Annotated in this window: 133 protein-coding genes, 3 pseudogenes and 1 riboswitch (1 of these 137 running past the window's edge); of the genes and pseudogenes, 63 read left to right on the forward strand and 73 right to left on the reverse strand. The window is 43.1% G+C overall.

All coding sequences use genetic code 11. The features are described from left to right. Positions 1-228: the start of a beta-phosphoglucomutase family hydrolase gene (locus L8S15_RS08080; protein WP_016793674.1), read on the reverse strand. It extends 378 nt beyond the left edge of the window; 228 of the gene's 606 nt are visible here — the first part of the coding sequence; the start codon lies at positions 226-228; its stop codon lies off the left edge, out of view. Positions 229-315: 87 nt separating this feature from the next. Here L8S15_RS08080 and arfB point away from each other — a divergent pair, with 87 nt between their 5' ends. Then, entirely contained in the window at positions 316-726 is a 411-nt protein-coding gene (gene arfB / locus L8S15_RS08085; RefSeq protein ID WP_016768716.1) for an alternative ribosome rescue aminoacyl-tRNA hydrolase ArfB, read from the forward strand. Between the two features lie 142 nt (positions 727-868). On the opposite strand, the gene L8S15_RS08090 is transcribed toward arfB, so the two are convergent. Continuing rightward, a complete protein-coding gene (locus L8S15_RS08090; protein WP_010429462.1) occupies positions 869-1186 on the reverse strand; it encodes a helix-turn-helix transcriptional regulator in 318 nt (105 codons plus the stop codon). 199 nt (positions 1187-1385) lie between these two features. Between L8S15_RS08090 and L8S15_RS08095 the strand changes: the two genes are divergently transcribed. Then, positions 1386-1709, forward strand: a complete 324-nt coding sequence (locus L8S15_RS08095) for a hypothetical protein (RefSeq protein ID WP_016768715.1) — start codon at positions 1386-1388, stop codon at positions 1707-1709. Between the two features lie 108 nt (positions 1710-1817). Here the strand turns inward: L8S15_RS08095 and L8S15_RS08100 are convergent, their stop codons facing one another. The 4 genes and pseudogenes from L8S15_RS08100 to L8S15_RS08115 all read right to left on the reverse strand — a co-directional run bounded on the left by L8S15_RS08100 (position 1818) and on the right by L8S15_RS08115 (position 6170). Next, complete coding sequence (locus L8S15_RS08100; RefSeq protein ID WP_280572491.1) at positions 1818-2879, reverse strand: trypsin-like serine protease; 1062 nt, start codon at positions 2877-2879, stop codon at positions 1818-1820. A gap of 331 nt (positions 2880-3210) precedes the next feature. Next, positions 3211-3714 (reverse strand): annotated as a pseudogene (locus L8S15_RS08105) (trypsin-like serine protease); the annotation flags it as partial. Between the two features lie 251 nt (positions 3715-3965). Continuing rightward, on the reverse strand, positions 3966-5111 hold the full coding sequence (gene gcvT / locus L8S15_RS08110) for a glycine cleavage system aminomethyltransferase GcvT (RefSeq protein ID WP_345781716.1): 1146 nt from the start codon (positions 5109-5111) through the stop codon (positions 3966-3968). Positions 5112-5546: 435 nt separating this feature from the next. Beyond that, a complete protein-coding gene (locus tag L8S15_RS08115) occupies positions 5547-6170 on the reverse strand; it encodes an XRE family transcriptional regulator (protein WP_010429452.1) in 624 nt (207 codons plus the stop codon). A 441-nt stretch (positions 6171-6611) separates the two neighbouring features. On the opposite strand from L8S15_RS08115, the gene L8S15_RS08120 reads away from it, so the two are divergent. The 3 genes from L8S15_RS08120 (at position 6612) to gcvP (ending at position 11305) form a co-directional block, all read left to right on the forward strand. Further along, on the forward strand, positions 6612-7904 hold the full coding sequence (locus L8S15_RS08120) for a serine hydroxymethyltransferase (RefSeq protein WP_010429450.1): 1293 nt from the start codon (positions 6612-6614) through the stop codon (positions 7902-7904). A 51-nt stretch (positions 7905-7955) separates the two neighbouring features. After that, positions 7956-8336: a glycine cleavage system protein GcvH gene (gcvH, locus tag L8S15_RS08125; protein WP_004730871.1), complete on the forward strand. Its 381-nt coding sequence runs from the start codon at positions 7956-7958 to the stop codon at positions 8334-8336. Between the two features lie 89 nt (positions 8337-8425). Continuing rightward, positions 8426-11305 carry an aminomethyl-transferring glycine dehydrogenase gene (gene gcvP / locus L8S15_RS08130; protein ID WP_016789847.1) on the forward strand — a complete coding sequence of 960 codons (2880 nt, stop codon included), beginning with the start codon at positions 8426-8428 and terminating at the stop codon, positions 11303-11305. A gap of 538 nt (positions 11306-11843) precedes the next feature. Here the strand turns inward: gcvP and L8S15_RS08135 are convergent. The 3 genes from L8S15_RS08135 to L8S15_RS08145 form a co-directional block, all read right to left on the reverse strand. Then, positions 11844-12224: a hypothetical protein gene (locus tag L8S15_RS08135; RefSeq protein ID WP_155244175.1), complete on the reverse strand. Its 381-nt coding sequence runs from the start codon at positions 12222-12224 to the stop codon at positions 11844-11846. A gap of 456 nt (positions 12225-12680) precedes the next feature. Then, positions 12681-13184 (reverse strand): hypothetical protein, encoded by a 504-nt coding sequence (locus tag L8S15_RS08140; protein ID WP_016784208.1) that lies wholly within the window; start codon positions 13182-13184, stop codon positions 12681-12683. Positions 13185-13304: 120 nt separating this feature from the next. Beyond that, complete coding sequence (locus tag L8S15_RS08145) at positions 13305-13619, reverse strand: hypothetical protein (RefSeq protein ID WP_016784207.1); 315 nt, start codon at positions 13617-13619, stop codon at positions 13305-13307. Positions 13620-14007: 388 nt separating this feature from the next. On the opposite strand from L8S15_RS08145, the gene L8S15_RS08150 reads away from it, so the two are divergent. After that, a complete protein-coding gene (locus L8S15_RS08150; RefSeq protein ID WP_016794780.1) occupies positions 14008-15390 on the forward strand; it encodes an MATE family efflux transporter in 1383 nt (460 codons plus the stop codon). Positions 15391-15487: 97 nt separating this feature from the next. On the opposite strand, the gene L8S15_RS08155 is transcribed toward L8S15_RS08150, so the two are convergent. From L8S15_RS08155 to L8S15_RS08165, 3 genes are all read right to left on the reverse strand, one after another. Further along, complete coding sequence (locus tag L8S15_RS08155) at positions 15488-16033, reverse strand: type II secretion system protein (protein ID WP_280572502.1); 546 nt, start codon at positions 16031-16033, stop codon at positions 15488-15490. A 385-nt stretch (positions 16034-16418) separates the two neighbouring features. Beyond that, positions 16419-17945 (reverse strand): methyl-accepting chemotaxis protein, encoded by a 1527-nt coding sequence (locus L8S15_RS08160; RefSeq protein WP_280572681.1) that lies wholly within the window; start codon positions 17943-17945, stop codon positions 16419-16421. A gap of 416 nt (positions 17946-18361) precedes the next feature. Then, positions 18362-19246 carry a LysR family transcriptional regulator gene (locus L8S15_RS08165; protein ID WP_280572505.1) on the reverse strand — a complete coding sequence of 295 codons (885 nt, stop codon included), beginning with the start codon at positions 19244-19246 and terminating at the stop codon, positions 18362-18364. A 153-nt stretch (positions 19247-19399) separates the two neighbouring features. Here L8S15_RS08165 and L8S15_RS08170 point away from each other — a divergent pair, with 153 nt between their 5' ends. Then, the gene (locus L8S15_RS08170) at positions 19400-20005 is read left to right on the forward strand and encodes a short chain dehydrogenase (protein WP_010429409.1); all 606 of its coding nucleotides are present in this window, start codon (positions 19400-19402) and stop codon (positions 20003-20005) included. A gap of 144 nt (positions 20006-20149) precedes the next feature. Here the strand turns inward: L8S15_RS08170 and L8S15_RS08175 are convergent, their stop codons facing one another. The 7 genes from L8S15_RS08175 to L8S15_RS08205 all read right to left on the reverse strand — a co-directional run bounded on the left by L8S15_RS08175 (position 20150) and on the right by L8S15_RS08205 (position 27125). After that, complete coding sequence (locus L8S15_RS08175) at positions 20150-20776, reverse strand: LysE family translocator (RefSeq protein WP_016784203.1); 627 nt, start codon at positions 20774-20776, stop codon at positions 20150-20152. Between the two features lie 246 nt (positions 20777-21022). Further along, positions 21023-21883 carry a delta-class carbonic anhydrase gene (locus tag L8S15_RS08180; protein ID WP_010429404.1) on the reverse strand — a complete coding sequence of 287 codons (861 nt, stop codon included), beginning with the start codon at positions 21881-21883 and terminating at the stop codon, positions 21023-21025. A gap of 358 nt (positions 21884-22241) precedes the next feature. Further along, on the reverse strand, positions 22242-22715 hold the full coding sequence (locus tag L8S15_RS08185) for a hypothetical protein (protein WP_010429401.1): 474 nt from the start codon (positions 22713-22715) through the stop codon (positions 22242-22244). Positions 22716-22854: 139 nt separating this feature from the next. Then, on the reverse strand, positions 22855-23256 hold the full coding sequence (locus L8S15_RS08190; RefSeq protein WP_029203168.1) for a hypothetical protein: 402 nt from the start codon (positions 23254-23256) through the stop codon (positions 22855-22857). A gap of 199 nt (positions 23257-23455) precedes the next feature. Beyond that, positions 23456-24520, reverse strand: a complete 1065-nt coding sequence (trpS, locus tag L8S15_RS08195; RefSeq protein WP_010429395.1) for a tryptophan--tRNA ligase — start codon at positions 24518-24520, stop codon at positions 23456-23458. Positions 24521-24771: 251 nt separating this feature from the next. Then, positions 24772-25572, reverse strand: a complete 801-nt coding sequence (locus L8S15_RS08200; RefSeq protein ID WP_280572527.1) for a hypothetical protein — start codon at positions 25570-25572, stop codon at positions 24772-24774. 221 nt (positions 25573-25793) lie between these two features. After that, positions 25794-27125: a D-serine ammonia-lyase gene (locus L8S15_RS08205; RefSeq protein WP_280572529.1), complete on the reverse strand. Its 1332-nt coding sequence runs from the start codon at positions 27123-27125 to the stop codon at positions 25794-25796. Positions 27126-27258: 133 nt separating this feature from the next. On the opposite strand from L8S15_RS08205, the gene L8S15_RS08210 reads away from it, so the two are divergent. Beyond that, the gene (locus L8S15_RS08210; protein ID WP_280572531.1) at positions 27259-28452 is read left to right on the forward strand and encodes an MFS transporter; all 1194 of its coding nucleotides are present in this window, start codon (positions 27259-27261) and stop codon (positions 28450-28452) included. 14 nt (positions 28453-28466) lie between these two features. Here the strand turns inward: L8S15_RS08210 and L8S15_RS08215 are convergent, their stop codons facing one another. Further along, positions 28467-29279 carry an AraC family transcriptional regulator gene (locus L8S15_RS08215; protein WP_280572533.1) on the reverse strand — a complete coding sequence of 271 codons (813 nt, stop codon included), beginning with the start codon at positions 29277-29279 and terminating at the stop codon, positions 28467-28469. Positions 29280-29376: 97 nt separating this feature from the next. Continuing rightward, positions 29377-29910 (reverse strand): YbhB/YbcL family Raf kinase inhibitor-like protein, encoded by a 534-nt coding sequence (locus L8S15_RS08220; RefSeq protein ID WP_016784198.1) that lies wholly within the window; start codon positions 29908-29910, stop codon positions 29377-29379. A 365-nt stretch (positions 29911-30275) separates the two neighbouring features. Here L8S15_RS08220 and L8S15_RS08225 point away from each other — a divergent pair, with 365 nt between their 5' ends. Beyond that, positions 30276-31133: a polysaccharide lyase family 7 protein gene (locus tag L8S15_RS08225; protein WP_102364196.1), complete on the forward strand. Its 858-nt coding sequence runs from the start codon at positions 30276-30278 to the stop codon at positions 31131-31133. Between the two features lie 188 nt (positions 31134-31321). On the opposite strand, the gene L8S15_RS08230 is transcribed toward L8S15_RS08225, so the two are convergent. Further along, positions 31322-32233 carry a LysR family transcriptional regulator gene (locus L8S15_RS08230; RefSeq protein WP_010429377.1) on the reverse strand — a complete coding sequence of 304 codons (912 nt, stop codon included), beginning with the start codon at positions 32231-32233 and terminating at the stop codon, positions 31322-31324. Between the two features lie 127 nt (positions 32234-32360). Here L8S15_RS08230 and L8S15_RS08235 point away from each other — a divergent pair, with 127 nt between their 5' ends. Both L8S15_RS08235 and L8S15_RS08240 read left to right on the forward strand, forming a co-directional pair. After that, complete coding sequence (locus tag L8S15_RS08235) at positions 32361-33425, forward strand: HlyD family secretion protein (protein WP_010429374.1); 1065 nt, start codon at positions 32361-32363, stop codon at positions 33423-33425. A 3-nt stretch (positions 33426-33428) separates the two neighbouring features. Next, on the forward strand, positions 33429-34979 hold the full coding sequence (locus tag L8S15_RS08240) for a DHA2 family efflux MFS transporter permease subunit (RefSeq protein ID WP_010429371.1): 1551 nt from the start codon (positions 33429-33431) through the stop codon (positions 34977-34979). Between the two features lie 113 nt (positions 34980-35092). On the opposite strand, the gene L8S15_RS08245 is transcribed toward L8S15_RS08240, so the two are convergent. From L8S15_RS08245 to L8S15_RS08255, 3 genes are all read right to left on the reverse strand, one after another. After that, positions 35093-35503 carry a phosphate ABC transporter substrate-binding protein gene (locus L8S15_RS08245; RefSeq protein ID WP_016768828.1) on the reverse strand — a complete coding sequence of 137 codons (411 nt, stop codon included), beginning with the start codon at positions 35501-35503 and terminating at the stop codon, positions 35093-35095. A 9-nt stretch (positions 35504-35512) separates the two neighbouring features. Beyond that, positions 35513-36661, reverse strand: a complete 1149-nt coding sequence (locus L8S15_RS08250; protein WP_016798535.1) for a hypothetical protein — start codon at positions 36659-36661, stop codon at positions 35513-35515. Between the two features lie 131 nt (positions 36662-36792). Then, positions 36793-38406: a methyl-accepting chemotaxis protein gene (locus tag L8S15_RS08255; protein ID WP_280572543.1), complete on the reverse strand. Its 1614-nt coding sequence runs from the start codon at positions 38404-38406 to the stop codon at positions 36793-36795. Positions 38407-38782: 376 nt separating this feature from the next. Between L8S15_RS08255 and L8S15_RS08260 the strand changes: the two genes are divergently transcribed. The 3 genes from L8S15_RS08260 (at position 38783) to L8S15_RS08270 (ending at position 42064) form a co-directional block, all read left to right on the forward strand. After that, positions 38783-40366, forward strand: coding sequence for a response regulator (locus L8S15_RS08260; RefSeq protein ID WP_280572545.1), 1584 nt, complete (start codon positions 38783-38785; stop codon positions 40364-40366). After that, positions 40360-40692, forward strand: a complete 333-nt coding sequence (locus L8S15_RS08265; RefSeq protein ID WP_010429358.1) for an Hpt domain-containing protein — start codon at positions 40360-40362, stop codon at positions 40690-40692. Before L8S15_RS08260 ends, L8S15_RS08265 begins: the two co-directional genes overlap by 7 nt. A 475-nt stretch (positions 40693-41167) precedes the next feature. Next, the gene (locus tag L8S15_RS08270; protein ID WP_016788220.1) at positions 41168-42064 is read left to right on the forward strand and encodes a sigma-70 family RNA polymerase sigma factor; all 897 of its coding nucleotides are present in this window, start codon (positions 41168-41170) and stop codon (positions 42062-42064) included. Between the two features lie 205 nt (positions 42065-42269). Here the strand turns inward: L8S15_RS08270 and L8S15_RS08275 are convergent, their stop codons facing one another. Together L8S15_RS08275 and L8S15_RS08280 are read right to left on the reverse strand one after the other, a co-directional pair. Beyond that, positions 42270-42617, reverse strand: a complete 348-nt coding sequence (locus tag L8S15_RS08275; RefSeq protein WP_010429354.1) for a hypothetical protein — start codon at positions 42615-42617, stop codon at positions 42270-42272. Between the two features lie 217 nt (positions 42618-42834). After that, entirely contained in the window at positions 42835-60060 is a 17226-nt protein-coding gene (locus L8S15_RS08280; protein ID WP_280572549.1) for a tandem-95 repeat protein, read from the reverse strand. Between the two features lie 186 nt (positions 60061-60246). Here L8S15_RS08280 and L8S15_RS08285 point away from each other — a divergent pair, with 186 nt between their 5' ends. From L8S15_RS08285 to L8S15_RS08330, 10 genes are all read left to right on the forward strand, one after another. Beyond that, positions 60247-60609 carry a hypothetical protein gene (locus L8S15_RS08285; protein ID WP_016768822.1) on the forward strand — a complete coding sequence of 121 codons (363 nt, stop codon included), beginning with the start codon at positions 60247-60249 and terminating at the stop codon, positions 60607-60609. Positions 60610-60612: 3 nt separating this feature from the next. Then, positions 60613-61962 carry an HlyD family type I secretion periplasmic adaptor subunit gene (locus L8S15_RS08290; RefSeq protein ID WP_280572551.1) on the forward strand — a complete coding sequence of 450 codons (1350 nt, stop codon included), beginning with the start codon at positions 60613-60615 and terminating at the stop codon, positions 61960-61962. A 3-nt stretch (positions 61963-61965) separates the two neighbouring features. After that, positions 61966-64197, forward strand: coding sequence for a response regulator (locus L8S15_RS08295; protein WP_280572552.1), 2232 nt, complete (start codon positions 61966-61968; stop codon positions 64195-64197). After that, positions 64172-65596 carry a TolC family protein gene (locus L8S15_RS08300; RefSeq protein ID WP_280572553.1) on the forward strand — a complete coding sequence of 475 codons (1425 nt, stop codon included), beginning with the start codon at positions 64172-64174 and terminating at the stop codon, positions 65594-65596. Before L8S15_RS08295 ends, L8S15_RS08300 begins: the two co-directional genes overlap by 26 nt. Next, entirely contained in the window at positions 65586-67172 is a 1587-nt protein-coding gene (locus L8S15_RS08305) for an ABC transporter transmembrane domain-containing protein (protein ID WP_280572555.1), read from the forward strand. Before L8S15_RS08300 ends, L8S15_RS08305 begins: the two co-directional genes overlap by 11 nt. Then, positions 67169-69307 (forward strand): ATP-binding cassette domain-containing protein, encoded by a 2139-nt coding sequence (locus L8S15_RS08310; protein ID WP_280572557.1) that lies wholly within the window; start codon positions 67169-67171, stop codon positions 69305-69307. The genes L8S15_RS08305 and L8S15_RS08310 overlap by 4 nt, the downstream gene beginning before the upstream one ends. 109 nt (positions 69308-69416) lie before the next feature. Next, entirely contained in the window at positions 69417-69791 is a 375-nt protein-coding gene (locus L8S15_RS08315; protein ID WP_016797987.1) for a hypothetical protein, read from the forward strand. Positions 69792-70005: 214 nt separating this feature from the next. Next, positions 70006-73188, forward strand: coding sequence for a response regulator (locus L8S15_RS08320; RefSeq protein WP_280572561.1), 3183 nt, complete (start codon positions 70006-70008; stop codon positions 73186-73188). Between the two features lie 9 nt (positions 73189-73197). Continuing rightward, positions 73198-73674 (forward strand): hypothetical protein, encoded by a 477-nt coding sequence (locus L8S15_RS08325; protein ID WP_016797985.1) that lies wholly within the window; start codon positions 73198-73200, stop codon positions 73672-73674. A gap of 1 nt (position 73675) precedes the next feature. Continuing rightward, positions 73676-74743 carry an ABC sulfate transporter permease gene (locus L8S15_RS08330; RefSeq protein ID WP_016797984.1) on the forward strand — a complete coding sequence of 356 codons (1068 nt, stop codon included), beginning with the start codon at positions 73676-73678 and terminating at the stop codon, positions 74741-74743. Positions 74744-74879: 136 nt separating this feature from the next. On the opposite strand, the gene L8S15_RS08335 is transcribed toward L8S15_RS08330, so the two are convergent. From L8S15_RS08335 to L8S15_RS08345, 3 genes are all read right to left on the reverse strand, one after another. Continuing rightward, entirely contained in the window at positions 74880-75290 is a 411-nt protein-coding gene (locus tag L8S15_RS08335; RefSeq protein ID WP_010429296.1) for a phosphate ABC transporter substrate-binding protein, read from the reverse strand. 9 nt (positions 75291-75299) lie between these two features. Further along, positions 75300-76436, reverse strand: a complete 1137-nt coding sequence (locus L8S15_RS08340) for an outer membrane beta-barrel protein (RefSeq protein WP_016768816.1) — start codon at positions 76434-76436, stop codon at positions 75300-75302. Between the two features lie 131 nt (positions 76437-76567). Then, entirely contained in the window at positions 76568-78034 is a 1467-nt protein-coding gene (locus L8S15_RS08345) for a methyl-accepting chemotaxis protein (RefSeq protein WP_016797983.1), read from the reverse strand. A 620-nt stretch (positions 78035-78654) separates the two neighbouring features. Here L8S15_RS08345 and ggt point away from each other — a divergent pair. Next, positions 78655-80385 carry a gamma-glutamyltransferase gene (gene ggt / locus L8S15_RS08350; protein WP_016797982.1) on the forward strand — a complete coding sequence of 577 codons (1731 nt, stop codon included), beginning with the start codon at positions 78655-78657 and terminating at the stop codon, positions 80383-80385. Positions 80386-80532: 147 nt separating this feature from the next. On the opposite strand, the gene L8S15_RS08355 is transcribed toward ggt, so the two are convergent. Both L8S15_RS08355 and L8S15_RS08360 read right to left on the reverse strand, forming a co-directional pair. Further along, the gene (locus tag L8S15_RS08355; RefSeq protein WP_016797981.1) at positions 80533-81591 is read right to left on the reverse strand and encodes a hypothetical protein; all 1059 of its coding nucleotides are present in this window, start codon (positions 81589-81591) and stop codon (positions 80533-80535) included. Positions 81592-81678: 87 nt separating this feature from the next. Beyond that, positions 81679-83010 (reverse strand): anaerobic sulfatase maturase, encoded by a 1332-nt coding sequence (locus tag L8S15_RS08360; protein WP_280572570.1) that lies wholly within the window; start codon positions 83008-83010, stop codon positions 81679-81681. A gap of 137 nt (positions 83011-83147) precedes the next feature. Here L8S15_RS08360 and L8S15_RS08365 point away from each other — a divergent pair, with 137 nt between their 5' ends. Both L8S15_RS08365 and L8S15_RS08370 read left to right on the forward strand, forming a co-directional pair. After that, positions 83148-83936, forward strand: coding sequence for an SUMF1/EgtB/PvdO family nonheme iron enzyme (locus tag L8S15_RS08365; RefSeq protein WP_016768812.1), 789 nt, complete (start codon positions 83148-83150; stop codon positions 83934-83936). Between the two features lie 106 nt (positions 83937-84042). Beyond that, the gene (locus L8S15_RS08370; RefSeq protein ID WP_280572573.1) at positions 84043-85725 is read left to right on the forward strand and encodes an alkaline phosphatase family protein; all 1683 of its coding nucleotides are present in this window, start codon (positions 84043-84045) and stop codon (positions 85723-85725) included. Between the two features lie 168 nt (positions 85726-85893). On the opposite strand, the gene yegS is transcribed toward L8S15_RS08370, so the two are convergent. The 10 genes from yegS to L8S15_RS08420 all read right to left on the reverse strand — a co-directional run bounded on the left by yegS (position 85894) and on the right by L8S15_RS08420 (position 98752). After that, positions 85894-86802, reverse strand: coding sequence for a lipid kinase YegS (gene yegS / locus L8S15_RS08375; protein WP_010429272.1), 909 nt, complete (start codon positions 86800-86802; stop codon positions 85894-85896). 18 nt (positions 86803-86820) lie between these two features. Next, positions 86821-87726: a LysR family transcriptional regulator gene (locus L8S15_RS08380; protein ID WP_010429270.1), complete on the reverse strand. Its 906-nt coding sequence runs from the start codon at positions 87724-87726 to the stop codon at positions 86821-86823. A gap of 78 nt (positions 87727-87804) precedes the next feature. Beyond that, the gene (locus tag L8S15_RS08385; protein WP_102313301.1) at positions 87805-89157 is read right to left on the reverse strand and encodes a BatD family protein; all 1353 of its coding nucleotides are present in this window, start codon (positions 89155-89157) and stop codon (positions 87805-87807) included. Then, positions 89154-90878, reverse strand: coding sequence for a VWA domain-containing protein (locus tag L8S15_RS08390; RefSeq protein WP_102313302.1), 1725 nt, complete (start codon positions 90876-90878; stop codon positions 89154-89156). The genes L8S15_RS08385 and L8S15_RS08390 overlap by 4 nt, the downstream gene beginning before the upstream one ends. Further along, entirely contained in the window at positions 90871-91950 is a 1080-nt protein-coding gene (locus tag L8S15_RS08395; RefSeq protein ID WP_010429266.1) for a VWA domain-containing protein, read from the reverse strand. The genes L8S15_RS08390 and L8S15_RS08395 overlap by 8 nt, the downstream gene beginning before the upstream one ends. Beyond that, positions 91943-92485, reverse strand: coding sequence for a DUF4381 domain-containing protein (locus L8S15_RS08400; RefSeq protein ID WP_102313303.1), 543 nt, complete (start codon positions 92483-92485; stop codon positions 91943-91945). The genes L8S15_RS08395 and L8S15_RS08400 overlap by 8 nt, the downstream gene beginning before the upstream one ends. Then, complete coding sequence (locus L8S15_RS08405) at positions 92486-93448, reverse strand: DUF58 domain-containing protein (protein ID WP_102313304.1); 963 nt, start codon at positions 93446-93448, stop codon at positions 92486-92488. 12 nt (positions 93449-93460) lie between these two features. Beyond that, complete coding sequence (locus L8S15_RS08410) at positions 93461-94444, reverse strand: MoxR family ATPase (protein ID WP_102313305.1); 984 nt, start codon at positions 94442-94444, stop codon at positions 93461-93463. A gap of 166 nt (positions 94445-94610) precedes the next feature. Beyond that, a complete protein-coding gene (locus L8S15_RS08415; RefSeq protein ID WP_280572586.1) occupies positions 94611-97007 on the reverse strand; it encodes a tetratricopeptide repeat protein in 2397 nt (798 codons plus the stop codon). Positions 97008-97204: 197 nt separating this feature from the next. Next, positions 97205-98752 (reverse strand): arylsulfatase, encoded by a 1548-nt coding sequence (locus tag L8S15_RS08420; protein ID WP_029203631.1) that lies wholly within the window; start codon positions 98750-98752, stop codon positions 97205-97207. Positions 98753-99097: 345 nt separating this feature from the next. On the opposite strand from L8S15_RS08420, the gene L8S15_RS08425 reads away from it, so the two are divergent. Both L8S15_RS08425 and L8S15_RS08430 read left to right on the forward strand, forming a co-directional pair. Next, entirely contained in the window at positions 99098-100660 is a 1563-nt protein-coding gene (locus tag L8S15_RS08425; protein WP_010429253.1) for an arylsulfatase, read from the forward strand. A 288-nt stretch (positions 100661-100948) separates the two neighbouring features. Next, entirely contained in the window at positions 100949-101614 is a 666-nt protein-coding gene (locus tag L8S15_RS08430) for a DUF2057 family protein (protein WP_016766795.1), read from the forward strand. A 413-nt stretch (positions 101615-102027) separates the two neighbouring features. On the opposite strand, the gene L8S15_RS08435 is transcribed toward L8S15_RS08430, so the two are convergent. The 4 genes from L8S15_RS08435 to L8S15_RS08450 all read right to left on the reverse strand — a co-directional run bounded on the left by L8S15_RS08435 (position 102028) and on the right by L8S15_RS08450 (position 106061). After that, the gene (locus L8S15_RS08435) at positions 102028-102747 is read right to left on the reverse strand and encodes a Crp/Fnr family transcriptional regulator (RefSeq protein WP_280572592.1); all 720 of its coding nucleotides are present in this window, start codon (positions 102745-102747) and stop codon (positions 102028-102030) included. A 403-nt stretch (positions 102748-103150) separates the two neighbouring features. Further along, positions 103151-104149 carry an adenosine deaminase gene (locus L8S15_RS08440; protein ID WP_016797973.1) on the reverse strand — a complete coding sequence of 333 codons (999 nt, stop codon included), beginning with the start codon at positions 104147-104149 and terminating at the stop codon, positions 103151-103153. Between the two features lie 88 nt (positions 104150-104237). After that, positions 104238-104337, reverse strand: a riboswitch (purine riboswitch). 83 nt (positions 104338-104420) lie between these two features. Further along, positions 104421-104915, reverse strand: coding sequence for a GNAT family N-acetyltransferase (locus L8S15_RS08445; RefSeq protein WP_280572595.1), 495 nt, complete (start codon positions 104913-104915; stop codon positions 104421-104423). A gap of 162 nt (positions 104916-105077) precedes the next feature. Continuing rightward, entirely contained in the window at positions 105078-106061 is a 984-nt protein-coding gene (locus L8S15_RS08450; RefSeq protein WP_280572597.1) for a DUF2860 family protein, read from the reverse strand. Positions 106062-106263: 202 nt separating this feature from the next. On the opposite strand from L8S15_RS08450, the gene L8S15_RS08455 reads away from it, so the two are divergent. Further along, on the forward strand, positions 106264-106761 hold the full coding sequence (locus tag L8S15_RS08455) for a fasciclin domain-containing protein (protein WP_010429233.1): 498 nt from the start codon (positions 106264-106266) through the stop codon (positions 106759-106761). Positions 106762-106862: 101 nt separating this feature from the next. Here L8S15_RS08455 and L8S15_RS08460 read toward each other — a convergent pair whose 3' ends face one another. The 5 genes from L8S15_RS08460 to L8S15_RS08480 all read right to left on the reverse strand — a co-directional run bounded on the left by L8S15_RS08460 (position 106863) and on the right by L8S15_RS08480 (position 110138). After that, a complete protein-coding gene (locus L8S15_RS08460; protein ID WP_280572684.1) occupies positions 106863-107159 on the reverse strand; it encodes a hypothetical protein in 297 nt (98 codons plus the stop codon). A 593-nt stretch (positions 107160-107752) separates the two neighbouring features. Beyond that, the gene (locus L8S15_RS08465; RefSeq protein ID WP_280572601.1) at positions 107753-108217 is read right to left on the reverse strand and encodes a GNAT family N-acetyltransferase; all 465 of its coding nucleotides are present in this window, start codon (positions 108215-108217) and stop codon (positions 107753-107755) included. Positions 108218-108308: 91 nt separating this feature from the next. Next, positions 108309-108623, reverse strand: a complete 315-nt coding sequence (locus L8S15_RS08470) for a cupin domain-containing protein (protein WP_010429225.1) — start codon at positions 108621-108623, stop codon at positions 108309-108311. Between the two features lie 90 nt (positions 108624-108713). Next, on the reverse strand, positions 108714-109217 hold the full coding sequence (locus tag L8S15_RS08475) for a YgjV family protein (protein ID WP_010429221.1): 504 nt from the start codon (positions 109215-109217) through the stop codon (positions 108714-108716). 120 nt (positions 109218-109337) lie between these two features. Further along, complete coding sequence (locus tag L8S15_RS08480; protein WP_016766790.1) at positions 109338-110138, reverse strand: PhzF family phenazine biosynthesis protein; 801 nt, start codon at positions 110136-110138, stop codon at positions 109338-109340. Between the two features lie 646 nt (positions 110139-110784). On the opposite strand from L8S15_RS08480, the gene L8S15_RS08485 reads away from it, so the two are divergent. Together L8S15_RS08485 and L8S15_RS08490 are read left to right on the forward strand one after the other, a co-directional pair. Continuing rightward, positions 110785-111816 (forward strand): extracellular solute-binding protein, encoded by a 1032-nt coding sequence (locus tag L8S15_RS08485; protein WP_016766789.1) that lies wholly within the window; start codon positions 110785-110787, stop codon positions 111814-111816. Positions 111817-111819: 3 nt separating this feature from the next. Then, positions 111820-114252 (forward strand): bifunctional diguanylate cyclase/phosphodiesterase, encoded by a 2433-nt coding sequence (locus tag L8S15_RS08490; RefSeq protein WP_280572606.1) that lies wholly within the window; start codon positions 111820-111822, stop codon positions 114250-114252. Positions 114253-114642: 390 nt separating this feature from the next. On the opposite strand, the gene L8S15_RS08495 is transcribed toward L8S15_RS08490, so the two are convergent. From L8S15_RS08495 to L8S15_RS08505, 3 genes are all read right to left on the reverse strand, one after another. After that, complete coding sequence (locus tag L8S15_RS08495; protein ID WP_010429209.1) at positions 114643-115668, reverse strand: diguanylate cyclase; 1026 nt, start codon at positions 115666-115668, stop codon at positions 114643-114645. 10 nt (positions 115669-115678) lie between these two features. Continuing rightward, the gene (locus tag L8S15_RS08500) at positions 115679-116134 is read right to left on the reverse strand and encodes a hypothetical protein (protein ID WP_010429206.1); all 456 of its coding nucleotides are present in this window, start codon (positions 116132-116134) and stop codon (positions 115679-115681) included. A gap of 482 nt (positions 116135-116616) precedes the next feature. After that, the gene (locus L8S15_RS08505) at positions 116617-118155 is read right to left on the reverse strand and encodes a bifunctional GNAT family N-acetyltransferase/carbon-nitrogen hydrolase family protein (RefSeq protein WP_010429203.1); all 1539 of its coding nucleotides are present in this window, start codon (positions 118153-118155) and stop codon (positions 116617-116619) included. Positions 118156-118734: 579 nt separating this feature from the next. On the opposite strand from L8S15_RS08505, the gene L8S15_RS08510 reads away from it, so the two are divergent. The 7 genes from L8S15_RS08510 to L8S15_RS08540 all read left to right on the forward strand — a co-directional run bounded on the left by L8S15_RS08510 (position 118735) and on the right by L8S15_RS08540 (position 126014). Then, entirely contained in the window at positions 118735-119988 is a 1254-nt protein-coding gene (locus L8S15_RS08510) for a GGDEF domain-containing protein (RefSeq protein WP_016788204.1), read from the forward strand. 478 nt (positions 119989-120466) lie between these two features. Beyond that, entirely contained in the window at positions 120467-120877 is a 411-nt protein-coding gene (locus tag L8S15_RS08515) for a cytochrome c (protein WP_010429197.1), read from the forward strand. A gap of 65 nt (positions 120878-120942) precedes the next feature. Further along, positions 120943-122367 (forward strand): cytochrome-c oxidase, cbb3-type subunit I, encoded by a 1425-nt coding sequence (gene ccoN, locus L8S15_RS08520; protein ID WP_016788203.1) that lies wholly within the window; start codon positions 120943-120945, stop codon positions 122365-122367. After that, positions 122368-122982 (forward strand): cbb3-type cytochrome c oxidase subunit II, encoded by a 615-nt coding sequence (locus L8S15_RS08525; protein ID WP_010429193.1) that lies wholly within the window; start codon positions 122368-122370, stop codon positions 122980-122982. Further along, the gene (locus tag L8S15_RS08530; protein WP_016785157.1) at positions 122979-125135 is read left to right on the forward strand and encodes a c-type cytochrome; all 2157 of its coding nucleotides are present in this window, start codon (positions 122979-122981) and stop codon (positions 125133-125135) included. Before L8S15_RS08525 ends, L8S15_RS08530 begins: the two co-directional genes overlap by 4 nt. A 261-nt stretch (positions 125136-125396) precedes the next feature. Further along, positions 125397-125624, forward strand: coding sequence for a PAS factor family protein (locus L8S15_RS08535; RefSeq protein WP_004730426.1), 228 nt, complete (start codon positions 125397-125399; stop codon positions 125622-125624). A gap of 207 nt (positions 125625-125831) precedes the next feature. Further along, positions 125832-126014 (forward strand): hypothetical protein, encoded by a 183-nt coding sequence (locus L8S15_RS08540; RefSeq protein WP_004730424.1) that lies wholly within the window; start codon positions 125832-125834, stop codon positions 126012-126014. Between the two features lie 184 nt (positions 126015-126198). On the opposite strand, the gene L8S15_RS08545 is transcribed toward L8S15_RS08540, so the two are convergent. From L8S15_RS08545 to L8S15_RS08575, 7 genes are all read right to left on the reverse strand, one after another. Continuing rightward, complete coding sequence (locus L8S15_RS08545) at positions 126199-127491, reverse strand: alpha/beta fold hydrolase (protein ID WP_102386660.1); 1293 nt, start codon at positions 127489-127491, stop codon at positions 126199-126201. Between the two features lie 348 nt (positions 127492-127839). Beyond that, positions 127840-128577, reverse strand: coding sequence for a DUF3726 domain-containing protein (locus L8S15_RS08550; protein ID WP_280572620.1), 738 nt, complete (start codon positions 128575-128577; stop codon positions 127840-127842). Next, on the reverse strand, positions 128574-130415 hold the full coding sequence (locus tag L8S15_RS08555; RefSeq protein ID WP_215945719.1) for a hypothetical protein: 1842 nt from the start codon (positions 130413-130415) through the stop codon (positions 128574-128576). The genes L8S15_RS08550 and L8S15_RS08555 overlap by 4 nt, the downstream gene beginning before the upstream one ends. A gap of 278 nt (positions 130416-130693) precedes the next feature. Further along, complete coding sequence (locus tag L8S15_RS08560) at positions 130694-132301, reverse strand: BCCT family transporter (RefSeq protein ID WP_016786459.1); 1608 nt, start codon at positions 132299-132301, stop codon at positions 130694-130696. 228 nt (positions 132302-132529) lie between these two features. Then, positions 132530-133525 carry a membrane dipeptidase gene (locus L8S15_RS08565; protein WP_065100982.1) on the reverse strand — a complete coding sequence of 332 codons (996 nt, stop codon included), beginning with the start codon at positions 133523-133525 and terminating at the stop codon, positions 132530-132532. Positions 133526-133735: 210 nt separating this feature from the next. Further along, positions 133736-135196 carry an aldehyde dehydrogenase family protein gene (locus L8S15_RS08570; protein ID WP_016766777.1) on the reverse strand — a complete coding sequence of 487 codons (1461 nt, stop codon included), beginning with the start codon at positions 135194-135196 and terminating at the stop codon, positions 133736-133738. 199 nt (positions 135197-135395) lie between these two features. Further along, positions 135396-135794: a RidA family protein gene (locus tag L8S15_RS08575; protein ID WP_010429168.1), complete on the reverse strand. Its 399-nt coding sequence runs from the start codon at positions 135792-135794 to the stop codon at positions 135396-135398. A 157-nt stretch (positions 135795-135951) separates the two neighbouring features. Between L8S15_RS08575 and L8S15_RS08580 the strand changes: the two genes are divergently transcribed. The 10 genes from L8S15_RS08580 to L8S15_RS08625 all read left to right on the forward strand — a co-directional run bounded on the left by L8S15_RS08580 (position 135952) and on the right by L8S15_RS08625 (position 144526). Further along, positions 135952-136833 (forward strand): LysR family transcriptional regulator, encoded by an 882-nt coding sequence (locus tag L8S15_RS08580; RefSeq protein WP_010429166.1) that lies wholly within the window; start codon positions 135952-135954, stop codon positions 136831-136833. Between the two features lie 792 nt (positions 136834-137625). Continuing rightward, entirely contained in the window at positions 137626-138027 is a 402-nt protein-coding gene (locus L8S15_RS08585; protein WP_010429164.1) for a hypothetical protein, read from the forward strand. A 1-nt stretch (position 138028) separates the two neighbouring features. Continuing rightward, positions 138029-138799 (forward strand): F0F1 ATP synthase subunit A, encoded by a 771-nt coding sequence (gene atpB, locus L8S15_RS08590; RefSeq protein ID WP_010429161.1) that lies wholly within the window; start codon positions 138029-138031, stop codon positions 138797-138799. 45 nt (positions 138800-138844) lie between these two features. Beyond that, positions 138845-139081, forward strand: a complete 237-nt coding sequence (atpE, locus tag L8S15_RS08595) for a F0F1 ATP synthase subunit C (protein WP_004730405.1) — start codon at positions 138845-138847, stop codon at positions 139079-139081. Between the two features lie 54 nt (positions 139082-139135). Next, positions 139136-139606 carry a F0F1 ATP synthase subunit B gene (locus tag L8S15_RS08600; RefSeq protein WP_004730401.1) on the forward strand — a complete coding sequence of 157 codons (471 nt, stop codon included), beginning with the start codon at positions 139136-139138 and terminating at the stop codon, positions 139604-139606. Positions 139607-139617: 11 nt separating this feature from the next. Beyond that, on the forward strand, positions 139618-140169 hold the full coding sequence (locus L8S15_RS08605; RefSeq protein WP_009844933.1) for a F0F1 ATP synthase subunit delta: 552 nt from the start codon (positions 139618-139620) through the stop codon (positions 140167-140169). Positions 140170-140178: 9 nt separating this feature from the next. Next, positions 140179-141720: a F0F1 ATP synthase subunit alpha gene (gene atpA / locus L8S15_RS08610; protein ID WP_012600780.1), complete on the forward strand. Its 1542-nt coding sequence runs from the start codon at positions 140179-140181 to the stop codon at positions 141718-141720. A 47-nt stretch (positions 141721-141767) separates the two neighbouring features. Then, positions 141768-142637, forward strand: a complete 870-nt coding sequence (gene atpG, locus L8S15_RS08615) for a F0F1 ATP synthase subunit gamma (RefSeq protein ID WP_016793640.1) — start codon at positions 141768-141770, stop codon at positions 142635-142637. A gap of 44 nt (positions 142638-142681) precedes the next feature. Beyond that, the gene (gene atpD / locus L8S15_RS08620) at positions 142682-144067 is read left to right on the forward strand and encodes a F0F1 ATP synthase subunit beta (protein ID WP_004730394.1); all 1386 of its coding nucleotides are present in this window, start codon (positions 142682-142684) and stop codon (positions 144065-144067) included. Positions 144068-144082: 15 nt separating this feature from the next. Beyond that, on the forward strand, positions 144083-144526 hold the full coding sequence (locus L8S15_RS08625; protein WP_010429133.1) for a F0F1 ATP synthase subunit epsilon: 444 nt from the start codon (positions 144083-144085) through the stop codon (positions 144524-144526). Between the two features lie 144 nt (positions 144527-144670). Here L8S15_RS08625 and L8S15_RS08630 read toward each other — a convergent pair whose 3' ends face one another. The 5 genes from L8S15_RS08630 to L8S15_RS08650 all read right to left on the reverse strand — a co-directional run bounded on the left by L8S15_RS08630 (position 144671) and on the right by L8S15_RS08650 (position 151076). Further along, a complete protein-coding gene (locus tag L8S15_RS08630; protein ID WP_280572645.1) occupies positions 144671-145249 on the reverse strand; it encodes an RNA-binding S4 domain-containing protein in 579 nt (192 codons plus the stop codon). A gap of 119 nt (positions 145250-145368) precedes the next feature. Then, positions 145369-147018 (reverse strand): microcin C ABC transporter ATP-binding protein YejF, encoded by a 1650-nt coding sequence (gene yejF / locus L8S15_RS08635; RefSeq protein WP_016794808.1) that lies wholly within the window; start codon positions 147016-147018, stop codon positions 145369-145371. Positions 147019-147027: 9 nt separating this feature from the next. Then, positions 147028-148050: an ABC transporter permease gene (locus L8S15_RS08640; RefSeq protein WP_010429111.1), complete on the reverse strand. Its 1023-nt coding sequence runs from the start codon at positions 148048-148050 to the stop codon at positions 147028-147030. A gap of 31 nt (positions 148051-148081) precedes the next feature. Next, entirely contained in the window at positions 148082-149170 is a 1089-nt protein-coding gene (locus tag L8S15_RS08645) for a microcin C ABC transporter permease YejB (protein WP_010429108.1), read from the reverse strand. Positions 149171-149180: 10 nt separating this feature from the next. Then, complete coding sequence (locus tag L8S15_RS08650) at positions 149181-151076, reverse strand: extracellular solute-binding protein (protein ID WP_016789879.1); 1896 nt, start codon at positions 151074-151076, stop codon at positions 149181-149183. A gap of 356 nt (positions 151077-151432) precedes the next feature. Between L8S15_RS08650 and L8S15_RS08655 the strand changes: the two genes are divergently transcribed. The 11 genes from L8S15_RS08655 to L8S15_RS08705 all read left to right on the forward strand — a co-directional run bounded on the left by L8S15_RS08655 (position 151433) and on the right by L8S15_RS08705 (position 165035). Further along, entirely contained in the window at positions 151433-152494 is a 1062-nt protein-coding gene (locus L8S15_RS08655) for an endonuclease/exonuclease/phosphatase family protein (protein WP_016789880.1), read from the forward strand. Positions 152495-152794: 300 nt separating this feature from the next. Continuing rightward, a complete protein-coding gene (locus L8S15_RS08660) occupies positions 152795-153190 on the forward strand; it encodes a winged helix-turn-helix domain-containing protein (protein WP_280572652.1) in 396 nt (131 codons plus the stop codon). A gap of 217 nt (positions 153191-153407) precedes the next feature. Continuing rightward, positions 153408-153827: a D-ribose pyranase gene (gene rbsD / locus L8S15_RS08665; protein ID WP_010429095.1), complete on the forward strand. Its 420-nt coding sequence runs from the start codon at positions 153408-153410 to the stop codon at positions 153825-153827. Between the two features lie 100 nt (positions 153828-153927). Then, a complete protein-coding gene (gene rbsA / locus L8S15_RS08670; RefSeq protein WP_016766766.1) occupies positions 153928-155433 on the forward strand; it encodes a ribose ABC transporter ATP-binding protein RbsA in 1506 nt (501 codons plus the stop codon). Then, entirely contained in the window at positions 155430-156422 is a 993-nt protein-coding gene (gene rbsC / locus L8S15_RS08675; protein WP_009844905.1) for a ribose ABC transporter permease, read from the forward strand. Before rbsA ends, rbsC begins: the two co-directional genes overlap by 4 nt. 121 nt (positions 156423-156543) lie before the next feature. Beyond that, positions 156544-157422 carry a ribose ABC transporter substrate-binding protein RbsB gene (rbsB, locus tag L8S15_RS08680; protein ID WP_016788188.1) on the forward strand — a complete coding sequence of 293 codons (879 nt, stop codon included), beginning with the start codon at positions 156544-156546 and terminating at the stop codon, positions 157420-157422. Between the two features lie 193 nt (positions 157423-157615). Continuing rightward, entirely contained in the window at positions 157616-158560 is a 945-nt protein-coding gene (rbsK, locus tag L8S15_RS08685) for a ribokinase (protein WP_280572657.1), read from the forward strand. A gap of 108 nt (positions 158561-158668) precedes the next feature. Further along, entirely contained in the window at positions 158669-159670 is a 1002-nt protein-coding gene (locus tag L8S15_RS08690) for a substrate-binding domain-containing protein (protein ID WP_016788187.1), read from the forward strand. 527 nt (positions 159671-160197) lie between these two features. Further along, on the forward strand, positions 160198-161778 hold the full coding sequence (locus L8S15_RS08695; protein WP_016785140.1) for an EAL domain-containing protein: 1581 nt from the start codon (positions 160198-160200) through the stop codon (positions 161776-161778). A gap of 192 nt (positions 161779-161970) precedes the next feature. Beyond that, positions 161971-164433, forward strand: coding sequence for a CHASE3 domain-containing protein (locus L8S15_RS08700; RefSeq protein WP_016793635.1), 2463 nt, complete (start codon positions 161971-161973; stop codon positions 164431-164433). A 203-nt stretch (positions 164434-164636) separates the two neighbouring features. After that, positions 164637-165035 (forward strand): hypothetical protein, encoded by a 399-nt coding sequence (locus tag L8S15_RS08705; protein WP_016766759.1) that lies wholly within the window; start codon positions 164637-164639, stop codon positions 165033-165035. Between the two features lie 67 nt (positions 165036-165102). Here the strand turns inward: L8S15_RS08705 and L8S15_RS08710 are convergent, their stop codons facing one another. Next, positions 165103-165654, reverse strand: a complete 552-nt coding sequence (locus L8S15_RS08710) for a hypothetical protein (protein WP_065099823.1) — start codon at positions 165652-165654, stop codon at positions 165103-165105. Positions 165655-165788: 134 nt separating this feature from the next. Continuing rightward, the gene (locus tag L8S15_RS08715; RefSeq protein WP_016785137.1) at positions 165789-166733 is read right to left on the reverse strand and encodes an RDD family protein; all 945 of its coding nucleotides are present in this window, start codon (positions 166731-166733) and stop codon (positions 165789-165791) included. A gap of 107 nt (positions 166734-166840) precedes the next feature. Between L8S15_RS08715 and L8S15_RS08720 the strand changes: the two are divergent. Next, positions 166841-167031: pseudogene (locus L8S15_RS08720) on the forward strand (IS110 family transposase); the annotation flags it as partial. Between the two features lie 4 nt (positions 167032-167035). Continuing rightward, positions 167036-167229 (forward strand): annotated as a pseudogene (locus L8S15_RS08725) (IS110 family transposase); the annotation flags it as partial. A 12-nt stretch (positions 167230-167241) separates the two neighbouring features. Here the strand turns inward: L8S15_RS08725 and L8S15_RS08730 are convergent. Beyond that, complete coding sequence (locus L8S15_RS08730; protein WP_280572665.1) at positions 167242-167694, reverse strand: hypothetical protein; 453 nt, start codon at positions 167692-167694, stop codon at positions 167242-167244. A gap of 534 nt (positions 167695-168228) precedes the next feature. Between L8S15_RS08730 and L8S15_RS08735 the strand changes: the two genes are divergently transcribed. Then, positions 168229-168582, forward strand: coding sequence for a membrane protein (locus tag L8S15_RS08735; RefSeq protein WP_010429040.1), 354 nt, complete (start codon positions 168229-168231; stop codon positions 168580-168582). Between the two features lie 213 nt (positions 168583-168795). Here the strand turns inward: L8S15_RS08735 and L8S15_RS08740 are convergent, their stop codons facing one another. The 4 genes from L8S15_RS08740 to L8S15_RS08760 all read right to left on the reverse strand — a co-directional run bounded on the left by L8S15_RS08740 (position 168796) and on the right by L8S15_RS08760 (position 172352). Beyond that, positions 168796-169098: a hypothetical protein gene (locus tag L8S15_RS08740; RefSeq protein ID WP_046208923.1), complete on the reverse strand. Its 303-nt coding sequence runs from the start codon at positions 169096-169098 to the stop codon at positions 168796-168798. A gap of 170 nt (positions 169099-169268) precedes the next feature. After that, complete coding sequence (locus L8S15_RS08745) at positions 169269-169835, reverse strand: hypothetical protein (RefSeq protein WP_280572669.1); 567 nt, start codon at positions 169833-169835, stop codon at positions 169269-169271. Between the two features lie 111 nt (positions 169836-169946). Next, entirely contained in the window at positions 169947-170954 is a 1008-nt protein-coding gene (locus L8S15_RS08750) for a hypothetical protein (RefSeq protein ID WP_010429012.1), read from the reverse strand. Positions 170955-171125: 171 nt separating this feature from the next. Further along, positions 171126-172352 (reverse strand): hypothetical protein, encoded by a 1227-nt coding sequence (locus L8S15_RS08760; RefSeq protein WP_280572672.1) that lies wholly within the window; start codon positions 172350-172352, stop codon positions 171126-171128. Between the last annotated feature and the right edge of the window lie 235 nt (positions 172353-172587).

Below are 172587 nucleotides of genomic sequence, written 5' to 3' on the forward strand. Positions count from 1 at the left end.
AGTAGATACAGCCTGTGGGTCAAGCGATAAGCCATATTTACTGTTCACTTCACCTGCTATTTTATAGCTAGGCATCCCGCCTAAACTGTGCAGCCAAGATGCCTCAAAATGAAAGCCGAACTGCTCTGCCGTTTTTTGCCATGCTTGTACATGGGCAGGCATCGTATCGATCAGCGTACCGTCCATATCAAAGATTAGTCCTTCATATGCAGCCAAATCTATTTTCATCACTACTACCACTCTTTAAGAAAGTTACTGATACCATAACCAATATTCAGTATCATGACCCCATATTACCGTTCAAAATGGATGTTTATGTTACAAATCTCAAACTCTGTTTCAATTCAAGACTGGGAAATTCAGTTAACTGCGATCAGAGCACAAGGAGCTGGCGGTCAAAACGTCAATAAAGTATCCAGCGCGATACACTTGCGTTTTGACATTAACCACTCAACACTACCTGATTTCTATAAAGAAAAACTGTTAGCACATAAAGATAACCGCATCACCAAAGATGGCGTGATTATCATTAAAGCTCAACAGTATAGGACTCAAGAACAAAATCGAGATGATGCCCTATTGCGTTTGAAGGAGTTGATCTTGGAGGCGACTAAAGTGCAAAAAGTCAGAAGAGCAACTAAGCCGACGCGTGGCTCTCAAAAGAGACGTTTGGAAAGTAAGAAGCAAAGAAGTACAACAAAACAACTCCGTGGAAGAGTAAGTTAGGCGATTCTAAGCCGTCTATAGAACACCACTCTACTGCATCACAGCTCTGTTTATTCAAGTAAATCGAACCATCAACACAATCACTAATATTGAATATCTAAACATAGTAAATCAACGTTCCTTAAGAATAACTAAACCGACACTACTGCTGCTTTTTGACAGACAAAATCAGTTTGATTAACAACATTCTTTCTTCACTGCTTAACAAGCGACTCGCCGCGGCTACGTCTGCCTCTGTCGGTTGAGATGCCCCAACAACATCAAGAACGACATCCAAATCCGTTACTTTCAAGGTTCTCATAATCGAACGATATTGAGACATTTTGATATCCGCTTCACCGCGCTCGATACGTTGGTACGTTTTTAAACTCATTCCAGAACTGAAAGCTAATTTTTCTTGCGATAAATTAGCTTGTTTTCTACGTTCAATCAGCGCTATCACGATAGGTTCTTGAGACATTATCTATTCCTAAATGGACAGTTATGACCTAATTTCAGCAAGAAACAGACCATATTGACGAACAACAGTTTACATAAGCTATCAAAGGCATATTATTCGCCTTATAAAAAGCGTTATGTTTCATAAACCTTCACACATTAACCGTGATGAACGAGCAGTCTAAAAACTTGAATATTCGAGTATTGGGAAGTAGTTAAAATTGCAAATTGCGAATAAAAAAAATGTCGAATGGGAAATTGCGAGTCAATATGAATTGGCTTTTTCTTGTATCAAACAGGCTTTAAAATCAAAGTATGCGCTAAGTGAGATCAGAGCAATACAACATAGGCTTCTAACTTATAAAGAAGTATTACTTCACCAGAGTATGCTAGATGACAAGGAAATGAAGCAAGCTTTTGAAGCACTCAATTCAACAGAGAAACAGATAGTAAAGAGTGGTATCAAGACAATTAACGATACTGTTAAAGAGATCGATGAGATCATTGAGAAATACGGCAGGAAATCGACCCTAGAATTGAACTAACAGAGAAGGTTTGAGCTACCATCTGGGGATGGTGCATAGTCGACAGAAAAAGCGAACAACAGGTAAGTCGACGATATCCAGAGACATCATGTCGACTTACACATTACATTAAGTTCTGCGTGATAGAGTAGATTTCAAGCCTGCAAGCAACATCAGCATGCCGAGCAATCCAAATGAAACACTACCACCGCTGCTTGAACCAGATGAACTAGTGCCAGCGTAAGCTATTCGTTTAGCTTCCGTCGCAGAAAGCTGAACAGTTTCTGCGCTATCGATTACTCCATTAGTCACATTTGTTATCCAATCTTTATAGTCATATATCTCTGTAAATACTGACGTAACACCAATTCCCGCACCACAAGTAGTCGGTCCAAAGCTTGTGATGCCTACTTGTTCATAAGTAGAGCCATTTTTCCAAAATACCGGGCCACCCGAATCTCCTTGGCAAGTGCCTCCGTACAACTTATTATCAGGCCCATCACCATTAAAGCAAATTTGTTTGTCAGTAACGAAAGAACCGAACACTGCTATGCAGTTAGGTGTATCAACGTATGTAAGGTCAACTTGCTGTAGCAATGTTGTTCCTTCAACATCAGATTCTATGTCGCCATGGCCAACAGCAACGAAATCATAAGCAGAATCAAGATATGTATCAAATGGAGGGATAACAGTTTCAGAAGAAGATTGCAGGTTGAGAGAAGCTTCTAATTTCAAAATCGCAATATCATTTCTTAAAAGTTGATTAATACTATTTGAATAGTCAGTTCGGTAATAAACTTCTGATACCCGTACTTTCTGAATACCGCCGTTAGGAAATAAAGAAGTGTCTTCTAATTGAGGGATAACCACCGTAAATAACTGCGAGTTGTCGTCACCATAGATACAGTGTGCAGCAGTCAATACATGATAGTTATCTAAAATTGTTGCTCCACAGTAAGGCCCTGTTGAGTAGACACCATCATAATCAATACGGTCAATGAACAAACTCGCCATTGAAGGGAAATCAGTTACTGATGCATTACTGCCATTCACAATATAAGGTGTTACACCTGCATCAGGAGTAATTTCGAACGCACTTTCCGTTGCCATTACACTGGATGTGTAAATCAATGGTACTAAAAGTCCTAAAACAGCCTTACGAACCGGGCTCATTGTATGGTTCACATTCATAGTTAACTCCTTGTAACCCCTACTACTTATACACAAAAATGATGAGTCGCCACCATAACACGCCATAACCATCAGTATAGTAAGTATTTATAACGAAATGGTCACACATCTCACTATTTAAGCTGATTTTCGAACCAAGCTGAGTGGATTAGATACGCTCCAAATAACAAAAAAGCCCATTGTCTTATTTCTCCATCCAGAGAAAACACAATAGGCTTTTTGTTAATGTGGAATAATTCTCTCAGAAGAGATTAGCCACGATAATAACGCTGAGGTACAAACGGCATTTTTTCTACTGTCATTGGTAGCTTCTTACCACGAACGGAGGGATAACAGTTTCAGAAGAAGATTGCAGGTTGAGAGAAGCTTCTAATTTCAAAATCGCAATATCATTTCTTAAAAGTTGATTAATACTATTTGAATAGTCAGTTCGGTAATAAACTTCTGATACCCGTACTTTCTGAATACCGCCGTTAGGAAATAAAGAAGTGTCTTCTAATTGAGGGATAACCACCGTAAATAACTGCGAGTTGTCGTCACCATAGATACAGTGTGCAGCAGTCAATACATGATAGTTATCTAAAATTGTTGCTCCACAGTAAGGCCCTGTTGAGTAGACACCATCATAATCAATACGGTCAATGAACAAACTCGCCATTGAAGGGAAATCAGTTACTGATGCATTACTGCCATTCACAATATAAGGTGTTACACCTGCATCAGGAGTAATTTCGAACGCACTTTCCGTTGCCATTACACTGGATGTGTAAATCAATGGTACTAAAAGTCCTAAAACAGCCTTACGAACCGGGCTCATTGTATGGTTCACATTCATAGTTAACTCCTTGTAACCCCTACTACTTATACACAAAAATGATGAGTCGCCACCATAACACGCCATAACCATCAGTATAGTAAGTATTTATAACGAAATGGTCACACATCTCACTATTTAAGCTGATTTTCGAACCAAGCTGAGTGGATTAGATACGCTCCAAATAACAAAAAAGCCCATTGTCTTATTTCTCCATCCAGAGAAAACACAATAGGCTTTTTGTTAATGTGGAATAATTCTCTCAGAAGAGATTAGCCACGATAATAACGCTGAGGTACAAACGGCATTTTTTCTACTGTCATTGGTAGCTTCTTACCACGAACTTCAGCGAATACTTCAGTACCGATAACTGCTAGGTCAGTGCGAACGTAAGCCATAGAAACTGGCTTACCAGCGTTAGGACCCGCAGTACCACTTGTTACTACGCCAATCTTGTTGTCTTCAGCATCAAACAACTCAGCGCCTTCACGTACTGGCGCTTTAGTCTGACCAACAAGACCAACACGCTTACGTTGTACGTCTTTCGTTGCGATTTGCTCAAGGATGATATCAGCGCCAGGGAAACCGCCAGCACGTTCACCGTCAGTACGACGCACTTTTTGGATACCCCATAGAAGGCTAGCTTCTACTGGTGTTGTCGTTGTATCTAGATCGTGACCATATAGGCAAAGACCACACTCAAGACGAAGTGAATCACGAGCACCAAGGCCGATCCACTCAACTTCAGCTTCTGAAGTCAGCTTACGCGCTAACGCTTCTGCGTGATCGTTCGGTACAGAGATCTCGTAGCCATCTTCGCCCGTGTAACCACTACGGCTCACGATGCATTCAACGCCATCGATATCGACTTTTTGAACGTCCATAAAAAGCATATCTGCAACACTAGGTTGGAAACGAGCAAGAACTTCAGACGCTTTAGGGCCTTGAAGTGCTAATAAAGCGCGATCATCAATAACTTCAATTTCCACGTCAGCTGGAAGGTGCGCCGTTAGGTGGTCGATATCTTGTGTCTTGCATGCTGCGTTCACAACAACAAACAGGTGGTCACCTAGGTTTGCCACCATCAGGTCATCCATAATGCCGCCCTGCTCGTTAGTAAAGAACGCGTAGCGCTGCTTACCAGAAGGAAGGTCAATAATATCTACAGGAACCAAAGATTCTAAGACAGCAGCTGCGTTTTCACCATGAAGACGAAGTTGCCCCATGTGAGAAACATCAAAAAGACCGGCAGCATCACGAGTGTGTAAGTGCTCTTTCTTTACACCTAATGGATACTGAACTGGCATGTCATAGCCAGCGAAAGGAACCATTTTTGCGCCCTCTTCAACGTGAAGTGCATGCAGTGGTGTTTTTAGTAGGTCTTGATTTGCGTGTTCTTGAGTCATTTTATTCTCCATGAAGCGTTGCAGGCTTTCCTAAATCGAATCTGCCGCTTATATCTCTATTTAGAGTCGCCCTAACGATAGTGATTACCGTTAGAAACAGTAGATAGTAAAAAGTGATGTCTTTTATATAGGTTTATAAAGCTAGCGTTATAAAAACAGACAGCAGTACAAAAACTCTACAACTCACTTTCTAAGAATTCACTTCAGTAAACTTCAATCAACATGAGTAAACCGTGTTCACTATAATAAACAAGGCTGAGTCAGTTTTACACCCTTAACAAGATTAAAACAGCTCAAAATGTGACATTTAACAATTTAAAAACAATTATTCGATGCATACAAAAACGCGATATTGATGATTTTCACATCAATATCGCGTCATTTGGCAAACGTTAGAAACAAAAGCAAACGTTTGCATCCACTATAAGAAATTCGACTTTTGTTAATTTATTTTGCTGTCACCCACAAAATGAGCGCGTCTTCTGCGCTAGTCGAGATAAGCATGTGACCCATATTGGCATCGTAATACATGCTATCACCTTCACTCATAGGCACCGGTTCGTAGAATTCTGAGTAGAACATCACATCGCCGGAGATAATCATTAAGAACTCTTCACCGTCGTGACGAACCCAATCATTGTACTCTTCAAAAGTACGAGCTCTCACGCGGCTCTTAAATGGCATCATCTTCTTATTAGACAGCTCTGTTGCAAGCAGTTCATGCTCGTATGTTGGGGTTGGATGAGGTTTACCCTGACCGACTTTAGTTAAATCTCGCCGACCTGTTGCAACTTTTTTTCTAGGTGGTTCAAATAGTTGCGGCATATCTATTTGCAAACCCATCGCTAATTTTTGCATAGCTTGAAAGGTTGGCGAAATTTGTTCGTTCTCGATTTTACTGAGCGTAGAACGAGCTAAGCCAGTACGCTGACTCGCCTCTTCTAGCGTAATCCCAAGCTTGCTGCGAATATCTTTAATACGCTGACCGAGCCTAAGTGGTTCAATATTCTGGTCTAACGTTTCTTTCGCCAACGTTAAAGATGGGTACTCATCATAAATGTCTTCTGACATAGGTCCCTCATTAATTTCTTACTTCCTGTCTATTAAACTCATTGTTGCATGAAGCGCTTTGTTGATTAAAGAGCGCACACAGAAATAAAGCGTGCTCCCCGTAGCAAAACCAGAAAAGTTGTTTCCTATTGGAAATTTTTGTTGAAAATTGAATTTAACGGAGCTATGTTATCGACTTGTTAGATGAAGAGATGCTACTTCAGCTTGCTGCAAATGATAAATTTAACATTTGTAAGAGCTGTTTTTACCCGAACTTTTTTGGGAAACAATTCGTGCTGCATTGACCCTACAACGATCGCTTAGACGCTGTAAGAGTATATTTATAACGCTATTCACGTTTATTTATACCTATATAGCGCAAACGATACCGATGCAGAAATCAACGTAAGACCTAATGGACTATAAAAACAATCACCATTAGCTTAATGAAAGGTCTCGACAATGAACGCTTACCAAAACCATAGCTTAGACAGTTTTTTCTCTACAAACCTATCTGGTACTGACGATGCTGTATTTGCTGGAATCCAAGCAGAGAACACTCGTCAAAACGAACAAATCGAACTTATTGCTTCTGAGAACATCGTTTCTAAAGCAGTAATGCAAGCTCAAGGCACTTGCCTAACCAATAAATACGCGGAAGGTTATCCAGGCCGTCGTTACTACGGTGGTTGTGAGCACGTAGATACCGTTGAATCTATTGCGATTGAACGCGCTAAACAGCTGTTCAAATGTGAATACGTAAACGTGCAGCCTCACTCTGGCGCTCAAGCAAACGGAGCAGTTAAACTTGCGCTACTTCAACCTGGCGACACTATCCTAGGTATGTCTCTAGACGCTGGTGGTCACCTTACACACGGTGCACGTCCTGCAATGTCGGGCAAGTGGTTCAACGCAGTACAATACGGTGTAGACCGCGATACTCTAGAAATCGATTATGAAGCGGTACGCGCTTTAGCTATCGAAAGCCAACCTAAAATGATTATTGCTGGTGGTAGTGCTATCCCACGCGTTATTGATTTTGCCAAGTTCCGTGAAATCGCTGACGAAGTTGGCGCAATCCTAATGGTAGATATGGCACACATCGCGGGCCTCATCGCAACAGGTGCTCACCCTAGCCCACTACCACACGCACACGTTGTTACTACAACAACTCACAAAACACTTCGTGGCCCACGCGGCGGTATGATTCTTACTAACCACGAAGACATCAACAAAAAGATCAACTCTGCAGTGTTCCCTGGCCTTCAAGGCGGCCCACTAATGCACGTTATCGCGGCTAAAGCTGTGGCGTTTGGCGAAGCTCTTGGCCCAGAATTTAATACTTATATTGATTCAGTGATCGACAACGCAAAAGTTCTCGCTGAAGTGTTGCAAACTCGCGGTTGTGACATTGTGACTGGCGGTACAGACACGCACCTGATGTTGGTTGACCTTCGCCCTAAGGGCTTGAAAGGTAACGTAACTGAAGAAGCATTAGAACGTGCAGGGATCACATGTAACAAAAATGGCATACCATTCGATACAGAGAAGCCTATGATTACTTCTGGTATCCGTTTAGGTACGCCAGCTGGAACCAGTCGTGGTTTTGGCACTGAAGAATTCAAACTTATCGGTGAATGGATCGGTGATGTACTTGATGGCTTAGTTGAGAGCCCTGAAGGCAACGCTGAAGTTGAGCAACGTGTTCGCAAACAAGTTAAAGAGCTTTGCAAGCGCTTCCCTCTTTACCGTTAAACCGTTTTTAAGATTTAAATTAAAACCTCATAAATTTTTGGAGAATAAGCAATGGACAATACACTAAAGTTTGCAGACAGCCACGAGTGGGTAAAAGACAACGGTGACGGTACTGTGACTATCGGTATTTCTGAGCACGCTCAAGAAATGCTAGGTGACGTTGTGTTTGTTGACCTGCCTGACACTGGAGACGAAATAGAAGCTGGTGAAAGCTTCTCTCTCGTTGAATCAGTGAAAGCAGCTTCTGATATCTACGCACCAATCTCTGGCGAAATCGTAGAAATCAACGAAGAATTAGAAGATAGCCCTGAGTTAATTAACGAAGAATCTTATGAAGGTGGCTGGATTGTTAAAGTGAAGATGTCTGATGCGTCTGAACTAAACAACCTTAAAGATGCGGAAGAATACCTAAGCTCTATCGAAGAAGATTAATAGGTAACCTCATTACGATAAAGCTGCTCTTGTGAGCAGCTTAATTTTAGGGGCTAGCTCACGGCTCCAGAGAGAAAGTAGAACATATCATGACTGAATTACTTCAAAGCCAATTACTGAAAGACCTGGGTACTCAAAACGAGTTTGTTGCTCGTCATAACGGCCCTAATAAAGCAGACCAGCAAAAAATGCTTGAAGCGATCAACGCGACTAGCTTAGACGCACTGATCGATGAAACGGTTCCTGCACAAATCCGTCTTGAAAAACCAATGACACTTGCTGCGCCACTGAGCGAAATGGACATGCTGACCTCTCTTAAGGAGATCGCGAACCTAAACCAAGTAAAACGTACTTTCATTGGCCAAGGCTACTACAACACATTCACTCCAAACGTTATTCTGCGTAACGTTTTAGAGAACCCAGGCTGGTACACAGCTTACACACCATACCAACCAGAGATTTCTCAAGGTCGTCTTGAAGCTCTACTAAATTACCAACAAATGGTAATGGATCTAACAGGTATGGAAATCGCGAACGCATCCCTTCTTGATGAAGCGACAGCGGCTGGCGAAGCAATGACACTGTGTAAGCGTGCTGGCAAAAGCAAGAGCAAAGTATTCTTCGTTGCTGACGATGTTCACCCTCAAACACTAGAAGTTGTTAAAACTCGTGCTGAGTACATCGGTTTTGAAGTAATGGTTGGCGCTCTTGAAACACTTCCTGAGCAAGACGTATTTGGTGCGCTTCTTCAATACCCTAGTACAACGGGTGAAGTTCGCGACTTAACAGACATCATTGCGAAAGCTCAAGCTAACAAAACACTGGTAACAGTTGCTACTGACCTACTTGCTTCAGCTCTACTCAAGCCAGCTGGCGAAATGGGCGCAGACGTAGTCATCGGTTCAGCGCAACGTTTCGGCGTTCCTATGGGTTACGGCGGTCCACACGCTGCATTCATGGGTACTCGTGAAAAGCATAAGCGTACAATGCCAGGTCGTGTAATCGGTGTATCTATCGATACTCACGGTAACCAAGCACTACGTATGGCAATGCAAACTCGTGAGCAACACATCCGCCGCGAGAAAGCGACATCGAACATCTGTACAGCTCAAGCACTTCTAGCAAACATGGCGTCTTTCTACGCGGTTTACCACGGTGCAGAAGGCCTACGCACTATTGCTCGTCGTACACACCACATGACAGCTATCCTAGCGGCTGGCCTGACTAAAGCGGGTTACGAGCTAACAAACAACAGCTTCTTCGATACCATCACAATCAACTCTGAAGAAAAGACAGATGCACTGTATGCGAAAGCACAAGCAGCAGACATCAACCTTCGCCTTCTCAAGGGTAAAATCGGTATCAGCTTAGATGAAACTACAACGATCGACGACGTGAACTCACTGTTTGCAATCTTCGACGTGAAAGAAGACGTTCAAGCACTATCTTCTGACATTGCATCAAACGAGTTTGCAGCAATTCCAGAAAACTGCCGTCGTGAATCAGAGTTCCTAACTCACCCAGTATTCAATACGCACCACAGCGAAACGCAAATGATGCGTTACCTAAAACAGCTTGAGAACAAAGACTTCTCACTAACGCACGGCATGATCCCACTGGGCAGCTGTACGATGAAGCTGAACGCTGCTGCTGAGATGATTCCAGTAACATGGCCTGAGTTTGGTTCAATTCACCCATTCGCACCTCTAGAGCAAGCAGCTGGTTACACAGCGCTAGCGAAAGATCTTAAAGAGAAGCTATGTGAAATCACTGGTTACGACGATTTCTCACTACAGCCTAACTCTGGTGCATCTGGCGAATACGCAGGTCTAATCGCAATTCAACGTTACCACGCAAGCCGCGGTGAAGCTCACCGTAACGTTTGTCTGATTCCAAGCTCTGCGCACGGTACTAACCCTGCAACAGCATCAATGGTTTCAATGAAAGTAGTGGTTGTTAAGTGTGATGAAGATGGCAACATCGACATGACAGACCTAGCAGCGAAAATCGAGAAGCACAAAGACAACCTATCAAGCATCATGATCACTTACCCTTCTACGCACGGCGTATACGAAGAGCAAGTGAAAGAAGTGTGTGAACAAGTACACGCAGCGGGCGGTCAGGTTTACCTAGACGGCGCGAACATGAACGCTCAAGTAGGCTTAACTTCACCTGGCTTCATCGGTTCAGACGTATCTCACTTGAACCTGCACAAAACATTCTGTATCCCACACGGTGGTGGCGGTCCGGGTATGGGTCCTATCGGCGTTAAATCGCACCTAGCACCTTTCCTACCAGGTCATATCGAAAACGGTGTACAAGGTTCTGACTACGCGGTATCAGCAGCAGATTTAGGTAGTGCTTCAATCCTACCTATCTCTTGGGCTTACATCGCAATGATGGGCGAACCTGGCCTAACAGACGCGACTAAAGTTGCGATCCTGAACGCGAACTACGTGATGGAAAAACTACGTCCTCACTACCCTGTTCTTTACCGTGGCACTAACGGCCGCGTAGCACACGAATGTATTATCGATATTCGTCCGCTTAAAGAAGACACAGGTATCAGCGAAGAAGATATTGCTAAGCGTCTAATGGACTTCGGTTTCCACGCTCCTACGATGTCTTTCCCAGTAGCGGGCACACTAATGGTAGAGCCAACTGAATCAGAAGATTTAGAAGAGCTAGACCGTTTCTGTGAAGCGATGATCGCAATCCGTCACGAAATGGCAGCTGTGAAAGCGGGTGAATGGCCACTAGACAACAACCCTCTAGTGAACGCACCGCACACACAAGTTGACCTTTCAGGCGCAGAATGGGATCGCCCTTACTCTCGCGAACTGGCTTGCTTCCCATCGAAAGCAACTAAGAACTCGAAGTACTGGCCAACAGTTAACCGTGTAGACAACGTATACGGCGACCGTAACCTAATCTGTTCTTGCCCAAGCATCGATAACTACGAAGACTAATTCGTAGCGGAGCTAAGCAGCGAAACATAACAAAGGCGAACCAAACGGTTCGCCTTTTTGTTTTCCGAAATTCAAGGTAAACAAATGCATTGACCTTACCGTAAGGGAAAGGTTTAAGGTTGATCTAAACCAACATTGAATTAGGAAATGATTATGGGATGTTGTAACAAAGCGCCAAAAGGTGGAGCCCCTCTTGGCCTGCTTCTAAAAGTCACGCTTGGGATTGGGTTATTTGTGTTTCTGCTGGCGTTGTGGCAATAAATTTGATCTGAGCCCTTAAGGACGCTTTCGACAGTGCCTTAGAGAAAACCAAAAACAGAACTAGTATGTAATATTTGTGTCCCCTATCTTTAACCGGGTCTCCAAAATATAATCATGTTTCATTCTTCAACTCCAATTAAACAATGCTCTCCATGTTGAGGAAGAGGATGAATTCCATCAAGTCACTTTAAGTCGCATGCGGATAATGAGGGTTCAACCTGCGAATAACAGCACTGCATACACAGAATTTCAGGCTGCGCACAGATAGCAAAAATGATTATCTGATCACTTGTTGTGCATGGTGAAAAAGGTTTTTGTTCCCATGCAAAAGAACCAGTACAAAAAAAGCAACCCGTGCCGGTTTGCCGCATTTCTCGCAAAACCCACGTAATTTTCGAAAGGTCTCTTTCAGAACGAATAAATCTTCTTTTCTTTCCCCTTGTTTATTATCGTGAAGGGCAAACTCTTCAAATTCACGCAATGGAGTTGGAAGGTATTGATAGAGACCTTTTCTTTTGTATTCAAAGTCGGGGTAGAAGACAACCAATCGCGCTTGTGACGTAGTAAATGACTTGCGATATTCCGATAATAAATGTTCTCGACATAAGGTCTGTCTTTGATATCCATACCATGAAAACCAAAGAAATTTTTTAGGCACTTTGACACAAAAATCAGTAACACTTTTTCTCGGTACTTAAGACAAGTCATAGACACATCCTCCAATAATTTCCGTAGGGTCGCTTTTACACAATCAAACAGAATAGGAAAACTATGCTGTTTAAGTGGAGACCTAAGTATCATAAAAACCGGGTCATTGCAGACTCTAATTGTGGCGATATATTAAGGCACTCACTGAAAGCCTGTTAATGCGGCGGGACACACTAGTTATCATCTAACGAATAAGGCACGGCAGTCCAAACCCATCAACATAAGTTTAGCGGTTGTTTGACAACCGGGGGAATCCATGTCGCCATTTTAAGGGGTGAATAACGTAATACCGAAGCCACCGAATACCACCTTAAACGCTTAAATCAACGCACAGTAAAAATGCCACGCTTTGGCTGTATGCTTAAATTGCTTGTAAGCATAAGTGAAGCATAAAAAACCACGGTGTTTAGCGCATCACTTCAAGCTTCAGGATTACATTATCTATATGTGATACCCTCACCCTTAACCCTTTTCTTATAGGCCCGCCATGCGACTTAGTCTTATTAAAACCAGGGGAGATACTAAAATCTGAATAATTAAATTTAACGCCCTCAACAGTAAAACTTTCCTGTTGATGCCCTCCATAAGGCATCGGGTTAAAGTTCTCAACACTTCCTTCAACAACATCATATTCACCCTGACCGTAATCAGATAAAAGGGAATATAATTGAATTATTAAGCTACCCCCACTTAAAGCAGTCCAAAGCACTGAAAAAATAAGGAGTATTTTGAAAACCATACCTATGCTTTGTTCAGTCGCAGGCTTACCAACAACTTGTACATCCCAACTGGATAATTTCTTTCTATTTTTATAACCTTCAGCTGAAATATATATAAACAACAAACCGGGAAGAGCGAAACAAAGTGACCACAACCCTTCAAACTTTATATTATAAACAACTTCGTACATTACGACCTCAATTGAATGCTAACACCTTGGTTAATCCATTTTGCCATAAACTCAAAATCGGCTTGAATTGAAAGTGCCAAATGTTGTGAATCAAACTTAACCTTCTTGTTATACAAATGGTTAATTGTGCTCTGCCGTTTCTTTGAAGAGTAGTTTCAGAGGTTTAACCAAAGAGTAAATCCACAAGCCAAATGCTACAAAGAAACACATAAATAATGTTAGAAACAAACTAAATATTGGCCACATTGCCAAGGCTAGTAGCAGACCGGAAAAACCCGTTACTGGTGTGCCTTCCCACTTTACCGTCTCCGCACCAAATATGGATGCGACGCCACACATTAAAAAGAAAACAAAGAAGCTTAGACTAAAGCCGATAAAGAGCATTTTGAAAAGAGACCTTTTCGAGATTTTCTTAACTGTAATTTCCATTTGCATCCCAGTTTTCGTATAACACCTTTCAAATAAAAAAGCTCTACACTTAGTTACAAAATTTTTCTATCTAGTTTTTTATGCCATCAATTGTACTAGCCTTTGTCTTTCCATAACAATCACTTATACCGTCATCCTAGTGATAAGCGTGGCAAATATTGAATTTACCTGCCTAGTATGAATCCCAATAAATCATGAAGTTACTCGAGTTAAACCTCTGTTGTAACCATCAGAACCCACCCATACAACTGAGCAAGTAAAACTCTATAAATCCAATGCTTGACCCTATACGGTAAGGTGTTTATATTGTCGCCCGCCCAACGGGGCACATCCTAAAATGCACACCGGCCATCCTGCCATCATTCGTGTATTTATATTGGTGTTGTGAACTTCCATGCTAACGAAATTTCGTCCTTTTACTCGTGAATCGGGTGCGCTTATGCATCTTTCGATTCCAATCATTTTGACTCAAATAGCTACCCAAGCGATGGGATTTGTCGATACGACAATGGCTGGCCAAGTAAGCCCTGCCGATCTCGCCGCTATTGCACTTGGCACCAGCCTTTGGATCCCAGTGTTACTTCTTCTACGTGGGGTGATTATGGCGTTAACACCCGTTGTCGCTTACCACCGCGGCGCACGTGACTTTCAAAGTATCTCTGTTGAATTCTTCCAGATGGTTTGGTTGGCATTAATTGCTAGCGTATTACTTATCGCTTATTTGGTGAGTGCGAAACCGATCTTAGAATGGATTGGAGTCGCCGCTGAGATCATTCCTATCGGCAGCGATTATGCGTTTGCCCTAGCCTTTGGTGTTCCGGGTATTGCCCTGTTCTACACTTTGAACGGCTTCTGTGAGGGTATGAACAACACCAAAGTACCAATGATCATTTCGGTGGTTGGTTTGTTGGTGAATATTCCGGTCAACTACGTACTTATTTACGGTAAGTTCGGCTTCCCTGAAATGGGCGCTGTGGGTTGTGGCTGGGCAACAAGTTTGGTGTATTGGTTAATGTCGGGAATGCTGTATTCCTACATTAAAGGTCATCACCACTACAAAACCATCATCAACTTTTCAGATGCAAAACCAAAAGCTAAAGAAATGCTTCACCTTCTAAGATTAGGTTTACCTATCGGGATGAACATCGCGGTATGTGGCAGTATCTTTGCGGTAATCGCTCTGATGATTGGTCGTATTGGTGCAGAGAACGTGGCAGCAGCACAAATTGCTCTGAATATATCGAGCCTGACTTACGTGATTCCAATGAGTATCTCATTTGGCATTACAATTCGTGTTGGGCATGCACTAGGCGAGAAAGATGAACTAGGCGCAATTGAACGCAGCAAAGTCGGTATCTTAGTTGCAGCATTAATCTCACTTCTTTCAGTAGCGATGTTCTTACTGTTCCCTGAGTGGATCATTAGGCTTTACACAACCGACCCTACAATAAGCGCGACAGCAGCAGTATTGTTGACCTTTACGGCGATGTACCAGTTTAGTGATGCATTGCAAACGTCTGCTAACGGCGCACTACGTGGCTATAAAGACACTAAGATCCCGATGATCTTAGCTATCGCTTCATACTGGGGCTTAGCACTACCACTGGGCATGGTGTTGGGCTTAACAGACCACATTGTTCCTGCAATGGGTGAAGAAGGCTTTTGGATTGGTATCCTAACGGGATTGAGCGTTTCAGCGACGCTGATGTTAATTCGCTTGCGATACGTGATTAAGAAGCGTGACTTGCCGCCAGCAGATGCAGCAATAGCAAACTAAGATAGACCATTAAGCTAATACAAAAAAGCGCGTTATTGCTACTCGGCAATAACGCGCTTTTTTATTGAATTTCTATAAGTCAGTTAATGTATTTGGGTTAACATTCGTCATTCACTACACGAACGGTGCATTCACAACCACCAGCAGGACATTCATTTCCGGTTACTCGCCCACCAAAAGAATCGTAAAGAACATAACAACCTTGGCGCGTTTCTAGATCCGCGTCAGTTATGTTCGTACTATCTAATTCAGCTTGGGTAAAATCGTAGTCATACCCGACCACAGTGTGTCGATTACCAAAATCAGAAGTTAAGCTGTCATCATCTGACAAAGTCATAAAGTCGATCATCGTCAATTTGTCGCCCGACTCTCCCCGGCTCTCTGGGCAAAGCGTTCCCCAATCAACCTCAACGCTACCGATACCAAAATCGATTACATAGTTACTCTGATCACCTGGATTTGATGCGTCAGGATCAAGCCCTGCGATAATAGCTTTAGAAGTCACCTGCGTGATCACGCCTTCCATCGCACCCGCAACACCTGCAAGTACTGCTTCTCTCGCTGACTCTTGAATATTGAGGAACCTCGGGGCTGTTGTAACGGCCAATACTCCAAGTATCACGATCACAATGATTAATTCCATTAAAGTAAATCCGTTTTTCTTCATAACACCCACATCAACTGACAACTACAGATACAATTACTGAATGAATTATCAATAACTATACATCGTGATGAGATGCGGGACACCTTATGTGTCGCGTCAGAGTTGTTGTTTAGTCGATTTTTAGACCTTGCGCATGAGAGGATGAAAATTAACGCCTTGTTGTCGCTGTCTTATTTGATCGCGTTGTTTTGAATGAGCTAAATTGTCACGATATTACACTGCAGGTACATTCTTCATTTCTGTTGCGCTCTATCGGAGTATCTGCGTCTGCATATCGCAAAAAAATAGCGCTCATGTATGACATAAGCGCTATTCAATAACTGGAGACTCACACATCTCTTAAAGAGGTATGTTGGGAAGTCTAGATTTTAAATGAACCAACATAACGATCGAGAACTTGTGACAACTCTGCCAGCTGCTGGCTTGATTGCTCTAACTTCTCACTTGCGCTCAAACCGTTTTTGACTGAGCTATTAACCGTATCCATGTTCATATTAATTTCATTCGCCACCGCTGATTGCTGCTCAGTTGCTGTGGCAACTTGAGTGTTAATATCGAGAATGGCCAAAACTTGTGTAGAAATTTTCTCCAAAGCTTGGCGAGCCATTTCTGTTTCAGTCGTACCGTCTTCAATTAAGCTCTTACTATTACTCATCGAGCTAACAGCGTTCTTAGCTTCGGTTTGAAGTTGGTTGATCATGTTGTCAATTTCATCGGTAGACTGCGCAGTTTTTGTCGCAAGATTACGAACTTCATCAGCAACGACAGCGAAGCCTCGGCCAGCCTCACCAGCACGCGCAGCTTCAATTGCAGCGTTTAGTGCAAGCAAGTTTGTTTGCTCAGAGATACCTCGAATAACGTCAAGAATCGTACCGATGGACTGTGTATTATCAGCAAGGCTCACGATGATGTCAGAAGCACTATTCATCTCTGCTTCAAGATTCAAAATTGAAGTCGACGTTTTTTCGATTGTCTTATGACCTTCTTGAGTTTCACTCGCAGCCATATTTGCCGCACTGGCCGCACTGGCCGCGCTAGATGCAATTTCATTGACCGTGGCAATCATTTCATTCATAGACGTCACGACCAACATAGTTTGTTCGTTCTGTTCTTGTCCTCTTTGCAATGCTTGCTGCGATTGCTCACGAAGACCAATAGCGGTGCTATTTAATTCAACACCCGTATTCACCGTTTGGGTAATTATCTCGTGGACCTTACCAACAAACACATTGAAAGCCGTTGAGATTTGAGCAACTTCGTCATTCCCTTTGATTGGCAAACGTACTGAGAGATCACCATCGCCTTCAGAAATATCATGCAATGTATTTTTCAATACCAAGAGAGGTTGCATCAGTTTACTAAGAAGAAGTGATAGAACAACGAGACAAACAACAAAAATGAAAACCATTGAAGCGAGCTGGTAGCTAATAATGCCATTCGTTGCTTGGCTAACCTCTGTGATAGGAATGCCGATATCAAAGGTGCCGTACAGCTCACCGTTGACGTAGATAGGTGCCATGATGTCAAACACCCATACTTTTTGAACATCAGCGTACCATTTTGAATACTGTTGTACGCCTTGGGTTGCACCTTTAACGGTATAGCTATCTTCGTAAACCTTATTAAGTTTATTTTTATCGCTGTGAGCAATAGCACTTACGTTACTATCGATAACAATGGCATAAGTGACATCAGACCGCTGTTTCAGCTCGCCCACCAGCTTTTGTAAATCTTGAACTGGATTGTCCGAATTCTCTAAGATATACCCAGCATTCCCAGCCAAAAATTCAGCTTGAACTTGAGATTTGTTCAATATTATCTCATCAATTTTTTCGCTTGAAATGAAATAAGTTGACGCCATACTCGCAGCGACGGCAATGCCAAACATAATAAAAACGGCAAATAGGATTGTTTTCTTCATTTAGGTTGTCTCGACGCAAGTTTGTTAAAAGTTCTCTAAAGGTTTCAAAAAGCGAAACCAAAGCTCGCACGTTTTATCTCGTGTTAGAGCTCGCCTCTATTCCTTTATCTGTAAAAAGCCCGATAACTTTAGCCGAAGAATATAAAAAACATATATTGGTCACATTTATGCAACACGCAAAATCATTCAATAAAGGTCAATTAACTGGAAATCAAGTAGTTGGAGTTCAGGTTAGAAGAAAAAAATGTCGATGAACAAATAAGTGCAAGAACACCAATTAAAGTAGCGTCGGTTCAAGTCGAAATATCAAATCTAATCTAATCACATAGACAGCCCAACAAGAGCCTTCTTTGGTTCGCTGCGATACAAAAACACTCTTCCCATTAATCGACTTCTAACAAAGACGTCACCCATTTTTGTAGCGGATCATCGTTATACCTTGGGTGCCAAGCGGCTATCACATCGAAACTCTCAGGCGATTGTTCCATTGGAAGTTTGACTAGGTTCAGCCCTTCTATCGCTCTGGATGGTAAGAAAGCAATCGAGTCAGTGGTGTTTAAATACATAGGTACAATCGAGAAACACGGGGCGGATACTACGACATTGCGCTTTAATCCGAACTTCCCAAACCATTCGTCAATCGACCCTTTAAAGTTTGGACGTGATGGTGACGCAATTATGGTTGGATAACTTGCAACCTCTTCTAATGAAGGCGTGGTTTGTGCGATAGATGAATGAGGTGAAGTAACACACACATGGTTCTCTTCAAACAGCTTAATGACTTTATAACTATCTGGAATGTAATCAGGGAATGCGATGGCTAAGTTCACCTTACCGCTTTCCATTAGCTCCTGCAGATTATCGATTTCGAAGTCACGCACAATCAACTTTAACTTTGGCGCTTGCTCCCTTAGCTTTGCAATTAAGCTTGGTAGGATGATCTGCTGGGCATAATCCGTCGCCGCAATCACAAACGTCCCGTTAGCTTTCTCCGGCACAAAGTTGGTCTTTGATAACAACAAATTGAAATCGATAAGTAAACGATCCACTCCTATCGATAGCTCTTGTGCAAACGTCGTCGGGACAAAGCCATTAGTTTTCCTTACAAATAACCTATCGTCGAACACTTCTCTTAGTTTCTTCAAATGCTCACTAACAGCTTGCTGAGTCAGCCCCAATTGATTGGCGGCTTTGGATGCGTTCTCTTCACGTATTAGCGCTTGGAAAACCCTGAGTTGCTTTATGTCTAATCGGTCTAATTTGCTCAAACTTACCTACCGCTCTGAAATTGGATTCTTTGTGAGTGTAACACTGCACAAGAAAAACCAGTAACACTCACAATTAAGCTTTGTTTCTACTTGTTTAGTTATTTGGTTAAAGTTCTTCCATCGAAACGAAACACATACAGATCGGAGAACAACATGAAAACAATCATTCTAATTGGCGCACGTGGCAAGATGGGTCAAGCAGCATTAATGGGCTTAGGCAATCATAACGTTATCACTGCGGGTCGCTCTGGCGATGTAGACCATATTGTTGACATCACTGACCCACAATCAATTGAAGCGCTGTACAAGAACGTTGGACACTTTGATGCGGTTGTGAACACCGTTGGCCTCTGCGAATACAATACCTTTGCGGATATGACGGAAGAACAGTGGATGACCACGGTAATGAGCAAGATGATGGGACAAATTAACCTTGTTCGTATCGGCCAAAAGTACATCGCTGACGGTGGTTCATTTACGCTGATTAGTGGCATATTGAACGTTAAACCAATCCCTTTTGCAATTGCCGACGCAACCACCAGCGGTGCGATAGACACCTTCGTAAAGTGTGTCGCTTATGAAATGCCAAGAAATACTCGTATCAATGTCATTAACCCGACCGTTCTTGCTGAAGCATGGGATGTTTACGGTGAAATGATGCCAGGCTTTGAACCTGTACCAAGCAAATTAGTAGGCAAAGCCTTCGAGCGTTCAGTCGATGGCTTCCTTACTGGTGAAGTAATTTTCGTAGACGCTTAGATCTCGTCAGTAAACGTTTTTGTAAGCGCTAGATTTTTATGAAAATTGCTTTGATCGATACCTAATAATCCGTCTATGTCTAATAAAAAAGGCGAACCATTTGGTTCGCCTTCTTATTTGAAAATCGTGCTTAAAAAGTCATGTTTATCGATTTATCGCCAAATATGATCCAGCCGCAATCATTATTCCACCTGCACTTTGGTTTAATCTTTTATGTGCGCGTGGCGTTTTAAGTAAACTTGCCATTCTGCCCGCCCCCATTGCAATTAGCATTAAACCGGACATCAGAGCAACAGATGCTAAAACAGAAACCAAGACGATATCTTGTGAACGCAAAACCGTTAGATCAACGAAAGTTGGCAAGAACGAAATATAGAACAAAATTACTTTGGGATTTGATGCCGAAATTAAAAACCCTTGCGCAAAACTGGCGAGTTCTGATTTCTGACTTTGCTTGGCCGCGAGCTCCGCTGAACCTTGCACTTCAGGTAGGCTCTTAAACATCTTGTAGCCTAAGTAAATCAAATAAGCGGCACCAACGTAGCGAATCACCTCGAAAGAAAACGACCAATTCTCAGCAATCGTCGCGAGACCAAAACAGGCAAGCGTAAGATAAATAAGATCACTGCATATCATTCCTAACGAAAGAGTGATGCATTTTCGCCATCCCTGAACCATGCCACGAGCTAAAATGGCAAAGACTCCAGGTCCTGGAGTGATACCAAATATAAACATGGCAATAAAGAATGTAACTGCACCTTCCAATGACATCGGCTTGTCCTTACTTATAAGTCAGCATGATTGATCCAGAACGTACCATGCAGCCTTGATTCTGGTAAAGAACGTTTTTGACTAACAACGATTCGCGCTGCGCATGTTTTGAATAAGTGTCACACGTAATTTACCCAGTAAGCATGTCTAGTAAGCAAGAACCAAGGTATTTTTCGTTAAGACATAAAAAGGCAAACCTAGTGGCTCGCCTTTGAAAAATATTGATTACAAATCAACGTGACAAGATTAGTTCGCTATTGGTGACAACAACTCTGGGTTTACAACTATGTTTCTCACTCCATGCGCGTGATCTTCGTTGAAGTCATTGCCTTCACACCAGCTGCCAACCGTCGCAATGTTTACTTTCGCTACTTGTGGTCTCACGCTCCATGTTACTTGGAACGGCGAACCTTGTTCATTATAGCCAGGGCCCGTTGTAGAGCCTGCGTATTGAATAGCTGACCCCGTATTTTGTGGAATATTTGGAGCTTGGTTTAAACCGTTGACTTTAGAGTGCTTCGCTAATGCTTCGAAGTCGAGAGCTTTGCCGTCATTGACTAGCACGAAAACTTGGGTTTCTACACGCAGCTGCGGATTGGTAATTGCATTATTAAAACAAGCGCCCAATGTTTCACCCGGTTCAACTTGCGCCGTTGAATATACGTAATGCACCTCAATAGTATCTCCCGAGTGAAGAGAACCATGGTCACTTGGACAAACCTTTTGATCGAATGGTTTAAGTTCAGCCGCACTTAGCTTACCTGTGTATTTGAAACCACTTTGGAAGCCCTTACCATCACCGTTGCCGGCGTATTGAGTAAACTCTCCACCTTTGTGCTCAGCGTTTTTGTGGAAGTGAATATTACACAAGTTCATTGCGGTAGAATCTGGTGCATCCGAAAACAAACGTGCGTTGGTCCCCTTTAAAGACCCCAAATCACGAGGGGCTTGCGGACCGAAACCTTTCCCTTGAGTATTTTCGGACAGGTTCGCTCTTTGTTCAGCGATAACACTGTCTGCCACAGACTCATGACTCGCATCTGATGCGTTCGCTTGAGCTGACAACATCACCATCGCAACACTTAAAAATAGACTCTTATTCTTCATATCTCTTCCCTAGAATATTGATAACTAAACCCAAATACACGTTACAGCAAAGATTTTACTATGCTCACCAATGAATATAAGGGTTGTCTCTGTAAGATTAGATTTCATTGCTTAATTAGGGAGGAATATTAGAACCCTTGATGCATATAACAAGTCAAGTGCAGCAAATTCCGCGAGTCCCTTCCATAACGAATAAATTCCTATTTTCGTTGACGGTCTCGTGACTCAAACTCGTAGAACACTGATTGACGAAAACCAATTAGAGCAATGAAAAAGAATGGTAAGATCTAAAAAGCGAACCCATGGCTCGCTTTCATCGTTTGATTTGTTCTGTAGAGTTGGAGCTAATGTGTAACCGCTACCCGTGACCTGTAGCAAATATCCCAAATGTCATGACGTTCAATGCGTCTGTCACGCCTTCTAGAGATTTAATCACTTTCTGGGTCGGTGTGTTATTGCGCAAAAAGTAACTTCCGATACCTTTTTCACTTCCAGCTTCAACACTATCTTCTGAGGCCAGTTTCGCATCGGCTTGAGAGTTTTCGACAGATTCAGATTCTGTATTTGAATTAGAGTCTTGCTTTGAGTCAGACTGCGTGTTGGAGTCTAAAGTCACATTAGAATCGTGGCTAGCTACCTCGTCATGTAAAAGCGCAACACTTGTGTCAGCATGTATCTTTATGACATCGAGATGACTTTCTTCCTCTACTACACCTTTTGACACAGTATCTTCGTTGCTCAGAGCCTTGTCTTCGAGCTTGTTATTACTCGCAGTCGAACAAGCAGTTAAGAAAAACAGGCTAACGATGAATGTGGTTAAGTTTCTCACCATAATGACAACGCATGAATCAATAAAACATTGTTCGATTGTATTTTATTTAGTTGACGACATCCAGTGATAAGACAAGTAAATATGAAAAGTCCGCTTTCGAAAGAGTATACGGGTTTAGTGCTCATTATTAAGCTTAAGCTTAATAATGAGAGTCCTCAATCAGATTGCTTTCAGGATCTTCGAGCTTACCAAGTGTATAGGTAATTAAATCGTCGTCTCCAACCTTGAATACCCAAACATTGTCGCCTTTGATAAACTGAAATTCGCTGTTAGATTCATTCGGTTCCAATGTTGCAATAAATTCCGATAATTCAGGATCATTGATAATAAAGCGCCCATCTGATGTGTTGCTATCTAGGTTGTTGTTCACTTCAATCTTTTTAGTTGAGGCTGGAAGAATGTCGGGTAACCAACCTCTATCAAATAATCGCTCTTTTTTGGCTTGCGCATAAGTCGCATATTCACTCCTAACGACATCTGAACAGCCAGACATTAAAGCCAGAACCGAAAATGAGATGGAGAGTAATGACCTATTTTTCATTTAATTACCAACACTTGAAGATATGGCTTTGACAGTGTGCTTGGTCATATCAACATCAAGAACTAATCACAAAGGCGATTTTATAAATCAATCGCCCTCTTCATTCAAATCAATTGACTTTATTTACATATCAGTCGCTAGAATTACGGAACCTGCTAGTAAAAGCACTCATACCTTATCGATAATTTAAGCCCGTATGCTAAAGTATATTTAAACCGAATACCTCTCTCACATCGAACAATACCTTTTGCGTTCTTTCTCTGGAGACTTGTGTGCCACTGCGTAAAATATCGATGAGTTGCGCTTTGTCATTCAGCAACTCAGATCTTCTTTCGCGAATCGGACGAAGCATTTCTTGCAAGCACTCTTCCAATACTTTTTTGGTTTGACCATCGCCCAGCCCACCTTTTTGATAATGCTCTTTTAGTTGACTGACATAATTAGCGTCTGCGTGAAAAGCATCAAGATAAGTGAACACGATATTCCCTTCTACCTTGCCAGGGTCTTCAATTCGTAGGTGATTTGGGTCGGTATACATGGATTTAACTGCAGCTCTGATCTCTTTCTCTGTCGCACCCAAATTAATGGCGTTGCCCATCGATTTAGACATCTTACTTTTACCGTCAGTACTAGGGAGGCGAGATGCATTACTGAGAAGTGGCCTGCATTCATTCAAGATTGGCTTACCCGCCAACGAATTCATTTTCCTCACTATCTCATTGGTTTGTTCTAACATCGGTAGTTGGTCATCGCCGACAGGTACTAAAGTTGCGTTGAAAGCGGTGATGTCTGCCGCCTGAGATATGGGATAAGTGAGAAAGCCTGCTGGAATTGAGCGTCCAAATGCTTTGTTTTGAATCTCGCTTTTGACCGTTGGATTACGTTCCAAACGAGCGATAGAAACAAGATTGCTGTAGAACATCGTGAGCTCAGCTAACACAGGCAATTGTGATTGCAGACAAATCGTGGTCTTGGTCGGGTCGATACCCACCGCAAGATAGTCAGCGACCACATTGAGAATGTTGGAAGAAACCTTCGAGGGATTATGGGCATTGTCGGTAAGCCCTTGCATATCAGCGACCAAGATCGTTTGGTTGTGAATATGCTGCAAAGAGACTCTCTGTTTAAGTGAACCGACATAATGACCCAAATGCAAAGGCCCAGTTGCCCTATCCCCAGTCAGAATGATTTCAGGCTTGTTGGTATTGTTCTTACTGCCAGTATTATTGTTGCTGTCGATATGGCTTTTTGAGTTGGTATTCATGGTGTATCTCCAAGTTAAAAAGGCTACTGGAGATAAAAAGAGGCGACATTTTTGATGACATTCTTAGCTACCGTCCAGCAGCTAAAGAATGTAAGTATTCCGTGCTGCTCTATTGAGAGCACCACCAAAAGAAAATTGAAGTTGAAACAGAATTAAATTTCATGGTTAAAACCTATCAACAATACAGACGAGCGACAACTGTTATTTACGCGCACAAAGAAAATAGGTCATAAGATTAACCGGTTATAGTCTTAATCTTTACTGGAACACAGTTCAGTGATTCGGTCACACATAGCTTGGTTAACTGTGAAGTGGGTGTTGAGAAACACTAGTTGGGCAAGTGCCGATTCCGCCGTACGCTCGTAACCTTGGGTAAAGGTTGGTAGTAATTGAGCAAACTTAGGAAAGCGCGCTTCTAGCCTTCTATCCGACATAAACTCATCGACGAATTCAGGCTCAGAATGTTCAGTTTGACCCACAAGATCGATCAAACGATCAAGTGCGTAAGATTGAACGAACCGACTCCCAGCCAGCTTTTCGCCTCGATTGTAACGAGACATGCCGACATAAAGATTGGTTAGTGCCTCACCAATGATCCACTCTTGCGAATTAGCGTCTGACTCCCCTTTTACTGGTGGAACACAACACTGCGTATCAAATTCAGGTTGCTGCCAAACAATGCGCCCTTCAGCAAATGGAATATGCGCTAACTCATGGGATTCAAACACCGCAAATTCACAAAAGATACCGTCAGCGTAAAGCACTTTATAACCATCCACAGTATTTCTTACGGCATAATCGATAGGATGAATATCTGAGAGCCAATGCAAACTGTCTAGGAAATACTGCTTGTGCCCCATTTGCACTATCGCGAAAAAATCGACATCTGAATACTGATCAAGTCGTTCTGTTTCAATACCGACTGAACCTAACCCTAATAGAGCATGAGCTTTACCTGACGCTTTTAAAGACTCGCCAATCGCATCTAAACGCTGTAGTAATTTTTCTGGTGTGTTTATGTGTCTTGTCTGCATCACTTTATCCGTTTGCATTGCTAAATCCCTATCAAGTTGAATGCCATTCAACCTAACTGATAGTTAGAACATCTATGAAGTTTAATTTATAAAATATGTGTTTTGTATAACGATCTGCGCAAGTTATTGTTTGATTGAAAACTAAAGTGAGGAGAAAAGTAGATTAAGGACAGAGAGTGTATTTCGCAGGCAGGGAAATAACACTCTTCGATAATATCTGTTATCTAGAAACTCAGGAACTAAACTGCTGACTTAGCCAAGTACGCTGCCATTTCTTGCTCTGGCACCATACCTCCTCCGGTCGCCCACACAAGATGCGTTGCATTCGCTAGCGTCGACTCATCAATTTGTAGACGAGCAAGGTATTCGCTATTTTGCTCAACATGAATCGCACCTGGCATACCCGCGAGTGCTGAAGGCTCTAGTTGAATCCCCTCGGCTTGATTCAGTTCACTTAGTAATTGATACATGTGCTCGTCGGTTAATGTGTAGTAACCATCAAGCAAACGCTCCATCGCACGACCAACAAAGCCAGAAGCACGCCCCACCGCTAAACCGTCTGCAGCAGTTAGATTGTCTATCCCCAGATCTTGCACTGCGATCTCATCATGCAAACCCGAGTGAACACCGAGCAACATGCAAGGCGAATGAGTCGGCTCAGCAAAAATACAGTGCACGTGATCACCAAAAGCCATCTTCAATCCAAATGCAACACCACCGGGGCCTCCACCTACTCCACATGGCAAGTAAACAAATAATGGATGTTCTTTATCCACTGAAATGTGTTGTTGTTCAAATTGCTGTTTGAGCCTTTGCCCTGCCACCGAGTAGCCAAGAAACAGAGCTTGCGAGTTTTCATCATCAATGAAAAAGCATCGAGGATCTTGTTCTGCCTCTTTCCGTCCTTGTTCTACTGCAACGCCATAATCTTCTTCATATTCAACAACGTTGACGCCATGCTCACGGAGTTTGCTTTTCTTCCAAGCTCTCGCGTCTGCCGACATATGAACAGACACTGTAAAACCTAGCTTGGCACTCATGATACCGATCGACATGCCTAGGTTACCCGTTGAACCTACCGCAATGCTGTATTGTGTGAAGAAACCACGAAACTCAGGTTCAAGCAGTTTACTGTAATCATCATTTTCGCTGAGCAAGCCCGCTTTAATAGCAAGTTGTTCGGCATACGTTAATACTTCATAGATACCGCCACGCGCTTTAATTGAACCCGAAATCGGCAAATGACTGTCTTTCTTCATCATCAAACGCCCTTTTATTGGCTGCTGATAATGGGTTTCTAACGCTAATTTCATCGAAGGAATATCGATAAGTTCAGACTCGATGATGCCATTGGTCACTTGAGTTTCAGGAAACGCCTTGGCTAGATAAGGAGCAAACCTTTGTAACCTCAAACTCGCATCATGAATATCTTGTTCGCCCAATCCCACATAAGGTAAACCGCGCTCCAGAGTCGTCACGTTTGGGTTAAACCAAACCACCTCTTCCAATGCAATCAATTGTTGAAGTAATGGGGAATCTGAGATGAGTTTATCGATATTCAATTCAGTCATGGGTGACCTTCTCTGGTAAAGCGCGTACTGCGCACGTTCAATCATTAGTAAACCTATTTAAACGGTATTTGTGTAATCATTCAATGACCTGTAGGCTAGCTTTTCTTCTCATAAGCAAACAGTAGAACAACCTATGAGCGTCTCTCTTCGTAATAGCATTTTCGTCATGTTAGGGATTCTATTTCTAGCACTTAACCTGCGTGGGCCTTTTACGAGCTTAGCTCCTGTGCTTTCTCAGGTTATGGAAGGCCTCAACCTTACGTCGTCGGCTGCTGGCTTCTTAACAGCTTTGCCACTGTTAACTTTTGCCTTATTTTCACCATTAGTCACCAAGATATCCGAACGAATTGGGCTAGAACCTAGCCTGCTCTTAGGCTTAGTTTTGATCACTTCGGGTATTACACTGCGCTCTTTTGGAGCAATTCCGACGTTATACATCGGCACAGTAATGATTGGACTTGGTATCGCGATTGGTAATGTGTTGTTGCCCGTAGTAGTGAAAATTAGCTTCCCTACTCGTATTGCGACAGTCACTTCTTTGTACATTTTTACGATGGGCATCGGTTCGACGTTAGGCTCAAGTTTGATGGTGCCGTTTTCGAATCTAACCTTATTCACGATTACGGGTTGGCAATTAGCACTGTTAATGAACCTAATATTCCCAATATTAGCTTTGATGATTTGGTTGCCTAAGATCAGAAAGCGCTCTTCTTCAGCAACCAATAACAAGTATCAAGAAAAGCCTATTCCGATGCAGAAGATGATCAAGAGTGGCGTTGCATGGCAAGTGACACTAGCTCTTGGGCTTAACTCATTTACCTTCTATTCTTTGGCAGGCTGGCTTCCACAGATCTTGAACGACCTTGGCTACAGCGAAATCGACGCGGGCTATATTTATGGATTTCTACAATTTTCGACCATGGTTCCGGGATGGCTGTTACTGCCGTTCTTAGGTAAAAGCGATAACCAACAATGGCTCATCACGCTTTGTACTTCGAGTGTATTTATTGGATTAATTGGGCTGTTGTATTTGCCTGAGTTTGCAATCTTTTGGGTGGGACTCTTTGGATTAGCCAACTGCTCTACGTTTATTATCGCGCTCTCTTTTGTTGGCCTGAGAACATCGAATAGCAGTCAAGCGGCTTCGTTGTCTGGTATGGCTCAAGGAATTGGTTATGCTTTAGCGGCAACAGGCCCAACGCTAGTGGGTAAGCTTCATGCTCAAACCGATTCTTGGAGTGTTCCCATTCTGCTGATCGCATCTGTTGCTTTCGCGTGCACGATTTTTGCGGCATTGGCAGCACGAGATAAGAAAGTGAGCGTTTAGGACAAACCGAATGGTTATGGCGTCGCGACTTTATTGCTCGCGACTCTATTGCTGACGACTGTCTTGATGTATTCGCTTGGCGACAAACCAAATTTGCCTTTAAAGCGCTGACTAAAACGACCTTCTGATTGGTAACCGCAAGATTGAGCCAACACAGCAACATTCTGCTGTCCGTTTTGCATCAGATAAAGCGCATGACTCAACCGAACTTCAGCCAGTACCTCACGATATTGCATTCCTTCAAGTTTCAATTTACGGATAAGCGTGGCGCGGCTCATCGCAAAGCGTTCCGCTACCGACTCTAGCGGATGCTTCTCATCAGGTGAATGAGAAAGGTAATGACTGAGCTTTTGGTTAAACGAAACGTTGGCACTGGCAAACAATCGATGCAATACCCCTTTTTCGGCTAATTGCTGGTATAAGCCCTGCAACCAAAACTGTTGGGTCTCTTTACTCATGCTTTGTCTATCAAAGGAAAACAGAGCGTTGAGTGAGTCTTGTAAGCTTCGGTCCGCTTGTACTGTCGGCAGCCCCAGATCATTCGAGCGTTCCTCACTTAAACCAAGCATCGCCTGAGAAGGTTGGAATTGAAAGCTGAACACTCGTGATAAGAAGCGCCCTTTGTGGGGCATGTTCTCAAAACTTAGTGAAGCTGATGCCTCACACAGCAACAGCTCAGAATGTGAGAGTTCTGCCGCTGAATCTTTCCAAAACAGGCGCTTACTGCCTGTAATGATCTGAATGATACTAGGAGATAGAATCCTCACATTACGTAGCTTTTGTAACTGCTCTGCACGAAAGATCGTCACTTGATATTGATGATTCATCTCATCCCCCTTGTTTACTTATTATCAACGACCAGCTATCGCATCAATAACTGGTCGCTTTATTAGCGTGTGTAAATTATCAACGTGTATAAAGCTATTAACGTGTATAAGTTGCCGTCAGTTTCGCTTTGTCTAGAGCCATGCTGTTCAACGTGAATCCAACCACAGCCGACGGCGTGTTTTCGTCTAGGTTGAGCTTGTCCGTTGGCAATGCCCAAACCGTGAACTGGTAGCGGTGCATGCCACCTTTTTCAGGAGGACAAGCGCCACCGAAACCTACCGTTCCATAATCTATGCGGCCTTCTTTGCCACCCATTTTAGAGATGTCGACACCACGAGGTAGCTCGCTCACTGTTGCTGGAATATCAAACGCTACCCAGTGCCAGAAACCACTTTCAGTCGGAGCATCTGGGTCATAAGCCGTGATTGCAAAGCTTTTGGTTCCTGCTGGAGCATCTTTCCACATCAATTGTGGTGATAGGTTATCGCCGTTACAACCCCAACTTGAGTATTCAAACGTCTTCGCCATTGGGTGACCTTCTTGAATATCATTACTCGTTAATTCGAATGCCTGAGCCGAGCCAGCTGTTAAGATACTAAGCGCCAATACTGATTTAATGAGTGTTTTCATGGTGGTTCCTCTGATTAGGTATGAGTCCAGTATAGTCCCCTCCATCCGCCCGATAATGACAATAAGTACACAATTATCTAGTTTAACTCATTAAAATGATACTTACTGTATATTCCAGTTTTCTTTGGAAAATATTCCGTTTAACAGGCTCTATAACCTCACTTATCTCAACCACGATTTAACTAAAGCAAAAATCCACCTTTTGGCTTTCAAGCATCAATCCCTATCGAGACCTAATTCTCTCTATTTTTGTGCAAGAAAATTGGATACCGACCACAATTTCAAACACAGATATTTTCACATAAACCTCAAAAGTGATATCAATATCAATATTGACCGATAATAATACAAAAGAGATATTTTTGATGAATAAGACCCTACTCGCTTGCTACGCCCTTCTTGCTTTTTCTTCTGCGGCAACGGCTAATGTTCAGTTTTCGAACCCAGAAGGAGCTTTAGGCGAACCTTCTAATTACTCTCAATACCAAAATGTTTTGTCAGAATCTGAACTTCAAATTTCAGATCCTAACGGAAAGAAAGGCAACAAAGGCTATTTTGCACTCGATAATAACTACGACGGCATAGTGAACAACAATTTTTATGTCGACAAAGAAAGTGAAGCGCTAGTCTTTACCATGAAAAATGACCACCTGCGTAACGAGCTACGCGTTCAGGAGAACTTCCGCACAGACTTAGCAAATGAAACATACAAATTGAGTTCGGAAGTGGAGATCATAAACCCTGAAGAGTCGATGAAGAACTCAGACTCTAAACAAGACGAGATTACTTTTCTACAAGTACACAACAAAGGCCTAGATAACCTCGGTACTCACAATGTCCCTCACCCTTTGCTGCGTGTTGTGTGGAAACGTGACAATAATGGTATTGAAGGGCATTTCTGGGCAATCGTTAAAAACAACGCTGTCATTTGTAAAGGAACGTTTGGTAAGAAGAACAAAGATAAAGAAATGTGCAAATCAGACGTAGCATATTCTCAGTTCGACTTAGGTAAAGCGCCAGAAGGCAAACCAACAGCATTTGACCTAATCGTTGGTGATAAGAAACTCATTGTTGACGTAAACGGTGAACGTAAAGTTGAGCAGGATATTGATTATTGGCGCCACCTATTAAGCTACTTCAAAGCTGGCGTATATAACCAATTTACAAATGGACAAAGTGAAGCTCACTTCTACAAGCTAGAGTACACAGAGAAAAAGAGCTAATTTAAAATTTGGCTTACAACCACATTGAGTCATCAGAAACAGAAAAACGGACTTGTTAGAAAGTTCGTTTTTCTGTGCGTGCTGTTGAGCATTGTTAATGAGTTAACCCGAACAGCAGGATAGCTAGAGTTAAGCAGTTAAGCAGTTAAGCAGCCGATTACTTTTGTTGCTTCCAATACAATATGCCTTTATTCAGTTCTTTCGTTAACTCTATTTTGAAAGGCTGTTAATAGGTAATCGATAAAGACTTTCTTGCGCTTTGGCATCAACTGCCTGTCTGCATACACCAAACTCACGGATACCTCAGGCATGTCATACTCAGGCAATAGTCGTACTAATTTGCCTGTTTGAAAGTGATCTCGACAGATGAACTCCGGTAAAACGGCTATCCCCAACCCATCGACACAAGCAGTAAGGCAGGCTGTAATCGTGTTTACCCTCAACTGACACGGCAACTCTATCAAAATCGACTCTCCATCCTCCAGCTGCAAATGCCATTTAGGTAAGCGTGCTGCTTTGTTAACGACTTCAATCAACCTAAATGGTGACTTTAGATCTGTAGGAGTTTTGATATCACCAAACTGTTCTAAATATTCAGGACTCGCTACCAGTACACGTTTTGATGTTGTCAGATATCGAGAAACCAAACTTGAATCCACTAGCTCACCAATTTGCGCGTAAAGGTCGATACCTTCCGAAATGATATCAACTTCGCGATTCGTCAGCTCCAAATTCAATGTGACATTTGGATGTTCTTTCAAGAAACTGTGTATATATTTAGCCAACACTTGGTGACCTAGTTCGACGGGGAGTACCACATTTAAAGGGCCACGAATCAGATCTTGATTTGCGGATACTTCGAGTTCGGCTTGGCTCATGATTTCATGCATTTGAATACTTGATTGATAAAATCGTTCTCCCTCTGGTGTTAGTAGCAAACTTCTGGTCGATCGAGTGATCAACCTCACACCTAAATGCTGTTCTAACTCTGCCAATTTTCGGCTTACGGTCGACTTAGTCATGTTAAGTGTTTCAGCAGCCTGCGTAAAACTCCCACAATCAACAACTTGTGTAAAAACAGTTACAGCATTTAAGTCCATCACGTATTCCTAAAACTATCATTAGTAAAATTTTTGCAACAGTGTTTCTCTTTTTTCCTATCTTATCAATTAATGATATTCATTTACAATTCGTTACATCTAAATAAAAACAAAATGAGAAAAAGAAATGACAGAGAAAAACAACGCTTCGCACACAGTAAGCAAAACAAGACGTAAAAAAGCTCCGCTTATTGCCACTGCGATCATGCTGTCATTGGGTTTAGCAGGCGCGGGATATTGGTACGGTTATGGTCAGTACTTTGAATCAACCGACAATGCCTACCTTCAAGGCGACATTACTAACATTAGCCCTAAAGTCTCAGGCTATATTGTAAAGTCTTACGTGAGTGACAACCAATCGGTAAAAGCTGGTGATTTGTTGGTGCAAATTGATGACCGTGATTACCAATCGGCTCTTGCTCAGGCCAGTGCCCATTTATCTGTCGTTCAATCCGATGTGAAAAACCTTGTAGCACAACAGACGTTACAACGTAGCAAAATAAACCAAGCTGAAAGCCGTGTTGATTCCGCACAAGCTGAATACGAACGTGCGACTCAACAAGTAGTTCGTTCTCGTAGCCTATTAAAACGCAATTACGCCTCTCAAGATGAAGTCGACAGCATGGTAGCACAACAAAAAGTGACCCAAGCCGATTTGGAAGAAGCAAAAGCTAATCTCGTTGCGACCAATGATCAGTTAATTGTAATTGCGAGTGAGATAGAGCAAGCCAATGCATCGGTAACAGAAGCTCAAGCACAAAGAGAACAAGCACAGTTAAACCTTGATTATACTAAAGTGTACGCTCCTACCGACGGTGTTATTGGTAAACGCAGTGTGCGTGAAGGTTTGTTGATTCAAGCTGGAGCACCGTTGATGAGTTTAGTGCCAAATAATCAAGTGTGGATTGAAGCCAACTTCAAAGAGACACAACTCAGTGGTATACACAAAGGTCAAACAGTTGAAGTAGAGCTAGACGCTTTTCCGGGTCAGCCGCTTGAGGGCGTGGTCGATAGCTTCTCCCCTGCTACTGGTGCTAAATTCGCGCTGCTTCCACCAGAGAATGCAACGGGTAACTTCACCAAGATTGTTCAACGTGTCCCAGTAAAAATTACGATTCCAGATCAGCAAGGGTTAAAAGGTCGTCTTCTTCCTGGTTTATCTGTGGTAGCGACCATAGACAAACGAGGCTAGACCATGAGCAACGCTGGTGTTGTCACCCAAACTAATGATGATCACGAGGTATCCACTCGCCATTGGATTGCCCTATTTGGCGGGCTAGTTGGCGCGTTCATGGCGATCTTAGATATTCAGATCACCAACTCGTCTCTTAAAGACATTCAAGGCGCACTATCTGCCACTTTGGATGAAAGCTCTTGGATCTCTACGTCTTACCTAGTTGCAGAGATGATCGCTATCCCACTCAGTGGTTGGCTTTCTAAAGCGCTCGGTAAACGCCGTTACATAACGTGGACGACGGCTATCTTCACCATTTCATCTTTGCTGTGTTCATTTTCTTGGAATATGACCTCGATGATCGTGTTCCGTGCGATGCAAGGCTTCAGTGGTGGTGCTTTAATCCCGCTCGCATTCTCATTGGTGATTCAGTTACTGCCGGTTAACAAACGGGCTGTGGGTATGGCATTATTTGGTGTAACCGCGACCTTTGCTCCATCGATCGGCCCGACATTTGGTGGTTGGCTGACGGAGAACTTCTCTTGGCACTATATTTTCTACATCAACATTCCGCCAGCCCTACTCGTGATCACCATGATCCGCTATGGCTTAGACGATGAAAAACTCGATCTTGGTACCCTTAAAAAGGCCGATTGGTTTGGTATCGCCACCATGGCACTCGGATTGGGTTGCTTAGAAGTGGTGCTGGAAGAAGGTAACCGCGAGGAGTGGTTCAGCTCAAGTTTCATCATTGGCTTGAGTATTGTGTCGGCGGTGAGTCTGGTTTACTTCGTGATAAACGAACTCCAACACAAAAAGCCCTTGGTTAATTTGCGGCTATTGCGGGATGCTCAATTTGCCATGTCGTGTATCGCCTACCTGATTTTAGGAATGGCGTTACTCGGGTCCATTTATGTTTTGCCATTGTACTTAACACAAATACAACAGTATAACGCGATGGAAATTGGTCAGGTGCTCATGTGGATGGGGTTTCCACAGCTACTGATTTTCCCGATTGTACCTAAGCTCACACAGATAATTAAACCTAAATACCTAGTGACCTTCGGTTTCGCAATGTTTGGTTTAAGTTGTTACGTAAACACACACATGACAATCGATTTTGGTGGTCAGCAGCTGATTCTATCGATGGTTCTACGCGCGATTGGCAGCCCATTTATTATGGTTCCACTGTCTTTGGTTGCGATGAAGAATATCAGTAAAATGGATACACCCGATGCTTCGACCTTAACCAATGTGATGCGTAACTTAGGTGGTGCTTTTAGTATCGCGATTATTGCGACGCTACTTGATAATAAAACACGTGAGCATTTGGCTCATATTAAGGAATCACTGCCTTCTGTTAGTCAATTAGGTTGGCAAACACTCAAAGATCAACAAGCGTTCTTTATCCAATCAGGAAGCGATGCCGCAACAGCAATGCAACAAGCTCAGGCTAGCCTGTTAGGAACCATGCAACGTGACGCCGCAATCATGGCCTACAACGACGTATTCCTAATGATGACAGCGTTTTTGGCATTAGCTGCGGTTCTAATTTTGAACATGCGCGATTAAAAATAAACTGGCCCATCATTCAGGTTTACCTAGCATAGAAACACGAAAGCCCGATACCGCACTCGTTATCGGGCTTTGTAGATCTTTATTGAGCTATGTTGTATCGCCAGAAATTAGTACTTAAGAAGTACTTTGACATCGCCAGTAAGTGCAGCTTCATCAACATAACCAATCGCGTTCGTATTTGAAGCAACTTGATTGATTACGGCACTGTAATCAGCAACTTGGACCGGCGCTTCAGCTTTACCAGTGAACACTAAGCGAGCCCAAGCGGATTGCAGTTGGGACTCTGAACGACCCGTTGCTACTTCATGAAAAGCAATACGACCTTCAGCGCCATCAACAAGCTCAACAATTTGAACTTTACTGCCATTACCCAGTTGGTTTGATTTACCCATGAATAATTTTTTCACATCAGCATTGGTTAACGCATCAACACCTGCGCTATTGCCGATAACAACCATACCCGCAGCAGCATTAAACGAAATAAACGTTGCTGCCATAAGCGTTAGTAACTTTTTCATACTGATACCTTAGAATACGAAGTCTAACTTAGCTGAATACAAGATTGAGTCATCTTCAAAGAAATTGCCTGTTGCGAAATATGTACCGACTGTTTCGATATTCTCTTGGAAGCCGCCGCTAGTACCTTTGTAGTCAACGTAAGTAACATCAACTTTAAGTGACATATTCTTAGCAAAATCCCAACGTGAACCAACAGAGTAAGATAGACGCTCGTAGTTTAAAGCCTCTCTAAGAGCAGACTGAACGCCTGTCATATTAGTACGCTCTTCATTGTCAGTCGTTTCTACCCAGTTGATTGATAAATAAGGAGTAAACTCATTGACTCTATAGCCAACTAAAGCAGAAATAGATTGATAGTCATAGAACTCACCATCTAGCTGCACATCCGCACCTTCGATGTTAGCGATTAAATCACCGTTGTCATACTGTGCACCAAGTGAAATAAACTGACCGTCTTTACTGTCTAACATTTTGCCCATTCGACAATATGGGTCAGCAAACAGACTATCGTCGTTAAAGTTACAAGATGGGTTCGATTCAGCAACAAAGTAAGAACCACGGAACGTCATATCCCCTACGTTCCAGTTCGCACTCACACCCATCAATTTGTCTAATTTAACTTCGCCAACAATAGAGTCGTCTTCGTCAATGGTGCCAACACCAATAACGGGTTGAATCAATAAACTTGAATTAACGAATTCTACTGGGATCAAGAGATCAGCACCGGTATAGCTTTTTAAAACGATATTTTCGTACAGCTCTTGCGAAGGACGAATCATCGGATAAGCGTAACCAAGATCCGTGTAATCTGAGTAGAAAAACAGCGGTAGGCGTAGCTTACCAGCACGAGCAGTAAAACGTTCAAAGTCGTATGATGCATACGCCATCTCGATCTTTGGTTCGTAGTCATAACGACTATTCGCAACAATCTGCGTTACAAATTTAGCTTTCTCATTCACATTAAAGTCAAACTGAAGTCCAGCAAGCATCTCTTGCTCCCATTGCAGATTATCGCTGGTGTATCCCGCATAATTGACATCATTGTTCGCTTTACCGATTCCAACCGAACCAAAACCACTAATATTAATATCTTCCATACTTGCAGCATTTGCACCACAAGCAACACTCACCAAAGCAGCAATTAGTGTCTTTTTCATAACGAACTCCACAGTTATGTTTTAGTTTTTATTATTTTCAGCCCCAAATTCGAGGCAAACTCCCGCTGTTCTTCTTGGTGAAAATCAAGAAAAACGTCACTTAAAAAAACAGCAGGAAGAATTGAGGAAAGCTAACGGATCTTAAAGTGACCCGTTAGTTCAGATAGGTTTCGTGTGATTTTTTGAATATCCTGAGCGACTGAATCGACTTGTTGAACACTGTCAGTAGTACCTTCAGCCATATCACGGATATCCGTTACAAACATTTCAATACGAGAAGAGGTTTGTTCTTGCTCTTCAGTTGCCGATGCAATGCTATCGTTACGTTGACTAATTTCCATCACATCATTGGTGATCTGAATAAGAGATTTCTCCGCCACCAACGACTGTTCAACACAATTCTCAGCTTTGATTGCACTTTCCGAGATAATTTTTGACGCCATTTTAGCTTGCTCTTGCAGCTGAGACAGCACGGACTGGATCTCTTGCGTAGAGCTTTGTGTTCTTGATGCTAATGTACGAACTTCATCAGCCACAACAGCAAAGCCTCTGCCCTGCTCACCCGCTCTGGCCGCTTCGATAGCCGCGTTTAATGCAAGTAAGTTAGTTTGCTCTGCGATCGCGCTAATTGAATCTAGTATCGATCCTGCACTTTGCGTATTGGTATCGAGTTGCCCAACCACTTGAGAAGCTTGACGTACATCTGTGGTGAGTTCTTGTACCGCAAGAATAGTACTCTTAACTTGCACTTCGCCCATAGACGCTTGCTCGCTCGCACTTGTAGCAGACAAAGATGCATCACTTGCATTGTGAGCAATATCTTTAGCCGCGCTAAATAGCTGCTGTAACGATTGGGATACTTCTTCAATAGCCAAGTGTTGATTCTTGGACAAAGTGCGCGTGTTTTGGCTTGTGCTCACTAAAGAACGCGAAATAGAATCCAACGCCACCACGTTTTCAATGGTGTCTGTCACATTACGTTGTAATTGAGAAACAAATGAATTAAACGAATCAACTAGTGGTTTAAGTTCATCATTTTTCTCATGCTTCAGCCTAACTGTTAGATCACCTTCGCCTTCTGCTATGTCTCTCATTTTGTCACTGATATTGGCTAAGTCTTTACGTATTGCATAGACAACAAACCAGCCAAATAAACACAATGAAATCAATGCAGCAACACCAAGCACTCTCATGATCCGGTTTGAACGAAGATTGTTTTCTTCAAGGGAAGTTACCGAGCTTTCGAAATCAGAAATTCGAGCCTCGGAAAAGTCATTAACCCCTTTGGTTAAACCTTCTAGTATTTCACTGCTCTGTTTAGCCAGTTGCCCTGCTTCACTTAATGAAATATCTTCGTCAATCATTCCTTTAGCTATTCGATACGCTGAATCAAAGTAAGCTTTCGTACTTCTTTGAAGTTCAGTAATCGAATATTTTATGGATGGATCTAACTCAGACTGCAGTTTAAAGTTCGCAATAATCGCCTTGTATGTTGTGACGTTCATTGCCAATAATTCTTCATCACCCAACGTCACCGCTAAATTAAAACGTTCGGCGAGTTGAGGTATTAACACTCGATTCATCGAAGATGAGTCCATTATCGGATAGATAACTTCATCAATTCGATTTACTTGTTGATTGTTATTACTTAAGGCCCTTTCGCCCACAAATAAAATACTACTGAAGCCAGCAAAAGAAAAAAGGCACAAAGCCAAAACTTTATTTTTTATAGAAAGGGAAAACATCAAATATCCTTATAAACGGAATAATATACCGTGTCTTATTTGTAAGAATACTTGCGGGTGTACGCGGCAACAATTCAGATAAAGCATGATTACCATAAATAATTTCGATTAAACACATAAATACGGTAAATCATATACACCTAGATTCGTAACAGTTATTAGCGCTTAGCATCAAGACTTCTATCGCAGACCAAAAGCTATGGACACTAAAACTCAATTCAATTCAATTCAATTCAATTCAATTGCTCTTTTAACCCGTGAATAACTAACATAGAAGCAATAACATCAAGTGGTCTCATTAAAGAATACGCCATCTTGACAATGTGCAACTTGACACCTAAATTGACCTTATAATCGAATTTTTGGGAATGACAATTTGACCTTATCGCCAGACCTAAGGGTTTTGATTGTAGACGACTCTAAGAGCGCCACCATTCTTATCAAACAGCAGCTAGTTGGTTTGGGGGTTCCGCATAGAAATGTTTTCATTGCGACCAACTACCAACAAGCGATCAAAGCAGTCGAAAGTCACTATTTCCATGTCCTTCTCATCGATTATCATCTAGAACAATCTTTCACTGGATTTGAGCTGCTAGGGATTCTCTATCGAAACCGACTGATCGATCATACCGTTGCAATTATATTGCTCTCTGGTGATATGCGTCAGGAAACGGTATTGACAGCTTTATCCGGCGAAGCGCACCACTTTATTTCTAAACCAATCAATACACTTGCTCTTGGAAAGAAAATTCAAACCGCCGTCTTTGAAGCAAAGCAAATTAGCCAGCTTACAAACCTATATCCAATCAATAGTCAAGTAGCACTCAATTCAGCATTAAACATTCCAGGAAAGGATACCAAGGTACAGTTCGAAGCAACGCTTATCGAACACTTGATAGCACGCAAAAAGTGGGAATTGCTCTCATATTTACTTAATAAATCTGGAACGAACATGCATCCAACCAAACTGGTAGCAGAAGCTTTAATTTTGGACGGGTTGGGTAAGCCAAAGTCAGCCATAGACAAACTGCACAACTACCTTGTTGTGCAGCCTCTTTCTTTGAACGTGATTGATTGTTTAAGCTATATTTACGAAAAACACCAGATGTTAATACCAGCGTTAAAATTGGCGATACGAGCCTTTGAATTAACACCGAGCATCAGCCACCGTGCGATTCGCGCCATCGATTTAGCTGAGAACGTCGACAATACTCAAGTTCTGATCAAGTTAGGGGAGATTTACGCTAACAGTATTTCATTAGCAGACCTCGACGTTATTCACTCTATATCGACCTATTTCAACGCGTTGAGAGCAACATATGAACGAGAAATGCATGTAACCAACAAAAAATTGTTGATAGAGCATGCAGGACAATTTACGACACAGGTTAATCTAAAACTACCAAATCACTTGCAAAATCAAATACTTTCAAACCTAGCGATTTTCCATTGTCATATTCTGATATTCGAAAAAAATGAAAAACTTGCTCATCATAAATTGGTAAAAGCGACTACTTTGCTTTCTCATCGTTTTTACGATGGCCCAACGGATTTACTCAACCAATTGTTACCTTTACTAGATCACTTTGGGGAATACTCTATGTACCGTGCAGTGACGAAATGTATCCTATCTCGCGGTGATCCTGTATTGCATCAAATTCAACCAGCAACACTGTCTCCTTCCACTTTGATAAACCTAGAAAGTGTGGATTCAGTAAATGATCTTAAGAACTATATTCACAATTACCCATATTCTGTAGCCGCTAAACTTGACTATTTATATGCTGTAAATAAAACTCAAATACAAGAACAACTTAGTGACGATTTCGTACAAGAAATCACCCAACTAGAACTTCCAGAAAAATGGAAGACATGGGTTAGCGACTTATCACTCAAGGGGTTTATCACCAAGCCACCTTGCCCATTTCTCACAATCAGCCGACGGGAGTCTATATGCTAGATTTTGACGCTTTAAACACCTATTTAGACAATGACCAAGAAGTCATTTTTGCAGTTTTGTCTGTGTATCAAGAAGATCATGGCAACTCATTAGACGAGATAAAAGAGTTGGTACAACAACAAGATTGGGGCAAGCTTCATTTTACAGTGCATACTTTAAAAGGCATCTTAGCCAGTTTCGGCGAAGAAACGGCCACGGCGGCCTTGGAGCGAGTCGAGCAAAACACGCTCAATAAACTCGCACCTAAAGATGAGGATCTGTCCGTAATCTACAGCGAAGTGAAGATCATCAACAAACAGATTGATGAGGCGCTTAGCGCTTATTAACAGGCTCAATGTGCAACTAACCCGTTATTATCTTCTAGTTGTTCAGATGCTCGATAGAATTAAACGAGCTAATAGAGTTTAGACTTGACTCGTTACACTTATCAGCAGAACAAGATAGAGAGTTGAAGTACTCTAAGTAGAACCTTAACTCTTGCCACTTTCTTTGACGCTAGCCTTCAAATCACACAAGCTATAAACGGCTATAAATTCACACCACCTATCTGGTAACACCAACGCATAGCTCACGCGTTATAACCCATGCATGTTCATGTTTTCAATGAAAAAGCAGTACATTTAATGAGATGCAAAATAGCTAAATATTTGTAGATCTTTTTGTGACAGGAGTATACGAAATTGCATTTTATTTATTGGTAAACGAGAAACTGTTATCTACACTCTAATAAAATCGAGCGTTAATCACTCAGTAGCATAATAATAAAATAAAACGTTCAGTCGGCTAAATAAGGACAAGGAAATGAACAAAGACAGTTTTGCTGCGTTCCAGGAGCTCACGGATCACCCTCCTACTAAAGGCTCATTGACTACCACGACTGAACCCTATGCGTATTATCTAAAGGATCTTGTGGGCATTGACCTTCTATCTCGTGAAGATGAAGTGTATTACGCTAAATTGAATTGCGCTGGTGATAAAAAAGCGCGCGATGTAATGATCGAATCAAACTTGCGCCTAGTTGTAAAAATCGCAAAAAGTTACCTAAAGCGTAAAGGTAATAACTTCACTCTGCTCGACTTGATCGAGGAAGGTAATATTGGCTTGATCAAGGCCATCGACAAATACGACCCAGAACCCGGCTATCGTTTTTCAACCTATGCCGTATGGTGGATTCGCGAAAACATCGAAGCCGCATTAATGAATAAGGGTCGGACTGTCCGCTTACCGGCTCATGTGTGCAAAGAAATTAATAGCCTCGCATCAAAGAAGTTAGATATAAGCAAAAAAATGAGTAAAGAAGTTTCTATCTCAGAGCTATCATCAAGTTCTGGCGTTAAGGTTGAGCGTGTCGATAAATTGGTGGCGTTAAGCGGATTTATTGACGTAACAACAACAGTAGGCATTAGCCATGCTCCACTTGTGTTGGAACAATGCGAAAGCGAATGCATCCCCGACCCTCAACAAGACTGTGAAGATCAATCATTCACACACGCGCTTGAGCAAATCATCAACACACTGCCACCGAAATTGCAGAAAGTGCTCATTCACCGCTTTGGTTTCTTTGATAACAAGGTGAAAACACTTTCGGAGGTGGGAGAAATGTTGGATGTAAATGTGTCGAATGAACGTGTTAGACAAATGCAGAAAGAAGCGATCGAAAGAATTCAAAAACGACTGAAATTTGATGGCTGGGTCTAAGCAATTAAGAACACAAAACTTAGCAACTAGAGCGCTGAATAGCTAGATTAGACATTTAAAGAACAATCATAAGGGTGAGCTTCAAAGCTTGCCCTTTTTGTTTGCCTACTTCGTTAAAACGTTTGAACGATCAGAAGTATATAAAGCAAAGTGCCATTTTGTTGGCTAAACAGTCTTACAGAGAAACATAGGAGTATTGATTACTTCAAGAAGTAACACGTTCACTGCGTAAAATAAGGTAATTCACATAGGTAGTTTCAAGGCAGTTTTGTTCCCACAAAGACAAGATGCGCTTAGTTGCAAAGTAATAGTCTTTATTCCTCAATAACATGCCAACCGTACGACTTAGTTTCTCAAACCGTACTTGGTCGCTTGCCGAAATATAATCGTCTTCACTTTGAATAATCGGAGCCAAACCATCGGCAAACCAATTGTTCAGAATTTCTCGCATCTCTAACTCAGATTCAGGCACATCGATACTCGACAACTCTCGATGTTGAGGTGGTGGCACTATGTATCTAGATGCTTGTGGTGAACTGACATATCGATACATGTCGTCCCTCCTTTTAACTGACTCTTCTAATAATTAAGGACACTTTTATTCGTTCACAAGTTTTAATGTCCAGTTTTTTATAGCAGTTTTTAAATGAGAATAATGAACAATAAATGACAAATAAAAAGCCATGCAAACCCTCTCTGCATGGCTTTAATAAACGCAACGTTATGCGCCTATTTGCTTCTTAGTTCAAAAGACGACTGAACTCATTGGGTTAAATTTGGCTTTGGTCTAAGTCGTTGCCTTGATCAGTTCCAGTTTGAGAATCTGAATCGAAGCTGCCAGAATCGTCGGTGAAGTCAACACCTTGCTCTTGACCACCTGAACTTGTCCAGTCGCTGCCGCCAGACTCCATACCTGCCATGTCCGGTTGCTGTTCTTGCGTCGAACCTTGCATGGTGTATTGATCGTCGATCTCAACTTCAACAGAACCGCTTGCACCGTCTATTGAGCTACCCAAATCATCGTAACCTTGGAATTGCACCTCGCTAGTACCTTCGTACCCTTCTGGAAGTTCTACGGATACAGGCTGATCTAGGTTGCCACTGATTGTGAAGCTACCATCACCGTTATCCAGTGCGTTGCTCACAGTAGCGCCTTCAGGTAAGCCAGACATATCAGCGTAATCAACCGATTCGTTACCACTCACCTCATCTGGAACCGAGATAGAAATAGTATCGCCCGGTGCCGCTGTAACATCAGCCACGCTGTTCTCGACTTCAGTTTCAACATCTTGAACTTGGTCAACAGTTTGCTGAACCACATCTAGTTGTTGCTCTTCTGTTACTTGAGCAGCTTGAACTGGTGGTTCATCACTTTGTGCTGAGTTATCGGCTACTTGGATGCTTAAGCTGTGGCTTGATACTTCGCTGCCATCGTTGACTTCAACATTCATCGCTAAATTGCCATCGAAGTCTTCGTTTGGCCAGTATGTCCACTGACCTTCGCCTGATTCAGCGAAGAAGCCTGCATCATTCGCGTCGGCAACATCAGCAACTTGTGCAGAATCACTCACACCTAACTCATCCACCAGCTGTGACTCTGTGATGATTAATGAACCATCACCCGCTAAGACATAGCCTTCGCTTAGGGCTAATTCTTCGGCGTCTTGTATATCAACATTGAAGAAGCTTTCGATACGGTTTTCGCCATCGGTCGCTATAAATCCAACTTGAACATCGCCGGTGTAGTCTTCAGCCGGTGTGAATTGATAGTTACCTTGGTTATCGCTCTCAATTACGCCCTGACCTTCCATCAAGCTTACTGACTCAATGCTCAAGCTATCGCCTTCTGCATCGCTCAGGTTCGCTAACATGTCTTCATCAGTGAACGACAAGGTTGTATCCGCTGCTATTTCAGTGGTTGTGATGCTGTTAATTTCTGGTGTTGCATTCTCTCGCGAGTCACCTTCTTTCACGACTACGCCAGTTTGCTCATCATGAAGCACGCCGTCTTTATCAATCACGTAAGCAATGTCTGCTTCGCCAGTAAAACCTGATGCTGGCGTGAACGTCCAGGTGCCATCGCCATTATCGACAATCTCACCTTGGCTTCGGTCTGCTAGATGAACCAGTTTCACTTCATCATCGCTATCAGCATCCACATTTTTAGCTAAACCGATTAGGTCGTCCGCGGTTAGGATGATGGAATCACCCGCTAGGGTTTCGAAATCACCTGAATCGATGCCATCTTCGAACGCTTCTGGTTCATCTCCGTAATCAACCGTTGTTGCGCTAACAGTTACGAATAACTCACCATGGAAGTCTTCAGGAGGCGTCATTTGAATGTTTGAGATATCCCAATCGAACAGGTCGATGTATTGACCCGGCTCGGTGATCATCACGGTATTTACACCATCCGTCACCTCAAATCCAACCGGAAAACCTGTCATCACCAAGTTACTGAGTGTTTCTGAATCATCGACTAAGCCAACGTTCAATCCTAAGTGACCCGTTTCATCTTCACCGAAGACTAATGGACCGTCATGGTCAGTTGAAATAACCGCACCATCTGCGGCAGGACGTACGTACACAGGAACATCGAGAACCGTTTCGAACTCACCGTCACTTACGACAACTTGTAGGTCTGAAACGCCTGCAAAGTCACCCGTTGGTGTGAATGTCCAAGTACCATCGCCGTTGTCTGTTACTTCTCCGCCATCTTCACCGTCTGCGGTGATGATGCGTGAAACCACAAGGTCAGCGGTATCAATGTCACCGAACAAGTTCATCAAGTCGCCAGCATCAAAGGTGAACGCGCCATCTTCGTTTGTGGTCATCATTGCGTTGCCGACGTTAAATGGTGCGTCGTTAACCGGAATGACATCCACATTAAGCGAGCCATCAACCACTTCTTCACCATCAGTTGCTTGATAACCCAGTTCTACCAAGCCATTGAAGTCTTGAGTAGTCACTAAGTGATACATGCCATCTGGCTGCTGAGTTAAGGTCGCATTGGCTGGAGCACGAACCGTGATGCTTTCGATGCTGATCTCGTCACCATCAAGGTCTGTGACTTGATCCGCGATGTAAGCAGGGTCAATCACCATGACCACATCTTCTTCGCCTTGCATCTCAATCATTGGCGCTTCAGGTGCATCATTCACTGGCGTGACATCGATGTTACCGTCGACTGAAATTGTCTCTTGGCCATCACTAACGTTAAACGTCATTGGCACATCGCCATTGAAATTTTCGTTTGGCGTAAATGACCAAGTACCATCTTCGTTGTCTAACAACTCACCCAAGCTAGGATCGATTTGTAGACCAGAAGCTGACAGCTCGTCTGCGGTGTTATCGATGTCGGTAGCTTGAGCTAACAACATATCTTGTGTGATAAGAATGGTGCTGTCTTCGGCTGTGGTTAGTTCCACTTCCTCAGATTCTGGTCCATCGTTCACAGCCAGAACTTCGATACCTGCCGTTGTTGTTGCAGTCGCACCGTCGTCATCGGTCACGACCACATCTAAGCTGATATCACCGTTAAAGTTCTCACTCGGCGTGAAGGTCACAGACCCGTTATCGTTTTGAACCAAGGAGCCGTCAGAGCCTGAATAAGTCACGCTTTCAAGCGACACTTCACCATCAACGTCTGAGCTATTAGCAATCAACTGCTCAGGGCTCAATGTGATGGTGCCATCTTCGTTCATTTGGTAAGACGTTGCGCCTGCCACTGGTGCATCGTTAACGTCTGTTACCGTTACGTCGATGTTTGCATCAACCGTCTCTGTACCGTCAGATACTGAGAAGTCCAGACTTACTTCACCGTTGAAGTTTTCGTTTGGAGCAAAGGTGTAAGTGCCATCGCCATTGTCGGTAAACACACCCTCTGCGCCAGTGTAAGACACATCAGCAACTGAAAGCTCATCACCATCAATATCAGAAGCACCCGCTAGCAGTTGCTCGTCTGTAAAGGTAAGTGAACCATCTTCTTCAATGGTGTAAGCGACATCTTCTACAACCGCGATGTCATTCACTGGATTCACAGTAAGGTCGGCCGTTGCAACAACCGTTTCAGTACCATCAGAAAGGTCGAAGCTAAGGTCAATATCACCATTAAAGTCGGCATCCGGTGTAATAGTAAATGAACCATCATCGTTTGCCGTAACGGTAGCGTTATCACCCGCGGTTAGATTAGCCGCGGTAAGATCATCGCCGTCCAAATCCGATGCTTGAGCAAGCAGTTGTTCTTGGCTTAGCGTGATTGAACCATCTTCATCGACTGAGTAAGCCAAGTCACCTGATACTGGTGCGTCGTTGACTGCGATTACATCAATACCCGCAGTAGTTTGAGCCGTTGCACCGTCGTCATCAATAACCGTCACATCAAGGTTGATGTTGCCGTTAAAGTTTTCATTTGCTGCGAAGCTGTAAGTGCCATCACCATTGTCAGTGAAGATACCGTCCGCGCCAGAGTAGGAAACGTCGCTAACGGATACATCACCTTCAATGTCTGAGCTGTTCGCAATAAGCTGCGCTTCAGAGATGGTAATCACGTTATCTTCGTCAACGCTGTAGGTCGTTGAACCTGCAACTGGCAAGTCATTAACAGCAATGACGTCGATACCTGCAGTTGTTTCAGCAGTTGCGCCATCTTCATCCATTACAGAGACATCAAGACTGATATCACCGTTAAAGTTTTCGTTTGGAGCAAAGGTGTAAGTACCATCACCATTATCAGTGAACACACCATCGGTGCCGCTGTAGCTGACATCGCTGACAAACACTTCCCCTTCAACATCTGAACTGTTCGCCAGTAGTTGCGTATCGCTTAGGGTAATGCTGCCATCTTCTTCAACACTGTAAGCAGTGGTTCCAGCAACCGGTACGTCATTAATTGGGACAACTTGCACATCAATGTTTGCCGATACAACATCGGTACCGTCACTGACATCGTAAGTTAGGTCAACGTTACCATTGAAGTTCTCGTTTGGAGCAAAGGTATAAGTACCATCGCCATTATCCGTGAACACACCGTCGGTACCTTCGTAATTAACCGATTCGACAGAAAGGTTCTCGCCATCAATATCCGTTGCACCAGCCAATAGCTGTTCATCAGTAAAGATCAACGACCCATCTTCATTAATGGTGTAGTCGTGGTCGTAAATAACAGAAAGGTCGTTAACGGCTGTAACGGTGACGTCTAGTTCTGCTGGAGTAACACCACCGTTGCCATCGTCCACGTTATAGCTAATCGAGAATTCACCGTTGAAGTTCTCTTCAGGAGTGATGGTGTAAGTGCCGTCACCATTGTCAGTGATAAGCGCGTTCTCAATTGAGACGTCTCCAACACTTGGTTCGTTACCACCCGTTTCACCAGAGTCTCCATCTTCATCACCCGTTAGCAACTCAGAGATATTAATGCCGTTTTCATTCGCGAGCGCTTCTTCAGCCGTTGGCAAATCAAACGCATTCTCGCTGCCTACATCTTGGCTTGGAACTACAACACCATTAACGATATCAAACACATGCCAATGCTCACCCGTTGGATTGTCAGGCAAGTCTGGAGTAAAGGTCTCAACCAAAGTATCGCCAACAAACACCTGAACCTGCACATCTTCAACACCATCTACATCCCAACTTCTGTTGGTGTAGTTGTGTACTGAATAGTGCATGTCAGCATCTTGATAATTTGGAATAGTGATGGTTTCAGGGCCACCGCCATTTGTGTCATCAACATCTTGTTGGACGACATTGCCTTCACCAAGGTCGTGGCTCATATCGCGGTAATAGATATGGTCTAACTCATTGCCATTCTCTGTATCGTAAAGCCATAGGTGATTATCCATATCACGAGGGCTCTCACCCCAGGTCACGACGATACGCATATCTGTTTCTTCAAGGACTTCAGATATTGCGGTTACGCCACCATTGGTATCTTCACCTGCTGGTATAAGGAAGCTGCTGGTAATAGAGCCTTCTTGTTCAATAGTTACGGTACCTTGGTCAACAACTGGACCACTCACAGAGTAGTGACCAAATTGGTCTGTCACCGTAGTGTATGAGTGACCGGCGTTATCGGTCATTGTGACGTCTGCACCAACGACTGGGCTACCCGTTTCAGCATCCAGCACCGTACCGGTTACGGTCGTTTCATCGCCCTGCTCTCCGATAATTGCGGTCATGTCATCGTCTTCGATGTCAGTCGCGAATTGTAGGAGTTCTTCTTGAGTAATGGTGTACGAACCATCTTCTTCAATGGTTATCGCAACATCAGCAGAAACAATTGGCGCATCATTAACTGGATCAACCGTCAAACCTAAGTTAGCCGCAATCGGTGTGTCACCATCGCTGATACTGTAAGCCACATCGATGTAGCCATTGAAGTTTTCGCTTGGAGTGATCGAGAATGTGCCATCGCCATTATTGACAATCGTTGCATCATCTCCCACCAAGGTTAAGTCGGAAGCGACAAGATCACCACCTTCAATATCAGCGGCATTCGCAAGTAGTTGCTCCTGCGTGATCGTGATGACATTATCTTCATCAACGTTCGCGTAAACATCAGATGTCGTTGGCAAGTCATTAACTGGGTTTACCGTCAGATCGGCGTTTGCCACAATTGACTCTGTACCATCCGAAATATCAAAGCTTAGGTCGATATCGCCATTGAAGTTCGCATCTGGCGTTACCGTAAAGGTGCCATCACCATTATCAACAACGGTTGCATTATCGCCCGCACTTAGGTTGCTTGCCGTAAGCTCATCACCATCCACATCAGAAGCTTGAGACAGCAATTGCTCTTGATTCAGAATAATCGAGCCATCTTCATCAATGCTGTACGCCAAGTCGCCCGATACTGGTGGATCGTTAATTGGCAAAACATCAATACTTGCGCTGGTGGCAACTGTCGCACCGTCTTCATCTGTCACCACTACATCGAGGCTCACATCACCGTCGAAGTTTGCATTCGGTGCAAAGCTGAATGTGCCGTTACCGTTGTCAGTAAAGATACCGTCAGCGCCTGTATAGTTAACGCTATCAATCGCCACTTCACCTTCGATATCAGAAGCGTTCGCCAACAGTTGCTCGGCACTGATGGTGATAACTTCGTCTTCGTTGACAGAGTAGCTGGTTGAACCCGCGACTGGTGGATCATTCACCTCAAGAACAGTAACTCCAGCTGTCGTTGCTTCCGTTGCCCCTTCTTCATCGGTAACAACAACATCTAGACTCACTTCGCCATTGAAATTTTCGTTTGGCGAGAAGGTATATGTACCGTTACCGTTGTCTTCGAATACACCATCGGCACCGCTGTAAGCCACACTATCAATCGCAAACTCACCTTCAATATCTGAAGAGTTCGCTAGCAATTGTTCGTTACTGATCGTGATGGAGTTATCTTCATGAACCGTGTAAGACGTGCTGCCCGCCACTGGTGGATCGTTCACCTCAAGTACACTAATACCCGCGGTGGTTGCTTCAGTTGCGCCCTCTTCATCGGTAACGACAACATCAAGGCTAACTTCGCCGTTGAAGTTTTCATTTGGCGAGAAAGTATACGTACCGTTACCGTTGTCTTCCAAGACACCATCGGCACCTGTGTAAGCCACACTGTCAATCGCGACCTCACCTTCAATATCTGAAGAGTTGGCAAGTAACTGTTCGTCACTGATAGTAATTGAGTTGTCTTCATGAACCGTGTAAGACGTGCTACCCGCAACAGGTGGATCGTTCTCTGGTGTCACGCTCACATCAATATTGGCTTGAACCGTATCGGTACCATCTGATACATCAAAACTGAAGTTCACATCACCATTGAAGTTTTCGTTTGGCGCAAAGCTGTAGCTTCCGTCGCCATTGTCAGTAAGAACACCGTCGGCGCCAGTGTAAGTCACACCTTCAACCGATAGGTCATCCCCATCGATGTCTGTCGCACCTGTTAGCAAGTCTTCGTCAGTGAAGTTCAAGACGCCATCTTCACCAATACTGAAGGCTTGATCTTGTGGTTGTGGTAAGTCATTAACCGGGTTAACAGTTAAGTCAGCGGTAGCAACAAGTGTGTCTACCCCGTCGTTGATGTCGAACGTTAGGTCAATATCACCGTTGAAGTTCGCATCTGGTGTGATGGTAAAGCTACCGTCATCGTTAGCGGTAACCGTCGCATCACCATCAACCATTAGGTTGGAAGCGGTTAAGTCATCACCGTCTACATCATTCGCTTGAGATAGAAGTTGCTCTTGGCTCAAGGTAATCGAACCGTCTTCCTCAACGCTGTATGCCAAGTCTCCTGATACTGGAACATCATTGATTGGTAAGACATCAACCGTAATATGAGTATCAACTTGAGCGCCGTCTTCATCTTGAATGGTCACATCTAACTGTACTTGGCCATTGAAGTTTTCATTCGGTGCAAAGCTACATGTGCCATCACCATTGATGGAGAAGATGCCGTCTGGGCCATCGTAGTTAATCTCGACGAGCTGTACATCACCTTCGATATCAGATGCGTTCAATAGAACTTGAGTCTCATTGAAGGTCAGTACAGAATCTTCATCGACAGTGTATGACGTTGGACCAGCCACAGGAGGGTCGTTTACCTCAAGGACTGTAATACCCGCGGTAGTCGATACGGCTGCATCGTCTTCATCCACAACAACCACATCAAGGCTAACTTCGCCATTGAAGTTCTCGTTTGGAGAGAAGGTATATGTGCCGTCACCGTTGATTTCTAGAACACCGTCACTGCCACTATAGGTAACACTATCAATCGCTACTTCCCCTTCAATATCTGAAGAGTTCGCTAGCAATTGTTCGTTACTGATCGTAATGGAGTTGTCTTCGTGAACGGTGTAAGACGTGCTACCCGCCACTGGAGGATCATTCTCTGGCGTCACGCTGACATCAATGTTAGCAGTTACCGTATCGGTACCATCTGATACATTGAACGAGAAGTTCACATCGCCATTGAAGTTTTCGTTTGGCGCAAAACTATATGTGCCATCGCCGTTATCTGTGAGAACACCGTCTGCGCCAGTGTAAGTCACACCTTCAACACTTAGGTCGTCCCCTTCAATGTCCGTTGCACCCGTTAATAGGTCTTGGTCATTGAACGTTAACACACCGTCTTCACCAACTGTGAACGCTTGGTCTTGCGCTTCTGGACCATCATTCACTGGTGAAACGGTTAACTCAAGATTGGTAGAGACAACATCATCACCATCCGATACATCAAATGTGAAGTTAACATCGCCATTGAAGTCAGCATCTGGCGTTAATGTGTAAGTACCATCACCGTTATCGGTAATCGTAACGCTCTCATCATCAGTTGCTAAATTCAGAGCGGTCAGCTGGTCGCCATCGAGATCACGAGCATTAGCTAACAAGTCTTCTTGCGTAATGATGATAGAACCATCTTCTTCCACAGTTGCAGCAACAGGAAGTGCTTCAGGTGCATGTTCAATGTGGGCGCCTGTCGCGTTAATGTAGATGGTTTGAGAGACCGTTTCAGAATCATCATTCGATAGCTCTGTTGCGGTTGCGGTTACATGAACTTCAAGCTGCTCGTTGAAGTCTTCTGGTAACTGGATTTGTAGCGCATTTTCGATTGCCGTTGTTGGTAAGTTCACCGTACCATCAGGACCAACCGTCACTTCACCGCTGTAGATTTGGCTGTTCACTTCACCCACATCGATTGTGAAGTTGAAGTCCGTGTAGTCAGCGTCACCACCGCCATACAAATCTTCAAAGCCGTAAACCAGCTCGCCGTCTTCATTAACCGTCGTACGAGTATGTTCGATACCATCTTGGTTTAGCTGAGAGCTTGAACCACCATGGAAGATCGCGTCACCGTTCTGCCCTTGCACTACGGTTTCGGTTCCATCTGCAGCAACAAAGACAAGTTGAGGATCAACCGTGTCCATGTTCGCTGGTGAACCATCCGCTGCACGGAACTCGTACTGACCGTCTTGCATCGCGTCAAAGTCATTGTGTTGATGTCCGTTTGGAATCAAGAACAAGTTGAAACTCTCACCTTCCTCGACTTGGAAGCTGAACTGATCTTGCCCAGGAACAAGGTCACCACCGCCATCAACTTGTGATGCGTTTTCATAAACGACTTCAACACCCGTGATGTTACCGTCTTCGTCAACTTTGTAGTAACCCGCGGTGTTTTGGTAACCTGCGGTTTCACCTTCAAACGTTACAGTGATTTCAGTATCGTTGTAACTGGTGATACCGTTATCTTGGTCATTCAGAACGCCTTCGTTATCGTATTGGATGACAGAACCTTCCGGCACACCATCAACCGTTACAGTCAGTGTTTCTGATAGATCTTGGTCGACAAGCGCCGCTGCAATGTTCAGTTCAACAATGCCGCCAGGCTCAACCAAAATAGCTTCATCATCAACGTTAACGCCGTCGCCATCGGTAATCACAAGATCTGGCGCATCCGCGACCGCTTCAATATGAACGTTTAGGTCTTGCTCTACTTCAGTTGTGCCATCGGTAACCGTAAAGCTGAACTGTAGGTCACCACTAAAGTGCTCTTCAGGAACAAAGCTGAACGTGCCATCGCCGTTATCGGTGACTGTGCCTTCATCGCCAGAATAATTGATACTGGTAACGCTTAAGTCATCACCATCAATATCAATCGCACCACTCAACAGATCTTCTTGAGTGAACAGGATGCTGCCATCCTCTTCAATGTGATACATGCCTGGAGCAACAATTGGAATGTCATTCACCGGATTAACGGTCAATGTCATGTCATTAGATGTGCTTAGCTCTCCGTCACTTACCTCATAAGTAAATGCAATATCACCGTTGAAGTTTTCAGAAGGTGTTACTGTGTAAGTACCGTCACCATTGTCTACAATGCTGGCATTTGGATCATTGGTTTCCAGCGCACTCGCAAACAGCTCATCACCATCTTGATCGCTCGCGCTTTCCAACAACATCTCTTGTGTAACGAGAATTGAACCATCTTCGTCGACATCTGCAACCATTGGCGTCGCTTCTGGCGTGTCATTGACGAACTCAACTTTTAGGTCAATGTTTGCAGCCACCACGTCGGTGCCGTCACTCACATCAAACGTTAAGTCAACATTGCCGAAGAAACCCTGCTCTGGCGTTAATGTGTATGTACCGTCACCGTTGTCCGTGACTTCTACCGTGTCGCTCGCGCTAGTCACATTCACAACAGACAGCTCATCGCCTTCAACGTCTGTCGCTTGTGCTAATAGTTCAGCTTCGGTAATGGTGATTGCTTGACCATCTTCCGTTGTGAAAGACATGTCTGGAACGTCTGGCGCATCGTTGATTGGATTTACGATCAGGTTAAGATCGGCTGCCACTGTCTCAATTGCGTCAGTGACATCGTAAGTGAACTCAATCTCACCAAAGAAGTCTGCACTTGGTGTGATTGTGAAGCTACCGTCTGAGTTTTCTACAATAACCGCATTTGGATCGTTGGTCGCAAAGTTAACCGCTTCAAGGTTGTCACCATCGACATCGGTTGCATTCGCCAACAAGTCCTCTTGCGTAATGGTGATTGAACCATCTTCATCAACCGCCGCTTCAATTGGGCCGCTAACTTCAGGGCCTTCGTTGACAATTTCAACGTCGACTGTTGCAATGCTTGGCGCGCTTGCTTGACCATCACTGATATCGAAGGTCAGATTCACTTCACCAGAGAAGTTCTCTGCAGGCTCGAAGGTGAAGGTATTATCACCGTTATCCGTTAAGGTACCTTGCGTTTGGTCTGCAAGTAGTAGGTTTTCAACATGAAGAATGTCACCATCAACATCGGTCGCACCAGACAATAGGTCTTTCGCTTCGATGATCATGGAGCCGTTTTCAAGCATTTGGGTGTGTAGCGGCTCACCTGGAACAGGAATATCGTTGACTGGTATAACTGTTAGATCTAGGTGCGTTGCTACTTCATCGGTGCCATCGAAGACTTTGTAATCGATGTCGATTTCACCATTGAAGTTTTCATTCGGCATGAAGGTAAACGTGCCATCGCCGTTGTCGACCAAGTCACCGTGATCACCACCGTAAGTGATGTCAGAAATAGAGAGCGTATCGCCTTCTATATCTGTGGTGTTCGCTAGCAAGTCATCTGCACTGAACGTGATGCCTTCATCTTCGTCTGTCGATAGAACAATCGGGCCAGAAACGATTGGCGCATCATTCACCGATTCGAAGTTGATATTAATGATGTTACTGTCTGTCAGCTCACCATCGGTAACTTGGTAATCGAGTTCGATTTCACCATGGAAGTTTTCATCCGGAGTTACCGTCCAAGTACCATCACCATTATCGGTGAGTGTTGCATGCTCTGAGTTTTCACCCACCAGCTCGAGATTTTGAATATCAAGATCGTCGCCATCAATATCTGATGCTTGAGCCAATAATTGTTCTTCAGTAATCACAACAGAAGCAAACTGTGCTGAACCTTCTGTATCGATAGTGATATTAGGAAGATCAGCCGTTAGCTCAATTTCGTTGTCACCCGCATGGATATTCAGCTCTATCGTTTCAGTAATTTCAGAACCGTCTACACCAATCGATGTGAACACGGCTTCATCATGAGCAGTTTGAGAAACTGTCATATTTTGAACAACATAGGTACCGTTACCTTGTACGGTACCAAGTTCAAAGTAAGATACAGGTTCAGAAACGGTAAGCGTGTAATCAGTCTCATAACCACCACGATCTTCTTTGTGGTAAGTCATCGAGTCAATTAGGTCGCCGTCCTCATTGAATGCTTTAATTTCTACTTCTGTAAAGTGACGAGACTCTTCCATGAACCAACCACCTAAACCATCTAGGTGGAAACTGATTTCGTTGATGTCTTGGCCTTCAACTGAAACAGTCAGTTTTTCATCACCACTCAGCCCTTGGCGATCGGTATCACCAAGGCCGTGACCAATGTGTGTGTTACCATTCCAAGCGCCAAGTGGATCATCGTTACTTTGAACCGTTACCGTTAAGTCGCCATCCGAGAACTCACGCGTGTATGGGTCTACTTCTGTGCCCCAATCGTCTACGCTCGCATTATCGTCGAAGGTACCAATTTGCGTGGTATGTGTTCCTTCAGCCAGAGCACCCTCACTTGGAACAAAGCGTACTTCTGTATCAGCAGGCACTTCTTGTCCGACTTCCAGTACTACCCACTCATTGTCAAGATTTGCTTCGATGATGCCGTTTTCTGGTGCTTGATCCAGGCGTAGTGCCGGCTCTTCACGAAGCGTCACACCAACCGTTTGGTCTTCTTGTGCTTGAATGAAGATTTCTTCGCCCGCTTCTGGCGCATCATTAACTGGGTTAACCGTTAAGTCGAGTGTGGTTAGAACTTCATTGTCACCATCACTGATGCTGTATGTAAAGTCCAACTCGCCATTGAAGTTCTCTGTGTGCGTGATGGTGAATGAACCATCGTCATTAGTAACAATTGTTGCGTCTGGATCGTTGGTTTGTAAGTTAGATGCCGTTAACTCATCACCTTCAACGTCAGTTGCATTCGCAAGTAACTGCTCTTGAGTAATGGTAATTGAATTATCTTCGTCTACCTCAGCCTGAATGTCCGAAGTTTCAGGTCCATCATTCACAGCAATAACATCGATGCCAGCGGTTGTTGTTGCGGTTGCACCGGCTTCATCAACGACAACTACGTCTAGTGAAATATCACCATCGAAGTTTTCATTTGGCGTAAAGGTGTAAGTACCATTACCGTTATCAACAAACGAACCGTCGTCACCAGCGTAAGTCACGCTCGATAGAGCAACGTCACCTTCAACATCGGAAGAGTTCGCTAATAACTGCTCATCACTGATCGTGATTTGGCCATCTTCTTGAACTGTATAAGACGTTGAACCTGCGACTGGAGGATCGTTCTCTGGCGTTACGCTGACATCAATAACAGCAGCCGTTGAGCCTGTGCCATCAAAAACATCGAATGAGAATTGAACCTCACCATTGAAGTTCTCGTTTGGAGCAAAGCTGTATGTGCCGTCACCATTGTCACTAAGAACGCCGTCTGCGCCAGTGTAGAGCACGTTTTCAATCGACAGTTCATCACCATCAATATCTGATGCTCCTGCGAGTAGGTCTGCGTCTGTAAAGAGTATTGTGCCGTCTTCTTCAATTGAGAACTGTTGATCTTGCGCTTGTGGCAAGTCATTCAGCGGATTCACGGTAATGTCTAGGCCAACTTGAACTGAACCACCGTCGTTATCGATGATATCGAAGTTCAGGTCTAGGTCACCGTTGTAGTCTGCGTCTGGTGTAATGGTGTAGCTGCCATCGTCGTTTTGTTGGATGGTCGCGTTTTCGTCGTTCGACAGGTTAATAGCTTCTAGGTTTTCGCTATCAATATCTCCGGCACGTGCTAGCAATTGCTCTTGGCTTAGCGTGATGGAGCTGTCTTCATTGATGGTGTAAGCCAAATCGCCCGATACTGGCGCATCATTGATTGGCAATACATCAACGTTAATCTGTGTTTCAACGGTTGCGCCATCTTCATCTTGAATGGTCACACCCAATTGAACCTGACCATTGAAGTTTTCATTGGGTGCAAAGCTGCATGTACCATCACCATTTACAGTGAAGATACCATCTGAACCATCGTAGTTAATGCCGACTAACTCTACATCGCCTTCTACATCCGAAGCATTCACAAGAATCTGAGATTCACTGAATGTCAGTACCGAATCTTCGTCAATGGTGTATGACGTTGGGCCCGCAACCGGTGGATCATTCACCTCTAGAACGGTAATGCCCGCAGTGGTTTCATCAATAGAACCGTCTTCATCGGCAACAATCAAATCAAGGCTGATATCGCCACTGAAGTTTTCATTAGGAAGGAAGGTGTAACTGCCGTCACCATTATCTTGGAACACACCATCGGTGCCACTGTAGGTCACGCTATCAACCGATACCGCACCTTCAACGTCAGAAGAGTTTGCTAACAATTGCTCATCAGAAATGGTAATCGCATTGTCTTCGTTCACCATGTACGAGGTTGAACCCGCAACTGGCGGATCGTTCTCAGGCGTCACAGTCACATCAATGTTAGCGCTGACCGTTTCTGTACCATCAGACACATCGAAACTGAAGTTCACATCACCATTGAAGTTTTCATTTGGCGCAAAGGTATAAGTACCATCACCGTGGTCGGTCAATACGCCATCGCCACCTGTATAGCTAATACCTTCAACGGTTAAGTTATCGCCATCAATATCGGTGGCACCGGTAAGTAGATCGGCATCTGTAAATTGCAGAGTGCCATCTTCTTCAATGCTGAATTGTTGATCTTGAGGAACCGGTAAGTCATTAACTGGATTAACCGTAAGATCGGCGGTTGCTTGAACTGTGTCAGTACCATCAGTAATGTTGAATTGAATATCAATGTCGCCATTGAAGTTCGCTTCTGGAACGATGGTAAAGCTACCATCGTCATTGGCGGTTACTGTTGCGTTGCCATCTACCGTTAAGTCGCTCGCAGTTAGGTCTTGGCCTTCAACATCAGACGCCTGAGACAACAACTGTTCTTGGCTCAATGTGATTGAACCATCTTCGTTAACGTTGTACGCCAAGTCACCCGATACTGGCGCATCATTAATTGGCAGAACATCAACATTGATGACAGTATCAACTTCTGCACCGTCTTCATCACGAATGGTGACACCTAGCTGAACTTGGCCATTAAAGTTCTCATTCGGAGCGTAGCTACAAGTACCATCGCCATTAACCGAGAAGATACCATCTGGGCCATCGTAGCTAATACCAACAAGCTCAACGTCCCCTTCAACATCAGAAGCATTAAGTAGCACTTGCGACTCATTGAATGTCAGTACTGAGTCTTCATCAATGGTGTAAGACGTTGGGCCTGCAACTGGCGGATCGTTCACTTCAAGAACGGTAATTCCAGCGGTTGTGGCATCGGTTGCACCTTCTTCATCAGTGACAACTACATCCAGTGCTATTTCACCGCTGAAATTCTCGTTTGGCGAGAAGGTATAAGTACCGTTACCGTTGATTTCAAGGACACCATCACTACCAGAGTAAGTCACGCTGTCTATGGATACATCACCTTCAATATCTGAAGATGTTGCCAATAGTTGTGCATCAGAAATGGTAATCGAATTATCTTCATTCACCGTGTAAGACGTTGAACCCGCGACTGGCGGATCGTTCTCAGGAGTCACGCTAACATCAATGTTTGCAGATACGGTATCGGTACCATCAGACACATCGAAGCTAAAGTTAACCTCACCATTAAAGTTTTCATTTGGCGCAAAACTGTATGAGCCGTCACCATGGTCTGTCAGTACCCCATCAGTCCCTTCATAACTGATGCCTTCAACCGTTAAATCATCACCCTCAATATCGGTTGCGCCTGTAAGCAGGTCTGAATCGGTAAATTGTAGAGTTCCATCTTCTGCAATACTGAACTGTTGATCTTGAGGAACTGGTAGGTCGTTAACTGGGTTAACCGTAAGGTCTGCTGAAGCTTGAACTGTGTTAGTACCATCTGAGATATCGAAGTTGATATCGATATCGCCATTGAAGTTCTCATCTGGCGTGATGGTGAAGCTGCCGTCGTCGTTTTGAGTAACCGTCGCATCACCGCCAACTGTTAGGCCACTAGCAGTTAGGTCATCGCCTTCCACATCAGACGCTTGCGATAAAAGCTGCTCTTGGCTTAGACGAATCGAACCATCTTCATCGACTGAGTATGCTAGGTCGCCAGATACCGGCGCATCATCAACCGCTGCCACACTTACATCAATGTTCGCAGACACCGTATCGGTACCGTCAGACACATCGAAGCTGAAGTTTACGTCGCCGTTGAAATTTTCATTTGGCGCAAAGGTGTATGTGCCGTTATCGTTATCGGTAAGAATGCCGTCGCCACCATCGTAGGTCACACCTTCAACCGTTAAGTTGTCGCCTTCAATGTCTGTAGCACCTGTTAACAGGTCCGCATCAGTGAAGATGAGTGTGCCGTCTTCTTCTATTTCAAAGGTTTTATCTTCTGGTACAGGCGCGTCATTAATAGGACGAACCGTTAAATCAATTGCGCTGCTTACGGTATCTTGGCCGTCGCTGATATCAAAAGTTAGATCAAGTTCGCCGTTAAAATCTGCAGAAGGAACAACCGTGAAAGTGCCATCACCATTATCTTGAACCGTTGCATCTGCGCCGACTTGAACGTTAGAAGCAACCAGTTCATCTCCATCAACATCACTTGCGTATTCGAGTAATTGTTCTTGAGTGAATGTTATGGAGCCATCTTCATCCATGATGTATGCCAGGTCTTGTTCTACTTCTGGCGCATCATTTTCACTTTCTACTTGGATTTTGAACGTTTCGCTTACTGTTTCAGAATCAAAGTCATCCTCTACTTCACTGATGCTCTCTTCATCAGAAGCTTGAACATCAACTGCAAACGTCTCTTCTATCGTTTGTGAATCTAAATCGTCATTAGCTTGTTGCTCACCAGAATCAGAAGAATCAGCGTTAAGCGAAGCAGATGTTGTTGCTGCTTGACCTTGCCCTTCATTACCTTCCGCATCTGTCCCACCGTCAGAAGACGTGCTTTCTCCACCACCTACAGCTTGAGCCCCTGCTCCTGAGCCGCCACTCCCAGCTGTGGCACCATCTGTGCCTGTCTCTGTTGCTGCACCATCAACCACGTTAGATTGAGCAGCATCTGAATCACTACCGCTTTCTGTTGTTTCTTCTTGAACAGCCGCGCCAGAAGCAGAGGCATCTTCAGCATTGCCTGCACCACTCGGGTTATCTTCTAAAGCCTGGTTTATTTCGTCTGCCGCATCCGTATTTTCAGCACCCGTCGCTACCGTCGACGCAATCGTATTTTGTTGATTTTGTTGATTCTGCTGTTGGGAGGGCGTACCCGCGTCGTTCGTGTCCGTCTGTTCTACCGCGTCATTGAGATCTTCATTTTGGTTGTTTTGGTTATTTTCGCCTGCCATTACAGCCTCCGTTGCTACTAGCTAACTGATCGTATTTAGAGGCATTAAAGGACACCATTTTGGAAAACCAAGTTTTTATACAACTTTTTTCATATTTTTGTTTTTATACATAAAGAATCAAAAAAAATTTGAAAACTGCTTTTAAAGATCCTTAGTTATTGTGATTAAAGCAATTAAGGCAGTGGAATGATGATAGACATGACGAATTTGTTGCGTTCAATCGACAACAACCACAAAGGGCTGCAATTGCTGTTAGGCGACTTTTATAAGAACTTCTCGGACGCACCAATGAACATAGAGACACTTCATAAAGGGAATCGTTTTGACGAACTCAACAACTACTCTAAAAAATTGAAGACCATCTTAACGTTGTTATGTGACCAAGACCTGCCGCCAAAAATGGCTAAGCTAGAACATTTGAGCAAACACGAGTTCCCTGCACCGGAAGCGCTTTTAGAGGATGTAAAAACTGAACTACAAAACGTCAATCGACAAATCAATCACTTGCTGGATATTAAGGAAGTGGTCGATGACAAGTCATCGAGGTAGGTCATGAGTAATAACCAAATAGAGCACCACCTTAGAAAAGCACTCGTTTCTAATAACGAGGCTTCGAAGGTGACGGCAGATGACACCATCGTACTTGCGAGTGCCATGACCAGCGTTCATAAAACCTTGCTCATCATCTTCCTGCTCGCTTTGGTCGCTATCGCCGTGGCGTCACAGGCGCGCATTGACATTGTCGTTTCTGTGCGTGGTGAGCTGCTGTTGGAATCTGACGTTGAGAAGGTTCAACACTTAGAAGGCGGCATTTTAGAAGAGCTGTTAGTCAGAAAAGGTGAAGTTGTATATGAAGGTCAACCTATTGCCCGAATCCGCTCACTCGACCGCAACACCCAACTCGATACCGTGAACACCGAAATCATTCAGTTGGAACTCGACAAGATTCGTTATGAAAGCTTGCGCGACATGATCGAACCAAACTTTGCATCTTATATCGAAAAGTTCCCAGAACAAGTTCAGGTCAACATGAATACGTGGCAACAAGAGTTCTCGAAAAACCGCTCCAACGAAGAGCTCATCACCCACGATATCAAACACAAAAATTCGCTTATTAGCTCAATGCTTAAACGTCGTAAAAGTTCAGAGAACCAACTCTCGCTCATTCGCAAACAACTCAACATCAAAAACACGCTGTATAAAGAAGAGATGGCCTCCTATGTGGACGTTCTCAATATGAAAGTACAAGAGTCCAATATGGTGCGTGAGATTGAGAACCTTGATGAGTCGGTCATGAACGAACGTTTCCAGCTCGACAAACTCGAGAAACAACATCGAGATTTGGTTGAGAACCGTAACTCCGAGTACCAAGCGCAAATCATTCAGGCCAATAAAGATCTCAAACTGAAACGGATCCTACAACCGCAGCATTCCGACAAGGTTGACCGCTTAATCGTCTACTCGCCAGTGGATGGTGTGGTCGACAAATTACACTTCAACTTCCGCTCTGCGGTAATACCACCCGGCGAGAGTATCGCTGATATTGCACCAATCAATAACTCCCTACACGGTGAAGCGAAAATCCCGCGTAAAGACATGGGGTTTGTTGAAATTGGCCAAGCGGTGAAAGTAAAAATGGATACTTATAACTTCGCAAAATACGGGTTTGTTGAGGGAACCATCGCCTCAATCAGCCGTTCATCCTATGAAGAAGAAGATGCTGAATTCTATTTGGCAGAGATTGAGATTGACCGAAACTTTCTTGAACGAGGAGGCACTCAATACAAGTTATCGCCTTATATGGAATTTACCGCCGATGTAAAAACAGGTTCGCGTCGCGTGATCGAATACGCAGCGAAACCCGTGATGTCTGCCATCGAAGATGCATTCGATGAGAGGTAATCAATGAGCGGAAAACCTTCTTACAACATTTCCGTACCGGCTCTGCGTCTGAGCATACTATTTAGCGTGGTATTAGCTGCGCTCGCTTTCTATTTATACTTTTCTTGGTCGAAAGTCGATTCGGTTGCGCAAGTGCAAAGCGCCCCACTGCTCATACAAGCTCAGAAGCTTAATCAGACCATCGAACAAGATATTCAAACTCTACAGCAGTGCTTGAGTACCGACACTTGTGGTACTAACGAATTCAATCTAGTTACCTTGAAGAGTGAAATTGACGAGTTTAGGTCTTTGGCTTCTTTGAACAAAACTGAATTCAGTTTGGTTGGTGCTACTGAATACACCCAACTTGAATTGGCTATCAATCGCTTTTCCGACAGCACTAAAACACGCAACGACGTACTCGACTTATACCTGTCACTGACGAACAACTACCTACAGATGGATGACAACTACCGCACCATGTTCAACAACCATGCGAGCGACTTGATGTCAGAGAAAAATGAGTTCTTTATCTGGTTGTTTATGGTGGTCATGATATTGGCCGTGATAGCCGTTTTTTCTAACTCAGTTGCCATGTTGAAACTGAAGAAGTCCAGCTCTAACGAGCGAGAAATCGACTATGAGTTTGATGCCCTGTATCAAGAGCTAAAGGAACTCGATTTACAAAGACTCGAAGAGCTTCTTAATGAAGTGAGCATCAACCCCAAACAACGCCAAATCTACTCTCACCTCAAGTTGATCTTCAGTAAATTGGAAGACCAAAAGCGCAATAACGACCTCTACAAACAATTGTATGCGCTAATCGGCTATGAAATTCGCGGAATCACCAACACCATCAACGGTGGTGTCCAATATCTGGTTCAAGAAACGGATGAAAACGGCGTATTGATGGCGAAGGATATTACCTCTGCGTGTAGTACCTTATCTGAGTTAGCAGAAAACTATAACCGTTTGATTTCTCAGGGTACGGAAAGTAAGTCGAAGGAGTTTTCTCTACTGAACGTGTTGTCTGAATTGATGATTCATATCAGCGCCAAAGTTCAGAGGAACGAAGGTCAACTTGACTGCTTTATCTCTGACAACTTGCCGAATCGTGTTGAAGGCCAATCCACCAGCTTATTCTGGATCTTGTTCCTGCAGCTTTCTAATGCCATCCAACTAAAATCAAACAAGAAGTTGTTCGTAACGATAGAGTCTGGCGCGGCTTCGGATATGGAAAATACGCGTGTCACCATCAATCTCAACTTCCTTTCAACGTTGGATGTCTCTGTCGCCAAGCTCAATAAGCTTCATTGGAGCGCTCATAAGCACCATACCGCAAACACCGACGATTTAGCAAAAAGCGTTTTAAAAGATTACGGGTATTACGAAAGTCACTGGTTCCAATCAGGTACACAGGAACGTTTTCAAATTGAGCTTGATCTCAAGGCTAAGAGTTTCCATACAGAGAAAACTCGCTTCGACGGCAAGCGTTTACTGCTGTGCGCCAATACTCAAGTTCGTATCGATGTAATGAAGAAAATGCTCAGCAACTTGGGGCTTGATATCACCGAAATTCGCACTGCCAATGAGTTATTTTCGGCGGCGAAAACCTTCGGTGAGTACGATGCCATCATGTTGACCGACACCTTTGAACCCAACAAATTACCATCGCTCAGTAAAACGGTGAAATCTCAACTTAAGAATCACCCAAATACCAAGCTATTGCTGTCAGTAACCAATACTCAGCATGCACAAGAGTGTCACAGCTTCGTCGATAAAATCATCAACTCCCCTGCGATTCCTTATGAGTTCATCCCTAACTTGCTCACCATTATGGAAGCAGAAGCATCAGAAGAGCAGATGGAGAACAGTTCGTTCCTTATCGTAGAAGATGACCGAGTTCAGCAGATCTTACTTAAGCGAATTCTTACCAAACAAGAGTATGAACCAGACACGGTTGGCGATGGTGCTGACGCAGTGAAGCACTTCATGAATAAACGTTCTGACATCATCTTCATGGACTGCATCATGCCTGGTATGGGCGGCATTGAAGCGACAAAACGTATTCGCCAGTTTGAACAAGAAAACGAGAAAAACCCTTGTACCATCATAGGTGCAACCGCATTGACCAGCAGTAACGAACATCAGGCTTGTATTGAAGCCGGAATGGATTACGTGATCAGCAAACCTTACAAAAGCGACCAAATCATTAAGGTGATCAACAAGTATGTGGCGGTACAGAAACTTAACTAGCAGCATCATAGCTGCGCTTGTATTCAGCACGACACCTTCAGCATCGGCAACGACCCTGCTTGAGGCAGTAGAACTCGGCCTGCAAAACAGCCTGTCTCTTCGCGCCAGTGATAAAGGTGTGGAAGAAAACGAATACAACATTGGGATCAGCCGCTCTAAATTTCTTCCTTCGCTTAATGGCGCTGCCGATACCACATGGAATGAAAACGAAACCTTGTTATCAAGCGTGCCCGACGAAACCTCTAGCTATAACTCAAACAGCTACAGCCTTTCCCTTTCCCAATCGATATTCAATCTGGGTGATATTTTTAAATATGGCACGGCAAAACTCGACTTTAATATCGAAGAGATTAAACACGAGAACAAAATCCAGAGCACCATTTCTGAAATCGGCTCTCAATACTTCGAGTATTTGAAAAACAATGCGCAGATAAAAGCGACCAAGGTCGAACTTAAGTCATCTGAAACGCGTGAACATCAGATGCGACGTAACGTAGAATTAGGGAACACAGCCGCCAGTGAGCTGTACGAAGTTATCGCTCAAAAAGAAGGCGTGTCGAATCGATTAAGAACCTTGCAAAAAGATCGCCGTGTCATTCTCAACGGGCTATCCATTCAGATTCAGTACCCTATCACTCCGTCACAAGACATATACGAAAGTGTGCCTTTAAAAGAGATAAACGAAACCGAACAACGCTCTATCATGGATCAAGCGTTAAAGCTCAACAACGACTTGTTAGTGGCGAAGAAAAACGTCGAGAGAAGCCGCAGAAGCTTAAAAGAAAGCGGTTCGAACTTCTTACCTACCGTGTCACTTTCAGCCAGTTATCGTCATGATGACGCCAATAACTACGACAAAACCGACATCACAGCGACAGGTGAAAGTAACTCAACCAGCGTTGGCTTAAATCTAGCCGTGCCGATCTTGTCTGGTGGCTCTGATTACTACGGATATCAAAAATCCTCGACGGCGATTGAACGTACCGAGCTGCTTTATCAAGATTCGCTTTACACCACACGTAACAGCGTAAATACCGCAGTGCTCAACATTAATGATTTCTCGCAATCTATCAGCAGTTACGAAAACATCATTCGCGCCAACTATGCGTCTTATAAAGGGATCCAAAGGGCTTACCAGTTAGGCACCCGTACCATCACCGATTTGCTTGCCGCAGAAAGTAAGCTATTCAGCGCCTTAAGAGATTATGAAAGCGCACGATACGACTACATCATCGAAACCATCAAGCTCGAACAAACAAAAGGCTTACTCTCGATTCAATCTATCGAAAGCATCATGCAATTAATGAGTGATATCGAAGGGCGAAACAATCAAGAATTAGTGCCTAAACACCTTCTCTCAACTGAGTCGTTGAAAACAGGAGGTCGTAATGCAAACTGAGCAGTTTTCTCAAAAGATCAATACGGCAGATAAGTGTTATCTAACTTTCTCTACGATAATTTCCACTCTGTTTGGCTTGGTGTTGCCCTTTTCTATTCTGATCATTTTTGACCGAGTATTACCCAATCAAGCACAAGACACGTTGTTCTTGCTGTTTGCGATTATCTTGATTTCTATCTTCCTCGACTACCACCTGAAAAATCAGGAAGAAAAGATTTCCTCTGTCATCATGAGGCAGTTTGAGACCAACTTAACCAACAAGGTGTTCCAATCAATATGTTTGGCTGAAATCTCTAAATTTCGCCGCTTAGAACCGGGCGAATACCTAGAACGAATCTCAACCATTCCTGAGTTGAAAACCTTCTTTGGCGGCGAATCAGTTCGAGCCCTGATAAACCTTGCTGTCAGCGTGATCACCATCCTCATTATTGGTCTAATCAACATATGGGCTGGCGTGACGCTTCTGATTGCCTCGCTCATCTTAGCCATTTTCGCTTGGAGCCTTTCTAAACAAAAGATTGGCAGCCTACAAAATAAGTCCGATATAGAAGGATTAACCACTTCTAAAATCATTGAAATTATATCTAGCCCCCTAGATATCAAAGCGAGAAATATGGAATACCGCGTTGAAAGCCTGATGACACAAATGGTCGAAGAGCGTGAAGTGGAGAACATCAAATACGAACAGATTGAATCGAACTTTGGCTTGATCTTGGCGCTCACCCAACAGCTTTCCATTGCTTGCGTTGTTGTAGTACTAGCAACCGCCGTTATCAACATGGAATCAAGCCAAGGAATCATGGCCGCGATCATCATGCTGACCAACCGTTACTTCGCGCCCTACCAACAAGTGATGCGTACCGCGAGCCGTTGGGAATTAAACAAACTGCACATACAACGTATCGCCGAGCTTCTTGAGTTGGCAGCGTCTGTTGAACACCAACATGAGACAACGGAAGTAGAACGTATTTCTGTTAAATACTCAGAAAAACAGCGTATTGAATTCGAACTCGGACAAGCCTATTTACTGACAGGGAAAAGCGGCTCAGGCAAGACTCATCTCGCCAACTGTATTACGCGGCAGAACAGCGATAACAAACTGGACATTATGATTAATGACACGCCTTTAAATGACGTCAATTACAACGTTTGGCGTAACAGCGTGCTAATGGTTGATAAAACAAGCTCGTTCGTAGAAGGGACGATTATTGATAATCTCACCTGTTTCCGACCAAGCTTGAATAACACGGCGTTTGCACTGTGTGAAACGATGAACATCAAGGCGCAAATTGACGGGCTTCCTGCCGGTTTTTATACGGAACTCAAAGGGCACATGCGCAATCCATTCTCTCGCCAAGTGGGATATGCTCTGTTATTAGTCCGAGCCCTGCTCGCCAGTAAACGTGTATTGATATTCGACGATATCGATTGTGTCTTTGACGAAGAGTTTGCGCGCGTCGTGCTAACCAGTACAGCTTATCGTGCCAATGACAAAATCCTAATCATCGCCAGCAATAAAATGGACAAACTTAACCACCGCCTCAAACGCGTAAAACTTACCGGAGGTGACCAATGAGTATCCTTGTAGACTTCAATAATGTTCCACAACGTGTCTTGGATTTTGAATCTAGCGGATACGACGAACGTTACAGTCAATCTCCTCTTATTCGTGGTTTGGCCTACACCCTGATAGCACTCGAATGGGAAGGCACTCCTGCTATACTCAGCGATGCTTTTATTCCAAAACCCAAAGACGGCGACAGCTTTACAGCAACCATCGAGCGCCTTGGGTATCGCTGTGATGTGACCAAGCTAAAGACACTCGATAATATCGATAAGCACCCTCATCCATGCTTTATTGAAATAGAGAATCTAAGTGCGATTTTCTTAGGCACCAAAGATGGAAGGCTGCTGTTGTTTGATTACACAAACAACAACACCATTGAATACCCAATGTGTAAAAAGCCCTGTTTGCTGATTGCTATTAGTGAATATTCTCGTCTGTTCCGAGAACCACCACCGGAATCTCAAGACAGAAGTAATTGGATTAAATACGCTTTTTATCGTTACAACAATGAACTCAAAAGCCTGATTATCTTGAGCTTCGTGATCAGTATTCTAGGTGCGTTGCAGCCGTTCTTTATTATGAGCGTGTATAACTTCGCTCTTACTTCTAGCTCTCAAGCAACACTCTATTGGCTAACCTTATTTGCTGTGATTGTTGGCTTCTCGGAGTATTTCTTTAAGAAGATGCGAGTCAACATCATTGCCACCTCCGGTAAAGATCTCGCGGTACACATATCCCAAGCCGTAATATCGAAGCTTCTTTGGTTGCCGTACGCGATGACATCAACCGCAGGGGTCTCGTCACAATTGGCTCGTTTGAAAGATATCGATACCTTCCGACGCTTAGTGACAGCAGAATCGACCCTCAGCTACTTTGATATGCCGTTTGTGATTGTGTTTATCATCGCGATAGCCCTGATGTCTGGCACAGCTGCTCTCGTGGTAATGGGCGGCTTAATATTGATGTTGGTGTTCTGTGTTTACTCACGCTATATCTACTCGCAAGCTACATCTAAAAGCTCGCGCGCCAATGCGATGGTCTCGTACCAATGGAATGAAATCCTGCGTGGTATCAAGACTATCCAAGGGCTACCTTTACTTCGTGTCGTTCAATCTCGATTTAGTGCCTCACATATGCAAAGTTCCAACGATGCCGAGAATGTTGCCGTGACTAACAGTAAGATTCAGGCCGCTGGCGGCAGTTTGATACAGGTGATTGGTACTGCAAGTATTGTGACCGCTGTAATCGGTGTAATGGAAGGCACTTCTGACGCGGGTGCCATGCTAGCCACCGTTATTTTGGTTTGGAAAGCATTAGGCCCGATCATGGGTATCTATAATTCAATTTCTAAGTTTCAATCCATAAAGGCGTCATCGGCACAAATCAACAATTTAATGTCGATGAATGATGACAAGCTGACTTTGGAGAAGAGCCCACCTATTCGCCTGTTCCAAGGCAGTATTGTGGGCAGCGGTGTAAGTCATCGTTACACAGGCGCAGCAACCGGCTTAACCAACTTGGGGTTCAAGATACCCCCAAGCGCAAAAGTCGTCATTTGTGGCCCAACTGGCTGTGGAAAAACGACGCTAATTTCCATCATTGCGGGGCTAGAAGATCGCTATCAGGGCGCAGTGTCTGTCGATGGTTACAACATCAAGCAGTTCAACAGCTACCGCTATCGCACATCGATAAACTACATCCCTTTTAATTTACATATTTTCGAAGGTTCGCTAGAAACCAACTTCATTCTGCATAACGGACTCATTCCAACAGAGAAGATGCAAGAGATGGTGAGCTTCTTCGAATTAGATGAATGGCTCCCGGAAGGTTTAGCTACTCAGTTAAACGTGGACAAATACAAAAGTCTTCCCAACGGCATTCAGCAAAAGCTTCGTTTAGCGCTTGGTTTAGGTAACTGTGAGCAATCTCTGATCATCATTGATGAACCGTTCAACGGAGCGGAAAATGAAAACTCGCAGTATTTTAACCGCTTGTTCAGCGATAAGTTGTTGAACAAAACAGTCATTTTTTCAACCAATGACCCCGGTTTGATCGCCACTTCCAACATGAGTTTGGTTCTGGAACTAGATGGCAATTTAAAATATTTTGGCTTAACAGACAAATACTTAAACAGTTTAAGTTAACTACAACGACGCTTATTCACAAATTACTCGTTAGATAAATGGATATAATTGACAAAACCATAAGTGAGAGAGATGATTCGGTCTCAAATTACGTTTAACAGGGAAGCAAATGTACACATTCGTTGCAGACAAGCTTGATGTAGCTTACTTATCCGCAATTCCTGAAAACCACCAACTTCAGGGCTGCGATGTGCCTGAAGAAGAGATCGAACTTAGAGAAATCGTTGAGATTTGGTATGAGTGTGCATTCCTACCCGCTTTCAATCTTCAGAAAATTGATATCGCAAACAAAGCCGAACTGATCGTCATACAAACACAAGTTCTAAATAACGATACAAGTACTCTCGCCTTCCTACTCAAAAACAAAGTTTATCGAGCAGCGTTAAACAGAATTTTGGGTATTTGGACACTAGAGCCTTCTGCTAAAACGGCGCTAGAACAACTTCTATTTGAAGTAAATCAAGACAACAATCACTCTCACTAAACTGTTTTCAAACTTATTCCTCAATAAGCATATAGAATAAACCAACCACCCGCCACTATAAACGAGTAGAAATAGGATCCCTTTCAAAATAAGCTCTGGAATCACAAGAACTTATACCCCTCCCACACTTCCATTAAATATACCGTCTCAAAGTTTCCATATCGGCATTTTTATTCTACTGTTTTTATATAAAAACAGTTGGATGGATCCTTATATGGCGATTACGGTCTGGAATAACCTTTCAGTCAAACATAAACTCTTTGGCTTAGTTCTACTTCCCGTTTCACTACTGCTTTTTCTCGCAGGCAGACAAGCTTTTATCTTGACGACTCAGTTAACCGATTTTGAACGAACCAGTCAGCTATCTGCCTACCTCCAAGATATTTCGCTCCTGTATCGAAGCTCATCAGCTTCTAGCCCTGAAGAGTTCGCAGCACAAAGCAGCCAAGTAAAAGCAGAATTAAAAAACCTATCGCCAATCATTTTCTTAGATACTTCAAATGAAATGAATCAGTTAGTAGCTGACTTCAGCGAAGCAACACTTTCGACAATTCAAGCTATCGACAGTTACGATAAGTTGGATGCACTCGAATGGCAGAGCGATTTATACAAACAATTATTGCTAGAAGTCGAGAAGGTCCCGTTTGAAAACACCAAGCGTGAAATTCAACAACACCTCACGGCATTGCAGCAGCTAGAATGGTTAATGTTTTGGTCAAACGAGGAGTTCAAACTGGGCACCTCACTGATTGAGATATTTCAAAGCAGCCAAGAATACGATCCTGAACTTGCAGAGCAAATCGAGACTCTGAGTGAAAGGCAGCAACTGTTTTTAGAACGCTTTGTTTCGTTGAATGCCAATGAGCATCAGGTATCTTTAATGGTCGAAGTGTTTAGAAATAATGTCTTTGCTCAAAGCCAAGAAATCCGAACGGCTCTACTTGACCTGAACGCCATCAGCCAACTTACTCCACAAGAAATATCTGCTGGTCTAGAGGCCATGAGTGCTCGACTCAACTTATTGCAAAGCCTTGGCGGTGTCATTAAGCAAGAATTCCAAACAGAGGTTGCCCAAGCGATTTCAGACGCTCAAATGGAGCGAACCCTGTTTATTTCCATCGTAGCCTTACTCGCTACCCTTGTTATGGGTTTAACCTTAAGCTTAGCGAGACAAGTGACGAACAACCTTGGACTCGTCCTTAACTTTTTAAAAAGTGAAAACGATCAAACTCGCCCCTCTTTACAAAAACTCATTCAAGGTAAAGATGAGCTCAGTTTATTTGCTCAACAGGTCGAACGACTCACCATCGAAAGAGAGTACGCTAAAGAAAAGCTAACCCAAGCCAAAGAAGACGCAGAAAAAGCGAAAGATCACGCAATACAAGCCAGCAAAGCGAAAAGCAGCTTCTTAGCCAACATGTCTCATGAAATTCGAACACCTCTCAATGGCGTCATAGGTATTTCAGAAATACTGGCTGATACCCCACTAACACCAACACAACGCGATTACGTTGATACCATCGAAACCTCATCACAACTGCTGCTGAGCTTAATCAACGACATTTTAGATTTCTCCAAGATCGAATCTGGAATGTTACTGATAAGTCCACATTCAGCATCCATTAGAGAGTCGATATACGACATCGCTTCTATTGTTGCACCAAAAGCAAAAGAGCAGAAAATTTCAGTTGACGTCGACATCAGCCCTGATACCCCAGCTCGAGTGATGATAGACGATCACCGATTGAGACAGATCTTGATGAATTTCATGTCTAATGCCGTAAAATTTACGGCTGAAGGTGGTGTAACGCTGTCCATTCAGACGCTTAACAAGACTGAAAGCGAAGTCACGATTCGATTCGCAGTACGAGACACGGGTATTGGTATCGACAAACAGCAACAGAAACAGATATTCGAGCCCTTTGCTCAAGAAGATGACTCAACTACACGTCAATTTGGTGGTACTGGGCTTGGCCTAGCCATCAGTACTCAGTTAGTTGAGCTTATGGGCGGACAGATTCAACTTAATTCCGTAAAAGGTGAAGGTAGCTGTTTCTACTTCGATTTAGAACTACCGGTTGACTTAATATTACCAAAACCAAGTACCGCGAGCGCTGATATTTACGTGCTAGGTAAGGAGAATATGCTCTCTGAGCGAATAGAATGTAACCTTAATCTTTATGGCCTAAACGTAGTTCAGCGAACGAAGGACACAGTTAGGCTCACCGAACAACTCGCGACTCAGAAACACAATAAACCAATCACTGTCGTTTTCGCTGAAGACGATACTTTTCAAGCCAACAATTACTCAAATGAATTAAATCGACTGCATAATAATGGAATCACAATCTGTTTGATTCGCTCATTCTTAAGCGAGCCAGTAGATTTAGGCAATTGCATCACAGCTCAAGTATCACAACCTTTACTAGGCTTGCGATTAATTAAAGCCGTCGAGCTTTGTGATACACAAGGCTTAGCAGAGCTGTCTGAGACGACTAAACAACCTTTAGAGATACAACACAAAATCCTTATCGTCGAAGACAATAGAATTAACCAAAAGATTGCTGGTCTTCATGTGGGAAAAAGTGGTTTCGAATTCGAGTTTGCTAACAACGGCCAAGAAGCCATAGACAAGTTTACCGCAAATCCTCATTATGCAGCGATCTTGATGGACTGCATGATGCCTGTTATGGATGGTTTTGAAGCTACGAGTAATATTCGACGAATTGAACTAGAAACAAAAGCTACACGCCGTATTCCGATCATTGCCTTAACCGCCAGTGTGATTGATGACGATATTCAGAAGTGTTTCGACGTAGGCATGGACGATTACGTGCCAAAACCTTTCAAGTTCGAAATGTTAAAGGAGAAAATACTCACCGCTGTTGAAGCAATGCCGCTTGCCAACAGGAATGTTTCCCCGACCACATCAAAAACGTCTACGGTCACTCCTATTCACAACGCCAGCTCTGCTAAACAAACCTTACCGGAAGAACTCAAGCAAAAAACGATACCTAGAAAATCCGAAAGAATACTACTTGTAGAAGATAACCGAGTTAATCAGAAAGTGGCTTCTTTGATGTTAACTAAGGCTGGCTATGCTTTTGAACTTGCAGAGAATGGACAAATCGCCGTAGATATGTATCAAAACGACAGTGGTTTCGACGTTATTCTCATGGATTGCATGATGCCAGTGATGGACGGCTTCACCGCAACAAAAGAGATACGTGAATACGAGAAAAATCTAGGCTTAAGCAAAACTCCTATCATCGCGTTAACCGCCAGTGTTATCGATGATGATATCCAAAAGTGCTTTGATTCAGGCATGGATGGGTACGTAGCGAAGCCCGTGAGAAAAGAGAAACTATTCCATCAAATAGAAAGTGCGACTTGTTAGGAGAAACCAATGGATTGGATCAGAACGATTAAAGCACTCCCTTGCAGAGTTATGCTATCAACAGCAATTGGGCTGTTTGGGAGCCTACTCCTTGCCACCCCAGTGCATGCAGCGGAAGATTACGCGATTTTTTCTTTAGATTCTGGGTTTGAAGAGATAACAATAAATAAAGCGAGAAAGCTATATCGAGGAAAAACCAAGCGTCTGAACGGCAAGCGTGTAGAACTATCAGATTGGCCTGAAAACAGTACCGAAAGAGAAGATTTTTATCAGTTACTTCTCGGCAAAAATGCAGCTCAAATGAACGCACACTGGGCTGGCTTATCTTTTTCAGGGAAAGCGCGTTACCCAAGAGAAATCAAACAGGCTTCAACAGACAGCCTAGTCGATTGGCTCGACGACAAACCCAACCGCATTGGTTATTCACCACTCTCGACGGTTCCTCAAAATGCCAACGTTTTGTACGTTATAAGTTCGGAGAAATAACATGAAAAAAATAATCACGTCAGTGCTATGTGCTTCAATAGCCTCTCCGGCCTTTGCTATTATTGAGTTTACCGATAATTTATCGTTGAGCGGATTTGGCTCTACATCTTGGGCAAAATCAGATAACGATAACCCCTTAATTATTACCCGCGGCTTTACCGATGAAAACTGTTACGACTGCGATACTACATTTGGGGTACAACTCGACTATTTTTACAATTCATTCAAAGCTTCCGTGCAAGTTGTCAAACCACCACAATACGATTGGAGTGAACCACAACTCGAGTGGGCTTATCTTGGCTATGAGTTTAACGACCTTGATGTAAGTGTTGGGCGTCTGAGGCTCCCGTTATTTCTCGCGTCTGAATACTATTATGTAGGCCAAGCTTACATGACAGCAAGGCCGCCTACAGAGGTCTACAACAGCGTACTTGGCATCACGGCGTTCAATGGTATTAAAGTGAACTGGACTCATGATGTAAGCGATGAAGCGACCTTGTTACTCTCCCCGTTTGTTGGAATTAAGGATAAGAATGATGTCGAGTTCAATTCATCAACCAAGCTTGAATTTAAAACCAATCGAATGTTCGGAGCGAACTTGCAGCTTAGTGGTGAAGATTATCGTTGGAACATATCTTTCCTAGATTCAAATTTTGACCAAACGGTTAAAATCAAAAACATTGGCTCTCTTCCAACAGATAACAATCAGCATATCCAACTTTGGTCTCTAGGTGCAGAATATGAGTTTGGTCAGGCCATCTTTGCCAGTGAGGGGCAAATCAGTGACTTCAATTCTTCTATGTATGCAAGCCTTGGTTATCATTTAGGTCAATTTACCCCATACCTTGTATACGGGGCGCAATTCGACGCCAATGAACACTTAAATGGTAACAGTTATCTTATTGGTGTGGACTACGATGTACTGCCAAATGTATCTATCAATGGTGAAATTCAGTACTTTGAAGCTCATAAATCAAGAGGTGCCTTTATCGAAGATTTCAGTTCACTCAATACTTTTGATGACAAAGACGCGATGCTTTATACCGTCATGTTGAGCTTCGTGTTTTAACCCACGATAAAAAATCGTATCCATCAAAACATTGGTCAACGCGACTATTAGTCATCAATAACAATAGTGATTAAAACCAAAAGCCCAAGGTAATCAAATAACCTTGGGCTTTTTAATGCTGGTAAGTAAGCAACGCTTAGTATTTAAATAATACTTTCACGTCACCTGTTAAAGCGGCTTCATCTACATAACCAATTGCATTGGTTTTTGAAGCAACCGTTATAATTGCTTCGTTGTAGTCTGAAACCTGGATTGGAGCTTCAGCTTTACCGGTAAATACAAGTCGCGACCACGCTGATTGAAGTTGTGATTCGCTGCGTCCCGTTGCCACCTCATGGAAGGCAAGTCTGCCTTCAGAACCATCAGCTAACTCGATGATCTGTGCTTTAGTACCATTCGATAGCTTGCTTTTCTTACCCATGAATAACTTTTTAACGTCTGATTTAGATAAAGAATCAACGCCAGCATTGTTACCAATCACTACCATTCCAGCAGAAGCGTTAAATGAAAGAACCGCTACGGTTATTGCTGCCAGTAAACTTTTCATATGGCCTCCTTAGAATACGAAATCAAGACGTGCTGAATAGACAATAGAGCTGTCTTCAAGGTAATTACCCGTTGCAATATATGGGCTTACTGTTGTTTCAACATTACTTTGGAACCCACCACTAGTATCGCGGTAATCGACATAGGTCACATCCGCTTTTAAAGACATGTTCTTAGCGAAATCCCAACGGCTACCAACAGAGTAAGAAAGACGCTCGTAATTCATCGACTCTTGAATAGCCGTCGTAGTCATGTTCTCACGTTCTTCGTTGTCTGTTGTTTCAACCCAGCTAACGGAAACGTAAGGCGTAAATTCATTGACTCGGTAACCAACCAAACCAGAAACCGATTGATAGTCATAAAACTGCCCTTCCAATTGAACATCTGCAGCTTCTACGTTAACTAACAGATCACCATTGTCATATTGAGCACCCAAAGAGATGAACTGACCATCTTGGCTATCTAGCATTGCACCCAATTGACAATACGGGTCTTGTGAGTTTTGGAAATCACAAGATGGATTAGATTCAGCAACAAAATATGAACCACGGAAGGTAAAGTCATCTACGTTCCAGTTGGCACTGATACCGAATAGTTTATCTAGTTTCACCTCACCAACAATTGAGTCATCTTCATCAATAGTACCGATACCAACCACTGGCTGAAGAAGAATACTTGAATCTTCAAGTTCAATCGGAATCAATAAATCAGCACCCGTGTAGCCCTTCAAAACAATGTTTTCATACAACTCTTGAGAAGGCCTGATCATTGGATACGCATAGCCAAGGTCTGTGTAATCTGAGTAGAAAAACAAAGGTAAACGCAACTTACCGGCTCGAGCTGTGAAGGCCTCAAAATCATAAGAGGCATAAGCCATCTCAATTTTTGGCTCATAATCATAACGGCTGTTTGCAACGATTTGCGTCACGAACTTAGCACGCTCATTTACTTGAAAATCAAATTGTAAGCCTGCTAATGTCTCTTGCTCCCAATCTAATTTTTCGTCGGTATAACCCGCATAACCTATCGCATTGTCTGACTTACCGATGCCTACAGAACCAAATCCACTAATTCGAAGATCATCCATGTTTGCAGCATTTGCTCCAAACGCCATACTTACTAGGGCAGCAACCACTGTCTTCTTCATAACTAACTCCAATTGTTATGTGATTTTTCGTTTTTATATAATTGTTTTTGTATAATCAGCCCATATTTGGGGCATACTCCCGCCCTCCTTAAGGCATAGCCGAAAAGAGAGAGGGAATGATTCTAGGGAACTTAACTGACTTTAAAGTGGCCAGTTAGTGTTGAAAGGTTACGAGTCACTTTTTGAATATCTTGCGCCACGGCGTCCACTTGCTGAACGCTGTTACTGGTGCCTTCTGCCATCTTGCGAATTTCTTCGACAAAAGTTTCAATACGAGTGGAGGTTTGCTCCTGCTCTTCAGTCGCAGCGGCAATACTTTCGTTTCGTTGACTGATTTCGATAATATCTGAAGTAATTTTCTGCAGAGAATTTTCCGCGACAATTGACTTTTCAACACAAGTTTCGGCTTTAACTACGCTATCAGAAATAATCGATGACGCAGTTTTTGCTTGGTCTTGTAACTGTAAGAGTACAGATTGAATTTCTTGTGTAGATGATTGAGTTCTTGATGCTAACGTTCTTACTTCATCAGCAACGACAGCAAAACCACGGCCTTGTTCACCAGCGCGTGCAGCTTCAATTGCCGCATTAAGCGCAAGCAGGTTGGTTTGCTCTGCAATCGCACTGATCGACTCAAGTATCGAGCCAGCACTTTGTGTGTTGTCATTTAGCTGTTTAACCACTTGAGATGCATTACTTACATCATGCGTTAATTCTTGCACGGCTAAAATCGTACTCTTGACTTGCTTCTCTCCTAAGTTTGCTTGCTCACTCGCACTGGAAGCTGAAGTAGAAGCATCATTAGCGTTCGTAGCGATTTCTCTAGCGGCAAGAAACAATTGATTTAATGAACTTGATACTTCTTCAATAGAGAGATGCTGCTTAGTCGACAACTCACTTGTTACTTGACTTGATTTAACAAGTGAACCAGAGATCGTGTCCAGCTGAGTAACGTTACCTATAGTGTGTGTGACGTTCTGTTGTAAATGAGAGACAAAGTTATTGAATGATTCAACTAAAGGTTTCAGTTCGTCATTTTTTTCATGCTGTAGGCGAACCGTTAAGTCTCCATCCCCTTCAGCAATATCACGCATTTTGTCACTGATATTCGCGAGATCTCTACGTATACCTTTCACCACAAACCAACCAAAGATACACATCGCAAGCATGGCTACAGCACCAGACACACTCATGATTTGGTTAGCTTTTTTATTGTTTGATTCTAGATCTTGTACCGCGTTTTCAAACTCAGATTGACGAGCCAAAGAAAACTTATGCATACCCAAAGTAAGCTCATCTAAGATTGCGGTGCTCTGTTTTGCAAGGCGCCCAGCTTCGCTAAGGCTGATCTCTTCATCTATCATGCCTTGAGCAATTCGGTAAGCTAACTCAAAATATTGATTGGTTTGATTTTGCAAAAGTGCAGATGAGCTCTGTAATGAAGGATCGAGAGAGATTTGAATGTTGAAGTTATTTTGAATCTCAGCGAGAGTTTGCTTGTTCATCTCCAAAATCTCGTCATCGCCTAGAGTCACTGCCAAATTAAAGCGCTCGGCTAATTGAGAGATCAATACACTATTCAATGAAGCCGCATTCATAACCGGATAAGTAACTTGATCAATTCGATTAACCTGTTGGGTGTTACTGGTTAACGTATCCCCTCCGACAAATAGAATACTAGTAAATCCTACTAGCGACACTAAACATAAAGCCAAAATCCTATTTTTGATCGATAGTGTAAACATAAGCTCCCTTTGTTAAACAGTATGATGAACTGCACATGTATTTTGAACAATAACAGATCTGACCAGTATATCAATCTGTCACACCGAAAATAGTGACAAAAATGTTAATATTATTTATAAATGATTATGCAAGTAAGAATAACCATATAAATCAGCATGTATAATTAACTACTTTATTAAAAACGAGTTCAACATCAAACTGAACACCTTCCATAAGACTGTAATTCATCATGTTCCAAACTCGCTTTAGTTATTCAAAAATTAGGATTTCAAGATAGTTAAATTAATATTGAGAACCCAAGTTTGCCCTTACATTTAGCTTCGTAATAAATTTAAGCCGCAAAATTCTCTACTATTTAATGATTCTGTCAGCAGCGTCAGTGTTGTGTAAAAAGGCTGCAAACTCACGAACTTCACCGCCCTTACTCGGTCAATCTTAGAGCGAATAAACAGATACCTTAAACGGAGAACGCATGCGAATAGCGACTTTATCTTTAAGTTTGGTTTCAGCGGTCGGTTTCGCGGCTGAGCCAAATCCTTTTCCAATTACGCCCGATGAAAGTGGCGAAGAGTTTATGGTAAGTGCAACTAACCCATACGTAAGCAGCACAGGGTATTCGATACTCAAAAAAGGCGGTAACGCAGTCGATGCCATGGTTGCGATGCAGATGACCATGTCGGTGGTAGAACCGGATATGACAGGGATCGGCGGTGGTACTTTTGCGCTGTTTTATAAAAAAGACAAAGACCAATTCCTCGCACTCGATGGGCGCGACGAAGCGCCCTCAAGTGCGACTCCAAATATGTTTATGGAAGATGGTAAAGCACTCAGTCGAAATGAGATTTTAGGACCAAGATCTGTAGCCGTTCCCGGCACGCTTCGTTTACTCTACAGCTCTCACCAACAATACGGAAAACTGCCATGGTCAGAGCTTGCTCAGCCTGCCATTGAGCTTGCCAGTAAAGGTTATGCAATGAACAGCTACACCTATGACATCGTGGTTCGTGAGCAAGAACGATTGATTGAAGATCCAGAAATCGAAGCCCTGTATTGGAATGACGACCAAATCAAACCAACCGGCACATTGATGAAGAACCCAAAGCTTGCCACAACATTGACCAATATTGCTCAACAAGGTGATAAGTACCTTTATGGTGGCGAGTTTGGTAAGCACATCGTTGAAACGGTCAATAGCCGTATCGACTCAGACCACGCTAAGCTCTCTATCGAAGACTTTGAGCAGTACCACGTTAAACAACGTGATGTCATTGAGAGCGACTATCGAGGCAATAAAATTGTGTCGTTTGGCTACCCTGCCTCTGGTGGTGTGATGGTTGCTCAAAGCCTTGAAATGCTAGAGGCCTACGACTTGGCAGACATGTCCAAAACCGATGTGGAACCTTGGCGCTTGATGACAGAAGTAATGAGAATAGCCAAGGCCGATCGTATCGCTTATGCGGGCGACCCTGATTTCATTGAAGCACCAGTTACTGCCCTCCTCGACAAAGCCTATATCGACGAGCGACGTAAACTAGTCCCGGAAAGTGGCATAGCTAAAACCAAACCGAAAGCAGGCAAGTTGTCCAATACCGAATACGCTCAGTATCAGGGGTTTGAGAGCCAAGACACCGGGCATATTTCCATTATCGACAAAGACGGCAATGCTATTGCGATGACCAGTACCGTCGGCACAGGAATGGGTTCAGGGATAATGGTCGATGGCGTGATTCTCAATGCACAAATGGCAAATTTTTCTACAAAACCAACCATCAACGGTAAGCCAACTCAAAATGCTATTGAAGCAGGTAAACGTCCTCGTTCAGCAATCACCCCATTAATGGTGATGGACAAAAAAGACAACCTGCGCCTAGTAGTCGGTTCACCTGGAAGTTCACAGATTCCGGGGTACGTGTTAAAAACTGTGGTTGGCGTTCTTGATTGGGACTTATCCGCGCAGGATGCAATTGACCTGCCAAACATCCAATATGGCACAAAGATCGACCGCACCAAGCCTTATGACCCAACGGGTTTGTTGGTCGAGAAGAAAACCTACGCTGAAATGCTAGTACCAGAGTTCATGCAGCTCGGTTATCCGGTGCATGTCATTCCAGTAGTCAGTGGTTTGAACGCCATTGAAATCAGAGATGGCAAGATCCATGGCGCAACAGACAGACGCCGTGCATCAAGCGCTATGGGGGAATGATAAAACGAAACGGGCAAGTAATAGGCTTACCCTTGTTTTGTCTCTAGTCACTTGAGCCTTGTATAAGCAGTTCATTGATACGAAAAAGCCAGTCGAATATTTCGACTGGATTTTCATAAGCGGCTCATCTATTTACTCATTCAAATATTATGAACTTGGCGCTACTCGCTTCTCTTTCAACTGCTCAATAACATAGTCAGGAGCCACTTTACCTAGCTCACTTAAGCAATCATCGGTCTTGTCGTTGCCGTATCGCACGTAGATATCACATACCGCATATAACTGCTCTGGAGAACCAGAGATCAAATACGCCTTCTCGAACGATTTAGTCGATTTGTCGATATCCAGCTTTTCTTGTAGTACCCCATTCAAGTACCAGTAGTAGCTGTTATCTTTTGCAAGTTCTGCTGCTACTTCAATCTCTTTGGCTGCTGCTGCCTTGTCTTCAAGGCGAACCAAAGTTAATGATTTAGAGTAATGCATCGCTGCATTGTCAGGCACGCTTTTCAAACCACGATCTAACACTTCAACCGCCTGCTGGTCTTTATTCTGTGCTCGGAAGTTATCTGCATAGCTCAACCAAACTTGTGGCTCTTTAGGGTGGGTTTTAATGAGCTCTAAATAAACCGTTTCAGACTTGTCCCACTCGTTGTGCCATCGAAGCACATCAGCAAATAGCAATTGAAACTTTTCAGATTCTTGTGATTCCAAGAATGTGATTAACTCAGCGACGGGTTGTTCAATTTGTGCTTTCTGTTCTTTATCTAACGTATTGTAATCACGTACTAAGTTCGATGTTGCCGAGTTACGAACCATGGGATCTGTATCGCTCAGCAAAGGTGAAACTAACGCCCAACGATGCTCAAGTTGATATGGCGAAGAACCGATAACCGACGCTTCACGAACTTCAGGATTTTGATCTTTTAAGCCTCTTGCAACCGCCACCAATGCATTTTGACTTGGATATGAAGCAAGCTCTTGCAATGCACCAGTACGATTTTCAACAGATTGATTCTGATCTTGTGCCATGTAAGACAACTGCTGAATACGGGTTTGAGTGTCCGTCATTTCAAGCACTTGATTGATATTTTGTGCTGGCGCGTCAACCGTTTTTTGAACGCTATTCGCTGCCATCGCAGACGTTGAAATCAATGCGGACGTTGATATCAACAAAGCAACAGCCGTCGCTAAACTCTTCTTCATCATAGTATTACCTTAAACTGGAGAACTTAGCCTGTCCTTAGACTCGTATCTGATTAAATTTGCATTGGATCTGTTGACCCAAAAAACGAGTTAAAACTTCGTCTCAAACGTAGCTTGTTGCGCCTGTTTTGCTCGATGCGCCATCAATACTGAGTCGCTGAATTTGCCATGAGCCACTGGATGCCCCATCGCGCGAGCGATATAAGCCATCGAATTATCGACATGAGAAAAGAACTTGTGCCAACCCGCACATAAGTAGTTCAGACCCGGCTCACCGGCACGAGTTTTGATAAAGCGGTTTTTCGGACATTCACCGTGACAAGCAAACTTGTAGTCACATTGCTGACATTGGCTGGTCAATGTGCGTGATTTAGCGAAACCAAATTTCTGTTGTGGCGCGCTATACGCCAAGTCATCAAGCTTGTCGTGGTGGATGTTGCCGATTTTGTATTCTGGGTATACATAATGGTCACACGAGAACACGTCACCGTTAGGCTCCATCGCTAGGCCTTTGCCACATATCTCGTTCAAAGTGCAAAGCGGGTTCGGGCGACCAATCCACGTTTCTAAGCTCGCTTCAAAATACTGAACGAACACCTTACCGATGTCGTGCTTCGCCCACTCGTCAAACACAGCAATCAGGAAGTTACCCCAAGCCAAATCCGACACACACCAAGATTCCATGATCGAATCTTTATGACCAGGGATCAGACGCTTATCACCTTGCTTAAGTTGCTCACTCACTTGAGACGTTTGTGGCGCAACCGTTCTAAAGGTTTTTTGTTCTACGATAGGAATAAACTGCATTTGTGGAGACTTCACCACATCACGTAGGAAGCGATACACTTCTAATGCATTTTGACTGGTGAGGTTATTCACACAGGTTAGGGTTGCGAATTTGACTTGATGTTTGTGCAGCAACTCTGCAGCCGCCATCACTTGTTTAAATGTGCCACGTCCTGCTCTGTTGACACGATACGCATTGTGCAGCATCTCAGGGCCATCAACACTCAAACCGATCAGGAAATTGTTCTTTGCTAAGAATCGACCCCAATCGTCATTCAGCAGCGTGCCATTAGTTTGTAGGTCATTTGAAATCAGCACACCTTCAGGTTGGTGCTTTTTCTGAAGTTCAACCACACGTTCAAAATACGCTAGACCCAGCATAGTCGGTTCACCACCCTGCCATGAGAAAATGATCTCAGGTGTGTTTTGACCTTCGATGTATTGTTGGATATACGCTTCTAACGTCTCATCATCCATTCTTGGAGAGCTGCCTTTCTTGTACTCCAACAAATCTTGCTTACTTAGGTAATAACAATATTTACAGTCAATGTTGCACGCTGCGCCAATCGGTTTAGCCATAACATGCAAGCGCTTAGACGCTTTACCGTTATATTGTGGACCTTGAGTAATGTGCATGATTTACCTACCTATCTTAGTGTCTTGGACCTATCATAATTCCTAATTAAGTCAGTGGCATGTTATACCCTTTATAACCAATAGGAATGACCTTAAACGTTAGAATTACACCCTATTTCGAACATTTGAGGCACGTGATGAAATTTTTTAATTACAAACATTTAGCAACGATTAGCAGCGTCACCATGACTATTTTACTGAGTGGCTGTGCAAGCGTGCCTACACACCCAATCGCCCTACAAGTTGACCAAGATATGGTGTTGGTTGAAGGCGGGACATTCAGCATGGGTTCAGACAGATCAGAAGCAACTAAAGCAGAGCGACCTGCTCGAAATATAACTGTAGATAGTTTCTACATTTCGAAGTTTGAGGTAACTCAAGAATTGTTCGAATCGGTTATGGGTTCATCTCTCAGTTATTTCCAAAACCCTCAGGTTCCAGTCAACAACCTAAGCTGGCAACAGGCGAACTACTTCGTTGAGCAGCTTAACGAACTCACTGGCGAAGCATACCGTCTGCCTACTGAAGCTGAATGGGAATTTGCAGCGAAAGGCGGCAACAAAAGTAAAGGCTATACTTACAGTGGTTCCAATAACTTAGATGATGTTGCGTGGTACTCGGCAAATTCTAAAAATAGCGCACACCCTGTCGGCCTAAAGAAGCCAAATGAACTAGGCTTATATGATATGACCGGCAATGTGGGTGAGTTTGTAATCGATGCCTTCGACGACACCTTTTACCGATTCGGTCCAACAGACAATCCTAACAACGCGAAACACAGTGACGTGGGTTTATCACACAAATCAGTTCGTGGTGGCAGCTTTGCTTATGACGAAAATGAATCTGAAAGTTACCGTCGAGACTTTGCAAGTCAGTCAATTACCATGTCTGACATGGGCTTACGTTTAGTTAAAGATACTAACTAACGATGCCAACGGTTACGGCTCAATAACCTTCACCAAAAAGATTAAAAATACAATTTTCACTATCCAAACGTTAAGTCGCTACGGCAATACTGAATAAGGAAACTCTATGCAATACACCAAGCTATCTGGGCTTACACTCGCATTACTCTGTGCTTTCCCTGCTTCGGCGGCGGATAAGCCAGATCTGGTCCTGCAAATTACGGTAGATGGCCTGCGCGCAGACCTTATCGAACGATATAAACACAACTTCGGTGACGGTGGATTTCGTTACTTGATGGATGATGGTACCTACTACACCAACGCGAACTACCAACATGGCAACACAGAGACCATTGTTGGTCATGTGTCGCTTGCAACCGGTGCTCCACCAAGTGTGCACGGCATGGTGGGGAATGTTTGGTATGATCGCAGTGAAGAGCGTTTGGTGTATAACGTAGAAGATGGCAACTATGAAATGCTAACTTCAGGGGCGGGCGTTGATAAAGCAACCGAGATCGATCCGACGCAGAAAACAGCACAAGGCGATGGCCGTTCTCCAGAGCCGATACTCGCTACCACGTTTGGTGACGAACTAATGATTTCCAATAGCGGAAAATCTAAAGTCTTTGGCGTATCAGTAAAAGATCGCGGCGCCATCTCACTCGCAGGGCATAGCGGCAAAGCGTTTTGGTTTTCGAAAGCACAATCTGAATTTGTTACCAGTAACTATTACTACGACGAATATCCAGACTGGGTATCACGTTGGAATGAGAAAGCCATTGCGAGCCAGTACTCTAAACAAAGTTGGGAACTTTCTTTACCACGTGAGAAATACACCCTTCAAGAACACAATACTGACCACAAGGTGAAGTTAGGTAATTTTGAACGTACCTTCCCACACCCTTATGGACCTGCGAGCTATAAATATTACAGCACAACATTAACCGTAAGTCCGGCTGGTGATGAAATTACAGAAAACTTTGCTAGCACACTATTGATGCAAGAGAAGCTTGGTCAAGGCGATGCGACGGATTACCTATCGGTTAGTTTCTCGTCGAATGACTATGTGATTCACCTTTATGGTCCTGAAAGCTTAGAGACCGAAGACAATTTAATTCGTTTAGACAGAACAATCGCCAAGCTTCTTAAGACCGTTGATAACCAAGTCGGCCTAAAGAACACATTAATTGTCTTGTCTGCCGATCATGGTGTTCCTGAATCTTCACCTGCGGCAAATGCACTTGGTTTCCAACAGGCACAATACTTCAATAAAGATACCCTGCTATCTCAAGGCGTAGAAAAGAGGTTGAAGAGTGAGTTTGGTTTGGACAAAGACGCCATTCGATTGTATGCACAACCTTACATTTATCTGGATCACGACGTGATTGCCAAGGAAAAGGTCGATCTAGCGAAAGTGCAGAATGCCATCGCAGATGAGATTACGAAAGTAAAAGGCGTTGCGTTTGCCGTATCAAGTAGTGATATTGCAGCCAACCGAGTACCTGATACGCATGTCATGCAGCTCATCAAGAACAACTACCACCCCGCTCGTTCAGGTGATGTTTATGTGGTATTTGCCCCTCGTAGCTACATTAACGACATGGAAGGTCTTCAAATCGCCTCTACGCACGGCTCACCTTGGAAGTACGATACTCACGTCCCAGTCATTTTTGCAGGCTACGACGTTGAAGCTCAGAAGGTTTCGCGTGCAATCACTCCATACGACATTGCGCCAACACTTTCGAATAAAATGGGCATAACCCAGCCAAGTGGATCAATTGGAGAAGTGTTACAAGAGATCACTGAATAGGCTAAACCTCCGAGGTTCCGTCATCTAGATTTCGAATCCAATACCCGCTCAATAAAAAAGCCGTTTATCATATTCAGTCGAAACGGATAAACGGCTCTTTTTTACCCCAATTTTCTGCTCTTAAACCTTATCGACTACATCAATACCTTAACTAAACTTACATGCTGTTCAAGCTCGGTTCTTGCTCAAACAAAGGCTGTTTTCAGGCAACACCAAACTGATGCTTGATGGGACAACCTCAAATCGAATCTGATTTGAACGATACGGTTCTCCGTCTAAATTAATCGGTAAAGTTTGAGGAAAGTCGATATCAAGCCAACGAGCTTGCGTATGCACGACATATTTCCCGTCTTCAGCTGGGCTCTTTAATTCTTCAATCACTTGCGGTAATTCTGTCGCGACGAACGACTTTACTAACGTCAAATCCATCAAACCATCGTCAATAAGCGCATTCGGTGCTAACTCTTGTCCACCACCTGCTAAGCGTCCATTACAAAAAGCGCCAACCAGAATTTCACCGGTAAAGGTACCTTTATCTATGGTCAAAGTACCGCTGTAAGGTTTAAAACCAAGCGCTTTAACTACACCTGTCAACGTATATGCCCCACCACCGAGAAAATCTTTTAATTCAATAGGGGTTTCTGCCGTCACCTCAGCGCCAAAGCCTGCCGCAGCCACGTTCATAAAGTAACGGTCGTTCGCCCTCACGCTATCGACCGCGTAAGCTGAACCTTTTATTGCCAAATCGAATGCCGAAGGTATATCGCTTGGGATGCCGGTAGCGGTAGCAAAGTCGTTCGCAGTTCCCATTGGAATAATTGCAAGCTGTGGTCTTTCGCTAGCGCGGAATTGGTTGAGTGCATTGACTGCTTCGTTCACCGTTCCATCACCACCAGCGATAATCAACCGCTTCACACGATCGCATATGGCCTCGCTCACTAAACGAAACATATCCGCGGATTCCCAAGTAACTCTGACTTGTAGGTCGATATCCCTGTCTCTTACTGCAAGAATGGCTTGCCTCAATTCAGGGATGTTGGCCTTCTTTCCATTTAAAATAGCGCGGATACTTTCCATGGTTATGTCCTTTATAAGCTAACTAGAGATATCTTTTGCTGCGGCTTTGAGCTTAGATCGCAACCACTTGTGGCTTGGCTCGTTAGTACGACTTGGGTGCCAAATCATACACATATCAAGGTTTTCTAAGTCGAATGGTAAAGGCAGTGTTTTCACATCGTACTTCTCGGAAAAACAACGAACTGAAGATAGAGGAAGCACACCAATATAGTCAGAGCCTTCAATAACAGGAAGCATCTCAACCACGCCAGCAGCTCGATACACAATCCTGCGCTTTTCCAAATCGCTAAAGTGTTCAGAACTCAATAGGCTTTTTCGAGCGTGCCATTTAGAAACAACTACATGATCAAGCGCTAGAAACTGCTCCATATCAATAGTATCGCCAATCTCTGGGTGGCCAGAGCGGCATACGACGACAAGCTCCTCAGTAGAAATAACTTCATGCTTAAGCATGGTTCTACCCCTTGGCGTCATATCTATGATCACATCGTGTCTTTGTAACCTAAGATCGGATTCGTAATCTTCCGTAAACAAAGGATGAACTTCCAATGCAATACCAGGTGCGATTTGGCTGATCAACTGCATAACTCTTGGCATCAATTCGTAGCTTGCGGGTGATACACAAGCAATGGAAAACACGCGACCTGATGTTTTAGGATCAAAATCTCTCGAGGCCGATAGCGTAGAAGTGAAGTTTTTTAATGCAGCGGCCATTGCTGGATAAATATCGATCGCAAATGTCGTCGGCTCAACGCCTGAAGTGGTTCTGTGAAACAGTGGCTCATCATAAATATCACGAAGCCTAGCGAGCGCTTTACTCACTGCAGGTTGGCTGATGTTCATACGATTCGCAGCCCTAGACAAGTTCTGCTCTTCATAGATCGCGACAAATATAGGAATTAAATTGAGTTCAGTACTTTTCATACAGTTCCATATTAAAGAAGCAGGTTCTCCATAGTAGAGAACCTGCCGATTATGTTCGATGCGAATGACTAAAGTTTGCTACTTAGTTCTATCTTTTAAGTCAGGCAAGGCTTTAGGGATTTTCAAGCGGTCGAAAATTGAACGAGAATTGCTTGAGTTTGATGTGTCACCGGGAAAATTACGTATGCCTTTCCACAAACGAGTAAATACGCTTTTATCTTCACGCCCTTGTTGGAGGGATTCACTATCTTCTAACCAACGTTTCTCTGTGCTCACTTTACCCAATTCTAACTGAGTGGTTTCAATGCGCAATTGACGATAGATAAAGGTTCTTAATGCAGCCCCATTACCTTGCTTAAGTAAACGACGTAATACCAACCAACTTGGTGTTGGACGGTCGCGATAATAACGCTTAAGGGTGAAGACAGAACCAATAAGAACAACCAAACCAGCAACCGCAAAAACAACAACGTTTATGTAGGCCTTTAAGAACGACTTTAGCGTGTGGCGCGCTTTAAAAACCTGACCTTCAATAACAGCACTTTCAAGACGCTGATTTTTGCTGTCCCACCACTGGAATGAAAATTCAGGCAAGGTAAACTCACCACCTTGTTGAATCACATAGACCGTTTCTTCAATTCGACTTGAACGGTAATCACCACGTTCTTGTGTATCATCTAAACGATTGGGTTGTGGGTAAGCTTGATACTGCAGCGTCGCTTCATTAGTCAATACATTCGGCAGCAAAACAGACAAGCTATCTTTCGCCTTTATTGTCACGGTACGAGTAATGGCATCACCCACTTTCAACTCTTCGCTTGAACGTTGCCATTTCTGATCAATATCCACATCTGTCGCAGAAAACCAAGGCGATTGTTCGCTTAGTAAACCAGAAGGTAGTGAGGCTTCGAACTTAATTGGCTGCGTGTATAGCGTGCCACCAACGTTTGATCCGTCAGGAGCGGAAACTTGAACACGAACAGGCAACCTAGGAATGACAAACTCACCCGATGTCATTGGATAGAGCGTCACTTCCCAGCGTTGACGTGACCATGTAGTACCATCCACTCGTTCCGTGTAATTCGTCGCAAGTTGGTTACGCTGCTTAGCAATCACATTAGGAATTTCTACGCCGCCAATTCGAGTTCCGCCCGTTAACCAGCGAGGTGTCGCAACCTCTATGTTCAAAATCACTTGCTCATTAACGCTCACTTTGGTCGGCGTTATTTTATAGCCAGGCTTCGGTTTCTCGCCTATCCAAGCGATCAATTCAACATCACCACTCTTTTGTAGATCGAAGATATCGGCAGCCGGAGCAACAGCGGAAAAAATGCAGCTCAACATAAGAGTAATAGGCAATAACCACTTACGGGTTCTGAATCGCACTCTCTTTGATTGAATGGCTTCAAGAGCTAAGTCATATCTACTCATTGGGTTTGCTCCTGTTTTGATGCCTGTTCCTGTTTTGGCGTCTGTTCGTTCGAAGGGGCAGGTTCTCGTAGCTGAATTTGGAATTTCGATTTCAAGAAGAACTTAGGGTCCGCTTCTACTCGTTTTAACCACTTGTCGGCAAGCTCTTGGCTACCCAAAATTTCATTGGCATTAAGCGTTTCCTTGAGCATCAATTCCGCTACAGTTTCTTCTTCAGCGCCATCACCCGTTCGCGGCTGATCATCATCTAACTCTAACGACTCCTCTGGACCATCTGTCGTTCCAGATTGACTTTCGCTGGTGCGATTGACTTCTTCGACAATACCGCCGATTACCGCTAAGTTATGCTCAACGTCAGGCCTTAATTCTGGTGAAAGGTCAGGCTTTTCACTCAGAGATTTGAGGAGATCTCGCGCGGCAAGATACTCACGTTGGCGAGCCAAAGCACTTGCGGCATTATACAAACCATAATCGGTTTTCATTTGTAAGAACGCGCTGTGCGCCAATTTAAAATCGCGAGCGTAATAGTAAGCAGCACCTTTTCTCATTGGGTCTTTAAAATGCTTGGCGGCTTCAAGGTATTCTTGTTGGTTCAATAAACGCTGCCCTTGTTGATCTGGAGTGAGCCATAAATCCCACCACCATTGAGCTGTTTTTTCCCAAACAGTAATAGATTCAGTAATCACAGGCTTCTCAGCCGTTAAACTGACTGTTTTTGCGAACGAGTGGGGAGAATAAAACGAACCAGTAACCAGTAAGCCGACGACACACCACTGCACCAACCACCCTTTTCGAAACCACAACAGCATGATAATAGCCATTGGAATCAGCAGACCGTATCCCATGTCTTTCCAAGGCATTGAAGATTCACCGTTAAGTTGCATGTTTCTCTCAACCGCACGGTTCAGTTGTTGGATATCAGAATCATCAACCGTCACCTCAACCAATCGCCCACCCGTTTTATTCGCTAAGTTACGCAATGAATCTAGGTCAACTGGGTTATCGCTCACTACATTACTGTTCCCTGCGGCTAAGATGAGCAACTGATACGGGTTGTCGTTAAAGAAGGCTTCGAAAGCTTGGGTTGTACTTGGGTTGACACCGTCTGATACCAACAACACTGACGAGCCTAGCTCACCAGACAATTGCTGATTGATAAGTGGCAGCGCTTCTTCTGCTGACTTACCTGATACCGGCATGATATCGGGTGTAATAGCCGCCAAAAACGGTTCAAACACCTTGCTGTCTTGAGTGACTGGCATCGCGACGTGCGCACTGCCAGCATAAACAACCAAACCTGTGTTACCACCTTTGCGAGCTGCAAGTAAGTCTCTAATTTTCTGTTTAGAGCGTTCCAAGCGACTCGGTGGTAAATCCTTAGCCAGCATGGAGTCACTGTTATCGAGCACCACTAACATTGACGCTTTGTCTTCACCAAAAGGCGAAGCTTCACGTTGCCATGTTGGGCCTGAACAAATAATGATGGCGATCGTCACAATCACCATCAATAATTTCAATGGTAATTGTTTGCGCCAGCCGGTTTCTCCAATGGTCAGCGCATCACGTAAGTGTACTGGAAGAATGTCTTTCCACGTTGGCTTAGTTTCTTCTCTCCAACGAATCAATAATAGGAAGAACATCGGAATGAAGGCCAATAACCACAATGGTCGAATAAAATGAAATTGGGTAAAAAACTGCTGTAGCATGAGAGAATCAGGCATCATCCTCTCCTTTCAAAGTTCCAGTTGAAGAAGCCAAAGGTGATCTTCGACGTATCGTCGCAACGCTGAAAGCCGTCAAATACATGACAACAACCATCGCCATCAAATAATGATGCAAACCTTGCTTAGGACGATAAGTGGTACTTTCATATAGCTGAGGCTCTAGTTCACCAATCTGAGCGTACGCTTTGGTCAGTTCGTCGCGGTTAAGCGCTTCAAAGGCTTCACCGCCAGACTCTTGAGCCACGCGCTTGATGGTTTCCATATCTAAAGCGACTTCACCAACGGTTTGCGGATCTCCCATGGCGATAACATGAATACGAACGCCTTTCGCCTTGGCCACTTTTGCGGCATCAATCGGCTCAACAAAACTTCCCGTATCATTACCATCGGTTAGCACGATCACGACCTTTTCTTTTTCGTTGGCATCAACACTTGAATCTTGAACTTCTGCACTTTGCTTTTCGCTTTGTTCAAACACCTTAATTGCCAAGCCAATTGCATCGCCTAAGTGAGTACTTTGCCCTGCCATTGCAACATCGGTTTGATTAAGTAGTTCAAGCCATACTTCTTGGTCAGCCGTAAAAGGTGTTTGTACAAACGCAGCATCACCAAACAAGATCAAGCCGAGCCGGTCACCTTTTCGGGTTTTCGCAAAATCAGCCAGCACTTCTTTAGTCGCGTCCAAACGTGAGATTTTATCACCATGCTTAGAGGTAAAGTCTTGCTCTGCCATTGAACCAGATAAATCAACCACCACCATCACGTCACGGCCTAGTTGCTCGCGAACTTGCGGCTCGCCTAAGACGGTTGGTTTGGCTAACGCGCAGACCACCAATACCCAAGTAATAATGAGCGTTGTTCGTTGCCACCAACTGGGTGTTAACTGGCTTGCCCCTTCAGATGGTGCTTCACCAATAGCCTCGACCAACTCTCGAAAAAATGGCACTTTGATAGCCATCTGTTTAGTTCGATAAGCTGGCACTGCAAAATAGACGAACAAAGGTAAAGGTAATGCAATAAACCATAATGGATGAACGAATTCAAAACTAGCGGATAAAGAATCAAACATTACCTTGTCCCCCAGTCGTCGTTTGTATCTCCGGCTTATGAAGTTTTAACCAAGTCATTGCGGTTTGAATGACCTCTAAACGCTGTTCAAAGCTCAAACGCACCTTAGGGTCTACTAGGCTTTGCATCCATAACTCCGAGACTTCATCAGAAAAAAGTGCACTGCTGCTTGTATTGGTGTTAGCGTCAACTGGCAGATAAGCATTCAAGCGACTCACGTAGGCTTGACCAAACAATTTTGCATTACTGCTGTCTAGGTAACGAAGCACCACTTTGAGCACTTTAAATGTGCGCTCGGTAGAGCTTTTGTCACGAGCATCTAACAACATCAATTCTTTGATGGCCTCTTTACGGTAACGATTCTTCCACCACCTCAATACCAAACGGTATGTCAGATAAAGAGTGGCCAATAACAAGATCACACCTAAGATCTTCCAACCAATTGTTTGGGGAGCCCAGCTTATGCTTTCAGGAATCGCTACATCGTGTAGGTCTCGTAAGATATAAGTGCTAGGAACTGTATGTTCAACAGACATTTAGCGTCCCCCCACCAGCTTTTGAAGCTTAGATATGTGAGTACCAGATGTATCTAGTTCTATATAAGGGAGGTTTTTCATCGCCATTAATTTGGCCAGTGATTGTTTTTGGAGTGCTGCTTTTTGGGACAGGCTTTCACTCGCAAGGTTAACCTTTGATTGGCTATCAAGATTGAGTTGAAAACGACCATCACCTACGACCCAGTTAGCATTCGCAAGATCTTGAGGCAAAGATTGTTCCAATGGATCGGTCACCATAATGGCTAAGATATCGTTGTGTTGTTGCATTTGCTTAAGTCGATCAAGATGTTGCTCTTGGCAATCTCGCCAATCACTAATAAATATTAAGGTCGACTGCTTTAATCTCATTCGTTTTATCAGTTCAATCCACTGACTAAACCCAACACCATCGCTGTCGCTGACATTCACTCCTAAGCTTTGATTTGCTTTTGATAAATGCTTGAGTTGCGCCAGTAAATCAGACTGTGAGCGCTGTGCTTTGGTGTGAAATAGCTTTTGGTGTGAGGCTAAAACAAAACCGACACGGTCACCATCTTTAAGCACTCGCCACCCGCATAACGCAGCCACTTCGGCAGCAACAACGGATTTCATGGTGTCTTGAGAGGCAAAGAACATCGAACTGCGCTGATCGACGCAGATCATCACATTGCGGTCCTTTTCTTCGGTGTAACTACGAACATGGGGTTTACCTGTTCGCATCGTGACTTTCCAATCCAGGTTACGAATATCATCACCGAGTTGGTAGTGTCGCAGCTCCTCGAAGTTCAGACCACGGCCACGGAACAGAGAATTATGTCTCCCCGACAGTACACTGCCCGCCTTAAGATGAGGCAACAGAGAAAACGACTCAGCTTGAGCCTGAATTCGCACTAGCCTTGAATAGTCACAGTACAATCGTGGATCAAGGCCTTGAGGTTTGGGAGCTTGTGTTGGCTTCGCCATGACGCCCCCTAGTTATCCGATCTCAACATTATCAAGCAGTTCTTCAACTACTCTTTGATGATCAACGCCATCGGCCAATGCGTCATAAGACAACGAGAATCGGTGGCCTAATACGGTCGGCAACATGGCACGCACATCATCTAACGTGACGTGGTCACGCCCTTGCAACCACGCATAAGCGCGAGCGCATTTATCCAATGAAATAGATGCACGAGGGCTTGAACCAATTTCAATCCATTTCGATAAGTCTGATTCTGGATAACGCTCAGGTTTTCGCGTTGCCATTACCAAAGCCACGATGTAGCTCTCAACTAAATCGGAAACTGCAATGTCTGGAAGTTGGCGACGAGCTTCAAGTACCAATTCAGGTTCAATATGCTGTGGTGTGACTAATTCTGAACTCGTCTCACTGCCTAACTCTTCGCTGCGAACAAGTCGGATGATGTCACGCTCCGCTTCGTCTTCTGGGTAGTCGACCGTCACCTTCATAATGAAACGGTCCATTTGCGCTTCTGGAAGCGGATACGTACCTTCTTGCTCAACTGGGTTTTGAGTCGCTAGAACCATGAATAAATCTGGCAGAATATGAGTTTGACCACCTATAGTAATCGTCCCCTCCGCCATCGCTTCAAGTAGAGCCGCTTGTACCTTAGCCGGCGCACGGTTAACTTCATCGGCTAAAACAATGCTATTGAATATAGGTCCCGGCTGGAAATGCAGTTGAGGTTTACCCTCTAGCTCTTGGTACACTTCCGTACCCGTTACGTCTGATGGCAGCAGATCAGGCGTAAACTGAATTCGACCAAAGCTTGTATTCAGTAAGTTCGCCAACGACTTCACTGAACGAGTTTTCGCGGTACCGGGAAGGCCCTCTAGAAGCACATGGCCATTGGTCAATAACCCGATCACTAGAGCACGTATGACGTGACTCTGACCGATGACACTTTTTTCTGTCTGTTCAATCAGTTGGTTTATTGCTTGTTGCGCATGGTTCATAGATCTTCCCTTAATTCAATCTGGCTGTGAACATCCTACTCACAAGCCCTATAACTATTAGTTATAAACGTGATAATTAGTTATAAGCACCATAATTTATGCGTGCCATAGACAAGTTTTTGCTAACCCTTTATTTCAGCTAAGCTTTCTACTGGCTCATCGCTATTTACTTACTAAGTGCTCTCAATTGGTTAATGGCTTCCGGTGGTGCCACCTTACTCAATGACGAAATACATTGTTCAAACGCTTTTACTACGCCTGGTTTCTGGTAATTTCGAGCCAAAATCTCACACTGTGCGTACAAATGTTGTGGGTTACGGCTAAATTGGTAAGCCTTATTCAATGACTTACTCGCAGCAAGTACATCAGACTTCTCTAAAGCCAAGCCGTACACATACCAATATTGTGGGTCGGTTTTTGCTGTTTCTGCCGCTTGTTTTAGGTAGTCGGTTGCTTTGTCGTAATCTTTCACACGAAGCAAAGATAAGCCTGCGCTGTATGGCAACACACTCGATTTTGGTTGCGCTTGAATACCTTGTTTCAATATCGCTAATGCCTTTGGTTCGTCACCAAGTGCACGATACAAGTCGGCCAAGTTGGCGTAGCTGTTTTCGAAGTAAGGTTCAATTTCGATAGCGCCTTGATAGAGCTCCATCGCTTTTTGATACTGCCCTAGATCTCGATAAACGTTACCTAAATTAGTACGACCAAAACCTCTGTCAGCATTGAAGCGTTGTATCTCGATGTACTCTTCTAATGCTGGCTTGATTTGATCTTTCTGCAGAGGATTCATTTCTCCCCAGTAACGCACTAATGCACCTGCGGTTTCTGAACGAATCGACAATACAGGGTCTTTCAATAGCGGCTCTAGAATCTGCCAACGGTCAGTAAATGGAAAACCAGATGAGCCTTGAACAACACCCAATCGAATCATTTCATCGTCATGTTTCACCGCTCTTGCCAATGAGATAAGTGTATTTTTGCCCGTGTTACCACCCAAACGCTCTAGGCTCGATGCTCTAATAATATTGCTTAAGCTGGAATCCTGAGCCGAATACGCCAAGGCATCTTCAGCCCCACTATGTCCAATTGAGTCAGCATAAAAGGCAACAGCAAAATGCTGCTGATTACGATACTTAGAATCTGGGAACAACTCACCAATTTGCTTATCGGCCCACTGGTCAGTTTGATCTTCATGACAACTGGTACACACGTTTGGTGTTTTAATGTGTTGGCTAATATCAGGACGCGGGATATGCCAACTGTGGTCACGCCTTGGATCGACCTCCATGAAAGTCGTCTCTGGCATGTGACAAGTCGTACATTGTGAAGCTTCGGTATTGGCTTCGTGGAATGTGTGCTTTTCAGGCGCGTATTCAGATGCAATGTGACATTGACCACATACGGCTTCTTCGGCAATTTTCAGTTCTGCAGTATGGGGATCGTGGCAGTTAGTACAAGTGACACCTTTCTCTGCCATCACTGATTGTAAAAAAGATCCGTAAACGTAATCTTCATCGTAGATTTGACCATCGTTATGGTAAAGCTCAGGGGTAATCAAGCTCAGACGATACTTATCAAAAAATGAACCGTTAACATGGTCGCCTGTTTCATTCAACTGAGTGCGTCGGCTGTGGCACTGAGCACAGGTTTGAACTTGATTGGTATGGATGATGTCTTTTGGTTGCAGGGTTGAGTTGCCCTCTTGATAGATCCACTCTTTCACCGACCTCGACAAGTCACGATCAAAACCATAATGCGCCGAAATCTGGGCATCTTTTCCACCTTTGGCTGTGGCTTGCTTGTTATTTGTTCGCTGAGCTTGTTCAACATGCTCACTCGCTGGCCCATGACACGCTTCACAACCGACATTAATCTCAGACCAAGTGGTGTTGTAAGTATTACTTGCGCTGTCGTAGTTCTTTTCTAGGTTTGTTGAATGGCAGTCAGCACACATGAAGTTCCAGTTCTGACCACTATTGGTCCAGTAGAATTCATCATTGTTGGTGGTATCTGGGTAGAGGTGAAACCAACGCTGACCGCCTTGTGCCTTTTCTCTTGAGTCCCAAGCAAAAGGAATCAATTGCACGCGACCATCCTCAAATTCAACCATGTACTGTTGTAGAGGTTCAAAGGCAAAGGTATAGCTGATTTTGTAATCTTTGAATTGGCCGTCTAGCCCTTCGATATTTACCCAGAACTCACCACCTTTGCGAAAAAAGCGATTGGGTTTCCCTTTGTGGGTAACGGTTTGATTATTGAAGTCGCCCAATACCGACTCGTCAGTAGCGTGCTTCATTGCCATATCATGATGAGAACCTTGCCATGCTTCCACTTCTGCGCTGTGGCAATCAACACAAGCATCAGAGCCTATATATGTAGCCTGAGAACTGAAAGGCGCTGCCTCTGAACCTGTAGCTGCTGAGCCAACTGACGAAATTAGCTCACTGGCATAGACATTAAGACTGACTATCAACAACATAAATAACGACAACATTCCGGATAATACTGCAACTCTCTGGTGTTTCAATCCGTTCACTAGTGAGCACAACCATGCAGACATAACATTCCTTGTTTTTATACATCCTTATGCTTAATAAGATAGACGTAAAAACACCTAAAATACAATTAATTAGTGTCTCGGGTATCGAATACTTGTGATTTGTATTTACATCGGTTAAGTGCCTATAAAAAAAGAGCTCCGGAGAGCTCTTTCAATCATAAATTTTCGCTTGTGAATATTTACTTTTGTAATAAGAGTTACTTGTTATGGTTCTCTTGCAGTTTCTCCATTACCTGATCCAAGCTAAAGCTTGCCGCTTTTTGGCGTGGTGGGTACTCGGCAAACGTTTCTAAGAACTCACCAACATACGCTTGTGCAGGAACGAACATATATGCATGGTCTAACAACCAGTCATAATAGGTATTCGATGTGATATCTGCATTTTCATATGGGTCCATGCGTAGGTTAAATAACTTAGGTAAACGTAACGTCACAAACGGTTCTGACCAAATCTGCATAGTGCCCGTTGCACGCTGCTCCATGAACACCGCTTTCCATTGGTTATAACGAAGCGCGGCCAAATCACCATCATCAGTAAAGTAGAAAACTTCAGAACGGCGACCTTTTTCTTCTTCACCTGTTAGGTAAGGAAGGAAGTTGTAACCATCTAAATGAACCTTAAATGTTTTATCACCCGCAGTGTGACCTTTCAGAAGTTTCTCTTTGATTTGATCATCGCCGGCAGCTGCAACAAAGGTCGGCATCCAGTCCATGTGATGCATAATTTCATTAGAAACCGTACCTGGTTCAATCTTACCTGGCCAACGAACCATTGCAGGTACACGATATGCACCTTCCCAGTTGGTGTTTTTCTCACCACGGAACGGTGTTGTACCCGCATCAGGCCAAGAGTTCATGTGTGGGCCGTTATCCGTTGAATAAAAAACAATGGTGTTGTCTTTGATACCCAGATCATCCACTTGTTTCAATAACTGACCTACATGTCTATCGTGCTCTACCATGCCGTCAGCATAGTTACCTACCCCTGTCACACCTTTGCTATCAGCTTTGACGTGTGTTCTAAAGTGCATACGCGTTGCATTCCACCAAACGAAGAATGGTTTATCGGCTTTCACCGCACGGTCCATAAAATCAAGCGCTGCATCGAGCGTTTCTTCATCGACAGTCTCCATACGCTTACGCGTTAGTGGGCCGGTGTCTTCAATCTTACCGTCAGCGAAAGATTTGATTACACCACGAGGGCCAAACTTCTTACGAAATTCTGGATCGGTTGGGTAATCTTCATTTTCTGGCTCTTCTTCAGCATTTAGGTGATAAAGGTTACCAAAAAATTCATCAAAACCGTGTGCTGTTGGAAGGAATTCATCTTTATCGCCAAGGTGGTTTTTACCAAATTGACCCGTCATGTAACCCATAGGTTTCAACATTTCTGCGATTGTCGCGTCTTCTGCTTGAAGGCCAATGTCTGCACCTGGTAAGCCTACTTTACTCAAACCTGTTCTTAATACACTTTGACCAGTAATGAACGTAGAGCGACCAGCTGTACAAGATTGCTCGGCATAGTAATCTGTGAACATCATGCCTTCTTTAGCGATACTATCGATATTCGGAGTTTTGTAACCCATTAAACCAAAGGTATATGCGCTGACATTAGATTGCCCAATATCGTCCCCCCAAATCACGAGAATATTCGGTTTTTCTGCTGCGAATGTGGTGGTGGAAGCCGCCATCATCGCCGTACCCAAAATCGCTAAACGACGTTTAACGCTATATTTCGCTGTCATAGAAACCTCTTCGTTAGTTATTTGCATCCTGCCTTACAACATATAGTCCATTTTTTTAACTCTCGCGACCTTGGTTAAACTATTAATATTTTTATCATTTTCATAACGAACAGTATGCGTAAACACGCGATAAAATGACGTAGAAAAACATGACGAAGATCACGCATAATATTCGAAGATAAATCGAGGTAAGCATATAAAACCAAATTGAATCATAAAGTTAGATCTGCTTCATAACAATTGGTTATAACCACTATAAAAAGACACCATCAGTTTTTGAGATTAATGTTTGCCCAACGATGTGTTGCTCTAACGCATTAATCTTAAAAGTGAATCGGAGTCCTTATGGGTACTAAAATTAATAAACTGGCATTAGGTGTTGGCTTATTAGCAGCTTCTTCAGCAGCAACCGCAGCAGAAAAGCCTAACATTCTTGCTATCTGGGGAGATGACATTGGTGTGTTCAACATCAGTGCATACAACAACGGAATGATGGGGTACGAAACCCCTAACATTGACCGTATTGCTAACGAAGGCGCACTATTTACTGACCACTACGGTCAACAATCGTGTACTGCTGGTCGTGCTGCATTCCTAACAGGCCAAGAACCTTTCCGTACTGGTCTATTGACTATCGGTATGCCAGGTTCAGACCACGGTATCCCAGATTGGGCTCCAACGATCGCAGACCTCCTCAAAGAACAAGGCTACATGACAGCTCAGTTCGGCAAAAACCACATGGGTGACCAAGACAAACACCTTCCAACGAACCACGGTTTTGACCAGTTCTTCGGTAACCTGTACCACCTGAATGCGGAAGAAGAGCCAGAGACATACTACTACCCTAAAGACCCTGAGTTCCGTAAAAACTTTGGCCCTCGTGGTGTAATCAAATCTACTGCCGATGGTAAAATTGAAGATACTGGTCCTATGACGCGTAAGCGTATGGAGCATGCGGATGAAGAGTTCCTAGAGGAATCTCTAGCGTTCATGGAAAAGGCAGTGAAAGCTGACAAACCATTTTTCATCTGGCACAACACAACACGTATGCACGTGTGGACTCGTCTACAAGAAAAATACCAAGGCGCATCGGGTATCAGCATTTACGCTGATGGCATGTTAGAGCACGATGACCAAGTGGGCGTACTACTAGATAAGCTTGATGAATTGAAGATCGCAGACAATACGATCGTAATCTACTCAACAGATAACGGTGCAGAAACTGTATCTTGGCCTGATGGTGGTGCGACTTACTTCCACGGTGAGAAAGGTACAACTTACGAAGGTGGTATGCGTGTTCCTCAGCTCGTTCGCTGGCCTGGTACAATCAAACCGGGATCTAAGATCAACGACATCATGGGTCACCAAGACTGGATTCCTACTCTACTAGCAGCAGCTGGTGATGATAAAGTGGTTGAAAAGCTAGCGTCTGACAAAGGTGCAACTTACAACGGTAAGAACTGGCGTGTACACCTAGATGGGTACAACTTCCTACCTTACTTCCAAGGTAAAGAAGAGAAAGGCCCTCGCGACAGCATGCTTTACTTCTCTGCTAACGCTGAGCTAAACGCTGTACGTTGGAATGACTTCAAGATTTCATTTGCGGTACTAGAAGGTAACATTGTTGATGCAGTACGTTTCCAAACGAACTGGCCTCAAGTTGTTCACCTACGTGCAGACCCATTCGAGAAAGCACCACACGAATCTGGCATGTACTTACGCTGGATGGCAGACAACATGTGGCTATTCGTACCAGTAGGCGGCAAAGTACAAGAGTTCATGAACACGCTACCTGACTACCCAATGCAACAAAGCCAAGTATTGAACCCTGGTAACTTCAACCAGAACGTTTACATGCTTCAGGGTAAGCTTCAACAACTAGAAGCGGCTGCATCGCAAGCTAAGTAACCAATTAGCTAACGCTACGAAAGTAAACAAAGCCGTGATAAATCACATTTATTACGGCTTTCTTGTTTCAAAAATAAAGCATATATCTGCCATAATATGACGAATGACTTTATCGAGATTCAGCGTGTTTGTTGGATGATAATTACCCACATTGGTCTTTAGTTATCTCGATATATGACCGTTGCGTTAAGATTTCGCAAATTTTTTTAAAACACTATGACATGACTTGAAATACATACATTTGCATGCGATTGTAATTCATCTAACCATAACAACAACTGTGTGATTATGAAGACAATCCAAAGTATAGCCCTACTTTCAGCTATCGTTGCTGCACCCGCAGCATTGGCTGATGTAACCATTAAAATCCCTTCTAGCGCAGATGCCTTAGTTGACGTCGTAGCAGTTAACGAGGCTAAGCCTGACCTTGAGGGTGGTTTTTTCTCTTCAAGCAAAACAATAACCGTTCCAGACGGTGTAAACCAAATCGTTTTCCAATATCAGCTTGCTTTTAGTCAAGGTAACGATCGTGAGTTTGTCGATAGCGACGTCATAATTGCAACTTTTGATGCAGCAGACACTACATTGACGTTTGAAATGCCTAAATTCCGTAATGTATCGGAAGCGAAAAAAGGCTTTAATAACCTTGATTGGAAACTGATTGATGAGAACCAAAATGTAATCAGTGTTAATCAAGATAAGCTAATCAAAGATGGAATGCAGATTGGTCGTAAATATCCTCAAGAAGCGAAAGAATACAACCAGAAAGGCGGTATTGCTGCATTAACTATGGGTACATCAGCAGTTGCAACAGCAGCGGTTGTACAACCTGTCACTCTACCAGCAAAGATTGATGCGAACGCGGCGAATACTGCGGAAGAAATGCTGTATTTCTGGTACGAGAAAGCCGATGCTGAAACCAAGCAGAAATTCAAAGATTACGTGAACAAATAGATTTATTCTGCTCACTTTAAAGCAAGAAGCTGACATCAAGTCAGCTTCTTTTCTATCTCTAGGATTATTTCATAAGAAAGGGAAAGGTTATTCCGAATTCATAGGTTAAGCCTCATCTATTGCGATTTCCCATCCACCTTAGCTGGCCAACCCAAACCTTTATACTCAGCAGCCAACAAATAGGCACAACGACTCGAAATCGTTGTTCTAATCCAGTCACCGACCCCATACACTTTGTATTCCAAAACAGCCATTTTCATAACAGTACTACTCACTCAATTTTAAATTTATAAATCTTGAGTTAACGTTACCGATTTCCGTGATTCATGTATGTTCCTAAAGGAACAAAAGTTGAGGATTTAGCCACAAATAGCCGCCTATTTGAGTCTTTTCTCGAGAAATAAGTATTTTAATTATAATGCGTTCATCGTCGATATAGGGTCGCGGATCATTAAATTCATTGGTGAAATACGTTCGTACAAACCTTCAAAATCTGAGATGGACACCTTACCTCTTTGTATCGTCACTAGACCTTGTTGTTCGATACTTTTTAACACCTCATTTAACCTCGGCCTTGATATACCAGTAATGGTACTCAATTGGGTTTGCGAAATATTGATACTCACCTTTGCCCCTGTAACATTTGTCTGGCGAGCAGCGAGCTCTAAAAGGACATAAATCGTTTTTTGCTCTTTTTCATGGATGGAAGATAAGAAAGCCTGCATCCAGATAGATTGCGATTTAACTCCACAATGGAGTAGCCATTTGAAGACCATGCATTTCTTTTCAGCGAGCTCCAATACCTTGTCCGCGGGGAAAAATACCATGGTAATCGGCTCAACTTCTTCTGCGACAGCAAATAAATTGTAGTTCGCATGAATGGTCAAAGCGCCGATCCAATCGCCTTTACCTATCACACCACCCGACAAGCTTTTCATGTTTTCAGTTGAAAAGCAGATACCCGCTGAGCCTTTAAGAATATAAAAGACCCCCGGTAAATTTTGGAATTTTTTCGTAATCTCCAAGCTATGAACACCCGTTTTGAAGAGCGCAATCTCGAGCAAGCTGTGGATCAAATCTTGTGACAAATCACATGGCCACTGTATTTGTTCGCCTATTTTAGGGTGTAACAACGATTAACTCCTTGTCTAACAATATCTGCATGAGTGCAACGCATCTCACTGAACCTTTTCTAAATGTAGTCTAATACTGCTAACACCCAACAATTATTTATCAAAAAAGTTATATTTTTTAGTACTTTAAGATAATAGCGTAGCTTACAAGCTGTAAGTGAACAATTTGTCTCGTTAAGAGGCGACTGAATTTCCAGTCATGGAGTCATAATGCTCAGACCATTGAACTTCTTTGATTAAACAGCCCATTTGCTAGGTACTCGGTTTGACTAATCCTCCCCCCTTTAAAGAACCAATTTGGTGGTTTCTGGAAACATCAAAGCCAGCCCAAATAAAACGACCAGTCATTGCCAGTCGTTGGGCAATTCAAATAGTGAAACGTTGGATACTAGCTAACATCATTCTAGGCAATATAGGCTAATACGACATCGCGATATTGCTGTTTCAACGACTCTTCAATAAAGCTCGCGTCAATTGCATTCAAGCTAAACTGGGCCAACTCTTTATGTGTAAGCGTATGAGCATTGTTTACTGCGTTAAAGTTATCCGACATATAACCACCAAAGTACGCAGGATCATCCGAATTAATCGTAACGGAAACGCCCTTTCTTAGTAGATCAACAATATTGTGGTCTTCCATTACATCAAACACTCGTAGTTTAATGTTAGACAATGGACACACGGTCAGCGGCATTTTAGTCTTAATCAATTCCGATATTAACGCTTCGTCTCTCATGCACTGCACGCCATGGTCTACTCGGCTAACACTGAGCATTTCAATAGCGTCGACAATGTTCTGTGCGGGGCCTTCTTCACCAGCATGAGCCACTGTTAGAAAGCCCGCTTGTTTGGCTTGTTCGAATACGCGTTTGAATTTCTCTGGCGGATGCCCGAGTTCTGAGGAGTCTAATCCAACCCCAATAATTTTGTCTTGGTGCTTGAGAATATCAGCAAACGTTTGAATAGCGCTCTCTTCAGATAAATGTCGTAAGAAACAAGCTATGATTTGAGAAGTAATCCCTAATTCTTTCTGACCACGTTTGAGCGCACGATAAATACCATTAATCACAGTATCAAAAGCAATTCCACGATCGGTATGAGTTTGAGGATCAAAGAAAATTTCAGTATGAATAACATTGTCAGCTATAGAGCGTTCTAGGTAAGCCCATGTTAAATCGTAGAAATCCTGTTCTGTGCGCAGTGCATCAGCACCTTGATAGTAAATATCGAGAAACGACTGCAAATCATCAAATTCGTATGCGAGTCTTAACTGCTCTGGAGATGAATAAGGCAAATCTATGCCATTACGTTGAGCGAGTTTAAACAGTAATTCAGGTTCGAGTGAACCTTCAATGTGTAAATGCAACTCTACTTTTGGAAGCCCTTGAATAAATGCGTTCATATTCCACCTACTATGGATTTTAGGTGTGCACTTACTCTGAGTAATAGACAGGATATTTTTGAACGCCATTACAAAGAGTAAGAACACAATTGTGATCTAAACCCTTCGTAATCAGCACTTTTCGGGAGCTGGTAGAGACCCCCAAACCATATCATTGGGGTTATACGAAGCAAACGATTGCTACTATACCAAATTAAGCTGCGATGAAAAGGTTTAACGAGTGACGAACCGAATGAAACCGCTTTGAACAAAACCAATCACCAGCTCACTATCAACGATAATCATGCCTAATTCTCGACATCAAAAGCATTTCAACGTATTTCCCACCTTTGAATGTACTAAGCTTTTTGGTTCCTTCTAATTGAAAACCAACGCTTTCATATAAAGTAGTCGCACCGTGATTATCGGCATGAACTTCTAATTCAAGTCGAACGAGGTTAAGCCAATTATCGGCCTGATTGATCGCTTCTTGCATTAAGACCTTGCCGACCCCTTTGCCTTGCATATCCGGATTGACCGCTATCGCAAGGCCTGCACAATGTCTGTCTCTCACTTTGGTGGTCATGAATAAAGTGATGTGGCCCACGACTTTTCCGGACACTTCAGCAACCAAAGTAAAATGGTCAGAATGCCCAAACAATCTCTCAACTTGATCAGAACTAAGAAAAGGCTTCTGTGATGTATTCTCAGAGACTGAAGGGTGACGATAAATATCAAAAATATCTTGGTAATCTGTTAATTCGAGGTGTCTAATTTGTATTTCCAAAGCGCTTCCTTGTTATCTGATCCTATATTCTCGCTGATTTTTATATTACGGATAGCGATAAGCACCTACAACCTTAAATATGATAAGTGCTAAAAATAACTGAACAAATAATAAAGTTAAATCTTAACGCTAGTTTGGCTGACTTTTGGTTAGGTATGACCGTTAAAATTTGTAGTCGATACCAACACTCGCTAACACTTGTTCAGAATTGTAAAAGTCGATGTTAGAGTCAATGGTTCTTAGGCCAAGTAACGTAATAAACGACCAACCATCATATCCCATAAAACCACTCAACTCGTAAGCTAAAAAAGCACCGTATTCATTCTCTTTACGCATTTTTCCATAAAGAGGGTTTACTTCATCGTACTGACGATCATGTGCGTCTAACGTGACGACGAAACCATGACGACCCATTCTTTTTGCGTAATTAAGTTCTACGCCGTAGCTATCAAAACTGATCGCGTCTCCTTTCGCATCTGAACTAAAGTAAACCATAGAAGGGACTAGTAACCCAACTTGGTCCGGCAATATAAAGCGGTATCCGGCCTTTGCGTACAAATAGGTTCTTTCCCTATCTAACAAGGCTGCGTCTTGGGCAGATAAGTTTTGAGTTCCCGACAGTTCATCGTCAACATCAGATTCACCAATTGCAAGATCCGCTTGAAAACCGGTGCCTCCAACGCTCGTCAATTGCAGTCGTCCCACATTACCTTTTACGTCCGTTTCGTTTCGATTAACGCCAACCGCGTACGGATCAGCCCAAGCTTTACCCGAGATAAACGTAGGGAGCACCGAGAAGTCGATAATGGTGCCACCAGAGAACTGATGTCGATAACCAATCTCAAACGCTATTGTACCTGTCGCAATATCCTCTCGAGTAGTTCCCGTATAAACTTGGTGGTTCAACGATTCCCCAAAGGTGTATTGAACCGTTCCGAGAAAGCCGAGAAGCCCCTGGTTTTCACTACTCCCTTCTTTCGTGTTGTTTGCTTGAATAGAATCTTGCTCGGTACTCAGGTTACTGCTATCTGAATAAGAACCAGCCAAAATACTAAAGTTTCCGCTGAAACCATCGCTTGGAGCAAGTCCACTATATGCAGGCGTCGAAGCAAATGCCGTAAACACGACTGGTAAAAATAACCTCATATTCACATCCGTTAATTGAATAATCACCAATTAACTATAAGTAATAAAATGGAATTATAACAATTATTTAGCCAGCGAAATTATGTGTTTGATGGCGCTACCAATCTAAATAAGCCACTTAAACGTGCAATAAATTGATCTATCGCTTTTGAGCTCTCGTAATACATCTCGGAAATAACAGATAAACTCAAAGGACTAAAATATGTTTAATAAATTAAGCAAGACTCTGTCAGTACTAGTTGCAACACTCCTTTTCACCACATTTGCTCACGCTAATCACCACGGAATGAAGAAAGACATCGTGGACGTAGCGGCTGAAAACGGTTCATTCAACACTTTAGTGGCGGCAGTAAAAGCAGCAGGTTTAGTGGAAACTTTGAAAGGTGATGGCCCCTTTACTGTATTTGCACCCACAGATGAGGCGTTCGCGGCACTTCCTGAAGGAACAGTTGATATGCTCCTGATGCCAGAAAATAAAGATAAGTTGGTTGCAGTACTGACCTATCACGTAGTCGCGGGGAAAGTGATGGCTGCCGATGTGATAAAAATAGACAGTGCTGATACGGTTCAAGGACAAGCTGTTATGGTCAGTGTCAGTGATGGCACTGTTATGATTAACAACGCTAAAGTAATTACAGCCGACGTCAAGGCAAGCAACGGTGTTATCCATGTAATTGATACTGTATTACTTCCTAAATAGTGCAGTTGAAATTCTTTTAACAAATTCAAATTGAATTTTGTTTAGGGTGTGACAAGTTCACACCCTTTTATTTGCCTGTTTCAAATCAAATTAGGTCTTCGTTACACAAACAGTCGACCGAATATTAGAAATGCCGCCATAGACACTACTTTTGTAAATACCACCACCCAAATGCAGTCACCAATACTCGCATGCGTCGCCTTCCCAAGCAGGAAGACAAACAGAATCACCCCCAAAACCCAGCCAACAGTCGGAATCAGTGATACCAAAGCAACGATAACGGCAATAACAAGAAGAGATTTAAAGTCAGCCACGACAAAAGACATCTTTGACGCAATATACATACAACATGTTGTCATTAATGCATCCATTACAAACGATAACGCTTCTATTCCCACTTCAATTCCTTCGCTCAAATAAATCAGCTTGCATACTATCTGCAACTACAAAAAAGGGTTTTAGATTATTGTCAATAACATCATCAACAGACGTATCAAACATGAGATTAGAATTAAATTTAAAATTTGAATTGACGTTGAAATCCAGATTTACATCACTTTAGCGATTTGACGAGCCCAAGCACTCAATCTAATTTATTTGTCTTGGCGTCATCGAACCCCTTAACGAGAGTGTCAGAGCGAACTTTATTGGCTTGTTGATAGGCATCAAAAGAATCATCTCCTGATTTTCCAAAGAAGAGTAGATATAAATTAATGACAAAAGAAAAGAACGAGATAACAACAATAAAGAGCGGAAATAATCCAGTAACACCCACTTTTAATGACAGTATACCGGCGGTAAAAGACAGAAGTGAAATTAGGACGACTATTATAGTTCTACGTCGAGTAATCATTCGTCACGCTCCCAGTGATCATTGTGGGATTAGAGTAGATCAACTCAAACGCACACAATTTGAACTCGTCGACACTCTGAATAATCTATCCGTATTAATTTGTTCTGGTGATAACTTAAGTTACTATCGCTCAGTTTATTAAGTGCCTTTCTCCATGACATAATTCGTCAGTTTTACGCCACGCATTTCAACTTCCTGCTCATTAACGACTTTAAAACCAAGGTGTTCATAGAAAGGCCTTGCGGTAATACTTACTTCAGAGAAATACCGCGATACACCACGAACACGACCAACAGCAAGAACATGTTCCATTAGCGCTCTTCCAACACCTTTACCCTGGCATTCATGATGACAGAAGAAATGATCAATCAAGCCATTGGGTTGCAGGTCAGTATAACCAACAACGCAACCATCTAGCTCAGCCACAAAAGGTAGTAACTCGTTCATGCGCTTTTGCCAAAGCTCAGAATCAAAACCGTTTGGGGCCCAAGCCTCTACTTGCTGCTGAGAATAATCTCGAACATTAATGTTACGAACAGTATGAAAGTAAATCTCCCACAACGCCTTAGCATCACTGGTTTGGTAATTTCGGATTCTAACCACGACATAGTCCTTTCATGTATTTAGCGTATTGGACAGGTGACGTATTGTCCCTAGGTTCTCTCTGAATGAGTCGACTTTAGAACAAAGAGTTTCAACGATAAAACACAGCCAACCAGATCGTCACCATGTCTTTATCCGTACCAACAACCTTGTGCTTTTCTCTTGCTGCAATGTTGATATAATCCCCTTTTGATAAAGTCACAACGCGTCCATCTTCAAACTCAATCACACCTTGACCTTCGATCACCATTACCCACTCATTTTCATCTTGGTCATACCAACCCTCTTCTGGGGAACTGTGACCATGAGACAATATTCTTTCGATTCGAACACTGTCGTTCGCAAGCAGGTCATTGAATATTTCATTGGGCATCGACGAAGGAACATCAGCGTAAATATTAGACATCGAACTCTCCTAATCCTTGTTAACTGTAATCTGGTGCTGCGCTTTGAATCTTGTGGTTCTTTAACTTAATAAACCGTAGAAAGCCGAAACCTAAGCAGCGACACTCTTTTTGAAGTAAAAACGGTAATAGCCCACTAAGTTACTGCATATAAACAGCGCTTCCATCACTACAGCAGTAGGAGAACCAATCAAATAGTTATGCACCAACCAAAAACTGGTTCCGATGATCATCAATTCACGTAATCGACGATCGTCTTTATTAAAAGCGGCAAAGGTTTGAAACACAGAAGCAAAACAACTTAAAACACTCGTTAGCCCCGAGTAGGTAACGGCTGTCGCAACGACAGACATAGAACAAAACAGGTACTTAAACTTGGAAGATGTTGAGAACACGCTTGTTAAATAACGAGTAGTGGCAATGATCATCAAACACGCGGCGGTCCATTGCTCTAACAAAATGAAGTGACTCGAAATAAGCGTTCCTGCAAAAAATAGACAAGTGACGATTTTCTTCCTTTCCTTAAACTGGAATGACAGCAGATCGAAACAGATGGCAATCGCAACTAATACTTGAGACAGATAAAATGCTGACACGGTAATTCCTTCAAAAATGACACTACATCGACTTTGTTCAACCAGAAATGAACGAAGCCGCTATTTAATTCAAGCATATAAGACAACCGCTTTGGTCTAACATTAAGCCAGTAATCAACGTTAAACCTTCAATACACCACAAATCACTGTTGTAGCCGTACCAATGATTTTTATTCTTCCGTTCGCTAATAACTCTGTCGACATAGACCCACCACGACGGGATGCTTGATAAGCGTTAAAGCTCCGTTTGTTGAGCTTTTCTGCCCAGTGCTGCGTCAATGCACAATGTGCCGAACCAGTGACGGGGTCTTCATTAACACCCACCCATGGCGCAAAGTAGCGAGAAACAAAATCAAGTTCAGGATTTGATGGAACTGCCGTTACCACAACACCTCTACCATCCATGCGTTTCAAGGAGTCAAAGTTTGGAGACAAATCCAATAGAACGCGCTCATCAACGACTTCGATTAACTGCTTTGAATCAAACTCTCTAAATGAAACAACTTGGTTGAACTCCAAGCCAAGGTGTTCGAGCAATTCTTGATCGGGTTCCAGACTCGGCGATAAATGAGTGCTAGGAAAATCCAGCTCGATAGACGATTCACGAACCGTGGCAGATAACTCACCAGACAAAGTATCAAATACTACCTTATCACCCGTTTTCACTAACCCTTGCTCTTTCAATACGTGGACGGTTGCCAAGGTACCATGTCCACATAGTTTCACTTCTACTTCTGGCGTGAACCATTTAAGCGTCATAGTGTTAAGCACAAGAAAAGCCGTTTCTGATACCGCCATCTCTTCCGCTATTGAAAACATTAATGCTTCATTCAAAGGCTCTTGAGAAATACAAACCCCAGCAGGATTTCCCCTAAAGGTCTGGGTTGAGAAAGAATCTACTTGGTATACCTCTAATTCCATAACAACTCCTTGGCTGACGTAGGTTTTCTACTGTTCGAAAAAGCTAAGCAACGCTCAAATGCGTTAAACATAAACCACAAGTCTAAGTTTAAATATCAACCACTAGCCTGAGTATTAATGCTACACCGACGTATTACTCGCACGTTTAAGTGTTACCCACAAACCAAAGCAATACTCGTTTAACTTAAGCTATTGCGGCCTACAATAAGCACAAACACACCGTGCTACAAGAGTAAATAATTGCAAAGTCCTGAACCAAAACCATGATGTTTATCCGAACACATAACTTCCCGTTAGTCTAAACACAAACCAAGCCGTCATTAAATGCATTAAAATTGCATAAATAGTTGCATAAACCCCCACTATGTTGAATATTAATCTATAACATCAGGTTAAATCTGACCCAAAACCCCACTTAAGGTAAAAGATCAAAAATAATTTTTTCACTAACGAGTGGGCACAAAGAACCTTTAATTAATTCAAGGCATTACATCAGACCCAGATCAGTCATATGGAATTAACAAGGACTAACAGAGCATTTTAATACTGTGCAACGAGTTTAATTATAATTAGATACCTAAATTTGAAACATGTCCCAAATTTTGGGCTACGATTTAATTAATCACAGTACGAAAGGAATCCGTCGGTGAAAATATTTTATATATCATTACTTGCATCAACATCCTTTATAACTGGCTCTGCTTTTGGCCAACACCATGATATTTATATCTATAATTGGGATGCATTTCTGTCTGAACGCGTTGTTGAACAACTCCTAGATACTTACGATATATCCCTAAAACAACAGTACTTCTCTGATGAATCAATAAGAGATGAAGTATTGTTGAGCGAGCGTCGAAGTGCGTTTGAACTCGTAATTGTAGAAAGCGTAAAACTTAAAGCCTTAGCAAAACAAAAGCTGTTCCATAATCTTCGCGACTTGCAAGATTCCATTGCCGGTCACCTTGATCAAAGATGGGTTGAAGGGTGTGGTGAATATGGCATCCCCTATGCTTGGGGAACATCAGGAATTCTATATCGAAGCGACAAAGTTGCCGAACCTCAGTCTTGGAAAGCCTTGCTTGCCCCGGAACCAGAAAACAGCGGCAAAATCAGCATGTATTACGATCCCACAGACCTTGTTGGTGCTGCCTTGCTAATGAATCAATTTGCCCCTTTTACGAATAATGAACAAGAACTGCGAGTAGCGTACAAAACTCTAAAAGAACAAAAACCACACCTTGAAAGTAACGAGTACATCCTTGATTATCTCAACCATCCAGAGCGCCTATCCAACATCAATCTCGCATATGGATATTCAGGCGATACATACGTACTCAACGATTTAGAACCTGAAAGCACATGGGCTTACATTGTCCCTCAAGAAGGAACAACCTTATGGTTAGAATGCATTGCTGCAATTAATAATGGAGAACTATCTACTCAGTCAGTTACTGCCATATCATTCCTGTCTCAACCCAATATTGCCGCTCAAAATGCGATGGATGCATGGTTTGCTACCCCAAGTACAAAAGCAAAAGAGCTGACATCTCAAGAATATCAAAATGATCCGGAGCTGTTCCCAAGTAATGAAGTATTAGATCGTAGTTACCTTTATCAACAATTAGAACCCAGTAGCCTTCAAATTCGAAACCGAATTGTCGACAGTTTGAGATAGTTAATGCCAATATTAAGAAAGTTGTATTTAGTACTCATACCAACCTTGCTCCTTGTCGCTACAATAGCAGGGGTGGTGACATATAATTTTGCATCACACCATGCTAAGCGTATGTACTTAGACAAAGTTCAATCTGACGTGAATACGGCTCTAGTTGCAGCAGAATACGAACAACTCGGTTTGTCGTTGCTCGTTAAAGATATTGGTTCTTCATTACAGTTTCTCCGTTACATCCAAACTCCCGATGACTACACTACCTTATCTCTACTAGAGAAACGGGTTCTTCGTGTCCTCAATCAGAATCACGTCAATCAATTTGGACAGCGTAATGTCTATATAGTAGATCCCAAGTTCAATCTAACGCTATCGACGTTAAGAGCCGACCCATTTGAAAGGCTAAAAATTCCTGATAATATTTATGAAAAGGTTTTCGATTTATACACGTCACTGGTCAACAAAAAAGAGCTATCTCCAAAAGGCTTCTCTTATATATCAGTCAGTGGTGAGCTCAGATATGCTTATGTCGCTGCAATTGACCCGTACTTACTGCCTCAAGATAAGCGTTCGGGTAACAGTTTAAATCGATACATATTAATCGCAGACGGCTCTTTAAAACAGCTCTCTAGATTACTGATTAAGTATAATGATGACGACAATATGCAGCTCTTAATAGAGCCATCATCAAACGTTGCTAACATTGAAAATACACAGTTTGTGATTAAGTCCATTGAACAAACGAAAGAAAGCATCAATGTACAGATGACAAGCCGACACTTTATAGCTCAAGTGAATATTCGCGAGCAAAAGTTCAACGAGGAAAAGGCAATCATCGTCAGACAGACTCTGGTTGGTTGCTTTACGACCCTTTTTGCAATCATGCTAATCATACATATGGTGGTACGTTACCAGCTCGTTCGCCCACTCAAAGACTTACTTCACGAGATCTCTATTGGTGGATTAAAGCTGCGATATTTCAAACGCTCATCTGGGCAAAGCGAAATCGATGGTTTGAAGAATGCGTACATTGACTCCTTGACGGAATTGAAGTTCGAAGCCGAATTCGACCAACTCACTAAATTAGCCAACCGACGCTCATTCATTCGCCACTTAGATGTCCGCCTAAAAAGCTCAATGAGCCCACATTGTTATTTGGTTTGTTGGGACATTATTGATTTCAGAAAGATCAACGACTTATATGGAGCAAAAGTCGGTGACAATGTATTGGTGAGCTTAGCTAAGGCATTGAGAGAAACGCTGCAACACCAACAGTCCTCTTTAGGGTTTAGCTGCAGTGATTATTCTTTGGCAAGACTTGGCGGGAACCAATTTATTGCCATACTAGAGATGGATGAACGCAAATCGATAAACGAAGAAATTGAGAACATCAATAACACCCTGACTGGAACTACATTCCTTGATTATTATGGATTTAGGCTCTCAATCGCTACAGCTGTCTTGCCTGTGGACACTCCAAAATTCGAAGAGATATGGCATAGATGTGTTGATGAAATGCTGATCAATGCTAAGTCTCACAGTGATGGAGAAAGTCGCATCATGTACGGTGAAGAGTTGCTGCATACATTAGAGCGACATGACACGCTCGAGAAAAGGCTATTAGAATGTTGTGAGAGCGACAATTTCGAACTTCGCTTTATGCCCATATTCAACGCTCAAACACTTCACATCGATGGTGCTGAATGCCTCATACGCTGCCCTGCGTTGTTTGATATTAACGCTGGGCCCGACGAGTTCATTCCTGTCGCGGAAAAGAGTAATCTAATCTCCAAACTTGACATGTGGGTAATTAAAACAGCAATCAAGTGCTATAAAGAACTCGCAGAAGTTCACAATTATCAAGGCACCTTATCGATCAACATTTCAGCTATGGAGCTCTATAATCGTAACTTTGCCGATAATATACGTAAAGTTCTTGAACGATATCAGGTCACTCCAGGTAACATAATTATAGAAATCACAGAAACCAGTTATGTAAAAAGCACCAAACTTACCGTTCAAACCATTGAGAGCCTCAGAAGCTTGGGGTTAAAAGTATCCCTCGATGATTTTGGTACCGGTTATACTGCATTTAACCAACTTCTTCATTACCCAGTAGATGAACTAAAAGTTGATAAGAGCTTTATCGACAATATAGTCAACGACAAAGCAGGCCGTAAAATGGTTGAATCAATGGTTAACTTAGGCCACTCTTGTGACACGTTAGTTGTCGGTGAAGGGGTAGAATCAATAGAGCAGTATCAATACCTCAAAGAGGCAAACTGTGATTTGATACAAGGCTACCTATTTAGTCAACCGCGAACCTACCTGCAATTCATCGAGTTTGTCAGAGACCACGACCCCCAAGCTATTTTAGACGCTCAACGCCATCTCAAATCTAGTTCTAGTGAACGAATAGTCTCATTAACTCAGAAAAAATAACGTAGATATTCATCTGTTGTTGTTTTTTGAATGCTTACGGCGACCACTATGAAGTAGCAAGGTCCTAATCTATAACGACTACTGCCCCTTTCTATTTTCAAATCATCCTATCTGTCTTAATCTGCCCTAGCTATTAACCTTATCTAGATTAGATCTATGCAAACCAACTTTATCGACTTTTGCGACTTCACATCAAACAGATGAACAGATAAACAGATGAACAGATAAACAGATGAATCAGGACGAAAAAATATGATTCGGCTAGAAGGTAAACGTGGGAAATTACAGTTACGATTGCCAAACTGACAGCCGCCGATTTGATTGAGTGTAGGGATAGGGAGAAAGATGAGTTAAATAATAGAGGTCAGTATTCGCTCAGATAAAAGAGTATTAACCTTGCATATTAGTTAATAGCTCCATCATATCTTGAAAACTGATGTTCTTTTTATGCCTCACGACCGCATCAATCATCAACTCTAAGTTACCTGCCGCTATATAGTCACTGAGCACATCGTTAAATTTCTCCAATATTTCATCACTCGTGCACTCATGGTCTGGAATGAAGAACAAAAACTGACTACCGCTGCTACGAAACGACATGGTATTTTCAGGAATCTTTGCTATCAGAGACTTAGCTGCCGAGCTAACAACTAAATCACCATATTCGAGTCCATATTTTTGATTAATCTCACTAAGATTTCGGATTCGCACGAAGTACAGATCGAAATTATTATCCTTTAGGTAATTATTTTTAACAAACTTCATTAACGAAGCTCGATTACGAAAGCCAGTGGTGACATCAGTCGAGAGTAGTCTTCGCTTAGTGGTAAAGTCGACATAGAAAATAATACCTGTAAGCATCAATATCAGGGTAAGAAATATACTACTTATTTGATGAGTCATGACTAATTTATCGACCATGAAAGTATTTTCTTCGATAACGGGACTTTGTAACCGGAATTTTTCGTTAATAAAACCAACTAATGTATGGTAACAAATATCAATCTTTTTTTGTAAAGACTCTTGAGCTAGGATGCCTTCGTTCACTAATTTAATTGATGGCTCCAACGCCTTAAATTTATCAAACTCTGTCGTAAAGTATGGCTTAAAGTTAGCGGATTTAATGAAATTCGAAGATTCTGTACTGTTGATTAAAATATCAAACCGGCTCCAAGTGATATCATAAGCGAGCCACAACTTTTCGTAATCAATTTTATCAGATTGGCTGATCATCAAAAAGTTGGCGTATTCCTTTACTAATTGAAAAACAAACCATGTAGCTTCATTTTGCCGATTAGAAAAACTCTTGTTGATATCATTTATCCGAGTAACACTATAGATATTGATAGTAAGAACGGCTACCGCTAAAGACAACACAACGACTTTCACGACAGCCAAAGACAACAGCTTTTTCATAATCGCTCCTCTAAAGGTGAATATCTCTTATCTGCCAAATCATCTTTGCATGGAAATCCGTACTATCGATCTCTGGGTTCGAAGATAATGGATAAACCAACCAGTAAGGGCCTTTATCTCTTACCGACATAAGCTTTCCATTTTGCTTGATCGCGATAATTGGTTGATAGTCCAAGAAATCTTCTTTGGGCACGGCAATCTTGTAGTCATTTAACGCCACAAATGTTACTTGAGAGGGGATTGGCTTATCTAGCGTTTCAAGAACAGTCTGCAACGTCACTCCGCTGTATACCGACAGTCCATCAACCCAAGGAAGCGAAGTCTCGATTTCTTTTTGAGGCAAAGATAAAAGCTGCTCCGTACTTAACTTGTGCTTTTGCCCTAAGTGATCAAACACAGTGAGTTCAGAGGCGGCAAGATTAGAAAACGAAAAAAGAAAAATTATAAACAGAAATACAGTTCTCATTTTAAACTCCATTTTAAAAAGTCACTAAATTGAGTCTAGACCAAATTGACCATTTAACTTAACTAGTGATTGTCTAATTTTTCAATCATATAGCTTTCGACTTAATCACCTCACTGCCACCTAATTTATAAGTCAGGGAGACCGTATGAATGCCTATTTTTACCACCTAAGTAAAAGCGGCTATATTCATCATGAAGCGCTTTTGCTCTGGGCTTAGCACTTTAGATCTAATGTAATAGCGACACTCTAGATAGGTTTATAAATTGATACCTAGGTTATCACGGCGTACATCATTGCCGTATGTTGCGCATCAATCTACACATTGACGGTACCACTTCAAAGCGTAACAACCCCCTCTAATAAGGTAGCAAATAGACGATAGGTGAAATGAACAACTCAAGTGAATTATCGATAGTACAGTCAACGCAATGTAGCCTCCCCTCAGTCACTCGCAACACCCAATATCAACATTCTCCGCCTTATTAAGACTTGTTGTTTTTGGTAAAGCCTCCGTACAAGTCAAGTCGACGGTGGCGTAAGTTGGTGACCGAACCTTCCATATTGAGCTGCTTAAGCTTGGTTAAATCGACATCCGCAAAAATGATCATTTCGGTATTGGCACTGGCTTCCGTCAACGTGGCATCGTGCGGGAAATAAATATCTGAGGGTGAGAACACCGCTGACTGCGCATATTGAATATCGACATTATCGACACGTGGGAGATTGCCCACACTGCCACCAATCGCCACGTAACACTCATTCTCAATAGCTCGCGCTTGAGAGCAAATACGAACGCGCTGATAGCCATTTTTGGTATCGGTCCAAAATGGCACAAACACAATTTGTGCGCCTTGCTCTGCCATCATTCGACCCAACTCCGGAAACTCACTGTCGTAACAAATGAGTATTCCCACTTTACCTGCGTCCGTATCAAATACTTGTACCTTGTCGCCCCCATCAATCACCCAATCCTTTTGCTCATGAGGCGTGATGTGTATTTTGTACTGAGCGTTAATGCTCCCGTCACGCTGCAATAGGTAAGCGACGTTATACAGTTTCCCATCCTCTTCAATAATCGGCATGCTACCTGCGATGATATTGATGTTGTAAGTAACGGCCAATTGGGAAAAGCGTGATTTAATCTCTTCAGTGAAACTAGCAAGAAAACGGATCGCCTCAACAGAGTTTTGTTCCTTTTTTAGCCCCATCAACGGCGCGTTAAAAAACTCAGGGAAAAGTGCAAAGTCAGCTTGATAGTTGGCCAGAGAGGAAATAAAGAACTCCGCTTGATCGAGCAGATCTTCTAAATCGTTCATGGCACGCATTTGCCATTGCACTACGCCAATACGGATCAGGTTTTTCTCGACATCGTGCACCGATTGAATGTCTTCCTCATAAAAAAAGTTGTCCCACTCCAGAAGCGTTGCATACCCTTTAGACGCATCGTCTTCAGGCAGGTAACCGCGCATGATTCGTTTGACATCGAAGTCGTTGGCCAACTGAAACGACAAAATAGGATCATGCAGTTCGCGACGTTTTACCTTGTCGATGTATTCCGCAACACTCAGGTCATCTGCATGCTCATGGTAAAGAGGGATGCGCCCCCCTGCCAATATCGCTTTGAAGTTTTTGCTCCGGCACAGTTCTTTGCGGGCATTATACAAACGGCGACCTAAACGGAGGCCTCTATAATCAGGGTGTACAAAAACATCCAAGCCATACATGGCATCGCCTGTCACTTGATTCTGAATCACGTTATTTTCCGTGATGATGTCCGTGTAAAGGTGAGGCAGTGAGAAGCGGTTGTAGTTCACTTTTATCGTCAAAGCCGCGCCGATGATCTTGCCGTTATCTTCAATACAAATTTGACCATCAGGAAACTGATGGATTAGATCCAAGATAGTCAAGCGGGGCCATGCACCTCCCACATCGGGGAACACGAGATTCATTAATGCCGCCAATTCGGTGTAATCCGATGGCTCAATAGTGCGTAAAGAGAGTTGATGCGAGTTGGTATCCATATCCGACGCTCCGTGTGTCCTTTTTAAATGATAGGCTTGAGGATGCCATATTTTGAGCCATACATACACCCAAAGGCAGCCGTTAGGGGTGACAAGCCGAGGGAAGTCGTCTCCCCCTTTAACTGATAATTTGCTGGGGTTTAGAAACTGTCATATCAAGCCGACTTAGTATCATTGATCGGTTTTATGATGGGCAACAACATGTCGTATGAGCGGTAAACTGTCACAGGCCCAATTAGGCATCATTATCGCTGAATGAGGTAAAGCGAACTACACTCGGCTTGAGTAAGCGGTATCCACTCACTTGATGTTAAACACTATTTGTCTGTAACCGCGAGCTTTGCAACAATGAACTCTACACCATTCGATAGCTAACCTAGTTCTAGGTTTTTGTTGGTAGTGATTTTAACTCTAATGAAGCACTGGAAACTTGTTTTTAAAAGAAATAGTTGATAATTTCCATTATATAGATCGCATCTATTCACGTAATAAATAAACGTCTCCACGACGAGGCCATGATTAGCCAGATAACGATTCTTATTACCTCTCAAACATCGCTGTCAATCTTACAGGAAAATAATGGTATCACTGTACTCGGTTCCCCTGATCGTTGCTTCTAGTATCAGCCTCATAGCGGGTCTGTTCTTTAACGTGCTTTACCACCATTTACATTCTCGCCATGAAGAAAAAATACAGTACTATCTAATTTTTTCTTTATTCGCTTTCGTTAGCGGCGTGTTTCTGGCCGCCTTTTTTATTCTCATTAACAGTAGCGATAACCTCGATTATCTTGATATTGCTAATCGTGTGACGGTTATTACTGCAATGTTCACTGTTGTATTGGGTTTACATTTCTACGTTTCATTCTTTGAGTATGACGCTCCTGTTTACTTAAAGCGCTGTTACACCATTTGTACTCTGTTCGCAGTGATCGCTTTATTTCCTAACGAGTACTTCTTAGCTAAAGAGCTTTACCCGACGTCCACTTACTATACCGGGCTGTCTTTTGGACCACTCTTTCAATTATGGGGAGCTGGGGCAATATTATTATTAGGATATTGCGTTCTCATTCTGGCTCGAATTTACCAACATCAGTGCAAGATAAATCAACGTGTTGGCATAGTGCTACTGCTTTTACTTACAACCATCTTTTGGGCAGTAACCGGGGTTTTGGATGCCCTAACCGGAATTCAGGTTATCGACCTTCCACCACTGACATGGATTGGATCTTTCCTCGTCACTTTTTGCATTGCATGGATTTTAGTACTTCATATCGACGAGCTGTATCAGGAAAGAAATCAGTTAAATAGCCATTTGATGTATGACTATTTGACGAAGGCGTTTTCACGCAGTTACTTTGAAGTTCGGTATTCTGATGCCCTTGAAGCCTTTTCGGCTAATAGAGCGCCTCGACTTCATTTATGTATGTTCGATATTGACGACTTCAAGTCCGTTAACGACCAATATGGACATTCGAGTGGTGATGAGCTTTTAAAGACAGTGTCGACTATAACTCAACGTTTTATTGGCTCTGAGGATTGCTTTGCCCGGTTCGGTGGGGATGAATTCGTTATACTGTTTTCGGGGCAGGAGGAAGAACAAGTAGTACAAAGACTAAAATCAATCAAAGAACAAGTATCCAGATACACTTTTGGACTACCGCCTTATCAATTTCACGCGACTTGCTCCTTTGGCCTAACAGGTGTTGATACGACTCACCACTTTCACAAAGACCTTTCAAACCAATTACTTTCCCATGCAGATGAGGCACTCTATAAAGCTAAAAACACGGGTAAGAACACCATCGCTGTATCTAGTTTAACGGCACCTTAACGTTGGTCGGTGTTCTTTCAAGTGGTTAATGTGCATGATTCCCCCTCCTAAAAAGGAAGCATATGGTCATAGCTAAATGTGCTCGTCAAATCGACCGTAATTTTGTCTAAGAAACACTCACGATCTCACCCTGATTTACAAGTTATCTATCCCTCTTCGCTCCTCCTCCGAATTTAAAGCTCATTGACTGAATTGCTACCATTAAGATAGGTATCATTTCATAACGATGGCGATTAAAACTCTACTTTTTAAGCTCGATAAGTAAACCAATCGACTAGGTAAGTACGTATTAAGATACGAAATTACTAATAAATATGGCTCAACAAGTAGCGAGAATGTGCAACGCTGCATAACCTTTAATCGAACGTAATTCGTTTTTTACGATTTTTTAATCGCTTTAGGTCAGGTAGTCGTAGCCAAATATCACCGTTCTATAATCACGAAACGCTTGTTAACTTTAGAATCAAGGGAATCAGTAATGAGTTTGAATAAACATAAGTTTAACTCCATAGCCGCACTTTCCACCGTTTTAATGATGCTCGTAACGTACCCAGTTTATGCAGGAATCGATGATGAGCAGTTCGAATTAGGTAAGAAAAAAGCCAAGGTATGTATGACCTGTCATGGTGCTGATGGTATTTCAACACAAGATCCCTACCCTAACCTTCGTGGACAAAAGGTGGGATATCTCATTTCTTCTTTGAAAGATTACCAAACGAGAGAAAGAACGAGCGGCCTGGCGATATTGATGCAGCAACAAGCTGACACGCTTTCCGATCAGGACATCCGTGACATTTCCTATTTTTATTCTCAATTGGGTCACGAAGCACAGATGGATAATGGCTTCCAGCAAAGCAACGACTCTCAAGCAAGCCAAGCTTCTAAATAGAGATATGCAGACCGGCAATAAAATAATAAATAGACGATTTAAAATTTTAGGCAAGGAGCCTTGTTATGGAAAACGTGACAACGCAATACAGTATCAAGGTAGTGAAATGCTTTATTATCGCCTCCTTAGTCTGGGCTATTGTAGGCATGATCATCGGCGTAATTCTCGCCGCGCAACTGTATTGGCCAGTGTTAAATTTCGACTCTCAATATTTTCAATTTGGTCGTCTTCGCCCTCTTCATACCTCAGGTGTAATCTATGGGTTTGTGGTCAACATTCTAATGGGGACATCACTTTATATTGCCCAGCGAACTGGTCATTGCGATCTGTTCAATAAAAGCCTGTCATGGATGGTATTTTGGGGCTGGCAATTCATTTTGTTACTCGCTGTGATTTCCTTGCCTGCCGGCCACACCAGTTCAAAAGAATATGCGGAGCTTGAATGGCCAATCGATTTATTGATTGTGTTGGTTTGGGTGCTCTATGCGGTACTGTTCTTTGGCACCCTTGCTAAGCGTAAAGTGAGTCATATCTTCGTGGCTAACTGGTTCTTCGCCGCTTTCATTATTGTTGTCGCAATGATCTTCATCGTGAACAATCTCGCGATGCCAGTCTCGGCCATGAAGTCCTACTCTGTGTTTGCAGGAGCTCAAGATGCAATAGTTCAATGGTGGTGGGGACATAACGCCGTCGGTTTCTTGCTAACAGCCGGTGTGATTGGAATGAATTACTACTTCATCCCCAAGGCCGCAGAACGCCCTATCTACTCGTACCGTTTGTCTGTGATCCATTTCTGGGGCTTGGTCGGCTTTTATACGTGGGCCGGAACGCACCATCTAGTTTACTCGTCCGTTCCCATCTGGATTCAGAACATCGGCATCGTGATGTCATTGATCCTGTGGCTCCCTTCTTGGGCCGGTGCTTTCAATAGCGCAATGACCCTGCTGCAAAACAAAGAAAAGTTGAAGTCCGACTACATTCTATTATTCTTTTTCTCAGCAATTCTTTACTACTGTTTGGCGACGTTCGAAGGTCCTCTACTTGCCATTCGCTGGTTCAACATGGTGGCACACAACACCGAATGGATCATCGGTCACGTACATTCTGCTGCACTTGGATGGGTTGGAATGTCAGGGATTGCGGTTTTTTACTACTTCATCCCACGCTTATGGGGCCAAACCGGTCTTTGGTCACGACAACTGATTAAATGGCACTTCTGGCTCGCTCATGCAGGTGTCGCCATCTATGCCATAGCGCTTTGGGTCGCGGGTATCGGTGAGGGCTATATGTGGCTCGCTCAAAATGAAAATGGAGAGCTGATTTATAGCTTTGTTGAAGCTATGGACTTCAAAGCACCTTGGTTGTTCTTACGATTCTTTGGTGGTGCATTGTTTGTTCTGGGTTTATTCCTTATGGCATTTAATTTGTTTAAAACGGTTCGTATGCCAGTCATGCATGACGCTAAACATGCCGTTAATGAGGGAGCTTAAATGATGAGTAAAGACTTTACACATTCAATTATCATTTTAATTTTGACTACCGTTATTGTCGCCTCTTTCTCTTTACTGGTCTGGGTAGTGCCAAGCATTGTCCGTGGAGACGATATTGCGAAAGACAGCTTAGCGATGCCGCTGACACCTATCGAATTAGTAGGACGAGACATCTATATCAGTGAAGGCTGTCATGTATGTCACACTCAGATGGTTCGCCCTCTAGAACCAGAAGTGAAACGTAATGGTCGTCCGAATAAAGAAGCAGACGATATCTATGAGTTTCCTAACTTGTGGGGTTCCAAACGTACGGGTCCCGACTTAACCAACTTAGGCAGAAAGTATTCTGACCAATGGCATGTTATTCACCTAATCAACCCTCGACAAGTTGTACCGACATCTATCATGCCGTCTTACCCATGGTTGTTTGAGCAGACTCTCACTGGCGACGATATTAGCGCCAAAATGGAAGTGTTACGTACCTTAGGTGTGCCTTATACCGATCAAGAAATTGGTGACGCCCGATTGCAAGTAAGAGGCAAAACCAAAGGTGAAGCTTTGATTCGCTACTTACAAAGCCTTGGTAAAGATACGTCACAGGAGGTATCACAATGAGCACATTTTGGAATCTATGGGCGGTAATTTTAACCTTAATTTTTTTCGCTCTTATGGTGTCCGTTGTTGTTAAATATTGGCGTAGCAATCACAAAGCCGATCACGACCACACCCTTGGTACCTTTGATGGCATAGAAGAGAAAGATGCACCTCCACCCAAATTACTGTTTGTCAGTTATGCAGTGGCATTTCTATTGTCTGCGGGTTATTTGGTACTTTACCCTGGTCTTGGCGAATGGGAAGGGTTAGTCGATTGGAAACAAAGCGACGATAAGCTAAGCTCGCCGACCACCAGCCTGAATGAACAATTCTCTCAAACCAGTGAAACCACTTTAGAAGGATTATCTGCAGTACCAGAGATCGTTAACAGTGGTCAGATCTTGTTCCAAACTCATTGTGCAGCCTGCCATCGAGATAATGCTCAAGGGCAAAAGCATTTCCCTAACCTAATAGATCAAGAATGGTTATATGGCGGCAGCGACGAAGCCATTATTCATTCCATCGTCAAAGGTCGCAACGGTGCAATGCCAGGTTGGAGCGAAATAGTACGTCCTGATGAAGTGGCTAAGATGTCGTACTATCTAGCGTCTCTCAACCAACGTCATACTGATGTGCCCGAGATTAAAGTCGAACTCGGTAAAACCTTATTCACGAAATACTGCTCGTCTTGTCACGCCGATGGTTCAGTTGCAAACCCGTTAATAGGTGTACCGGATCTTTCTGACGATATCTGGCTACACGGCGGAAGCATTGAAGAAATTCAGCACACCATAAATCACGGTTTGAACAACGTAATGCCAGCGTTTGATAAGCAGCTTACCGAAAATGAAATACTCGCTCTTGGGGCTTATATTCGTCACGCTGGTGAGGTGGAACAACAAAGGCTCGCGAGTTTGAAAGCTTCATCTGTTGAGCGCGGCGAATACCTAGCGTACGCCGGTGACTGTGTGGCTTGTCATAGTGCGGAAGGTGGCGAACCTTTTGCTGGCGGCCTACCATTCGTTACCCCTTTTGGTACTGTGTACTCAACCAACATTACCCCACACACAACAGAAGGGATTGGAACATACAACTTTGAAGACTTTCGAGCCGCGTTAGTCGCTGGCAAGGGTAAGGAGGGCTATCTATACCCTGCTATGCCTTACACCTCATATCAATATCTGACCGACCAAGATATGGTGGATTTGTGGGAATACATGCAGTCAATCACCGCCGTACCACGACGTAATGATGACAACAGCATGATGTTTCCATCGAACATTCGCTTAGGTTTGCTTGGTTGGAACATTGTGTTCATGGATACCGATCCCGTTGATTATCAAGTACCTGAAGAGTTAAAAGACAAAGTAGACAACGTTGATAAATGGCAACAAGGGAAATATTGGGTCACTGGTCTTGGCCACTGCTCTGAGTGCCACACACCACGAAACATTGCTCAAGCTCTGATACCTGAACGTATTTTCCAAGGTAACTTGATTGACGGTTGGAATGCGCCAGATATCACAGCCAATGAGCTTTATATCGATGGTTGGGATGAAGCAACACTCACCGATTTCCTACACACAGGTCACTCTGACAAAGGCACCGCTTTTGCAGGGATGGCTGACGTAGTGAAAAACAGCCTGAGTTTGATGACGCGTGAAGATATCGAGTCGATGTCCTATTACCTACTCAGTGGTGACATCAACAACACCATTGCCAGTGGCGCAGTTCAGTTACAGCCTAAAGGGTTTGATGAAGCCGCGTATGGCAGTGAAATCTACACCACGTATCGTCAAACCTGCGGAGCGTGTCATGGTGACGATGGTAAAGGTCGCGCCCCTATCGCCCCTACTCTGTTGAATAACGGCATTATCATGCACAGCGACCCATTCAATACCATTGCCGTGACGGTGAGAGGTTTACAACCCACCTATCTCGACAAAGACCGAAACTTCATGCCAATGGCAAGTTTTGAAGATGTGTTGTCGGATCAACGTTTGGCTGAGTTAATTACCTTTGTACGCTCTAACCTTGGGGATAGAAACGATCCCGTCACGGCTGAGCATGTTCGAGAGGTAAGAGAAACACTAGAAGCAGCAGGTTATGCGGGCGGCTTGCATACCACCCCAGATATGTATGACCGTAGAGACAATACGATCAACATAAAATAGAAGCTGTGTACTTAGTCGATTAGCCCCAAAAGCAACGCGACAAATGTGATTTTTATCACTGTTTACCAAATCGAAAGGAGGCGAGCGAGCCTCCTTTCTTCTATGTGACCGTCACAACGAAACCGTTTAAAGACAACACAATCGCAACCATCTGGTTACACAGTTGAGCAGAGCTGCACATAATGCGATCAATCTCGCAGAACAAAGATGATACCAAGTGCATAATATACAAAATTTTATAAAGATGTACTAAGGACAGATATGGACACAACTACACTCATTTACGATACGTTGGAAGGCCTGTCGAGCGCAAAGCCACAGCAACACGCTCAAATCCGCCAAAATCTATATAACCAATTAGATTTATCATTTGAGAAACAGTTGGCTTTGTATTCATCAGTTCTTGGTCCAGCGAGTGCTGGTAGATTGACAGACTTGGATAGTGCGGTGATGTCTGCACGCAAGATTGTTGGCTTAGAAAACAGCTAAGCAATCTCCAACATATCTCAACTTTAACGCTGCCATTGTGCAGCGTTTTTTTATGTTCATCGTTTGTTATATGTGTAAGTTAGTCTTATTTTCAAGCGGCACTTCACCTCATTTAGTTAATCTTATGTTTCATAATTAACAGGTGTGCAACCAAAACAAAGTCGCTAATGTTAGTAGCACGTTAACCACACACCGGATAGAAGAATCATGAGAGTACTTATTGAATATACACAAACAGGCAAATATCGTGATCATGCGTGGGAAGCATTGACGATACGTTCAAAAGGCGAAATTCAAGCTGTGACTCCTTCTTATGCAGCTCAACTTATCGAACAGAACCGCGCCAGCTTATCGACCACTGAAAATCAAGATATCGTCATCCAACCTTAATGGCTTCAAGGGCTACCCCTCCTAGTTCCTTAAATCGAATAGTTCGATGACATAAAAAAAACGCTGCACGGATGCAGCGTTTTCTTGTTTTTGACGTATATTGTCTCTAACGTAAGAGCTTCTAACATAGATAGCTTCTAACTTAGATAGCTTCTAACGTAGATAATCTACGCTAATAATTTGATTATTTTGGCAAATTTTCTAATGCTTCAACCATCATCATTAGCTTATCGACAATTCGTTCACCATCCACTCTCAAACCATTGTGCTCATACTCGTTGGTAATCCACGCTTTCGAGTTTGGAATGTTGGCAAGCGTTTCACGGCTGTAATCCAGCTCCACGTACATGTCGTCAGCGTAAACTGCGCATGCCATTGGAACGGTATTCTTACTCAGCTGCTCTGCGTTGTACAAAGTGCCCCAGTCCGACTTCTCGGCCAACATGTTTGCCGCTTCACGTAATGGTTTCAGCGTTTCTAGTTGGTCGAACATCCATGGGTACACCATTTCTCCGGTAAACCAGAACTCACCACCTGATTGGTAGTTAAAGTGTGGGTACTGCTCGCGTACTCGGTGTGCAGACCAGTTAGACGCTGCACCTTGGCAGTAAATAGATTCATGCAAAATCGCGTAGATTGGATTCGTCAGGTAGCCCTGCTCTTGCTGCATTTGATTTAAGAAGCTGTAGCTCAGCTGCTTATTTCCGTTCACTTCAACAAACGCACTCTCCAGTGTGAAGTACATAGGAAGGTTTGCTTCGCCGCCACCTAGATTAATACCGATCAACTGGAACTGTTCAACGGTAAACACCTGACCGTTTGGCAGCCTCACATCATTGCTAAGCAAGTAATCAGAGATTTCACGACACATAGCTTGAGCTTGTGGGAACTGAGCAAAAAAGGCTCTGTTTTTGTCTTCTACACGCTTGTAAGTCGCACGATAAACATCGTCAGCTTCGCGTTCAATAGAAGGAATGCCGCCCGTCACATAACAACGCTGCAAGCTCTGTGGGAACAGCGACAAATAGCTCAGTGTACAGAAGCCACCAAAGCTTTGACCAATTGTCGACCATTGTTTAATACCAAACTGTTCACGAATCGCTTCAGCGTCACGAACGATATTGTCGGCTCTGAAATGCGTTAAGTACTCAACTTGTTGCTCTGGAGACAAATGCGCCAAAGTTTCATGGCTGATAACCGTGCTGTTGCCAGTACCACGTTGGTCTAGAAGCAGAACACGGTAGTTTTGCAATGCACGCTTTAACCAACCCGATTGCCCGCTAACACGTGGAGAAGGAAAGCCTGGGCCGCCCTGAAAGTAGATCAGCCACGGCAGCTCTTGCGCATCTTTAGCGAGATCAACCAGCTCACGTGCGAAGACTTGGATCTGTTGTCCATCTTTTGCTTGATAGTCGAGTGGCAACTCAAATGAGTGCTGACGATACAGGGTGGTTCCATCAATAAAGTTAGCTTGCACGCTTCATTCCTTTTTTATCTGATTCTAAAGTCATCGGTACGAATAAAAACGGTGCCCTTTGGCACCCTAGTTAGCAAGATACGCATACTAGCTTGTAAATGAAACCGTTTGTTGAACCTGAATGTGAAGGTACTTCATTAAATCGCCCAATTAGCTTTATACGCGTAACAACTTGTTTCAAAACAGAAGGTTTAAGGGGCGGTCTATTGAGAGGAAGAATGAAAACGGGAGACAAATAAAAAGAGCTTAACGAGGTGAGGATACGTTAAGCTCTTTGGTTTTATCTGTTATAGCGGGTGTTATCAATAATGCTATCAATGCACTAAGCACTAAGCACTAAGCACTAAATTATGAAGTCGTTAGCTCCCCTGCACCTTGAATCGAGCGTTGGCTGCTTTCGACAAGAATGGCCGTTGCGGTTTCTTTCAACACGCCCCACTCTGCCTCATCAACTTCAATGCCATCGTTCCACGCTTTCTCTTGAGTTTTAAAAAGTGCTTCTGACTCAATGTGTGTTTGGTAGCCATCTGACAAACGTTCGATATCGAAATCCTGGACGGAAAGTTCGATGGTCATATTGTGGATATGTTCGTACGATGTCAGTGGCAAATCTGATAAAAACAGTTCTGGAGCAACGCAACCACGATTAAGCACATACAAAGTGCTCTTAGGGCTAGAGCCGTTATCCCAACGTGCCATGCACGCGATACCTTTCGCAGCCAGTTTTACAAGCTCGCTGTACGCTAACCAACGGTTGTGGCAGTTATTTAGCTCAATTTTCAGCGTCTTCTTACCAACCATTTTTTCAATCGAATAGTCCATAATCACAGGAAGATGACAAGCCAAACTAGCCTTGTGCAGGTCGACTTCAACCGTATTATCACTGCGCAGTTGAATATCTACAGGGCGGTCGTCCTCTAGCCCGATGAAGTTGCTCGCACTGTTAAAATGACGAACACCATCCAAACCGACCATTTGTAAATCTGCCACCATGTTCGCTATCACATCAGCTTCACCACATGTACGACGCATGCCTAAAAAGGCTTTATTGACGGCCGCTACCAGTTCATTGTGAGAAACGATCATAACGATTTACCTCCATGTTGGCCTTTCGCATTTGTACTGTGAGTTAGTGTGCCGTGAGTAGATGTGCTGTGAATTGAAACATTTTGAGAAACAGACAGTTCAGCTTCACTTGGTAATACAGGGAACACCCATTCGTCCTGATGAATCTCATCAAGCAGTGGCGCACCTTGGAAAAACGTCACTCGTACCCAGCGATCTGAGCGAGGATCAAATTTTGTTGCACCAAACATCGCAAGCTTACAGCGCAACAAGTGCATTGGGGGTGAATCTTGGTGAAGCACATTCATTTGAATGTCACCCATCGCTTTGTTACCCAGCGTCCACACACGGCGCGCAATTGCACGATGCTGCGGCTGTTTAACAAGGAATTCAGCCAATGAAAGCTCTGGCGCGAATTGCAATAAAGCATGGTACAAACGATAAGCTTGACGGCCAATATCCAACGGCAGTTCACGCTCCTCACCTAGCTCTTCGCCTCTAACACCGAGTCTTGGCTCTTCTTTGTCTTGAGAGCGATACCAGAACCAGTAGTTGTTTTCTGCTTTAGTAAAGTCGGTCGTGATCGCCCAACGGTACTTTTCTTCTAGTACAACAAGAAGGTCTTGAATCTTTTTGCCGCTAGGAAGCGACAGTGTTTCGCTGCAATTCATTTGCTCTTGATGGGCGTCCACTAATTCTGGGTACAATTCCATCAAACATGAGATAAGGATTTCTTGGGCTTCCATACTCATTTGCTTAGATTGCTCGACTAACTGCGACCATGTATCACACTGGCTGACAGACGTTTCTAGCGATTGCTCTGTTTCCTTCAAATCATCAACAGCGGCTTTGTTCAGCTCTTGCTGTGTTTCATTGATGGTAACAACTTGTTCTAAATGACAAATCGCTTTTTTAACTAATGTACGTAGTGGCTCGATCAACGCCGTATCAGTCTGACTCGCTAACACTTCAGCTAATGCATGCTCACGGGTCGTCATCCACTGATCGACAATACTTGGGTGGTTAATCAGGTATGGCGCCATGCCTAAACCTGTCGCATTACCAACGCCTAGGTAGCGTTGTAATCCACGATGTAAAGAAATCGCTTGTTCGCCACCTTGTTGCTCTGCTAGATAATGAACCCAATCTAGGCTGAACTCTCGCAGCATATACACCGCACACATTTGAGCGCTAAACGACTGATTGAAATCTTCATTTTTCTCTAAGATTTTAAAGTCAGCAATGCCAAATTTGCCATTACCGTAAACTGCAGTAGTTCGTAGGATGTAGCCCACTTCAGCCAGTTCTTTGGGTGTTGGTTGAACACCTTTAGCCAAGTGACTAACGATATGTTCAAACACACGCACACTTTTATTTGCACGCGCTAAAACAAGCACATTGTTAGGATTACGTCCCGCTTCTTGAAGCGGTACATTCGCACGAAGTCTTTCAAGTAGGGTGACATCAACATCACCAAGAACAAGCGCAAACGTTACGTCCCACTTTTCAGCAATTACACGGTCATTTCGTTCGTCGTCTGCAATTTCATCGCAAAAAACAACCAAATGATAGACATGGTTTGGCGTCAATAGCTTATAGATAACGTGACCAAAACCTCGAGCGTCTAATTGCCACTCATGTTTCGTCACTTTCCATTCTTGCTGCGCCATTTTACGAATCAGAGTTCTAACGAAGCTGATACGTGTTTGGTGCATTGCACCTAGCCTTTCCGGTGCCATGACGACAGTCGCATCACGTAGTGCTGATTCAGTGTAGGTAGAACGATGTGCATCCATTTTGCTCACCACCTTATAGTTATAGGATTTTGCTAGCCATTCAGAACCGATCGTTGCCATCATTTGAAGCATTCGTTGTTACAGTATGCTGGTTAGCTTTCACGTTATGTGGGGCAAGCGATCTCGCCCCTTATTATTTGTCCTGACTAGATCGATTGACCTAAATACTTTGCCGTCCGGTGTATTTTCACCAGTTCGGGTTTGCTGTTCTTTTCGGAATTTGCATCAGCCTTCTTTCAAAGGCTGATTTGTTCTTATTTAATCCGTTTCTTGTTTTACAGAGCTCTTGTCTTACAGAGCCATATCTTTATTGAACATTATCTTTTATAGACTTAGGCTTTTTATAAACCCTGTTCTTTTGCCATCTTGATTGCGATTTGAGGCGCATTCCAGAGCGATGGCAGTAAGATTATGGACACTGGTACCGCTGTGATTACGATGAACGATTGCAGCGCTGAAATACCGCCAGAACCTAGGGAAATCAGAATTAATGCTGTTACCCCCATCATCACCCCCCAGAAAGTACGAATAATTGCGTTAGGCTCAGTCTCTCCACTAACGACCACACTGATGGTGTAAGTCATCGAGTCACCGGTTGTTACGATGAAGATCGTGGTTAAGATCAAGAACAAAATCGAGATAAGCATTGGCATTGGTAGTTGCTGAGTTACAGCCAGTAGCGCACCGGGTAAGTTGAAGCCTTCGAATGCTTTACTTACGCTGCCTGGGTCTGCGATTTCGAACGCAAGGCCAGAGCCACCAACAATCGTGAACCAGAAACATGTTACAAACGGCGCAATAAGACTGATGGTTGATACCAACTGGCGAATACTACGACCACGTGAAATACGTGCGATGAAGATTGCCATCATTGGGCCGTAACCTAAGAACCAACCCCAGAAGAATACTGTCCACCAGCTTAACCAACCTTCGTCACCACGGTATGTTGCCATTGGGATGAAGTTATCTATCATGCTGCCTACACCTTGGATGTAGCCATTGAAAATGAAGTTTGTTGGGCCGAAGATCAGGATATAGACCATCAATGCCATTGCTAAAATTACGTTGTAACGGCTTAGCATTTGCATCCCGCGGTTAAGACCACTTAATGCAGACAATGTGTAAAGAACGATAGCGAACAAGATGATGATCAACTGTGTCGTGAAGCCATCAGGAATACCAAACAGTTCATTCAGAGCATAGCTGACTTGCAAGCCTAAGAAACCGATCGGACCGATAGTACCCGCCGCTACAGCGACAATACAACATGCATCAATCAGCGCACCAGTGTGACCTTTCAGTGCTCTTTCACCCAAAACTGGGTAAAGCAAAATACGAGGTTTAAGAGGCAAGCCTTTGTCGTAGTGAAGGTGCATAACCACGATAGACGTTAAACTGCCAACGATAGCCCATGCAAGGAAACCCCAGTGCATGAATGATTGTGATAGAGCATTCACCGCGCCTTGTTGTGCGTTTTCTTGTGCGCCATACAATGGTGGTGGGCTAACGTAGTGAGCGATAGGTTCTGCTGCTGCCCAAAATACACCGCCGCCTGCAAGTAACGTACAGAAGATGATAGCCATCCAACGGAAACCATCCATCTCAGGTTTAGCAATGCCACCTAGGATAACCTTGCCTGTTCGCCCTGCCGCTAGGCCAAGACCAATAAGAAAAGTCAGAAGAAGAAGCATTTGCCAGTAAGGCCCGAATACTTTTACAGACCATGCAAAGCCCGTATTTACAAGGCTTGATAACAGCTCACCGTCAAATAGAGCAAGTGCAACGAACAGAGCGATAAAACCGCCGCTGTACCAAAGTGCTGGGTTGGTTAATCCCAATTTGTCTGACGTAGATTCAGACTGTTTGGTGTTGCTTGTTTTGCTACTTGCTGTGTGTACTTGACCCGCATTTAAGCTTGAAGGTTTCACGCTATTGGTTAAATCAGACATACTCTGACTCCAGAGGTTTCTTTGCAGCTGTCATTTGAATGATGACTACAAGGGTGTATTTAACACCTGCCCTATTGTTTTTTGTGTTGGGCAGGCTAATCCATGTTTGGGTTACCGCGTTGCGAAATAGACCGTTGTTCCTTTTAAATAGTGAAATTGGTTAAAACAGCATTTCCAAATGAACGTTAATTAGAAGTCTGCTAATTCGATGATGGCTTAAGAGAGCGCTTAACCCTTGCTTTGAGGCTCTAGGCCATCTTTCAAGAAATTAAACCAGTTTTCTCCCAAGACTTGCCCAGCTTCAGACTCGCTGAAACCATGACGCATCAATCCGTTATAAATATTTTCCATACCCGCACTACCACAAAACCAAGGCAACGCATCTGGCCAACCTGAGTTGTTTGCAGAGCCTTCGCCGTAATCCATTGCTTTAGACCAACGACCATTTCTCATCCATTCAAGAACAGCTTGAGGTTGGTTTAAACAAAGGTCACTACCAATTCCCAGGTGCTCTACGCCGACCATATCAGCTGTCGTCGCAACCATTTGGCAGAAGTCTTCCAAAGTACATTGACTGCCGTTTGGTAGGTGGAATGGGTATAAACTGAATCCGATTAAACCACCGCGTGCAGTTAAGGCTTTAATCACATCGTTTGATTTGTTTCGTAGTGCATCATGAGCAAACGTCGGGTTCGCGTGGCTGATACAAATAGGACGAGAAGATAGGTCTATCGCCTCAAGCGTTGAACACTCGGCACTGTGAGACATATCGATGATCATGCCCACTCGGTTCATCTCTTCGATAGCTTGCTTACCAAATCGAGTAATACCCGTATCGTTCTTCTCGTAGCAACCCGTCGCTAATAAGCTCTGGTTGTTGTACGTCAATTGCATGATCAGAAGGCCTTGCTTACGCATCACTTCGATAAGACCAATCTCATCATCGATTGGAGAACAGTTTTGAGCACCAAGGAAAATGCCGACTTTGCCGGTCGCTTTTGCAGTTTCAACATCAGCCATTGAATGAATCGGCATGATAATGTCTGCATTTTGCTCGAATCTTAAGTTCCATTCTGCAAAGCGAGATAAGGTTTCACGAGCTGTCTCGTGGTAAACCGCGGTAGCGTGAACTGCTGTAATGCCGCTCGCCTTTAGTGTTTGGAAATATTCTCTGTTCCAATTGCAGTATTGCAATCCATCTATAACAATCCGTTGCTGGTACATAACCACTCCTATTGAAAGCTCAGTGTTCTAGCTCGGTTTTGAAAACACACTCAAATAACATGTTTTCAAAAATGGGTTAAATCACTTGTCTAAGTTCGTTTGCTACTTTGGTTTGGATGTTGGCCTGACTCTGTGAATCAGGCCAATTCGATAGCTGGATAGCTTGGTACTTAATATCCTCAGCTATCCAATTCTTATATGGAAAGCTGGCTAGTAAGGACGCTGGTAAGCCGTCTTAACCACTGTGTAGAACTCTTTCGCGTATTGACCTTGCTCGCGAGGACCGAAGCTAGACTCTTTACGACCACCAAACGGTACGTGGTAATCTGTGCCTGCTGTTGGTAGGTTCACCATCACACAACCTGTTTGCGCTTGTTGCTTGAACATTGCGCTAGTACGTAGGCTTTGAGTAATGATGCCGCCCGTTAGACCAAAGCGAGTATCGTTGGTTGTCGCGATAGCTTCTTCTAGGTCAGCGACACGAATCACGCTTGCCATGGGTGCAAACACTTCTTCTTGGTTCACTTCCCAATCGTTCTTAGTATTCAAGAACAGCGTTGGAGACATGTAGAAACCTTCGTGTTTCATGCTTAGGCGCTCGCCACCAAATGCCAGCTCACCGCCGCTTTGACGTGCTTTCTCAACCCAACCTAGGTTTGCTTCAAGTTGGTTTCCGTCCACAACAGGGCCCATGAACACGCCCTCTTCCAGTGCGTGACCCACTTTCAGCTCACTCATACGCTTAATCAGTGCTTCAACGTACTGGTCGTGAATGCTATCCATAACCACTAGACGAGAAGATGCTGTACATTTTTGACCAGCACCCGAGAACGAACCTGCAATCGTTGCGTCAACCGCAGTTTGGATGTCTGCATCGTCAGCAATAACAAGTGCGTTCTTACTGCCCATTTCTAGTTGGCAACGAACGAAGTTTGGCGCTGTAGCAGCCGCAACCTTACGACCTGTATCAACAGAACCAGTAAAGCTCACACCGTTCACTTCTTTAGAGTTGATCAGTGCATCGCCTACTTTCGAACCACTACCTAGAACAAGGTTAAACGTGCCTGCTGGCATGCCTTGGCGGTGGATGATCTCAGTAAGCGCAACCGCACTTGCTGGTGTTAGGTTTGCTGGTTTCCAGATAACGCTGTTACCGAAAGCCAGTGCTGGAGCAATTTTCCAAGCAGCCGTTGCTGTCGGGAAGTTCCAAGGAGAGATGATGCCGATAACACCTACCGCTTCACGAGTCACTTCAACAGAAACACCAGGGCGCACAGATTCAGCGTTGTCGCCAATTTGACGAAGTACTTCTGCGGCGAAGTATTGGAAGAACTGACCAGCACGGTAAATTTCGCCACGACCTTCAGCAAAAGGTTTACCCTCTTCACGAGAAAGCAACGTACCCAGTTCATCACAACGCGCAATTAGCTCATTACCAATTGCTTGTAGTACCGCTTGTTTACGTTCAATTGGCGTTTTTTCCCACTCTGGTTGAGCGTGTTTTGCCGCTGAAATCGCTTGTTGCACTTGCTCTGCGCTTGCTTGTGCAAAGTTACCAATGTTTTCAGAAATATCTGATGGGTTAATGTTCGCGACGGTGCTTACACCCGCTTGCCATTCGCCGCCAATGTAAAGTGCGTTTTCTGCTTGAACATTCTGTAATTGAATCATCATTCTGTCCTTGTAACGGTTAGGTTGCGGTTGAGTCTGGCAACCATCTGGTTAATTAATAAACTGTTAATATTCAGGTAATTAATTGCTAAAATAAGTCGTACATTTTGTATCTAGAGTGAACCCGTTCGCTTGTATCAATAAAACACTTCAATTCAAAAGAGTTTTGACCTGCAAATAGCCTTAGTTCACAGTCCGATTATTCAGGTTGAGACGCCGATGCATAAACAACGAATTCAACCAACATTTCTTCTCTTGCTAACCCTGCTACGACAACCGCAGCACGGTTTGGATAAGGTGCATTGAAGTATTCTCCGTATACGCTATTTACCGTTTTTAGATATTCACGGTCTGTCACGTAAATCAGAACTTGCAGCACTGAATCCATAGATTCGCCTGCACACTCCAACGTATGAACAAGGTTGTTAAAAGTCTGACGCGTTTGCGCTTCGATACCGCCGTCTACTACTGCGCCAGTTTCATCAATTGGAATCTGCGCTGTGTATAGAGTGCCGTTATTAACGATTGCCCACTCTAGTGGTGCTTTTGAAGCGAAAAGCTCGGTTTTTACTGGGTGTTTTTTAGTTTGTGCGTTCACGATTCCATCCAACTTTGTAACAACTATGTTTCAAGATAGTTAAATACTGCACCTTGACGACTGATAAATCTAACGGTAAATTTTGTGCATTTGATAAATAAAATCTATCACCTTGCGAAAAGTAAGGTATAGCAAGGGCTAGAGAAGGATCAGTGCCATGAGTATTAAGCTACAACAGTTAAAACATTTTGTTTTAGTGGTCGAAGAAGGCGGATTTCGAGCGGCATCTCACCGAGCAAATCGCTCGCAAGCGGCACTTTCTACATCGATAAAAGAGCTAGAAAAAATACTCGGTCAGCCACTGTTTGAAACAGGCAACAAATCAACCCTGACACCTTTCGGCGAAATATGCCTGCCAAAAATCATTCAATTCCTTAATGTTTACAAAGCATTAGACAACGACTTACGCGCAGCCGCGGCAGGACAACAAGGAAGAGTTAGAATAGCAAGCGTGCCATCAGTAGCGGCGAAATTAATACCTAGCGTTTTAGGGGCCTTTTGTGAGCAGTACCCTAATGTAGAAGTCAGCTTGATTGATGATAATGCGGCAGGTGTGGAAGCGAGATTATTGTCTGGAGAAGTGGACGTTGCCTTAGGAAATAGCTCCCATTTAGAAGAAGAGAGCATCGATTTCACGCCTTTACTTTCCGATCCTATCGGTGTGGTGTGCCTCAAAGACAACCCTATTGCCTCTCAACAGGAAGGAATCGAATGGCAAACGTTGTTAAAACAGCCCTTCATTCGTAACGGAACTTGTACCCTGCTCGACCCAACACCTGCGCGAATGCTCAGCGAACAAGCCCTGTATTCAGTAGAGAACATCACTTCCCTGTTTTCGGTGTTAGAGCTCGGAATAGGCGTGACCACGCTGCCTAGACTGGCTTTCCCGACCAATGAAACCCGCTTGGTGTGGATTCCATTGATTGACCCGCCTTTACAGCGTCAAATCGGTATTTTCAGATTGTCTGATCGTACGATCTCGCCACAAGCGCAAGCTTTTCATGACTTATGTATTCAATATCTAAGTTATGAGGACTAATAGAGGGACATGATTGAATTTGTTTGCTTAAAAAGCGGTTGATAGAGCAACACATCAAGAAATTCCAGTTCGAATCTCCAGACTTTTGACCTTTCTATCTTGAGCTTAGTGCCCTAACCTTCAGATTTTTGCCCTATCTTCAGCTCCTTACATCCATGTGAGGAGCTGAATTTCTTCCATAATATTCATCTTAAACGCCGATTTATCCGTTTCGAATAGTTTGAAAGACGTTAAGAATGAAGTCGTGACAAACTATTTTGAAAAATAATCACTTCTAGATAGAGAACGCCGTATAGATAAATCACTCAATGCACGAAGGCTTTCATCGCTGACTAAAACTGGCTTTATCCACTTGTAAAATGGCACTCAATAATCAACTTATAAATGACGCTAAGTGTTTGAATAATAATAATTGATAAGCTCGTAATCGGCCAAAATAACTCTCTAAATTCTACTAAAATCCCCCTCTTACCATTGAAAATAAAGCATCTGAAATTTTCATGAATATACTAATAGAACTATTACTTTCATAAATGAAAAATACATCTTTCAAAAATGGAATTATTGATGTCGATATTTGTCGTTTTGATCACATAATTTTAGGCGTAATTTATATTTTGTCGAAACGATAGCGAATTAGTTTATATCCGTTTAATTTCTTCAAGCGATATAAAACCAGAAAGGGTTTTTCTTTAAAGCAAGTCAAGTGTTATCAACAACTGAAATGTCGTAACAAGTTAAATTTAAACTGTGTTTTATATTTACTTACACTGTTTAACATAAGGTTTTATTATGAGGCTTAATGGGATAAGTAGCGACATCCTTGTTGCCGCTAAAAGAGTTGTTCTCTGCCAAATAGTATTAGCCATCGGTGTGGTTTTATATGAAGTGTTTTTTGGTAATAAAGTAGATATGGAATCATCAGCTTTAGGGATCGTCATCGCGATGCTACCCCCGCTGTTTGGATTTATATATGCAAGCCTAAAGGTGCGTAAGAACCCTAATTATAGTTTACGTGACTTAATGCAAATGAGTCGTGTCGTAAAAATAACATATACGTTTTTAATGTTTATCTTGGCGTTCCAATTCTTCAAATTGGATAACCCTGTAATATTATATGCGTACATTTTAACTATGGTTGGATATTTCTTAACACCATTTATTACCGCCTCTAATAGATCGGAGTACGTGTAGTATGGATCAAGTCACTACCGCTCATGAGTATATAGAGCATCACTTAACCTTCTTAACTACAGGGGATGGTTTCTGGGCATTCAACATTGACTCAATGTTGGTATCTTGGATCACAGGTTTACTGTTTATAGGCGCGTTTAGATATGTCGTCACGCGAGGCACTAGCGGTGTACCTGGTCGTTTTCAATGTTTTATCGAGCTTATCTTTGATTTTGTTAACAATCTCGTCAAAGAAATTTTTCAAGCGGAGGATAAATTAATAGGGCCACTGGCATTAACCACGTTTGTTTGGGTGTTGTTAATGAATGCAGTCGACCTATTACCTATTGATTTAATACCGGGGTTAACTCGTGTAATGGGTTTAGAACACTTTAGAGACCTACCGACAGCGGATGTAAATATCCCAATGTCGATGGCACTCGGTGTGTTTATTCTACTGTTAACTTATACGTTAAAAAATAAAGGTTTGAAAGGCTTTATCAAAGAGCTCACTACTCAGCCATTTGATAACCCTCTTTTATATCCTGTTAACTTCGTTCTTGAATTAATAACATTAATTTCAAAGCCAATATCACTAGGCTTACGATTATTCGGAAATATGTATGCAGGCGAGATGATATTCATCCTTATCGCACTAATGCCTTGGTGGATGCAATGGGCACTAAGTGTTCCATGGGCCTTATTCCACATATTAATCGTATTCTTGCAAGCATTTATATTTATGGTACTGACCGTTGTTTATTTAGCAATGGCAACAGAAGAACACCATTAATTAATAACTAAAAATTAACTAACAAATTATTTATCGGAGATACAAATGGATATCGTAAGCGCAGTTTTATATGTAGCAGGTGCATTACTGATCGGTTTAGGTGCAGCGGGTGCAGCATCTGGTATTGGTAACTTAGCAGGTAAATACCTTGAAGGTGTTGCTCGTCAACCAGACCTTACTCCAATGCTTCGTACTCAATTCTTCATCATGATGGGCCTTGTTGATGCTGTACCGATGATCGGTGTTGGTATCGGTCTATACATCATCTTTGCCGTTGCTTAATTAAAAGCTTTGAAAAGATCGATTTGTAAATAATCAAGATTTAGTGAGGAAGGTATGAATTTAAATGCCAGCATGTTTGGTCAAGCAATCTCATTCGTGATTTTTGTTTGGCTATGCATGAAATATGTATGGCCCCCTCTCACCGCGATGTTAGACGAGCGCCAAAAAGAAATCGCTGATGGTTTACGCCACTCAGAGAATGCAGCGAAAGAGCTAGAACTAGCAAAATCAAATGGCGCACAACTCGTCGCAGATGCGAAAAAGAATGTGACCGAACTGATTGAGCAAGGCAAGAAACGCCGCAACGAAATCATCACTTTAGCTCACCAAGAAGGTGAGCAAGAAAAGGCACGCATCTTAGAACAAGGTAGAGCTGAGCTAGAAGGCGAACGTCAAAAGTTACGCCGTGAACTTCAGGCGGATATGGCAGATGCTGTTATTCAAAGTGCACAGAAATTGATTAGCAAGAACCTAGATTCTGAAACGAACCGAGCGTTAGTTGATCAAATGATAAGCGAACTCTAAACGGAGGCAATATGTCAGATTACACCAATATTGCTCATCCCTACGCTAAAGCATCGTTCGACTTTGCTTTAGGTGAAAACAAGTTACAAGAGTGGCACTCAATGCTGTCCATTCTTGTGACGGTAGCGGAAGAAGAAACGATCGCTAAGCAGATTTCATCAGCAGAAGGTGTTCACACACAGCAATCTGAAGAACTGGTCAATCTCATCATTCACGTATGCCAAGGACTCGTTGATGACCACGTCATTAATCTCATTAAAGTCTTGGCTGAGAATGGCCGTCTTGCAGTGATCAGAGACTTGTTTAACTTGTTCAGCGACCTAAAGGACGAACATGAACGTGTAATCCCTGTCACTGTCACCAGTTCAGAATTGCTTACACAAGATCAAGTGACATCACTCACAGCTGCACTTGAGAAGAAATTAGAGCGTCAGGTTGAAATGGAACAGGTTATTGATGACTCGCTGGTTGGCGGGATCGTAATCAAGGCGGGTGAAACCGTCATCGATGGTTCTTTGAACACATCAATTAACCGATTAGCTCATCAACTTCACGCGAGATAGGTAACAATTATGCAATTAAATTCAAATGAAATCAGCGACCTGATTAAAGATCGCATCTCGAAATTTAATGTGAGCACCGAAGCTCGCAACGAAGGCACTATCGTCTCGGTTCGTGACGGCATCATTACCATTAACGGCCTTGCGGATGTCATGCAGGGTGAGATGATCGAGCTTCCTGGTGGCAAATACGCTCTTGCTCTTAACCTTGACACGCACTCAGTCGGTGCCGTGGTTATGGGTCCCTACACTGACCTATCTGAAGGTATGAAAGTGAAAGGGACAGGTCGTATCTTGGAAGTACCCGTAGGTAACGGACTGCTTGGCCGTGTAGTGAACACACTCGGTGAGCCAATCGATGGCAAAGGCCCAGTGAGTTGTGACCGACTCGACCCTGTAGAAGTAATTGCGCCCGGCGTAATCGAGCGTAAGTCCGTCGATCAGCCAATTCAAACCGGTTATAAAGCCGTTGATACCATGGTGCCTATCGGTCGTGGTCAACGTGAACTTATCATCGGTGACCGTCAGACTGGTAAAACAGCGTTAGCTATCGATGCGATCATCAATCAGAAAGATTCTGGCATCAAATGTGTGTATGTGGCTATTGGCCAGAAAGCATCTACTATCGCAAACGTTGTTCGTAAACTCGAAGACCACGATGCACTTAAAAACACCATTGTTGTTGTGGCATCAGCTTCAGAGTCTGCCGCGCTTCAATACCTAGCTCCTTATGCGGGTTGCACCATGGGTGAATACTTCCGTGACCGCGGCGAAGATGCACTGATCATCTACGATGACCTATCAAAACAAGCCGTTGCTTACCGTCAAATCTCATTGCTACTGAAACGCCCACCGGGTCGTGAAGCCTTCCCTGGCGACGTATTTTACCTTCACTCACGCCTACTAGAACGTGCTGCACGAGTGAATGCGGAATATGTAGAGAAGTTTACAAACGGTGAAGTGAAAGGCCAAACAGGCTCACTGACAGCACTTCCTATCATTGAAACTCAAGCGGGTGACGTATCTGCGTTTGTACCAACCAACGTAATCTCAATTACTGATGGTCAGGTTTTCCTACAAACCCAACTGTTTAACTCAGGCCTACGCCCTGCTGTTGACCCAGGTATCTCGGTATCTCGTGTAGGTGGCGCAGCTCAGTGCAAGATCATCAAGAAACTGTCTGGTGGTATCCGTACATCGTTAGCTCAATACCGCGAATTAGCCGCATTTGCTCAGTTCTCTTCTGACTTAGATGACATGACGCGTAAGCAGCTTGACCATGGTGAGCGTGTAACCGAACTGATGAAGCAAAAACAATACTCTCCAATGTCTGTCGCTGAGCAAGCAACAGTTATCTACGCAGCAGAAAAAGGCTATTTGGCTGACGTAGAGTTGCACAAAGTTGCGCGTTTTGAAGAAGAGTTAATTGCTTACGCAAAAGGTCAAAACCCAGAGTTGTTCGACACCATTAACGCTAACGGTGACTACAACGATGAAATTGATGGCGCTCTTGCAAAGCTTCTCGGTGACTTTGTAGCGTTGAAAGCTTGGTAAACGCTCCGGTTTGTTGGCTGGAAATCAAAACAAATTAGGAGCAGATAATGGCAAATACTAAAGAAATTCGCACCAAGATAGGCAGTGTTAGTAACACTCAGAAAATCACCAGTGCAATGGAGATGGTTGCGGCAAGTAAGATGCGTAAGGTTCAAGACAATATGACGCTAACACGTCCATATGCCGAGAACATGCGCAAAGTTATCTCTCATGTCGCATCAGGGTCGCTTGAATACCAGCACCCCTATCTTCAACAGCGTGAACCAAAACGTGTTGCTTACATCATTATTTCGTCCGATCGGGGCTTATGTGGTGGCTTGAACTCGAACTTGTTCAAGAAAGTGCTAGAAGAAATGGAACAGTGGCGTACCAAAGGTGTTGAGGTAGAGACCACCTTAATTGGTTCAAAAGCTATCTCATTTTTCCAACGCAGCGGCAATGTTATCGCGCAGACGTCAGGTCTTGGTGACGCACCTAAATTAGAAGACATCTTAGGTACAGTTAACGCGATGCTAGGGCATTACGACGACGAAAAAATCGACAGTTTGTATCTCGTTTATAACCAGTTCATCAACACCATGGTTCAAGAACCAACGACCTTGCAGTTGCTGCCCCACCCTTCAGATTCTGAGGCCGATGGAGGCGCGAAAAAAGCACGTCGTTGGGACTACATCTACGAACAGGCACCAAGAGACATCCTCTCTGAGCTGTTACATCGATACATTGAATCACAAGTGTATCAAGGCATCGTAGAGAGCATTGCCTGTGAGCAAGCAGCTCGAATGGTGGCCATGAAAGCGGCGACCGATAACGCGGGCCAACTCATCGATGATTTGCAGTTGGTATACAACAAAGCGCGACAGGCTGCCATTACCCAAGAACTGAGTGAAATAGTCTCAGGTGCTCAAGCTGTCTAAGGGCAGAAAAGAGTGGGTTAAGAATAGAATTTGAGGATTTAGAGATGAGTGTTGGAAAAATAGTTAAAGTTATCGGCGCGGTGGTAGACGTCGAGTTCAGCGGCGGCAACAGCCCACGCGTTTATGATGCATTGAAAGTGACGAGCGAGGAAGCAAGCTCTCTCGTATTGGAAGTTCAGCAACAACTGGGTGGCAGCATCGTTCGTTGTATTGCAATGGGTACGTCAGATGGCTTGCGCCGCGGCCTCACTGTTGAAAACACAGGCTCTCCGATCACGGTTCCTGTGGGCGAAGAAACCTTAGGCCGTATCATGAACGTGCTTGGTCAGCCTATTGATGAATGTGGTGAAATCGGCCAGAAAGAAAGCTACGAAATTCACCGTGAAGCGCCCTCTTATGAAGAGCAAGCTAACAGCACTGAGCTTCTAGAAACAGGCGTTAAGGTTATCGACCTTATTTGTCCGTTCGCGAAGGGCGGTAAAATTGGTCTGTTCGGTGGCGCTGGCGTAGGTAAAACCGTCAACATGATGGAGCTTATCAACAACATCGCTAAAGCCCACTCAGGTCTCTCTGTATTTACCGGTGTTGGTGAACGTACTCGTGAAGGTAACGACTTCTACTACGAGATGAAAGAAGCTGGCGTATTAGACAAAGTTGCCATGGTTTACGGCCAGATGAACGAGCCACCGGGAAACCGTCTACGTGTTGCACTGACAGGCCTGACTATGGCTGAGCGCTTCCGTGATGAAGGTCGTGACGTACTCTTGTTCATTGATAACATCTACCGTTACACGCTTGCGGGCACAGAAGTATCAGCACTGCTAGGTCGTATGCCATCAGCAGTAGGTTACCAACCAACGCTGGCTGAAGAGATGGGTGTGCTTCAAGAACGTATCACATCAACCAGACAAGGTTCGATCACGTCTATTCAAGCGGTATACGTACCTGCGGATGACTTGACCGATCCATCGCCAGCAACAACCTTTGCTCACTTAGATGCGACCGTTGTACTGTCTCGTAACATCGCGGCATTGGGCCTCTACCCTGCGATTGATCCATTGGATTCAACCTCTCGCCAGTTGGACCCACTTGTGGTTGGCCAAGAGCACTACGACATTGCACAAAAAGTACAAACCACGCTACAACGCTACAAAGAGCTAAAAGACATCATCGCGATTCTTGGTATGGACGAGCTATCGACTGAAGATAAGCAGACGGTATCTCGCGCTCGTAAGATTGAACGTTTCTTAACTCAGCCTTACCACGTAGCAGAAGTATTTACTGGTCAGAAAGGTGTATTTGTACCGCTAAGTGAAACACTGAGAGGCTTTAAAGGCCTGCTAGGCGGCGAATACGACGATATTCCAGAACAAGCATTCTTGTACTGTGGTTCTATCGACGAAGTGCTTAACAAAGCAAAATCACTCTAAAAAGGTAGGTGCATCATGGCTATTGGAGTTACAGGCAATACATTTCAACTTAATATCGTAAGTGCGGAAGGTACACTGTTTTCAGGGCCGGCACATGCCCTAGCTATTTCTGGAGCAGACGGTGAACTGGGGATTCGCCCAGGCCACTCCCCTCTTCTGAGTAAGATAAAACCGGGCGTGTCTGTGTTCGTTACCGACCTTAAAGCCGAGGAGCAAGTACTGTACATCTCTGGTGGTATGGTCGAAGTGCAACCAGATGTGGTAACCGTGTTAGCCGATACGGCCTTGCATGGTAAAGACATTGACCGTGCTCGCGCGGAAGAAGCGAAATACGCAGCCCTAGAGAACATCAACAAAGGCAATGTCGACATCAACTTTGCACAAGCTCAACTGGAGCTGGCGAAAGCTGTCGCTCAGCTTCGTGCATCAGAATTGACATCTTCTCGCACTCGTCACTGAGAAGAAGCGTTATTTGCCATTAGCTGTGCTAGCAAACAAATACAAAAAAGGCTCACTGAATAGTGAGCCTTTTACTATCTGCTTAACGCAAAACCGAAGTTTAACGTTGCTCGAATTTCAAAAGAATAGTTTTAGATCTGTAGTTTAGAAGAATTCAATCGAGTTACGGCCGCTTTTGTCGTCACGTTGTGGCTTAGGCGTATCCGCTTTCTTTTTCGCTTTGTTATCTTTCTTCTTTTCTTTTTTCTCTTTCTTAGGTTCTGCCTTTGCACTTAGCATTTCAGACATGCTTTTCTTAGACTCTTTCTTTTTTGAGTCTTTGCTTGGCTGATCTTTTTTAGCCTGAGATTTTTTAGACTGACCTTTCTTCGCCTTGCTGTTTTTTTTAGGCGCATCTTTCTTTTTCGGCTTGTCTGATTCTTCCTGTACTGGCTGGTCACACACCACTACATAGTATTCTTGATTGAATTCAAAGAAATCGCCATCGTACATTTTGCGGCGTTTTCGAGTTTCAAGCTCACCATTTACTGCTACGTAGCCTTCAGATATGATGTGTTTAGCTTCACCGCCACCACTCACTAGGTTAGCTATTTTAAACACTTTGTAGAGCTCGATTGGCTGTGATGAAACATCGATACCAATTGCTTCAATTTCAATCTCTTCGCCTTCTTCGCCCAGCTCTTGGCCTTCGTAGTCAGCGTCTTCGTAATGTTCTTGGTCCATGGTGACCTCTACCTAAATATGTACTTCTGAAATATTGGGCGCAGTGTAATCGTAAAACAACAAAATGACCATGTTGAATTCATCCAGCGCCCATTTGTTCTCGTTACGCACCGACTTGGCTACAAACCACCCACATTGGAGAGGCTGACAAGCTGCTTGGTATATTCATGTTGCGGATTACCAAACAAAGTCTCAGTGTCACCCTTCTCAATCACCTCGCCAGCTTTCATTACAATGGTGTAATGACACAAGGATTTCACGACATTCAAATCATGACTGATAAACAAATAGGTCAGACCGTACTTTTCTTGAAGTGACTTGAGTAGATCTAACACTTGCGCTTGTACCGTTCTGTCTAATGACGATGTTGGTTCATCTAGCAAGATAAACTCTGGCTTAAGGATCAGAGCTCGTGCAATGGCGATACGTTGCCTCTGCCCGCCAGAAAACTCATTCGGGTAACGGTGGCGAGTTTCTGGGTCTAAGTCGACCTCTTTCATTACGTCACAGATACGTTGGTCGAGTTCAGTGTCATCCAGTTGTTGATGAACCAATAGACCTTCACCAATCACTTGCGCAACCGACATTCTAGGATTCAATGCAGAAAACGGGTCTTGAAAGACGACTTGCATACGACTTCGAAACGGTAGCATCTGCTGGCGGTTTAAGCCTTGAATTTGTTCGTCAGCGTAAGTTATTGAACCTTCACTCTCCACCAACTTCAATATCGCCATACCGGTTGTTGATTTGCCAGAGCCACTCTCTCCCACGAGGCCTATTGAGTGCCCCTTTTTCAAGGTGAATTCCATGTCGGTGACAGCTTTAACATGTGAAATCGTACGCTTGAATAAACCGCCCGTAATCGGGAACCAAACACGAAGTTGATTAACATCGAGCAGAGGTTCACTTTCCGGAGAAACTGGAACGGGCAAGCCTTTCGGATCAGAGTTAATAAGCTTTTGGGTGTAAGGATGAGCTGGCGCATTAAACAGAGTATGACAGTCGTTGCTTTCGACTAAGCGACCATCTTTCATTACCGCGACTCTGTCGGCAATTTGACGAACAATACTTAAGTCATGGGTGATAAAAAGCATCGCCATACCAAGCTCTTGTTGCAGGTCTTTTAAAAGGTCTAGAATTTGCGCTTGCACCGACACATCTAATGCCGTTGTTGGCTCATCAGCGATAAGCAACTCTGGTTCATTAATCAGCGCCATCGCAATCATCACACGCTGACGTTCGCCACCAGATAACTCATGTGGGTACGCTGAAATTTTTTGCTCGGGGTAACGAATACCCACCTTTGAAAGCCACTCTATAGCCAAGGCTTGCGCTTTGTTAGTTCGCATTCCTCGGTGAATAGAGAGAGTTTCAACCAGCTGTTTACCGACTCTATGAAGCGGATTAAGCGAAACCATAGGTTCTTGAAAGATCATACCAATGCGGCCACCACGAATCCCACGCAATTGTCTTTCAGAACAACTCAGAATATCGGTGCCAGAGAAATTGATCTTACCGTTCAAGTAATGCGACGAGCCTTTAGGCAGCAACTTCAACACGGAGTTAGCTGTAACCGATTTACCGGAACCACTCTCGCCCACCAGCGCGAGTGTCTCACCTTTGTATATTTCTAAAGAGACATCTTGCGTCACTTGTTCTATCGAATCTTTTCTCCCAAAACCGACTGATAATTTATCTATGGTCAGAACTGGAGATGCATTAGCAGCCTCCATTGTTGACCCTGAAGTAGGAACTGTATTTGAAGTCATAACTTATCCTTACTTCTGTTGATGTGGATCGAAGGCATCACGTACTGCTTCACCAACGAAGACAAGTAATGTAAGCATCAAAGAAAGCACGACAAAGGCAGAAATGCCAAGCCAAGGCGCTTGTAAGTTAGCTTTACCTTGCGCTAACAACTCACCCAACGAAGGCGAGCCCGCAGGCAAACCAAAACCCAAGAAATCTAATGAGGTTAACGTGGTAACCGAACCTGAAAGAATGAACGGCATCATGGTTAACGAAGCCACCATTGCGTTGGGCAACATATGACGAAGCATAATACGTTTATCATCAACGCCCATGGCTTGCGCAGCACGCACATAATCAAAGTTTCGACAGCGTAAAAACTCGGCTCGAACAATCCCAACCAAACTCATCCAACTGAAGAGCACCATAATACCCAACAGCCACCAGAAATTAGGCTCGATAAAGCTAGAAAGGATAATCAGTAAGAACAGAGTCGGCATACCAGACCAGACTTCAATAAAACGCTGCCCGAACAAGTCGACCCAACCACCGTAGTAACCTTGGGTCGCACCGACGACTACGCCGACCACGCTCGATACAATCGTCAGAATAAAACCAAACAGAACAGAGATACGGAACCCATAAATAATACGAGCTAATACATCCCGCCCTTTATCATCGGTTCCTAACCAGTTCACCGAATCAGGTTCCGATGGCACCGCACCTGAAATGTCGAAGTTTATCGTGTCGTAACTAAACGGAATGATTGGCCACACGATGTATCCATTGTCTTCAATGAGTTCGATAACATATGGGTCTTTATAATCGGCTTCGGTTTCGAATTCACCACCAAATTCAGTCTCAGAATATTCATTGATAACGGGTACAAACCACTGATTATCATAAGAAACCAAAAGTGGTTTATCGTTGGCAATGATCTCTGCGAACAGGCTCAATCCAAACAAAATGGTAAATATCCAAAGGGAGATAAAACCACGCTTGTTTGCTTTAAAACGTAACCAACGAGCTTCAGCTAAAGGGTTGTTAAACATTTATTATCAATACCTTGTTATTCATTCGCCATTAACGCGCTTCAAAATCAATTCGAGGATCAACCCAGGTATAAGTCAGGTCGGAGATAATGCTCAGCACCAAGCCAAGCAAGGTCATGATATAGAGAGAGCTGAACACCACCGGGTAATCTCGCTGAATGGTCGATTCAAAGCCAAGCAGGCCAATACCTTCGAGTGAAAACATCACTTCAATCAACATAGAACCCGTGAAGAAAATACTAATAAATGCACTAGGGAAACCCGCAATAATAATCAACATAGCGTTACGGAAAACGTGCTTGTAGAGAATACTGCTCTCGTCCAAACCTTTTGCTCGCGCCGTCACCACATATTGCTTGTTGATTTCATCAAGGAAGGAGTTTTTGGTCAGCATACTGAGTGTCGCGAAACCGCCGATGACCATAGCGAAAATAGGCAAAGCCAAATGCCAGAAGTAATCGCCAATTTGTTGATACCAATTCAGTTGGTCGAAGTTACTCGACACTAACCCTCTCAATGGGAACCAACTGAAGTAGTTACCACTGGCGAACAAAATAATCAGAATGATCGCAAATAGGAAGCCCGGAACCGCGTAGCCGACAATCACCACCGCACTCGACCAAATATCAAAGCGAGATCCGTGATGTATCGCCTTCATGATGCCTAAAGGTATCGAAATCACATAAATGATTAAGGTACTCCACAACCCTAAAGAAATGGAGACTGGCAGCCGATCGATGATGAGATCAATGACGTTACCGCCCTTAAACAAGCTTTCACCAAAGTTAAAGGTCGCGTAGTTTTTCAACATATCGAAGTAGCGAACGTGAATTGGCTTATCAAAACCAAACTGCTTTTTGATCTCTTCAACCACTTCAGGATCAAGCCCGCGAGAGCCTTTATAACCACTGGCAGATGCTTGGTCACTTTCGCTTAAATCAACTTCTTGCCCACCGCCAGAAAAGCGTTCCATGATTCCGGAGTTATGCCCTTCTAATTGTGCAACGGCTTGCTCTACGGGACCACCAGGCGCGATCTGAATAATGAAAAAGTTGATGGTGATGATCGCCCACAGCGTGGGGATCACCAATAATAAGCGTCGAAATATATACGCGGCCATTAACTAACTCCTAGCGACGTTTTTCAGGAAGCAAAGCCGCCTTCTCTTCTGAAATCCACCATGTATCGATACCTAAATCGTATTTAGGCAATACATCTGGACGCTCAAACTTGTCCCACATTGCTACGCGGTACTCACCAACGTGCCATTGCGGGATATTGTAGAAATTCCACTGCAATACACGGTCAAGTGAACGACCTAGCGTAAGAAGCTTTTCAGGATGTTGTTGGTTACGCGCAATTTCTTCTGTTAACGCGTCAACCACCGGATCCATTACACCAGCAGTATTGTAAGTAGAATCAATGTAGTTAGAGTTCCAAACAATCATTAAGTTCGGGCTAGGATAAGGGTTTGCGGAAAATGAAGACGACACCATATCGAAATCGCGATCACGCAAGCGCTTAATGTACTGAGTGGTATCGATAGTACGAATCTTCATTTCGATACCCATGCGTTTCAGGTTCTTTTGAACAGGTGTTGCGATACGTTCTGTGGTTGGGCTGTAAATCAGCAACTCAAACGACATCGGCTTGCCGGTCTTTTCGTTGGTCATCACTTTGTCTTTCAATACCCAACCCGCTTCTTTCAGCAGTTTGAAAGCGGTACGCATTTGGCTACGAATACGGCCGCTGCCATCGGTGACTGGCGGTTGGAATTCTTCTGTGAACACTCTCGCTGGAATTTGGTCTTTATATTGAGACAACAACTCGACTTCAGCTTCGCTTGGTAAACCTTTCGCTTCATAATCTGTATTTTGGAAGTAACTACGAGTACGTTTGTACTGGCCATAAAACATGTTCTTGTTCATCCACTCAAAGTCCATCGCGTACGTTAATGCTTCACGAACTTTAGGGTCAGAAAACACAGGAGACTGAATATTGAAGACAAAACCTTGAGTCGTTTCAGGCTTCTCGTGGTTAATCTCTTCTTTAATGATATAGCCTTTATCGAAGTTTGAGCCCGTGTAAGAGTTGGCCCAGAACTTAGCTGAATTTTCGGTTCGAAGATCGAACTCCCCTGCTTTGAAAGCTTCCAGCATTACGGTGTCATCACGGTAGTAATCGTATTGCACTTGCTTGAAATTATTGCGACCCACGTTAACTGGCAGATCTGCAGCCCAGTAATTTTCATCTAGGCCGTAGGTAACACTTTGACCCGATTTATAGCTGATGATTTTGTATGGACCACTGCCGACTGGCGGCTCACTCAGCGGCTCAGACAACTTTCTGTCTTTCCAAAAATGTTGGGGTAATACGCGAGTGCTTTGTGCAAAGCTAAACAGCTTCTCACGATTTGGCTTGCTCATCTCAATACGAACAACCAAATCAGAGACTGCCGTTACTGATTCGATCTCTTTGTAATACACGCGATATTGAGGCACGCCCTCTTTTGAAAACTTATCAAAAGTGAATGCAACATCGTGCGCGGTGATAGGCTCGCCATCTTGGAATTTAGCATTTGGGTTGATATCGATTTCCATCCAAGTGAAATCACTGGCGTAGCGAACTTTTGAAGCAATTAACGGATAATACGCATCAATCTCGTCGCTCGGAGAAAACATCAATGTATCGTAAATTTCCCCTGTGTAACTCGCAGCAACGCCGCGGGAACCGAATCGATTGAAGCTATCGTAAGTACCTATGCTGCCATAGGTCACTTTACCCTGCTTTGGCGCATCAGGATTAACGTAATCGAAATGAGTAAAATCGGTAGGATATTTTGCTTCACCAAAACCAACCAGTTGCGTGGTTTCAATAACGGTGATGTCGGGAGTTGAATCGGTATCAGAAGCGAAAGTGATAGAGGGTTGTAAAGCAATAAGCGGCAGCATGACTGCACATTTGGCTAAGTTAAACCTGAAAAACTGAGTGCGCTGCGAGGCTTTGTGTCGAAAAACTGTTCCCATTTGACTCTCCCTTCAAATGTCATGAATTCTATATTCACATTGATTAATCGGCTTTAATGTAGGCCGTTAAAACAAGTATAGGTTCAAATCTAACATCATGTAATAACTAATAAAACCATCAGCACTCTATCTCTTACCGTTTATTTACAAATTACTCGGTTCACGCGGAGCTAGTGGGTGCACGGTCTAAGAAAAGAACGCTATAATTTGTCTACCTGTTACGGCATAAAGTTCCATTGTTATAGGACATTCAATTGAACAAACCATACCTACAGATGATACGTAGCCCACGAATTGTCCAACAATCAGTGCGTTAGTGGAGTATCATTATTACCTGGTCTAAATGGGATGACACTTTGAACAAACCAAACCAAATAACATTCGCAACGTTCAATCTTTTGAACTACCTCGAACCACCGAATGCTTACTATGATTTTGAGAACATTTACAGCTTCGAGGAATGGAAGAAGAAGCAACACTGGATGGCTCAAGCGATTAAATCATTAGATTGTGATGTGATTGGCTTCCAAGAAATATTTAGCCCGCAGTCTTTAGAGCAGTTAATGAATGAACTTGGTTATCCTTACTTTGCTGTGGTCGATAGCGCGCATGTTGAAGATGATTACCTGTATACCTCGCCTGTCGTGGGTATCGCCTCTCGCTACCCGATTGAAAAAGTGCAGCCGGTTAAACCCGATTTAGAGTTGCTTTCAGCCTTCAATCTTAGTGACAGTTTTTCATTCAACCGAACGCCAGTACACGCCACAATTACCTTACCCCATTTGGGCTCAACCGACTGTTATGTGGTGCACTTTAAATCTCAGCGACCAACCGAGCCCAAAAGTCACATTCTAGATAATGCTGATAGATCTAAAGTCTCTCAAATTTCAGACAACCAAAAGCCCAAAAGCGACACGTTAGTTAAGCTTCATCAAGAACAACTCGGATCTTGGTTATCGAGCGTTCAGCGTGGTTTAGAAGCTCAGATGCTTCATCAATACATTACCAATCAGCGCTACCAAACCGATCAACCCGTTGTGTTGATGGGTGATTTTAATAAGCCTTTGTTTAATGATGAGTTTAAAGGGCTGTTGAGTTACTCAATCAACCGAGATGAAAACAGCAAGCATTGGCTGTCCCATTTTCGATTAAAAGACAGTTGGGATCTTTACCATCAACTGCATGAAGAAGACTTGCTTGAACTGCGTAAACCAACCCATTACTACGGCGCCTCTGGGTCTGTACTGGACTATATTTTAATGTCGAATGAGTTCGATTGTCAGAACTCTTCAAGTTTAATGGAGATCTCTAGCTACACAGTGTTAGACCATCACCTGATTAATCCAAGCTTCGAGCATGACCAATTCAGTACGGACCATGCCATCGTTGCTGTAACCGCTCATATCCGCGAAGCTTAACTGTCCGATTAAGATTTGCTTTAAAATTAAGATTTGCTTTAAAACAGACGTCTCACCCGCTCTCGCCATAACAACGCAATCAGTTAGAACAAAATAAGCTGATGAATAATAGGTAAATAAAAAAACGACCAACTGACAAACCTATCCTCTCATTCCTATTCAAACCATCCGGCTTTTATACTTTTATCGCACGGGCTTACGAAGGCTTACTTTCAAGAGTCGAGTTATTTTGCATAATCTGTTCGCTCTAGTTGGCACCCCATTACCTCCCAAATGAAGAATGAGACAGATAGAAACGCAATGAATAATGAAATCTACCTTGGTGATCTAACTCTGGATACGGAAACTCGAAATATTACGAACAAACAAGGAAACAAAATCCATTTACGTCCGCACCTATTTGCAGTGCTTTGTCTGTTGCTAGAAAACCCCGGTCAACCGGTCCCTAGAAAAGATATTGTAAGCGTATGCTGGGACAACCAACCTATGCCTACACAAGCACTAACCAATATCGTCTATTACCTAAGAAATGTCTTTATCCGCTTGAGAGTTTCTAACATCAAAATTGTTACTATCCCTCGATATGGCTATACGCTGTTCATCATACCCAATACTGATGAGCGTGATCGCTTAGCTTCAGAAAAACACCCGAAAGCCTCAACACAACAACTTAGCTCAGCACATTCAGGCGAGTAAACCTTCGCTCACCTTGTCTTAATTTTTTGTGCCGACGAAAGTGATTACGATCACCAAAAAACGCCCCATCGAAACGTTTCGATGATCATCATCACACTCTAAGAAAGCGATGGGTGCAAATGATAAATCAAACACTATTATCACTATCGAAACGTTTCGATGGCTTTTCTTGAGTTGTTCTCAACCCATTAAACGTTATTTTTCGATAGGTCGTGATATGAAAAAAAGTACTCTAATTAATTCTGAACTCTCTTACCTAGTGGCCACTCTTGGCCATACAGATGAAATCACGATTTGTGACGCGGGCTTACCGATTCCAGACCAGGTAACTCGCATTGATCTTGCTCTGACTCACGGTGTACCAAGCTTTCAACAAACGGTAAAAACCATGCTGGATGAATCTCAAATTGAAGGCGTTGTGATTGCAGAAGAATTTGCGAAAGTAAGCCCAGAGCATCACGCCGCACTGATTGATTTAATCAAGACAGAAGAAGCGCGTTGCGGCAAACCGCTTTCGATTACTTACATCCCTCATGAAGAATTTAAACAGCGAACGCATGAAAGCCGCGCGGTTATCCGTACAGGTGAATGCACCCCATACGCAAATGTCATTTTCCAAGCTGGCGTAACGTTTTAGCTCAAGCAAAACGCAACGACAGTCCAGTGTCATCACTGAACCAAAAACAATACATATACAGAACAATCAAACACAACTGGCCCCGAGTAAAGGAACCGACATGACTCAAGCCATTTTAGAACTTAGCTCAATTGAGAAGGCCTTCCCTGGTGTGAAAGCACTGGATAAGGCAAGCCTCAACGTTTATCCAGGACGCGTCATGGCGTTAATGGGTGAAAACGGTGCAGGTAAATCAACGCTTATGAAAGTGCTTACGGGTATCTATCACTTGGACAGCGGAACTATCGCCTACCAAGGTAAGCCGGCGGCATTTAAAGGACCGCGTGATTCACAACAAGCCGGTATTAGTATCATTCACCAAGAGTTGAACCTAATACCAGAGCTTACCATCGCCGAGAACATCTTCTTAGGTCGTGAAATCACAGGGACTATGGGGCGCATCTTGTGGAACGAGATGTACCAAGAAGCCGACAAGCTACTTAAACGCCTTAACGTGAAACACAGCTCAAAAACACCTTTAGGCCAGTTGAGCCTTGGTGAGCAACAAATGGTAGAGATCGCAAAAGCCCTATCGTTTGAGTCTAAGGTCATCATCATGGATGAACCAACTGATGCATTAACCGATACCGAAACTGAGTCTCTGTTTAAGGTGATTAACGAACTTCGTGCTGAAGGCTGCGGCATTGTTTACATCTCTCACCGCTTGAAAGAGATCTTCGAAATTTGTGATGACATCACCGTACTTCGTGACGGTAAGTTCATTGGCCAATGTGAAGTAAAAGACACCGACGAAGATGGCCTGATCGAAATGATGGTGGGCCGTAAGTTGGACGAGCAATATCCACGTATAGGGCAGAGCCACGGTGAAACCTGCCTTGAAGTGATTGGCCTGACGGGTTCTGGTGTTCATGACGTGAGCTTTACTCTAAAGCGTGGCGAGATTTTGGGTGTGTCTGGCTTGATGGGTGCTGGTCGTACTGAACTGATGAAAGTGATTTACGGTGCCCTTCCGAGTGAGCGCGGTGTCATCAACCTAGAAAACAAAACCATTAACCCTGTAAGTCCGAAAGATGGCTTAGCAAATGGCATCGCTTACATCTCTGAAGACCGTAAAGGCGATGGCTTAGTTCTAGGGCTTTCTGTTAAAGAAAACATGTCTTTATGTTCATTGGATCAATTGACTAAAAGCGGTCAAATCCAACATAAAGATGAAGTGATGGCGGTTGATGACTTCATCAAACTATTCAACATCAAAACCCCGACTCGCGAACAAATTATTGGCAACCTTTCTGGTGGTAACCAACAGAAAGTAGCTATCGCGAAAGGCTTGATGACCAAACCAAAAGTACTGATTCTCGATGAGCCAACGCGTGGTGTCGATGTCGGTGCTAAAAAAGAAATTTACCAACTCATTAATAAATTCAAAGCTGACGGTATGAGCATTATTTTGGTCTCATCTGAAATGCCAGAAGTGTTAGGAATGAGTGACCGCATCATGGTGATGCATGAAGGCCGTGTAAGCGGTGAATTTGATGCTAAAGAAGCAAACCAAGAATTATTACTGGCGTGTGCGGTCGGTAAAAAGATCAACGAGGACGCAGCATGAGTACTAAAACCATGAGCAAAACAACTGAAACTGAAGCGCCAAAGAAAAAACCGTTAATCAGCAAAGAGTGGCTGATTGACCAAAAGTCATTGATTGCTTTGATCTTCCTGATTGTTGTCGTTTCTTTCTTAAACCCAAACTTTTTTACTGTCGACAACATCCTAAACATTCTGCGCCAAACCTCAGTTAACGCAATTATCGCTGTAGGCATGACGCTGGTTATCTTAACCGCAGGTATCGACTTGAGTGTCGGCTCTGTACTGGCACTTTGTGGTGCATTCGCAGCCAGCATGATTGGCATGGAAATCCCAGTGATGATCGCAGTGCCAACCGCTCTAGTAGCAGGTGCAGCATTAGGTGCTATCAGTGGTGTGATTATTGCCAAGGGTAAGGTTCAAGCCTTCATAGCAACTCTTGTGACTATGACACTACTTCGCGGCGTAACCATGGTTTACACCGACGGTCGTCCTATCTCTACTGGTTTCACTGACACAGCAGACGCCTTCGCTTGGTTCGGTACAGGCTACGCAATGGGCATCCCAGTTCCAGTATGGATCATGGTCGTAGTGTTCGCAGCGGTATGGTACCTACTTAACCACACACGCTTTGGTCGCTATGTTTACGCACTAGGTGGCAACGAATCAGCAACTCGCCTATCAGGCATCGACGTAGACAAAGTGAAAATCGGCGTTTACGCAATCTGTGGTCTGTTAGCAGCGGTAGCTGGCATCATCGTGGCATCTCGATTGTCATCAGCTCAACCAACAGCAGGTATGGGTTATGAATTAGACGCCATCGCAGCCGTAGTTCTTGGCGGCACAAGCTTAGCCGGCGGTCGTGGTCGTATCATGGGCACATTGATTGGTGCACTGATTATCGGCTTCCTAAACAACGCCTTAAATCTATTAGACGTATCTTCTTACTACCAGATGATTGCAAAAGCAGTGGTTATTCTTCTGGCGGTATTAGTCGACAACAAAAACAAGTAAAACTCTGTTTTATATTAAAAATATCTATCAGTAACAAACCTATAAACATTAAATCTATAAATAATGTAATAACGAGCTAGGGTTATCCAACCTAGCTCACCCTACATAAAGGACTTACACCATGAAAAAATTAGCGACTCTTATTTCTGCTGCTCTTCTTTCTACAACGGTATCTGTATCTGCACAGGCGCAAGATACAATGGCAATCGTTCTGTCTACATTGAACAACCCATTCTTCGTAACCATGAAAGATGGCGCAGAAGCGAAAGCGGAAGAGCTAGGCTACAAGCTTATCGTTCTTGATTCTCAAAACGACCCAAGCAAAGAGCTTTCGAACATTGAAGATCTAACCATTCGTGGTGTTAAAGCAATCCTGATTAACCCAACGGATTCAGACGCTGTGTCTAACGCTATTCGTATTGCTAACCGCTCAGACATCCCCGTATTAACGCTAGACCGTGGTGCAAGCCGTGGCGACGTAGTGAGCCACATTGCTTCTGATAACGTAATCGGCGGTGAAATGGCGGGTCACTACATCATGGAAAAAGTGGGCGAAAAAGCAAAAGTAATACAACTTGAAGGTATTGCTGGTACATCAGCAGCTCGTGAACGTGGCGAAGGCTTCATGAACGCAGTAAACGGCAGCGACCTTGAGCTTCTTGCAAGTCAACCTGCTGATTTTGACCGTACTAAAGGTCTGAACGTAATGGAAAACTTACTTGCTGCAAACCCAGACGTACAAGCAGTATTCGCTCAGAACGATGAAATGGCGCTAGGCGCACTGCGCGCAGTTCAAGCTTCAGGCAAAGACGTAATGATCGTTGGCTTTGATGGCACTGACGACGGTATTGCTGCTGTTAATCGTGGCCTACTTGGTGCAACGGTAGCACAACAGCCTGACCTAATCGGTTCTCTGGGTATCGAAATGGCAGACAAAGTACTGAAAGGCGAAACAGTAGACGAGTACGTACCAGTACCTCTAAAAATTGTTGCTAAGTAATTAAATCCAACATCGATTAAATAAAGCAAAAAATAGAGCGACACATAGGCAGGGATTCCCCTATCCCTGCCTTATTTACCCAACCCAGACAGTGCATCGCTGTTTCTCAATAAGTCGTCTAAAAAGGCGTGTAATTAACGTAATGAGAAAGACCCATGCATTTTCAAATACGATATATCATAAGGCTCGTATCATGACTCAACTGATTGTTTTAGGTAGCGTTAACGCTGACCACGTATTGCAAGTTCCTTCGTTCCCTCGTCCGGGTGAAACCTTGATTGGCGGTAATTATCAGGTCATTCCTGGCGGCAAAGGTGCAAACCAAGCGGTGGCTGCTGCGCGATTAAACGCAGATATCGGCTTTATCGCCTGTGTTGGTGACGACCCATTTGGTATCAACATTCGTCAAGATTTTGCTAAGGACGGCATCAACATCGACGGCGTTATCGTTGCAAACAACACCCCGACTGGCATCGCGATGATCCAAGTATCCGCAACAGGCGAAAACAGCATCTGTCTTTCTGCGGAAGCAAACAACAAGCTGACTTGCGACCAAATCAAGCCGCACCTAGAGAAGATTCGCAATGCTAAGTACCTGCTGACTCAACTTGAAACGCCAATTGAAGGCATTGAGTTCGCTGCAAAAGTGGCCAAAGAGAGCGGCACGCAAGTGATTCTTAACCCGGCTCCTGCTCGTCCATTATCGGATTCACTGCTTGCTTGTGTCGATGTGATAACACCCAACGAGACCGAAGCGGAAGTCCTAACAGGTGTGACTGTAACTGACAACCAGTCCGCTCACCAGGCGGCTTTAGTTCTGCATGCGAAAGGCATTGAGACTGTGATGATCACACTTGGCGCGAAAGGCGTTTGGGTTAGTCATCACGGTCAAGGTAATGAAGCTAACGAAGGCGAATTAATTGCCGGTTTTCGTGTTGATGCAACGGATACTACCGCTGCTGGCGACACATTTAATGGTGCATTAGTGACAGGCTTACTTGAAGACATGCCATTACAACGCGCGATTAAGTTTGCTCACGCCGCGGCTGCCATTTCAGTAACTCGCTTTGGCGCCCAAACATCTATTCCAAGCCGTGCTGAAACGGATGCTTTCCTAGCCGAGCAGGTTTCGGCTTAGTGTATTGTTTGGTCTGTAATTAGACCGCACAAATACCCAAGCATAAGCCCCTGTTTTCAGGCAGAATATTGCGCAACGTGGACAAGTTATTCCCACAAGGATTTTTTTATGGCAACAATGAAAGACATCGCACGGCTCGCAAAGGTTTCTACATCGACCGTGAGTCATGTGATCAACAAGTCACGTTTTGTCAGTGAAGAAATCGCTGAGCGTGTTAACAGTGCGGCTAAAGAACTCAACTACGCGCCTTCTGCACTGGCTCGTAGTTTGAAAATGAAGCAAACCAAAACCCTAGGTATGTTGGTTACCACGTCTACTAACCCATTCTTCGGTGAAGTAGTGAAAGGTGTGGAACGTCGTTGCTATGAAAAAGGCTACAACCTAATCTTGTGTAACACGGAAGGCGACAGTGAGCGTATGAAGTCATCCATTGACACTTTGCTACAAAAGCGAGTCGATGGCTTAATGCTGATGTGTTCAACTCTTGAGGGTCAACACATCGATGTCTTCGAGCGTTACCCTGAGTTGCCTGTCGTAGTCATGGACTGGGGCCCTATGTTATTTGCGAGTGACAAAATTCAAGATAACTCCCATCAAGGTGGTTACATGGCAACTAAGCACTTGATTGATAATGGGCACTCTCAAATCGGTTGTATCACAGGTCCACTGCATCGCAATCAAGCTTCTTCTCGTTATCAAGGCTTCCAACAAGCAATGGAAGAAGCCAATTTAACGATCAATCCTCAATGGATTGTTGAATCAAACTTTGAATGTGATGGTGGCTTTGATTCTTATCAAACACTAAAAACTCGTGGCGGAATGCCGTCAGCCTTGTTCGTCAGTAACGATATGATGGCGATGGGTGTAATTCACGCTGCGGCGCAAGATGGCACATCGATTCCAAACGATCTTTCCATTATTGGCTACGATGATATTCATCTTTCTAAATACATGACGCCAGCGTTAAGTACGGTCCACCAGCCAAAACACCGTTTAGGTAAAGCTGCTGTAGACACGTTACTTAACCGACTAAAAACACCTGACGCGTCTCCTCAAGTTGTTGAGTTAGAACCAACGTTAGTTGAACGAAGCAGCGTAAAAGTGATTTAGTGCGCCTTCAGACTAAAGCAAAGCCGTAAAGCACAGAAACAGTGTAAATTAACTCGCTAAAGCAACAATCCAAACAACAGACCCCAATAACAAAGGGCAAGGTTAGTCACCTTACCCTTTTCGTTCCAGTCTATTACCTTTTGGTATTAATCGATTAGATTGGTTGTCTTACTGCTCATCAAATAGACGATTTAAATTCGTAATAACATCCACATTAATTTTCTTATCATTGTTACCAAGTCCGCTTACTTCGCATTACTTCTAAAGCCTCATATCAAAATCTAATGATAGAAAAATGCACAATGTACTACCTCAGAAACCCCAAAAACCATTGAACAAAAAGTCATCACATCTAACCCTAAAGGCGCATCTAACACTCTGATTTTTATACTAAGATTAGAAAAACCTCTATTTCAATAAATAACTCATGCGTTTATTCACAATATTTATGAATAAGCTTGCGTTATTATCGTTAAATTTATAAATTAAATTGAATACTCACGATAATCGGCAATACTTTTCCAATTATGGACATTAAGTATCAACACTTCGCTAAAACATCATTCTACTTTGCCATTTCGTTCTTTTTTTCTATGGCTTTGCTTATTCCTTTTACGCCGCTTCATTATCAAACGTTAACCGAAGACTCATCGAAATTAGTTGAAACAAGGCTTGCGGGAATACAATCAAGGTTTGACCTTTTTCTCTCAGAAATTTCGCCAGACCAACCTTGTGACTCGATTGTTATGCAGCTTCGTCAAAACGTTTTTGATGCAGATTGGGTAAAAGAAGCGGCGGCTTTTAACAAGGACGACCAGTTTTACTGTTCAACCACCGATGGTGAGGTTTCGTTTCGCTTGTACAAAACGATTAGGCAGCGACTCAATGACAGTCCGAATTTAACCACGCTATCGTATTCAAATTCAGCCATTACTCAGGTTCAATCCATCATGCTCATTTTCTCAAATAAGGAAGATGTAGGGGTAAGCCTGATGATACCGCCCCACTTCATCTATGATCTCGTAGAAAAAAACCTGAGCAATTATGGAATTCAAGCCAAAGTTGAAGTGATAAAAAGGGATATTTACCCATCAGACACTGGGGCACACATTGCCAAAGTGCAAATACACTCAAATACTTACCCACTCACTATCACGTCATACATTGGGTATCAGTATTACTTAAACTTCTTATTGAGCTACTCATGGTTTGGGTTTCTGATGGCTGGAATCATTACTATCAGCCTTATCTCGATCAAGTATAAAAAACAGAGCCAACATAGCTTAGAGTACTCACTTTCTAGTGCGTTAAAAAACAAACACCTCCATGTACACCTGCAACCAGTCGTTAACCAACATACCACTGAAATAGTGGGCTGTGAGTCACTCCTTAGGTGGAGCGACCCTGTTGAGGGTAACGTGTCCCCTGCCATATTCATTCCACTTGCAGAAAGCTTAGGATTGATTGAGGACCTGACTTACTTTGTGTTGCGCGAAGTACTCAACACGATAAAACATAATCAAGAGTTATTTGATTCAAAATATATTAGCGTCAATATAAGCCGAAATGTCGTTTCCAATAGTAACTTCGCGAATAAAGTGATGAACATCTACAAGAAACACCCAGACATTCTAAAACGTGTGGTTTTTGAGGTTACTGAAGACGGCGAATGTTCTGACGCCGATATGGTCAAGATAAGAAGTAACCTAACCAAACTGTCTGAGTTAGGTGTGAGAGTTGCAATTGATGATTTTGGGACAGGCTATGCGGGCTTAGATTTTGTGAGACAGTTTCCGTTTAGCATTCTTAAAATTGACCGTGTGTTCGTAAAAAACATATCTGACGAGTCCAGCTTTGGCTTGCCTTTACTTGAGTCTATGTTGCAGCTTGCTCACACGTTAGGGATGCAAGTCATCGTTGAAGGAGTCGAATACGAATCACAAACAAAAATCCTCTCTAAACTGGGCGTCGACTACATTCAAGGCTTCTATTTTTATAAGCCAATGCCGATAAACCTAGCGCTAAGCTTACTCAAGCAGCAGCATTTCGAGCTTAGTCGTGGCTATCAAGCGCCGGCTCCTTCTTCATCAGAGTTAGGCCATTCTTAAATCAGACTGATACGTTTTGTGCCACTCTGTTCTTACCTTCATTCGTATACCAAGGTAGTCAGAGCTCTATTTTTAGAGCTCTGACTACCTTTTTAGGTCCAAAAATCGCTCAACCACACACTATGCATTTGTACACCTAACAATCTAATCTACAATAACTATAGGTTTTTATAGTGTGGAATACGTGACTTTATGTTTGCGAGTTGGTTTGATGATATTTCTCTGCAGAGAAAGCTCTTAGTTAGCTTTTCAATTCCAATCGCATTGATGGTTCTTGTTTCATTCTCTGTCCATAAAAACACCCAATCTATGGTCGAAGATAACCATTGGGTGGTCCACACTCACAAAGCAATTGCTCGAGCTCAAGAACTGTTAAACCTAGCCATTGATATGGAAACGGGTCAAAGGGGCTACCTCATTACGGGTGACCCTGTATTTCTTGAGCCTTATCACCTTGCACTTGATGTTTGGAACCAAAAAGTTCATACCCTTTGTGAACAAGTAAGCGATAGCCCTAAACAAGTCGAGCGTCTCCGAAAGATAGATGCGCTTCATAAGCAATGGCTTAAGGAAGCAGGTGAAAAAGAAATCGCCCAACGTAGTTTAGTAGGCAATGGCACAACTACGATGCAAAATGTGATTGCTTTAACTCAGAAACAAACGGGCAAACAACTTATTGATAAAATTCGTAACGAGATAGCCGAGTTTATTTCAATCGAACAAAAGCTTATTCAAATTCGAGTGAAAGAATCCGATCACTCCGCCAATCAAACCAGTTATGTGCTATTTCTAGGAACGCTATTTTCAACGTTCATTTCTCTGCTCGTAGCAGCATGGTCATCCAATCGCATCAAGAAACGTATTCACCTACTCCTTAACGCGGCGAATCAAGTGGCGGCTGGTCATTTAAAGCAAGTCGCTTCCATGCTTGACCGAAGCCCCTCGATGAGTGGTAACGATGAAGTTGCTCAACTCACCCACAGTTTTCAGAAAATGGCGACGACTCTGGTTAAAAGCAACAATCAAATGCATGCCTCAAACCGTGATCTTATCGCTGAACGTAAAAAAGCCGAAGCCGCCGCTAAAGCGAAAAGTGAATTCCTTTCAACGATGAGCCATGAAATACGCACCCCTATGAATGGTGTGCTTGGCATATCGCAGATCATAGCTTCCCAGACTAAAGAACCGGCTACCAAAGAGAACATCGAAGTCATTCTCGATTCAGGCCAACACCTGATGACAATACTCAACGACATCCTAGATTTCTCTAAAGTGGAGGAAAACAAACTCGAATTGGATATTGCTCCGTTTAACTTTGAACAAGTTATTCGACCGGTCTGCAGTGCAATTAAACCGATGGCAGACGAAAAGAGTATCCGTTTAATCGTCGATAACGAGGTGCCTAACAACATAGACCTTATTGGGGATTGCGCGAGGTTGCGCCAAATCTTGTTTAATTTAGGGGGCAACGCGGTCAAGTTTACCAATGAAGGCCACGTATTGTTCCAGTTAGCCCTTAATCATCAGGACAACAAGCTCCTTCTGACCATAACGGATACTGGCGTCGGGATCCCGAAAGATAAGCACCAGCATATATTCAACTCGTTCGAACAAGCGGATGCATCCACAACAAGAAAATTTGGAGGCACAGGGCTTGGGTTAGCTATCGTTAAAAAGCTCGTGGAGTTAATGGGAGGTGAGATAACTCTAAACAGTGCCGTAGGGCTTGGAACCAAGTTCCACGTATCATTACCTATCACCTGGCAAGTACACAAAGCAACAGAAACCAACTCAGATCTGATCAGCACGGACGAACCATTCAATAATCCACTGAACGTGCTGCTAGTAGAAGACAACCGCATTAACGCCATTGTTGCTAAAGGCTTTTGTGAAAACTTCGGATATCATGTTGAACTGGCAGAAAACGGAAGAATCGCGACGGAATACCTGAAAACAGCAAAATATGACCTCATCTTAATGGACAATCACATGCCTGAAATGAATGGAGTTGAAGCAACACAATTTATTAGACAACAGCTTGGCTTAAACACTCTGATATTTGCTTACACCGCCGATGTGTTTCGCGAGGCTCACGACAGCTTTATTGAAGCGGGTGCAGACCACGTTTTAACAAAGCCGTTGCAACAAGAGAGTTTCTTCGATGCCCTACAGCAGTTTTCTTCACGGCTGCCTAAACACGCTAATAGCGAATCCACGACTGATATAACAAGCAATGTTATCGAACTTCACAGAGAGCCCATTGATAAACTAAGCCTAACAGAAGAAGAGATTAGCCAATCAGAGGTTATTCAATCGTTTAAAGAAAACCACCACGACCTGATCGTGCTTTTGAAATCAACATCGAGAGAACTTGAAGAGTCCATCGATCAACTCATCGAGGCTTACATTCAGCAGGACCTTAAATCTATAAAGAATACTTTACACTCAGTAAAAGGGATGGCTTTGAACCTCGGGCTAAACATGTTGGCACACCAATTGACCGCTCTAGAAAAGCAAATAAAGCATCAGCAGTTGCCAGAAATAGATCAACTTCAAAAGCTCATCAACCGCATCTTAGTCAATGAACATCAGGCTCAACGAATGATAATGGCTTATGCTGCGCCAGTAACTTATATACACGGCCAAGTACATTAAGATCGAGAATCTAAGCCTGACTTCTCGTCGCATATAAGCTCTACCTAAGTCTGCATTAACGTTACCCACCATCAAACCCACTAAGCAGACACTCCTTGTTACATAAGGCACTAAAAAATAACGAAAGAAAACGCGAATACGATGGGTCTTCTTTGAAGAACATTTAATTTCATCGCATCGTTGAGTGCATCACAAGGGATATCATGGAAAAGAAACTTCAAACCAAACTGGCGACTAGCCTACTGCTGCTGAGAATCGGCATTTTTATCGTCTTCTTGTTCTGGGGCTTGGATAAGATCCTTGTACCTGAGCATGCAACAAAAGTACTGTCTGGCTTTTACGGCATCGACATCTCGGACAACGCAATAATGGCTATGGGTGTCGCGCAGCTAGGATTCTTAGGCGCGTTTGTTGTCGGCATGTGGAAAAAGTACACCTACGGCGCGATTTTAGTCCTGCACGCAGGTTCAACTTTCGCCTCTTTTGGAAAATACATGGACCCGTTCAATAACCTACTGTTCTTTGCCTCTTGGCCAATGTTCGCAGCCTGTATCGCACTCTTCTTACTTCGCGATTACGACACTTACAGCGTTACCAACTAACACAAAGGGCGCCGGCTATCGGCGCCCTCGTTGATTGTCTTGATTCTTAAACGTTTGTAATAACTCTTTATCTGCGGGTGAAAGCTTTAAGAACGTTACCTGCTACAGAGTTACTTTCTAAGTAATACTCTAACGAAACGTATGGGGAGCTTTCATAAACTGAACATGAAGCACCAACTCGTAAATCTCCAACGGTTTTCGAGTAGCTTGATTTACCAACTTCAAATTGGAATTCTGGATAATACTCCTGAAACTTGTCAACCAAATAGCCTAAAGCTGAAATACATTCGCTCTTACTGATAAAACCCCGCTCGATTTTAACTCGCCCCACCAATCCAGAGCCATTGTCAATTGTAACTTCGTAGTCAGATATAAAACTAAGCTTTGAGTCAGTATCTAGATCTAGAGGCACTCGAAAATTAGTAATTGGACTATCAGTGGCAATATTGAAGTTTTTCAAAGGTTCGACTGGGAAAGGTTTAGCTACTTCAACTGCAAATAAAGAGAGTCCTTCACCTGGAAACGTTGTGTGTTGTTCCATTGAGCTAAAGTCACTCCCCATCATATAACCAAGGGCGGTCATGCAGGCCATGACTAAACCTATTTGCATTTTGTACATCTAAATCCTTAGACTATCGATAAGCTATAACGAATGACAGGGATCCCCTTTCCAAGGATCTGCCACACTTGTGTAATAGCTAATTGCACCGAAGCTATCATTTGAACAAAATTTAAAGTCTTGTTAGATGACGATCACTCCGAAATTTTGAGCTCTTGCGGATTAAACTTGTAGTTGTAACTATTCCATTTTGAAGCAATACCAATATCATAACCGTAGGTAAGAGTTACTTTAATCAAGTTTTTATTTAGCGACTCTGGGTAAGTATAAATTATAGTTTGGACTAGTTGCTTTGCGATCTCTGAATCTCGAACACTATCTTTATAAAGAAAAGCTTGAGCTTTCACATATGTCGTTGTTTTACTCCCAGAGTTTGATGAAGTGAAAGTTGTTGCACCTTCTGTGACCCCTGCATATTTTACTGACTCATTATTATTGATTGCTTTCTGTGTTACTAACAGTCCCTTGAACGATTCTGATTGCGTTAAGTCAGAAGTAAGAACGGGGACAAGGACCGCTGTAACAAATAAGCCGGTAACCACTACTAAGTGAGGTCTCCAGACTGATGGCAACTTTTCAGAACTAGCCTCTGCATTTACGACATAAGTGCCTACGGCAAGATCATGTAATGACTGTCGAGTTACGCGATTAAAAATATATAAGTAAGTAATTGAGCATAAACCACCAAATACGATAAACGATAACAGGTACATTAAATATGGGATTACTGCTTCGTTAGTAATTTGTGCTCCATTCAGAGAAAATGGAACGGCAAGGAAGCTATACCTCAAAAAGGACTTTGGTAGGCTGATAGTTGAATTGCATGAGTCAACAACTCTTATATTTAGAAGCTTTTTCCCTATTGTCTGGCCATTTAATAAAGAGCTATTCATTACACCAAAATATGTAATTGACACAACAAAGCCAATCAACCTTCCCCACTCACCAAGCTGGACGAAAACATCTTCTAGAAATAAGCCGACAACATACCCCAATACACCTAAAAATATTGTGTCAATAAACAAGGCTCCGATTCTCGTCCAAAAACCACAAATCCATTTTTGTTGTACTTCTTCCAAAATATAATCCTTACTATGATGCTTGAAAGTAATTTAGCAAATGACATGGACTCCACCTTTCGAGGATCTACCATACGTATGTAGTACCTAATTTCACCGCAGGTACCATATCTGATCATTCTTATTTCTACACAATCGAGCTAGTTAAATCCTATCTCAATCTTCATGTTGAAGGCCAAAATGTTAAGGTCATTCTTCATAAATCAGCAATAGAGCTAAGCTACTGACTACAATAGCAAATATACCACTCATGCGTATAGCCGTTGAAGCGTGTGATGGTGCACATTATTGGGTAAGGAATACTTGGCATAGTGTCTGATATCCAATGTAACCCAGTTTTTAAGGCTACTTATGAACCATTACTTACGACAGGAAAATCTACAAAGTAGCGATAATTGCCTGCATGAACAAGATAGCTGTAATACTTAATTCAATGCTAAGAGACGGTGTAATGTGGGATAAGAATAGCGTCAAAAATTGGCTATTGACGCTATAGTAGCTAGCTAGGCTAAATTTCTGCTAGCGACTTTTTACAAGTAATTGAGAATTCGTGGTTTTCTTTTGCGATAATTTTAGCTTGGATAAATAATTCACTCTGAATGTCTTTAGCTTGTTCTTTAGATAAATCCGGCCAAATTAAAGTAGGTAAGTCAGAAACCACATTCAAAGCACCTAGTTTAATAAACAATGAGTTACACTCATCCTTGGTTACTTTTTTTACAGGCTGAAAACCCGAGATCTCAAGAGCGAGAGTTGATTCATCTTCAAGGAGATTGAATGTAAACTTTTGCTTACCTTCAAGTTTAGTAAACAGATTTATCGCTGCGGTGAATGTAGCCAGTTGATTTCTTCCCGCCTCATAAGATGTTAGGGGGGTGGACTTCAAGTCCTCTAATACGCTAATTTCCGCTGCAGCCACAGGCGCGGCTACTAGCATAGCAGACAGCACTAATTTCTTCATTTCTCACTTCCTTGTTACATGGACACTAAACATTATTTATAACAATAACTTACAAAATACGAACAGCCAAAACTAAATATTCAACTTATTGCATTTCTGCACTTTAGCTCACACAACACTTACATTCACAGGAAGAATGCGTAATTTCCACTATTTGCCTTAACGAATAAGGCAACTGCAGCCGAAAAGTAGCCAAGGCCACGACGTATGCGAATCGTCGATAAATAGGCCGAACGTATAGCGTCAGTCCAAACCCCATTAACACAAGGTGAGCGGATGTTTGACTGCCAGGGGAGTCCATGTGGCCCTGTTAAGGGGTGATCAACGTAATACCGATGTCGCCGCCGCATACCACCTTAATCACTAAACCCAACGCACAGTAGACATACCGAGCGTTGCGAATCGATCTTCAACGCTTTGTTATAAAGCTTTCCCAACAAAATGCGAATTCAAACACATTTTTATAAAAATGACTTACCAAACACATATTAAATCAGTAACATAGCATCCAATTTCACTTAAAGGACTAAAAAAATGGAAAATGTACAACCAGTCAATTCTGAACTAACTCAAGTAGACAAAAACGCAAAAACTCATGCTATTGTCGCATACGCGCTAATGCTCTTAGGCTTTTTTACCGGTATTAGTTTTCTAATTGGCGGTATCTGGGGAATAGTCAAAAAGTCCGATGCTCAAGGGACAATTTTTGCAGACCACTACGACAATATTACTAAAACCTTTTGGGTTTCTATCATTTTAACAATCTTAGGTGCTGTTACAGCTGTATTTGTAGTCGGTTATATTTTCCTATTGGCAGCTGCTATTTACACTCTTTGGAAGGTAATCTCTGGTTTAGCGAAGATAACGTCAGATAAAAGCTTCAGCTAAGTTAATTAGAAGGCAGGTAGCTGATTAGCTTCCTGCTTTATAGCGAATTATATGGATTTTCTTCTAATTTTCATGCTTTAGCCAAAGTCGATTCCTTCAATTATTTTCATCGGTATAACACCGTACTAAGCGAGCCAAAATAGTGGTTTAAAATGTTTAGCGAAACGAAAGATAAACCAATATTTGAGCTACGTTTAAGTGCCTTGTTAGCTTTTACTCTGATGCTACAACAACATTTTCTACTGGCTTGAATAAACACACAGCACCTCCATTAGTTAAGCTCACGTTATAGCGCATGTCACAGTTCACTGCTATAAACATAATTGGGAGTTGTTCGTTTCCAAATGAGTTGGGCAAAAATGCGATTTTTTGGCCCGTCTTACACTTTCCAACATTATCAGCCACCTTCCAGCTAACAGCCGTACACACTGTCTGCTGATCAATGCCAGTTGCGTGTACTTGTAATGGGCTAAATAAAGCAATTGATGCTAGGAAAAGATTGGTAATGACTTTCATATAAAAACTCCCTTTATTTTGAGATGTTCATTTATTAACTAGAATTACAGAATGGTTTTTAAAGCTGACGAATGACATGGATTCCCCCTACCGAGGATCTACTACACTTATTCAGTGCTCAATTACACCGGGTCAACTACAGAATCTGTCTTGAACGCTTTGTTATATTTTTATTGCTTGCCTATGATTGGATTAAACACTTCCCTGAGAGCTTTTTCTATAACTTCGACACCAAAAAATGCTCTCGGATTTATATTAAACTCATGAAAAATATACCTTAATTCGACACCAGAAAGTAATTCAGGGCGACTTCTAAGTTTTAACGCATATGTACCCGACTCTTCGCTTCCATCTAAATGATTGATAATCCTATCACTCAAATTGTCACGCTTACCGAGGTATAACGGTATATATTTCCCTTGCTTTAAACGGTAGATATGGTTCTTCGCTCGACTCGGATAGTACCTAGAAACCCCTTTAGGAAGGTTTTTTGATCTAATTACTCCCCAACTATTACCAAAGTCTTCAAAATATTCATAATCTTTGAAGTTAAATTTAGCTTCAAAGTAATAAATCCCAGGATTTGATGGTAAAGACAGATCACTATTTGGGGCATTTAACGCTAAAGTTCGGCTCTGTTGTTTCAGTTTTCTTGCTAATGACCAAATAGGTTTTGGAGCTACTAAAGAATCCCGTATTTGTCCCAGCTTATCCAGATTTACATCAAAGTCGTTCATCATACACTCCGAAAATATAACGCCTCATTAAGTGGAAATTAATGGTTGGCTATAATCGCGTAGCGATGGCCAACTGTTAATTTTCCATTTAAATGACTTGTTATACATTTTCTATTTCCACGTTACTTTTCTTAATTCTTCAGCCATTAATTTCAGATCATTGTAATCATTAATAGTTAAGTAATCTCTAAGATCTTTATATCTGTAACCTTGAATGCCTCCGTGAGATGCTTTTTTAAAATCAGTTTCATAAGTACTGTTTTCAGGAAGGAGATAATATTTTAATCCAGAATGATCTTCGCCTAATTCAGACAATCCCTTTTGAAGACGTTCTTTTTGTTCATTTGTATGCCCTTTACTATGAATATCCAATGAGCCTGTATTAGAATCATAATCTGCAATTATTATCGTCTCGATTTCAGATATTGTTCTTACAGACTTGCTGTTATATAAACCGAAGTATTTAAACTTCTGACTGTGCCAATTAGTTGGACAATAGTATATTTTGTGTTTTTTGTTCCAAGTATATGAAAAACCAGTAGGTGCGAATAATAATTTATATTCTTCATTAGAAATCAAATCACTTCCAATACAGTAACCACTAAAATCATCAAGAAGTAAGCGCAGTTCCATATCATGTGTATTTTCTTCGTAAATACCTGCTAAATTCTCAATCAAATCATTAAACAATAAATTAATAAATTGGATTTTTAAGTTCGGATATGATTTTTTTAGCTCTCTATTTATTTTAATAACTTCATCTTCATCGAATTTTAGTGAACTTAAATGCCATAGTTGATTGTGGCTATTTTCATTAAACACTTCTCCATATTTAATTAACTTTCCGATCAATTCCTTACTATTCAATTTAGTTTCAATGACTATCTTTGATGGTTTTACTTCAATATGACCATCAATTATTCCTTTTCCCATACCAACCTGTTGTGTGAAAATAGGTTGAGGATAATAATCCTGCCGAATATTTCCTTCATTTGAACGCTCAATTATTGATTTGTAATAACTTACATTTAGGTCATTCAACCTAGAGAGCATCAATAAAACATTGTTCGTAACAGTATTTTCTTTTTGTGAGTATTTTTGAAATTGGCTTATTCTCATTTTCTTCTCATATTTACAATAAACTCATAAATTACAACTTTATGTATAACGCCCAATTAAGGTGTGAGCCACGCTACCACGACACCCAATTTGAACGCCGTAAACACTAAACTAGACCCAAACCAAAAATGCCAAGCGTGGGGAATCACTCTTAAATTGCTTGTTAGAATTTTATATTGCAGTTTTCGATAAACCAGAGCTAGAGAACTTAAAAATCATAGCTGTTTGAGCTGATTCTGTGAGTAAACTTTTACTTGCTATTGGCGACAAATGCTTGTTCTTTTTAGTTGATGATACGAAAAATTTTACTTTTGAACATTGGTAAAAATGCTGATGCATATCTACAGATTGATAACCTCCAATGTTAATATTTCCTGAATTTCTACCATGATGTGATGGCTTAAATAAAAATTCTTTATCTAACTTAGCTGGATCAAAATCAATGTTACTTCCTGCAATATTTTCCGCATCACCAAAGAAGTTGATAGAGTATTTTCCATCTTCACTAGAAATATATAAACAATGGCTAGAATCATTGCTGCTTATATTATTTGTCACGCACTGAGTTCGGGAGTCATTATAAGGCCACATCCAAGTAATGTGTAATGACGGTATTAAACAAGACATATACCTTAAATTGCTCTTTTCTGGAATTAGAACATACTTCGATATTTTACCATCGCATGCTAGATTATCGATTCTAGCTAGACCATTAACCCAAGAAGGTTTAGAAAATGAAGATAGATAGTTGTAGTACAAGAAACAATCTTGAGTTGTGTCTATCTTATCAATAGCCTCAATCACCCCCCTAAAATGGTCTCCATCACAATGAGATATGAAAAAACCGCTAATTTCTTTGGAGACATTTATATTCTGTTTTTCAAAATAATTTATAACCTTCTTTATCTTTGAACAAACATCCTGATTTAGACGTCCTCCGTCAAAAAGATATAGCTTTCCATCGGGAGCTACTAAAAGGTTACTTTCACCATTTCCAACGTTGAATATACACACATACCAATCTTTCCCTAAACCAGTATTAGCGTCGTTTGCTTCAGATAACTCAAGCAAGTTTGTCTTATTTTTTTGATTAAGGTACTGAAGAGAACTCCTCAATGACCGAGCACGAGGATCATTGCCACCTTTAACAGCATTTTGGAAACCATTCTGACTAATGTCGAACTCTTCTTCGAAGAGCATAAACCTATCTACATACACTTTCGGACTTGCGTACATTCGGCTCAATGGTATTCGAGCTTCTAGCTCCTCAATATCCTCAACCCCCTCAACATTGAGAATATTCTCTACCACTTCCCTAGTGACATCTTCATAGCTAACCACAAAAGAATCACCATCTTGGTAGCAATCATTTATATATATTAATTTACTGTCTTCCATACTATCTCTTTAAAATTCTAACGCCGCGTTAAGTAGTGAGCGACGCAAACCACCTAACCTAAACCATTGCGCCTTAAACACAAAACCCGACTAGAACCGAAATCGCCGAGCGTTGCGAATGATCTTCACCCGATAAAATGGACACCCTATCTTCTTTAACCCGTCATGACTTCATATTCATGCGGGCTTCGATATCCAAGACTTGAGTGCAGTCTATAACGGTTATAAAAATGCT

The organism is Vibrio sp. S/42/10, assembly GCF_029890535.1.
GTDB lineage: Bacteria > Pseudomonadota > Gammaproteobacteria > Enterobacterales > Vibrionaceae > Vibrio > Vibrio cyclitrophicus.

Excerpts from the sequence above, each read along its gene's own strand:
- yegS (WP_010429272.1), bottom strand. The coding sequence starts at position 86,802 with ATGGAAAGTATCCGCGCTATTTTAAATGGAAAGAAGGCCAACATCCCT.
- gcvP (WP_016789847.1), top strand. The coding sequence starts at position 8,426 with ATGACTGAATTACTTCAAAGCCAATTACTGAAAGACCTGGGTACTCAA.
- L8S15_RS08730 (WP_280572665.1), bottom strand. The coding sequence starts at position 167,694 with ATGAAGAAATTAGTGCTGTCTGCTATGCTAGTAGCCGCGCCTGTGGCT.
- L8S15_RS08600 (WP_004730401.1), top strand. The coding sequence starts at position 139,136 with ATGAATTTAAATGCCAGCATGTTTGGTCAAGCAATCTCATTCGTGATT.
- L8S15_RS08235 (WP_010429374.1), top strand. The coding sequence starts at position 32,361 with ATGACAGAGAAAAACAACGCTTCGCACACAGTAAGCAAAACAAGACGT.
- L8S15_RS08585 (WP_010429164.1), top strand. The coding sequence starts at position 137,626 with ATGAGGCTTAATGGGATAAGTAGCGACATCCTTGTTGCCGCTAAAAGA.
- L8S15_RS08510 (WP_016788204.1), top strand. The coding sequence starts at position 118,735 with ATGGTATCACTGTACTCGGTTCCCCTGATCGTTGCTTCTAGTATCAGC.
- atpG (WP_016793640.1), top strand. The coding sequence starts at position 141,768 with ATGGCAAATACTAAAGAAATTCGCACCAAGATAGGCAGTGTTAGTAAC.
- L8S15_RS08340 (WP_016768816.1), bottom strand. The coding sequence starts at position 76,436 with ATGAAGAAGACAGTGGTTGCTGCCCTAGTAAGTATGGCGTTTGGAGCA.
- L8S15_RS08535 (WP_004730426.1), top strand. The coding sequence starts at position 125,397 with ATGGACACAACTACACTCATTTACGATACGTTGGAAGGCCTGTCGAGC.
- L8S15_RS08270 (WP_016788220.1), top strand. The coding sequence starts at position 41,168 with ATGAACAAAGACAGTTTTGCTGCGTTCCAGGAGCTCACGGATCACCCT.
- L8S15_RS08470 (WP_010429225.1), bottom strand. The coding sequence starts at position 108,623 with ATGTCTAATATTTACGCTGATGTTCCTTCGTCGATGCCCAATGAAATA.
- L8S15_RS08430 (WP_016766795.1), top strand. The coding sequence starts at position 100,949 with ATGAAGACAATCCAAAGTATAGCCCTACTTTCAGCTATCGTTGCTGCA.
- L8S15_RS08250 (WP_016798535.1), bottom strand. The coding sequence starts at position 36,661 with ATGAAAAAGACACTAATTGCTGCTTTGGTGAGTGTTGCTTGTGGTGCA.
- L8S15_RS08605 (WP_009844933.1), top strand. The coding sequence starts at position 139,618 with ATGTCAGATTACACCAATATTGCTCATCCCTACGCTAAAGCATCGTTC.
- L8S15_RS08580 (WP_010429166.1), top strand. The coding sequence starts at position 135,952 with ATGAGTATTAAGCTACAACAGTTAAAACATTTTGTTTTAGTGGTCGAA.
- L8S15_RS08750 (WP_010429012.1), bottom strand. The coding sequence starts at position 170,954 with ATGAGAATAAGCCAATTTCAAAAATACTCACAAAAAGAAAATACTGTT.
- L8S15_RS08240 (WP_010429371.1), top strand. The coding sequence starts at position 33,429 with ATGAGCAACGCTGGTGTTGTCACCCAAACTAATGATGATCACGAGGTA.
- L8S15_RS08330 (WP_016797984.1), top strand. The coding sequence starts at position 73,676 with ATGAAAAAAATAATCACGTCAGTGCTATGTGCTTCAATAGCCTCTCCG.
- L8S15_RS08550 (WP_280572620.1), bottom strand. The coding sequence starts at position 128,577 with ATGATCGTTTCTCACAATGAACTGGTAGCGGCCGTCAATAAAGCCTTT.
- L8S15_RS08245 (WP_016768828.1), bottom strand. The coding sequence starts at position 35,503 with ATGAAAAAGTTACTAACGCTTATGGCAGCAACGTTTATTTCGTTTAAT.
- L8S15_RS08225 (WP_102364196.1), top strand. The coding sequence starts at position 30,276 with ATGAATAAGACCCTACTCGCTTGCTACGCCCTTCTTGCTTTTTCTTCT.
- L8S15_RS08150 (WP_016794780.1), top strand. The coding sequence starts at position 14,008 with ATGCTAACGAAATTTCGTCCTTTTACTCGTGAATCGGGTGCGCTTATG.
- ggt (WP_016797982.1), top strand. The coding sequence starts at position 78,655 with ATGCGAATAGCGACTTTATCTTTAAGTTTGGTTTCAGCGGTCGGTTTC.
- L8S15_RS08735 (WP_010429040.1), top strand. The coding sequence starts at position 168,229 with ATGGAAAATGTACAACCAGTCAATTCTGAACTAACTCAAGTAGACAAA.
- L8S15_RS08380 (WP_010429270.1), bottom strand. The coding sequence starts at position 87,726 with ATGAAAAGTACTGAACTCAATTTAATTCCTATATTTGTCGCGATCTAT.
- L8S15_RS08395 (WP_010429266.1), bottom strand. The coding sequence starts at position 91,950 with ATGTTTGATTCTTTATCCGCTAGTTTTGAATTCGTTCATCCATTATGG.
- L8S15_RS08410 (WP_102313305.1), bottom strand. The coding sequence starts at position 94,444 with ATGAACCATGCGCAACAAGCAATAAACCAACTGATTGAACAGACAGAA.
- L8S15_RS08390 (WP_102313302.1), bottom strand. The coding sequence starts at position 90,878 with ATGCCTGATTCTCTCATGCTACAGCAGTTTTTTACCCAATTTCATTTT.
- L8S15_RS08385 (WP_102313301.1), bottom strand. The coding sequence starts at position 89,157 with ATGAGTAGATATGACTTAGCTCTTGAAGCCATTCAATCAAAGAGAGTG.
- L8S15_RS08295 (WP_280572552.1), top strand. The coding sequence starts at position 61,966 with ATGAGCGGAAAACCTTCTTACAACATTTCCGTACCGGCTCTGCGTCTG.
- L8S15_RS08140 (WP_016784208.1), bottom strand. The coding sequence starts at position 13,184 with ATGTACGAAGTTGTTTATAATATAAAGTTTGAAGGGTTGTGGTCACTT.
- rbsK (WP_280572657.1), top strand. The coding sequence starts at position 157,616 with ATGACTCAACTGATTGTTTTAGGTAGCGTTAACGCTGACCACGTATTG.
- arfB (WP_016768716.1), top strand. The coding sequence starts at position 316 with ATGTTACAAATCTCAAACTCTGTTTCAATTCAAGACTGGGAAATTCAG.
- L8S15_RS08090 (WP_010429462.1), bottom strand. The coding sequence starts at position 1,186 with ATGTCTCAAGAACCTATCGTGATAGCGCTGATTGAACGTAGAAAACAA.
- L8S15_RS08660 (WP_280572652.1), top strand. The coding sequence starts at position 152,795 with ATGAATAATGAAATCTACCTTGGTGATCTAACTCTGGATACGGAAACT.
- L8S15_RS08370 (WP_280572573.1), top strand. The coding sequence starts at position 84,043 with ATGCAATACACCAAGCTATCTGGGCTTACACTCGCATTACTCTGTGCT.
- L8S15_RS08565 (WP_065100982.1), bottom strand. The coding sequence starts at position 133,525 with ATGTACCAGCAACGGATTGTTATAGATGGATTGCAATACTGCAATTGG.
- atpE (WP_004730405.1), top strand. The coding sequence starts at position 138,845 with ATGGATATCGTAAGCGCAGTTTTATATGTAGCAGGTGCATTACTGATC.
- L8S15_RS08705 (WP_016766759.1), top strand. The coding sequence starts at position 164,637 with ATGGAAAAGAAACTTCAAACCAAACTGGCGACTAGCCTACTGCTGCTG.
- rbsC (WP_009844905.1), top strand. The coding sequence starts at position 155,430 with ATGAGTACTAAAACCATGAGCAAAACAACTGAAACTGAAGCGCCAAAG.
- L8S15_RS08630 (WP_280572645.1), bottom strand. The coding sequence starts at position 145,249 with ATGGACCAAGAACATTACGAAGACGCTGACTACGAAGGCCAAGAGCTG.
- L8S15_RS08265 (WP_010429358.1), top strand. The coding sequence starts at position 40,360 with ATGCTAGATTTTGACGCTTTAAACACCTATTTAGACAATGACCAAGAA.
- L8S15_RS08170 (WP_010429409.1), top strand. The coding sequence starts at position 19,400 with ATGAAAACAATCATTCTAATTGGCGCACGTGGCAAGATGGGTCAAGCA.
- L8S15_RS08220 (WP_016784198.1), bottom strand. The coding sequence starts at position 29,910 with ATGAAAACACTCATTAAATCAGTATTGGCGCTTAGTATCTTAACAGCT.
- L8S15_RS08180 (WP_010429404.1), bottom strand. The coding sequence starts at position 21,883 with ATGAAGAATAAGAGTCTATTTTTAAGTGTTGCGATGGTGATGTTGTCA.
- L8S15_RS08320 (WP_280572561.1), top strand. The coding sequence starts at position 70,006 with ATGGCGATTACGGTCTGGAATAACCTTTCAGTCAAACATAAACTCTTT.
- L8S15_RS08645 (WP_010429108.1), bottom strand. The coding sequence starts at position 149,170 with ATGGCCGCGTATATATTTCGACGCTTATTATTGGTGATCCCCACGCTG.
- L8S15_RS08100 (WP_280572491.1), bottom strand. The coding sequence starts at position 2,879 with ATGAATGTGAACCATACAATGAGCCCGGTTCGTAAGGCTGTTTTAGGA.
- L8S15_RS08185 (WP_010429401.1), bottom strand. The coding sequence starts at position 22,715 with ATGGTGAGAAACTTAACCACATTCATCGTTAGCCTGTTTTTCTTAACT.
- L8S15_RS08325 (WP_016797985.1), top strand. The coding sequence starts at position 73,198 with ATGGATTGGATCAGAACGATTAAAGCACTCCCTTGCAGAGTTATGCTA.
- L8S15_RS08450 (WP_280572597.1), bottom strand. The coding sequence starts at position 106,061 with ATGAGGTTATTTTTACCAGTCGTGTTTACGGCATTTGCTTCGACGCCT.
- atpB (WP_010429161.1), top strand. The coding sequence starts at position 138,029 with ATGGATCAAGTCACTACCGCTCATGAGTATATAGAGCATCACTTAACC.
- atpD (WP_004730394.1), top strand. The coding sequence starts at position 142,682 with ATGAGTGTTGGAAAAATAGTTAAAGTTATCGGCGCGGTGGTAGACGTC.
- L8S15_RS08420 (WP_029203631.1), bottom strand. The coding sequence starts at position 98,752 with ATGACAGCGAAATATAGCGTTAAACGTCGTTTAGCGATTTTGGGTACG.
- L8S15_RS08275 (WP_010429354.1), bottom strand. The coding sequence starts at position 42,617 with ATGTATCGATATGTCAGTTCACCACAAGCATCTAGATACATAGTGCCA.
- L8S15_RS08115 (WP_010429452.1), bottom strand. The coding sequence starts at position 6,170 with ATGTCAGAAGACATTTATGATGAGTACCCATCTTTAACGTTGGCGAAA.
- L8S15_RS08200 (WP_280572527.1), bottom strand. The coding sequence starts at position 25,572 with ATGCAAACGGATAAAGTGATGCAGACAAGACACATAAACACACCAGAA.
- L8S15_RS08205 (WP_280572529.1), bottom strand. The coding sequence starts at position 27,125 with ATGACTGAATTGAATATCGATAAACTCATCTCAGATTCCCCATTACTT.
- L8S15_RS08160 (WP_280572681.1), bottom strand. The coding sequence starts at position 17,945 with ATGTTTGGCATTGCCGTCGCTGCGAGTATGGCGTCAACTTATTTCATT.
- L8S15_RS08455 (WP_010429233.1), top strand. The coding sequence starts at position 106,264 with ATGTTTAATAAATTAAGCAAGACTCTGTCAGTACTAGTTGCAACACTC.
- L8S15_RS08555 (WP_215945719.1), bottom strand. The coding sequence starts at position 130,415 with ATGATGGCAACGATCGGTTCTGAATGGCTAGCAAAATCCTATAACTAT.
- rbsA (WP_016766766.1), top strand. The coding sequence starts at position 153,928 with ATGACTCAAGCCATTTTAGAACTTAGCTCAATTGAGAAGGCCTTCCCT.
- L8S15_RS08345 (WP_016797983.1), bottom strand. The coding sequence starts at position 78,034 with ATGAATGCGGCTTCATTGAATAGTGTATTGATCTCTCAATTAGCCGAG.
- L8S15_RS08360 (WP_280572570.1), bottom strand. The coding sequence starts at position 83,010 with ATGCACATTACTCAAGGTCCACAATATAACGGTAAAGCGTCTAAGCGC.
- rbsD (WP_010429095.1), top strand. The coding sequence starts at position 153,408 with ATGAAAAAAAGTACTCTAATTAATTCTGAACTCTCTTACCTAGTGGCC.
- L8S15_RS08745 (WP_280572669.1), bottom strand. The coding sequence starts at position 169,835 with ATGAACGACTTTGATGTAAATCTGGATAAGCTGGGACAAATACGGGAT.
- gcvT (WP_345781716.1), bottom strand. The coding sequence starts at position 5,111 with ATGGAGAATAAAATGACTCAAGAACACGCAAATCAAGACCTACTAAAA.
- L8S15_RS08355 (WP_016797981.1), bottom strand. The coding sequence starts at position 81,591 with ATGATGAAGAAGAGTTTAGCGACGGCTGTTGCTTTGTTGATATCAACG.
- L8S15_RS08145 (WP_016784207.1), bottom strand. The coding sequence starts at position 13,619 with ATGCAAATGGAAATTACAGTTAAGAAAATCTCGAAAAGGTCTCTTTTC.
- L8S15_RS08405 (WP_102313304.1), bottom strand. The coding sequence starts at position 93,448 with ATGGCGAAGCCAACACAAGCTCCCAAACCTCAAGGCCTTGATCCACGA.
- L8S15_RS08300 (WP_280572553.1), top strand. The coding sequence starts at position 64,172 with ATGTGGCGGTACAGAAACTTAACTAGCAGCATCATAGCTGCGCTTGTA.
- L8S15_RS08315 (WP_016797987.1), top strand. The coding sequence starts at position 69,417 with ATGTACACATTCGTTGCAGACAAGCTTGATGTAGCTTACTTATCCGCA.
- L8S15_RS08640 (WP_010429111.1), bottom strand. The coding sequence starts at position 148,050 with ATGTTTAACAACCCTTTAGCTGAAGCTCGTTGGTTACGTTTTAAAGCA.
- L8S15_RS08700 (WP_016793635.1), top strand. The coding sequence starts at position 161,971 with ATGTTTGCGAGTTGGTTTGATGATATTTCTCTGCAGAGAAAGCTCTTA.
- L8S15_RS08505 (WP_010429203.1), bottom strand. The coding sequence starts at position 118,155 with ATGGATACCAACTCGCATCAACTCTCTTTACGCACTATTGAGCCATCG.
- L8S15_RS08365 (WP_016768812.1), top strand. The coding sequence starts at position 83,148 with ATGAAATTTTTTAATTACAAACATTTAGCAACGATTAGCAGCGTCACC.
- L8S15_RS08710 (WP_065099823.1), bottom strand. The coding sequence starts at position 165,654 with ATGTACAAAATGCAAATAGGTTTAGTCATGGCCTGCATGACCGCCCTT.
- L8S15_RS08500 (WP_010429206.1), bottom strand. The coding sequence starts at position 116,134 with ATGAGAACTGTATTTCTGTTTATAATTTTTCTTTTTTCGTTTTCTAAT.
- L8S15_RS08310 (WP_280572557.1), top strand. The coding sequence starts at position 67,169 with ATGAGTATCCTTGTAGACTTCAATAATGTTCCACAACGTGTCTTGGAT.
- L8S15_RS08230 (WP_010429377.1), bottom strand. The coding sequence starts at position 32,233 with ATGGACTTAAATGCTGTAACTGTTTTTACACAAGTTGTTGATTGTGGG.
- L8S15_RS08690 (WP_016788187.1), top strand. The coding sequence starts at position 158,669 with ATGGCAACAATGAAAGACATCGCACGGCTCGCAAAGGTTTCTACATCG.
- L8S15_RS08280 (WP_280572549.1), bottom strand. The coding sequence starts at position 60,060 with ATGGCAGGCGAAAATAACCAAAACAACCAAAATGAAGATCTCAATGAC.
- L8S15_RS08255 (WP_280572543.1), bottom strand. The coding sequence starts at position 38,406 with ATGTTTTCCCTTTCTATAAAAAATAAAGTTTTGGCTTTGTGCCTTTTT.
- trpS (WP_010429395.1), bottom strand. The coding sequence starts at position 24,520 with ATGAATACCAACTCAAAAAGCCATATCGACAGCAACAATAATACTGGC.
- L8S15_RS08290 (WP_280572551.1), top strand. The coding sequence starts at position 60,613 with ATGAGTAATAACCAAATAGAGCACCACCTTAGAAAAGCACTCGTTTCT.
- yejF (WP_016794808.1), bottom strand. The coding sequence starts at position 147,018 with ATGACTTCAAATACAGTTCCTACTTCAGGGTCAACAATGGAGGCTGCT.
- L8S15_RS08695 (WP_016785140.1), top strand. The coding sequence starts at position 160,198 with ATGGACATTAAGTATCAACACTTCGCTAAAACATCATTCTACTTTGCC.
- L8S15_RS08120 (WP_010429450.1), top strand. The coding sequence starts at position 6,612 with ATGAACGCTTACCAAAACCATAGCTTAGACAGTTTTTTCTCTACAAAC.
- L8S15_RS08625 (WP_010429133.1), top strand. The coding sequence starts at position 144,083 with ATGGCTATTGGAGTTACAGGCAATACATTTCAACTTAATATCGTAAGT.
- L8S15_RS08425 (WP_010429253.1), top strand. The coding sequence starts at position 99,098 with ATGGGTACTAAAATTAATAAACTGGCATTAGGTGTTGGCTTATTAGCA.
- L8S15_RS08175 (WP_016784203.1), bottom strand. The coding sequence starts at position 20,776 with ATGTCATTGGAAGGTGCAGTTACATTCTTTATTGCCATGTTTATATTT.
- L8S15_RS08530 (WP_016785157.1), top strand. The coding sequence starts at position 122,979 with ATGAGCACATTTTGGAATCTATGGGCGGTAATTTTAACCTTAATTTTT.
- ccoN (WP_016788203.1), top strand. The coding sequence starts at position 120,943 with ATGGAAAACGTGACAACGCAATACAGTATCAAGGTAGTGAAATGCTTT.
- L8S15_RS08740 (WP_046208923.1), bottom strand. The coding sequence starts at position 169,098 with ATGAAAGTCATTACCAATCTTTTCCTAGCATCAATTGCTTTATTTAGC.
- L8S15_RS08440 (WP_016797973.1), bottom strand. The coding sequence starts at position 104,149 with ATGAACGCATTTATTCAAGGGCTTCCAAAAGTAGAGTTGCATTTACAC.
- L8S15_RS08305 (WP_280572555.1), top strand. The coding sequence starts at position 65,586 with ATGCAAACTGAGCAGTTTTCTCAAAAGATCAATACGGCAGATAAGTGT.
- L8S15_RS08570 (WP_016766777.1), bottom strand. The coding sequence starts at position 135,196 with ATGATTCAATTACAGAATGTTCAAGCAGAAAACGCACTTTACATTGGC.
- rbsB (WP_016788188.1), top strand. The coding sequence starts at position 156,544 with ATGAAAAAATTAGCGACTCTTATTTCTGCTGCTCTTCTTTCTACAACG.
- L8S15_RS08285 (WP_016768822.1), top strand. The coding sequence starts at position 60,247 with ATGATGATAGACATGACGAATTTGTTGCGTTCAATCGACAACAACCAC.
- L8S15_RS08560 (WP_016786459.1), bottom strand. The coding sequence starts at position 132,301 with ATGTCTGATTTAACCAATAGCGTGAAACCTTCAAGCTTAAATGCGGGT.
- L8S15_RS08525 (WP_010429193.1), top strand. The coding sequence starts at position 122,368 with ATGATGAGTAAAGACTTTACACATTCAATTATCATTTTAATTTTGACT.
- L8S15_RS08490 (WP_280572606.1), top strand. The coding sequence starts at position 111,820 with ATGCCAATATTAAGAAAGTTGTATTTAGTACTCATACCAACCTTGCTC.
- L8S15_RS08155 (WP_280572502.1), bottom strand. The coding sequence starts at position 16,033 with ATGGAATTAATCATTGTGATCGTGATACTTGGAGTATTGGCCGTTACA.
- L8S15_RS08540 (WP_004730424.1), top strand. The coding sequence starts at position 125,832 with ATGAGAGTACTTATTGAATATACACAAACAGGCAAATATCGTGATCAT.
- L8S15_RS08190 (WP_029203168.1), bottom strand. The coding sequence starts at position 23,256 with ATGAAAAATAGGTCATTACTCTCCATCTCATTTTCGGTTCTGGCTTTA.
- L8S15_RS08480 (WP_016766790.1), bottom strand. The coding sequence starts at position 110,138 with ATGGAATTAGAGGTATACCAAGTAGATTCTTTCTCAACCCAGACCTTT.
- L8S15_RS08210 (WP_280572531.1), top strand. The coding sequence starts at position 27,259 with ATGAGCGTCTCTCTTCGTAATAGCATTTTCGTCATGTTAGGGATTCTA.
- L8S15_RS08335 (WP_010429296.1), bottom strand. The coding sequence starts at position 75,290 with ATGAAAAGTTTACTGGCAGCAATAACCGTAGCGGTTCTTTCATTTAAC.
- L8S15_RS08215 (WP_280572533.1), bottom strand. The coding sequence starts at position 29,279 with ATGAATCATCAATATCAAGTGACGATCTTTCGTGCAGAGCAGTTACAA.
- L8S15_RS08400 (WP_102313303.1), bottom strand. The coding sequence starts at position 92,485 with ATGTCTGTTGAACATACAGTTCCTAGCACTTATATCTTACGAGACCTA.
- L8S15_RS08515 (WP_010429197.1), top strand. The coding sequence starts at position 120,467 with ATGAGTTTGAATAAACATAAGTTTAACTCCATAGCCGCACTTTCCACC.
- L8S15_RS08415 (WP_280572586.1), bottom strand. The coding sequence starts at position 97,007 with ATGTCTGCATGGTTGTGCTCACTAGTGAACGGATTGAAACACCAGAGA.
- L8S15_RS08650 (WP_016789879.1), bottom strand. The coding sequence starts at position 151,076 with ATGGGAACAGTTTTTCGACACAAAGCCTCGCAGCGCACTCAGTTTTTC.
- L8S15_RS08760 (WP_280572672.1), bottom strand. The coding sequence starts at position 172,352 with ATGGAAGACAGTAAATTAATATATATAAATGATTGCTACCAAGATGGT.
- atpA (WP_012600780.1), top strand. The coding sequence starts at position 140,179 with ATGCAATTAAATTCAAATGAAATCAGCGACCTGATTAAAGATCGCATC.
- L8S15_RS08495 (WP_010429209.1), bottom strand. The coding sequence starts at position 115,668 with ATGAAAAAGCTGTTGTCTTTGGCTGTCGTGAAAGTCGTTGTGTTGTCT.
- gcvH (WP_004730871.1), top strand. The coding sequence starts at position 7,956 with ATGGACAATACACTAAAGTTTGCAGACAGCCACGAGTGGGTAAAAGAC.